Origin of the sequence: Pedobacter sp. BMA (assembly GCF_001027745.1) — a bacterium.
Taxonomy (GTDB): Bacteria; Bacteroidota; Bacteroidia; order Sphingobacteriales; family Sphingobacteriaceae; genus Pedobacter.
The window spans coordinates 287,728-518,413 of sequence record NZ_LECU01000005.1; the positions used below are offsets into that span (position 1 = coordinate 287,728).

The window sequence follows — 230,686 nt, forward strand, 5'->3', positions numbered from 1 at the left end:
CAGAAATAAAGGCAGGCTTCGCTTCATTTACACCGTTATCGCTCATCGCCGCCGAAGATGCTTTTATTACTACTACTGAAGCCGGGCTGAGAATCAAGCTTACGCTTGCAGATAGTGCCGGATTCCATTTTGCGTGGTTTAAACAAACCGGAAATCCGGAACATGTAGAAAAAGTACTGGCGCAAGCCGGAAATGGCCCTTTTCAAAGCGAACTGGAGATTTATACCGCAGCAGGTTTGAGTTATATTGAGCCCGAGCTAAGGGAAGATTTTGATGAATTAGTTTTGGCGAAAGAACACAAACTCCCAGACTTAATTACCTATAAAGATTTGAAAGGCACGCTTCACAATCACTCAACCTGGAGTGATGGGGTGCATACACTGGAGCAAATGGCCTTATACTGTAAAAATGAGTTAAACTTGCAGTACCTTGGTATCTGCGACCATTCAAAAACTGCTGTATATGCCAAAGGATTAAATGAACAACGCGTTTTTGCTCAACAGCAGGAAATTGATCAGTTAAATGAAAAGCTTGCTCCTTTCAAAATATTTAAAGGCATCGAGAGTGATATCCTGAGCGATGGTTCTTTGGATTACGCGGATGAGGTACTTAAAACCTTTGATTTTGTCGTTGCCTCTGTGCACAGCAATTTAAGAATGGATGAAGAAAAGGCAACCTCGCGTTTACTTAAAGCCATTGAAAATCCATATACGACAATATTAGGCCATCCAACAGGCCGCCTGCTGCTCAGCAGGGCTGGTTATCCGATAGACTATAAAAAAATAATCGATGCCTGCGCGGCAAACAAAGTTGTGATTGAAATTAACGCCAACCCATTAAGACTGGACCTTGACTGGCGTTGGCATCGTTATGCTCTGGAGAAAGGCGTATTACTGTCGATCAATCCAGATGCCCACCGTACCGAAGGATTCCAAGATATGCATTACGGAACTTTAGTGGCGCGAAAAGGAGGTTTAAGCGCCGATAAATGTCTGAACGCTTTTTCGCCGGAGGAGATTACGACGTATTTTAAACAAAAGAAAGTTTAACAGCAGATGTGCAGAATAATGGAACATTGTAATCATAATTACGCGCAGTAGAGAAATTTGTGAATCTGCAGTATAACACCAGTTCAATCTGTTATAAAAAATATAACTTTGCCCCATGATAAGTGAAATTGCCAACCATATATTTAATCAAGTTATTTCAGATTACCACCGGTTCGATGATATCGACCATCCGGTAGAAAACCCCTACGATGCGGAAAGTCTGGAGCATCTGTTCTATATCAAAAACTGGATAGATACAGCGCAATGGCATATGGAAGATGTAGTACGCAATCCCACCATCGACCCGGTAGAAGGTTTAAGCTGGAAACGGCGCATTGATGCTCAAAACCAGGTACGCACAGATATGGTTGAATTTATTGATGGCTATTTCTTAAATCTTTATCAGGGAATTGAGGCTTTGCCAGATGCAACAATCAACACCGAAAGCCCTGCGTGGGCAATCGACAGGCTTTCTATACTCGCTCTAAAAATATACCACATGCAGGAAGAAGCGGAACGAGAAAGCGCCTCTGCTGAACATCGGGCACAATGCCAAAACAAACTCAACATATTATTATCACAGCGCGATGATTTATCGACCAGTATCGACGAATTGCTAAAAGATATTGAAGCTGGAAAAAAGTACATGAAGGTTTACAAGCAAATGAAGATGTACAACGATCCGAGTTTAAATCCGGTTTTATATAAAAAAAGCTAATTTGATCGGTATATAAGTGAATATGGCAACACCCCAGAAAATTATCGTTTTACGTTTTTCGGCCATGGGCGATGTCGCTATGGTAGCTTCTGTTTTAAAAACTTTCGCAGCACAAAACCCATCTGTAGAAATAGTAATGGTTAGCCGTGAGGGGTTTAAGCCTTTTTTTGATGGCATCGAGAACCTTACATTCCATGCCATTCAGCCTAAAACCCTACATAAGGGAATTGACGGACTATTTAAACTGTACCAGGAACTTAGAAAGTACAAACCCACGGCAATTGCTGATTTACATGATAATTTAAGAAGCAGGGCAATTTCTACTTTTTTTCGTTTAACTGGTATCAGAATTAAAAGGATAAATAAAGGCAGGGCAGAAAAAAAAGCATTGACCCGCACCAAAAACAAGATATTCAGGCCATTAAAACACACGGTAGAACGTTATGCCGATGTATTCCGCGAACTGAAATTTGATGTCAGCCTCAATTATCAGCTTAAAAAAGATCCGCAGCAGCTTCCGGTAAAAGCACAAGCATTCTTTGAAAACAACAAAACAAAAAAGATAGGCATAGCCCCCTTCGCACAGCACATTTATAAAGTCTATCCCCTGGATAGCATGGAAAAAGTGATTGCTTCTCTTAGCGCATTGGGCTATGATCTCTTTATTTTTGGTGGTGGAAAGTTTGAAAAAAGCGTTGCTGAAGAATGGGCTTCAACCTATTCCAATACCTACAATTTAATTGGAACGTTCAATCTAAGTGAAGAACTTGCCATCATTTCAAACCTCGACCTCATGGTGAGCATGGATTCATCAGGAATGCACATGGCTTCACTAGTTGGCATCCCCGTGGTTTCAATCTGGGGACCCACCCACCCGTATGCAGGTTTCCTCGGCTACGGACAAGCAGAAAGCGATTGCATACAAGTAGAACATCCTGCAAGGCCAAATTCTATTTATGGAAACAAACCATGCATGTGTGGTGTTCACAGTAGTATGGATTTAATTGATCCTGAAACAATTGTAAACAAAATTAAGCAAAAACTAAATGGCTAAGCAATTATTGTTGGTTCGGCACGGAAAGTCGGACTGGGGGAACTTAGATTTAAAAGATTTCGACAGGCCTCTAAATAAGCGCGGAAAAGAAAATGCCCCCGAAATGGCAGAAAGGTTACTAAACCGTGGAATTAAATTTGACCTCATGGTGAGTAGTCCTGCCAAACGTGCAAAATCCACAGCAAAATTCTTTGCTGAAGCATATCAGTTTGAAGATATACAATACCAAGATTCCATTTACGAAGCCAATACCGCTACCCTTTTAAAGGTGGTAAACGGTCTCGACGATTCGGCAGATACCGTGATTATGTTTGGCCATAATCCGGGTTTTACAGACTTTGCCAACGAGCTGAGTGATGCAGACATCTACAATATTCCAACGGCAGGGGTTGTTTCCATCCGGTTCCCTTTCGAATCCTGGAAAATGGTAAGCAAGGGAACAGGGACACTTGTTTTCTTTGACTATCCGAAAAACAGTGATGAGATATAATCAATGCAGAACAGGCCACATTATCAATCAATATTAATCTTTGGCTAAAGATATTTTTCTTACCTTTGAGTATATAAAACGAAAGTCCGGCAATTAGACATTTCGGTGAATTCATAACCTCATCTCCTTTGGTTATTTCATAATTCGTATCGCCGGAATATTATCCATTAATTTATTTTGAACATGAATTTCGACTATAATACTACGCGAAGCCATCTGATTTTATCAGAATACGGCCGCAACGTTCAAAACATGGTGAAGTATATCTGCGAATTGCCCACCATTGAAGAACGAAATAAATATGCACAGGCAGTAATTGATTTAATGGGGTTTTTACAACCACATTTAAGAGATGTTGCCGATTTTAAACATAAGCTTTGGGACCATTTGCACATCATCTCAGGCTATCAGATTGATGTGGAAAGCCCTTATCCTAAACCCCTGCCCGAAAATGCTTTTAAAAGACCGGAGCCTCTGCCCTATCCTCAGCGAAGGATTACCTATAAACATTATGGTAAAACTGTTGAAGGACTAATTGAAAAAGCCATGGCCGAACAGGATATGGAACGCAGGAAAGTAATGGTGCAGGGAATTGCCAATTTTATGAAAATGGCTTATGTTACCTGGAACAAAGACAATGTATCGGATGAAACAATCATAAAAGATTTAAGTTATTTATCTGGCGGGATGTTGAGGCTTGATGAAGGCGTTAACCTGGCCAAAGTTGAGTTCAGAGCTCAAAATCCACGTCAAAATACCAACAACAATAACCGCGGGCGGAATAATAATAACAACAACAACGGTAAAAACCGCCAGAATAATAGTAACAACAATAATAATAACCGCGGAAGAAATAACAACAAACCCAAATATTAGAGGAAAGGTAAATGGCAGAAGGTGGAAGGCGGAAGGTTGAGTACCCGCCCGATCTGAATACTTGATACTTTATACTAAATACTAAAAAGATATATGAACGCATTTGAAATAACAGGCGGAATTAAATTAAAAGGCGAAATCACTCCTCAAGGCGCCAAAAACGAAGCTTTACAGATTTTATCGGCTGTATTATTAACCCAAGAGAAAGTGACCATCAGCAATATCCCCGATATTAAAGATGTTAACAAACTTATTGAATTGCTTGGCGATTTAGGGGTGATTGTAGAAAGGATAAATAAAGACACCTATACCTTCGAAGCAAAAAACATTGACCTGAATTTCTTCGAGTCTGAAACTTTTAAAGCTAAAGGTGGAGGTCTTCGTGGTTCGATCATGATCGTTGGTCCGCTATTGGCTCGTTTTGGTAAAGCGGCCATCCCTAAACCTGGTGGTGATAAAATCGGGCGTAGAAGGTTGGATACCCACTTCATTGGTTTCGAAAAGCTCGGCGCTAAATTTGTTTATGACAGCAAGAAAGCATTTTTTAATGTAGATGCCACCAATTTGCAAGGTGCATACATATTACTGGATGAAGCCTCAGTTACAGGAACTGCAAATATTGTTATGGCTGCAGTTTTAGCAAAAGGTACAACCACCATTTACAATGCGGCCTGTGAACCTTATTTACAGCAACTTTGCAAAATGCTCAACCGCATGGGTGCAAAAATCTCTGGTATTGGCTCAAACTTACTTACCATCGAGGGGGTAAAAGTTTTAGGCGGAACAGAACACAGAATGTTGCCCGATATGATCGAAATTGGTTCATTTATCGGTTTAGCCGCAATGACTGAATCGGAAATTACCATCAAAAATGTGTGCTATGATGAACTTGGCGTAATTCCTGAAGTATTTAAAAAACTGGGTATTCATCTGGAACGCAGAGGCGATGATATTTTCGTTCCTTCACAAAAACATTATGAGATTGACACTTTTATCGACGGATCAATATTAACCATTGCTGACGCACCATGGCCAGGGTTTACACCAGACTTATTAAGTATCGTACTGGTTGTGGCTACACAAGCCAAAGGAAACGTCCTAATCCATCAAAAAATGTTTGAGAGCCGTTTATTCTTCGTCGACAAATTGATCGACATGGGCGCTCAAATTATCCTTTGTGATCCGCATCGTGCAACGGTAAATGGTATTGACAAAAAATATAAACTTCGCGGAATCAGCATGACCTCTCCTGATATCAGGGCCGGAGTGTCATTGTTAATCGCTGCTTTATCTGCTGAAGGTAAATCGACCATCTACAATATCGAACAAATCGAGCGTGGTTACCAGGATATTGATACGCGTTTACGTGCCCTTGGCGCGCAAATTAAGCGTGTAAATGCAGATGCACCAAGCCACTAATCAAAAAAGCTTAGAGGCAGGATTATAACGTAAAACGCCCGGCTGAAATATTCACCCGGGCGTTTTTTATGGCTGTTAATGTACACCAGTAATCATTAACCAGATATCGCATTGATAATATCATACTGCGTAATAATTTCTATTTTCCCTGCCTCATCCTCTACCAGTACAGCTGAGTTTTCCTTATTGATCAGCGACGAAATCTTATCTATAGAAGTGTTCAAATCAACAAAGGGAAAGGTAGCGGTCATAATCTCTGATATCGGTGCAGATTTTAGTCCGGGGTTTTCTAGCAAAGCCGATAAAATGTCGCTTTCAGCAATTTTACCTACAATCATTCCCTGCTGTGTAACCGGAATCTGAGAAATATTCATCGACTTAATGGTATTGATGGCTTCCAATACAGATTTGGTGGCATCCAGCGTAACAATTTCTGTAGTTTCCTTTTTCGCCAGGATCGACTTGGCTGTTAATTTTTCATCCTTCAAAAACCCGCGCTCGCGCAGCCAGTCTTCATTGTACATTTTCCCCATGTAGCGGCTTCCATGATCATGGAAAATAACTACAACTACATCTTCAGGTTTCAGCTTATCTTTCAACTGAATTAGCCCACCAATAGCCGCACCAGCTGAATTCCCTACAAAGATGCCTTCCTTGCGTGCAATGTCGCGTGTCATCAGGGCTGCATCCTTATCAGTTACCTTTTCAAATAAATCAATGACATCGAAATTTACGTTTGCAGGTAGAAAATCTTCTCCTATCCCTTCTGTAATGTATGGGTAGATTTCATCCTTATCAAAGATTCCGGTTTCCTTATATTTTTTGAAGACAGATCCGTAGGTATCAATACCCCAAATCTTAATATCAGGATTTTTTTCTTTTAAATATTTACCGGTACCAGAAATGGTACCTCCGGTGCCTACACCTACCACCAGGTGCGTGATTTTACCTTCCGTTTGCGCCCAGATTTCAGGGCCCGTTTGCTCATAGTGTGCCTGCGAATTGGCCAGGTTATCATATTGATTGGGCTTCCATGAATTCGGAACTTCCCGCTCTAAACGAGAGGAAACAGAATAGTATGACCGTGGATCTTCAGGCTCAACGTTTGTCGGACAAACAATTACCTCGGCTCCAAAGGCCCTTAAAGCATCAACTTTTTCTTTTGATTGTTTATCAGTTGTCGTAAAAATACATTTATAGCCTTTAATAATAGCAGCCATAGCAAGCCCCATTCCGGTATTACCCGATGTTCCCTCGATAATTGTTCCGCCGGGTTTTAGTTTTCCGCTCCGCTCTGCATCTTCAATCATCTTAACCGCCATACGGTCCTTAATGGAGTTACCAGGATTCGTAGTTTCTATTTTTGCCAGGATAGTTCCCGGAACACCTTTAGTAATTGTATTTAATTTCACCAATGGCGTATTACCAATGGTTTCGAGAATATTATTGTACCACATGCAACAAAATTAAGCAAAGGCATTAAGTATTTTATAAACTATATTTTATTTAAAACATAATTTTGAAAATTGCAATTATATAGAATTTTATTACATAAACTACAATTTTAATAGGCATTATAGATTGATTATTGGGCAAAATACATTATCATTTTTTCCAGCCTGTACCTACTAAGCTAACTTGTAAACCTTGCCTGGCAAGGATACAATGATTCCCTGCATCTCCAGCGTAAGGATAACAATGGCCAGTTTACTTTGCTGAATATTTAACACGCGCGCTAATTCATCTATTGCAAGCTGTCCTTTAGACAATGCTGCGATAACTGCCTGTTCGTTAGCAGTAAGGTTAATTTGCAGGCTCATCTGGGTATGCTGTGTGGTCTCATTCAACTGGTCATCCCAGCCGAGATAATAAACCAGGTCTTTCGCATGATTAATCAGCGCTGCTCTGTTGGTTTTAATCAGAAAGTTACACCCTTCAGAAAACACATCATTTGTTCTGCCCGGAAAAGCGTATACATCCTTGTGATATGAATTGGCTATTTCTGCCGTGATTAGTGCACCACCTTTAATTGAAGCCTCCACAACGATGGTTGCATCGGCAATGCCGGCAATGATGCGGTTACGTTTAGGGAAGTTCTGCCGGTCGGGATTAGTTTGGGTCGGAAATTCAGATAACAATCCTCCATTGAGAACCATTTTCTGAGAAACGCTTTTATGAATCTGAGGATACAAACGGTCCAGACCATGCCCCAGTACACCCACTGTGGAAATGTGATGACGAAGGCATTCTTTATGTGTAGCAACATCAACACCGTATGCCAGACCACTTATAATTAAGACGTTATAGGGAGCCAGCACTTCACATAACTGTTTACACAACATTTTGCCGTAGTCTGTAGCATTGCGGGTGCCCACGATGCTGATGATTCGGGAGTGATTAAAATTTACAGTGCCTTTAAAATAAAGCAAAACCGGGGCATCAGAACAATTTTTCAACCTTTGGGGATAGTTTGAATCTGTATAAAAAAGCACTTCGATTCCGTGCTTTTCAACAAAAGCGAGTTCCTTTTCTGCCCTTTTCAAGGCATCGGTGTTCAGAATGGCATCAACCATTCTCTCGCCAATACCAGGAATCTTTAAAAGCTGCTTTCTGGATGCAGAGAAAACCTGTTCTGCGCTACCACAGTGTACCAGTAAACTCCTGGCGCTCACGGGTCCGATAAATTTAATAAAGGTTAAAGCAATTTTATGTAAGGTGCTCATTAATATTTCAGGCTAAGGGTTAAATAAATGCGGGATGATTTATTTTCCTTAAAGAGCTACCTAAAAGTCGATATCGATTAAGCTTTTTATTGGAATATGAATATTGTTTTTTAACTGAATAAATTTCTCTGTTACCGACCAAACAGTTGTATCAACTTTTTTCGGACCAATCGTTGTATTAAATGTAATGATGGCTTTAGATTTAAACTCGTTTCCCAGCCGTTGTGCTTCTTCTAATTTGCTTTTAAGTTCAGTTCCGTGATCTTCGGTAGCATTTACAATGTTCAGGTAGCCTATATGTTCTTTTTCTACAATTTCTATTGGCATAATTCTCTTTAACGATTAAGGTTAAACAAGCTTATTAAATTTTTGCTTAAAAAGCAACCTTTATAAACACATTTTTCGTAACAAAAAAGAAAAAAAAACCAGCGCTTTTTGCGCTGGTTTTAATAAGTTTATTGATTTACTTATTTAGTTTTAATTTCCTCGTTTCAACCATCCCTTTAAATTCATGGTCAAGTTTTTCGGCCGCATTATCTGATAAAGCACGTGATAAACCCGAAGTACTACTGATCGTATTATCTTTTACATAAGAGGTAAAAATGCCATTTGCAGAGTAATTCAAGGCCTGTGCTAAAAGCCGCTCAGCCGGATCGCCGAAATCTTTCGTCACATCATCTGCGATATCCTTGTCGACCGTCATCCCGTTAAAATACCCGCCTTCATTGTTTTGGTTTTTAGTTTCAAACTGAGGGATGTACAAATCATTTTTATCAATGTGTATGGCAAAGAAACCAACAGGTTTACCATATGTTGTTTTACCAATCAATTTCACGTCCATCACAGGCTTCAGGTTATTAATCAATAACTCACTGGCCGAAGCCGTGCCGTTCAACACCAGAAAGTATACCCGGTTCAGCGTATTTAAAGTTCCTCTTTTAGTAAAAACTTCCTGATTTCCCGCAGCAGCTGTAGGTTGATAATCATAATCAAAGTATGAGTACAATCGGGTCACCCCATCGGTACCTTTGGCATAGAATTTCTGATTTTGAAGAATCGTTGCGGCTTTATCCTGCATCGTTTTAGTCCAGTATGTCGTGTACATCACCTTTCCGTTTTGCGAAGCCGGAGCAATGAGGTTGGTAAATGCCTCTGATGTGGCTACCGAACCTCCGCCATTGTAACGTAAATCCACCACCAGTTCAGTGATGCCATCATTTGCAAACTGAGCAAATGCAGCATCCAGCAAAGTAGCTGAATTGGTTGTAAAGCTGTTGAATACGATATACCCAACCTTTTTTGCCCCTACGGTATAGGTGTGACTATAAAGCACAGGATTAATATTGTAACTTGCTTTAGACAACGTGACATCCTGCGAGGTACCATCGGGCTTGGTAACGGTTAAAGAAATTGAGGCTGCTGTGCCAAAAACTGCGTTCACAATATAACTGATGTTAGCATCACTTGTAGAGATCGCAGTACTTCCGTTAATTTTGGTTATCCGGTAACCCCTCTTCAGCCCCTGTCCAGCTGCCGGAGAGCTGGCATAAACATATTTTATTCGAAGGTCATTTGCATCATTAAAAAAAACGGAGAAGCCAAAATCACCGGCAACGCCTCCCAGTTCACTGGCAACAGTACCATCATCAATAAAGGAATACTTATCTTTACCACCTGTACTTGGCAAGGCCTTTATTGCGGTGAGGATAGCACTATTTGAGCTATATTTCCGGGGATTGAAATTAGCATAACTGGGCATTCCTGAATTCCAGTAATAGGTTTGCTGCGCATACAGATAAATAGAATCTTTGGTTAGCTCTTCGCGGCTGGGACCTTCCGATTTCGATTTTTTACAAGATGAAGCAGCAACCAGTAATAGCAGCATCACACTCCAGATCGTATGCTGAGATAAAAACTTTTTTGACATAGGTTTTAGTATATTTCTGATGATACAATATACGCCAAATTACTCAATTCAGATTGTGTTTCATCATATTTATTCGCACCTACAACCAGCACACTTTCGGCGGCTAACTCATTCGCTAAAAGTATATTATTAAATATTTCGTACTTGGGTATCTTAAGCTCATCTTCGAAATAAACAGTTAGGTAGTTCTCCAGCCCATTCCACTCTGTCTGCTTTATTTTATTCAACTGCTGAACCGGGTTTCCGGCGGTAACGATAAATATTTTCTTCCGGTCTACCACCAGTTCCTGCATAAATTGCAGCACATTCTGATAAAGCAAAAGCTTTAGTGGCAATCTGGCATTTTCATGAAGCAGCTCAAAGTTGTGCCTGTATTTCAGGTCTATATCAAATGCTGTCGATGTTTTTTCAAAAAGTTCAACAGCTCCATTATTTTCAAATTCAGCACGCATGAAATCCAGTATGGGCGATGCCGGCTTTTGCTCTGAATATTCTATAAATTGAGCAAACAGATAGTAAACCTGTAGTAAATAATCTTTCTCCGGATACAATACATTATCGAGCTCAAAGATAACGAGGCCTTTATCTGCTATATTGGGATGGCTATTCATGTTATAGGGTAAATAAAGTTAACTTTTCGTCAGCATCATTATAGCCAAACACACCATTAATTTCATCGCTTTGCTTCACAAAAATCTCCTTACCGCTGGCAAAAATGCACTCCCCTTTAATGAAAATAGCGAAATTTTGAAAGGTGTTTTTCTCTGCCAAAAGGTATTGATTCAGTTCTTCAGCCGGAGGCGTTAGCACCCCAATGCCGTATTCATCAAAAAGGACTGATGATTTCGCCAAAGGCTCTACTTCAAAATGATGAAGTGGTAGAACAGCATCTATAGCTTCGGTAATACAAAAATTAAGCAAAATATGAGCAATGCTATCCATATTCAGCATACCTAGGGATTTAAAAGCATAATGTGCTGTCGAGATAGCAGCTACTTCGCCGTAATCGGCTAACAGAACAAAGTGGCTTGGAAAGGCCTTCATGATTTTTAAGGCTTTAGCGTTATTGCCACCTGTAATTAATATTTTCAAAACGTATTATTTTTGATGAATGACTGATTTGTATCGGAATATTGAAGAGGGTAAATAGGCTTAAACAATTAACCCGTCTTTCATACTCACAACCCGGTCGCCGGTTTTAGCCAAATGTTCATTATGAGTAACAATAACAAAAGTTTGCTGGAAATTGTCCCGCAGAGAGATGAACAATTGATGCAGCGCAGCAGCATTTTCCGAATCCAGATTACCTGAAGGTTCATCGGCCAGAACGATAGTTGGATTGTTAATTAAAGCCCGTGCTATTGCTACCCGTTGCTGTTCTCCACCCGAAAGCTGATTAGGCTTATGCTGAGCCCGGTCGGCAAGGCCAAACAAATCCAATAATTCCAGCGCACGGATTTCTGCCTGCTTTTTATTTGTTTTGGCTATAAATGCCGGAATACATACATTTTCAATGGCACTAAATTCGGGCAAGAGGTGATGAAACTGAAAAACAAAGCCAATATTCTGATTCCTGAAAGCACTAAGTAAATCACCATGAAGCTTGTTAATTACTGTCCCTTTGAGGGCTACGGTACCCTGGTCAGGTTTATCCAGTGTGCCCAATATATGTAAGAGTGTGCTCTTTCCTGCACCGGATGGCCCGATAATGCTTACAATCTCCCCTTTTTGTACTTCGAAATCCACACCTTTTAATATCTGGAGATTTCCATACGATTTAGTAATACCACTGGCTTTTAGCATGGTTCAAATTTACTAAAAAAGCTGAAAGACTAAAGGAGAAACAGTAAAGTACTAGCATATTCGTGCTACCTTGAAATTGCCGCAAAATTGCTTAATCCCTTACATCAGAAAAAGTTAAAATAAAATTTGGAGTTATCAATTTCTTATTTAACTTTGAAAAACAAAGCACTTTTAAAATGAACAGCTCAGAAGAACAGTTAAATGCGTTGAAAGACATCAGACAAATGATGGACAGGTCATCCCGGTTTATTTCTTTAAGCGGCTTATCGGGTGTTTTTGCCGGTGTTATAGCTTTAATTGGTGCTTATTTCGCCAATGATGAAATTAATAAATTCGTGAATAACCGTGGATATGGCTATGGTATAAGCGGAGAAATGGATCTGGAGTTCAACCTCATCAAACTAGGTGTTTTCGTTTTAATCATTGCTTTGGCCGGGGGAATATTGTTCACCTACAGAAAAAGTCAGAAAAATAACCTCCCCATCTGGGATAAGACTTCTAAATCTTTACTGATCAACTTATTTACGCCACTGGCGGCAGGTGGCCTGTTTATCATTGCCCTGCTGATTAATCACCCTAATACCTACAGCATTATAGCGCCAACATGCCTGGTTTTTTATGGTCTTGCACTTATTAACGCCAGTAAATATACTTATAGCGACATTAAATATCTGGGTTATTGTGAGGTTGTGTTAGGCCTTGTATGCATGTTTAACACAGGTTATGGCTTGTATTTCTGGGCTTTCGGTTTTGGTATATTACACATCGTTTACGGTCTTTTAATGTATTTTAAATACGAGAAAGGCAAATAATATGAAAAATCCGATAGCAGAATTAAATAAGATTTTCGACAGCCGGATCAGGTTGGGTGTGATGTCTATTTTGGTGGTGAATGATGAATTTGCCTTTAATGACTTAAAGCAAATGCTCGAGCTTACTGATGGCAATCTGGCTTCGCACCTCACCACACTTGAACAGGCTGAATTCATCAAGGTGCATAAAGGATTTATTGGCAGAAAAACCAGCACCACCTACTCTATTACTATGCTGGGAAGGCAGGCCTTTAAAGCACATCTGGATGCCCTCGAAAAAATGATTAAGAAACTATAGCCTATTTTTTTTGACTAATTACTTTGAAATACAAAGCACTTTTAATAAACACAAATCCTTATACCTCATAAACTTAATATGAATACAATAACAAATAAATCGAACTTTTTACTGCTATCTGCCTTATTTGGCGCTTTGTTGTTTAGCTTAATATTCTGGCAAGAGCGGCTGGCATTAAACCTGCTTATCTACACTGCCTTTCTAACTACCGTTACCTGGCTCAATACCGACGTAGCCAAAACCCCTAAATTTTATTTCTTCGCAGCTGCACATCTGCTGGCTGCTATCCTTGTTGTAATCAATAACTCTTTCCTGAGTTTAGCCGCCTGCTACGTCAGTCTGGTCATTTTTATTGGGTTTAGTCATAACCAGCAAATCAGAACCGTATTCACTGCTTTTTTGGCAACAATTTTACAAATGATTACCGTCCCTTTCAATACGGTTCGAAATCTTAGTGAAATTAACATAGGTCGTTTTAACCTGAAACCGCTTTTCAAACTCATCAAGTATGTGTTTATCCCTTTTATTATCTTCTTTATTTTTGCTTGCCTGTACTCCGCGGCAAATAGTGTTTTTGCCCACTATGGCGAAGCTTTGTTAACCAGCTTCGGCAATTTCTTTACAAACATTTTTGGTTTCCTTTTTACCGACCTGAGCTTTCCACGGTTTATGCATTTCTGCTTTGGGTTAGTGCTCACCAGTGCCTTCGTTTTTACTTTTTTCAACAAGGGGCTCCAGACTTTTGAATTGAAGTTTAAAGAAGATCTGTTACGGCTGAGAAAGAATATCAGGCAAAAAACAATCTGGTTCGAAGTAGTCAGCACATTCAGTGGCAATCTGCTCACCCGCAAATTGGCGCTTAAAACTGAGTTTATCTCCGCCTTGGTTTCATTTAGCGTATTAAATCTGCTATTGTTGTTTTTAAACGCCATTGATATTACCACGCTTTGGTTTGGGTATACCCCTTCGGGAAATTTCTCTGCCGATTTGCACGACGGCACCAACACCCTGATTTTTAGCATTCTACTTGCCATGCTTATCATCATTTATTTCTTTAGAGGAAATCTCAATTTCTATAAAAAAAGCAAAACGCTTAGGTTACTTACCTATATCTGGATAGTTCAGAACGCTTTACTGATTGTCTCTGTACTGATCAGGGATGGTTATTACATTGAATTCTATGGATTAACCCACAAAAGAATCGGAGTATTGGTTTTTGCACTGCTATGTAGTATTGGACTGATCACCGTATATGTAAAAGTTGCCCGTCAAAAAACGTTTTTCTTTCTGCTTAAAATTAATGGCTACATCTGGTTTATTCTGCTATTAGCTTTCAGCACGATCAATTGGGATGTTTTCATTGCAAAATACAATCTGTCAAGAGCCGATTCGATCACCCTTGATGCCGGATACCTGCTTTCACTATCCGACAAAACATTGCCTGAATTGGATAAAAACAGGTCGAAACTCATCTCAACAGACGGCAACAACGCTTTTTACCCAAAGCAGTTGGATGAAAGGATTGGCTACTTCAAAGAACGCTACCAAAGTTTCAATTGGGTATCCTGGAATTTACCGGATTGGAGAACGGCTAAATATTTCAGTGTTCACAAAAACCAAAAGGGAATACAACGATAGCTATTTCACTTTCTATACAATGATCTGTCGCCTTTGCCCCTTTGCTATAGTTTTAGTTTGTCCCGGCGCCCAGTGCACCGGGGCTGGCAAAGGTTTAACGCGTAAGCAATAATTTCAAAACAAAACATTAAATTTAAATATCATGAGAAATCAACAAAGACTTCAGGGAAGCAAGCTAAGGATCACGATTATCTTGGCAATAACAGCAGTTTTGCTAAGTATCCCTCTCATTGCCATGCAATTTACAAATGAAGTTAAATGGACGCCTTCCGATTTTGCGGTGGCTGCCATCCTGCTCTTAAGTACTGGTATTGCCATAGAACTGGTTATCAGAAACCTGAGACCAGGTACGACCAGAACAATTATGCTGATTGTGATCCTGATCTCCCTGTTCCTGATCTGGGCAGAACTCGCTGTGGGTATCTTCGGTACACCCTTTGCCGGAAGTTAAACAACCCAATTCGAAGATTAACACAAAACGTTCATTTTATCGAAAAAATCGGAAATTACTATTTGTTTAAAGCCTTTAGAATTGTAGCTTTGGGCAAATTTTGTAGCAAATGAATATTCACGAATACCAGGGTAAACAAATATTAAAAAGTTTCGGTGTTAACGTTCAAGAAGGAATCGTTGCCGATACGCCTGAGCAAGCTGTTGAGGCTGCTAAGCAATTGAAAATTGACTATAACTCTGACTGGGTTGTAATTAAAGCGCAAATCCATGCAGGTGGCCGCGGTAAAGGTGGTGGTGTTAAATTAGCCAAAAACCTTGATGAAGTTAAACAGCGTGCAACTGATATTATCGGAATGCAATTGGTTACACCTCAAACTGGTCCGGAAGGAAAATTGGTGAACAAAATTTTAGTTGCTCAGGATGTTTATTATCCAGGCGCTTCTGAAACTAAAGAATTCTACATTTCAGTATTGCTGGATCGTGCGGCTGGCCGTAACATCATCATGTACAGTACCGAAGGTGGTATGGATATCGAAGAAGTTGCTGAGCATACACCTCACTTAATCTTCAAAGAAGAAATTGACCCTAAAGTTGGCTTACAAGGTTTTCAGGCCCGTAAAATAGCTTTTAACTTAGGTGTTAGCGGAAATGCTTTCAAAGAAATGGTGAAGTTCGTTTCAGCATTATACAAAGCTTATGAAGCTACAGATTCTTCAATGTTTGAAATCAATCCTGTATTGAAAACATCTGATGATAAAGTAATTGCGGTTGATGCTAAAGTAAATTTAGATGAAAACGCTTTATATCGTCATGCTGATTACGCTGCAATGCGTGATGTTTCAGAGGAAGATCCAATGGAAGTTGAAGCAAGCGCATCTAACTTAAACTTTGTTAACCTTGACGGTAACGTAGGTTGTATGGTTAACGGAGCTGGTTTAGCAATGGCTACTATGGATATTATAAAGTTAGCTGGGGGCGAGCCTGCAAACTTCTTAGACGTAGGTGGAACTGCAAATGCACAAACAGTTAAAGCGGCTTTCAATATCATTTTGAAAGACCCGAATGTAAAAGCAATACTAATTAACATCTTCGGTGGTATTGTGCGTTGCGACCGTGTTGCTCAAGGTGTAATCGATGCTTACAAAGAAATCGGAAACATTCCTGTGCCAATTATCTGTCGTTTACAAGGTACTAACGCTGCTGAAGCCAAAGCATTAATTGACGAGTCAGGCCTTCAGGTTTACTCAGCAATCGCTTTAAAAGAAGCTGCTGATTTAGTAACTAAAGTATTGGCTGAACAAGCATAGTCTAAAGCCAATATAAAATATATTGAAAAGCCTTTCAGATAACCTGAAAGGCTTTTTTTTTGTAGATGCTAAGTGAATATTAACGCTGGCACCTTTTTGAATAGAGCCACATGAAAGTCTTGGCCGAAAAAGCCTATTTATAGGCTATTAAAGCTGATCAGCCCTGAATTCGAGAATATCCCCCGGCTGACAGTAGAGCACCCGACAGATGGATTCTAATGTCTCCAGCCTTATTGCCTTGGCCTTACCTGTCTTTAAAATAGATAAATTAGACATGGTAATCCCTACCCGCTCACTTAACTCAGTAAGTGACATTTTTCTTCGGGCAAGCATTACATCTAAATTAATAATGATGGGCATATGATCTGGCTAATTTAAACAGTTAATTCGTTTTCTTCTTTCAAAGCCTTACCTTTTTTAAATGCACGGTAAAGTACGGCGAAGAAGATTCCGGCAACGATCAGGCTGAAATCTGTACTGGAAAACTTTTTTAAAAAAACCAAACCAACGGATAGTTCTTTATTATAGACAACATACAGAACGAGTGCTACCAAATACGGGAATAACACAGTCAAAAAGCAACTTAGCGATATAAGCAAGAGTCTGAGTATGTTATATTCTTCAAATATGCGATTAAGGGAAACAGCAATTAAAAACCTGATAAATAATACAATCCCAAATAACATTACAAAAAAAGAAATGATCACTATTATCCAAAGAAAAGTATTGGCTATTAGTTTTTGATACGGTTTCTGAAGGGGGAGTAAAATCTGTTTTTCCCTGAGATCATATTTGAACCCAACCTCCCGATCTTCATATCGATATTTAAAATGGTGTTTTGATATCTTAGTAATAATCGGGTACCTGATAAATGATTTCCCACCTTTACTATGATAAATCGTAGCATCAAAGTGATCACTGCCTATAATAAAGCCCCAATCCTTTGTGGTTAAATAGGTCGTTTTAGCAGCCTGAGTGCTATCCTGATATTCATAAATTCCAAATGATTCGACGCCTTGCCCGCCTGATGATAAAAGATTGGCTTGCTGAATTTCTTTTTTTCTTTTAATATAGTTAACCTGGTTTTGCAGGTGGATGATACTGTCTTGCATTAAATCGAAATCTGCCCGCTCTGACGGCATTTCATAACTAGCCCAATCGTCATTACTAGCCTGAACACCCGTTTTATAAGATAATGTGGTCCACATCAAAAGAAAAAACAGGACAATTATGACAGTAACAACAATTGCGTCAAGCACGATGTATTTTCTGGAAACTAATTTCATTTTTCTTTATTCTTGAGTATACATTAATTTATTTTTATATTTTTCGAGCTTACGGGGTCAATCCATATGACCGGTAAAAAATATTAATCTATATCGTTAAATCATTTTCTTCTTTAAGTTTTTTGGAATAAGACAGTAGCGACGAAATAACCCTTTCAATCACGATTAGAATTAGAATGGTGAGTTCTATATCGAAAGATTCTATTTTCGGGGCGCCAAAGCGGTAATTGGTCAAACTGAGGATGTACCGATCAATTGCAACCATAAAGAGCGCCTTCAACACCAGGTATAAAGCAAGACTGATAAACACAAATTTCCCCAGTCCCTCTTCAGATAGTTTTGCAAGCGTCGCGGGTTTTCGCCTCACCAAAAATAAAATAGTCCCGCCTAGGATTATGCAAAACGTAACTAATGACCATCTATTACTGCCACTATCATTTGACAGTATAAACATCTGTATGAAGGTTGGCTTAAATTCATACCTCCCAATGTGTAAATCTGTAAATATGGCACCGTCTATATGCCTGACTATCCGCTCAGGATTTTTCTCCATAACGTTTATTGCAATTTTAGCTTCATTATCGTCAATACACGTTCTAACTAAATTGGAAACAATAGTAAGGAAAGCCAGAAGTAAACAGGCCCTGCCTGCATACATGAAAATTTTTAATATCCTATCCATCTATAAATAACTGTCGTAAAAGCTTGGTTTGTTTTTGTATTGTACTCATCGAAATCAAAATATGATATTGTGAATTGATTTTTGGGAAACGTCATCATTCTATAATTATTTATACAACAAACATAAAATAAAATATATTAATATTCAAAATATATTTATTGAAATACAATAAATATTATGTACGAATCAATAATTACTGTAGACCCACGTCAAAATCTCATTAAAACTAAATTGGAATGATTTTTGTTACAAGTAAAACTGTAAAGAAGTTGTGCAAACAGTAACATTTTCAGCATTTTATCCTTTCGGATTAGTGTACAATTTCGTAACTTTGCAAACTCAATAATTAAAGAGCACACAAAACGTATAAATGAGACAACTCAAGATAACGCAATCCATTACCAATCGCGAAAGTCAATCTTTAGATAAATACTTACACGAAATTGGTAAAGTAGACTTAATAACAGCAGAAGAGGAAGTAATTTTAGCAAGAAAGATTCGTGAAGGCGACCAGGCTGCATTAGAGCGATTAACTAAAACTAACTTGCGTTTCGTTGTATCTGTTGCAAAACAATATCAAAATCAGGGATTAACGTTAGGCGATTTAATTAACGAAGGTAACTTAGGTTTAATTAAGGCTGCGCGTCGTTTTGATGAGACTAAAGGTTTCAAATTCATTTCTTACGCTGTTTGGTGGATTCGTCAGTCTATTTTACAGGCCATTGCAGAACAAAGCCGTATCGTACGTTTACCATTAAACCAGGTTGGATCATTAAGCAAGATCAGTAAAGCTTTCTCTAAATTAGAGCAGGAATACGAACGCGAGCCTTCTCCTGAGGAACTGGCAGATATTTTAGAAACAACTGTTGATAAGATCTCTGATACGCTAAGTAACTCTGGCCGTCACGTATCAATGGATGCCCCGTTTGTTCAAGGTGAAGAAAATACACTATTGGACGTATTGGAAAACCATGAGCCAAATACAGATAGTTCATTAATCAATGAATCGTTATCAGAAGAGATTAAACGTTCTTTATCTACCCTAACAGAAAGAGAAAGAGAAATCATTGTATTGTTCTTTGGACTGGGATCAAATCACCCTTTATCATTAGAGGAAATCGGAGAGAAATTCAATCTTACACGTGAACGTGTTCGTCAGATAAAAGATAAAGCGCTTCAACGCTTACGTCATACTTCAAGAAGTAAAATATTAAAATCTTACTTAGGTTAAGATAAACTTCCTGCAAAAACTTAAAAAGGAATCGATAAATATTGATTCCTTTTTTTTTGTGCCATCCTGGAAGATTGGATGTGTTTAGTCCCATCCGTGGCGGCTGTTTGACACGAGCTTGAAAGGGAATCGACAGGCCGTTAACAGGGATTTGCCCCTACTAACCCCCTATTAACCCCGTGTTAAGCCCCTATTAACCCCCTGGTAACCAATACGGCTGGCGCGCGGTGAATTTCTGATCAGAAAACCTGATATTACACCCAGAATAGATAAGAAAAAATGCCGCTTTCAGTGATGATAGAAACTTTCTTTGAGCAATCAGACAGACAATACCGTTGCGGACAAAAATCTAGGGACAAAAAAAAAGACCAGCTAATGCTGATCTGTGATAGAAATACTTTCGTATTCAACGTGCTAAAACAACAGGTGTTTCACCGTTAATCCATTATTGATTAATTGTTTTAACGAATCGATACCAATCCTTAAATGCGTTTCCACGTATTTTTCGGTTACACTACTATCGCTTTCAGCAGTTTTAACACCTTCAGGAATCATCGGCTGATCAGATACTAGCAATAAAGCTCCAGCGGGAATTTTATTTGCGAATGAAGTGGTAAAAATCGTAGCAGTTTCCATATCAACCGCCATGGCCCTCAACGTTTTCAAATACTTTTTAAATTCTTTGTCGTGCTCCCAAACCCTGCGGTTGGTGGTATAACATGTTCCTGTCCAGTAATCGCGTCCATGATCACGAATAGTGGTCGAAATGGCTTTCTGTAACGCGAAGGCTGGCAATGCCGGAACCTCAGCAGGCAAATAGTCATTCGATGTTCCTTCTCCTCTTATAGCAGCAATTGGCAGAATCAGATCTCCAAGCTGGTTTTTCTTCTTCAAACCTCCACACTTACCTAAAAACAATACTGCTTTGGGTTTAATGGCTGTTAGTAAATCCATCATAGTAGCCGCTAGCGGACTTCCCATTCCGAAGTTGATGATGGTAATGCCATTTGCAGTTACACTTTGCATGGGCTTATCCAATCCCATTATAGGCGCATTATCATTCCATTCAGAAAACATGGTTACATATTTACTAAAGTTCGTTAACAGGATATAATCACCAAACTGATCCAGCGGACGTCCGGTATAACGCGGAAGCCAGTTTTTTACAATCTCATCTTTCGACTTCAGTCCTGCTTTAACCGGACTTTCTACTTCTTTTACTTTTTTTGTCTGGGCGACTATGGCATCTTTTTTTACATCTTTTTCTTCATTCATAATTTCAGGTTTAGAGCTTTGCGGAGCGCTTAGCATTAACAAATACTATATTACAAAAAATCCTTCCCGATGTGGGGAAGGATTTGATTTTTTTTATGCAGCCTGTAATTTTTTAAAGTCTGCCTTCTCAAATTTTTCTATCGCGTAATCGAGGTTTATCACCAGCTCCTTGACATCCGTCTGAGTGGGCGTATCGAACATTGCATCCAGCATAATCGCCTCACAAATGGATCTTAAACCGCGGGCACCAAGCTTATACTCCATTGCTTTATCAACAATAAAGTCTAGCACATCATCCTCAAAAACCAGCTTAACGTCTTCATAAGCAAAAAGCTTAACATATTGCTTAATCAATGAGTTTTTAGGTGCAGTCAAAATATTTCTCAGCGATTCTTTATCTAATGGATTTAAGTGAGAAAGAACAGGAATACGACCGATTAATTCCGGAATTAAACCAAAAGATTTCAGATCCTGAGGGGTAATGTACTTGTAAAGGTTTTTAAGATCTAAAACAGTCTCATCTTTCTTCACCTTATACCCTACGGCCTGCGTACGCAAACGGTTGGCAATTTTACGTTCAATCCCGTCAAAAGCTCCTCCGCAAATAAACAGGATATTGTTTGTGTTTACCGGGATCATTTTTTGATCAGGATGTTTACGCCCGCCCTGCGGAGGTACATTTACAACAGTTCCTTCGAGGATCTTGAGCAAAGCCTGCTGAACACCCTCTCCTGAAACATCACGGGTAATAGAAGGATTATCGCTTTTCCGTGCAACCTTATCAACCTCATCGATATACACAATACCACGTTCTGCAGCTGCAACGTCGTAATCGGCCGCCTGCAACAAACGGGTTAAAATACTTTCAACGTCCTCTCCAACGTAACCAGCCTCAGTTAACACGGTAGCATCGCAAATACAAAACGGCACGTGCAGAATTTTGGCTATTGTTTTAGCCAGGAGTGTTTTACCTGTACCTGTTTCCCCTACCAGCATAATGTTCGATTTCTCGATCTCAATTTCGTCTTTTTCAACTTTTTGATTCAAACGCTTGTAATGGTTGTAAACAGCAACCGACAATACTTTTTTGGCATCGTCCTGACCAATAACATACTGATCAAGGTGTTGTTTAATTTCAAGAGGCTTTAACAAATTTATCGCCTCCTGAATATTTTTTGTCCCTTTGGTTCCTAACTCCTGCGCAAGCAATTGATTGGCCTGAGTAACACATTTATCGCAGATAAATGCATCCATGCCTTCAATTAACATTAACGTTTCGTGCTTGCCAGAATGGCAGAATGAGCAACGGGATTCTTTATTTTGTTTCGCCATCTTTTTTCGAGTTTCTCGATAATACTTCATCAACCATACCAAATCCTTTTGCCTCGTCGGCAGTCATCCAGTAATCGCGGTCTGAAGCTCTCTCCACCCAGTCGTAAGTTTGACCCGAGTGCTCAGAAATAATATCGTACAATTCCTTTTTCAATTTCAACATCTCTCTCAAGTTGATTTCCATATCAGATGCAACACCTTGTGCGCCTCCTGATGGTTGGTGTATCATTACCCTTGAGTGAGGTAAAGCTGCACGCTTTCCTTTCGCGCCGGCTACCAATAATACTGCGCCCATTGATGCAGCCATACCAGTACAAATTGTAGCTACATCTGGCTGAATATACTGCATGGTATCATAAATACCTAAGCCTGCATATACTGAACCACCTGGTGAGTTAATATAAATCTGAATATCCCTGTCAGCATCTGTTGATTGCAAAAACAACAATTGCGCCTGGATGATATTTGCATTCTGATCGTAAATGGCATCACCTAAAAAGATGATACGGTCCATCATTAACCTTGAAAATACATCCATTTGAGCCACGTTCAACTGACGTTCCTCAATGATATATGGAGTCATATTCTGAGGATTTACATTAGCCTGTGCAATAAACTTATCTACATGCAAACCGCCAATCCCCTGATGTTTAACGGCAAATTTTCTGAATTCTTGTGAATCTATGTTCATTATATGAGTTTTTTAGTAGAGGGCATAGCATTTGAAGTAATGTCCCCATAGTTTCGTGGATAATAATCAAACCAAAATATAAATAATATTTTAATTATAATGGTTTAATCAAAGAACATACCATGAAGATTTCACTGACATTATAGCATGGTTATATACAGTAAGAGCAGCTCCATGGAACTGCTCTTACTGTATATTTAGTTAACTAGCTATGTAATTTACTTCGCCAGTTCCACAAATTTATCATAGTCGATGTCTTTTGGCTCTAAAGTCACGATTGATTTGATGTACTCAAAAGTTTTCAAAGCTTTCACCTCTTCGAATGTACGGTTAGCATTCTCTTTTTCCTGTAAAAACTGTACAGCGTATTGAGCCAACTGATCTTCAGGAAGCGGACTAGGGCTATACATTCTGAACTGTGCATCTAACTTTGCTTTAGCAGCCTGAACCACATCTTCATACTTGATTTCGATGCTATTGTCTTTGATAATTTTATTTTCAATCAAAGTCCATCTTAGATTTTTAGCAAAATCATCGTAACCTTCAGCTAATTCCTCATCAGTGAGTTTTTCATTAGTTGCTTTTAACCAGCGACGTAAAAACTCATCAGGTAATTCTAAAGTATGTTTCTTTAAAAGTTCTTCATAAATATCATTAGATAATTTACGTTCAGCATCCTGTTTAAACATGCCTTCAACTTCTTCCTGGATTTTGGCTCTGAAACCAGCTTCGTCAGTTACAGTACCTTCTCCAAATAATTTGTCAAAAAACTCCTGATTTAAATCAGATTCCTCTAAACGGTTAACGTTTTTAACGGTCAACTGGAATTCAGACTTCAAATCGGCAGCGTCTTCTTCAGAAATATTAAGTGCTTTAGCGATAGCTGGAGCATCTTCAAAAGCTTTCTGAACATCGATTGTAACTACATCATCCTTTTTTAAACCAACTAAAGATTTAAGAACTTTTTTGTCTTTGATCAAGTCTAAACGAATGGTAGCTGTGTTCGAAATTCCGCCTTCGAAAACTGTTCCGTCAGCAGCTAACTGTACCAGTTCAGCGTATAAAACATCACCTTCAGCCGCAACTTCAGGATTTGTCATTTTGCCATAACTACGGCGAATATTCTTAATACGCTCTTCTAAAGTTTTTTCATCAGCTTTAACAACGTATTCAGTAAATTTATCTTTAGATGAAACGTTAACATCAAAAGCAGGTGCCAAACCTAACTCATAGTCAAACTCAAACTCATCTGTATAATCCCAGTTAAACTCACGCTCGTTATCCATTGCTGGCAATGGCTGGCCTAAGATTTCTAATTTTTGCTCGGCAATGTAGTTAGATAAAGTATCGTTTAATAAATTGTTTACCTCTTCTACCAGGATACTTTTACCGTACATTTTTTTAATGTGGCCAGCAGGAACCATTCCTTTACGGAAACCAGGTAATTGTGCTTTTTTAGCCTGGTCTTTAATAGCCTTTTCAACTTTTGCACTATAATCAGCAGGTGCGATTTTGATTTTTACAACAGCATTTAAGTTGCCGGTTTTTTCCTGTGTAATATTCATTTCTTTGTGAATGTTGTTTTTAAAAACAAAACCGTTCCGATTTTTAAATCGAAACGGCCTTTATCTTGTTGTGCGGAAGAAGGGACTCGAACCCCCACGCCGTGAAGCGCCAGATCCTAAGTCTGGTGCGGCTACCAATTACGCCACTTCCGCAGTTAGGATGTTGTAAGGACTGCAAAGATAGAAACCAGATTGAATAATCAAAAGCTATATGCAATATTTTTTCAAATATTTTCAACCAATCCGGCTAACTATCTAATTTTTAAGTAGAAAAACTTAACCTTGCGTTTCCCGTTTGTTTACATCACCGTTTTAATCAGATAATTTTTCCCGTTAAATTTAAAGCTATCGCCCTTTTCTTTACCGATCAACACCCTCCCTATCGGGGATGCTTGCGAGATAGCAAAAAATTTGTCACCCTCAACATTTAATTCACCAGCGCTTATGCTAATGTAAAAACTGCCTTCAGAGGTAATCACTAAACTACCGTTTTTGACAATTGAATTTCCTTCCGCCTTTTCAACTTGCTGCAAAGCAATTTTTTGTTGGCCTGCCTCATAAAGCAGCTTGTTGTTCCTGTCCATTTCCTGTTGCATCATCTCCCGGGTAGTTTCATACTTATCGCCCGCACTGCTTTTGGTATCGTCGTTTGAAGCCTGCCGGGCTTGCTGCAATGAATACTCAATATTTTCAATGCGATTTTGAATAAAGGTTAAACACAACTCGTAAAGCTGAGATTTTAAGGTAGACATATTAATAAATGATAAGGAAATGAGTGATGGAAGATAGAAAACTACGATACTGACTATATGAACGACCTTATGCTTCGATCCAGGTTACCTTTTCTTCAATTGTAGTACGGTTTGGTGCCCAGGGTTTTTCATTATGGTAGCCCATATAAAATAAACCTATGCATTTTTCATTTGCTTTCAATCCCAGAAATTCACCCAATCCATCAATCAATGGCGGCGTGCTCCAGTAAGCACCAACTTTTAGGCTCTCTGCTGTTAATGCCATATTCTGCACGGCACATGAAACTGCAGCAAGTTCTTCCCATTCAGGTATCTTACCACTTACTGCCATGTTTATTGCAATGATACAATCCGCTTGACCCGTTTTTTCGGCAAAACTATCGTACTTCTTTTGTAGAAAATTCTGTGGAGAAACCAGCTCTTTATAAAGTTTCCCAAGTTCTTCACCCAACTTCGCCAGGCCTCCTTTCCTGATGACTGTAAAACGCCAGGGTTGCGTTAATTTATGTGTAGGGGCGTAATTAGCTGTTTCTAAAATCTGGTTGATTACCTCTACAGGAATTTCTTTCTTAATATAACTTGCCGGAAAAATACTACGGCGTTCTTTGATAACCTGTGATACAATTTCGTATTTACTCATTTGGTAAAAATAGCTAAAAGCGGAAAGACTAAGAGGAAAATGAAAAAGATTTGACGTTGAAATAGCGTTTCGAATGATGAATTAGAAACCTTATCTTTGCGGCTTATTTAATAAAAGCATGATTTCAGTTTCTAATTTATCGTTAAGATACGGCAAACGCACATTATTTGAAGATGTTAACCTAAAGTTTACGCAAGGCAATTGCTATGGCGTAATTGGCGCGAACGGCGCGGGTAAATCTACTTTCCTGAAAATTCTTTCGGGAGAGGTAAATCAAACTTCAGGTAGCGTAGCGTTTACTCCAGGTGAGAGAATGGCTGTTTTAAAACAGAATCATTACGAATTTGATGAGTTTTCGGTGTTGGAAACTGTGATGATCGGTCATAAAGAACTTTATGCCATCATGAAAGAGAAAGATGCCATTTACATGAAAGAGGATTTCTCAGAGAAAGACGGCGAACGTGCCGGTGAACTGGAAAACCTTTTTGCTGAAATGGATGGCTGGAACATGGAAAGCAATGCTGCTACCATGCTTAGCAATTTGGGAATCACTGAAGATAATCACTATAAGTTATTGAAGGAGCTTGATAACACACAAAAAGTACGGGTATTGCTTGCACAGGCGCTTTTCGGTAACCCTGATATTTTATTACTGGATGAGCCTACCAACGATCTGGATATTGAAACCATTGCCTGGCTGGAAAACTTCCTGGCAGATTATCAGAACATTGTGTTGGTTGTATCTCACGACAGGCACTTTTTAGATGCAGTTTGTACGCATATCGTAGATATCGATTTCGCGAAAATGAGCATCTACACGGGTAACTACACTTTCTGGTATGAATCAAGCCAGCTGGCATTGAAACAACGTAGCGACCAGAACAAAAAGATGGAAGATAAGGTGAAGGAGCTGCAGGAGTTTATCCGCAGGTTTAGCGCCAACGCTTCTAAATCAAAGCAGGCTACCTCGCGTAAAAAAGCTTTGGATAAAATTGATATTACAGAGATCAAAGCATCAAGCCGTAAATATCCTGCTATTATTTTTAATAATACCGGTCGTGAAGCTGGTGATCAGATTCTTCAGGTTGAAAATCTTGGTAAATCCGGTAACGATGGCATTTTGTTCGATAAGGTTACCTTTATGGTAAACAAAGGCGATAAAATTGCCATATTGTCGCAAAACAGTTTAGCTACCGCAGCATTTTACGATGTATTAACCGGCAGAACTCCGGCTGATAAAGGTGAGTTTAAGTGGGGTGTTACCATTAGCACGGCTGATATTCCAAATGATAACTCAGAATATTTCGCTGGCAAAGATGAAAACCTGGTTGATTGGTTGCGCGAGTATTCCGGAACTGATGCCGATGAACAATTTGTACGCAGCTTTTTAGGACGTATGTTATTCTCTGGAGAGGAAGTATTGAAAAATGTTAAAGTACTTTCAGGAGGTGAAAAAATGCGCTGCATGTTCTCCAGAATGATGCTTCAGCAAGCTAACTTATTAATGTTTGATGAACCTACCAATCACCTTGACCTTGAATCAATCGAGGCATTGAATAATGGTATGAAAGATTTTAAAGGCGCAATTCTATTCACCTCACGAGATCACCAGTTAACCGAAACTGTTGCCAACCGCATTATCGAAGTTACACCTAAAGGTACGATTGATAAACTGATGACGTACGACGAATACATTAACAATGCAGATGTAGCTAAGCTACGCGAAGAAATGTATGCTTAAATTTAGATATTGAATAAATCGAAGAGCCGCATTTTACCATGCGGCTTTTTTATTTCCATTAAATTCTGAGGATGTTGTAGCGTTTCCAATACCTTAATCGTTTTATCAGAAAAAGCGTTAATGGCCATTAACCAATTTTATCACAAAATTGATTTAAAACATTAAAATGAAAACTACTCTGAAAAACTTTAGTAAGACAACGAAAATTATATGCGCCCTCTTTGCAATAACACTATTTCTTTCGGCATGTAAAAAAGATTGGGGAGATTATTCAGATTCAGTCACAGTTGCAGGTATTGGATTTGTACATGCCTCGCCGGGTACCGGTGCGCTTGATTTTATCGTAGACAATCAGAAAGCGAACAGTAAAGATTTTACCTATACCAAAGACCTGGGTTATTTTGGTGCCTACCCGGGTAACAGACTGTTTGGTGTTACGAAGAAAGATTCTACCAGATACCTGACTACCGCTAATGTCGCCCTGCAATCAGGAATTTTTTATTCTGCATTTGTAGTTGATGTGCTGCCTGCTCCAAAAATCTTAATCGTGCAAGATGATCTGACTGCCCCGGCTACCGGAAAAGCAAAAATTCGCTTTATTAACTTAAGTCCTGATGCACCGGCCCTGGATTTGGCAGTAGAAGGAACAGCAACAGCCCTGATTACTGCAAAGGCATATAAAGAAGCATCACCATTTATTTCAATTGATCCTTCTGCCGGTTATACTTTTCAAATAAAAGAAAGTAATAATGTTACCGCTACCCTGCCATCAACTAAAATTGAGGCTGGTAAAATTTACACATTGTGGGCTAAAGGACTGAAAAGCAAAACAGATAGCACAAAATTCGGGTTATCGATACTGACGAACAAATAACACCTACATATGAAACGAATCTGACATCATCTTCGATAACAAGATGGTGTCATTTTCATTAAATTTGCATCGCAAATAAACTAATCTCTACTAAGTCCGGAAGGTTGATAAAAAAAATACTCAGTGTTGAGGAAATTATAAAGGGCTGCAAAAACAACGATAACAGCTGTAAAGAAATGATGTATAAATCATTTTATGGCTATTTAATGGGCATTATTTTACGTTATGTAAACAACAGTTATGATGGAGAAGAGCTTGTAAATGACTGTTTTATAAAGATTTTTAAAAATATCGAAAGCTTTCAGCCGCCAAAAGAAACGACAGAACTATCGAAAACTTTTAAAGGATGGATTGCGAAAATTGCATCTAGAACTGCGATAGACAAGTTGCGAACATTGAAAAACCAGTCGTATGTTGATGACCTTTCTGAAGATGAACATCCTGTTAGTCAGGTTTCAATAGCTTCTGATTTGCACGTACAGGATATTTTAAAATTACTAAATGATTTGCCCGACACGCACAGACTCGTTTTTAATCTTTACGAAATCGAAGGATTTGCCCATGATGAGATTTCTAAAATGATGAATATACCCGAGAGCTCAAGCAGGGTCTACTTAACGAGGGCAAAAAACAAACTTCGGGCACTATATTTAAAAACACTGGTTAGTTCCTATGAGTAAAATGGATAAAGAGTTAATTGACCATATCAAAAATAAACTTGCTTCGCATGAAGAGGCATACACTCCCGGGGCATGGGAGCGATTTGCCGCGCAGGACGAAAAGAAGCGAAGAGGTTTCTTCTATTGGCCGTTATGGTCTGCAGCAGCCATACTGCTGATATTCGGCGGCATACTACTTTTCCAGAATAACAAAACAACCCTTCAAAATGGTCTTGCAAAAAATTTAAAATCAGAAAACCGTAATTCCGACACTGCCGATGACAAGGAAAACGGCCAGACCGACCGTGCTTTAGTCGTTGCTAAAAGGAATGGCATTATCAAGAAAACAAATAATGCTAATAAAACCACAGGCTCGAAACCGCTTTCAGGTTATAATGAAGGTGACTTAGCTGCAAGAGTTACTGAACAAGTCTCTTTATCGGTTACGAATTTAAGCAATGGTGATTTAACCGCTCAGCCTCAACTCAACGCTACAATATATTCAAACAGAATAGCTTTAACTCCTGCTGATTTGAATATGCAAATTTCAAATGGCAGGACACAAACCGCTTCAGGGAAAGTTAGTTTTGAGCAACTGTTGGAACGGGATAGCTATAATAACAAGCTGGCCAAAAATGCACGCAATAAATCTACCGACAAGTGGCAACCGGGCGTATATGTTGCTCCATCCATGGGGAACGATAATAAAGTAAATATGAATTATGGTTTCTCTTTATCGTATCGGGTAAACGATAAACTATCACTTAACTCAGGAATTGCTTATGCGGCATTGAGTAGTACTAGCGGTAGTGCTACCTCTAATAGCAATATGATGAGCGATGCTCAGGCAAGTGCGAGTTTAAGTTCGAAATCTTCAGCCTACAGTACTTCGTCTAAAAATTTGGAATCTGTTAATGCTGTTTTAAATGGCATCAATATTCCATTGGAACTTAAATACAGTATTAGTAAAAAGATTTATACAGGTATTGGTATTTCCGCACTTGCTATATTAAATAACAAACAGAATAACAATTATCTGGTGAGTAGCACACAAAATACTACAGTTGCCAATACCTTGGGCTACTCAGAGCAAAAAATGCTTATCGTAACGGAACGTGTTTCGGAGCAACAGACTGAATCGACATCGGTTACAGACAAATACATTGGCTTTTATAATTTTTCACTCGGATATAAGCAAAAAATTGCAGGGAAGAAAAACTTTGCTGTGGAGCCGTTTTTACGTATACCAATGAAAACCTTTTCTAGTGATAATTTAAACCTGACCAATGGTGGCTTAAGGTTAAAACTAGATTTCTAGTACTAAAATGCAGTATTATTGAGCCAAAATCTATTTAAAGATGAGTTAAAAAATAAAGGCCCCAATTTACATTTGAGGCCTTTATTGTATAGTTTACAACGGTTGTAAACCTGATATTTTAAAATGCTTATTAACTAGTGACCTGAATGGCCATCCGCTCCATGAGCATGTCCGTGAGCCAATTCATCCTGAGTAGCCTCGCGAACGTTCAGGATTGTTCCGCTAAACAATAGGTTTTTACCTGCCATTGGGTGATTTAAATCAACAGCCACAGTTTCTTCGTGAACCGCGGTAACACCAGCTCTGAACTGGTTACCATTATTATCTTGCAATGGAATAACATCACCTACAGCAGGAACTTCGCCACCTGCTTCGGTAAACATTGTTTTTGGCAAATCAGCAAAAGCACCTGGATCAATTTCTCCGTAACCATCAGCTGCAGATAACTCAAAACCATATTCATCACCAGTTTTTAAACCAGCTAGATGCTCTTCGAATTTAGGCAACATCATGCCTACGCCATATAAAAATACTAAAGGATTTTGCTCATCAGCTTTTTCAACAAAAACTTGTTGTCCTTCTTCGTTAGTAGTATGCAAATCATAAGTTAATGCAACTACTGAGTTTGGTGAAATATTCATTCAGATTGTTTTAATGTAAATACGCTAATGCTTCCTCAACAGTTTTAACCGGCAACTGGCACACTTTATTTCGGCAAATATAAACTTTTGTTTCATTGCTTTCCTTACCTTTTAACAGTGGCAGGTTACTTTTTGTTCCACCCAATGTAATTTTATTTGGAATGTAATGATTACTTAACTCCATTTTCACCACATCTGCTTCTAGCCCTGTTATTGCAATTTCGTTGGTGCCGTAAATTTCATTCAGCAACTGAATAGCCCAATTCGAATAGGCAGATCCATAACTCTTTATCTTTGGTTCAACAGCAGCCAGCATCAGCGCAGCTTTTTCAGTATATTTTTCCTCGTCAAATAGCAATCCCAATTTATTTAAGTTGCTCGCCATCACAGAATTGGAAGCCGGAATAACGTTGTCCATTATTTCATGCTTTCGGGCAATCAAACTTTCACTTTCTGCAGAGGTGTAAAAGAACATTGGCGACTTAGCATCAGTAAAATTACCGAGAACATAATCTGTTAACGCCTTTGCTTCATCGAGCCACGCTTCCTCAAAATCGTATTCATAAAGTGCAATCAAAGCTTCTATTAAAAAGGCATAATCATCCAAAAATGCAGTTATCGAGGCTTTGCCATTTTTGAAATTGCGAAATAAACCGCCATTTTGCTGTTTCAAATTACTTAAAATAAAATCAGTTGCTACTTTTGCTTTTTCATAGTACTCACCATGATTTAAAATCTGTGCAACATCAGCCAATGCTTTGATCATCATGCCATTCCAGGCAGTTAAACATTTGTCATCCAGCCCGGGCCGTACCCGCCTATTCCTAACCTCAAGTAATTTTAGCTTAGCTACCTGAACTTTATCATAGAGAACTTCAGGGCTAATACCATATTTTGCTATAATCAAATCATCGTCAATGGTTTTTCTTAGAATATTAGCCTGTTCTTCTTCCCAGTTTCCCTCTTCAGTAATGTTGTAATACTCTCCAATCAGTTGAGCATCTTCACCCAGGATACGATCAAACTCTTCCTTTTCCCATATGTAGAATTTACCCTCCACCCCTTCACTATCAGCATCCAGCGCGGCATAAAATAAACCCTCTGGCGAGGTCATTTCATTAAAAACCCATGAAATACTTTCAGTAACTGTTTGTTTGAAAGAATCAAAACGCGTGCACTGGTAAGCTTCAGCGTAAAGGCTGATTAGCTGAGCATTGTCGTATAGCATTTTCTCAAAATGTGGAACATGCCAGCGATCATCAACCGAGTATCGGGCAAACCCACCGCCTATCTGGTCATAAATACCTCCCCTGCTCATTTCTTCAAGGGTATGGCAAACTGCCGTAAACACAGATTGCTCATCCTTTAAAAACCCATATCGGAGCAGAAATACCCAATTGTTAGGTAGGGGAAACTTTGGAGCTCGATTGTAACCTCCCAGTCCGATATCAAAGTGCCGTTTCCAGGGTTCGACAATTTCGGTTAGATTTAAATCTGTATAGGTTGCCGTTCCCTGCGACGGGATAAGTGTTTCACTCTCCTTAATCCCCGCAGTAAGCCGGTCAGCATATTGCAACGCTTTTTCAGGTTCATGCGACCAAAGTTTAGCCACATTCTCCAGTATATTAATCCAGTCATTTTTTCTGAAGTAGGTCCCCCCATAAACCGGCCGCTGGTCGGGCAGGCAAATGCAGTTTAAAGGCCAGCCCCCGCTTCCCGTCATCAGCTGAATGGCATACATATAAATCTGATCGATATCTGGACGCTCTTCCCGGTCTACTTTTATGCATACATAATTACGGTTCATCACCTCTGCAACCTCATGATTTTCGAAACTTTCACGTTCCATTACATGGCACCAATGGCATGCCGAGTATCCAATGCTTACTAAAATGAGCTTGTTTTCTGCTTTGGCCTTCTCCAGTGCCGCAGGTCCCCACTCATACCATTCTACAGGATTGTATGCATGTTGTAAAAGGTATGGTGATGAGGCATGGATGAGATTATTGGGTTCGGACATAGTGAGGTGGTAGGATGTTTAAAAAGTGTATGATGCAATTTATAGACTGTAAATCTATTAATAATCTACAAAGCTGTTTCTATTTAGATTTTGTTTTTATACTTTAGATACAAATCTAATGAGACATGGAGCTGACAAGAAATGACTTATTTAATTCGATAAAAGAGATCATTACACAATCGCGATTAAGGGTATTTCGTGCGGCTAATTCGGCTTTATTAAAATCCTACTGGCAAATTGGGAAATTAATTGTAGAAGATGAACAACAAGGTAAACAACGTGCTGCATACGGCAATGCTACATTAAAAGAGCTTTCAAAACGACTTACCGTTGAATTTGGAAAGGGTTTCGATGAACGAAATTTAAACAATATGAGGTCGTTTTATTCTGCTTTCCCAATTTGGTACGCATTGCGTACCGAATTAAGCTGGACGCATTACAGAATCCTTTCCCGTCTTGAATCAGAAGAAAAAAGAAAATTCTATATTGATGAATCTATTGTTTCGAACTGGAATAGCCGAGAGCTACAAAGACAGATCAGTAGCTTAACTTTTGAACGCTCGTTGAACAAGCCGAAAAAAAACAAGATTAGCACTAACATTCAGGAGTACATCAAAGACCCTTATATTTTTGAGTTTTTGGGATTAAAACCAGATCATAAATTTACTGAACGAAATCTGGAATCTGCCATTATAGATCACTTGCAAAAATTTCTATTGGAATTTGGAAAAGGTTTTGCCTTTGTGGCATCAGCAACATATTGTAACTGATACTTCAGACTTTTACATCGATTTAGTATTCTATAACTATATTCTTAAATGTTTTGTAATCATCGATCTAAAAACAACTGCTTTGAGCCATCAAGATATTGGTCAAATTGATATGTATGTAAGAATGTACGATGATTTAAAAAGAAATGAAGATGATAATCCCACAATAGGGTTATTGCTCTGTACCGAAAAAGATGAAACTATAGTAAAATATTCCGTGTTAAATGATAAAAACGAACTCTTCGCAAGCAAATATCTATTATACTTACCTAAAGAAAAAGAGTTAATTGCTATGATCGAACAAGACAGACAACGCTTTGAGCTAGATAATCTATAGAAATGAAAATTACCCACACCGAAATATACCGCTTCAGTATACCAATGGAACCCTTTGTAATTGCAACTGGCACCATGCATTTCGCTCAGAACGTATTAATAAGAATTTATACCGACAGCGGCATTCATGGCATTGGCGAATGCTCTGCCTTTCCAATGATTGTGGGCGAAACGCAGGAAACCTGTATTGCCATGGCTAAAGATTTCGCAGCAATTATTAAAGGTAAAAATCCGCTTGAAATTCCGGAGCGGATGAATGACTTGTTAGGCTATGCCGATCATAATAATACCATTAAAAGTGCTTTCGATATGGCCCTCTTCGATATTTCAGCTAAACATGCTGGTTTACCACTGTACAAATTTCTTGGTGGTACTAAAAGAACGATCGAAACTGACATGACCATAGGCATTGATACGCCGGAAGGGATGGCTCAAACAGCATTAAAATACAAAGCTCAAGGATGCAGGATTCTGAAAATTAAACTGGGCAAAAAAGTGCATGATGATATTGAAAGGGTAAAACAGATCAGGGAGGCCGTTGGTGACGAAATTATACTTCGTCTTGATGCAAATCAGGGCTGGAGTTTTGACGATGCCTTGTTTGCACTTGGATCCCTCGAAAAATACAATATCGAATTTTGCGAGCAGCCCATGCGCACCTGGTACGATGATCAGTTGCCGGAACTGAACGTCAACTCCCCCATTAAGCTAATGGCCGATGAAAGTTGTTACAACCACCATGATGCAAGAAAACTAATCAACAGTCAGTCTACAACCTACCTGAACATTAAATTTTCTAAATCAGGAGGGATTTTAGAAGCACAGAAAATACATGAGGAAGCGTTGCAAACCGGTATAAAATGTATGATTGGCAGCATGCTGGAGAGCAGGATAGCATTGAGTGCAAACCTTCACTTTGCGCTGGCAAGTCCTAATGTAGTATTTTTCGACCTGGATACGGCGCTGCTAGGTCATCTGGTGGATCCTTCAGTTGGGGGGCTTACTTACGACGGTTATTTCCTCGATGTTCCCGACGAACCCGGAATTGGTGCCGAAGCCGATGAATTCTTTTTAGAAAACTGCGAAAGCTGGACGATATAAGCTCCAGCGCCCAAAAGGGAAACAAAGGGGATTATTTAACCAACATACCAGCCAGTGCCGTGCTGTCTCCACTGAAGGCGTTAAAATCTACCACATGCCCGATACCATTTATTTTCGCTTTATCAGAATGTTGCCAGAATTTCCATTTACCCTCAGCCAGTCTTAATTTAGGCTGGTAATAATGCGCAATCCAAAGTGGGTAGTTATCAAGTTTATCTTCCAGGTAATCTTCGTAAAACTTTAAACCAGTGTATATAATTGGTCTCACCTTAGTTTTCATCTCTACATAGGTTAGAAAATCAGATAGTTCCAATCGCATTCTAAGGGGTGAAACGCCGTCGAGCGTTTCGATATCTACCACCGGAGGCAAGTCGCCTTTCTCGATATTAACCACTTGTAAAAAGAACTTTGCCTGGGCTTTCCCGCTTTTTTTTGGGCGAAAGAAATGATAAGCACCACATACAATACCGGCTTTTGGCGCTTCGCGCCAGTTTCTTTGAAAATAAGGATCGACTTGTAACAAACCTTCTGTTGCTTTGATAAAGGCGAATCTAATCTTCACTTCGTCTTCCTTCATCTCCTTTACCAGGGGCCAGTTTATCTTTCCCTGATAATAGGATACATCAATACCGTGAACGCTATACTTTTTAGGAATTTTAATGTTGAAACTTTCATAGGTACGGTAGTTTGGGTCCTGCCCCCAGTCCCGCACCCAGCGCCAGGTAGATACGAAGCCATTCAAGATGTAGCCGTAGTAAAACGGAGATAGCAGAATAAGAAGCATGCCGGCAATTGCCACTTTCAAGCCCAAAGAAATGGATTTGCCTTTCTTCTTCCTTTGCGGTGATTTGCTTTGGGCGGGTTTCCTGGCAACAGGTTTGCGAACAACTGGTTTTCTTTTCTCTGGCGGCATATCTTTTTCGGTGGTGCAAAGTTGGAGAAAAACTAGGGAAATAAAAACTTCTCATCATCCATCTCTTTCCTTATTTTTACATCCCCTAATAAAACCATGCTTAAACTCATCCTTAACACCTATAAATCTTCTTTCAGTGGCCTAAGTAAAGAGACCTGGCTGTTGAGCATCGTGATGATGTTTAACCGCTGTGGCAGCATGGCCGTACCTTTTATGGGTTTATATGTTACCCAAAGCCTGCACCATTCCGAAACAGATGCAGGATTAATCATTACCCTGTTTGGAATTGGCTCTATCCTGGGCTCCTTAACAGGAGGAAAACTGACCGATATGATTGGCTTCAGACCAGTACAAATACTATCGTCAATAATCGGAGGATTACTTTTTATTGTTTTCTCCACGATAAATGATTTTTCAACGTTATGTATCTTATCGGTTGTCATCAGTTTTTTCTCTGAAGCTTTCCGGCCTGCCAACTTTACTGCTGTTGCCCATTATGCCAAGGAAGGTACAACTACACGATCCTATTCTCTAAACCGCCTGGCTACAAATATCGGCTGGTCGGTTGGAATCAGTCTGGCAGGAATCGTTGCTTCTATCAATTATAAACTTCTGTTTCTAGTTGAAGGCAGTGTGAGCATTTTAGTAGGGATATCCATAATGCTATCCTTACCGCAGGTGAAGGGGTTTATGAAAAAAGCGAAAGAAGAGCGTGCCAGCCTGGTGGTGCAAAAGCCCTGGAACGATGCTTTTTACATTAAATTTATCTTGATTACTACTGTATTTATCACTTCCGCTTTTTTGATGTTTAGGGTGGTACCTGTGTTTTTTAAGGATCATTGGGGAATCAATGAAGCCGCTATCGGGGTGATAATGGGCCTTAACGGCGCAATTATTGCCCTGTTTGAGATGGTGATGATTAATCAGATTGAAAATAAAAGACCTGCCATATTTTTTATCATTATTGGCGCGGTTTTGTTTGCCTTTTCTTATTTGATTTTGAGCATTCCCTTCGGCTTGCATATTGCAATGGCCGTTCTTACGGTTGTTGTTTTTACTGTTGGTGAAATGTTTGTGCTTCCTTTTATTAATACGGTTGTAATTAGCAGAAGTAATGTCCACAACCGGGGTCTTTATGCAGCGGGTTATACTTTGAGCTGGTCAATAGCGCAGGTATCCGGCCCGGTATCTGGCTTTTTTATTGCCAAACATTTTGGCTACAACACCTTATGGGCAATTGTAGCCAGTATTTTATTGTTATGCGCTTTGGGCTTCCGGCTTCTTGGTAAATCAAATATAGAAATACCTACTTAAATTTCTGCGCCGGTACACCTTCCTCGGTGATTTTAACCGGAAGGATATTGCCATTTGTGTCGAATTTCATTTCGTCAATACAGGTTTCACGGTGATTTCCGTCCGTCTCCGTCAACGGACGTCGGTGATAGACGATATAATATTTGTTCTTTTTCTCATTTATGATCAGTGAATGATGGCCGGCTCCCCGTGCAATCGTTGCATCTTGCTGTAAAATTTTACCCACTCTTTTGAATGGTCCGAACGGCGAATCGCTCACTGCATAAGCAACTGAATAATCAGGACCCGTCCAACCTCCTTCGCTCCACATAAAGTAATATTTACCGTTTTTGATAAACATGTATGGACCTTCAACATAATTGTCGGGTGTAATTTCCTTAAAGATCGTTCCGTCAGGATATGGAACAAAGCCGGTAAAATCGTTATTTAATTTAGCGATGTTGCAATGTTTCCAGCCACCATAAATCAGATAGTATTGTCCGTCTTTATCTTTAAAAACAAACTGATCTATGGGTTGTGCGCCATTGTGAAATTTATCTACCAATGGCTTACCCAAATGGTCTTTGTAAGGCCCCTCTGGTCGATCAGCCACTGCAACCCCTATTCCTCCTACTTCGTTATCACTTTGAATATCGTTGGCTCCAAAAAACAAATAGTATTTTTTGTCTTTCTGAACAATCGCAGGGGCCCACATGGCTTTATTTGCCCATTTAACTGCCGCAGTATCTAACACGTGAGGATGTTTTTTCCATTTCACCAGGTCGTCAGATGAGAAAGCATCTATAAACACCTGCTCTTTATACTTTGCAGAATAGGTTGGATAAACCCAGTATTGGTTATTAAAAACCGCTGCTTCAGGATCAGCGTACCAGCCCTGAAAAATAGGATTACCCGATTGATTAATCGTTTTAGTACTTTGAGCAAAAGAATTAATTCCAGCCAAAAGTAAAAGAGATGATAATATGTATTTCATGCCCACAATTTAGAAAAAAATCCGGGCTAAAAAAACTGAATATTTTCCGGGAGACCGAGTCAGTTGCTTTGCCGGAGGAGAAAAGCATAATGCGGTAAACGAATCAAGGTTCGTTTACCGCATCGTTTATTTTTAAGCCAGCGCCTGCTCAATATCAGCAAGAATATCATTGATGTGCTCCAGTCCGATAGATAAACGGATAGAACCTTGTTCAATACCTACAACATTTCGTTCTTCTTCACTTAACTTACTGTGAGTACTCGTTGCCGGGTGCGTTGCAATAGAACGGGTATCAGCTAAGTTGGCTGAAATTGAAAACATCTTCAGCCCATCCATAAATTTGCTGGCGCCTTCTACCCCGCCCTCAACAACGATGGTAACAATACCGCCACCTTGTTTCATCTGCTTTTTAGCAATTTCATGTTGCGGGTGCGATGGTAAAAAGGGGTATTTCACCAACTTAATTTTTGGGTGCTGCTCCAAATATTCTGCAACTTTTAAAGCACTCTCGCAGTGGCGATCCATACGTACAGCCAACGTTTCCAGACTTTTTGATAGGATCCAGGCGTTGAATGGCGAAAGTGACGGTCCGCTGTGACGGGCAAAAGCCACTACCTCCGCAATCAATTCTTTACTACCTAGAATAACACCGCCAAGTACACGTCCCTGCCCATCAATATACTTTGTTGCCGAATGGATTGAGATGTGTGCACCTAATTTAAGTGGCTGCTGGAGGTATGGCGTTGCAAAACAATTATCTACTACCAAAAGCTGATTGTGTTTTTTAGCCAGATTTCCTAAATATTCCAGGTCAATGATATCTATACCCGGGTTTGATGGCGTTTCTACAAAAATCATTTTTGTATTGGGTTTAACCAAGCCTTCCCAGTCCTCGGGTTTGTCTAAATCTGCATAATCAAAAGTAACCCCCCATTTAGAAAACACATTAGTTAGTAGCTGGTGCGTTGATCCGAAAACAGAACGGCTTGAAACAATATGATCGCCAGCCTTTAGAAATGCGGCAAAGGTGGTAAAAATAGCCGCCATTCCTGTAGCCGTAGCAAAACCGTCTTCAGCACCTTCCAGCAAACACATTTTTTCGATAAATTCTGATGTATTTGGATTTGCATAACGACTATACACATTTCCTTCTTTTTCATTGGCGAAAAGTGCACGCATTTCTTCAGCATCATCAAATTTATAACTTGATGTAAGATAAATTGGTGCAGAATGTTCTTTATGTAAACTACGTTCGGTTTGAGTGCGTATAGCTATCGTTTCAAAATTTTCAGATTTCATTTTTGTTATTATCAGGATTTTAGTATCAAGATCGAAGTATCGGATATCAAGATCTGGTATTTTATATAGGTCATGTCTTGATAGCTGTCATTGCTACTTGCTACCGTTTATTGTATAAGTAAAATTAATTTTTGCAGAGCGACCGAGAATGTTGGATACCGAACAATATTTATCAAAAGTCATGGATAATGCACGTTCCACCTTGGTCGTACTCAGGTCACCAGCCAGGTCAAACTGGATATCAATTACATCAAAAATTGGAGGCATCTCCTCTTCTTTGCGTGTAGCCTTGATTGCTATTCTGATATCATCAATTACTTCCTTCTGCTTCGTTAATATGTTCACCATATCGATTCCACTACATCCGCCAAGACCAATCAGGAGCATCTCCATTGGTCTGAAACCTTTGCCTTCACCACCAATAGCAGCTTTTGCGTCCAATTCGACAGTGAAACCGCTCTCGTTTTCTGCCTCAAAGTTAAATTTTCCGCTTTTGCGGATGAGATTAATATTCATTTCGTTAGTATGAAGTATGAGGTTCAGGGCATCAAGACGTCACGTCTTACACCTAACAACCTTTTACCTTTGTTAAATATCGTAATAAACTAAATTTTCGTATTCCAGTTCAGGCAATTTTACGGGATTATTGAAAATTGCAAATACCGACGAACCACTTCCGCTCATTAGAGCAAAGGTTGCGCCTGCATCATATAAACTGGTTTTTATTTGACGAATTTGGGGATACTTCGCGAATACCGATGGCTCGAAATCGTTGATAACCTTATTTTTCCATGTTGTTGATGGCAAATGTATGATTTCTTTTAAGGATTGCAAAGGCTTTTGTGGTTTTACCAGGGCATAGGCATCAGCTGTACTGACATGCACAGGCGGTTTAACCAGCACTTTAAAGTAAGCTGACAAATCAACTTCGCACTTTTCGAATTCATCGCCTTTATTGAAAGCATATACAGGTTTATTCTCGATAAAGAACGCACAGTCCGCCCCTAGCTGTCGTGCATAATTCTCCATTTGTTGAACAGATAACCCCAAATCAAATTTATCATTTAACAGTTTTATGAGAAAGGCACAGTCGGCCGAGCCGCCCCCTAAACCTGCTCCCACCGGAATATTCTTTAAAAGATTAATTTCCTGTGGGGGGATATTAAAGTCCGTCTTTATCAGATGGTATGCTTTTACACATAAATTGTCATTTGCATCACCCGGGATAACAATTCCATGTATTTTGCATGAAGTAAATTCCGCATCGGTGATTTCAACGGAATCTTTAATATTAACCGGATAGAAGATCGTTTCCAGGTTGTGGTAACCATCTGGCCGCTTTTCGGTGATATTAAGTCCGAGGTTTATTTTTGCATTTGGAAAAGATAACATTCAGAGTTCAGATTTGAAATATGTGATTTGAGATCTGAGATTGCTCAAATTCAAACATAGTACTGATACAAACATACAAAATGTTTAAAAAACTGAATTGTAGAAAACTAATGACTATTCAATTTGATTAATTTTAGATATTTGTAACCAATACCACTTAAGATCTGGAAGCCCCGGAACGGGTTAAGAAAATATGAAACAATACTTAGATTTAATGCAGCATGTGCTGGATAATGGTGCACAGAAACACGACCGCACAGGGACAGGAACCATTAGTGTTTTTGGCTACCAGATGCGGTTTAATTTGCAGGAAGGCTTCCCTATGGTTACTACTAAAAAGCTCCATTTAAAATCTATTATTCATGAACTGATCTGGTTTTTAACAGGCGACACCAATATTAAATACCTGAAAGATAATGGTGTACGGATTTGGGATGAATGGGCTGATGAGGATGGAAACCTGGGACCGGTATATGGATCACAATGGAGAAGCTGGCCCACGCCAGATGGTCAGCATATTGATCAGATTACCAATATCATCAATACCCTTAAAAACAATCCTGATTCACGCAGAATTATCGTTTCCGCATGGAACGTTGCTGAAATTGAACATATGGCGCTTCCACCCTGCCATGCGTTTTTTCAGTTTTACGTAGCTGACGGAAAGTTAAGTTGCCAGCTGTATCAGCGCAGTGCAGACATCTTTTTGGGTGTTCCTTTTAACATTGCATCATACGCTTTATTAACAATGATGGTTGCTCAGGTATGCGGACTTGAAGCCGGTGATTTTGTACATACCTTAGGTGATGCCCACCTATACAATAACCACATTGAGCAGGCTCATTTACAATTGAGCAGAGCGCCAAAGCCGCTACCAATAATGAAGATTAACCCAGATGTGAAAAGTATTTTTGATTTCAAATTTGAAGATTTTACATTGGAAAATTACGAAGCACATCCACATATAAAAGGCGTAGTGGCAGTATAATACAGTTTATATAAATAAAATAAGAGTTGATGACTAATGAAGGAAAAAGCGCTTTGCTTTGTATTGCCGTTGCCACGGGCGAAAACTTTGAAATAGGGAAAAACAATCAGCTACTTTGGCATATGCCGGCCGACTTGAAATTTTTCAAACAAACCACTACCGGTCATACGGTGATCATGGGCCGTAAAACCTTCGATTCGGTAGGAAGACCATTGCCAAACCGCAGAAACATCGTAATCACACGAGATCGTCAATTGAAAATCGACCATGTAGAAGTAGTAAACAGCCTCGACGAAGCACTTGAGTTAACCGCGGACGAGGAAAAATCAGTATTTGTAGTGGGTGGTGCCGAAATTTACCGTCAGGCGTTACCTAAAACCGACATTTTGTACCTGACTACCATTCACCATACCTTTGAGGCTGATACATTTTTCCCGAAAGTTGATAGAACGGAATGGCAAACCATTAGTAGTGAAACTCATCATGCGGATGATAAAAATAAGTACGATTACACCTTTGAGGTATTAAAGAGAAATAACATCTAAATCGTATTATGCGGCGAAGCCAGCTCAAAAACAGTATAACCTCAACAATTCTCACCCGATAATTCTCTGTTAAAAATTATTCTTAATAAATTATCAATAAGGAGGTTCTATAATTTAAAAATTTAATTAGATTTGCCGACTTGTTAAAAAACAGCGAAAGACAAATTATTTTAAACAAACAATGCAAGGAAAAGGTTTTATTAAGTTTATAGCGATAGTTTTAGCTATCGTTTGTGCGTATGCACTTTCTTTTACTTTGGTAGCAAACAAAATAGAGAAAGACGCAAAAAACTATGCGAAAGGTGATGCAGCCAAAGAGAAGGCTTATTTAGATTCGATGAGTACCGAGAAAGTTTATCCAATTGTTGGATTTACTTACAGCGAGGTAAAATCGAAAGAAATTAACTTAGGTCTCGACTTAAAAGGCGGTATGAACGTAACGATGGAGATATCGTTAGCTGAACTGGTTAAATCTTTAGCGGGTAACCCTACAGATGCCAATTTCAACAAAGCTGTTCAAAATGCACAGATCCAGTTAAACGCAGGTGGAAAAGATTACATCAAGATTTTTGTTGATGAATTCGAAAAGTTGAGTCCGGGCGTTAAACTTGCAGATTTTTTCTCTAATCAGAATAATGCTTCGCAGTTAAAACCAAATGCAAGCAATAGCGAGGTTGAGTCTTTCTTAGAAAAAGAAGCAACCAGTGCGATTGATCGTTCTGAAACTGTTTTACGTTCTCGTATCGATGGTTCAGGCGTTGTTAGTCCAAACATTCAAAAACAAGAAGGAAGTAACCGGATCTTAATTGAAATGCCAGGTGTTCAGGATAAAGAACGTATGGCTAAATTATTACAGGGTTCTGCTGAATTACAATTCTGGCAGGTATACCAGGTTCAGGAAGTTGTTCCTTTGCTTGAAAATATTAATAAAACTTTAGCGGCTACTTTGAAATCAAATACGCCTGCAAGCACTGATACTACTGCAGCTCCTGCTGCTGGTGGCAAGCTTGCCGGTTTAGAAGGCAAAGCTAAAACTGATTCTGCTGCTAAAGGTGGTAAACTGGCTAATTTAGGTAAAAAAGATTCTACAGCGGTTAGAGCCGAACTGGCAAAATCCAATCCGCTATACGCCGTGCTTAACTTACCGATTTATCAGGGCGAAAACGGTCAGCAACAGTTGATTCCTGGCGCTGTAGTAGGGATGTCTTTACAGAAAGATACTGCTAAAGTTAATGCTTACCTTAAAATGCCTGAAGTTGCTGCATCTATTCCATCATCGATGAAATTTATGTGGAGCGTTAAACCAAGAGAAGGTTCTAAAATTTTCGAACTATATGCTATTAAAGTACTTAGTGCAGATGGCAAACCGGATTTAGGTGGTGAAGCAATCAGCGATTCCCGTGCTGATTTCGATCAGAAAGGTAAACCAGAAGTAACCATGTACATGACCAGCGAAGGCGCTGCAAAATGGAAAAAAATTACCGCAGAAGCTGCAGCTGATGCAAACAATAAAAAATCTATCGCAATTGTATTAGATAACATGGTTTATTCTGCACCTACAGTACAGAATGAAATCGCTGGTGGTGTTTCTTCAATTACCGGTAACTTTACACAAACTGATACAAAAGATTTATCTAACATCTTAAAGGCTGGTAAATTACCTGCTCCTGCACGCATTGCAGGTAGCTACATTGTAGGTCCTACCCTTGGCGCACAGGCGATACACGATGGTCTGATCTCTTTCGTAATTGCATTTATTGTAATCTTAATCTTCATGGCGTTGTATTATCACCGTGCAGGTTGGGTTGCAAACTTCGCTTTATTGGTTAACTTATTCTTCATCATTGGTATATTGGTATCTCTTGGTGCTGTATTAACTTTACCAGGTATTGCAGGTATCGTATTAACCATTGGTTTATCTGTAGATGCAAACATCCTTATTTTTGAACGTGTACGTGAAGAGCTCGCTTTAGGAAAGGCTACTCCCGCTGCAATCAAAGAAGGTTTCAAACATGCGATGCCATCTATTATCGATTCAAACGTAACGGTATTCATTTTAGGTGCAATTCTATACTTTTTCGGAAGTGGCCCGGTTCAGGGTTTCGCAACTACATTATGTATCGGTATCCTTTCTTCGTTGTTCGCAGCTGTATTAATCTCAAGAGTAGTATTCCAATCGATGTTAGATCGCAAGGTTGAAATTTCTTTTGATAACAGCTTAACCCGTAATGCTTTCAAAAACCTGGCCTTCAACTTCGTTGGCCGCCGTAAAATTTACTACATCATTTCCAGCATTATCATTATTGCCGGTATTGGTATGTATTTTAAAAATGGTGGTTTAAACCTGGGTGTAGATTTCAAAGGAGGAAGAACTTATCTGGTTCATTTCCAGAATCCTGTTACTACTGAAGAAGTAAGAGCTAAACTAACTCCTGCTTTTGGAAACGAAACACCTGAGGTTAAAACTGCGGGTGAAGACAGTCAGTTGAAAATTACAACTACTTATCAAATAGAAGATCAGGATGTTAAAACGGATAAAGTTGTTGAAGATGCTTTAAATAAAGGGTTAGCAGGTTCAAAATATGAAATTGTAAGCTCGCAAAAAGTAACGCCTATTATCGCCAGCGATATCGTTAACGGTGCATTTTACGCTGTATTAATATCATGTTTGTTCATGTTCGTGTATATTGTAATTCAGTTCAAAAAATGGCAGTATGGTTTAGGTGCAGTTATCGCATTATTCCACGACGTTTTAATGGTATTATCATTCTACACAATTTTAGATGGCGTACTACCATTCTCATTAGAAATTGGTCAGGATTTCATCGCAGCGATTTTAACGGTAATGGGTTACACCATGACGGAAACAGTAGTCGTATTCGACCGTATTCGTGAACGTCTTAAAGAATCGGGTAAAAGCGATTTACACGGTGAAGAACGTAATAACTTAATCAACTTCGCATTGAACAGTACATTAAGTCGTACGATTTTAACTTCACTTTCGGTATTCTTTGTATTATTGGTGATCTTCATCTTTGGCGGAGACAGTATACGTGGATTTATCTTCGCATTGTTGATTGGCCGTATCATTGGTACCTATTCATCACTATGTATCTCTACTCCTATCGTAATTGATCTTGGTAGTTCAGAAGAGAAAAAATAAGAATCAGCATTTTTTAAGATTCAGAAACGCCCCGATAAACCGGGGCGTTTTTTTTTTGCCATAACTACAAATTGAAATGATCATAACAACATTAATTACCGGCAGAATGAGGTGATAACGGTTGAATATCCACGGTATTTAAACCATTTGTATATCTTTTTGTTACTTTAGCAAACAGATAAACCGATAGAAAATGGATTTACAACTTCCTAAAAGCGAATACCCTAGAGTACTTATAGTTGGAGGTGGATTTGGAGGAATTGAATTAGCAAAACGATTAAAGAATAAACCTTTTCAGGTGGTGATGTTGGATAAACATAACTACCATACTTTTCAACCGCTACTTTATCAGGTAGCAACAGGCGGACTCGAGGCTGAAGCCATCGCCTTCCCACTTCGAAAAATATTTAAAGGTCAGAAAAACCTGATCTTCAGGGTAACCAAGGTGAATGAAGTTAATGCGGCTGAAAATTATGTACGCACCGATATTGGCGATATCCATTATGATTACCTGGTAATTGCTACTGGCTCTACCAGCAACTTTTTTGGTAATCAAGAGATCGAGGCAAATTCGATGCCAATGAAATCGATTCCCGAAGCTCTCGATTTAAGAAGCCTGATACTACAGAATTTTGAAAAGTCTTTAATTGAAAGCGATTCAGATAAAAAAAGCGCCCTTTTAAACTTTGTTGTCGTAGGCGGCGGACCAACCGGAGTAGAAACTTCCGGAGCAATTGCGGAGCTTAAAAAGCACGTGATACCTAACGATTACCCCGAAATGGATTTAAGTAAGGTAAACATTTACCTTGTTGAAAACTCTCCGGAAGTACTCGGCCCGATGTCGCCACAGGCTCAGGTTCATGCCAAGAAATTCCTTATCGAAATGGGGGTGCAGGTGATGAATGAAACCCGCGTACTCGGCTATGACGGACATATACTTACGCTTCAGGATAAGCCACCAATATTAAGCGCTACGGTAATCTGGAGTGCCGGCGTTAAGGGGCAGGTATTAGCAGGAATGGAAAAGGCAGAAGTGGTACGTGGCGGAAGATTAAAAACCGATACGGAAAACCTCGTTGCAGGATACCAGAATATATATGCCATTGGGGATGTTGCGGCGATAATCAATGACGAAACACCTAACGGACATCCCGGGGTAGCGCCAGTAGCCATCCAGCAAGGGCACCACCTGGCCAAAAACCTGATCAATATCGCCCAGAAAAAACCTCTGGAAAAGTTCAGCTACTTTGACAAAGGATCGATGGCTACTGTTGGAAGGAATAAAGCGGTAGTAGATATGGGCAAAATACGCTTCCAGGGCGTGTTTGCGTGGTTCACCTGGATGTTTGTGCACCTGATGACATTAGTGGGCTTTAGAAACAAAATTATCGTGTTTATCAACTGGCTCTGGAGCTACTTCAGTTACGACAGGGGAACACGTTTAATCATCAGGACATTTGCCAAAGACCGAAGTGTTGACTATAGAAAGGAAATTTAACTGATGACCTGGCCGTTTTACATTGACTTGAAAACCTTGCCTATCACCTATTTTAGTGAGCCCATTGCATATGAGTGAAAATAAATTTAAACTGGTTGAATGTCCTCGTGATGCCATGCAGGGCCTTCATGATTTTGTTCCAACAGCCTTAAAAGCGCAATACATTAATTTATTGCTTCAGGTTGGTTTTGACACGCTGGACTTTGGTAGTTTTGTATCGCCAAAGGCTATTCCGCAGATGGCGGATACCGCAGCATTGCTGGCAAAACTGGATCTTAGCAACACTGCTACCCAGCTGCTCGCCATAGTAGCAAATATAAGGGGCGCAGAAACGGCGGCTGATTATGAACAGATCGATTTTTTGGGCTTTCCATTTTCCGTTTCAGAAACCTTCCAGCAGCGCAATACCAATTCGAGTATACCGGCATCGTTAGCTACGGTTGAGCAGATGTTATCCTTATGCCAAAAGAAAAACAAAACAGCCGTTGTGTATCTTTCAATGGGTTTCGGCAACCCGTATGGCGATGTTTGGAACTATGAAATTGTAGAAAAATGGACAGAAATTCTGGTGAGTAAAGGAGTTAAAATTCTTTCGATTGCTGACACAGTAGGTGTGTCTACTCCCGAAAAAATCAGGGAAATTCTACCCACACTGATATCCGGATATCCGGATACCGAAATCGGGATTCACCTGCATTCCACTCCTGCCGACCGCCTCAAAAAGATTGAAGCTGCATATCAATCAGGAGTGAAGCGCATTGATGCTGCTTTAAAAGGCTTTGGTGGTTGTCCGATGGCAGCTGATGACTTAACGGGAAATATTGCTACAGAAGATGTAATTTCCTTTTTAACTGCAAAAGGCGAAAATCTAAATCTCAACATGGAAAAATGGCACGAGGCAATGATTTTGTCCGCTCAGATATTTGGATAATTGTTGTTCGCTTTAAAATCTTTAAACTTTCTTTACCATTTTAAAATGCTGAATTCCTGCCTCTTCAAACTGGTCACCTTGTGAAGCAAAGCCAAATTTGGCATACAAGCTTACGGCATCCAGTTGCGAGTTCAGGTATATATAATGAGCATCTTCAGGTAAATCTGAAAGTGCTTCGGCAATTAGAGCTCTGCCTACCCCCTGCCCCCTGAATTCTTTCAATACGGCAAAACGTTCGAGCTTATAACCCAGTTCAGTTTTACGCCAGCGGCAGGCCCCGCAGGGTTGCCCATTCTGAGTGGCAAGAAAATGGGTGGAAATATCTTCGTTTTCCCACTCCAGCTCTGGCGGACAATTTTGTTCCTCTACAAATACTTTTTTACGGATAGCAAATACCTTATCTAAATCTTCTGGGTGAATAACTTTTTGAACCTGTAGACTCATTATTTCTGGTGTTTAAAGTGTTTATTCGTTTTTATTTTCTCTTCGTTGAGTTCCTTGGCAACATCAATGGAATGAGAGCAGTGAATATCGGCCTCTTTTTTGGCAAGCGTAGCAATCGTAACGTAAAATTTATGTAACTGATCCAACTCCTTTTCACTTAAATCCTCAATATCTACCATGCGGTTGCTTGCACCCTGTTGCGCAGCAATTAATTCATTTAACTTTAACTGTATAGCTTTACCATCCTTGTTCTGCGCTTTCTGAATCAGAAAAACCATCAGGAAGGTGATGATAGTGGTACCTGTATTAATCACGAGCTGCCAGGTTTCCGAATATTTAAAAACAGGACCAGTAACTGCCCAGATAATTACGATAGCAGTTGCGGCAATAAAAGCTACAGAACTGCCTGTAAATTTGGTTGCGGCATTGGCAAACTTCTCAAAAAAGTTATTTTTTTTGATGTCGGTTTTAGATTTAGTCATCACATTTTGGTTTGCTTAAATATAACCATAAAACAAAGAAAAACGCCATAAGTTTTTATACCTATGGCGCTTTCTAAATTATCGAGTGGCTGATTTCCAGATGAGTGAATGAAAAAATTCACCATCAAAAATCGCACATATTATAATTTGTCATTTGCATTAACGCAATTCAAATCTTCAAAAGCAACAGTCAAACGTTTAACAAATGCTTCTTCAGCTTTACGCAACCAAACACGTGGATCGTAGTATTTCTTGTTTGGCTTATCGTCGCCCTCAGGGTTACCGATCTGGCCTTGAAGATAAGCTTCGTTCTTTTTGTAGTATTCTAGAATACCTTCCCAGAATGCCCATTGCATATCCGTGTCGATATTCATCTTGATTGCCCCATAAGAAATTGCCTCTCTGATTTCTTCTTGTGAAGAACCTGAACCACCGTGGAATACAAAGTTGATTGGTTTTTCTTCAGTTAAACTAAATTTCTCTTTAATAAAGTCCTGAGAGTTTTTCAAAATTACCGGCTGCAATTTAACGTTACCTGGTTTGTAAACACCATGCACATTACCAAAAGCGGCAGCAACTGTGAAACGAGGAGATACTTTGCTTAACTCTTCGTAAGCATAAGCTACTTCACTAGGCTGAGTATATAATTTTGAGCTATCTACATCACTGTTGTCTACACCATCTTCCTCACCACCTGTTACACCAAGTTCAATTTCGATAGTCATGTTCATCTTTGACATGCGTGCTAAGTATTTAGCTGAAATCTCCATGTTCTCCTCGATAGATTCTTCAGACAAATCTAACATGTGTGAAGAAAATAAAGGCTTTCCGGTTTCTGCGAAGAATTTCTCGCCATGATCTAAAAGGCCATCAATCCATGGCAATAATTTTTTAGCAGCGTGGTCAGTATGCAAAACCACAGCAACACCATAGTGTTCTGCCAATAAATGTACATGCTTCGCTGCAGATACAGCACCTAATATGCACGCTTGTAATTTCTCATTATCTAAAGATTTACCAGCATAAAACTGTGCACCACCATTAGATAACTGAATCATAACAGGCGAATTTACTGCCTTAGCAGTTTCCAATACCGCATTAACCGTATTTGTTCCGGTTATGTTTACTGCTGGTAAAGCAAACTGATGTTTTTTAGCCTGCTCAAATAATTCTTGAACGGCATCTCCGTAAATTACGCCTTTGTAGCCTTTTAAACTCATCTCTTGTTAATTTTTATTTGTTCGAAGTTATAAAAAAAAATAACATTCCAAGCTTTTGTAACAACAGAATTATTTGCTTTACAACCAACTAAAGGCCATTAAGTGTAAAAATCACATTATCCTTAGTGTAAAAAACACACATTAGCAGGAATAACTTATTTTTAACTTCAGATTAATCATTGGCAAAAATCAATTACCAAACCAACCGGGCGCTGATACCATTTTTATAATTGAAATTTGATCAATGGTAATTTATAAACTTGAGTATATTTTTCGTTTCTTTGCAATCCAATTCTTTAAAAAATTATATGGCTTGGTTTAAAAGAGAAAATAAAGGTATCATCACCACAACAGAAGAGAAGAAAGAGGCACCGGATGGCGTGTGGAATAAATGTCCGAATTGTAAAAAACCCTTGCATCAGGCAGAATTACAGGAAAACAAATACGTTTGCCACTACTGCAACTATCACCTGAGAGTGGGTTCTAAAGAATACTTCGAGGTTCTTTTCGACAACAATGAATTTAAAGAACTTTTTCCAAACCTCACATCTGGCGACCCGCTAAATTTCAACGACAATAAACCCTATACGGATAGAATCAAGGAAAGTCAGGCGAAAACCGGCTTAAAAGATGCTATACGTGCGGGCGCAGGAAAAATCGAAGGTCAGGATATTGTGATTGCCTGTATGGATTTTGCCTTTATTGGCGGTTCAATGGGTTCTGTTGTAGGGGAGAAAATAGCCCGTTCAATTGACTATAGTATCAAACATAAAGTGCCATTCCTGATGATTTCTAAATCAGGCGGCGCTCGTATGATGGAAGCTGCATTTTCATTGATGCAAATGGCTAAAACTTCAGCAAAACTTGCTTTGCTTAGTCAGGCTAAAGTACCATATATTTCTTTACTCACCGACCCTACTACAGGAGGTGTTACTGCATCTTATGCAATGCTTGGCGACATTAATATTGCTGAACCGGGTGCTTTGATCGGCTTCGCCGGCCCAAGGGTAATCAAAGAAACCATTAAAAAAGACCTGCCAAAAGGCTTCCAAACTTCAGAATTTGTATTGGAACATGGCTTTCTTGATTTCATTGTAGACAGACGTGCCATGAAAGCTAAATTGGGTGCTTTCATTAAAATGATGAATAACTAGATTTCAGGTATAACATTTCCCAGATATTTAAAAGCAGGGCTTTGGTAACTTCGGTTATTTCAGCCCTGTTTTTTTTTGCCCTTAAACCGTGGCGCCGGCAATGTGAGTTTTTTTGCCATAATGAAAGTGTTAACTGCAACATTTCCATTAACATCACGTATCCAAGCTCTAAATAGTTAAATTAGCCTGATCCGTTAACCACAACTTATTATGAATAAAAAACTACTACTCCCTACCCTTTTGCTGTTTACATCATCCATCGCTTTTGCGCAAGACAGCAAGTTGATAGACAATATTGTGAAAGAAGTAAATGAAAACTCTCAGCTCGAGAAGCTGGCACATGAGCTTTTAGATGTTGTGGGACCCCGTTTAGTGGGGTCACCGCAAATGAAGCAAGCCAACGACTGGGCAGTGAAAAAATACAGTGACTGGGGTATTTCTGCAAAAAATGAGAAATGGGGCGAATGGCGGGGCTGGGAAAGAGGTGTAAGCCATATTGATCTCGTTAGTCCGAGGCTGAGAACCCTTGAAGGTACTCAATTAGCCTGGAGCCCATCAACAAATGGAAAAGCCATAAATGCAGAAGCCATTGTTTTACCTGCCATCACCGACTCTGTTTCTTTTCAGCGGTGGTTGCCTAATGTGAAAGGTAAACTGGTGTTAATTTCGATGAACCAGATTTCCGGCCGGCCAGAAAAAAACTGGGAAGAGTTTGCCACTAAAGATCTGTTTGAAAAATATAAAAAAGAAAAAACCGAAGCTGGTAAAGCCTGGTCGGCCGGGATGGCCAAAACGGGACTAACCGGGAAGAATCTGGCTCTGGCCATAGAAGGTGCAGGCGCAGCCGGAATCATCATCAACAACTGGTCGCAAGGCTTTGGAGTGGATAAAATTTTTGGCGCAAACACCACCAAAATCCCAACACTCGATCTATCAGTTGAAGATTATGGCCTGGTTTACCGCTTAGCTACGAGTGGCAATAAACCCATGCTCAGGATCGAATCAGAATCAAAAGAACTTGGTGTTGTGCCCACGTTCAACACCATTGCAGAAATTAAGGGAAAGCAAAAGCCAAAAGAATATGTGATGTTGTCTGCTCATTTTGACTCGTGGGATGGTGCAAGCGGTGCAACGGATAATGGATCGGGCACTATCATGATGATGGAAGCCATGCGTATTCTAAAGAAATTTTATCCTAACCCAAAACGTACCATTTTAGTTGGGCACTGGGGTAGTGAAGAACAGGGCTTAAATGGTTCCCGGGCATTTGTTGAAGATCATCCAGAGATTGTGGGCAACCTTCAGGCATTATTCAATCAGGATAATGGAACCGGACGCGTAGTTAATATCGGTGGACAAGGGTTTGCAAAGTCTAAAGATTACATTACGCGCTGGTTAGCTGCAGTACCAGATACCATAAAAAACCAGATTAAGACAAGTTTCCCGGGAACACCAGGCGCCGGAGGTTCTGATTTTGCCTCCTTCGTTGCTGCTGGTGCGCTCGGTTATTCCCTAAGCGCTACCAGCTGGGATTACGGGACTTATACCTGGCATACCAACCGCGATAGTTATGACAAGCTTGTTTTTGACGAAATTCGCAGCAATGTAATTTTGGCAGCCATTATGGTTTATATGGCTTGTGAAGATCCTGAAAAAACGTCTACAGAAAAAGCTGCAGATTTACCTGTAAATGAACGCACAGGTAAGCAAGCCACCTGGCCTGAAGTAAAAAAAGCAACGAGGAAAGGTGGTTTGTAATTGATAGTAAAAGAGAGCATTTGAAAACAAATGCTCTCTTTTATAGATTGACATCGTCTTAAACAGGCCTGAATCGGCTTTTATTCTTCTTTCTTTTGAAATTTATAAAACAGATACCCCAGGAAAGGCAAAATCAACACACTTCCCAGCAAAAGCGCCAGGCCCAGACTGTAAATAGTTTTAGGCGGACCAACTGTTTCAAAAAGCGAAATGGCATCACCATTTTTTAATCGGATAAAGTTTGGAAAATGCGCATAGCTGATGGCAACCAGAATCATCGTCACCTGAAAACCGGCCAGTATTCTCAATACCTTTGTTTTCCCTTTTAACAGCAAGTACCACAATAAAAATAACGACAAGCTGGCCAGTATAATTGCCGTTAAGCCAACCGTATTTTTAAATACCCAGTCGATGAGTGGAATATTATCGAACTGTGCTGCAATAAAAACCATAGCCCCGAAAGCAACAGCAGATATGTTCATGTATTCTGCTTTCTTAATGAAGCGTCTCTTATCATCCTCATTATCGGTTTCACCAATCAGGTAAACCGCAGCCAAAAATCCGCATAACGACACCGTAAAAAGCCCAACTGCTATCGAAAACCAGTTTAACCAGCTATAAACATAGGCAGAAAGGAAATCTTTTGCCTCTGTATCAATGTGCCCGGATATTACGCTCCCTGCAATAATCCCCAGAAAAAATGGTGTAACAAAGCTGGAATACCTGAAGATACGGTTATACAGCCATTGCATATCATCTTTAATGGCGTCGTAATGGCGAAATACAAAGGCTGTTCCCCGGGCAATAATCCCGATGAGCATAATCAGCAATGGGATATGCAAATATACCGACATGGTGGTGTATATATGTGGAAACCCAACAAATAGTATTACGATTGCGATAATGAGCCACATATGGTTAGCCTCCCAAACCGGCCCGATAGCCTGGTACATGGTTTTTCGGGTCCTACTCCTGTTCTTTGTCGACGTGAATAGTTCAATAATACCCGCTCCAAAGTCTGCACCTCCAAGAAGAAAGTAAAGCAGAATACCCAAACATAAAAAAGTAATGACTACGTATTCCATAATTATTTTACTTCAACAGGTTGATCATAAACAACTGGCACCATTTTAATTTGCCTGTAAAGCAAAAAGGTAACCACAATACTCAAAGAGAAATAGATGGCAGAGAAAATGTAAAATGAATAAGCAATTCCAGGCATTGGGGTAACTGCATCTTTGGTCCTCATGATTCCGTAGATGATCCATGGCTGTCTGCCTACTTCCGTAACTACCCAACCCGCTTCTAATGCGATGTAGCCCAATGGAATGGCAAACACAAAAAGTTTTAACAGCCAGGGCTTATCTGCAAAAGATTTCTTTCTGAATAAATTAAAAAAATAAAGTACTGATATCAGCATCATAAAAGTACCCAGGCCTACCATAATCTGAAAAGCATAATGGGTTATTGCAACAGGGGGCTGCTCATTCTTAGGAATCTGATCCAGACCTTTGACCTCGGCCTTGAAATCACCGTGTGCAAGAAAACTCAATGCTCCGGGAATTTTGATTGCTCCTTTTACTGTTCTATCTTCCTCATTCACAATTCCCCCTATTAATAAAGGTGCGGGCTTCTCCGTGTGATAAAGTGCTTCCATCGCTGCCAGTTTTGCAGGTTGCCTTTTTGCAACATCTTTTGCAGACAAGTCTCCGCTCAGCGGTTGGAGCAATGCACCAATGCATGCAAAGGTTGCCGCGATTTTGAAAGCCTTTAAATGAAATAACTTGTTTCGATTCCTGAGTATCATTAAGGCATGTACCCCCGCTACGGCAAATCCCGTAGCTGTAAAAGCTGCAAGACACATGTGCAAGGCCTGTGAAAACCATGCTTTGTTGAACATTGCCTGGATAGGATCGATGTTCAGGTATTTTCCTCCAACAAAATCAAAGCCAGCCGGGCTGTTCATCCAGGCATTCGCAGCAACAACCAGAATTCCAGAAGCCAGTCCGCTTACACCAACCACCATACCCGTAAACCAATGAAACCACTTATTTAATTTATTCCAGCCGTAAAGAAAAAAGCCTAAAGCAATGGCCTCAATAAAGAATGCCGTACCTTCCAAAGAAAATGGCATGCCAAAAATCGGACCTGCATGTTCCATAAATTTTGGCCAGAGTAACCCAAGCTCAAAAGATAACATGGTACCCGATACCGCTCCTGTAGCAAAAAAAATCGCCACGCCTTTACTCCAGGCCTTTGTCAGGTTCTTATAAACTTCATCATTCGTTTTAAGCCACTTGTAGTGAGATAGAGCCATAAAGAATGGCATAACCATACCGATACAAGAAAAAACGATGTGAAAGCCTAAGGATAAGGCCATTTGCGAACGGGCAGCTAAGAAATCATCCATATCTGAATTGGATTAGGTGTAACGCAAATATAACAGATATGGATTTACCTGTACCAGATTCATATACCCAGTTTAGAATTATTTTAAATATAGAATGTTTATAAATTGAAAATAGATTTGGATAGATGCAGCGATAACCAAAATAAAAAAGCCACGACAATTGCCGTGGCTTAAATTCAATCATATTGCCCTTAATTACTGGCACACATTAGATCCCTGATCCTGGCGTAGTTCCTGGTTCATGTCCGGGACCAAAAGCATTATTTTTTCTGCCTTTGTCTTTATCAAACAAATTTGTCGACTGCTTTGATGACTTGTTATTATCCAGCGAATCATGTTCCCTTACATCTTCAACTTTTTTATCCAGTAAGTCATTCTCAATAACTTTTCCTTTTTCTTTATTCGTTCCCATGGTATTTTCTATTTTGATGTACTAAAAGAACAAGCAGGAAATAATTTTGTTTTCACATACTCGTAAAGAGAATGCCTTTACGCCTGCTGCATTTATCTGAATACATGAATAGATCCAAATGAAAGGAATTTTCTTTTGTGAACTTTAGTAAAATGATTGGACGATTCAAATGAAAATGGGGCAAGGATAAATTTGTAAATGTGTTTTCTTTCATCACTTAATTTTAAGTTCGATGAGTGTTGCTCCCCGGCTGGGTTAATCTGGTTAGTTTCCATAGCATTATTATTTTGGAATAGGTTACAATTCTAAAAAGATGCTGAACCTTACACTCATGAGATATCTATAAGGTGATATGGAGGAAATACATTGGCAGCTCAAAATTTCACTACGCTTCTGCTCAAACTGCTCTGATCTAATACTATACTAAATTTAAGGTTTTAAAATTAAATAAACAAATATTTCGCCTGGTGTGATGAGTGATTACAGTAATTCCGGCATGAAAACAAAAAATTCCCGGATTGCTCCGGGACTCTTCCTATTTGGTTACCTGTGTTTTAAGCCAAAGCATTTTGCTTTACTACCATTTTAACTTTTTCTACCACGTAGTCTAATTCTTCTCTGGTGGTAAATTTGCTGAAAGAAAACCGTACCGATGGACGGTTAGGATCTGCATTTATACCTGTCAAAACATGCGAACCAATGTTAGAACCCGAAGAGCAGGCACTTCCGCCAGAGGCACATATTCCATTTATATCGAGATTGAACAATAACATGTCTGCCATGTCCATTTCAGGAAAGGATACATTTAAAACGGTGTATAGGCTTTTATCAGCATCGGTTTCACCATTAAAAGCAATACCCGGAATTTCGGAAATAAGCTGTTCTTTTAAATAATCCTTCAAGCCCTGAATATGAGCCTGATGTTCTGCCATCTCTGCATAGGCAATTTCCAATGCTTTAGCCAGCCCAACTATCCCATATACATTCTCAGTGCCACCACGCATATTACGCTCCTGTGCACCGCCGTAAATCATTGGAGGTATCTTGATATTACTATTTACATATAAGAAACCTACACCCTTGGGTCCATGTAACTTATGTGCTGCACACACAATGAAGTGGGCCTTCAGCTCACGTACATTGTGCACATAGTGGCCCATTGTCTGAACAGTGTCGGCATGATAAATCGCGTCATATTTCTCACAGATATTCCCTACTCTGATCATATCTGTAAGTGTACCTAACTCGTTATTGGCATGCATTAAAGAAACAAACGACCGCTCATTATTCTGGAGTAGCTCTTCCAGATGGGCATAGTCAATATTTCCTTTTGTATCAATATTAACAAAACTGAGTTTATCTATTTCACCGTTTTTAAGCATCATATTTAAAGTGTGCTCCACCGCATGGTGTTCAATTTTAGAGGTGATGGCATGTTTGATGCCGTATGCCGAAATCCCACAGCGTATAGCTGTATTATCTGCCTCTGTGCCACCCGAAGTAAAAAAAATCTCTGATGGAGACGCACCAAGTAGTCCGGAAACAGTTTTACGCGCCTTCTCTACCAGCGTCCTTACTTCTCTTCCCAATGCATGGATTGCTGATGGATTTCCAAAGTAGTTTTCCATCACATTAGTCATTTCAGCAATTACAGCTTTATCCAAAGGTGTAGTGGCGGCATTATCTAAATAAACTTTTTTCATGTATTAGTTTAATTTAAGGATTTCTTTGATGTCTGAAATGATCTTATTCGCCAGGCTTTCAGCAACCGTTTCATTTTCAGCTTCACTGTAAATCCGGATGATTGGCTCAGTATTAGAACGACGTAAATGTACCCATGTTTTATCAAACTCAATTTTTAATCCATCGATGGTACTGTATGGCTGCTTTTTATATTTCTCTTCAACCTGCTTAAGCAAGTTGTCAATATCCATCTCTGGCGTAAGGGTAATTTTGTTTTTAGAAATATAGTATTGAGGATAACTGCCCCTTAACACTGAAATGGACTTGCCAAACTTGGCCAGATGAGTCAAAAACAATGCTATCCCAACCAATGCATCTCTTCCATAATGCGATTCAGGGTAGATAATTCCTCCATTCCCTTCACCTCCGATAACTGCATTGGTTTCTTTCATCTTATTCACCACATTTACCTCGCCAACAGCCGATGCGTTGTAGTCAGCACCTGCCTGCTCGGTCACATCGCGCAATGCCCGGGTTGAGGAAAGATTGGAAACCGTATTTCCAGGTGTATTTTTCAGAACGTAATCAGCAACAGCAACTAAAGTATATTCTTCGCCAAACATACTTCCATCTTCATTTACAAAACACAAGCGGTCAACATCAGGATCTACAACAATGCCCAGGTCGGCATTTTGCTTTTGTACTTCTTTCGAAATCTCGGTAAGGTTTTCGGGAAGCGGCTCCGGGTTATGTGGAAAATGCCCGTCAGGTGTACAATAAAGCTCAGTAATTCGGGTCACCCCAAGTGCTTTTAATAAAGCAGGGATAAAAATACCTCCGGTAGAATTTACGCAATCAATAACGATTTTGAAATCTGCTTTTTTAATCGCCTCAACATCTACCAATGGCAGTGCCAATACCTGATCAATATGTTTTTGAAGATAGGTATCATTTTTTATCACTTTACCCAACTGATCTACTTCTGCAAATGCAAAAGCGCTGGTTTCTGCAATATCCAGAACATCCTTCCCATCGGCATCGCTGATAAATTCACCTTTATCATTCAACAGCTTCAGCGCATTCCATTGTTTTGGATTATGGCTTGCAGTGAGGATAATTCCCCCGCCTGCCTGTTCATTGGGAACAGCGATCTCAACCGTTGGAGTGGTGGAAAGGCCCAGATCAATTACTTCAATTCCAAGGCCCTGAAGGGTTCCAATGACCAGGTTGTTAACCATTTCACCAGAAATACGGGCATCGCGGCCAATCACAATTCGTTTATTATTGGTTTTTTGAACTACCCAGCTACCAAATGCAGCAGTAAATTTTACGATATCTAAAGGGGTTAAACCGTTTCCGGCTTGGCCGCCAATAGTTCCTCTTATTCCTGAAATTGATTTTATTAAAGTCACTGCTTTGTTTTTTTTTTGAGTGTCAAAAATACGAAAAAAAACAAGACAGCTTCTAATTCAAAGCAACCAACGCCATTAATTTACATTGTCTTTATATCAGTTTAAGCCATCTGTTCTTTGAATATTAACCTCGGTTGCAAAATCAAACGTATGCGCAAATGCATCATTGAAAATAAGAAAAATCCCTGCCCGGTTTAAAACAGGCAGGGATAAGTCATTAAGGTCTAAACTATTTGCTGAATTCTGCGAAATATTTGTGAAATAAAGGCAAAGTTTCAATTCCTTTATAATAATTATAGATATCGTATTTCTCATTTGGAGAATGCAGTGCATCACTATCTAAGCCAAATCCAAACAGTACAGATTTGATACCCAACACATCTTCAAACAATGCAACAATTGGAATACTGCCGCCCCCGCGTGTTGGAATTGCTTTTTTCCCAAAGCTATCTTCAATGGCTTTTTCGGCCGCACGGTATGCCACACTATCAGTAGGTGTTACCACAGGTTCGCCACCATGGTGTGGAGTAACCTTAACCTTTACGTTTTTTGGTGCAATGCTTTCAAAATGTTTGGTAAAAATTTCTGCAATCTCTTCCGAACTTTGATCAGGTACTAAACGCATTGAAATTTTGGCATTTGCCTTACTTGGTAAAACAGTTTTTGCACCTTCACCAATATAGCCACTCCAGATACCATTTACCTCCAATGTCGGACGTGTTCCGGTACGTTCCAGTGTCGAATACCCTTTTTCACCCCAAACTTCTTCTATATCAAGGTCTTTTGTATATTCTGCTTCATCGTAAGGAGCCGAATTTAAAGCTTTTTTCTCCTCATCAGTCAGCTCGATAACTTTGTCATAAAAGGCAGGAATTGTAATATGATTATTCTCGTCATGTAGTGAAGCGATCATTTTACATAAAATAGTGGCTGGGTTAGCAACTGCCCCACCATAAACACCTGAGTGCAAATCGCGGTTAGGACCAACAACTTCTACCTCCATGTAAGCCAGGCCACGCAAACCGGTTTCGATAGAAGGATGTTCCATACTGATCATGGAAGTATCCGAAATCAATACCACGTCTGCTTTCAAACGTTCAGCATTATCTTTCACAAAGATACCCAGGTTGGCCGATCCTACCTCCTCCTCGCCTTCGATCATAAATTTGATGTTGCAGGCAAGCGTATTGGTCTCTTTCATCAATTCAAAAGCTTTCACATGCATATAGAATTGTCCTTTATCATCACAGGCACCACGGGCATATATCTTGCCATCACGTACGGTAGGTTCAAAAGGCGGTGTGTGCCACAACTCAAGCGGGTCTGCAGGCTGTACATCATAATGACCGTATACCAATACAGTTGGTAATGCGCTATCTATAATTTTCTCGCCATAAACAATCGGGTAACCGGCTGTCTGGCAAATCTCTACATTATCTGCACCCGCATCTTTCAGCTTCTGAGCCACGTAATCAGCGGTTTTTAAAACATCACCTTTGAATTTAGGATCAGCACTAACCGAAGGAAATCGCAAAAGCTCGAACAACTCATCTAAAAAGCGTTGCTTGTGCGTTTCTACATAATTTTTAATCTCTTGCATAACAAAATGAATTTGGGCAAATATAGGTGTTACGGTTTAAAGGTCGTAAATGCATGGCAATTTAAAGTACAAACGTAATAATTGAATGGCTTTAAAAGAGTAGAAACCCTAAAATCAATACAAACCAAACCCTGGTGTAAAGTGTTGAAGAAACAGGATGTTAATATTGTTAAAAAGCCTGCAAATGTATTGCTGATGATACTATTTTTTATGTAAATTGCGGCTTTTAACGGATATCCTTAAACCCTGTAAGAAAGAACATTCTAAATGAAATTTAGCGCGATATTAATCTCTTTTATGCTGCTTTGTTTCATATGCCCTGAAAGTTTTGCTCAGGTGAATACCACTCCGGCAAATGTAAGTTGCCCTGAAGCAGCTCAGTATTATTCTAAAGACAGTATCAATATCGTAACTTTCGGAGCAAGCACCGTTGAAGGCGTTCAGGGTCTAGGCTTCCAGAATGCACTTAAAAATAATTTCCTGCAATGCTACCAGAATAAGGTGGTTGACATCACTAATTTTGGAATCGGCGGACAAACAACCTCACAGGGTTTATTAAGAATTGACAATGCGATAAAAGACAGAACAGGCTTTATCGTTATTGATATGGGAATCAATGATGCCCTGGCAATTGTTAATGGAAAAGGCAGCGTTGCGGAAACAGAAGCTAATATGCGTTCTTTACTTAACTCCAGCGTAGCACAGAAATTAGTACCTATAATATGTACGCTGCAATTTGTAGACGATAGAAATAACCCTACACTTGTTAGGGCAAATGCCACAATTAGGGCACTTAATACCGTTTACAGAAGATTGGCATCCGAATATAAAATATACCTGGCCGACATCAATGCCGCCATCAGAAGGGATTTTTCATTATATCAAGACCCCTATCACCCTAATGCACGCGGGTACCGGTTAATCAGCTACGTGATCTTCGACACCATAAACAAAGCAATTTTTGATAAATTCCTGAAGTTTGTTGTCTCGCAAAACTACCCTAACCCTGCTTCAAGCCAAACTTTTCTTGATATTGTATTACCTGAAACAGATAAAATAAACATTCAGGTTTTCGATTTATTGGGAAGGCTGGTAAAAACGGTGGTTAACGAATACCTGAATACCGGAAAACATACACTGGAGATTAACACTACCACATTTGTTCCCGGAATTTACTTCTTCAAAATCACTTCAGATTCCGGCCAATACAATACGGCAAAGAAGTTTATCGTTGCCAGATAAAAGCGCAACTTTAACCCACTAAGGTTAAAGAATCATAATGCCTTTAATTTCGCCTGTCTGCCGATAAATTTTGATCACTTCGTCAGCATTTTGAACTTCCTTCTTTACTGTAATGGAGACATATTTACCTGTTTTTGATGGCTGTTCAATAAATTCATCATCCGGTAAAACTTTACGCAACTCTTCTACCTTATCCAGTCCGCCGGTAATAATAAACTTGAAATGGTAAACTCCCGGAAATTGTTGAACACCTTCCAGTTTCTCTTTTAAATTGGCGTAAACATCAGTACCAGACCCTTCAGGTATGTCAGTAAGCTCAATGTCTTTATTCACTTTTTTCTCTTCCATAGCCCGGATATATCAAATTCTATTCCCAAAAAAGATCCATGCAATTTTGGCATAAGCATGATTAACTTCTATTTATCCACAAATTCAATAAAAAGCCCGGGAATCCTTATTTTTGAACCTCAAAAAAACAGAAGCCGATTTGGACTATTTAGAAGGATTAAATCCACAACAAAGAGCAGCAGTAGAAAATACAAAAGGACCGGTAATGATTGTTGCAGGTGCTGGTTCGGGCAAAACGCGTGTAATAACCTTTCGTGTGGCGCACCTGATCCAAACCGGAACCGATCCCTTTAATATTCTCGTTTTAACGTTTACCAACAAAGCCAGTAAGGATATGCGCGAGCGGATCAGTAAAGTGGTAGGCGCTGAAGCAAAAAACATATGGATGGGGACCTTTCACTCTGTTTTTGCCAAGATTCTACGTGTTGAAGCGGAGAAAATCGGTTACCCAAGTAACTTCACCATTTATGATACTGACGATACCAAAAGTGTTATCCGTGCCATATTGAAAGAAATGCAGCTGGATGATAAACTGTATGCACCCAATTTTGTGTATGGCAGAATCTCGTCGGCTAAAAACAACCTGATTTCCTGGGGCGAGTATCAGGCAAACGATCAGATACAGGCTGAAGATATCCAGAATAAAAGGCCTTTACTCGGTCAGATTTATGAGCAATACGCCAAAAGATGTTTCAGGGCAGGCGCTATGGATTTCGACGATTTACTGTTTAAAACCAATATTCTGCTGAAAGAGCACCCTGAAGTATTAAATAAATATCAGCAGAAGTTCAGGTACCTGATGGTGGATGAGTATCAGGATACCAACTTTTCTCAATATACCATTGTAAAAAAACTCGCCGCAGCCTACCAGAACATCTGTGTTGTGGGCGACGATGCGCAGAGTATTTATGCCTTTCGCGGGGCGAATATTCAAAACATTTTGAACTTCGAACGCGATTACCCTGATTTAAAAGTTTATAAGCTTGAGCAAAATTACCGCTCAACGCAGAATATTGTCGATGCCGCCAGTAGCATTATCGCCAATAACAAAAATCAGCTGGAAAAGAATGTGTTCTCTGAAAATGTTGAAGGCGACAGAATAAAAGTATCCCGCGCATTTACCGATAACGAAGAGGGTAAACTGGTTGCTGAATCCATTATTCAGGAGCGTGGCTTAAAAGGTCATCAGTACCATGATTTTGCCATCCTATACCGAACAAATGCCCAAAGCAGGGCGATGGAGGAAGGTTTGCGCAAACTCAACATTCCATATAAAATATACGGAGGCACCTCTTTCTATCAACGTAAAGAGATAAAGGATTTAATTGCCTACTTCCGCCTGACCTTTAATCCAAAAGATGAGGAAGCCATAAAACGCGTAATCAACTATCCTAAACGTGGTATCGGAGACACCTCTGTCGATAAAATTATTGTTGCAGCCGATCAGCACAACATCACCATGTGGGATGTCATTTCTAATGCCCACATGTACGTTGATGGCCGTTTGGCAAATCAATTGAATGATTTTTCGATGATGGTGCAAAGCTTTCAGGCCGAAGCTAAAAAGCTTGATGCCTACGATTCAGCATTATTCATTGCCCAGCATGCAGGTATTTTAAAAGAGCTCTACACTGATGATAGTGTAGAGGGCAGAGCCAGATATGAAAATATCCAGGAGCTGTTAAACGGTATTAAAGAGTTTGCCGAACGCGAGGATATAGAAGAAAAGGGTCTGGATGTATTTATGCAGGATGTGGCCCTTTTAACCAACGATGACAAAGACGGCGACAAAAACAAGGATACCGTTTCATTGATGACCATTCACTCTGCAAAGGGTTTGGAATTTAAAAACGTATTTATTGTCGGCCTGGAAGAAAACCTCTTCCCTTCTCAAATGTCCGTAAACTCTCGCGCCGATCTGGAAGAAGAACGACGCTTGTTTTATGTTGCCATCACCCGGGCCGAAATTAAGTTAACCATTACCTATGCAACTTCACGTTACCGTTGGGGAACCTTAACCAACTGCGAACCAAGCCGTTTCATCAATGAAATCAATCCACGGTTTTTAGAGTTAGATGTTAAGCCAGCAAAAAGCAATATGCTCGAAGGTAATTTTGACGATGAACGCAAAACCTGGACATCTCAGCCTCGTGATTTCATGAGCAAGCCAAAACCAACAGGAACAACTTCTGCCCCGCCTCCGCGTCCTAAAACAACATCTTTGCTGGCAAAAGCACACATTCCTACAGCCGGCTTCACGCCCTCACAGCCAAATGAATTTCAAAACGGCATGGAAGTGGAACACGAAAAGTTCGGTTTTGGTAAAATTGTAAGCCTGGAAGGAAATTTACCTGACGTGAAAGCCACGGTGTTTTTCCAGGGCTTAGGAAATAAACAGTTGTTATTGAAATTTGCGAAGTTGATGATTGTGAAATAAAGTATAAATGGCCACAGATTAAATTTATCTCCCCACTACAAACCATGCAACTCACTAAATTAGAAATTAAAGGATTTAAGAGCTTTGGCGACAAAGTGACCATCAATTTTAATGAGGGAGTTACAGCTATTGTGGGGCCGAATGGTTGTGGAAAATCGAATGTGATTGATGCCATGCGCTGGGTTTTGGGCGAACAGAGTACCAAAGCATTGCGCTCTGAGAAAATGGAAAACATCATTTTCAATGGCACAAAAAACCGGAAGCAGGCACAGCTCGCAGAAGTTTCGCTAAGCTTTGATAACACTAAAAACATTCTACCAACCGCTTACTCACAGGTTACCGTTACCCGGAAACTTTACCGCAATGGCGATAGTGAGTACCGCTTAAATGATGTTCAGTGCCGTTTAAAAGACATTACAGATTTATTTCTCGATACTGGTATTGGTTCGGATAGCTACTCTATCATTGAGCTTAAAATGGTTGACGAAATCATCAATAACAAGGAGCATAGCCGCCGTTCGTTATTTGAAGAAGCCTCGGGCATTTCCAAATACAAACTTCGTAAGAAACAGACTTTTAGTAAGCTTAAAGACACTGAAGCCGACCTGGAACGGGTTGAAGATTTGCTTTTCGAAATTGAAAAGAACTTAAAAACGCTCGAAAACCAAGCCCGTAAAGCAGAGCGTTACTATAAATTAAAAGAACAATACCGTGAACTGAGTGTGCAGCTGGCCACTCACAGGATTGCTTTCTTCCGTACCGACTTAAATGCACTCGAAACCCAGGAACAAAGCCAGCAGGTTTCCAGGGCTGAGCTCAGCACAAAAATAGATACTCAGGAAGCGGAGTTGCAAAAGCTCAAACTGGCAAGCATCAATCAGGAGAAAAACTTATCCATTCAGCAAAAAGCAACGAACGAACTTGTTTCTAAAATCCGTGCCTACGAAAGTGAGAAAAAGGTTAAAAATGAGCAAATGCGCTTTTTACAGGAAAAGGAAACCCGGGTATCCGGCGAGCTGGAGAAAGATAAAAATCAGGTTAACCACGTTAAATACAATATTAAGCGTTTAAACGAAGAAGTTTTAACAGAAACTGAAGTGTTTAACAAAGTAGAATCTGATTTAAAAGTCCTCAAATTATCACTCGATACATTCCGTGAACAACAGCAAACTGAAAAAAACAGGCTCGATAACCTGATTAAATCTGTAAGCGATTTACAAAATCAGGTGTATCAGGCTCAAAAAGAAATTGATATCCTCAATATTCAAAAGGATGCCCTGGTGCAGGAAACCAACAGAAATGTGGATGACACTGAAACCAAAACCTTGGAACTGAAAACCTTCGACCATGCTTTGGCCGAACTTGATATTCAGGTTACCGAGAAGCAAAATAACATCAGGCAGCTTAAAGAAGCGGAAGAAATATTGAGAATTAAACTTGCCGAATCAGAGCTTAATTTAAACTCAGACAAAGAAAAGCTGACTTCACAGAACCGCAAAAAAGATGCGAAACAAAACGAATACAACCTCACAAAATCCCTGGTAGATAGTCTGGAAGGTTTTCCCGAATCGATACGTTTTTTAAAAAAGAACAATTCATTTGCCAAAAGCGCCTTACTCCTTTCCGATATCCTGTTTTGTAACGAGGATTATCGTATCGCTATAGAAAACTATCTTGAACCCGTGATGAATCATTATGTGGTTGAGAAATATACAGATGCCGTTCAGGCCATCAATTTACTTACCGACGCCAGTCGTGGTCGCGCTAACTTTTTTATACTTGAGAATATTCCGGATAAAAATGCTGCACCCGTTAACCGCGAAGGTTTGATCCCTGCTTTATCCGTAATAGAAGTTGATAAAAAATACCAAAATCTATGTAACCTCTTGCTCCAAAATGTTAATATAGCTGTTAACGAACAGGAACAATTGTTTAAGGAAACACCAACAGAAAGCATTACTGTCTTAGCAAAGAACGGTAAGTACGCACAAACACGGGTTACATTGGCCGGTGGGTCTGTAGGACTGTTTGAAGGCAAAAGAATCGGTCGGGCAAAAAACCTGGAGAACTTAGCTAAAGAGATCAAGGCATCAGAATCGCTGATCAACCAATATAATGCAGCAATAAAGGCTGAAACCGAAAACATTTTTAACCTGAAAGAGGCTTCAAAAGTTAACCAAATCAGCACCCTGCAGCAAGAGTTGAACCGCTTGAGTAATGAACAGATTTCCGTTCAAACCCGTCGCGATCAATACCAGGAGTTTATCACAACCAGCGAAAACCGTAAAACGGACATTGCCCAAAAAATTGTGTCAATCGAAAAATCGCTGTCAGAAAAACTACCGGCTTTGGTAGCGTTGCAACAAAAACAGCAACAATACCATGTAAACCTGCAGGAACAGCAAATCAATTATCAGGAACTTGCCGATCAGGTTAACGAAAGTGCAGGAAAATACAATCAGGACAATATTCGTTTTCACCAGCAGCAGAATAAATTATCAGGACTTGAAAAAGATCTTGATTACCGCTTTGTGCAGGAAGAGGCTTTAAATAAGCGGGTTGCCCAAAACGAAAAAGAATTACAGGAAACCCTGGCACAAATTACTGAAACCTTGCAACACACTGATTTAAGTGATGATACACTGCTGGAGATGTATCAGCAGCGCGAGGAAATGGAAAAGGGCCTGGCAGATGTAGAAAAGGAATATTTTGATAGTAAAGGCAATATCAACGAAGTAGAAACGAGCCTTTCCAACATTCGTAAAAACCGTGAAGAAACAGATTTTATCCTAACAGAAATTAAGGACAAGAAAAACACTCTCAAGATTGATTTAAACTCCCTGAAAGAGCGTTTAGCTGTCGAATTTAACATTGATATAAACGACCTGCTGGAAAGCGACACCGAGATTGAAGCCCTGGAAAGTGAGTTCGAAATCAGGCAAAAGGTAGAAAAAATGAAGCGCCAGCTGGATGAATTTGGCGCAATAAATTCCATGGCAATGGAGGCTTTCAAAGAAATGGAAGAACGTTATGCGTTCATTCAGAACCAGAAAAAAGACCTTAATGCCGCCAAAACAGATCTGCTGCAAACAATAAAGGAGATAGATGATACTGCAAAAGATAAGTTTATGCAGGCCTTCACACAGGCACGTGAACACTTTATCGTGGTTTTCCGCTCTTTATTTAATGAGGAAGATAGCTGCGACCTGATTCTATCAGATACAATCAATCCTTTAGAAGCAGATATCGACATCATCGCACGTCCCAAGGGAAAAAGACCACTCTCCATCAACCAGTTATCCGGAGGCGAAAAAACACTTACTGCCACAGCCCTTTTATTTTCGCTGTATTTACTAAAACCAGCTCCTTTCTGTATTTTCGATGAGGTTGATGCACCGCTCGATGATACAAACATCGATAAGTTTAACAATATCATCCGTAAGTTTTCTGGTCAGTCGCAGTTTATCATCGTGTCGCACAATAAACGCACAATTGCCAGCACAGATATCATTTACGGTGTAACGATGGTAGAGCAAGGTGTTTCCAGAGTGGTTGCAGTAGATTTGCGCGAGGTCGCTGCATAATTGACAATATAACCCCAACAGGCAACGTTATGAATAACAAAATGAAAATACTATATATCCTTCCCTTAGCCATCATGCTAAGCAGCTGTTCGTCTGTTAAAAATCAAACCTCATCAGGAACAGGTAAATTAGACACCCAACTGCTCAAAGATGTAGAAGTGCTTTCTTCTGATGCCTACCAGGGTCGAAAAACAGGCACTAAAGGTGCAGAAATGGCCCGTGCTTATATCAGGGAAAGGTTTCAGAAGCTAGGCCTGAAGTCATACCCGCAAAATGTTAACTATGCTCAGGAATTTACATTCAACTCACGCGGTGGAACAAAAGTGAACGGGACAAACTTAATCGGCTATATCCCCGGCAAAACCACGAATATAATCGTGGTTTCTGCACACTACGATCACCTGGGGGTGGTTAAAGACCAGGTTTTCAACGGAGCGGATGATAATGCTTCAGGATCAGCAGGCCTGTTAAAAATTGCCGCCTACTTTGCAAAGAATAAACCTGTGAACACCATTATTTTCGCCGCCTTCGATGCTGAGGAAATGGGACTTCAGGGCGCCAAAGCCTTTGTCGCCAACCCTCCCGTTGCCATCAATACCATTGCAGTTAATTTAAACATGGACATGATCAGTCATAGCGATAAGGGCGAACTTTATGTTAGCGGTACGTTCAAATATCCTGAACTGAAAAAATTTGTAGATACGAATAGAAAAGAAATCAAGGTCATATTAGGGCACGATGATCCAAAGCTTGGACATGATGACTGGACTAACCAAAGCGATCAGGGCGCCTTCAATGCTAAGAACATTCCCTTTTTATACTTTGGCGTTGAAGACCATAAAGATTACCACAAGGCAACTGATGAATACAGTACCATCACCAGACAATTTTTTAGTGATGCTGCCAACGTGGTTTTAGACGTTGTAAAAAGCATCGACAAGCAATCCCAACTGCAGGAAACTTTAAAAGATAAAATGTTGATGAGGGATAATCCACAAAAAGTAAATAAATTCTAGTCGATTATTTAAAAGAAAAAAAGGCCCGTTACAGGCCTTTAACAAAAATTATTGCGGTACATAAACCACGTATTTGGTATCGAAAAACTCCTCCTCAAAATATTCTGAAAGCGGATACAACTCTGCTTTCAGTTTTGATTCTTTGATTTCCTCAGCCAAGTCCCCGCCTTTAAGATACAAAATACCGTTTGGAATGGCATTCAGGCTATCTTTCTTGAACTTACCCTGAATCCAGGGATAAAACTCACCCAAGCGGGTTACAGCCCGGGAAACTACAAAATTGAATTTATCTTTGATTTGCTCTGCCCTTAAATGATCGGCTTTTAAGTTATCCAAACCCAGTGCAGATGCCACTTCCTTTACCACTTTGATCTTCTTACCAATCGAATCAACCAGATGAAACTGCGTATCAGGAAATAATATGGCCAGCGGAATACCGGGAAAACCACCACCCGTTCCAACATCTAAAACAGACTCACCCTTTCTAAATGTACATACTTTGGCAATTCCAAGAGAATGAAGCACATGGCGCTCGTACAGCTCTTCGATATCTTTTCTCGAAATCACATTAATCTGAGCATTCCAAAACACATATAAATCAAACAACTGTGAAAACTGATCGATCTGTTTGTCGGTTAAATCAGGAAAATATTTTAAAATGATATCAGGTTTTACATCAGCCATATTGTAATTCTTATAAGTATAATTTATTTCCAGTTAACTTTTTTCTTGCCAAACATGGCGAGAAATCCGTTGAGGGTTAGAAACAGGAACAAAAGTATATCTAAAATTGGGAACCACCAACGCAAATCTCCATAGTTCAGTCTTTTCAACAACTTTGGGTATACAAAGCATCGGATCAGGATACTTAACAAAAGTACTCCACCAGCTAAATACTGGGCTTCTCTGCTTAAAAACATACATGCAGCAAATAATCCGTAAAACATAAACTGCATAACGATTTGTAGGCTCAGGATAAATTTATGTTTTGCTTTATACAATTTTCCGGCACCAAAATGACGTTTCTTTTGTCTCAGATAACCAGCCCAGGTGCGATTAGGTTCGCTCCATACATGACTCTCACTATTCAACCTCACTTCTGTGTTGTATTTAGTAGCGTGGGCATTTACAAACAGATCATCATCGCCGGAAGGAATATGCATATGCGCAGCAAAACCCTTGTTTTTAAAAAACAAAGACTTTTTATAAGCCATATTTCTACCCACCCCCATGTATGGCACCCCTTTTAAAGCGAATCCAAGATAGTTAACGGCAGTGAAAAAAGTCTCAAAACGGATCAGGGCGTTAAGCAAAGTACGCCTTTTAAGGTAAGGGGAATAACCCAATACAATTTCAGTATTTTCATCCGCAGGCTGTTGCATCTCCATCAGCCAGTTATCCGAAGCCGGAGTACAATCCGCATCTGTAAATACAAGCCAGTCGTACTTTGCGGCTTTAATACCCATGGTAACCGCGAATTTCTTACCGGCTAAAAACTTATCGTTGTCCAGCACCTTTACCACCTTCAGATTACTGTATTTCTTAGCCATCTGCTCCAGTAACTCTTCCGTTCCATCCCATGAACGATCGTTAACAACGACAACTTCATATTCCGGGTAATTTTGAGTCATTAGTGTTGGCAGGTATGCACCTAAATTTGCAACCTCGTTCCGTGCGCAAACAACAACACTAACTGGTTTTCGGGAAACAACCGGAACGTCTTCAACTATAGCATTCGCCAGTTTAAGGTGAACAAACAATACATAATATAACTGTACCAGCAGGCAAAATACCAGAGTGGAGAGCAGAATAATTTCTATAGGGGTTAATATCACAATGATGAAATAAATAGGTTCAAATTTCTCATTTTTAATCTGTAATACGCCTTTATGTGGAAAAAAATTAAAGAAAAATATGCCCTCAATTTTTGCTATTTTTGAAAGATTTTTGACGAGAAAAAATACATGTTAACCGTCCGGCATCAAAACGCCAATTAGCTCTGGTTAAGAAGTATTTTGATGTAGGAAACTCCATTTCGACATGGAGAAAATAAAAAGATACAGATGAAATTTAGTTTACAGGCTAAAGACACCCAGTCTAAAGCCAGAGCCGGAACAGTTACAACTGCACACGGCGAAATACAGACACCAATTTTTATGCCAGTTGGTACCGCCGGAACTGTTAAGGCCGTACACCAGCGCGAGTTGAAGCAGGATATCGATGCTCAGATCATCCTCGGAAATACCTATCATTTGTACCTGCGACCAGGGTTGGATATTCTGGAAAAAGCAGGGGGCTTACATCAGTTCATTGGATGGGATCGGCCGATCCTGACAGATAGCGGCGGTTATCAGGTTTATTCCTTGAGTAAAGTGCGTAAGATCAAGGAGGAAGGCGTAACTTTCCACTCCCACATTGATGGCTCTAAACACCTGTTTACACCTGAATACGCCATGGATATTCAACGTACTATCGGTGCAGACATCATTATGGCCTTCGATGAATGCACACCGTACCCCTGCGATTATACCTATGCAGCAGAGTCAATCAAAATGACACATCGCTGGTTACAACGCTGCTGCACACATTTCGATAATACATCACCTAAATACGGCTTCGACCAAACGCTTTTCCCCATCGTGCAAGGATCAGTTTACAAAGATTTAAGGATTAAGTCTGCCGAATTTATTGCAAGTATGAACCGCGATGGTAACGCTATCGGAGGGCTATCCGTTGGCGAGCCTGCTGAAGAAATGTATGCCATGACGGAAATTGTATGCGACATATTACCATACGAAAAACCGCGTTATCTAATGGGTGTAGGCACGCCAATCAACATCCTCGAAAATATTGCACTGGGGGTAGATATGTTTGATTGTGTAATGCCAACCAGAAATGCACGTAATGGAATGCTTTTCACCAGAAACGGGATCATCAATATCAGAAACAAGAAATGGGAAAACGATTTTTCTCCATTAGATGCTGAAAGTGATTTGCATGCAGATCAGGTAACCAGCAAAGCATATTTACGCCATCTGGTTCACAGTAATGAGATGCTTGGTGCACAAATCGCAACACTACACAACCTTCACTTTTATCTTTGGCTGGTAAAACAGGCACGTGAAAAAATTATAGCAGGAGAGTTCTATGACTGGAAAAACAAAATGGTTAAAGTTTTAGGTAACAAACTATAAAAATGAGTCTACTAAAAGGGAAAATTAAAATCATCGATCAATATATCATAGGGAAGTACCTGGGTACATTTGTTTACACACTTGCCATTTTTGTGATTATCATCGTGGTATTTGACCTATCTGAAAAGATGGATGATTTTATGAAAAGCGGACTCAGTCTTTGGGGCATTCTTTCCAAATACTACGCAGGCTCCATCCCCTTTTATGTAAACATGCTGTCTCCATTGATCAACTTCATTGCGGTAATATTCTTTACCGCAAAGATGGCCGATCAAACTGAAATAGTACCCATACTCAGTGGGGGGGTCAGCTTTAACAGATTCCTGTTTCCTTACTTCATTTCCGCCAGCGTGATTTTCTCAGCAAACCTGGTTTCCAATCTGTATATTCTGCCTTATACCAATACCCTGAAAAATAACTTTGAGAACACCTTTGTTAAAAGAAATGATCCGTCAACGAAGTCAAATATCCACATGAAACTGGATAACAAGACTTATATATACATTGATAATTTCGACAACAAAACCAATTACGGGTACAGGTTTTCACTAGACAACTTTAACGGCGACGTATTGACTAAAAAGATCGTTGCAGAAAGTATTAAATGGGATTCACTGAAGAGAAAGTGGCAATTGAGCAACTACTCCATACGTAAAATAGATGGCTTAAAGGAAACCATGATTTACGGGAACGGAAAGCTTAAAGATACGATACTTGATATGAGGCCGGATGATTTTTCAGCCTATGATAACGTGGTTCAGAACCTCACTATAAAGGAATTGTCTGATAAAATTAGGAAGGAAAAAACAAGGGGAACAGGCGTAATGAACGACCTGCAGTTTGAGCGCTACAAGCGCTTCTTTCACCCCCTTTCCGCCTATGTACTTACCCTTATCGGAGTGGCCCTTTCTTCACGTAAAGTTCGCGGTGGAGTAGGTGTTTCTCTGGGGATCGGAATCTTCATCAGCTTCGCCTATATTGTATTCAACCAGTTCACACAAATGTTCTCGACCAAAGGTGGACTTCCTCCATTGGCAGCCGTAATCATGCCCACAATTTTCTTTGCCATCTTAGGCTTTTACTTACTTAAAAGAGCACCAAAATAGTCGATGGACGACAATAAAAAGAACCTGTTAATCCTACACCTCACCGTACTGGTTTGGGGCTTTACGGGCGTACTTGGAAAGCTAATTTCCATTGATGCTGTGCCACTAGTATGGTATAGGGTTTTGATCGCCAGTGCCACGCTTTTCGCCTGGTTTTTGTTATCAAAAAAGAATATTAAGGTTACAAAAAAACAATTCATTCAGTTTATTTTAACTGGAGGAATTGTTGCCATCCATTGGATTTTCTTCTTTCATGCCATCAAAGTTTCCACCGTTTCGGTTACGCTGGTATGCCTCTCTTCATTCACTTTATTTACGGCAATTTTTGAACCGCTGATAAAAAAACAGCCTTTGCAAATCGGCGACATTTTTGTCGGCCTTTTGATTATTCTTGGTATTTACCTGATCTTTAAATTTGAAACACAATACACTTTAGGTATTATTTTCGGTTTGCTTGCAGCTGTTGCGTCGAGTTTATTTTCAACCATTAATTCCACACTCGTTCAAAAAAGTGAACCCTCAATCATCGGATTTTACGAACTGGTGGGCGCGCTATGCTGGATCACATTATACAGGATTTATGACGGATCTTTGATGCATACACCGTTTAATCTTAGCATCACAGACTGGATTTACATTACAATTCTAGGAACCTTTTGCACCTCTGTTGCCTATGTAGCAGGCGTATCTGTAATGAGAACTTTATCCGCTTTCAGAGTGGCTTTAATCACCAATCTGGAGCCTGTTTACGGCGTGGTTTTAGCCTTTATTTTCTTTAAAAATAATGAACAAATGACAACTGGTTTTTACACTGGTGCAGCGATTATCATCGGGTCGATTTTCTTATATCCAATCTATAAGAAAAGAAGAAATAAATTATAAAAAAGCACTGCCAAAAGCGGCTTCAAATACCCCCCTCTATACAGATAGAAAACATTCATTAATCTGGGAATAGTAAACATATTCCAACAACAATTCCAGGCATCAAAATTTACGATTAAAGCTACCTTACGGTGTGTTTCAAGATCCTTGGAAACACCCAGAAAACAACAAAATCTACAGGTCTAATTTCATAAGCACAATGCGTAAATGCAAGCTCAACATGAAACTAAATATAGCTGATGTGCTTACATTTATGAATCCAAAAGCACGGCCTATTACACTAGAGCTTCAGGCAAAAAAGAACATGTGAAGGCTAATGAATTGAGCCAAAGAGGCCGTATTTTAGGAAACATTAAGCCGGGAACACATTTTGAGCAAAAAGCCAAAACAAAGACACAAAACACTAATAATCAGTAATTTAAATATTTATTAATAATTTTCAATAAAATTACGGTTAAAGTCGTCAATGAGCGAATATCGCAAAGAAACCTAATTAAGCGGCTGTTTTCAGCACTAATTCAGCATGATTTGTATACAAATTCGGCAAACAAGACATCTGAAATACAGAATATATTAACTCCAAACCGATCACAATCTAGGCAATTCGACCCGGCAATCAGCGAATCTTATCAGGTATATAGCGATGGTCCATTATTCTAAAAAGGATCAGAAGGGCCAGATCCATATGAAGTAAACAAAATTAGAAAGCCAGTTACGAAATTCAAAACATGCCATAATGGCACTAATATATAGAGCAGCTGAAAAATCTTATGGTTGTTTATCAGACTTTATTCTTGAAGAGTAGTACAAAAACCAACCCGGCCTAAGTGGCCTAAATCCGCCACCCCTTCCAAAACCACCACGCAAACACAACACTTTAATTCTTCGGTTTCAAAAAAAGTGAATTAGCAATTCCAGGAAACCGACAATTTTGACTACACATTCAGCCTTCTATACCTAATAACTATAATGTTGTATTCTTCAACCTAGCCGAAATATGGGTAACCTAAATCCAGTATTGCTGATGTTTTTTTCGAAGAAAATGATTTAAATAGTGTAATTTAAGATCGTTATTCGCATCCTTCAAAAAATTTATAATATTACTAAGTAGAGGTAATTTAGAGATAAATAAAAGCGGCAGTAACGCACATTATCTGAAATTGTACAAAACAAATAATAATTTAAAGATCAATGCTTTAACAAATATTAACTAAATTAAAAAACCATAAAGGTTGACATTTGGAAAAAATGAAAAACTAAATATTTTAGCAAACTATTTAAATGAAGATAAAAAACAACAATAATAAACTATTCATCAAGCATTTAACAGCATTGACATTAAGTCTTATTTCATCATCTGTTTTTGGACAGATTTTCAGCAGTGCTCAAAACCCACTTAGTGTAAAATGGAACTATATTTCGGCCAGTGGCTTTAAAATCATCTATCCGCGGGAACTGGAAAAGGAGGCGCAAAGAATGGCCAATACCCTACCCTCCATCTACCCCAGAATTGGGCTGGGCTTGCACCAGGAAAAAACTTCTATTCCGCTTATCCTCCAGAACCAGGGAACCATAGCAAATGGATTTGTTCAGCTTGCTCCGCGCAAGTCTGAGTTCTATACTACCCCACCACAATATTTCGATAGCCAGGATTGGCTAAATAACCTGGCTGTCCACGAGCTCCGACATATTGCTCAGTTTGACAAATTGACAGGAACACAAACACATCCCTTCCCCGAACTGGTTTATTTCGCCTACTTCGGGGCGGGGATGCCGACCTGGTTTTTCGAAGGTGATGCGGTGGTAAATGAAACTGCGCTAACGAAATCAGGAAGAGGCCGACAGCCCAATTGGATCATGCCCTTCAGAGCCTCCATTCTGGAAGGCGAAAAATTCTCTTATAGCAAAGCATACTTCGGATCAAATAAAGATGTCACTCCCGGCTATTATCAAACCGGCTATACGATGGTCGCGAACATGAAGGCACAGCACGGACAATTCATTTCCGACAGCCTACTTGGCGACATCAGAAAAAGACCGCTAAGACTTTACCCCTTCTCCCAAAGCCTTAAAAAAATCACCAACCAAAACACAAAAGATTTCTATCTTTCTACTCAGGAAAAACTGAAGCGAGAATGGATGAACCAGCTTAAAAAAGACCAGAAAGAAAACTACCTGTCCGCCAACAAAAAAACCACTCTGGCAACCAACTATTTTTTGCCTGTAAGGTTGAATAAAAATCAGATCCTGGCACTTAAAGAAAGTAAACAGGAAGCAAGATATTTTGTGATCATCAACGATGATAAATCAGAACAAAAATTATTCGGGATTGGTTATCAGGAGCAGCCCTGGTTCAGCTACAAAAACAACACCCTGATCTGGGATGAAATAAGATACGATCCAAGATACAAACAAAGAAGCTATAGCGTAATCTGCTCCTACAATTTCATCACAAAAAAAATCAGGAAATTAAGCAGCCGAAGCCGCCTCTTCTCCCCCAGTCTTTCGAACGATGCAACAAAAATTATTGCGGCCAAAGTAGAACTTAACAATCAGTTTAATCTTGTTGAAATAGAAACCTCGTCGGGAAGAATTTTAAAAACTTATCCTAATCCTGAGAATGAAATTTTACAAACGCCGGCTTTTGATGAAGCCGGAAAAAAGATCGCTTATATCGGCGTTAGCGAACAGGGCAAAAATTTAAGTATGCTTGAAAACGGGACGAAAAAAATAATCATCGCGAACAGCAGACAACAAATCAGCCGGCCGGTTTTTATCGGCGAACAAATTCTGTTCAACGCGCACTTTAATGGTACCGATAATATTTACGCGATCGATCCGCAGACCAAAAAAATTGAAGCACTAACGAACTCCAGATATGGCGCATTCAATCCTGGCGAAAGTCAAGATGGTAAGCTAATCTTCAATGACTATAAGCTAAACGGATACGAAATTACTGAGCAAATACTTAGCCCAAAACCAATAGGCGAAGATGCTTTTGTGGACTTCGCCTCAGCGGCAGAAAAACAGGAAAACACGGGAAACGTTTTCAACAATATTCCAGACAGTATTTTCAAGTCTAAACCCTATCATCAGGCGCTGAACCTTTTTAGTTTTCATAGCATTATCCCAACCATTGATGACGAATATACATTCGGACTGGAACTTCAATCTAACAATCTGCTCAATACTATGAGCGTTTACACAGGTGCAAAATTCCATAGAGATTTGAAGCGCTTCGAATACACGGCAGACATCAGCTATAAGGCACTCTATCCTGTATTGACTGTACTTTACCGCAACCGACCGAGAAGAACGTTCTATCGCGCTAAAAATGCGATTCAGCAAGGCGACTGGCGGGAGAACTATACCAAGCTGAATGCTTCCCTCCCATTGTCATTTAATGCAAGAAATAACACCTATGCATTTACCCTAAATGCCGCAACGAGTTTTACGCAACGCTACCTTCCCGAAAACATGCCTGCCAACTTTATTCGCGAACTTAAATTCCCAATGGAGTACAGCTTTGCTTTAAATCACAGCACCAGAACTACTGAACGGGATATCGCTCCAAAATGGGCGCAGGTTTTACGGGCTACCTACAATCACCAACCCTTCGATAATAATTTAGGGGGAGAGATTATGGCTTTGGAAAGTTTCTTTTATTTCCCGGGACTGGCAAAAAACCACTCCTTCCTGGTCAGCTTCAATTACCAGAAAGCAACTGGCGCAAACCAATACTCTACCGAAATATCTACCGTTTATGGTTACAATAATATTTTAGCAAAAAGTAAATTACAAAACACCCTTTTGTTCAATTACCGATTTCCATTTGCATTCCCTGACTGGGAGCTTGGCCCACTGGCCTATGTAAGAAATTTCAGGGCAGGTTTTTTTAGCCACTATGAAAACATCGGTGTTGATACCAATATCGGGGAACCTAAAACTTTTGGATTAGAATTAAACAGTAGCTTAAACATTTTGAGGTATCAGCCTGTTGTAGATGTTGGAGCGAGGTTGGTTTTTGTTCACAAGATATACAATCAAAATCCGATATTAGAGTTTTCATTTAATTATAGCTTTTAACACCATGAGCGGAAAAACCATTTTCATCATCATCTTAACTGTATTGCTTACCGTATTTCTGATGGTGAACACCGAACCCGTTGATTTCGATTTTCTTGTCGCAACGGTTCCAGTATCTAAACTTCTGGTCATCGGCATCTGTATTGTAATCGGATTCATCATTGGCTTTGTAGCTGGTCGTCCACGCAAAACAATCAGCAGCTACGACGATGAAATTGAAAGGAATCAATCGACTCCTGCAAACAAAAAGGAGTTGAGCGACGAAGACAGAGAGTACATTAGTTAGAAATAAAAACCGCATTACACCTGATGTAATGCGGTCATAATTTCTCCGTAAAGCAAACCACTTCCACCACCATAGTGCTGAATAATTTTTAAACCGGGTCGCAATTCCAGCAGACTTACCTTTAAAGCTTTTTCTGCTTCATGGTCTATTCCGTTACCAAGTAAAACCAGATCAATGTGCTGTGCTTTACAAATGGCAACCGCTTCCTCATCTAAACACACACAAATGCCTTTCCACTCCGGCCTGGCATTTAGTAAACGATTCATCACCACTGTAATTTCTGTATCTCTCCCGATGTAAAGTATGATAGTTTGCATATTTTTTAAAAACGAATAAACCCCGCAGAAAGTAAAATCTGCGAGGCATGATAAAAAATGTTTTATTAGTTCAATTCCATTGGAACATCCATCAACAATACTTCCGCACCATCGGTATTGGCTTTAAAACTGATGTGGTCTGTATCCCATATACCAAACCCATCTCTTGCACTTGCGGTTTGTCCGTTAATGGTCACTTCGCCGCTGATCACAAATGCGTAAACTCCATTTTCACTTCTTTTAATCTGATACTCAGTTTCGAAACCGGCATCAAACTTTCCTAACGAAAACCAGGCGTCCTGATGGATCCAAACACCAGCATCATCCGCACTTGGCGATAAAATCTGCTGGAAGTTATTATGACGTGCATCAACGTCTAAAGTCATCTGGTCATAACGTGGAGTAACATTCTTTTTATTTGGAAACAACCAGATCTGCAGTAAGCTCAGCTTCTCCGCTTCCAATGCATTGAACTCACTATGGCTAACCCCTGTACCTGCGCTCATCACCTGAATTTCACCGCTTTTAATCACGGCTGAATTCCCCATACTGTCTTTGTGCGCAATAGCACCCGATAATGGAATGGTGATAATTTCCATATTGTCGTGCGGGTGAGTACCAAAACCCATTCCGCCATCAATCAAGTCATCATTTAAAACCCTTAAAACACCAAAGTGCATTCTTTCAGGATTGTAATAATTTGCAAAACTGAACGAGTGATGAGCATTTAACCATCCGTGATTGGCATGGCCTCTGGTATTTGATTTGTGCAAAATAAACTGTGACATAAATTTCCTTTCTTGTTTATGATACAAATTTACAACAACATTTAGCGCTGCACATTGATGTAGGATAAGTAATGCTCATTCACTTACCCACCCTTCTCAACACGGCTTCGCTGTTCAGCTCCCTTAATGCATCCAGTGCAATCCAGTTTGCTTTCTTATTCTGCTGCTCGAGAATGTGCCGGGCGGTTGCAATGGCATAATCATGCAAAAACGCATTTCGTTTCCCAATCTGCCGCAAAGCCCAGTTTATCGCCTTCTTTACAAAATTGCGGTGATCGCAGGCATGCACTTCAATGAGTGGCAAGAAACTCAGGAACGTCTCATCAGGCTCTTTTTTAAGGTGTACTGCGGCATCCGCCATGAGCACAAAGCCCGCACGTTTTACAAATTCTTTTTCTGCTTTGGCAAACTCAAAAACTTTCGACTTAAAATAAGGCGTTTTAACGAAGAGATTGCCGCAAGCCTGGTCACATATATCCCACGAGCTAAAATCGCTTACCCACGCATCAATTTGCGCTTCTTCGACCATTTTATACTCACCAATAAAAGTCGCTAAAAGCCGGGCCTCATGATAACCCGTTTCCCAAAGCAAAAGCGATAGTTCATGGTTACGACCAATTTCCCTGGCCAGCTGCCTGATATGAGGCACACGGATACCATAGGCCCTTGACACATCAATCCCGAAGTGAGACATTTTTATCAAATACGTAGGATCACCCAGCTTGCTTAGTTCATGAAGAATAAAGTCCACATCATTCATTACACTAATGTATTGATTTTTTAGTATTCCGGTTTCTCACTATTATTTATCAGCACGCGCACAGAACTAAAAGCAATAAAATTGCGATACCGTGAAATTTGTCTACTGCGTTTACTGCAATTTTATCTAAGTTTGCACCTTCCAAAACAAAAAGCTCAGTTATGCAACGCAAGTGGTTCCAATATTGGTTTAATTCACCATATTATCATATCCTGTACCAACAAAGAAACCATGCTGAAGCCGAGTTTTTTATTGATAACCTGACCAAGTTCCTTAATCCTCCGGCCGACTCAAAAATGCTCGACATCGCTTGCGGAAAAGGACGTCACTCGATTTATCTCAACAAAAAAGGGTTTGATGTTACGGGAATAGACTTATCTGAACAAAGCATCAAATACGCCAGGCAATTCGAAAACAATAAGCTTCACTTTCTCGTTCACGATATGAGAAAGCTTTTTTACATCAATTATTTCGACATTGCCTTAAACCTGTTCACCAGTTTTGGTTATTTTGAAACCGAAAAAGAGCACGTAAATGCACTTAAAACCTTCAGAAAATGCCTTAAAGCAGATGGTGTCCTGATCATTGATTACTTCAACACTGAAAAAATCATCAGAAATTTAAACTCTTGCGAAGTAAAGTCACTCGACGGAATTAATTTCAACATCACTAAAAATGTGGTAGATGGCAAGATCATCAAAAAAATAAATTTCGAAGATCAGCAAAAGGTGTATAATTTTGAAGAGCGGGTACAGGCGTTTAGTGTTGAGGATTTCACCCGGATGTTAACCAAGGCAGGCCTGGTGATCCAGAAATCGTTCGGAAGTTATTCGCTTGAGGATTTTGAATTGCCAGAATCTGATCGTTTAATTTTAATCTGCAAAAAAGCATGATAGAAAGCATACAGCAATTTGATGTTGAATTGTTTTTGAAAATCCACCGGGGGCTTTCAAACAGCTTTTTCGATTGGCTGATGCCGTTGATGCGAAACCGGTTTTTCTGGTCACCGCTTTACCTTTTTATCATTATATTCTGCATTAAGCAGTATAAAAAGCAAGGCTATTATATCATTGGAATGTTGCTGGCCACGTTCGCACTGGGCGATCTGATATCCGCCAGACTCATCAAACCCTTCGTGGCCAGGGTAAGGCCCTGCAACGACTTTACCCTGTCGGTCGATATCATCCACCGTGTTCCCTGTGGAAGTGGCTTAAGCTTTCCATCATCACATGCCACCAATCATTTTGCCATTGCGGTATTTTTGATCTGCCTGTTTTACAGCCGCTGGAAACCGGTTTTACCGCTTGGCATTACCTGGGCTGCAATTATTAGCTTTGCGCAGGTATACGTCGGCGTACACTACCCTGTTGATGTGACTACAGGCGCAATACTTGGAACGGTAATTGGTTTTGCATGTTCCCGAATATTTAAAAAATTACAACCCGATTTTTAATGGAAGCCTGGAAATTTGCTGTACTTTTTTGCTGTGCTTTTTTTGGGGGGTCTACCATCTTCCTCGTTAAGAGCGACAAATCCAAATTACTGAAACTGATTTTATCATTCAGCGGTTCCTATCTCTTTGCCATTACCGTTTTACACCTGATTCCTGACGCATATAGCGGAACAGATAAAAATGAAATAGGCATTTTCATTCTCATTGGCTTCCTGCTTCAGATTTTTCTTGAACAATTCTCCGAGGGAGTAGAACACGGACATATTCACAAACACCACGATGGTCATGTGTTTCCTTTCGGCATTATGATCAGCCTTTGTCTCCATGCCTTTCTTGAAGGGATGCCGTTGGCTAAAGATCAGCACAATGAATTGATATTTGGCATTTCCCTGCACCACATTCCTGCTGCCTTCGCCCTGGCCAGCATTTTGATGCAAAATCACTTCAAAAAAGGAAGCATCATATTGTACCTCTTCATTTTCGCTGTAATGGCCCCTCTTGGCTTTTATGTAAGCGTAGGATTAAGCAATGGTACAATCGGTGGAATAGATGCCTATTTCAATAAGATAATGGGAATCGTGATTGGAATATTTCTACACATCTCCACCACAATTTTATTCGAATCGAGTGCTGACCATAAAATCAACACCCGCAAAATGGTGGCAGTTATGCTCGGCATAGGGGTGGCATTGATTGGTTTCTTTGCAGGACATTAATTCATTTACTTCTTTTCTTTCTTTTTACCAAAACCCCAGGGGCAGTGCTTACACTTGTTTTTACAACAATAGCCACGCTTCAGATGATAAGCTTCCGTAAAAACCATAAATCCTTCTTCATTAAAATAAAAGTCTTCGCCTTCTTTCATGTCTTAATTTTTGAATCAGTGAATTTTGAATGATTGGGTTTAGCTGACTTTCCATTCACTCATGCGCTCTCCCACTCATTCAATCATTTGCTATTCAGTATCTTCACAACCAAGGCGTTGCTAAAATAATCCTTTAGCTGGCTACCATCACCATGAAGCGTCCAAACCTGGCTTGGCTTCACTTTCTCAATAGTTTCCAGTATAGCATCCCAGTCTGCATGGTCAGAAATATAAAGTGATATACCATTCTGCTGCTGGAGGTTCTTCCAGCCCGATGCAAAAGCCCTCACTACATTGATAGCTTTATGGTAGCTGTGAAAAACCATAGGCGGCACAATGTATACCTGATGCTGATGGTTATTCTTCATCACTTTCCGGTCATACATTTTATATGCACCCAATTTCATCCCATAATCCTCATATATCTTTACAAAGGGCATAATGCTGTGGTGTACCATAATGTTTTTCTCCGGACAAAAATCATTGAGCAGCTGGATAATTCTCTGGCTCTTTCCCAGCGCATAGGCACCCAGCATGATATTGGAATCTGTATCGTTAAGCTTTTTAATCTCCTCCACCGCCGATGGATGTTTCGTCTCAGGATTAGCAAAAGTACTCTCTGTAATCAGTACATCGGCCCGAACGAACTCAAATGGTTCACAGGTAATATCAGCTTCCAGTTTATAATCACCCGTATACAGGTACCTTATGCCCTGATATACCATTAAAACCTGGGCAGAACCCAGAATATGTCCGGCTGCATGAAATGAAATTTCCACACCACCTATGTTGAAGGTTTCATTGTAACGCTGAACATGAAAGTCGACAGCCGCAAACTTACGGTAACGATGCTTCATGAAACTTTCAGTTGCTGCAGTACAGTAAACATTCTGGCTGCCACCTATTGCGTGGTCGCCGTGCGCATGAGAAACTACTGCTTCTTTTACCGGCTGCTGAGGATCAAGGTAAAAATCCCCGTATGTGCAATACAAGCCTACAGGGGTAATCGTAATAAAATCGTCTAAAATCATGACTGGATTTATGGGAATAATAATTTGTGGGGTTCAGTTGATGATTTTCCCGGAGCCAGGCAGTGCATTTACTCAGAAACCTTTAAATCTGCTGCTGCTTTCAAAAACTGTCGATGCAAGGCTAACACCTGTTCAATAACCGGATGCTTTTCATCATTAATCAGAAAATGATTGGCCATTTTCACTTTTTCTTCATCACTGAGTTGTTTATCCATCCGGGCCTTAACCTGCTCAGCCGTAACCTGATCGCGGTTCATTACCCTTTGTATCCTCACTTCTGCCGGCGCAGTAACCAGAATGGTGGTATCGCACATTTTATACGAACCACTCTCAAAAAGCAGAGCCGCTTCCTTAAGGGTATAAGGAACATTAGGGTTAACATTGGCCTCCCAGGCATCAAAGGCACGGAATACGGCCGGATGTACCAATCCGTTTAGTTTGTTTAACTCAGCCTCGTTGTTGAAAACAATTCCCGCAATATGCTTATTATTCAGCTTTCCATCCTCGAAATAACTCTCCTCACCAAAAGCCAGCTTTACGCCTGCAATCAATTCAGCATCCTGAATCATGATGTTTTTGGCTTCAGTATCGGCGTAAAAAACCGGAATACCCAACACTTCAAAAACCTTACATACAGTAGTTTTTCCGCTACCAATTCCGCCCGTTATGCCTACTTTATACATTATTTTTCTACTACAAAATCTACTTTAGCCGGAGTAATACTTACCAGTTTACAGTAACCCGGAAATTCGCTTAATTTAACCGTAAACTGATTATGATGGAGTTTCGACCATTCATCTGCATCAACCACGGCAGTAATAAAATCAGCATCAACCTGGTTAAAGTTGCCCAAAGCCACTAAGAAAGTAACCTTTACTTTTTTAGGATAAAGTTTTATACTGTTGTAATTCCTGTTATTGATTATTTTCAATGGAACCTCCAGTGTTTTCTCCGTAAATTCATCGACACCCAGTTTAACCTCAACCGATGAAGGATAAATGCTTACGTTTTTATGGATGCTATGCTGCAAGGCAACCCTGATGGTGCTGCTCGATTGTACTTTATTTAGTTTTAAAGTGTCAGTAGGCCAGGATGTTATTTTATTGAGCTCCTCTAAAGGACCGGCAACTTTAACAAATTTTGGGTTCAGAAGAATCTCATTCGCTATTCCATACTGTTTCACAAATTCGACTTTTTGAATCAGCTTTATCGGAACCCGCTTTACCACCCGCTTGGTAAAATCAAAATACAGGGTATCAGGTTTAATTGAAATCACTTTCTGTGCACTTTCCACTTGCTGGTTGATACTGAAAAGCTGATCAGAACAGACAATAAAATCTTTACTGTTTAATTGATTCAGGTTAACAGCAATAGAAGGAGGACTGATCCTCAAACGGGCAAAAAGCAACTGCCACCCTGTACCTTCCACCTGTAAATCAACCGTGTCAGACTGCAATGGATAAAAAGCCCGCTTCGTGGGCGAGTTTTTAAACACCAGCACGGTTTTCGCATTATAGATATACTTATTGTTTAAAGCCATGAAAAACCATGCTGCAATAGCCAGCGCCAGGCAAGCCAAAAGGCTTAAAACACGTCTTCTCTCAATTTTAGTTAACCGGATAAAGGGCATAGCACAATAAATTGTCGCTTAATGAAAAATATCATTAACCATAAAGTCAAATGTAATAAAACAAAAACAGTCCCGAAAGTTTTCGGGACTGCGCTTATATTTTGATGAGAATCAATTATGCTTTAACCGCAGGAGCAGCTGCTTTAGTAGCATCCAGGGATACTGCTGATTTATCGAAGCGGATTTTAGTACCACCCTCTACTTCAATAAGGAAAGTAGTTTCATTCATATCGGCAATACGACCGTGAATACCTGCAGTAGTGATAATTTTATCACCTTTCTTTAATTCTGAAATTAACTTCTTATGTTCTTTTGCTTTTTTAACTTGCGGACGGATCATGAAAAAGTAGAATACTACAGCCACTGCACCTAGCATGATCAACTGACCATATTGTGCAAATCCTCCCGTTGCTTGTAAAATTATTGTTGATGTCATTTATCTATTTATTTTATTTTTTGATTAGTTAAATATGGCAATGCTTAAGAATTATTTTTTCTCTAAAACTTCACCAACTAAATGTACCGTGGTAATATTCGGATTGGCATTTGAGGTAACCGTAATCACCTTATCCTGCATGCCCATTTTACCCTCACTGTTAAAAACCACGTTAATCTTTCCATCCTTACCTGGTAAAATAGGTTCCCCTGGTACCTGCGGAATGGTACAGCCACAGGTAGCTGTAGCATTTGAAATAATTAAAGGGCTTTTACCTGTATTTTTAAATTTAAACTCATGCACTACCTTTTCCCCCTGCTCAATTTTACCGAAATCGAAAATATCTCTTTCAAATATGATTACAGGTGCATCTGCAGGTGCTATCTTCGACCCTTTAGTAGTGTCGCCAGCCACAGTTTGTTGATCCGTAGTATTATTCGCATTGCGACAAGCGCTAAAAGATATTACGGCAATTGCCAGTATGAATAGTTTCTTCATGTTAATCCTCAATTAATCCACGACCGACTTTTTTAATCGTGTTGTTCTTTTTAAGATCACCTAAAATTTTGTCCAAAATACCGTTTATAAACGAATTACTTTTCGGCGTACTGTAATCTTTTGATAACTCAAGATATTCGTTTATGGTTACTTTTACCGGAATAGACGGGAAATTCAACAGCTCACAGATGGCCATTTTCATCAAAATTGTATCCATTAAAGCAATACGTTCCGATTCCCAGTTTTTTGTCCTGTCTGCAATCATTTCCTGGTATTTGGCATCATTCTGTAAGGTGTAAACAAACAAATCCTGTACAAACTTACTGTCTTCAATCCAGTCGGCGCTTATTTCCGTTAACTTGTTTTTGAAAGGATCATCAAAAGTAAAGTTCTTCAAAGTTTTGGCAACCATACCTTTCATCACTTCGTGGTCAACCTGCCAGTTGATGAATTTTTCTTCAAAAACCTGGATAATACCCTGATTTTTTAAAATGATCTTTCTGAAAATGTATTTGATGATATCTTTAGATGACTCTAAACTTTCATTTGGATCTGCAAGATAATCTGCATACTCTTTGGAAGCTTTTAATGAATTGTAAACTGTTTTGCGGATTTCAGGATCGAAACCCCAGTCTACCTTGTATTTCTTGATTGCCGATACATACTCGGGGTTTTGCTGAAGCATAACGCTGAATTTGTTGTGTAGCAATTTCATGTTTGGATTTAAATCCGCTTCGGTTTTCAGGTACTTGTTTGCACGTTCAGCAGCGTCGTTTGCTGTAAACTCGGTAACCTCTACCATTAGTGATAACATCCAGATGTACATTTCGTACACGCTATCAATGCTCTGCATTAAAGTTTTCAAATCACCTTTAATGTCTTTCTTGTCTGCCATTTGCCAAGCAAAAATATTTTGCAAAGCTTTGATTCTTAAGTGCCTTCTATTTAACATGAATGTAAGAACGAGTGCGGTTTATAAAACCTTTTTTTAATAATTATTTAATATGACGATTTAATTTTTTTAATATCTGCTATTCTTTTCTCAGCAATCCGGTTCGCTGCAATGTTGGTTGGTATATGCTCAGCCTTGCTTAATTTAATCACGCTACGCGTAGCATCGTATATATTTTCAGTCAACTGAACGGTACGTTTTTTACCAAAACCCGTCAGCTCCGAATAACAAGAAATCAATCCGCCTGCATTAATTAAGTAGTCAGGCGCAAAAAGAATCCCCTTCTTTAACAACAGCTCACTATCAACAACCTCATCTTTAAGCTGGTTGTTTGCCGATCCTGCGATAATGGCAAACTTCATGCGTTCGATGGTTTTATTGTTCACTGTAGCCCCCATCGCACATGGCGCATATACATCCGCATCGCATCCAAATATCTTGTCGGCTTCAATCGGCTTCGCCTTATACTTGCGGGCCACATAAGTCAGCTGCTCCTGGTTAATATCACTAATCAGTACTTCGGCATTTTCTTTACGCAGCAAAGCAACCAGATGTTCCCCTACATTGCCAATGCCCTGCACTACCACAGTCCTTCCGGCAAGCATATCGGTTCCAAAAACCTCCTTAACACTTGCTTTAATACCCAAATATACCCCTTGCGCCGTAAACGGAGCAGGATTTCCGGCACCACCAATTGATTCCGGAACGCCGGTAACGTGATTGGTTTCCATCCGGATGTATTCCATATCCCGTGTATTGGTGCCCATCTCTTCTGCTGTAATGAACTCACCGTTCAGGTTCTTTATAAACCTGCCGTAGCTGCGCATTAAAGTTTCCGTTTTATCCTTTCTCGAATCACCTATAATTACGCCTTTACCACCTCCCAGATTCAGGCCCGTAATCGCGGCTTTATAAGTCATCCCTCTGGATAAACGCAATGCATCTTCTAACGCCTCCCCCTCTGTAACATAACTCCACATCCGCGTTCCGCCCAAAGCAGGTCCCAGTGTAGTATCATGTATCGCAATAATCGCTTTTAAACCTGTATCGGGATCATTACAGAAGACCAATTTTTTATGCCCGTAAGCACTTAATTGCTCTAAAATGGAAGTATCTGTCGAAGAATTAACTGGCATATGGATCATTCGGCTAACCTGCTGCAAAATTAAAATAAAAAACCATTATTACACCTATTTAACTAAACTATAACAAAATTACTTCCGCATTGGCTAAATTTGCCAAACATGAAACATCTTAGCCGGTTAAATAAGTACTTCCTGAAATATAAATGGTGGATCATTCCAGGCAGTATATTCGTAGTGATTTCCAATATCTTCGGCGTTGTACCGGCGCAGGTAATCGGATATGCGGTCGACCTCATTACCGAAAATGTTCAGATTTACAATTTGTTTAACGGATTCGATCGCCAGGAAGTGATATATAGCATCTTTAGCAGTAACCTGCTTTATTTCGGTCTGCTCGTAATTGGATTGTATATTCTGCGCGGCTTATTTCTGTTCTTCATGCGCCAAACCATTATCCTCATGTCGCGCCATATTGAGTTTGACATGAAGAATGAAATTTATCAGCATTATCAGGAATTAAGCCTTGGCTTTTACCGCCGCAACAATACAGGCGACCTGATGAACCGTGCTACTGAAGATGTAAACCGCGTAAGGATGTATGTTGGCCCTGCAATTATGTACACCATTAATACTTTCGTACTATCGGTTTTAATTATATGGTCAATGTTTGATGTAAATTCCAAACTGGCCATCTACTGTCTTTTGCCACTGCCTTTCCTGGTGGTTATCATCTATTATGTAAACACTTTAATTTTCAAAAAGAGCGGTCAGATTCAGGAACGGCTCTCCGAGTTATCAAGTTTCGTACAGGAACGATTTTCAGGGATCAGAATTATCAAATCTTACGTGCGCGAAGACTATACCCGCAACATGTTCGAAATTCAGAGCAATAACTATAAAAAGGACTCCATGAGCCTGGTAAAAGTATCTGCTTTATTTTATCCAACCATGCTGCTGCTGATTGGGCTAAGTACCATTCTAACTATTTTTATTGGCGGCAAACAGGTGATGAATGGCAATATCACCGCCGGCAACATTGCCGAATTCATCATATATATTAATCAGCTTACTTTCCCGGTAACCATGCTTGGTTGGGTAACCTCATTGATTCAGCGTGCAGCTGCGTCCCAGAAAAGAATCAATGAATTTCTGGATATCCCTTCCGATATTCAATCAAATTCTTCTGCAGATCAGGATCTAGCAGGCAACATCAGCTTTCAGAATGTAAGCTTTACCTACCCGGATACCGGCATAGAGGCGCTAAAAAACATCAGTTTCGATATTAAAAGTGGCGAGTTCGTTGCCATCATTGGTAAAACAGGCTCAGGAAAATCTACGCTCGCCAATCTGATCATGCGCATGTACGATGTGGAGCGGGGTAAAATTAAAATCGATAATACAGAACTTAAATCGCTGAACCTTAAAAACTATCGGGGTCAGATTGGGTTTGTACCTCAGGAAGTTTTCCTGTTCTCCGATACCATTAAAAACAACATAGCATTCGGCCTTGATCAGGTTACCGATGAGGAGGTGCATGAGGCCGCGAAAAACGCATCCGTTTATCAAAACATCATTCATTTTGAAGACCAGTTCCAAACCATGCTCGGCGAAAGGGGTATCACGCTATCAGGCGGGCAAAAACAACGGGTTTCCATCGCGCGTGCCTTAATTAAATCACCAAAAATTTTAATATTTGACGACTGTTTATCTGCCGTTGACACCAAAACCGAGGAAGAAATCCTTCATAATCTGGGCAAAATCATGAAAGATAAGACCAGTATTTTAATTGCCCACAGGATTTCTACCATAAAAAATGCAGATAAAATTCTGGTGCTTGACGATGGAAAAATCATCGAACAAGGCTCACATAATGAATTACTTAAGCTAAACGGCACCTATACGGAGCTCTACAATAACCAACTTTTAGAAGAAGTAACAAAAAGTATTTAAATTGTACTTTGAACTTTAAATATTTGCTTTATATTTACCGAAACCAAAAACCAACATCAATACCAACCATGGGAGAATTCGACAACAAGGAAAGAGAAGAAGTTTTTTCAAAGAAAGTTAGAGCAGGTAAGAGAACTTATTTCTTCGACGTGAAGGCTACTCGCTCAGGTGATTATTATTTAACAGTTACCGAGAGCAAGAAACGATTAGAAGACGGTGTATTTGTAAAACATAAAATCTTCTTATATAAAGAAGACTTCGAAAAATTTACAGAAGGTCTTAATGAAACGGTTGATTACATAAAATCTCATCAGGACGTTGTTGAAAAACGCTACGAATACTCTGAAAACGGCGAGCATGTTGGAAGAGCATCAGACGATTTTTCTTTTTAAACATATATAGTTTCAAAAAAAAGCCTTTGTTATCAGTAACAAAGGCTTTTTTAATATCCGAACTGTTCTATGTCTGGCTTAGGCTGCAGCCATTCCGGCACCTACTAAAAATACCAGCAAAAAATATCCGGCAATAACCATTATTGTGGCAATACCCCAAAATTTAAACAACGACTTTAAATTAGATACCGCAGTATCCAGACTTTCCTGATCTCCAAACAACACCCCCTGCTTTCCTTTACCCGAAATTCTGGATAACAGCAGACTGGGATAAAAGTAAAATAAGCCTAAAGCCAGATACAAAACAGTGATGATAATAGAACCACCCTGACCAAAAGGCCCCAGTTGTTTAGCTAAAGCCGGATTACCAGATAACATGGCAGGCACACTAAACGAAATCAAAATCAGCAATGCAGCAAACACAAATCCAACAATCGATAAAAATTTCGCCCACTTGGTGATGTCGTAAATATAACTGCGCATTTCCTCGGTAACAACCAATGTCACCTCTTCAGGCTTCTCTTGCTCAAATTCTTCCATTATCTTTTTTAAATTTTCAATAAACTTAGACAAAATATCGATCAACACAAATTGCCGGCTTTAAATAAACGTTTAAAAGATTATCTTTGCGGGATTTTTAGGAGGAAAGTCGCGAAACACATTGTGTTCAACGACATGTATGCCTGAACACGATTGAATAAAGACTTAAGACTAGAATATAAATGGCATTACAATGTGGTATTGTTGGTTTACCAAATGTGGGAAAATCAACACTTTTTAACTGTTTATCCAATGCAAAGGCACAGGCAGCTAACTTCCCTTTCTGTACAATTGAACCTAACGTTGGCGTAATTACTGTACCAGATGACAGATTAACTAAACTGGCCGAATTGGTAAAGCCCAATAAGGTTCAGCCTAATACCATCGAAATTGTAGATATCGCTGGTCTGGTGAAAGGTGCATCGAAAGGTGAAGGCTTAGGTAACCAGTTTTTAGGAAATATCCGTGCTACCAATGCCATTATTCACGTTCTACGTTGTTTCGACGACGGAAACGTGATCCACGTAGATGGTTCAGTAGACCCAATCCGCGACAGGGAAATCATCGATACCGAATTACAGCTTAAAGATCTGGACACTGTAGATAAACGTATTCAGAAGGTAGAAAAAATGGCTAAAACCGGTGGAGATAAAGATGCAAAACGCACCTATGAAATACTAACCGCTGTTAAAGCGCACCTGGAAAGTGGTAAATCAATCCGTACTGCCCCATTGGCACAGGAAGATTTTGATTTCATTGAAGATTTAGGTCTGCTTACCCAGAAACCAGTAATGTATGTTTGTAATGTTGATGAGACTTCAGTGGTTACAGGAAACAAGTATGTTGATCTGGTAAAAGCAAGCGTAGCAGATGAGAAAGCTGAAGTGTTAGTTATTTCCGCCAAAATCGAATCTGAAATTGCCGAATTGGAAAGTTATGAAGAACGTCAGGAGTTCCTGGCCGATTTAGGACTAGATGAGTCTGGTGTTAACAAACTGATCCGCGCAGCTTACAAATTGTTAAACTTATATACCTATTTCACTGCTGGTGTGCAGGAAGTAAGGGCATGGACCATTACAAAAGGTTTCACTGCTCCACAGGCAGCCGGCGTAATACACACCGATTTCGAAAAAGGTTTTATCCGTGCTGAGGTGATCAAGTACAATGATTTTGTAACCCTGGGTTCAGAAAATGCCTGCAAAGATGCCGGTAAACTGGGTGTAGAAGGCAAAACTTATATAGTGGAAGATGGCGATATCATGCACTTCAGGTTTAATGTATAAACCCAAAAGCGATTTCCATAAAAAAAGAGCTGCTTCACCAAGCAGCTCTTTTTTTTATAACGCTAAACCATATGCGCCAAGCTGCGCTTTAGTATCCTCATAGCTGCTATGGTGAATTCCTTTCAGGCCAAGCCCTTCAGCTACCTGAACAAACAGCATCCGGTCATCGATGTAAAGACTCGTCTCCACGTCACTTTGTGAAATATCAATGGCAACCTTAAAAATGTCGGCATCAGGCTTACGAAAATGAACAAAGCTCGACGATACAAAGAAGTCGACAAACTCATTCAGTTTGAAAGTATTGATCCGGTATTGGTTTAACTCCCTCCCCTCATTGCTAATTACAGCAACCTTTAGATTATATTTTTTCTTCAGTTCGCAGATCAGTTCAATCATTTCAGGGTATGGCAACGATTTTTTGAACATGAATTCTTTAAAATCGTCATAAGAGAAGCTACGGTCTTCAAAGAAAACAATCCGCTCCAGATACTCATCAAGCGTAAGCTTTCCTACTTCATAAGTATCAAAAGTCAGATGATGGCGCTCTTCCAGATCAACTGAATCCAGGTTAAATAAAACTGCTGCTTCTCCCCTTGCCTGCCTGTCCCAGCCGTTCGTGAGCAATACCCCACCGATATCAGTAAATAATGTGGTTATTTTTTTCATCTATTTTAAAGTAAAACGCCTTTTAAAAATAAAACTGCGAAGCTGAAATATATAATCAATCCCGTAACATCAACCAAAGTAGCCACAAATGGAGCCGATGAGGTTGCCGGATCGGCGCCCAGCCGTTTAAGTAAAATTGGGAGCATGGAACCACTTAAAGATCCCCACAACACTACGAACACCAGGGAAACACTAATGGTATTCGCGATCAAAATCCAGTGTTCACCGTATACATTCGGAGCGGCTACATGCCATACTAAAATCCGCAGAAAGCCAATAATGCCCAAACATAGCCCCAGCAAAAAGCCCGAGGTAATCTCCCTGTTCATTACCCGCCACCAGTCTTTAATCGTTACCTCGCCCAGGGCCATCGCCTGAATAATCAGTGTGGATGCCTGCGATCCGCTGTTTCCTCCACACGAAATAATCAGTGGAATAAACAAAGCCAGCACCGTAGCCTTATGTATTTGCCCCTCAAAGAAACCCATTGCTGTAGCCGTGAGCATTTCCCCGATCATCAAAATGGCCAGCCAGCCCACCCTTTTCTTAACCAGATTAAAAATGGAAGTATCCAGATAAGGTTCGTCCAGCGCCTCAGTACCCCCTATTTTATGCATGTCTTCCGTATATTCTTCATTGGCAATCCAAAGAATATCATCAACAGTAACAATACCTAAAAGAATATTATTTTCATCAACCACGGGTAATGCCACGCGATTATTCATCCTGAAAATGCTAATTGCATCCTCCTGCGGGTCGTTTGCCTTCAGGGCGATAAAACGTTTATCCGTTAACTCTCCGATAATTGCCTCAGGATCTGCAAGTAAAACTTCCCTGATTCTGATATCATCAAGCAGTACACCATCGCGATCAATCACATAAACCACATCAATTGTTTCAGAGTTTTTGCCATAACGCCTGATGTGTGCCAATACCCGCGCAACCGACCATTCGGGTTTTACGGCAATGTAATCGGGAGTCATCAAACGCCCGATACTGTACTCATTATAACCCAATAAAGCCAGCGATTCTTTTCGCTCTTCCGGAGGCAAAAGCGTAATCATTTTTTTCACCACATCCCCTTTCAGCTCGCTAAAAAGCGCTGTACGGTCATCAGGTGGTAAATCCTTAATAATCTGATTGAGTTTATTGCCCGAAAGTTTTTTAATGATACGTTCCTGGGTAGGAAAATCCAGAATTCTGAAAACGTTTACCGCCCTGTTTAGAGAAATGGTTTCAATGAATCTGGCTGCATACTGTGGAAGTTCATCTATCAATTCTTCCACATCAGAGATATTCAGTCCATCAAGATATTGCTTCAACGCCTTATCATTCTCTTTATCAAGCAGTTCCTGAACCTCTTCTACAACCATTTCTTCCATAAATAAACTTTAATATTTTACATGCCTAAACCTTTAATTGCGGTTCGCAAAGGTGCACTTTTATTTTCTAAAATGCCAATTTTGGCATTAAGCATGCATTGATTTTGAGTAAAGCAAATCCGCAACAGGAGAAACCCGGGCATGGCACAAATGTTTACATTAAAGTATTTTTCAGAAATAAAACAGCTAATTGCTCATGTCAAACTGTAGCCCGCTCAAATACTTGTACAAGCCCTGTTCACTGTTCAACAACTCTTTATGCGTACCCGATTCAACGATCTGGCCGTTCTCCATTACCATAATCAGATCCGCCTCCCTGATGGTCGACAAACGGTGTGCAATAATAATGGAAGTACGGCCTTTCATCAGTTCCTCCAGCGCTTCCTGTACCAATCGTTCAGATTCCGAATCGAGGGAAGATGTCGCTTCATCCAGTATCAGTATGGACGGATTTTTTAACAGTGCCCGGGCGATGGCAATCCGCTGCCTTTGTCCTCCTGAGAGTTTAACTCCCCGTTCCCCTACAACCGTATCATAACCCTCCGGAAATGAAATGATAAACTGATGGGCATTTGCACGTTTAGCCGCCTGCACAATTTCCTCCTGCGTAGCAGAAAGCTTACCATAAGCAATATTTTCCATTATCGTACCTCCAAACAACATCACATCCTGTGGTACAATGGCCACCTGTCCTCTTATATCAGCCAGTGAATAAGCATGAGCCGCTTTTCCATCAAATAGTATTTCACCACTTTGCGGATGATAGAATTGTAAAATCAAACCGGCAGTTGTCGATTTTCCCGAACCACTCGGACCAACTATCGCTACTTTTTGTCCGGCACTCACCTCGAACGATACATTCTTCAATACCTCAACTTCTGGCCTTGATGGATAAGCAAATCCAACCTGACTGAATGAAAGGTTTCCACTTATTTTTTGATCAGTTACTTCCAGCATTTCACTGGTTGATACCGCCTCTCCCTCTTCTCCAAGTATTTCCAACACCCTCTCACTTGCCCCAACAGCCTTTTGTAAATTTGCAAACAACTCCGGAAAACTGCCCAGTGAACTTCCCAGAAACATGGCGTAAAGCGAAAATTTCAATAGCTCACCGAAGGTAATTTCATTATGGCTCACCAGGATACAGCCATAACCCACAACGGCCAATACGCTGCCAAAAACACATAGTACGATAAAGGAAACAAACATTCCCCTGTACTTCGCCCCCTTAATCGCAATGCTTGCTACTTCTCCGATTGCTTTCTTGTATCTTGTAGCCTCATACCATTCATTTACAAAGGCTTTTACATTGGCAATACCCATAAGGGTTTCTTCCACTATGGTGTTCGATTCAGCCATCTTATCCTGCGCCTGCCTCGAAATCTTTTTAATAAAACGGCCAAATAGAGCGGCAAATACCACCATTACCGGCAAAATCAGCAGCAACGCAAAAACCAGTTTTTTGGAAATTACCGCCATAAAAATAATGCCGCCCACCAGCAGCACCACCTGCCTCAGCATTTCGGCAACTGTAGTGGTAAGCGTATCCTGTACCTGTGATAAATCAGCTGAAATCCGGCTGTTCAGCTCCCCAACTCTCCTGCTGGAAAAGAAACGCATGGGCAGCGTAATCAGTTTGAAATAAGTATCACGACGAATGTCAGCCAGCGAAAGTTCTGCGACATTTACAAACCACAATATTCTGAAATACGACACAACAGCCTGTAGAGCCAGTACGATGAAAGCCAGCAACAGAATGCCGGGTATGGTATGAGGTAAAAAGCTATCTGTACGTTTTCCCTGTGCGGTGTCAATCAATGCACCTATAAAAGAGGGGAAGGCCAAACCCACCAGGCTCGACAGAAACAGAAAAAACAGCGCAGCTATAAACTGTAAACGATAAGGTCTCAGATAACTGAGCAAACGCGCCACATGACTCAATGTTTCCCTGTTAATCTTCGCTTTTGAAAGTTCAACGCCAATTGCGTCGCCACTATTTAGTCTCCGTGCCATGATTTATATTTTAACTGTAGGGCGTAAACAGTCCCTTAACATGTATGTAATCTTTTATCCCGGCATAGCATGCCAAAGCCGATCATGGTATTAGACGTAATGGTATAGAAAATACTTTAAATAATTTAACAATACCTGAAATCTGAACAACTTATAGAAAAATTTAGTCCCGCCATTCTTCACCACCCTTGCCCCTCGTCCGGCAGGTTAAAATCCAATAGCTATAAGAGCTATTTGAAAAATTAACAAAACTTTTAGAGCTACCGCTGTGTTCTAAAGCATATCTATTTAAAAATATAACTATGGAAAATACACCAAAAACTGTAGAGGTTTTAAACGACCTTATTCAGATTAACAACGATCGTGCAGACGGATTTGAAAAAGCTGCAAAAGACCTAAGCGAAGAAAACATCGATTTGAAAGCGGTTTTCGAAAAACTGGCAACAGGTAGCCGTGAAAATGTAACTGAACTTGCAGGTTTAGTTGGAAGACAAGGTGAAGACCCAACTGTGGGCAACACCATTTTAGGTACCATTCACCGTGCATGGATTGACATTAAAGCCAGCTTTGGTGGTGATGATCGCCATAGCATTCTTGAAGAATGTGAGCGTGGTGAAGATGCCATCAAAAAAGCATACAGAGAGGCTTTGTCAGAAAATGAATTGGGTGAGCAAATCAGAACCGTATTGTTAAAACAACAAGACGGTATCAACGCCAGCCATGACTCAATCAAAGCATTACGCGATGCTCACGAAGCAATTTAATAACACACTTCAGTATAAAAATCCCGCCCAAATGGACGGGATTTTTTTTTTTACAGCCTTACTGATCATACTTTGAGCATACAGCAGTTGCTCGAATAACCTCCGTGTTAATTATTTTTTAGCACTCCTGGGACCGACAGTCAGAAACATGCGTTTTCCCTCCAGCTTAGGCAGAAGCTCCACCTTACCAACAGCTTCCAGTGCCTGCGCAAATTTAAGTAACAGAATCTCACCTTGCTCCTTATAAACAATCGCCCTTCCTTTAAAATGTACGTAAGCGCGCACTTTTTCCCCGCTTTCCAGAAATGAAAAGGCATGCTTTAGTTTGAACTGGAAGTCATGATCATCGGTATTCGGGCCAAAGCGGATATCTTTAATAATCGTCTGTTTTGCCTTCGACTTAATCTCTTTTTGCTTTTTCTTCTGTTCGTAGAGAAATTTGCTGTATTCAATAATGCGACAAACCGGAGGCTGTGCATTTGGCGTAATCTCAACCAGATCCAACCCTAAGGTGGCTGCTGTTTCCTTTGCCTTTTCCAGGGAATAAATTCCCGGTTCTACATTCTCGCCTATCAGGCGTACTTCAGTTGATAAAATGAAGTCATTGATTTTGTGTTCCGCTTCTTTTTTCTTGAAGGGCATGCGGGCACCCCTGAAAAATCCTGATTTCTTTAAAGCCAAATCTTTATGTTTTAGTTTAACCATTGATCACCCGATCAATTGCGTTAACATCAATATACTAAAATTACGTGGATTGGGGGGGCCTCGTTGCAGATGATGACTTTCAGTCAAGAATTCTAATACTCTTTTTATTTTTCCTGAACAATGCTACCCCTGGCCTTGTTATTATAACGCAAATTTACTCCCATGAAAAGCCTAAATAAAATTTCTACTATAGTATGATTGTTAATTATAATGGCGTTGGCTGGCAGATTATCACCCAACGGGCACACGGCCTTCTTGCAGGTCAGGTCTGCGCCAGGTGGAAGTTATCCAACCAGCCAGCGCATTGGGTGGAAACATTAACTGCAACTGCTGAACACGACGATATCTATAACGAGTTTGAACGCGATCCGCTAATCGACGAGAATGGCGCACCAATAAATTTCAAGGCTACCCGTTTCGATCTGGATGCCACATCCAGGTTGATGGATATGGCCCTCACCAAGAGCAGGTTTGTAGCCTTGCTTCTTTCCAGGCACATCGCATTTACCCATGGCGAAGATCCGCTGGCCAGGTCTTTCCTTTCCAGCTTGAAAAAGCAGGAAAAAAAATGGATGAAAGAAGCCGGCGTGTCTGCATCAGAAGCCGACAGCGCTTATCAGCTTTTAGAATTTTGCGATGCCTTTTCTCTTTTGATTTGTCAGGGCCAGATACCACCCGAAAACCGCCATATCGAAATCAGCTCCGGACCAGACGGAGTAGCTTATAGCTTGAGCGAAATACAAAAGACAATCGTGGTAAAGCCATGGCCCTTCGATGCAGATGAGTTCACCGTTCGGTATGAAACCAGGACCATTAAACAATTAAAATTTAAAAACAATGAGGCATTCAGAGCTGCACTGAAGGCTGCACCTATAGCATTAACCGAAATCAGGATTGCCGAAAAGGCCTGACGAACAATGGATGTAGCAACACTAACATGAGCAAATCATAAAAAATAAATAGATGGATTTAAATATCAAAGACAAAGTAGCCGTAATTACCGGCGGAGATTCGGGAATAGGATTGGAAACAGCAAAACTACTGGCAAAAGCAGGTGCTAAAATTATTCTGGCGGATGTTGAAGAAGAAAAACTAGCCCAGGCCCTGGAAGAATTAAAAAGCGAGGTGGATGGTGTTGAAGCAAAGGCAATCACTGTAGATCTGTCGAAAAACGAAAGCGTATTGAATCTTGCCAAAGAGGTTGAAGCGCAGTTTGGACTGTCGCATATCCTAATCAACTGCGCCGGCGCACGTGGGGCAGCAGGCGATTTTCTTACGCTAAGCGATCACGACTGGCAGGAAACCATAGAGGTGGATTTGCTTGGCGCCGTACGCTTATGCCGGGCGTTTATTCCACATCTTCAGCAAAACGGCTGGGGACGGGTAGTACTGGTGGCCTCAGAAAATGCCTACCAGCCTTACGAAGAAGAATCGCCATATAATGCCTGTAAAGCAGGAATCATTAACTTATCCAAATGCCTTTCACGATCCTATTCTAAGGATGGATTACTCTTCAATTGTGTATCACCAGCGTTCATTGCCACACCAATGACAGATGCGATGATGGAAGACCTGGCTAAAGAACGTGGTACAGATAAAAATGAAGCCATTAAATGGTTTCTTAAAAACAAACGGCCAAACCTTGCTGTGGGCCGCAGGGGAAAAACCAATGAAGTGGCGAACGTCATTGCGTTTCTGTCATCTGAACTGGCCAGTTTTGTAAATGGCAGTAACTATCGGGTAGACGGTGGCGCTGTCGAATCTGCATTTTAATGACAACACAACACGAACATAATACCAAAAATACCAGTGCAACAACTGACCGTCCCGCACTGGTATTTTTACACTACTTCGGTGGTGCAGCAATCACCTGGAAATGGTTGATCGAAAATCTTGGGGGAAAGTTCAATTGCGTAGCACTTGATCTGCCCGGTTTTGGGAATACCCCTCCCCTGCCTCAACCCTCAATTCAAGGCTATTCAGATTATATTACAGGAGCATTAAGGCAACTCCGACTGGAAAGCTACATTCTGATCGGCCATTCGATGGGCGGTAAACTGGCCCTGCAGTGTGCGGTAGATGATCGGGATATCGGAAAAGTCAAACAGGTGATACTGGTGGCACCATCACCTCCGGGCGTAGAAAAAATGCCTGAAGCGCAACAAAAAGAAATGCGATTAGCCCCCGATGAACCTTCAGCAAAAAAGAGTGTTAGGGACAGTATCAATATTGAGCTTAGCGATGCAAAGCTTGAAACCGCCATACTCACTACTCAACAGGTTCACCCTGAAACCCGGAAATGGTGGATAGATAAAGGAATACATCACTCAATTGCCGAATATACCAAAACACTTTCCGTTCCGGTTTCACTAATTGTATCCCATAGCGATCCCGCAATCACAGATGCCATGACCAGAGCTGAAACAATTCCAAATCTTCCTGCTACTACTGAAATTATTTTCACAGACCGCAGCGGACACCTGATTCCCCTGGAGGATACCGTATGGCTAGCTGAAACAATTCTTAAAGAAATCTGTTATTAAGTGATCATATCTATCCGGAGTGGTTACCGGATTTTAGTTTGTTTGGTTTATATCATAAAGGATCGCTTTCGCGGTCCTTTTTCGTTTACAAACTCCCCGAACCTCCAGGAAGCCAGAAAAGTGTGCTAAACATTCAACATTCCCTGTATTCAAGGAAACAACTTTGATAGATTAGTCGAATCAAAATTTGGGTAAGCTGTAACCGTTATGATACTTGGCCAGCAGGTATTTATGGTTGACCTGTTTATCTGTAAACTCGTGTTTGGCATTGTCCCATGATAATTTTTGTCCGCTTCTGAAGGCAAGATTTCCCATTTGAGCAACAGTAGCTACATGCGCAGCATCTTGTATAGAGCAGTTCAGCTCTTCTTTTTTTCTGGATCTGACCACACTAAAGAAATTGACCATATGATTGTCCAATCCATTATCTGATGATTTAACAAAGGGCTTGCTCACTTTATTCCCACTTACCTTTTCTTCAATAACTTCCCAGCCTTGCCTGTTGAGGATCAGTGTGCCGTTGTTACCAATATAGGCAATCCCGTGATTGCGGTTATAAGAGCCATTATCAATGCCCATAGCAGAGTCCCATACCATGTTAAACTTGTCAAACTCATATAAGGTGGTCAGCGTATCAGGCGTCTCTTCATACAGATCAGGATAAGCAAAGCGGCCACCCAATGCAGATATGGTTTTTGGTACAGGAGAATTCATGCCTAGCAAGCCATAATCCAATAAATGCACTCCCCAGTCGGTCATTAACCCACCTGCATAATCCCAGAACCAGCGGAAATTGAAATGATATCTGCTGGCATTGTATGCTCTTTTATTCGCCGGCCCAAGCCACATGGCATAATCAACGCCTGCAGGAGGTAAGGTATCCGGTACCACCGGAGCAGGTTTCATCCAGCCCTGGTAACACCATACTTTCACCGTTCTGATATTTCCAAGCTGGCCGCTCTTTACAAAATCAACAGCATCTTTAAAATGTTGCTGACTGCGCTGCCATTGGCCTGCCTGTACAACCTTATTATATTTTTCCTGTGCTTTAACCATGGTACTGCATTCAACAATAGAATTACCGACTGGCTTTTCAACATATACATCTTTACCTGCCTGTACTGCATGAATCATCATCAGGGCATGCCAGTGATCAGGTGTTCCGATAATTACGGCATCAACATCTTTATTATCAAGCAGCGCACGATAATCTTTATATCTTTTTACTTTTGCGGCGTCAACATTCATCGACTTTAATTCGGCGATCCTTTCATCAAGTACATTTGCATCACTGTCACACAGGGCGATCAGATTTACGCCTGGTACTTTGAGGGCCGCTTTGAGGTCAGACCATCCCATGCCTTTGATTCCTATTACACCAATATTGATTTGGTCGTTTGCCCCAATAGTCTTGTTAAAAAGGGCATAGGCAGGATTGTCTAAGGCAGAAAGCATGGCAGTGGTTCCCACTGCGGTTGCAGCGTAGTTGAGGAATTTTCTACGGTTTAGCATTTATATCTGGTTTACGGTTCATACTGAAAGTAAATTACAAAATAATTAGTGGAGCGTCCAAGATATATCGTTAAAATCAATAAGAATGTTACCCATTTCTAAAGCCAAAATATGACCTTAGACATTGAAAGTCCGGCACTTTTGCAAACAAGAAAAAAAAATGATCAGGCAAAAGAAGTGAAAGCAACGAATTGTTCGATTATAATACTCCTGCACGCTATTTCTGTTTGTGATTAACCTAATTGAAGATCATATTGGTCATATCCGGAGGAATCTATATTTCATAGCTTGGATATGCTTGAAAAGCGGGAGTTTTAAAGTTTGGTCTTCAACTCTGATCTCTACTATAAAACAGCATCTGTTGAACACCTGCGATGATAATTCTTCTATTAATCAACTATCTTAAAATGAGGAATTTGGGAGTAAGGATTGTCAATAAAAAAAGGGATGATTTAACAATCGTCCCTTCAAGTGTTCCCAGAGGGATTCGAACCCCCATCGGTGGTACCGGAAACCACAATTCTATCCATTGAACTATGGGAACTTAGAGCCGCAAATATATGACTTTAGATTACAATTACTAATGTTTTGCCGCTAATTTTCTATATGAACATTGGAACTATCGGAAATTAAGTAAAATCAAAAAATTATGTCACAACTATTGAAACTATTATAAAAAAAGTGCCTTCTTAGTGGGTTTAAGGGAGTTTTAATAAAAAAAAGGCGGTTTAAATGAGCCTAAGCTGGGTTTTTCTTGCATTTAGGCAAACAATATGCAAGGAAAGTGCATACAAAGTGCAAGGAAAATGCAGATAAGTTATCCGCTAAACCTTGGGGAATCTCGACCAGTAAGTCAGCCTAACTTTAGTTCGTTGTTCTGGATCAGGCATTCCCCTGCAGAATAACAAATTTAGCTGAATACCAGAACAATAACCAGTCGGCAATGTTACTTCTATACATTAATCAATATAAAATTATGAGTCTGACATTAGAATTAGTAGAAAAGTTATCATCAGCAGCTAAAGCCAAAGCCAACGAAATTGGGGTACCCATGAATATCGCTGTAGTAGATGAAGGGGCTAATTTAAAAGCCTTCCATAGAATGGACAACGCCTGGCTGGGATCGATTGACATCTCTATAAAAAAAGCGAAAACAGCGAGGTTCTTCGACATGAATTCAGGTGAAATAGGGAAATTGTCGCAGCCTGGGCAGCCTTTATACAATATTGAACATTCCAACGGCGGTTTAATTACTTTCCCCGGCGGCGTAGTTCTAAAAGATGTGAATGGAACCATTATAGGTGCCATTGGTGTCTCAGGAGGAACTGTTGATCAGGATCATGAAGTGGCTACTGCAGGTGCGTCAGCAATTGAAGTGTAATAGGGTTACCATAGTCAGAAGCGGTTAAATAACATGGTCATTTCCTACAAGTATCTAGACAAATGAATTCGTCAATAGTAGGCGCTGTTGAGAAATTTGCGTAGCCAAATTGTTAAATTGAAACAAAAAGATTCGACAGGGTTTAATAAAAGATAGTAACTATTTGGATCATTAATTGTTTCCAGGTACCCTACTCATATAAACCAGGGCAGCGTAAACCAAAAATTGCTGCCCTCGCCCACCTTACTATCTACACCAATTTCTCCACCATGTCGGCGAACAATATCGGCACTGATGTAAAGTCCTAAACCCAGTCCGGAGATCTGACTTCCGCTTTCATCTGCTCTGAAATAGCGGTCGAAGAGATAAGGGAGTTTTTCGGTCGGTATACCGGGACCATTGTCTCTAACAGATATTTTGACAAATCTATTTTCCTGAACCACATCCAGGTAAATGTTACTATTCACCGGCGCATATTTAGCGGCATTATTCACTAAATTTACCACTACCTGGTCTACACGATGCTCATCTGCATATAAATTCAAGCTGTTATCTCCGGTAACGACGATTGAATGCGTTCCGGCATCCCTGATGTGGCTGCAACATCCATCCACTAGCCCGACCACATTAAACCAGTCTTTTTGCAGTGGTACCTCGCCCTGACTCATTCTGGAAACATTAAGCAGATCATCTACCAGATCGGTTATTTTATTAATGCTCCTGGATGATTGGTCCACAAGTTTGGGAAACATTGCCGGATTGAAGTTACTTTTCATACGTTCCAACATTTGAAGCGAAGCCTTTAGTGTGGTAACAGGGGTTTTAAGTTCATGACTGGCAATGGAAATAAAATCATCTTTTTGTTGTTGCAACGCCTTATATTCAGTTATATCAACCGCTGTACCAATTACCCTGTCACCCTCATTGTTGGTATTATAAAATATCCGTGCCTGAAACCTTACCCATTTCATGTTACCGTTTGGCGGAAAAAGCCTGGCTTCATAAAATATGTTTCCGGTTAATTTAGCCTCCCCATGCGCCTGCTCGCTCAAATGAACATCATCTGGATGATAAAGTGAAAGGATGCTTTCTCTGGTCGGATTTTCCAAACCCAGAATCTCATTAAAGCGGTCGGAGGTGGTAAGCTCATTAGTGGAATACTTCAACTCGTAAATACCAATATCTGCCGCCTGAGTAGCCAAACGCATCCGCTCTTCTATCTCTTCAATTGATTTACGCGTGTTAACTTTTTCAGAAACGTCTATTCCAATTACCATTACTGCCATAACCGATCCGCTCAAATCAACCACCGGCTCATAAACGAAATCTATAAATACCTGTTCAGGAATACCATTACGAACTAAGGTTACCTCTGCTTCTTTAGCAACATATGGTACATTAGTATCAATTACCGTCTGCATCACCGGAGCATAGTGTGCTGCGGCTTCTGGTATGGCATCCCAGATCATTTTCCAATCTACCTCCATGCGGGTTTTGCCAACCAGCTCCAGATAACGCTCATTAACATCTGAAACAATCAGGTCATTTGCCCTGATCACACAAATTGCAAAGGGAGCTTGCTGAATCAGATTTCTGAAACGTTTTTCACTTGTTTCAAGCTGATTGTAGGAGGAGATTAATTCTTCATTTGCTGCTTCCAGGCTTTCATTTGCCAGTATGAGCGCAGTGTTTGAAGCGAGCTCTTTGGTGTTTAATTCCTGGATTTTTGCTACATTATTAACCAGTTCTGTAACGTCTGTGGCGTAACAAGCTACTCCAACAATCTGACCAGCTGACTCACTAATTGGCTGATAGCTAAAAGTGTAATAAGAAACGGTCAATTTGCCCCCTATCATCAGTTCAGCCCTGTCATTCACGGCGTAATATGGCTCTCCCGTAGTCATAACTTTCCTGAGCAGCGCTTCGAACGGCTGATTTGCAAGTTCGGGTAACGCATCACCAAAACGCATACCGATTACGCTGTTATCCTTACCCCAGGCTTTGAGTGTTGCACTATTGGCCACAGCAATACGCAGATCATCCCCAAGAATCAGGTACACAGGGTAAGGCGAGCCTTCTACAAGGCCTGCAAGGATTTCTTTATCGGGAAGGGTCATCGAAAAATAATTTCAGTGTTAGATTGGCTGCAAATTTAGAAAAGGGTTTGATTTCATTTTGCAAACTATTTACTTTTATATTCTTATTTAGGAATTTTCATCCAAAACAGCTGGAAATTTCACCCATCCAAACACTTCCGGTTCGTTAATTTCAATTGAACATTAAAAAAACCTAATCATGAAAAAAACACCTTTTATCTTGTTGCTGGCAACGCTGGCTGCCGCATGCAAAAACGATGTAGAAAAATTGAATGCCAATCAGGCAACTTCGCTCGAAATTTCTGCCAAAGACGATGCAGTAACTTCTGCTGCCGCTGCTGAAACCGTATATGATACAAGAACGATTGATTTTACACGAACAAATGGAGGCTACCCACTTAATTATTGGATTACCGACTTTGGAAATGACAATGCAGCCAATAGTGGCTCTTCATCACTAAACACCTCAGAGATCAGCAGGCTATATACTGAATCCAATACGCTACGCGTGAAATTGTTGGCTAATAAAATTGGAGATGACGGAGGGATGTGGTCTAATGCCACAATTGGGCGAAGCACTACAAAAAAGGTATTACAATATGATGTAAAATTCGGCTACGTAACGGTACCATTTGAATGGGGCTGGGGTGGGAAAATTCCGGGTTTAGGTGGAGGAGCAACCTATACAGGTTGTGTAATCACTACAGATGGCAATGGCTGGACCTCACGAGTAATGTGGAAAACAGACGACGCCGGCGAAGCCTATTTAATGCCATACGTATACTATGTTGATAAGCCAAAAACCTGTGGCGATGATTTTGGCGCAAAGTACTACGGAGGAGACGGAACAGGATTAAAACCTGGAAAATGGTACCGTGTAAGAATGGAGGTCACGCTAAACACAGCTGCAAATACGAATGGTATTTTGAAAATTACGATTAGTGAAAACAATAGCGGAACCTGGTCTACACCGCAAACTTTGATTAACAAAACCAATATCCGTTATGCAACTACCACCGCAGGACGTGAAATTGACGAGCTCATCACAGGCGTATATCGTGGAGGGTCAACAACAGATTGGGCAGCGTCTGTAGATGATTACATCTTTTTGGATAAAATTATATTAACTAATTAATTGTCCCGCGTCTTTAAGTATTGTGGAGATATAAATACAACCTATCTGTACTAATAGTTGAATTATATTATCCCGATAGCTTGAATCAATTCAAGCTACCGGGTTTTGCGGTTTTATAAATCTTTATGCTCAATCATTGTATTAAATTTTATAACACAAAGGTGGGCAACAATGAATCTGAAAAATAAACCTAAACTGTAAAAAGTGTATCCAGATCTCAGCTAAATCAGGAGAATCAAAACGCAGATAATATTTGTCGTTAGATTTATTTAGGATAGATAACTAGGGGGTTAGCTTCTTTTAATTAGTAGAAGACAAAGACATATTTAGCTTATCATCCGGCGCTTTGCCAAAGTGGCTCGTATACCATTCAGTCAACTCGTGGGATTTAAACTGGTTATTTCCGTTTACCCCCCGGATAAAACGTTTGGCAGATTTAGTTCCGTTTTCGCCTGCCATGGCCTGATAAAGAACATAATCTACAATGATTTTATCATCCGGCTTAGGTCCTTTATAAGCCAATATTGCCCCATCCTTCCCGATGATAAATGGTGCAGGATTTGTAATGTTCAGGATTTTCCGGAATTTGTCAGATGACGGATCCTTTCCTAATTTATTGATTGAGGAAGTATCCGAACCTACAGATAAACTTGCAAAATTTACGTCGCGGTATTTAGCAAAGCGTTCCTTTAGTAAGCGGTATGATTTTTCCTGCTGAACAGAGGGCTTTGTGTTTCCCCACACATATAGATAGACAGTTTTCCCCTGATACAGGCTGCCAAATGAGTGAGTGCTTCCATGTGTATCGACAATTTGAATATCAGAGATATTAGTATCGGTATAGTCATTATAGTCTTTGACCAAAAGTTTGGCGATTCCTTTTACCATCACTGTGCACGAACTGCTCAATACACAAAGGGTAAGAATAAACAGGTAAGTTGATTTCTTCATCTTATATACAGTTTTTTGATGCGATCAGCATCTATTTGAATGATTATATGCTGGAAAGACGAAGAAACTTAAATGAAGGTTGCATCAGCCCTCAAACATATTCTTATTAACAGGTGGCGGAAATCAATTATGGAACAGGAGCTTATCCATTCAACCTTTTACGCATGCCCATTAAAGTGATATAATTTTGTTAAGGGTCACCAAAACCTACTTCTATATCTTCGAAGGCAAATCATTTCTCCGGTGGCTAAATAGCCATTACGTTCATACCATTCAATCAGCTCAGTCCGGCGGCTAATCACAGTAATGGCGATGCTTTTGCGGCCACTGCAAGGGAAATTATTTCAAATCATTTCCCCAGGCCGCTCCTTAATGCAAGCTGCTGTCCATGCATAGCCAATGCCCGTGCATGTGCAATTTGCTGATCATTCCAGATCTTTAATGCAGTCTGTAAATGAGCTGTCTCCTGAATATCCATGGCTAAGGTAATTGCATCCCGGTAAGCCTTGGCTGAACCTGAAGCAGTATGCGGACGCACCAGATAAGCGGCATCACCGAGTATAGCTACATTTCCCTGAAACATTTTTGGCACCTCCATATCCAGTATAACCTGTACAAATGGATTTTTGGTTTGGTATACCCTTTTTCTCAAAATTTCAGGTAACTCATCATCCGCCCTTGCCTTAAGCTCGCTTACACTTTCTTCGCTCAGGTATCCGGCGGGGATAGAGAATTCGTGGAGCCTTCCATCCTTATCAGTCAAAATTTTCCTTAGCTCTACTGATGATTTATTTTGAAACCATACCCAGTTCAATAAGCGTTTCCCTTCTTTAAGCTCGCCCCCCGGACCAGGAATGGTGTAGCAAAGCAAATGTGAATTCGCATAAGGATAGATAGAAAATTTATCTGAAAAGAAAGCAATTTCCTCGACATTAAGTTCACTTTCTGGAATGAGTCCCCTGTAGGCAATGTAGCCTGCATAACGTGGATGGTTTCCTGGAAACAGGTATTCGCGAACTACAGAGTTCACTCCGTCTGCACCGATGAGCAGATCTGCCTGGATGACCTTGCCGTTTTTAAAACTTGCTATCACCTTTTCCTGCTGATCTTGAACGCTTGTGAGCTCATAACCCTGATGATATTTTAAAGAAGGAAAAGAATTCCTCAACTGTTTCCACAGGTAGTTCCAGGAGGTAAAAACGGTATCGTTGGGGTATATCAATGAAGGATTTCCGTTATCATCGAGAACCTGACGGTGGGCGGCAAGAACGCCAAAAATTTCCCTTGTTGAAACACCCGCTTCCACCAGGTATTCCATCATATCAGGCTGGATCACCAATCCTGCTCCCCGATCTTTCAAAGCTCCGGAAGACCGCTCATAAATTTCGACATCAAAGCCCCTTTCCAGCAGGGCAATTCCTGCACACAGTCCTCCTATAGAGCCTCCTATTACTAGGATTTTCATATCTATATACTGGTTTTTGGTTTAGATAAACGTTTAGTGAGCACTACATTCGCGATGGCTGCCAGCGCCATTGCGCCCATAAACGATGTCGATAAACCCCACCCTCCGGCTTGGTATAGTTGTATCGCAATGTAAGATCCTAAAGCGCCTCCAATAAAATAGCTGGTCATGTAAACTGTATTGATGCGACTGTTCGCTTTCTGATCAAGAGTGTATATTACTGCTATATTTGTCACTTGAGTGGCCTGAACACCAATATCCAATAGCATAACGGTAACCCAGATTGCAGCGATTGATCCGGGAAAAAGTTTTAGCAGAAGAATGCTGATCAGCGTGATTGCCGTAGAAAATAGCAGCGACCTGGAAGGCGTACCCTTATCGGCCAGTTTGCCAAATACGGGGGCAATTAATGCACCGGCGGCAGCAAGCAGACCAAACAGCCCTATGCTAGAGGCAGAATAGCTAAATGGCGCTCCGCTCAGGTAAAAAGTTAAGCTTACCCAAAAAGCACTGAGCGTGCCAAAGGCAAGCATACCAGTCAACGCTGTTCTTCTCAATAGTGGAAATCGCCCCAGTTGAGCAATGGTCGATCTTAACAAGCCTCCGTAAGTTCCGCTAAAACGTTCGTTGGTTGTTGGAAAATCACGCTGCATTAATACTGCAGTGATCAGCACCATAAGTGCAGAAATAATGTAAACATACTGCCATCCAAGAATGCCAGTGATGAATCCACTGTAAACTCTTGCGACGAGGATTCCTATTAAAATACCCGTGAAGATCTGCCCTACAATCTTACCACGATTTTCCTTTACCAGACTGGCAGCCATAGGTAAAATGACCTGAGCAACCACAGAAAAAACGCCTATAAGCAGACTTCCTGCATATAAAAGTATTAAGCTTGGAGAAAAGGCAATAAGGAGCAGAGATAAAATCAACCCGACCTGGAGATAAAGGATCAGCTTCTTCCGCTCAATCATGTCTCCAATAGGCGTTAGCAGGAAAAGCCCCAGCCCGTAACCAATTTGAGAAAGTACAGAGATATTACCTGCTTTTTCTATACTGATATGAAACTGCGTAGCCATGGCCTGTAGAATGGGTTGACTGTAGTATACATTGGCAACCGCAATACCTGCTGTTGCTGCCATGATTAAAACCTGGGTTTTCGTTAGATTTGCCATTTTCGTATGATTATTTTTAGTAAAAAATGTCTTTCAGTGACACTACAAATTTGGCGGGTTGATATCAATCTAACGATGAACTGGTTTAGGAAATGAACACGAACTGGTTCAACTAAAAAAGTTGAAGTAGATTAACTTTTTTGCGAAACACGCCTATTCCTAAGCTTTGACAGATATTCCGTAGTGATTCCGAGGTAAGAAGCTAAAGCATACTGCGGCACTCTGTTTACGATTGCCGGATATTTCTCCTGAATGAATTCGAAACGCTGTTCTGCAGTTTTGGTTAAATTAAGAATTACCCGCCTGGCCATATGTGCAGCCGTATGCTCGGCAAGTATCCTGAAGAAAGTCTCATACACGTGTGCCCTTTTTTTCAGTTCCTGTTCCGTTTCGTAACTAATTTGTAGAACAAGGCTGTCTTCCAGTGCCATTACAAACATAGAAGCAGGGTGCTGAAAAATGTAACTGTTGTAATCTGTAATCCACCAGTCTTCAATAGCAAATTGTATAGTATGCTCATGCCCTTCATCTCCAATCACATAAGCCCGGAAGCTACCCTCTAACACAAAAAATCTGTTTTTCGCAACAAACTCGGGCTGAACGATAAACTGTCTTTTCTTCACGCGGATCAGCTTAAAATTTTCGCAAAAGTCATCTGCCTCGTTATCTGTGAAAGGATGACGCTTTTGGATGTGTTCCTTAAGTTTGCTGAAGTCTGACATAAGCTTGATGATTTGTTTTGACACGGGGTTAAATGAGTTAGCTAAGATAATAATTGTTCATGTCTGAAAGTTTAGTGTTTTTCTTATTTATCGACATAAATGTACCACTGCACCCCTTAAAGGCGAATAGGCATTCTGCGAAATAAGGAAACGAATCGTTGAAGAGCAGAGAATAATCGTTGGCTACGTAAATATGGATGGCTGTTTTAAACGGACTTTTGATCCCTCCCCTTGCCGGTTTCCCGGATAACAAAGCTTAATATTAACGCAAGCGAAATAATAGCCAAAATAAAGAAGCCTGCTGACCGGAAATGCTGTTCCGCATCGGTTGCAGAATTAAGCGTTTTTCCAAAATAAAAAGAAAATACAGGTCCCAAAAATGAAGTAACGCCGAATGTGATAAAGTTGATTCCTCCTGTTGCGCTGCCCTTAACCTTATCGGGGTTAGCCTCTTTGATTATGGTATATGGAATCATCGCTACACCTGAGGCTATACCAAATATCAACATGGAAAGAAATGCTGGAATAAGTAAAGGGTAAAAAATCAATTGTCCAAAGCAAAGTATCATCATTACACATCCTGCAATTAATACAGGTTTTCGCCTGCCGATCCGATCGGAAATATAGCCCATTAATGGACAGCCGATTACCCAGCCCAGCGGAACCATTGCGCTTATGAGGACAGCCGCATGCCTGTCAACTCCTCTGTCATGTACAAGAAATGATATTGCCCAGGTCATGGCAAAAACCGTAGTAGGAACAAAAAGCAATCCGGAAATAAGCCAACTCAGATAAGTTTGCGGGTTGGTAAACACAATTTTATATGAACCTATAATATATGTAGCAGTTAGGCCATTTGAAGTCTTCGGCTCTTTGGGTGTAGTTAAAAGCAGCATTAAACAAATAACGCCACAGGCTGATCCAATAATCACCCAGAACAAATGGACCGGAAATCCAGCCTCAATCATAGGACCGACAAGGAACTGCCCGGACGACCCACCTAACATTCCCATACACTGGGTAACGCCAATAGCGGTGGCAATATATTTTGCACGAAATCCGTGTGAAGCAAGATAAACGCATCCGGTAAATGAAAATGCACTGCCCGCACCCTGTAGCATACGTCCGGAATAACCTTCAATAACCCCTGAACCTGAAAATATCAGACAGCCGGCACATAGAATCCCCGCCCCGATGGCTATCGGGTATTTTGCCCCGTAACGATCATATGCCACTCCAGCTAACAGGCTCAAAAGTGCATAGGTATAATAGTAGGATCCTAATATAGCGCTCACTTCGAAGGGCGACATGGTGAAAGCATCCGATAGCTCATTGATCATTACCGCAGGAGAGGAGCGTATAGCATATTGCAGTAAATAGAATATACAGCCCAATATCCATGAAATAATGAACCCGCGTATTAATTTATCACTTCCGGACAATTGCGGCTGAGAAATCATGGCTTGATCTCATTAACCAAATTCTTTCCAGCAAGGAAAGCATCTGCATTTAAAAAAGTCGTTTCCGCAATTTGTTGCATGGCTTCACGGGTAAAAAAGCCCTGATGTGAGGTAATGAGTACATTGGGGAATGAGATCAATCGGGCAATCAGGTCGTCTTGTATAACCGTTCCTGACAAGTCCTGAAAGAAAAGTGCGGCCTCCTGTTCATAAACATCAAGGCCGAGATAACCCAACTGACCAGACTTTAGTGATCCAACAACTGCCGGTGTATCAATAAGTGCCCCCCTGCTCGTATTAATCAGCATCGATCCTTTTTTAAAGTATTTTAAAGATTGTTCGTTAATCATATGGAAGGACTCATCTGTTAAGGGACAGTGTAACGATACTATTTCAGCGTTGCTTAATGCTTCATGCAATCCCATATATTCCAGTCCGTCGGCTACAAGCTCAGCATCGGGATAAGGATCATAGGCAGTAATCCTGCAACCAAATCCTTTTAGAATTTTATACAAAGCCTTTCCGATGTTACCTGTTCCGATCAGGGCAACCTTCGAACCATGCATATTGAAGCCCATTAAAGATGTCAGAGAGAAATTTCCTTCCCTGATTCTGTTATATGCCTTATGAGTTTTACGGTTGAGTGTCAACATCATTGCCATGGTATGCTCAGCTACAGCCTCGGGTGAATAGGCCGGGACACGAAGAATTTTGATACACATTTCTTCCGCGAAATCAAGGTCAATGTTGTTAAATCCAGCACAGCGGAGAAGAATAAGCTTAATTCCATACCCGGCAAGCGCTGAAAGGACCTTGGCATCCCCCTTGTCGTTAACAAAAAGACAAACTGCATCGAAACCCTGTGCAAGGCCAGCACTGTCAGGATTCAATGCCTGTTCAAAAAAGACAAGCTGGTGCGAGGTATTGTATTTTTCAAGAAATTCCTGATCGTAATCGCAGGTACTAAAAACAGCAATTTTCATATGGATATGGTTTTGCTGTAAGGTAGTCATAATAAACGTGATGCTTTTTTTTAATGACCTTCTGCATGGGATATGCACGTCCCGGATATAAGATAGGTTATAAAATAAACATTAGTGTATTGATCTTTTTTTATATAACCAATACAAGATCATAGATTTTATAAAGCAACTTTAAAAAAACTAATGGACAGCTTTTTGTCAAGGCATGTACCCAATGGCCTTTTTCATTTGCGAAGAAAGGTTATTAATATCTGCAGACTGATTAAATATTGAGAAATTTTGATTGTAGTCCCAAATGATACCTGGGATTTTGCGTGCATCCAGTTCGCTTCTCACAGCTAACAGGTATTTTGCAAGTTCATGATCAGGAACATACCTGCGGTATGCTCCATATTCTCCGCAAAGCACAGGCACATGGTTTTTCAATGCCCAGCTGGCCACAATCTGAAGTTTGTCGCTGATTGCCCCTTGCTTCCCCTCATTTTTATAATTATTATAATTTTTCTCGCCTGCTGTACCCAGAGCAAGAGGATTAATCGGAGGCATCGTGCCGGCCGTATATGGAAAGGGAATTCCTTTGGTACTCACCTGCTTACCCACCCACTCTGCACCCTGATGAGTAAAAATAAAAGGTTCATAAAAATGGAAAGTATAAATAACGTTTTTGGCAGATAATGGTTTAATTCTGCTTAGCTCGTAAATACTGTTGTAATTAGATGCACCTATAATAATCGTTCGGTCAGGAGAATATTTCCGGATGGCAGCAATTACTTTCCCTGCCAGCGGCAACCATAAGGTGTCACTAATGGTCGGTTCGTTAAGAATCTCAAAGTAAAGGTTTTCGGTACTGATTTTTCTAAACTTCTTTTCAATGACTCCCCATAGCTGTATAAGCCTGCCGCTGTCACGCAGATAAGTTTCTTTTTTCAAAGTACCATAATGATTCACCAAAATCAAATGAAGTCGAAACTGCCTGCAATTCGAAATCACATCTTCAATATTGGTCATCAAAGCGGCCCGCTCAGCCTCAGATCCATTCACATAAAACTTTTCAAAATCTACGGGTAACCTTATGGTTTTAAAGCCGAGTTTTCGGATAAGCTCAAAATCTTTGTAATTGATTGGTTTTGATTGTAAAACTTTAGGATTCCAGTAATTTTCAAGCCAGGATATATTAATCCCTCTGGATAATTGCCTGTTTCTATCAAACGACCGGTCTTTCTGCGCAAAAACATTAAATTGAACATATAATACAAGTAAAATCACTATAAGTATACGTTTCATAGTATAAATTTTGTTACTTTTAGGCAGTCTTCATCCTTAGTCGTTTATGATCCTGCATTCCAAAGATAGCATAATCCATGCTATCCAAGTAAATGATAATGCACTGCACAAGCAGCTGGTAAAAAAATACCTGTACTACTCCAATATCATTATTTGGACGGTCATTTTCTTTTATCCGCTGTTAGGTATATTGGATTACATTTATGCGTACGAAATATATCAAACCCTCCTTCTTATCAAGGTGATAACGGTTTTAGTCATTTATGCAGTATATGATATCTGTTCGGCAAAACGGGTATCGCCCCTGATCCCGCTGCATGTTACTTTTTTCACCATTTCGTGTAATGCCGCAGTACTCTGTAATCTGGTGTCGTTTGAAGTTGCACCAATATTTTTTCTGGTTTATGCAAGTTTGTTTATGCTGTTTAACCTTGCAGTATTCTGGCATCCATCTAATTCTTTTGGTCATTTTTTCTCCACGTTGTTCATGATTGTGCTTTGTTTTCACACAATTAACAATGGAAGTCTGGCATTATTTATTACTCAAGGGGCCGGATTGTTTATTATGACAGGGTTCTTTTCCTGCTTTATACCTGTAGCCCGGCATAGCATCATCAAAAGAAATACACTGAATGACCTGAAAGTGAAATATTCAACTGCTCAGCTCCATGTGCTCCATCAAGAGCTGTCTAAAAAAAATATTGAAATCGAAGAGTCTAACTCCAGACTAACAGAACTGGTGATGCAGCAAGATACTTTTCTTTCGTTGGTAAAACAGGATATTCATGTATTTATCGATGAAATTAACCGAACCTCTAAAGAGATGCGCCAAACAGACACTAATCTGAATGCGATTGCCGATATACAGCACAGTGTGGCCAGTTTGGAGCAACTCGTACAGCTGTTACCCGAGGAAGATGATGCACCTGCAAGCGATATTCTGTTGCAATATTCAGCGGTTGATGTATTGCAGTCTGTTAAAGAGGTTGCCGCTTGCATGACCGTACAGTTCGCAAGCCATCAGGTCTCCTTTCAGCAAGTTGCCAAACAACCGAAATACAGGCAACAGCTTGATCAGCTTTATTTCGATCAGCTTCTTTTTAATTTGTTTGCAAACAGTTTAAAATTTTCATCTCCCGGCTGCACATTTTTAACCAGCGTCAGAACTATCGAAAAAGAATATGTGCTTGTAATTGCTTGCATTAACGCCAACGTAAACCTGAATCCTTTCCGTTCAGAAAACTGGATGCCTGCACATCCAACACCACAAAGCCTTCAGAAAGGCCTTGGCCCGGGGTTTTATATCGCGAGGTTGCTGGCAAATAAAATGAATGCAAATCTGCACTACCATAGCAGCACAAACTATTCAGCCTATGAAATCAGATTTAATACCCAATCACCAGATGAATACTAATAACACAAATCCAATATGAAAAAACTTTACCTTCTGGTCTTTTTTGCATTAATTGGTCTCCACCTTTTTGCGCAGCGCAGTTTTAGTTCTTACGGTATTCCTACCCAAATTCTAAAAGGTACCAGCGGCTCCTACAGCTATTACATCCGCTTATTGCCCAATCAGCAGATAAATGGCAGTATGCTATCACTGCAGTATGAAATCCCGGCTACGCTGAATTTCAATAAAAGTTACATACATGTTTCCATAAACGACGAGCCCACCTTTAGTGGCGCCATCAGTAAAGACTCGGTAAACAGGATATCAATTCCCATGCAGTTAAACTCCGGACAGAAGGATGTTTTCCTAAAATTAACTATCCGTGCGCAGTTATTCGTTGGCGATGATCCTTGTCAGGATGAAAACAATCCGTCGCTTTGGCTTAAGGTTTTACCGTCTACTGCAATTAACTGGGCCTTAAACAAAAATTACGGTCTGGCAGCAATTAATCTTTCTAACACCCTGTTTACGAAGAAAGCGATCGTGTACCCGAATAATATATCTTCGGGGGAGCTGCAAACCGTGGCCCTAACCTATGCCAGACTGCGAAAAGCAGGTATAAATGACATCAGATTGTATTCACAGGATGAAATGCCGGCACAGCTAAAGGATTTTATTTACATTGGCTTGTTACACAAAATAAAACCTGCTTTCAGATCAAAAATCAAGATAGGTCCAAAAGCTGGTCAGGGCTTGGTTTACCTTTATAAAAATAATGGTCTCGATCAGGTTGATCAGGTGTTGTTTCTAACAGCCAAAGACATTCCGGGCTTATCAAAATCCCTGGATGCGGTATTGACTAAAGGAATTTTTGAGGCTTGCTTCCAGGATCATCTTCTGATTAACAAATCGGCATATAAACCCTATACAAAAACAAACCGGCTTTACCTTTCTGATCTGGAAGACAATAATATCCTGATGACCGGAAGCGGGAGTTTATATCACAATTTCGCCTTCAAAACTTCGGCCTTTGCCGACCTGCCGGCCGATATCAATGCGGAATTCAGCATCAAATATACCGGCCTGGAGAAACAAGACAGAGGTTATTTCAACATTTACCTGAATAATGCACTCATCTCCAGCGCGCAATTGAATGAGTCTGGATCGTTGAGGGTGAGCACAAGTGTTAACCGTTATCAATTGAAGAAGTTCAACACTTTAAGAACGGAATTTGTATTTCATGCTGCTGATGGAATTTGCGCAGGAAACTTTCGCAACTTTATCGGACAGGTCGACGCCAAAAACTCTTATCTCACTGTTCAATCAAAACTTAGTGAGAAAAACCTTACTTTTTTTAGTTATCCTGATGCTTTCCAGCAAGAGGCTGCAATACTTGTATCTAAGAATGCCTTGTCGTCATCAGTACAGGCAATAGCCAAACTGGTTAGTGAAATTAACGATCATTACAGCAATGAAATCAGATACCGTCCGGTGGTTGACTTTGCAGACCATGCGGAACAGTACGCAGGAAAAAACATTATTCTTATTTCCGGAAGAAAAGATGCCTTGTTAGGGAAGTTCAAGCAAATGCCGCTTAAATATAACCAGTCTTTTGCCATATATGATAATGCCAGCAATGAGGTAATTTACCAGCTGTCGGCACCAGATCGTTCTGCTATAGCACAAATTTTTGAAGATGAACAGTTCCCCGCGGTGCTATCCATTACCATTCCTGATGAAGGCTTTTCGTCTGCAGCATTACAACAAACAGTCAGCAATATGAACGAGCAACTGAACCAATTTTCAGGAAATACGCTCATTAGCAATAAAAATGATCACCTCATTTTTAACCTGGCGCAAAACAGCAATAATGTACGGTATGCCGATAATGGAAACACGGCGTTCAGCTTATTTTGGGGAAAATATAAACTCCTCCTGCTGGCAGGCACTTTGTTCCTGATCTTCCTGAGCTACCTGTATGTTCGTAAAAAAGTTAAACAATCTCAAAAAATTGTAACCGCTTAATCCTTAAATGATGAAACTTAAACCTAAAACATCAATATTTATACTTTTGGTATGCGCCTGTTTTACACAGGAATGCTTCGGTAGCGGCTTCCCGACTGGAAAAAGAAAAACACTTCTTTCCCCTTATCTAAGTTACTTTAAGGCGGTAGCTTACCGGGATGCAGATGGAAACAAATTTGATTATGGCAACAATGGAAAATACACCTCACTTACGGCACAACTATACCTTGAGCATGGCATAACAGACCGGCTGGATCTTGTCGCCAAAATACCATTAAGTTCTGCCAGATTTGCGAATGATTATCAAAGCAATACCAATACTACATTAACCGACCTTGAGGTTGGCCTAAAGTACAATTTCGTGAAGTTCAATAAAGATCAGTATTATCTGTCAGGGCAGGCCCTTGCCAGTGTTCCGCTATATGGAACGAATAAAAATCCGGTAGCAGGGTATGGCCAGTTCGGAACAGAATTAAAGCTCATGTTTAGTGGAAATGCTTCGGAACGCACTTATTTCAACGTAGAAGCCGGATACCGTCAATACCTGGGAGATAAGGTAGGCAATGTTGGTCAATTTACCTACCTGGCCACTTCGGGACTAAAAATCGGAAAAAACAATCAGCTTACAGGCGAATTCAGTGGCGTTAGCTCCTACCGGTCAAATTTATTTGACCCTCAGAATTTAGCTTCAAATACGGCCTTCACTTATATAAAGGCAACTTTGGGTATTGGCCAGCGGATTACAGGGGATAACTGGATTTTCGCAGGGGTTTTCCATGATGTATTCAACCGAAACTCGGGAATAGGCGAAGGCGGAATGTTAACCGGAATTATCCGCTTTTAGCATGCCAGACATAGCCACAGATCAATTGGGAAAATTATTGCTCGATCAGGGATTGATTAACCATCGGCAACTGAAGCGTATGAATGATTTCGAGCAATCCAGCGGTCTATCCCTCATCAAGATTGCGCTTAATTTTGGCTATATCAGCCGTAAGCGCTATAAGCAATTTCTTGAAGGTTATGGCTATTTCTTTCATAATATAAGACAGGAAACTGTTGATCAACTGGTCATGATCAAAAACGATCTCAAAGAAGTAGACCGGAATCTAATTTTACCACTGAGGATTGAAGATAACAGACTCGTCGTTGCTGTCGCCAATCCTTATGCATTATCTGATATCGGATCGGTATCGCAAAACTGGGGTATGGAAACGGAAGTAATCGTCTGCTCAGATCTGGATATGCTATGGTTAGCGCATAAATTACTAGGCGGAGAATATGTAAAGTCTGCAGTGTTTGATTTGCTCAACCGCGATCCAGATAGTTCTGCGTTGGTTACCTTTACCCCCAACCAGCTGATCGTTCTGTTCAGCGTATGCGCGCTGGTGGCAATTGCCTTATTTCTCAATTTTATCAATACCACCATCATCATCAACATCTTAATGAGCACCTTCTTCCTGGTGGCCATTGTTTTTAAACTTTACCTTGCCCTAACCGGATCCAAACTTGAACTATTTCAGGCGGTAAGCAAGAAAGAACTAAAACAAATGAACACTAAGGAATTGCCTGTTTTCACTATTCAGTTACCGGTTTACAAAGAAGATAAGCTGATTCGAAAACTGATCTGGAATCTGCAATCTCTTGACTATCCCAGAGAAAAACTGGACATTAAATTGTTAATTGAGGAAGATGACGACAAGACTCTCAATGCGGTGAGGGATCTTGATTTCCCGGCCATATTCGAAGTAGTAGTGGTACCTTTTCACATGCCCAAAACCAAGCCTAAGGCCTGTAACTATGGCTTACATTTCTCCAGGGGCGAATATCTCACCATATATGATGCAGAAGACGTACCAGACCAGGACCAGCTGAAAAAGGTTGTACTGTTATTTAACAAACTACCCTCGAATTTTATATGTATCCAATGTGCCTTAAATTATTTTAACAGGAACGAAAATTTCCTGACCAAAATGTTTACACTGGAATATTCTTACTGGTTTGATTACATGCTGCCAGGTTTGGGCACTTTGGACATTCCCATTCCACTTGGCGGTACAAGCAATCATTTTAAAATGGAGAAGCTAATAGAGCTTGGGGGCTGGGACCCTTTTAATGTAACAGAAGACGCTGATCTTGGCATTCGTGCCTTCGCTAAGGGTTACAAGGTAGCGCTCGTAAATTCCACCACCTACGAGGAAGCCAATAATGAACCTTTCAACTGGATCAGACAAAGGTCTCGTTGGATTAAGGGTTATATGCAAACCTATCTGGTACATATGCGCAATCCTGCAGAGCTGATCAGGAAAATTGGATGGAAAGGTTTTTGGGGATTTAATTTTTTTATTGGCGCTACCCCACTCACATTTCTTGTCTATCCGATACTGCTTGTCCTTTTTTTATGCTACATTATTTTAGACCTGAAAAACATCAAAACCATCTTTCCAGACTGGGTGCTTTATATCTCCACTTTTAACCTGGTTGTTGGTAACATATTGATGATTTATGTAAATATGATTGCAGTTTTTAAGCGACGCTTTTACGAGCTGATTCTATTTGCCATTGTTAACCCTGTCTATTGGCTTATGCATTCCATTTCAGCATATAAAGGTCTATGGCAACTAGTTACAAAACCATTTTATTGGGAAAAAACAAATCATGGCCTAAGTAAAGTAAGTGCCCAGCAGGGAAAAAAAACCGAACAATGAAAACTTTAATCCAATCTAAATACCGTTTATACCCTATCTCTTTCCTGCTTTTCGGCTATTATCTTACCCTGGCTTATTTATTATTTTATAAGGGTATCTACAGCAATGAAGGCTTATTTTTCGCAGAAAAATCTATTTTATTCAGGGGTGGTAATGTAGATAAAATTACATTGGTTGGATTAACATTCCCCCAGCTTTCTTTTCTTTCCACCTGGTTATTTTCCATTTTTGATATTGCTTTCGCACCCTACATCACTTCAGCAGCGGGCACTTCGGTCTTGTTTTTTGTTATTGCTAATTCAATTGAAACGCACCAGCACAGGCACTGGCTTTTTGCAGGAATAATAATGACCTTTTTGTTTCACCCGGCTTTCTTATTCATCGCCGTATCAGGTAAAAGTGATTACATGACCCTGATTTTCTTTTATCTTTTTATTTCTGCCTTTTACAAATATTTTAAATATAATACCTCTTATCACATATCGGTGGCCAGTATATATTTTACCATGCTGGTTTTCTCAAATTTTAAGTTTATATGGCTAGCCCTCTTTATACTGCCGGTTATTTTTATTGCGGCGCTGCAGTCCATGCAGATTGCCAAAACAGACCCACTTGAACGTATTGCCTTTGCATTTAATAGCCTCTCTATCAGAAGAAAGCTCACCAATAAGACCATTGCAGTTTATTTGATTGTATTTGCATTACCATTAACAGGTGTTTTTGTTTTCAGGCTTTTAAACCAGGTTTATACTGGCGACCCTAACTATTTTTTAGACAGCCCTTATGCCAATTACCTGGCTATAGTTAACCAAACAGAAAACTTTAACAGCTTTAATCCTGTTGAGCATACTTTTTTCTTTCCTGAGATGAGCTTTTTGACCACAGTACGAATTTTGCTGTATGCGCCAATGATTTTACTTTGCCTGTCTATTTTTAAAAGTAATATGCGTAATACCTTTATCGTATTTGCAATGTTCCTTTTTATGGAATTCCTTAAAATCAAATATCCCGACGTTTTTCTACAGGTTGGATTTTATGCCGCCTTCATCTGCATGTGCTGGGGAATTATTTTAAATGCCAGGCATTTAGAAAACTTACGTTTTACCGGTCAGTTCTATCTGGCAGTAACTTTCCTTCAATTGATAAGTGGATATCTGATGATGAAAAATTCCAATATTCCTGAAGAGCGGAATTATGTTGCTCAATTTGCGAAAATGGTTTCTCAACCAAACGCAATAGTTGCAGATGAAGATAAGTTGTTTGCTGAGAAAATTGCTCAGATTCCGGAGATGGACAAAATACTGACTGATGATGCTACCTCATATCGCATCATTGCGCTGTCGCGTTCTGCCAAACAATTTCTGGTACCGTCCCAAAAAACCTTTCTGGCCGCACTTGAAGTTCCAAAAAAACATGTTGAATATATTCTCATACCCAGCGACGCAAATCCAGGTAGATATTTTAGCCTTTTAAACAGCGGTGTACTGGAAAGGCTGACGAGGAACGGCCTTGACTTGAAAAAAGCCTTTTCCAATAAAAACTGGGTTTTATATAGTCTGAATGGTAGAACCCCGTCTGATCGACATCATTCACAGCCATGATCATTCCATTTCTCCATTTGCAATCCCCTCTGAAAACCGGCCAAACTCATACTTAAAGGCCAACCCAACTTCAAATTCGTCTCTGAACCGCACCTGACCCATTCGATACTTACATCTTGTTTGCCGGTTGAAATTTAGTCAACAACCATCTCTTTCTTCCTTATCCGAAAACCATTCACAATGGAAAATGTTAATAAATAATCCATTATGAAAACACCTGAAAAACAACATAGACAGCCTGGCATCGAATCCAGAATGGATCCAAGACCTGAAGTAATTAAAAAAACCTATCAGGGAAGTGGTAAACTTGCCGGAAAGGTGGCGCTGATTACGGGGGGCGACAGTGGGATAGGACGCGCAGTTGCCGTACATTTTGCACGGGAAGGTGCCCATGTTGCCATCGTTTATCTCAGCGAAGATGGCGATGCGAAAGAAACGCAAACAATGGTTGAGGCTGAAGACAGATCCTGTCTTTTAATTAAAGGAGATGTTAAAAAACCTGCCTTTTGCAGTAAAGCAGTTGAAAAGGTTGTTCAGCATTTCGGCAAATTAAATATTCTGGTGAACAACGCCGGTATGCAGGTACCGCAGAAAGATCCGAAAAAAATAGATCATAAACAGCTTGAGGATACTTTCAGGACGAACATTTTTGGCTACTTCTATTTTGCTGATGAAGTATTGCCGCACCTCGGGCCGGGCGATTGCATCATCAATACCACTTCAGTGACTGCCTATCGCTCTTCACCAAACCTGATTGATTATTCTTCAACGAAAGGCGCAATTACCTCCTTCACGCGGTCGCTGGCAACGAACCTGGCTAAAACGGGGATACGTGTAAATGCGGTGGCGCCAGGCCCGGTTTGGACACCACTGATTGTTTCTACCTTTGACGAAGAAAAAATTAAGTCTTTTGGTTCTGAAACTGCCATGGAACGTGCCGGACAACCCTCAGAAGTTGCCCCCGCTTATGTTTTTCTGGCCAGCGAAGATGCTTCTTTTATTACCGGACAGGTGATCCATGTTAATGGCGGGGAAGTGGTGAATGGCTAGCGGCACATTTTTACATTATAATTTTAGTCAGCCACCAAAAAAAACAAGCAGGTTTTAGCTTTTTTGAAAAATATCAAACCAAAAAAAAAGCGGAGGGTTCTTTAATAAAACAGATAAAGAATCAACCCAATGGATGACAACAAAATTACCAGAAGAAAAGCGCTGGGCGGCCTAAGCCTGGCAATGGCGGCAGTAGCTGCCTCACCTATATTAGCAAATGCCGGAGAGCCAGGTGGTTTTCATTTGGGCGATGCAGATTTACAGGATCCGACTACAAAATATCCGAGACCACCTTTTATCCATCAAAATCAGCCCTGGCCGGCCCTGGCAAGCAAAATGGACCCCCGGCCAGATCATGGAGAAACAACTTACAAGGGCTCAGGTCGCTTATCAGGCAGAAAAGCTTTAATCACTGGTGGAGACTCAGGGATGGGCAGAGCAGCAGCAATTGCCTACGCTCGTGAAGGCGCAGATGTAGCCATCAATTACCTTCCTCAGGAAGAGCCCGATGCAAAGGAAGTGATTGAACTTATAAAAAAAGCCGGAAGAAAAGCAATCGCAATCCCAGGCGATATCCGCGACGAAAGCTTTTGTAAAAAACTCGTGGATGAAGCAGCCAAACAACTTGGTGGATTGGATATCTTAGTCAGCAATGCAGCACGACAACAATCTAACCCTTCCATTCTCGACATTACCAGCGATCAGTTTGACTGGACAATAAAAACCAACATTTACGCCCCGTTCTGGATCATTAAGGCCGCATTACCTTATCTGAAACCGGGCTCATCGATCATCGGTACCACTTCAGTCCAGGCTACCGATCCCTCCCCGGATCTTTATGATTATGCACAAACAAAAGCTGCGACCACAAATTTCGTGAAGTCACTGGCCAAGCAATTAGGTCCGAAAGGCATACGCGTAAATGGGGTGGCACCCGGTCCGATATGGACACCACTCCAAATGGGCGGTGGCTCGACACCTGAAAAACTTAAAGCATTTGGTAAAGACACCCCTTTAGGCCGCCCCGGACAACCTGCTGAACTGGCATCTATATATGTACAACTCGCTTCCAATGATGCTAGCTTTTCAACAGGCCAGATTTATGGGGCAGCTGGTGGAAACGGCCAGCCATAGTCTTCCTCAAACTCATCAGTCCAGTACCGCATCATGCGGTGTTGGGCTGATCAATATTACAAAACGAACATTACGATTACTTCGACGACGTTTAACCGGCAGGCAGTTCAAACGAAAATTCCGATCCGCTTCCCAGTTCGCTCTTAAGCACAATCTGAGAACCATGAAGCGTTAAAACGGTAGATACCAGGTAAAGCCCAATTCCGAATCCGGGAATAAGTTTGGTTTTTTCGGTTTCCACTCTATGAAATTTCTGGAACAAAAGTTTTTGATTTTCTGTAGAAATGCCCAGCCCTTTATCAGCTACCTTAATGTTTACCATCTGGTGGTGACGTTCGCAACTCACCGTGATGTCACCCCCGTCTGGAGAATATTTCTGAGCATTACTGATCAGGTTGGTGATCACCATGGCAATTTTTTCCTGATCCGCATTTACCTTACAGGAAGCCAGTCCCTGATAATTGATCGCATGTTTATGACTGATGACCAATGCATCAGCTATACAGTCATCAAGGGTATTTACCACGTCGAATACTGCATTCTCAATGCTGATTTTGCCTTCTTCAAAGCGGGATAGGTTTAAAAAGTCCCTGATCATGTTCTCCATTTTTTTTGCCTGAACTTCTGCCCTGCCCAAGGCTTTCAACAGGAAAATCTCATCAGAAGTTTTTTTAGCAGCAACCTGAATATACGATTTAAGCGAAGTGAGCGGTGTTTTAAGTTCGTGACTCACAAAACTTACAAACTCATCCTTCTTCTGCTGCATTAATTTTTTATCGGTAATGTCGCGTGCTATTTTAGATAAACCAACCACATTGCCGTAATTATCTTTTATGGGTGAAATGGTTAGCGATACGTGAATCAGCGTACCATCTTTTCTGAGTCTTTGCGTTTCGAAATGATTTACCCGTAAACCCTGCCGTAGTTGAGAAAGAATTTTAGGCTCTTCATCATGACGCTCAAGGGGAATAAGTTTAAGAATTGATTCTCCAATCATTTCATCTGGCAAATACCCGAATATCCGCGTAGCAGATGCATTCCAGCTGGTAATGATACTGTTTAAATCTTTACTGATGATGGCATCGTCTGAAGATTCAATAATGGAATTGAGTACCGCACTTTTCTCATCTACCAGTGTGAGCGCACGGATCAGTTGCCTCAGTTCCGCATTGTCGAGCTTTAATTCGGTTTCCCGCTTTTCGTACCCTTTAATCTTCTCTATGATATCCTTAGTTTCGCTCATGGTTTAATTTGCAAACAATATAGGAATAATCACCTGATTTGCGCAATACGGCACGCATTAGCTACAATGATATATGGGGTTAATTGATAACATAATCCCTGATCTGCATCTTAATCTTACCGGTTTTTGTTTCCATACTTTTCATTTTCTTGCGATCGATGGTCGTCCCCTTCCCCATAAAATTAAGTGGAATCTTCAGTTTTTCTATGGCAAAACTGGCTTCAACATAATTTGGAAGCACATCTTTTGGCGTATTATACTTCATCAAAAGACTGTATGAGCCTTCCTTCTTCGTATTGATATCAAGCGCAGCAATCTGCAAAGCCTTGCTGTCCATATAAATGGTTGCCAGCGCCATTTCCGATGCAGGTGTAGTCGGGATCACATTGATTACTTTTAGACGCTGTCCGTTTCTTTGCTCCACTCCCCTGTCTACCGTTATAAAGGGATATTTAAAAATCTCAGCCAGCGAAAAATCAAGGCCCCGTTTAGGCAGCATCACAAAATCTTTCGAAGTAAATTCCATCCTTTTGCCCACAGCATACACTACCCTTGCTTTTTTTGTCGGCATATTGATAAACGGAACATCAAGATCCAGAACAATATTCGCAGAAAACTTCTTCACCGCGTCCATCTTTTTTTTAATAGCCAGAAGATCTGCGTCGATCTGTTGTGCAGCCACCAGCTGAGGAATGAGCAATATCAATAATATAATCTTTCTCATCATCCGATATCGTTTTTATGAAATATATAAATGCCCAAACCACCGAACCCAAGGGCGTAAAGCAACAGCATGAAATTGTTAACCAGCACCTGATACCAGTCCGGCTCGTAGGCAAAAAGCTGTTGCCAGCTGTCGATTAACTTTGGAAAGAAAACCTGATTAATGACCTCGGCACCAAAGTCTACTTTAAGCAATAAGGTAGTGATGATTAGAAAAAGAGCTGAAGCAATCCAGGTTTTTGATGACTCTTTAATCATTACCGCAAGCGTGAGACTCACTACGGCATAAAAAACCATTGACACCGCACCCGAAGCAAATGCCCAGCAAATCCGGTGAAATGCATCTGCAGCAGTGAAAAAATTCAAGGTACCCAGATACACCACCAGGTCGCCATCACCAAATATGGAATAAGCCAATACAAAAGTGCTCAGCATCATAAACAAAATCACAAAAACAGTAAATGCAATGGCAGTAATGTATTTCGCAGACATAAATTTCCATTTATCAACAGCTTGTAACATCACCGTTTGTATGGTACCGTCTTTATACTCATCTGTAACCAGCCCCGATGTTACAATCATCAGTATCAGCGGTAAATTAAACCATAACGAATTCAATACAATGTACATCAGCAGGTTCCCGTTCAGTAAACTGCCTTCAAAATAAAATGACTGTTTCAGGTTATCGAGCAACAAATCGAGAATGGTACTCCCCTGATAGTACGCGGTAAATAAAATGAGGGATTCGATAATGAGAATGGCACCGAATGCATAATAGGTTTTGCTCTGCCTGATGAGCTTGATCCATTCGGCTTTAAGCAGTAATCGCATCTGATTTGGTTTTGGTAAGTTCTTCAAGCGTAATCACCGGCAGACAGGACGTGACCTGGATGCCTTCATTTAAAAGGTTTTGAAGCAGCGCCGGAACATCTTCCGCCAGGCAATTAACCTTCGCATCGTTTGGACCGAATTCAACAGTAAAGTTTTGAAGGATATGAGACGACGCGATGTTTCTGGCTGAAATACTGAAACTCGTAATATGTGCTTCAATAAGGTCTTGCGTGGGACCGTGATTGACAATCCTTCCCTGCTCAATGATGTATAGCGTGTCGCAGCACCTCGTAATTTCGCCCATCATGTGCGAGGAAAGTAAAACAGCAATGTGCTCTTCCCTGGCCAGTCTAACAATCAGGCTGATCAAGTCAGATACACCCACTGGATCAAGTCCCGAAAATGGCTCATCCAATACCAGACATTCAGGATTATTGATCAAAGCGATCGCGATACCCAACCGCTGTTTCATGCCCAGCGAAAAATTCCTCACCGGATCTTTCCTGTCGACCGGTAAACCTACCTTTAATAATATTTCATTAACAGCGGCTGGCGAAGTGGAAGTGCCCTGAATACCGGCGAAAATGCGGATATTATCTTGTGCATTCAGATAAGGATACAAGCCTGGCCGCTCAATAATGCCGCCCACAGGCTTTTTACGTGTAGAATCTATAACCAAAGATCCGCTGTCAGGTTTAATAAGCCCGCATAGAATTCTGAAAAGCGTGGTTTTACCGGCGCCATTTCGACCTAATAAACCACAAATCTGTCCCGCAGCAATGTCAATTGATACTTCTTCAAGCGCAACCGCAGAGGGATATCGTTTACTTAATTTTTTTCCGCTAAGCATGTACTTGTATATTGATGATGTTGATACATCTGATGGAAATCAAACTTTGGGGCATAGTACTTCTCTAAAAAGGTCCGGGAAAGAAAAGACCGCTTGAAAAGAAATAACGGATCCTGAACCATAAACCGGGGCACAAAATGATACCACCTGATGCCCATCCTTTCGTAAAAAGACCTTACCTGTTGCTGAAGCCCCAGTTCGGCAGCAGCGACCAGAAATGCTGAACGCTGACATTTCGACCCCATATACGGATAGGCCATGCGGGGATTAAACCCGTGAAGGAAAAGATTGTCTTTGATACGTTTATAATTCTGAAACCGCGACCAGCCATCCATTACCACCAGAAAGATGTGGCTAAAGGCAAAGAGAACCGAACCGGCCCAAAAGAGGCTCAGCAGAACCTGCCCTTCATTAAATGCATCGCGCAGGCTGGTGTAGTAGAGCCAGGATTCGAAAACAAAAACGATAAGGGAAAGGTGTAATAGAAACCCGACATTCCAGTAGGAACGCAACATATGAGGCTGTTTGGGTAATGCTGAAAAATCTATAGCTGAATGCTCAAAAGCAGCTTGAATACGGTGCTGAAAATAATGTTGTTCTACCACTAATCAATTGAAAATAGGTCACCATATTTCATGGAATTGAAGTAAAATACATGAATCATGTTGACTAAGGGCCAATATAGCGATTATCAAGATTTAATTCAGAATCCTCGTCATCATGTTACATTTACCCCTACGTCCGGATATTCATCGTCACATAACAGCCGTTTATCGATGAATGATGTAAAAATGATCTGTCCTGAATTTTATAATACTATATTTACGGAAGTAAGGGGTGAGAGCCTTACATCAACAAAAGTTGAGAGCGTTAATTTAGATTTGGGTAGCTACTATGTAGCTGCCCATTTTTTTTAACAAAAAACCGCTACACCAAAGTGTAACGGCCTAACAACTAAACCAAAATTACTTCTTCAGTTCCACCGGAACCTGATAAAGTTTGCTATGGATTTCTTTCATTTTCGCTTCCGGAAACTTAATTACTTTTCTATCGTAAGTCATAAACCCATTGGTTTCCACTTCAACATCAGTCGTTTGCGTGTAAACCCCTGCCGACAATCCAACTTTAATGAAATCCTGTAAACGGTTTACAAATTCCGAATACTTATTAAAAAGATCGGTGGTATTCTGAAAACTCTGGTAGCCCCAGTTATTCTTCTGCTGCCATACATGCCCATCAACAGGAAGCCCCAATCCGCCAAATTCACCCAATACCAATGCATAGTCTTTACCAAAATAATCCGGACTCGGCATTGCAGGATGAGGATAATTATGCAAATCGATGATATCGCCAACCGGAAAAAAGTTACCACCGCTCGCCGTGTTTACCAAACGGGAAGGGTCTTTCTCTTTTGTCCATTTAGCAATCTCCACCGTCTTAAACTGACCCCAAGCCTCATTAAACGGCGTCCATACCACTATCGACGGAACATTATGTAACTTTTCCATAATCTCGTTCCACTCTTTTCTATAGTAGCCTTCCGATTCAGGACTTCGTTTCTGGTCGGTCTGGTGATCAAGTACCCCCGGACGGTTTTCCCAACGGTTCCCCAAATCACCACTCGGCATATCCTGCCATACCAGCATACCCTCCACATCACAATAGTAATACCAGCGCGCCGGCTCTACCTTAATGTGCTTACGGATCATATTGAAACCCATCTCTTTGGTTTTGTCGATATCGAACTTTAAAGCTTTATCCGTTGGAGCAGTGTACAAACCATCTGGCCACCAACCCTGGTCTAAAGGCCCATACTGAAATACAAAGGCATTGTTAAGCAGCATGCGCTCAATTCCCTGTGCATCTTTCCCCATTGATATTTTACGCATGGCAAAATAACTTTTCACCTCATCAACTTTTTTATTTTTGGAGATCAGCTCAATTTTAAGGTGGTATAAAAATGGCGATGCGGGACTCCATAATTTCGGATTGCTGATGGTCAGCTTAACAGGCGACTTACCATTACCGGTTTGTTCGGCAACTTTGGTTGCTCCATCCCAGGCCGTAATCTTCACCTGATCGGCAGCGGTTCCGTTTTCCACAAAAGGAATCACTTCTACCATTTGCTGATCAATATCAGGTGTAATTTTCACATGATCCAGGTGTGCCTTGTTCACCCCTTCAATCCATACCGTTTGCCAGATCCCGGTTACCGGGGTATACCAGATGCCTTCAGGCTTTTTCACCTGCTTGCCACGGGGTTGCGGGCCGTCGTCAGTAGGATCCCAAACTTCAACGGTTAAAGTCTGTGCGCCACTGCCTTTCAAAAAAGGGGTAATGTTGAAATAAAAAGGATCGAATCCACCTTCATGTTTTCCGGCCACTTGGCCATTGATACTTACGGTGGTTCTCCAGTCTACCGCACCAAAATGCAGCAGAACATCTTTACCCTTCATATTTGAAGGCACTGTAAAGGTCGTTTTGTACCATAGCAAACTGTCTTTGCCTACCGTTTTACCCACACCCGAAAGTGAAGATTCTACAGCAAAAGGAACCAGTATTTTTCCCTGATTGATAGCAGGCTTCTGCGACTTCTCTGCAATGGCATAATCCCATAATCCGTTTAAGCTTTTCCAGTTCCCTGTACGCTCGAATTGTGGCCGGGGGTATTCAGGCAATACGCTTTTCGGATTCACTTCATTGGCCCAGGAAGAAGATATTTTCCCCTCTACAGGATTCCAGGACGCCGGACTTTTCTGCTGCGCCGAAAGGGACAGCGTAAGCCCGATCAGCGGTAAAAATAATGCTGTTTTTTTCATATATGGTTTCATTTGTGTGTTTTAGTTTTTGGCTGTTCTTCAGATCCGGTCGGATGGCATAGATTATTTGCCGTTCATCTTCTTAATAACATTCACCTCATCTAACCGGTATGGCGTACCATCAGTCTGGAAAATCTCATGGAACCATTCGATCGGATCAGAACCGTCTGCCAGTGGCGTATCCCATGCATATTTAGTATTGGTTTTACCTGCAGCAAAACCCCAGTTAATGGCACCAACATTTTCCTTTTTAAGCAAAGGCATTACGTTTGCAAAACGACTGTTTCTAGATCTGGCCATGTATTCAGTGCAAATTAACGGGCGTCCACTCGCCTTTAACAGATCAATTGTTCTTTGATGCCATTCCGGCGCTTCATAGTTATGATAAGTAATGATATCAGAGTTTAATAGTTGCAATGCATTTAGCTTGTTAAAACCCCAATCCCACAAACCAATGGAAATAGGCTGATCGGGATTGACAGCTCTCGCCCACTCAATCACTTTGGTGAGTAGCGGAATAGTCGCCTCTTTTTTACCGCTGTTACCCGGCTCATTGTATAAGTCCCAAAGCAAAATGCGTTTGTCATTTTTAAACGACCTTAATACATCCTTTACATATTTTTCATATTCCACGAATTTAGCTTCGTCTTTAAAATCGGGATCTCCGGGATCCTGAAGCCAGCCTGAATTATGAATGCCCGTTTTAGGTTCCGGTTGTTTGCCAATGGCTGATGTCTTGTTCCAGCAATCGTCGAAAAACACAAACATCGGAGTAATCCCGTGCTTTGCAGAAATAGTCAGGAACTGATCTACTCTCTTTTTAAACCCGGCAGGATCCTGACTCCAGGCCTTGCTGTACAGGAACACCCGCATCGTATTGAAACCAATACCTTCTGCCCAGCCCAGCTCCTTGTCAATTAAGTCGGGAGAAAAGGTGTCGGCCTGCCACATCTCCAGTTGATTAATGGCATTTGAAGGAATATAATTTGCACCCGAGAGCCACCTGTGCTGCGCGTACCAGGCATTTGCCCTCTCAACCGACCATACTTTCCCCGGCTCTCCCACCTTTTTGTTGTTTTGCGCAAAGCTTGTACTAAAAGCCAGTGCAAGGCATAAAATAATCGCGTAGTTTTTTAATTTCATATCACTTATCTGTTTTTTAGTTTGTTGATGGAGCGTTGATCGCTTCACCCTTTTTTACCGGAATACCGAAGTTTGGCGTTCCATCTGCGTTCCACGTAAATTGCTGTGCCCTTGGAGAACGGAAACCACCGCATCCTTGCCCGGGCTGGTCATTGGCATGATATAAAATCCATTCTTCCTTGCCATCTGGCGATTTAAAGAAAGAGTTGTGTCCGGGTGCATATACACCGTTTGCTACGGAACGCTGAAATACAGGTTGAGTAGATTTTGTCCATGAAGCGGGATTGAGCAGGTTGGCTGATGCCGAGGCGCTAAGCGTACCCAGCGCGTAAAAATCTGTCCAGCAACCACTCGCCGAGTATACAATCAAAATCTTATCCCCATGGGTTAAAAACTGCGGCCCCTCATTTACATCAACATGTTCGCCATGTCCCAGGTCGCCATTCTTTTCCCATTCATATTTTGGACTTGAAATCTTCACCCGTGGTCCATCTACCGTCCAGGGGTTTTTAAGTTTTGCAATAAAAATTTCCTGTTTTCCATTCTGGTCCCCTTCCCAGCCCGACCAAACCATATATAACTGACCTTTGAAATCAATGATATCGGCATCTATGGCCCACTTATCGGTTGAATCGGCAACTTTGCCTTTAAAAACCCATTCACCTTCCATGGGATTAGCGGAACTGTTTTCAAGCACATACATGCGGTGATTCTCATTCCTGCCATCGTCGGCCGCAAAATAAGCATACCATTTACCCCGGATAAACATTACCTCCGGTGCCCAGATCTCTTTTGAGTACATTGTATTGGGAGGTGCTTTCCAGATGGTTTTACGCTCGGCAGTTTTTAATCCATCAATGGTTTTGCTTTTCCAGAGGTCTATCCTGTTCCCACTAGTATGGGTATAGTAATAATAACCGCCTTTATAAAAGCTGTACGGATCGGCCCCTGAAGGTAACAAAGGATTACTAAAGCTTTGTGCCCACAACATGTGGCTACTCAAGGCAAATAAAAAAAACAGGATAAACTTCATCCTCATAGTTGACAATCTATTAACTGGTAGGCGTAGCAGGCTCCGCCCACCAGTCAGGTTAAAATGATAATTCCACCATAGGTTAAAACGATAACTTGGTTACCTGTGTGAATAGCAAATCATCAACACCCGCGATCTTAACGGCTATCCTGGCAAAAACATAATTCTGTGCAGGCACCATGGTTGGAATGTTAACTGACATACTTAAATTATTCAGATCGGCAATTGCGGTACCCGATAGCTCCTGTATACCATTGTTATTGTTACCATCTACAAACTGTGTTTTATTTGTATACAGTGTTACCTTTTCAATACTCTTACCGTTAGCGGCATCCGTAATGATCTTTTCCAGTTTACAGCTTGCATTTACTTTGCCAGCTGCTACAGCAAACACCGGCGTGCGGATCATATAATATGGCGTAACTTCAATATCCATTACCTTACTGCCACTGATGTTTAAGGCAATACTGTCCTGCCTGCCGGCTGAGTTTTTCCTCCATAAAAAAGGACCCTGGTTTTCAGAAAACACCAAACGGTAATTGCCGTCGAATAATTTAGCGGAAAAACTGCCGTCCTGAGCCACAGAAACGCGGATAGCGGAGTTGTTTCCAAATCCTGATTGCCAAAGTTCAAAAGGAACCTGGTCAAATTCTACAGGGATGGCTTCACCGCGGTAAACAATTCGCCCGGTAAAGTCTGCTGCTGGTGCATCGTAATTATCTTTTTTACAAGAAGAAAGAAAGAGCACAACAAAAGCAGCTATGATGAAATATTTACTATTTTTCATGTTTAATATCTGATTACTGGTTAGGGTTTCTGACAATTTTTGGATTACCGTTTAGTACTCCCTGTGGAATCATAGAGTAGTAATTACCCAGGCGGAAACGATGCGCCGCAGTTACCCTACTCGGTTTGATTACCTTAAAAATATATTTACCGTTGTTTACATTTCCAGGGTTATAATATTTGTATGGCCACAAACCGAAAACCTGTGTACTGGTTCTGGTAGCGCTTCCGATATTTGTAGCATTAACAAAATCTGTAGTCGACATGTTGCTGCCATTCCACACTTTATCAGCAATTCTCCAGCGTTTCATGTCCCAGAGTTCATGCCCTTCAAAAGCCAGTTCTACTTTGCGTTCATGCACAATTCGGTCGAAACTGATATTGGCAGCCGTCAAAGCTGTTGTTAAACCGGCACGATCGCGAACAGGTTTCATGTATTGAGCAGCCGTTGCCGCATCACCCAACTCGAAGGCTGCTTCTGCTGCATTCAGTAAAACTTCTGCATAACGGTAACGAACCCACCATACTTCACTCCTTGTACCAATCTGGCCGGAACCTGGTGCCGGATCGAGATACTTACGTACATAAAACCCGGATTGGGCACTAAACTCCAGCCCATCTACCGGGCCATCCCCTCCAACTACCTGCACGGAACCTGTAATCCCCGGCAAAACATTATCTCTGGTTTGTGCAAACGCATTACCGGTAACAATTGAGCCATCTCCAAGTTGATAGCCTGCCCAGATATCCACAGTTTTACTTTTAAACTGACTGCCGGGAAGAATTACCGTACCTGCTAAACGGGCATCTCTACCGGCAAAAATATCGCCGATATTGGTATAATAAACGGTATTCCCCGAACCATCAACTGAGGCCAGTGAGGCATAGGTATTGTCTAATTTTTCGAACGACTGTACCAGGTTTAGCGAAGGATTTAAACGTCCGCCCTGGGCTTCTTCCGCTGAAGAACGGGGCTGATTGTCGATGGTGAAACCATGGGTTCTATTGGTTTTAAGCTTATAATCTTTTACAAAAATCACTTCCGGATTATTGGCTTTATCTGTAAATAACGAAGCAAAGTTTTCTGATAAATTTGGGTTTTTGGTATACAACGAATATTTACCACCATTAATCAGCTCCTTCGCCGCGTTAAGTGCTTTTGTATAATAGCCGCTGGCAGCGGATGCAGGAATCCCAACTTCTCCACCAGGCAAACTCAACTGTGAATAGCCATATTTTGCTGATGATGCTGCATATAGTGCCGCTCTGGTTTCCATAGCCAATGCAGCACCTTTGGTAGCTCTGGCTTTCTGACCGGCATCATCTGGCAGAATTGTCTTGATCGCCTCCAGCTCAGCAATCACGAAATCATAAACTTCCGATTCCTTAGCCCTCGGAAATTGCAGGTACTCAGGATTGCCACTATAGTCATACTCCAGCGGCACGGTAATAATCGGCACTCCGCCCATTCTTTTCACCATTTCAAAGTATACCCCTGCCCTGATGAATCGCGCCTCGGCAATAAGCCGTGCTTTGTCAGCTGCTGCCAGTTCAGTGGCTTCTTCACCACGTTTCAGAAACAAGTTTAGCTGACGGATATATCCGTAATCCCAGTAGTTCCAGCTGTCATAACTGTAATCGATATTCTGGTGGCGGAAATAATCTCCGCCTGCTGAAGCAAAGCCTTCATCGAAATCGGCAAACAACCACCATGATTCGGTACGCTGGAAATCAGGAAAGGTGTCGTAAAGGTCGCCAAGTACCGACAATACCAGGTTTGGATCTTTCCAAACGGCATCAACGGCCAGGGTACTGGTGGGTTTTTTATCTAAAAATTCTGAATCTTTTTTACATGACTGCGCAAAGCTTAATACCGCTACTGCCGCTAATGTATATATGTATTTTTTCATGTGATTAACTTTTTATTACAGCGTAATTTTCGCCCCGATGTTTACAAATTTGTTTTGAGGATACTGCAATCCATTGTCATCCGCAATTTCAGGATCAACACCAAATTCCTTTAAGTTATCGATAGAAAACAGATTGTATCCGTTTACATAAATCCTGGCATTTTGAATTTTAACTTTCTCTAGCCATTTCTTAGGCAAGGTGTAACCAATTTCCAGGGTACGGGCACGTAAGTATTTTACATTATGCAACCAGAAGGTTGAATTTTTGTTGTAATTGCTATGGCCACCATCGTTAAAGCGTAACGCAGGGTACTTTCCGGCAATCCAGGGACTGTTCAAATTAAACGGATCTGTACGGTGCCAGCTGTCATCAGCAAAGTTTTGCAACAATGCACCATTGTTCTGGAAAGCCCAGCGTTGTTCCCAGTTCTGGTTCCACGAGTACATTGAACCGCCTGAAAAGTCGGCAGTGAAATCGAAGTTTTTATAAGAGCCGCCAAGGGTAAAGCCAAAACCCATATTCGGCTGACCTGTGGTAGTGTAGCCTATCGGGCGCTGATCAAGGTTATCAATTACACCATCATTATTCTGATCTTTGTATATCAAATCACCTGGCAAAAGGGTACGGTTACCTTTACCATCAATATTTACTTTATAGTTATTAATTTCGTCGATATTCTGGAACTGTCCCGTAACTTCATATCCCCAGAAAATGTCAGTGTACCGGTTGGTCATGCTATTCCGGTATTGGTCCCATGAGTTTCCAAAGCGGGGTTTATATTGCTCCAGGTATTTTCTTCTGCTGATGGAAATGTTTCCGCCTACATTGTAGTTGAATTCACCAATCTTGTCACGGTAGTTTAATGAGAACTCAGCACCATACTGTGCATCGCTTTCCAGATTTTCACGACTCAGCTCATACCCTAATTCAGCGGGAACGGCTACATCATTTTTTACCTGCGGAAGGCCTGTTCTTTTTCTGTAAAAATAATCTGCTGTTCCGGAAAGCTTACTGTTAAACATACTAAAATCAAGCCCGATGTCTGTAATACGGCTTTCGAACCAGGATAAGTTGTTAATAATCGGTCCCTTGTCGCGTGAGGTGGTGATGTTACGCCCATCCAATATCACACTACCCTGATTATAGCGATATCCTGGTAAATAAGCAAATGGATCAAGTCCGTCGATATTATCATCACCCAAAACACCATAAGATGCACGGAGTTTCAAATCGTTCAACACTGTAGATTCGCCTAACAGGTTTTTCATGAATTTTTCCTGCGTAATTCTCCAGCCTATTGATGCAGATGGGAAATAACCGACACGTCTGTCTGGAGCAAATTTCCAGGAAGCATCTCTGCGACCGGATAGTTCTAAATAATACCTGTTGTCGTAGTTGTAGTTTAGTCTCGCCACATAACCTAAGCGGGCTTCTTCATCTTGTTGATCAGCATAGTCCTGTCCGTCAAGATCGGCAAACTGCAATACCGGCAATACATTGGTTTGTGGTACCGCATGCTGGAAAGTATAAGTCCTGAACCTGTCCAAACGCTCGGCTACCAATACACCGCCTACGGTATGTTTACCGAAAGTGCGGTTATAGTTCGCCTGAATCTGGTAGGTATTGGTATAAATCTTTTCGGTTCTCCGCTCACGGTAAGGATTCGAACTGCCTACCCGTTTTTCATATATACCGGTTGTCGAGTTGTAATGGTAAACATCGTAGGTATATTCATGACCATTAATCAGGTTATCAGCGATGTAATAAGAATACAATCCTTTAATCTCCAACCCTTTTATCGGCGTATCATAAGAAGCAGTAAGGTTGGTTTGAAGTACCCTCCAGTCCGACCTCCAGTAGCCACTCAAAGCCTTGCTTTGTACAGCAAACTGTTCTGTATTGTGCCCGATATCATTCGGGTAATTAGGGTTGCCGTTGGCATAAGCCTGTTCAAGCGGTGTATTTCTGAATAAGGCAAATCTGGCAGCGAAATAATCATCACCTCCCGGTACACCAGGCTGGTCGCGTGTTTCTATCCTGCCATTAATCAGCATCCCCACTTTAAAGCGGTCAGTAATTTTAGCCTCAATATTACTTTGAATATTGGTTCTGTTAAAGTCGAATTCACGTGAAGTTCCGAAAACCCCTTTTTGATCAAGGCGTGTGGCAGAGAAATAGTAGTTCAGCTTATCTGTACCTCCCGATGCATTCAGGTTAACAGAATATTGAGGGGCATTAGGTGCAATAATGATGTCTTTCCAGTTCTGGCTCTGAAAGCCCGGATCAGTACCCACACGCCATTGCTCTATTTCTTTTTGGGTTACGCCGGTTGCACCGGTCTGGTTAAGCTCAGCGATGGCTTTACCCAAAATCCACTGATAGGCATCAGTTGTTTCCGGGAAACGTGACCAGTTCTGCCATCCCGTATAGGCATCCACTACAAAAGTGTTGCGGCTGTTTGTTTTTCCCCGTTTGGTAGTTACCAATACCACCCCATTCGATGCACGGCTACCGTAGATAGCGGCCGAAGCATCTTTAAGTACACTGATACTTTCGATATCGTTCGGCGAGATGTTATTGAACTGACCGGCATCCTGCTGAATCCCATCAATTACATACAATGGATTTCCCATATTACGGATCTGGATGTTTGCCGAAGCACCGGGTCTTCCATCTGGCATTCTAAATGAAACACCAGGTAGCTTGCCTGCTAAACCGGTGCTCACCGTAGAACCACCATGTACTTTTTCAAAGTCCTTGCTGGTAATCGTCGCAATTGATCCGGTAATGGCTTCTTTCTTTTGGGTGTTGTAACCCACTACCACTACTTCAGTTAAATCATTTTTGGTAGGTACCAGTTTTACATTTACGGTAGATCGGCCATTGAGCAGTACTTCCTGACTGTCGTAACCCACATAAATAAATACCAGCGTAGCATTTTTATCTGCTACCTGAATTCTGAATTTACCACTTCCGTCGGTCGTTGTTCCAACAGTGGTGCCTTTAACTTTGATACTGGCGCCAACAACCGTTGCCCCGGTCTCGTCGGTAACGGTACCGGTAACCGTTCCAGGTTCTTGCGCACTGAGCTGAAGCGACAATAGCACTAAAGCAAATGAGCTAAAAATAAAAGGGAGTAATCTGCTTCTGAGATGGAATTTCTTAAAGAAATCCCTAAAGGAGCCTGAGTCTACGCCATAGGAGTATACACTTCTTTTCATATAGGTTAGTGATTTGGTTAGTTTTAGAAGTAAATTGTTTTAGTTCATTTAAATCTTATTCAAAGATTGTGCTTTTAACAGCTAGAGTGATTGCTGATTTGTATCATAATTTCTCCAAATTGTCTCGTTTTATCAATAACCTCTAGCTAAACATCTTGGTACAATAAAATCGTTTTAGGTTGCTCGCCTTGCAGATGTTTAATATATTTGAAGCCTGACCAAAGTACCCATTGAAAAAGCCAGTCATCCTCTTCGTTCTTATTTGTTTTGCCAGAATACTGGTGGCACAGCCCTATTATTTCAGGCGCTATCAGGTCGAAAACGGCTTATCAAACAATACCGTTTTTTGCATCGCGCAGGATGAAAAGGGCTTTATGTGGTTTGGCACCAAAGACGGACTGAACCGCTTTGATGGCTATTCCTTTAAAACCTACCGCCATGATCAGGAACACAAAGGCAGCTTAGGCAATGATTTGATTTATGCCGTTCACGTAGATAAACAAAATACTTTATGGACAGGTACCAACGATGGTATATTTGAATACCAGCCTGCAACGGAAAGTTTCCTGCTTTTAGCGGAAACAAAAGGAATGCGGATCATCGACCTGATTAGTGACCTCGCCGGCAACCTGTGGTTTACGTCGTCATTTAAGCTCTACCGCTACCATAAATCATCCCGGAAACTGTACACTTTCAGCAAAGAAGTAAATTTTGATGCCTCTGCGCTGATGCTTTCGGCAAGCGGGCAGGTGTGGGTAAGTACCGGACGTGGAACCGTAGAACGTTATGATGTCAAAACCAATAGATTTGAAAGCTTCAGCGTAAACGGCATCAACCAAAAACCGGAATATGGGTGGGTATCCAAGATGGTTGAGACCACCGGCGGATTGCTCTTGATCGGAACCACCAACCAGGGGCTTAAATTACTGGATCCCATCACACAGAAATCCAGGAACATCATCACCCTTAACGACGATAAAACCCCCGTTTTTGTTCGGGATATCAAGCAAACCGCAGCCCACGAATTCTGGATCGGCACAGAATCGGGCATATACATCTATAATGATTCCTTGCAAAAAATCATCAACCTCAGGAAGCAGTATAATAATGATTACGCATTGAGCGATAACGCCATTTATACGATATTCAAAGATCGGGATGGTGGCGTATGGACCGGCTCCTACTTTGGTGGCGTTAATTATTACTCCACACACACCTCCCTGTTCACCAAGTATTTTCCGCAAAAAGCCAGTAACTCCATCAGTGGAAATGATGTCAGAGAGATCACCAAAGACCATAATGGCAACTTCTGGATTGGCACCGAAGATGCCGGATTGAACAAGCTAAATCCCAGAACCGGTATGTTCAAACATTTTCTACCTGACGGCAGAAAAGGCAGTATCTCTTATGCCAATATCCATGGCTTGCTCGTGGACGGTGATCGACTCTGGGTAGGAACTTTTGAACATGGCCTCGACCTGTTCGACCTGAAAACGGAACGGGTAATTAAACATTACCAGGCGGGTGTAGGAAATATGCTGCGCACCAACTTTATCGTAACCTTTTGCAAAACCAGGAAAGGTGAAATTATTGTTGCCACCATTAACGGAATTTATCAGTACAACCGTAAAACCGACGACTTCGAACCCATCCCCGGTTTGCCTTTTCTGTTTTATGATTCCTTAACCGAAGATCCTGCAGGAAACATCTGGGCGGGTAGCTTTAATGATGGGGTTTTCAGGTTCAACCTGACCCGGAAGGGTTTTACAAACTTTAGAAACGATCCGGGCAATCCAGGCTCCATCAGCCACAATACGATAAACAGCATTTTTGTGGATAGCCAGAACAATATCTGGGTAACCACCGATGGTGGAGGCCTGTGCCGCTATTATCCAAAAACAAACCGTTTTAGCCGCTATGGCCTTAAAAATGGTTTCCCAAGTAATTACCTCTTCAAAATTGAAGAAGATCAAAAAGGCAAATTCTGGATCAGCAGCACCCGTGGACTCATCCACTTCGATCCAAAGTCAGGTCTGAATAAAACTTATTCCAAAACCAACGGGCTACTTACCGACCAGTTTAATTATAGCTCGGCTTACAAAGACATTAACGGCCGGATGTATTTTGGAAGTGTAAAAGGACTGATCAGTTTTGATCCCCACGCCTTTGCACCAAACACGATAGAAACACAAGTGTTTTTAACCGGCTTTCAAATCAACGGCCAGGAAACTTCCAGCGACGCAAAAGCACAGGTATTGGAAAAGTCAATTGTTGATACCGATACCATTACCCTCAGCTTCGACCAATCCTCTTTCAGCGTCGACTTCGCAGCCTTGAATTACCAGTCGCCCGAAATGACCGAATATGCCTACAAGATGAAAGGCTTGTACAAAGATTGGGAATACCTGAAAACCAACAGGAAGATATACTTCACCAAACTCGCCCCGGGGAACTATACACTCGAGGTAAAAGCGCTACTGGAAGGGAGCAGCACCTGGAGTACAAAAAATGTGAAACTCCTGATCAGAGTATTGCCCCCTTTTTACCTTAGCACATGGGCCTACCTGCTATATATCGCTTTAATCGCAGCAATAATGCTGATTCTGGTGAGAAGATACCACCGGAAAATACAGCTGAAGAACAACAGAAGAATGGAAGCATTCGAACATGAAAAACAAAAAGAGGTTTATCAGGCCAAGATTGAGTTTTTTACCAATGTTGCCCATGAAATCAGAACGCCGTTAACCCTGATCATAGGCCCGATGGAGAAACTGATCAAACAGGCGAAAGATGTGCCCGCCATTGAAAAGAACCTGCGGATTATGGACAGAAACACCGACCGGCTGCTCAAACTCACCAATCAGCTGCTCGACTTCAGAAAAACAGAAACCAGTGGATTCTCGCTGAATTTTGTACAGGCAAACATTTCAGAAATATTAAAAGATGTGGTATTACAGTTTCAGCCCGCTGCAGAGCAAAACCAGATGAACTGCAACTTACAGCTTCCTGAACAGCAATTAATGGCTTATATCGATGTAGAAGCATTTTATAAAATGATGAGTAACCTGGTAGATAACGCCATAAAGTATGGAAAAAGCCAGGTAGAACTTGCACTTGAAACAGACGATAAAAACGAAAAATTCTATGTATGGGTTCAAAGCGATGGAAATAAAATACCTGTAGAACTGGAAAACAAGATTTTTGAACCATTCTTCAGGGCCAGGGAAACAGATATCAAAACAGGTACCGGAATTGGATTGTCGATTTCACGGTCGCTTGCACAGTTACACAACGGAAAACTTTACCTTGATCAAAATCAGGAAGCTGTTAATATATTCGTATTGGAATTACCTGTACACCAGCTTATTGAATTTAATTTGAACGGACAATGGGAGAAACTTTAGATAGAACGGACATACCAGGGCATACCACAGCACAGCGATCTGTGATTTTGCTGGTAGATGATCATCAGGATATTTTGGATTTCATTTCTGATGACCTGGAAGAAAAATACAAAGTGCTTCAGGCCAGAAACGGAGTTGAAGCCCTGGCCGTTTTGGAAAATGAGATCGTCCACCTGATTATCAGCGATGTGATGATGCCGGAAATGAATGGTTTCGACTTCTGCGCCAAAGTAAAGTCGACACCCGAATTCAGCCACATTCCCGTGATCTTATTAACGGCTAAAAACACCCTGCAATCAAAAATAGAGGGCCTGGAACTTGGTGCCGACGCCTATGTAGAAAAACCCTTCTCGCCTGAGTTTCTCCAGGTACAGGTATCCAGCCTCATTAAAAACAGAAATAAAATAAAGGCCTATTTCTCCAGTTCACCCCTGCTTCACATGAAAACAATGGGTTCATCCAAAGCCGACGAATTATTTCTCGAAAAGCTGCATGAAACCATTAACAAGAACATCAGTAACCTGAATCTGGACGTAGAATTACTGGCGGAAAAGATGAACATGAGCCGCCCCACCTTATACAGAAAAATTAAATCCATATCAGATTTGAGTCCTAATGAGCTGATCAACCTCGCACGGTTAAAGAAAGCAGCAGAACTGTTAAGCGAAGGGATGATGAAGATTTACGAGATCTCTGAAGTGGTAGGATATAGTTCTCAATCGCACTTCGGCCGTAATTTCTCGAAGCAATTCGGCATGTCGCCAACCGATTATGTGCTCAGCATCAGCCAGGATAAACGAAAGCCATAATTTGTTCCCGCAGATTCAAAAACTTGTCTGATCTGCGGGAAACAAATAATTATTTCAGTCCATATGCACTGATTATTTTTTTGAAAATCTGTGTATTTGGGTAAACGCCGATAAAGGCATCCGAACCTGGTCCGTAAGCAAATACAGGAACCATGATATTGGTATGGTCATCTGTACTGAAATTCCCGCGTACTGTTCCTTTTTTGTATGAAGCATCCAAAAGCGACAAGCCTCCGGTTTCATGATCGGCAGTTACAATGATCAATGTTTCGCCGTTTTCATCTGCAAACTTTAAGGCTTCGCCCACTAAACGGTCGAAATCATGTTGCTCGGTCACGGCAAAGGGAAGATCGTTTGCATGTCCGCCATGGTCAATTTGTGCGCCTTCTGCCATAATAAAAAATCCATTCTTGTTCTTAGAAAGTATCTCAATGCTTTTCAGGAACGAAGTTTTTAGCATCTCTCCCCTGCCATCCAGTACCCTTCTGGTCACCGAATCATCCAATAGCACCACCTGCTTACCAGCATCAGATGCTACGAAACTTCTCAGGTCCTTCTGGTACACATAGCCTTTTTCCATCAGCTTTGCCATCAGTTGCTGATTGGGTTGATCAGAAAAGCTGCTGCGTTTAGAGCCTACCAATACGTCTACATGGCCGTTTACAAAATCTGCGGCAATTTCCCTGGTCATCGACCGCTCAGTTTGATGGGCATAAAATGCCGCCGGTGTAGCATCGGTAATGTCGCCGCTGCTGATAATCCCGCTTTTCACACCCAGCGGAGCCAGCAGATCTGGAATGGCCTGAAGCGGTTTCCCTGCCGGATCCATACTAATGTAGCGGTTATTGGTTTTACTGCCGGTGGCCATTGCTGTAGCGCCAGCAGCAGAATCTGTAAAGTCAGAGTTCGAAGCTTCGGTACGTGAAAAACCAATGCGCTTCATCTGAATCATATTCAACTGCCCAAAGTTAGCACTCAGCCCAGCCTGTATTTGCGCCAGCCCCATTCCATCGCCAATCAGCAAAATCACGTTCTTCACCTTTTTATCAATTCCATCACTTTTATAGGTGGGCTGATAGGGAATATGTCCTTTAGGATTGGTGTACTCCAGCTTCGTTCTATTCTGATAAAAATCTTTCAGCAACGCGGGATGATCTGTGCCAATCCAGTCTACGCCCATATGCTCCAGCTCTTTCCAGCTATTGGGATTATCTTTTGTACCCCAGAAACGAAAGGGTTTACCCAAAGCATGTACTTTGGAAACCACTGATTTCATTTTTTGCAGGTCGCCGGGGGTTGGTGTACCCTTTCCATTCCATACCGAATAATGTGTGATATCATCGCTGATCATCGCCACGCGTTTAAGCTGTTCGGCAGTATAGTTTATTGCCGGTCTGCCGTCGAAACTAATCAGCTGTGGATAATCTTTGAACTTTTCTGCCGGTGGTACATTTCCACTCAGTACGATCCTGATGGCAGAAGGGTTTAATGCAGTATCGAACACAGACTCCTTACCTTTCAAATCCGCCAGTAACGTGGGGATCACATGCTCATAATCTTCTTTGATATCCACCACCAGTTGTAATTTCAAACTGGCATCCGGATAAGGATGCCGGCCGTTTTCTTTAAAGAAAGCCACCAGGGGGTCTATATAAAGTTTTCTGAGCGTTTTCCCTGGCCTGATTTCAGTACTGTCGTGCGCCACATACAATTCACCTTTACGATAAAAAACATCTGCTTCTATAGATCCCATCCCTGCATAGTAAGCGCCCAGCAGCGGGATCTGCTGCTTGTAATCGTTGTGGCTATGTCCGTTTATCACATTCAGTTTCTGCTGCGCAGAAACTGAATGTACGCCAAAACCGAATAATAACAGACAAATAAGTTTTTTCGTCCTTACCATCCTGCGTTTTGTTTAATCAAGCCCGAACTGTTATCTATTTCCCTTTGCGGAACTGCCCAAACATCATGTACCTGGGGATTGAAAGCCCTTGCAGGCCAGATCACTGCACCATCGAAATCGTGTAATGGTTGTGCATAAACCGCTTGTGCGTCACCCCATCTCACTAAATCACGGTGGCGATCGGCCCACTCACCTGCCAGCTCATTTCTACGTTCGCGTTTTAAATCCGCCAGCGTCATTCCTGTTTTAGCTTGCAAACCTGCTCTCAGCCTGATTTTATTTAACTCAGCATCTCCCGCACCTGCACCACTTACATTGATAGCGGCCTCCGCCTTGATCAAAAGTACTTCCGCATAGCGCATCAACGGTACATTTAAATCGGTAGTGCCATTGTCTCCGTTAGGATTAACGTGTGTCGGAATCGGATTTGCATAGGTAAAAGGCTCCATATATTTTTTAAACTGATAGTTTGATGTGGCTCCGGCATCTTTGGTAAAACTACGCTCCGCACCGAAAAACATAAATTTATCGCCCGGTTTTAAAATGGTGGCTTCACGACGCTGGTCGCCTGCCTCATAGGAATCATAAAGCTCTTTGGTTGGCAAATAATAACCCCAGCCATTATAAATGCCCCAGGCTTTATTCGTTAGCATAACACCCGGCAATTTACTTCCCCAACCGGTGCCACCACCGTTAGGTGTACATACAACCGACCAGATATATTCTTTAGACCAGTTATTTGAGGCCTTGAAAACATCGGAAAAACCTGTGGTAATTAAATCATGCTGACCAGAGGTAATCACCATGTCTGCATATTTTGCTGCGTTTGCATAGTCTTTCTTGTAAAGATAAACTTTAGAAAGATAGGCCCATGCTGCAGTTTTGTGTGCCTTACCATAATCGGTTGCTTTCATGGTAGTGAACAAAGGAAGATTATCGGCTGCCTTAAGCAATAAGGAAATGATATAATCATAGTTTTCGTTCACATTTTTAGCACGCCCAACCGGTATAGCCGGGTCAGCTTCAGGAGTAACAATTGGTACCCCGGCCTTATCATTGCCATAATTCGCTGCAAGCTGAAAATAAACCAGCCCCGCATTGAAATAAGCATCGCCAATAATCTGCTTCTTTAAAGCTTCGTCCATATTAATAGCAGGAACATTGGTGATGATATCATTTGCCCGTTTAATAATGGCATAACGCATACTCCATTGCGTTTCGGTATATCCGCCACCTATGTAGCTGCGGTTAAAATTCTTAATGTTATCGCCCTCAGGTTTGTTCCGGCCGGTAACCATATCGTCACTCGCATTGATAAACCAGAACATGCCACGCCCGTAGAAATCTTCAGCATTGTAATTTTCATACATACCCGCTTCTGCCTTGATCGCGTCTTCTTTGGTTTTCCAGAAATTCTGTGCCGATGGTGCTCCTTCAGGTGCAATATCAAGTTGTTTTGTACAAGCCGCAAATACAGTTACTGCCAGTACTGCTATATATTTTAAAGATGTTTTCATATGTTTTGAATCGATTAAAGGTTAACACTTAAACCAAGCATGAAACTTCTGGCCTGCGGATATTTACCCACATCAAGCCCGTTGTTCGAAAGACCAATCTCCGGATCGAAGCCCGAATAATCGGTAATGGTAAACAGGTTGTTCGCCGTAGCGTATATCCTCACCGCACCGGTTCTGATTTTACTGGTTAATGATTTGGGTAAGCTGTAACCGAGCGTTACGTTGCGGATACGCAAATAAGAGCCGTCCTCAATGTAAAAATCTGAGGCATTGAAGTTTCCATTGGCATCGCTGGTAGAAATAATTGGCACTTTACCGTTTGGATTCTCCGGGCTCCAGGCATCTAAAATACCCACCAGTTTGTTGTAAGATGGACCACTTGCACTATAAGTTGTCCTTTTCACCGCATTGAACAATTTATTGCCCTGTACACCCTGGGCCATAATGTTGAAATCGAAGTTTTTATAGTTTGCGTTAAAGCTTAATCCGTAAGAAAAATCAGGGTAAGCACTTCCCGCAAAATAACGGTCTTTTCCATCAATAGATCCGTCACCGTTCATATCCACGAACTTGAAGTCACCCGCCTTAGCATTAGGCTGAATCTTTTGTCCGTTTGAACCCTTGTAATTATCTGCTTCAGCCTGGCTCTGAAATATACCGTCTGTTTTCAATACGTAGTAGCTATACAACGGCTGGCCAACTTTATGCATTAACGGGGTCAGTTCGTTTCTGAAGGTAGTGGAAAGCGCGATAGTTTCTAAACCCGATGTCAGTTCAACCAGCTTGTTGTTCACTTTAGTTAGAGTAGCATTAACAGAGTAATTGAACGCAGCGTTTTTATCACTGTTGTAGGTTAAACCGAGCTCAAAGCCTTTGTCTCTCGATAAACCTGCATTGATGGTTTGCGTATTCAAACCTGCAGTTCCCGGAAGCGTCCGCGTTAAAATCATCTTGTCAATATCCTTCACGAAATAATCTGCTACCAGACTTAACCTGTTGAAAACCGTCACGTCGATACCGATATTGGTTTGTTTACTCTGTGCCCACTCCTGGTTTTTATTGGCCAGAATAGTCTGGATGTAACCATTTTGCAAAGTTGGCGTTTGTCCGAAATAAGCTTGTGTACTGCTTAATAGGGGATTTACCGCCGATGGTGACAATCCAGCCAGATTACCCAGCAAGCCGTAACTGGCCCTTAGTTTTAATTCAGATAACCAGGTAGCAGATTGCAGGAAATTTTCTTTGTTTACGGCCCAGCCTGCGGATATCGATCCGTAGTTCCTAAACCTGTTTTCTTTTGGCAACAATGATGAACCATCCCGGCGTCCAATCAAGGATATCAGGTATTTTTCCTTGTAATTATAATTGGCTCTGGCAAATAAGGAAAGTAAAGATGTGGCCTCAAAAGCACTGTAAGATGGCTGAATGACAGTTGCATTCACCAGGTACCTGTATTGTGCCGATTCATCATCAAATCCTGATCCGCTTGCCGATAAGCTGCTGCTTTTTATTTTCTGGAACGAATATCCCGCCGTGAAATCAAGATGATGTGCAGCAAGATCAGTTTTATAATTTAATACCTGTTCGGTTAAGAAATCGTTAGACTGGCCTGAACTTTCTGAAAGGCTGTTGCTGAGCACAGGCTTACCCACTTCCGGGCGTTTTGGTGTAAAGCTTTTATACTGGGAAAAGGTTTTGGTGATACTCAGGTTCGACCTGAAGCTTAATCCTTTTGCCAGCTGAAAGGTTGCATAAGGGTTTACCATCAATACATTTACCGGGTTATTGATATCCATACGCTGTAATTCAGCAACAGGATTCACAATATCGCCATAGTCACCGGCATACTGTCCGCCTGGCAATCCGGCAAAGCTACCATCGGCATTGTAAGGGGTACCATTGGTAGGATAATAAATTGCTGATAGCAGTGCTCCTGTATAATCGCTGCTTGTATTTGCCCCGTTGCCGTTTGTACTGCTGTAAGAAAGGTTTTCACCCACTTTCAGCCATGAGGCAAGTTCGTGCTCCGAATTGATCCGGAAGTTATAGCGTTTGGTCTGGGTATTCAGCACAATGCCTTCCGCATCGCGGTAGTTGAAGCTCATGTAAAAGTTCGACTTCCCATTTCCGCCATTGATGGCAGCACTATAATCCTGTAGCAATGCGTCCCTGAAAACTTCGTCCATCCAGTTGGTTCTGGTTACCTGTCCATCAGGATATTTAGCAGGATCAAATGCCGGAAGTATAGCTGTTCCGCCATTTTTAGCAGCCGTTGCCGCCACCTGCGCACGTTGTGTGGCATTTAGAGGTTCCAGCTTGCGCCAGGCACTCTGTTGACCAACTTTTGCATCAAAGCTGATCTGCATTTTGCCTTTTTTGCCTTTTTTAGTTGTAATCAAAATTACCCCGCCCGATGCCCTGGCACCGTATATTGCACTCGCTCCATCTTTCAATACCGAGATAGACTCAATATCATTCGGATTAAGTTGCGGTGTACCCAGAAAGATGGATCCGTCGATAACATACAATACACTTTCGCCATTGATGCCACCACCACCTCTGATATTGATCCGTGGGGCTGATGTTGGATCGCCCCCTTCATTGGTTACAATTACCCCGGGTGCTTTACCAGCCAAAACCTCGGCAACACTGTTCAACGATCGCGAAGAGAGTTTATCCAGCGAAGCGATGCTTACCGCTCCTGTAAGGGTTTCTTTCTTTTGTGTACCGTAACCAACCACAACAAGGTCGGCTAAACGCGAACGTTCCTCGCTCAGCGTTACATTAATGCTCTGGTTATCTCCTACCGTTACTTCTTTGGTGGTATAACCAATCATGGAGAAAGAAAGTACCGTTCCGGCACCAACTTCTATGCGGTAAGCCCCGTTGGCATCCGTAATGGTTCCGGCCTGCGTGCCCAAAACCTTTACAGTTACGCCCGGGAGCGCCAGGCCTGTAGAATCTTTTACTGTTCCACTTACAATACGATCGGGTTTGTTAAAGGTGACATTGTTTAGAATCACATATTCGCCACGTTCTGTTACACTTAATCCGAGTTTATCCAGTAAAGACCTTACCGGCTCCATTCTAAATTCACCGCTTACAGCAGTATTTTTCTCCTGAAGTAAATCCGGATTATACACAAAGCTCAAACCGGATGCAGATTCGATCTGACGGATGATTTCGATCAACCGGCGACCCCTGTTGATTTGAATATTGATTTTGCTTTTCTCCAACCGCTGCGCCATGCCGGCAGATGCAAAAAGTGAGCTGCAGAAGATGCAGAGAATGCTAAAGGTTATGCATGAGTATTTCATGATGTGATCGAGAGATTCTGTCCTCTTGACTGAGGTTGTTTTCATTTGTTTGATTATTGTTTGGATGAATAAATTTGTTAGCATACTACTATGGTTGTCTGTTCATTTATTTATGAATTTTAAATGTTTTATGATTGTTGGATGTATTCAGTTTGAGGTGATGCAGGCTACAGAGAATTTCCAGGATCTCATCTGCAGTTTGCGAACTGTTGAAGTGAGCAGTACATTTTAACTTTAGTAACTTCGGATCACTCACCTGGATGCTGATGCTATACACGTATTCCAGCTTCCGGATGACTTCCTGGAGCGAGCTGCCGTTGAAAGATAGTTCTACAATGTTCGGTGCGTTTGAGGGATAAACTGATGCCTGGCCAAGTTTTTTATTAAAAGCCATTTCTTCCCCTTTAATTAAGGTATCTATCGCAAGTGCATCTTTACGAATCTCCACCTTGCCCGTGGCCACCGTGATCTTTAATAAATCGTCTTGTTTTACATCCCTGATTCTGAAGGAGGTTCCCAATACCCTGATCTCCATTTTCGATTGCAGCTGAACCCGAAATGGCCTTTTTTCATCATGCTGAATAGCAAAAAATGCATCACCCTTCATCAGCTTCATCACCCTTGTTGCTGAAGAAAAATGAACGGGATAGCTGATTTCAGACAGAGCCTCCATGGTTACTTTCGAGCCGTCAGGAAGGGTAACTTCTTTACGTTCGTTGGCTTTCGTGGTAACGGTCAGTTCAGATGAGGCTGAATGGTGAAGGTTCAGGAAGATTAATCCTACAGATACCAAAACCAGCAACATAGCAGCCAGCCTGAACCAGATATTGTACAATAATGCAGGATTTCGTCTCCCGTGAACCTGAATAGCATCCCTGATATGCGCACGCATATTTTCAGCAACTATTAATTTACGTTCTTGGGAAATGTTCTGGTTTGAAGAAAGCATTCCGTACCACTCCTCTACAAGAGCGGTTTCTTCTTCACTGGTATTTCCGGCTAAATATTTTTGCAACAATAGGGCTGCTTCGTCTGGTGTCATTTGAATAGATGTCAGTTCAAATGCAGAATGGTACTAACCAAACTTGTTATCGATAAGTTAAGTTTCGGTTAAGAAAGCAGGAAGGCTATAAACAGGATATAAGAAAGATTTTCGCGCAAGATTTTCATGGCAGCGGTGATCTGGTTTTTTACCGTTTGCGCGGAAACGCCAAGTTCGAGCGCAATTTCTTTTATAGAACGATCCTGCTTTCTGCTCATGGAAACCACCAGGCGCATCCGTTCGGGTAAACGGGCCAATGCCTGCTCAACATCGTGATTTAAGTCTTTTAAAATAAGTCTGGCATCAGTATCGGGCATTTGCTGCTGATTTAACAGGTAGCTTAGCTCTGCCTGATGCCTGTTTCTAATCGCCTGAGACCTGAAATAATTGATGACCCTGTATTTTACTGCCCCGTATAAATATCCCTGCAAACTACCAGCAATATCGAGGGAAGACCTGTTTTCCCAGAGGGAGATGAAAATCTCCTGAGTGATATCCTGTGCAACCTCCTCATCACCCGTTTTCTTAAAGGCAGCATCAAATACAAACTCCCAGTAGAGGTTGAATAACTGATCCATTGCTTTATGATCGTGATTACGAAGTGAAGATATGAGTGTTTCGTTCAACATGATTAGCTTACTGCCGGCAAAATTAGTTTGCCTATATTCAGTTATCATTAACTAATCGTGAAGCTTAAAATGGAAATGAACAGAACCGGAACTGACACTAAATATAAAAAGGTCACAACATCCATTGTGACCTTTTCTTATCAACTAACCTAAACTTTTAAAATACTAACCAAATATTTTATGCCACAAAAGTAATGGCGTTATATAAAGCCTGTATTAAGAAAATATTAAAACTAATATTCTTAACTTCAATGGTTGTTTATTGGGTCAAAATGCCTTTCACACCCTGCAAAATGCGTTTTCAAACAAGAATTTCGATAGCATAACCTGCAGTTAACATCTGATTAACATTTTCTTTCATTCTTTGAAAAGAATATCACAAGGTGGAAACGCTAATAAAAACCGAACCCCAAAAAAGTCAGGAAGATCTGTCCCGGCAAATTGAGTTGCTCTATAAAAGGTGGGCCTCTATATTGAAAAATTATGCCAACTACTACCTCAATGATAACGAAGCATCTTCCAGTATAGTTAATGATATTTTTATTAAACTATGGAATACCGACCAGGAGATATTGAATCCAAAAGCCTATCTTTTCCGCGCTGTAAAAAATGCTTCTTTCAACCATCTCGGCGGACAGCATAAAAAAACAGTCAGTTACCTGGATACCGAAGAATTGACACTGCTTTCTGATCAGCTTCAGCCTCCCGGGTTTGCGACAGAAGATCATCCGCAACAGCTCTTCCTCCAAAACCTGATTCAGAAACTCCCCGAAAAGCGCCGGCTGGTGTTTAAAATGCATCGCATTGAAGGTTTCAACTATGCCGAAATTTCCGAGCTGCTTCAAATTTCAACGCGTACTGTTGAAGATCATCTGGCTAAAAGCATGAAATTTATCCACGAAAACTGCCAACATTTTTTTAATGGTTAGTTAACCGAAACTTAACCTGACCAGCCCGTATTTTCCTGAACGAGATCTGTCTTTAACCCTGAAGACCCATCTACAAATGAAAGACGAAATCTGGCATCACATCATTAAACGGCTCACCGGCCAGGAAAGCCACCATTCTAAACGAGAGCTGGATGCCTGGCTAGCCGAAGGCGCCGAACATCAAAAAAAATACGAAGAAGTAGCGATACTCTGGGAAATGACCGGTAAGCTCCAACCTCAGGAAACATTTTCTGTTCCTGTGCAGGAAAATAAGCAGGTAAAGCCCCTGAGAAAAGTGAAAGCATTATGGGGATATGGAATTGCGGCCGCGTGTGTTGCCGCATTACTGGTATTCGGAATCTACTCCATCAATAAAAAAACAACTGGAGAATCCCCGGCCTGGGTTAGCGTAGTTGCCCCTAAAGGTAAAATCATTTCTTTCACCCTGCCCGATAGCTCCGTAGTGGTGCTAAATGCAGGAAGCCAGATCAGCTATAGCAGGGAATTTAACCAGCAGAAAAACAGGTTGATCAAACTCTCGGGAGAAGCTTTTTTTGATGTTCAACATCAGGAAAAACATCCCTTTGTAGTTGAATCCGGAAAAATTAAAACGGTTGTTTACGGCACCAGCTTTAACATCCGGGCATATCATAACGAGAAGGAAATCAAAGTAAGTGTGAAATCTGGTAAAGTAGGTGTATTAAAAAATGCTGTTGAGGCAACCGAACCTGTATTGCTAACCAGGAACCAGCGCCTGACTTTCGATACCCTTTCTCAGGACTTTCAGGCTGTAACGCCAATCAGGGAGCGTGCTGATGAGTGGACAAACGGTACGTTAACCTTTGAACAAACACCTGTTAAAGAGGTATTCGCTTCATTATCCAGAAGATTCAATGTAGCATTTAACCTGAAGGCACTTGAAGTTTCAAACTGTAAGCTTACCGCTCGTTTCGAAAATCAAGACCTTCAGTCTATCCTAAAAACGATTCATACCGTGATGAACATTCAGATAAAACAAACCAATCAAACTATTTACCTTAAAGGAGGAAACACATGTAACGAAAACTAAAAAGCCGGTCCCGCGGCAAACGGAAACGGCCTTAAAAAGATTGATCACCAACTACCAAACCAGGATCAATCAGAAATATGAATAAATACGAACATTTAAACACACCCAAATTTATGAAAAATTTTAATGGGGCTAGCCGCCCTGTGAAAATAATTATGCGAATAAGCCTGATTTACATCATCACATCTATCCTCTTTATTAATCTCCTACAGGCAACGGAAGCCAGTGGGCAAACCGGTCTGGATACCAAAATCAGCCTGAATGCCAGGAACATGCCTCTTAAAGATGTGCTTAAACAAATAGAGCGGAAAACAGGCGTTAATTTCATCTATACCAATACGGAAAATACCAGTCAGAAAGTTTCAGTCAATAATCATCAGCAATCGGCGCGACTTATTTTGGCCACATTGCTACAGCAAAGCCATTTGATGATGATCGAAGAAAGCGGCATGCTGATCCTTAAAAACAAACCTGTGGCAGCGAAAATTGCCAAACCGGGTAGCATTGTAGGCTACATCAAGGATAAGGAGAATGACAAAACCCTGCCATATGCCAATGTAATTTTAAAAGGCGCCAACCGGAAATTTACAACCGATGTGAATGGCTACTTCATTATTGACAACGTTACTGCCGGAAAGGCTACCCTTGTTGTTACCTATATCGGATACAATACAACCGAATACAGCATCAGCATTGAAGAGAATAAAACCACTTCAGTTGAAATTAAAATATCTGGTTTAAGCAATGAAATGAAGGGGATTACAATCAATGGGATCAGACGTGGTGAGGCTGTTGCGCTCAGCAATATGCGCAATGCCGATAACATTAAATATGTACTCTCAGAAGAGCAGATTGAGCGTTTTCCTGATGCCACGGTAGGTGAAGCCATGCAGCGGGTTCCGGGGATAGCCATGGATTACAGTTATGGTTTACCCAGAAACATCATCATCAGAGGACTCGATCAGTCGATGGGTTCGGTAACCCTGAACGGAAACAGATTGCCATCAACCTCAACCAGTTCAAGAGAAATTGACCTGAATGGTATTTTATCCTCCACTGTAGAAGCTATAGAGGTAAACAAAACCTTAACACCTGATATGGATGCAGACGGAACATCAGGATCTGTAAATATCATTTCGAAAACACCTAAACAAGGTCAGGAGCAACTTCAGCTTAAAGGATCATTCGGGCATAACTTCCTTGTGGATAAGCAAAACATAGATGGTTCATTAACTTATGGCAAACGCCATAATAAATGGGCTTACCTGGCTGGAATCAATTACAGCAAAAGTTTCAGGGGCGAAGACCGCGTGCAGAAAGATTATGATACCTATGAAATTAACGGTGAAGAAAAAGTATTGCTCTCTAACCTGGAACTGGAAGGAACTGACCTGCGACGGGAAAACCTGGGTTTACAGGCAGAACTGGATTTCTTTCCTACAGAAAAAAGCCAGATTTATTTACGCGCATCCTATAATAAGTTCTACGAGTTGCAAACTAGGGGAACAAAAAGCTACAGCATAGGCGATTATAGTGACCTTAACCACGTTACAGGTGTAAGCATTGGCTCCAGCGGTACACCCAGAAATTACAACCGCGATTTAACCACCTTCTCCCTGGGCTATAAAACAGATTTCAATAACTGGAAAGCCAATGTGGATTTTACCTATTCGGAAGGGCTATACGATCAGCCACTTTATTTTGATGGTTATTTTAACTACTCCGGTTTATCAGCAGCATTAGACGTTTCCAATCCAAGGGCGCCACAATTCGATTTTGGAAACGTAAATCCAAACGACGCATCAAAGTATACCACAAATTACTATACCAACCGCCATCAGATTGCGCACGACAAAGACGGACAGGCCTCTGCAAATATTGAACGTACCTTCGATTTAAGTCCGAAAAACAAGCTAAACATTAAGTTCGGCGGACGCTATAAATATAAAGAAGATGATCACACCCGCAGCTATTACCAGTACACCTTAAAAAGCGGAACCTTATCCCTCTCCAATTTCCTGGGTAACTACGAACGTGAGCAGTATTTCGACGGAAACTATAACCTGTCGGGAGCAATTTCAGACGGTTATCTGATGGAGCAATATTACCAGAATAACAAATCGCTTTTCGTTGAAAATGTGACTTACATCCGCCAGAATACCGATCCGGATTCATACAGCGGAAGTGAAAACCTGGCAGCCGGCTACGGTATGGGAAAACTTACGCTCGATAAACTGGATATCATTACTGGTATAAGGTATGAACGCACCGGGTTTAACTACAATGGTAACATTGTAAATTTTGATAATACCGGAAATTACGTAAGCACAAACAAAGTGAATACGGCATCATCATTTGCCGGCTTTTTCCCAAGTTTAAATTTAAAATATGCGCTCAGTCAGCGCACCAACCTTCGTGCAGCCGTAACAAGATCGCTATCACGCCCGGGCTATTATGATTTAGTGCCATGGCAGGAAGTGGAACCACGCCGTAAACGAATGAAAATCGGTAACCCTGATCTCGACCAGGCGACTTCAACCAACGTCGACTTCCTTTTTGAGCACTATTTAAAATCATTGGGTCTGATCTCTGGTGGAGTGTTCTATAAAAACATTGAAAACTATATCTATGAGAGCATTTATACGCAAGTGGGAGGTAGTTTCAATGGTTATCAGGTTACCCAAACGGTAAATGGAGCCAACGCCCATGTATATGGTTATGAGATTGCATGGCAACAACAACTTACCTTCCTTCCCGGTTTTTTAAACGGATTTGGGGTTTATGGAAACTTCACCCAGATCCAGTCAAAGTTTAAGGTGCCGGGTGTGGTGAGTGAACGTACCGTAAGGTTGCCGTCTATGCGCCCGAAGGTTGGAAACGCTTCCCTGTCTTACGAGAAATATGGTTTCTCAGGTCGTTTGTCACTTAATTTCTATGATACATTTATCTCCGAGCTTGCCGAAACAGAAGCCAACGATTTAATGGAAAAAGGAAGAGTTCAGTTAGATTTCTCTGCATCGCAAAAAATCAACAAACACTTTTCAATCTTTATTGGTATCAGCAACATCAACAATGCCCAGATTATACTTGATTATGGCGACGGAAGGCCAAATGACCATAAATATTACTCATCATGGGCGAACATAGGCTTTAAATATACCCCGTTTTATTAAACTACAAATGAAAAGAATTATCTTAAAAATAAGCCTTCTGGCTATCCTATGCAGTACTTATCAGCGAAGTGCAGCACAGTCGTTCAAAGCTACAGCAATACCCGACCGGATTATCTTAACCTGGTCTGGCGATCCGGCAACCACACAGTCGGTAACCTGGAGAACCGATTCAACTGTTAAAACCAGCTTTGCACAAATCCTGGCCGAAAACAGTTCGCCAAAGCTCGAAAAACCCGCATCAAAAGAATATACGGCAAACGGTACCGTGCTGAAAGGCAAAGAATACGAAGCCGCAAATTACCACAGTGTAACCTTCGATCAGTTACAGCCCGATCAGGTATACACCTACCGTGTGGGCGACGGACAAAACTGGAGCGAATGGTTCCAGTTTAAAACTGGACCGGCAAAGGTTCAGCCTTTTTCATTCATCTATCTCGGTGATGCGCAGAATGACATCAGATCCAAATGGTCGAGGGTAATCAGAAAAGCATTTGCTACCCACGGCGATGCCCGCTTCATTGTACATGCCGGAGATTTAATCAACCGTTCTAACAATGACAACGAATGGGGCGAATGGCATTTTGGAGGCGGGTTCATCAACGGGATGATCCCCAGTATTCCTTCATCAGGCAATCATGAATATTTTCGCGACGAACAAAAAGCACTTACCCTTGATCCGCACTGGCAGGCCCAATACACCCTGCCGCAAAATGGTCCGGAAGGCTTGAAAGAATCGGTTTATTATACTGATTATTCCAATGTACGCATCATTTCCCTCAACTCTCAAATGATTGTACTGGATTCCAACTCCATGAAAATACAGGCAAAATGGCTGGAAGAGGTATTGAAGAACAATCCGCAAAAATGGACCATGATCACCTATCACCATCCCATTTATTCAACGGCAAAAGGGCGTGACAACAAAGAATTCAGGGAGCTCTTTAAGCCCTTGTTCGATAAATATCATGTAGACCTGCTGTTGCAGGGACACGACCATACCTATAGCCGCGGACAAAATCTGCCTTTTGGCACTTCGGGAAAGGTAGGCGGACCGATGTATGTGGTTTCAGTTGCCGGACCAAAAATGTACAAGGTTGATGTAAACCCCAAATGGATGGATGTTTTTGCTGAGGATACACAATTATTCCAGATCATTTCTGTTGATGGTGAAGACCTGAAGTATACGGCTTACAAAGCATCAGGAGAAGTTTTCGATGAGTTTAAACTCAAAAAGAAATCAAAAAACCAGGCGGCAGAATTTACCGATTTAAGAAAAAAGAAATAAATTAATTACGCTCCCGGGGCATCTGAAACGGTTGGTTGGATGACCAATGTTTAGGGTGCCCCTTTTTTTTTACTACAGCAACATAAACTTAACATATAAATTTCCGTTTAGCCTCTGCTAATTTTTATATTAGCAGGATATGTATTGGTACGAAGAAGAGGTCAGGCAACTTGAAAACAGGCAACGTGGAAATAAGGCCGATCCGGGTATTATATTTTATGGCAGTTCTTCCATCCGCATGTGGGACAGCCTGAAATCTGATTTTCCCGATCGCAGGGTTACTAACTTTGGTTTCGGAGGTTCTACCCTCGCGGCCTGCGTGTGGTTTTTCGATCGCATATTCACGGAGTTCAATCCGCAGGCATTTGTATTTTATGCCGGTGATAATGATCTGGGCGATGGCCGTCATCCCGAAGAGGTGTTTATCTTCTTCCAACAGCTGATGGCGGCGACCACATCAAAATTCGGAAACATCCCCTGCTTTTTTGTTTCACTGAAACCCAGTCTGAGCCGCTGGCACCAGGCCGATCAGTTCCGTTATGCCAATAACCTGATTGAGAGTGAAATTATCAAACTGCAAAACAACTGGAACTTTATCGACGTATTCAGTAAAATGCTTAACAAATCCGGAAATCCCGAACCATCCTTGTTTCAGGGTGACGGACTCCACCTTACAGCATCCGGTTATCAGCTCTGGAAAGAAATCATCACGCAGAAACTAAATAATTCATTACCAATTTATTAACAATCAGGTAATAAGTTGTCACTAATTTTCCCTCAAAAGCGACAGGCAAAAAATGAACAGGGAATACCATAAATGGTTCAGCCAAAACCTCCAGCGCGATATGGAGCTCTTGGTTTTTGGTTACGGAGGTAGTCCTGTATTACTTTTCCCTACACGTATGGCCCGCTTTTATGATTATGAGAATTGGGGAATCATCGCATCCTTAGCCCACAAAATAGAAAGTGGTACGATCCAGGTTTTCTGTGTAGACAGCATAGACCGTGAAAGTTTCTATAACGAAGATGTTTTCCCTTCGGTAAGAATTGAACGTCACCTGCAATATGAGCAATACCTGCTCGAAGAAGTAGTTCCGCTTATTCAGCAGAAAAATAACAGTACTTCGCTTGCTGCTGCGGGTTTCAGCATGGGCGCCTATCATGCCGTTAACCTGGCGCTTAAATACCCTACCCTGTTTAATAAAACGGTAGGCATCAGCGGCCGCTACGACCTTACCCATACCCCCGGACATTATAAAGATTTGCTTAATGGTTTTCACAACGAGAAGGTATATTTCAATATGCCCACACAATATCTCGCCAATCTAAACGACAGCCTCCTGCTCAATCAGCTTAAACAAATGGAGATTATTCTGGCTGTTGGCGAAACAGATCCGTTTTTACCGGAAAATCAACAGCTGAGCGCGCTGCTTTGGGAAAAGGGAATCAGAAACGAGTGCCACACCTGGGAGAGTGATGCACACCGCCCTTATTTCTGGCGCAAAATGGCACCCTTTTACATCTGAGTTATTTTTGCCGCAGATTCTCAAATGTTATTATTTCAATCCGAGAATCTGCGGAATATCACTAAATCTTTTGATCAAAAATCTTTAGTGCTTCCTGATCGTCAAATTCGACAATCAGTTTTTTAAGTTTTGCTTTCAGATCAGCCGTTAATTTCTCCTGTCCTTTTTGTCCATACATATTTTTAACTTGTTTTGGATCTGATTGATTGTCAAACAACTCCCAGCTGTTCACCTCACCATAAAAACGTGCAAGGGTATAACGGTCGCTTCTGATTCCAAAATGCGGATGCACATGATGAGGCTGTGGAAATTCATAGTAATGGTAATAAGCATCTTTTCTCCAGTTAGTAACTGCCTTTTCATCTTTTAGCAAAGGAAGTAACGATTTACCTTGCATATCGGCAGGCACTTTAATACCCGCAGCATCTAAAATGGTTGGCGCCCAATCGTTATTCAGTACAATTTTATCAGTGGTGGTACCTGCCTTGGTAAGTTTCGGGTAACGAACAATCATGGGTACATGGATGGATTCTTCATAAACAAAACGTTTGTCGAACCAGCCATGCTCTCCCATATAAAAACCATTATCAGAAGCATAAATCACAATCGTATTTTCACTTAATCCAGTCGCATCCAGATAATCCAGCATCTTACCGATATTGCGGTCGAGCGAATTGGCTGTGGCAAGGTAGTCTTTCATATACCGCTGAAACTTCCATTCTACCAAAGCTTTTCCCTCCAGTTTCAATGAATCAAACTCCCGTGTAACCTTGCCATAATAGGCTGAGTAAGCTTTGCGCTGTTCATCGTTCAACCTGCCAAACTGCCTCGATCCAAATTGCTTCTGCAGTGCGGCCTTTTCTTCCGGTGTTTTGGCTGCCTGGAACAGCTTATTAAGTTCCTTTTGTGATGGCGCATTCGCTGCGGGTTTGTCGAAACTCGCATGAACTTTCAGATCGCTGGTCAGGTTCATGGTTTTATCAATCGTCATATCCTGATCTTTTGCCGCTAAACGGGTTTCATAGTGATCATAAAAGGTAGAAGGTAGCGGAAACTTAATTTTATCGTAGGCACCCAGATCCTGAAGATCAGGCTCCCACGACCGGTGCGTCGCTTTTTCACCAACCACCAAAAAAAATGGTTTAGAGGGGTCGCGCTTTTCAATCCATTGTTTGGTCAAATCAGTAATGATATTGGTTACATAGCCCTCTTTTTGTGTTGTATCCCCTGCCGAACTAATGAAATCCGGATTGAAATACTGCCCCTGTCCGTTCAGGATATTATAATAATCAAACCCTTTAGGCAGATTACCCAGGTGCCATTTACCCAGCCAGGCAGTTTGATAACTGGCCTGCTGAAGCAGAACAGAAAATAATGTCTGGTTGGTATCAAACTTCTGCTCATTTAGCGGATAACCATTTTTGTGGCTATACTTACCTGTTAAAAGTGTTGCACGGCTTGGTCCGCAAATGGCATTAGTAACGACGGCATTATTGAACCGGACGCCTTGCTTCGCGAGCCGGTCGATGTTCGGCGTCTTTGCGATTTTAGCACCATAAGCTCCAACGGTTTGATAAGCATGATCATCAGAAAGGATAAAAATAATATTAGGCCTGTTCGGGATTTGCTGAGCCTTTAGTTGCTGAGCAGATCCACATACACTGATGAACCCAATCAGGGTGCTTAGAAAATTACGATAGTTTTTCATATTCCAAATGCCGCTATCATTATGCGCCAAATATATAAAAGAATTTTAAAAACTACCAAAATAGTAGACTTAACGTTAAAGATCTAGGATGAATATCCGTTGCTACAGATATTCATCCATTTATTGTCGACTGATCTGTAATTTACAGGTAGGTAACTTTCCCAGAATCCATCGCATATACTGCTCCCTTAATAATGATCTCCTTATTCTTTTCCATTTCGGCAAGCACAGGGCTCAGCTTCCGTATATCTGCTGTAATTTGCTTCACGTTTTCGATGCACACAGCATGTACATAGGCTTCATTTTTTGATGTCCTGTCACCTTCAGCCTTCGCCGCAACCACTGCAGGCTTTATTTTTGCCAGCAAACTGGTAATGTTTCCAAGTTTAACATCATCTATAGCCGATTTAACTGCACCGCAATGTTCATGTCCTAAAACGAGAACCAGCTTTGCTCCGGATACTTTACAGCTATATTCCATACTGGCCAGCTGATCGGTATTGAGCACATTCCCCGCAACCCGGCCAACAAAAACATCACCTATACCGCGGTGAAAAACATCCTCAACCGGCACCCTTGAATCAATACATGAAAGGATAACAGCTTTTGGGTATTGCCCTAACGCAGCCTGACGAACACGCTCTGAAGTATTCCTCACCGTAAGCCTGTCTTCCACAAAATCCTCATTTCCATCTTTCAACAAAGCAAGTACATCTTCCGGTTTAAGCAGGGCCTGCTGCTCTTTACTGAGTACCTTATTTTCCAATACATCGCTACTATCGATCTCTATCGAATCATCTGAAGAAATTTCTTTTGCTGTTGCCTGAGACTTCTGATCAGGGGTATTATTACAGGCCCCAAATAAGAAAACCAGCATAATAAACACTGGAAAAGTGGAAAAAATGTTTTTCATGGTGATATTGATTAAGTTTATTAAACTAAAAATATAAAAAAATCTCCGTCAATTAAAACATAAACATATGGACTATAGACACATGCAATAAAGTTAATCCGTTATTTCTGATCTTGAAGGTCCTCAAATGCCCGGGCAAGTATATCTACTGACTGAGCAAGCTCCAGTGCATTCATACTTCCAAAGCCCAGCCTGGTGGCCGTAATATTTCTGGATTGATATAAAATAGTTTTAGGCAAAAATAATCCCTGCTCGGCACATTTGTTTCGCAACTTAATCAGATTGACTCCATCAATCCACTGCAGCCAGAGCGCCAGGCCCCGTGATGGCACTGTAAAATCGATATATTTACCGAGCTTACCATTCAGTAGCGCAGCTAAATGATCCCTCCGTATTTTGTATAAACGCTTATTTTTTTTCAAAAGCCGGTAAACGTCCCCTTCCTTAATCCAATCGATTAATGCGAGCATTTTAATGGCGTCTAACTGAGGTTCCAGTATGCGCTGGTGTTTTTCAAGTTCAGAAATAAAGGTAGCTGGTCCGGACACAAAGCCACAGCCAAAACCAGCGGGTAGCGACCTGTCGAATGACCCAATATAAACCACCCGCGCTGCAGCATCCATAGTTGCCAAAGGCAGGATGGGATTGTTATCAAAATGAAAATCAAAGTCATAATCATCTTCCACAATCACAAAGCCATACAGGCTGGAAAGCTCCAGTATTTCGATTCGCCTTTTTGCACTCAGCGATACCGTAGTTGGATAATGATAAACTGAGTTCAGGTAAACGACCCGTACCTTTTGATCTTCACAAATTTTTCGAAGATATGTAGTATCAATCCCCTCTTCATCAACAGGTATAGAAATAATGTCTGCTCCGCTGTCCGTTATGGTCATATTTGCCGAATAGTAGCCAGGCGAAGCCACCACCACAAGATCTCCGGGAACAATCAGCAGTTTCATCACCAGAAAAAGACTGGTTGCATGATTGCTTGTATGGATTAACTGTAGGGCAGAAATTCTTAATCCACGCGTAAGATTCAGGTAATTTGATACTTGCTTTTTAAGTGCCAGCTGAACTTCAGTTTCAACATAGCCCAGCTGCAATTTTCTGTTGTGGCTTTTAAGCTTCGAAACATAAAGCCTTGCAACAGCACCATGATCGATCAGGCGCTGGTCGGGCCACCCATCATTAAACTGAAGAGGTAAATCACTGTTTTCGATGGGGCTCTCCAGGATGGATGAGTGTCTGAAAGTAAAACCGGTTTGAGGTGTATTCGCATTCCCGGCCGTTCCTGAATATGCTGGTTTAGGTAGCGCTTGTTTCTGATTCGATAAAATGAATGTCCCTTTATTGGGCAGAATTTCAATAAATCCCTGCGATTCTAAATCTCCGAAGGCTTTGATCAGCGTATTCCGGTTAACGGCTAATAACTTGCAAAGCACCCTGGTTCCCGGCAGTTTCGTGCCCTTGGGCAATTGTCCCAGCTGGATGGCTTTAATGAAACCAAAAACGATTTGTAAATAAATCGCAGTAGGGTCATCGGCGTTGAGCTGAACGAAACTTTTGAAGGGTATTTGAACCGGACTATCCATTTTATTAAAACTGGTATACTTTAGTGGTACGGCAAGATAGTACTTTTGAAAAAAAATAACGAAATGAAAAAAATTTACCTGACCATAATATTAAGTTGGGCCATCAGCGTTTATGCACAGCAAAAGCGCGACACTGTAATCAATATGAACGATGTAGTGATTAATGAGAATGGGTTTAAAACCCCCGTTTCCAAGCAAAACAGAAATGTTTATATCATCGACCAGGCCATGATTGCAAAATTACCAGCCCGTACATTACAAGAGCTTTTACAATATGCAAACGGGATCGATTTAAGACAACGCGGCCCCTTCGGCGGGCAGGCCGACATCAGTGTGGATGGTGGAAGTTTTGAGCAAACCGTTGTGTTGCTTAATGGCACCAAAATTATCGATTCGCAAACCGCACACAATATGCTCAATTTGCCTATCCCCGTTGAGGCTATCGAACGAATCGAAGTAGTGAGAGGCCCGGCAGCAAGAATCTATGGTATTAACAGCCTCACAGGAGCCATCAACATCATCACTAAAAAGCCGGTTAAATCAGGAGTCCTGGTTGATACGCATGCCGGAACCAACTTCGAAAAAGATACAGAAGGAACAGGCAAAACCTTTTACAATGCCGGAATACAGCTTGGGGCGGTACTCAGCAAAAAGCAGCATCAACACTCTTTTTACGGGTCGCAGGATAAAAGCAACGGCTACCGTTTCAATACGCAATTCGACAATACCCGGTTATTTTATCAGGGAAATTTTCAGATAGATAGCCTGAATGAAATCAATGCATCATTTGGCTACACAAAAAATGAATTCGGAGCAAATGCTTTTTACGCGGCACCAAGCGATAAAAATGCCATTGAAACCGTACAAACTACTTTGGCAGCAATACAATCTTCACACCTCTTGTCTGCACGGTGGTCACTAAATTCACGTTTAAGTTATCGTTACAACTTCGACGATTATCGCTATTTTGGAAAAATAAATCCTGATGCAGGCGTGAGCAAACATAGCACCAATACCTTTGCGGCCGAAGTATCCAGTGCATACAAAACCAATACCGGTGAACTGGCCTTTGGAACAGAATTCAGGAATGAAGATATTAATTCCTCAAACATTGGTAAACACCGCCGAGAGAACCTGGGTTTTTACGCACAGTATAAAACCAATCTGCTGCAAAAACTAAATGTAAATGCAGGTACTTATATCAATTACAATTCTTCTTACAAATGGCAGGTATATCCGGGACTGGACGCCAGCTATGAATTAAGCAATATTTTGAAAATTGTGGGCGCCATCGGAACCAGTCAGCGGCTACCGTCCTTTACCGACCTTTATTTAAGCCAGCGCCCCGGAAATATCGGAAACCCCGATGTGAGGCCAGAAAACGCTTTTCAAAGTGAAATAGGATTCAAAATCCTGGAGCAAAAACTCACCATCAATTCCAACTTCTTTTACAGAAGAATAGATCACTTTATCGACTGGATTCGCAGTACCACCAGCGAACCATGGCAAGCGAACAATGTGGGCCTTATGGTTACAAAAGGCATAAACATCCGGACCAATTATGCCGAAGAAATCGGCGGCAGTTCGAGACTTAATATCGGATTGGCCTACTCCTACCTGGAATCGGAGTTTAAAGATATGCAGGCCGGTCAGGCCTATAAATATCAGCTGTCATCTTTAAAACGCCAGCTTACCAATACGGTTGATTTTAAACACAAAGGCTCATCGGTTTTATTTGCCACCAGATTAAACCAGCGACTGTCGGGTGCATCCTACTGGATCAACGACTTCAGAATTAGTCAGGCAATAGATAAGTTTACCGTTTACGTAGATGCACAAAACATTTTCAACACCCAGTATTTCGAAATTGGAACTATACCCCTGCCATCGCGCTGGTGGAGTTTGGGTGTTAAGTTTAGTACTTTATAATTTAAGCCTTGCTTACATGCCCATTGTGATGAAGTAAAGTCATTAGTTGATGCAAAAACAACATTTTTACGCATCAGGAATAGAAGTATCTTTGGAGCTGGATGTAATTATTACATCCGGCTTTTTTTAATACAAAATTAACCCTAAATGAGTTACCAGAATATTTTCAAGGCTTTCGAAGCACTGAGCGTAAATGAACTTTATCAGATTTTACGTTTAAGAAATGAGGTATTTGTAGTAGAACAAAACTGCAACTATCAGGATGCAGATGGTAAGGATCAGCATTGCCACCATTTGATGATGTTTAAAGATGAGATGCTGGTAGCATACGCACGTCTTGTTCCTGCTGGCTTGTCTTTCGATGAAGTATCAATCGGCCGGGTAATTACCCACTCATCCGTAAGAGGAACTGGCGCAGGAAAACTGCTGATGCAGGCTGCCATTGATAAAAGTCGGGAAATTTATGGTGATGCAGCCATCAGAATAGGCGCTCAAACCTATGCAAAGGAGTTTTACGCCCGCCTGGGCTTTGAAGAAACCGATATTGAGTTTATGGAAGATGGCATCCCTCATCTTGAAATGGTGTTCAGGCCTGCGCACTAATTTTACGCCACCAACATACCTGGTTATTAAATTTTAACATTTCCATACAGGTAGAGCCTGTTCAGGGGGTATATTTTTCTGCCATCCTTTAGCCCTGCGTCACTGTTCGGTCGGGCTTTAGTCGGGGATTGGTCGGGCTTGTGACAATTGTACCCGACCAAAGTGTGACCAAATCCGGAGCCAGCCCTGTACCGACATTGAGCAACTGATCAGGAATACCTAGCCTCTTTGAGGCATCGATAGTTTCCAGTATGGTGAGAAAAAGCAAAACCAGGGATATTGCGTCAACATGCTGACCGCAATAACCCTGGCTTCGTTCTTAAAATCTTAAATATGAATTATTTATTCTGAAGTGCTGCTGTAGACTGTCTGATGTTAAGTTTTGTACCTAGTTTAACCATTTGAGGTTCAGGCTTCCTGTCGGTAGACTGAATATTCATTTTTTTAATGAGCAGCTTAATAATATATTCAGCAATATCCTGAATAGGCTGTTCAACGGCAGTTATAGATGGACTTACGTACTCCAGTAACTCAAAATCATCAAATGAAAGGATAGCTTTATTATTCAACGGGTTTCCCTCTTCATTTTTCGATAACTTCAATCCATCCATGGTGAGGTAGTTAGCCGCGAAAAGTAATGCCTTTAAATCGGGATTTTCTGAAATAAAGTTTTTGATCTGTTGTTGTGAAGATGCTGAGTTTTCATATTTCACCTTCAATACCCTGGGCTCATGGAAAGGCGCAATCATTTCTTCATAACCTGCCAATCGATCGAGCATCTGGCGCTGATCGGTATCGATGGTAATAAAGCCAATTTTATCAAATTTATTGTCCAGCAAGTGCCTGGTCGCATTTTGAGTTGAGCTGAAATTATCCGTAAGCACATAGTCTACATTTAATTCAGGCAGATAGCGGTCAAAGAGTACCACAGGAGCTCCGGAATTGATCAGGTTGATCACTTCTGTCTCTATGCCCTCAGCCAGCGCAATAATATAACCATCCACATGCCTGTCCTGAAATATTTTAAGAATTTCTGCTGCCCGGTTCTGGTCGTTTCCTGTACTGCTAAAAATAATTTTATAGCCGCTGGCCGAAGCTTTCTCATCTATAAATTTGGCAATTTCCGAAAAGAAAGGTTTCGAGATATCATCTACCAGGAAGCCTATAATTTTTGATTTGCCGGTACGTAAACTTCTGGCTAATGAACTGGGCTGATAGCCAAGTTCAGCAACAACTTTCTTGATTTTTTCTGTCAAAGCCTTGCTGATGTTTTTCTCCGCTGCCTTTCCGTTCACCACAAAGGAAACTGTTGTTACTGAAGCGCCTACCTTTTCAGCAATGTCTTTGATTGATATTCTTTTACTCATTAAACTCGTTAAACTAATCTTCATTCCGTTTTAACCACGACACTGTACGATAGCGAAAGCCTGGGGCCGTGTGTTAAATAGCGAATATCGCTAAAATAAGTATTCTTGGCGCACATGCAGAATAAAAAGGAAAAAACCTGACCAATAATTAGTTCAGTCTTGTAAAACTGTCACTTTTTTCAGGAATTTACTGACATATTTTCGCCTCATATTGCAGCCTTACCAAGGATACATTCCTGACTTTTTTAGTCAAAATGTCAAACTAATATAATATTAGTGTTTCATACTGTTTTTATTAAAAAATGGACAAGTTTTTGATTTAGGGTATTTAACTACACTTATTATGAAAATAAAAAAATTACTCCCATATCTTTTCGCATCTGCAATATCAGCAGTTGCTCTTTTTTCTTCCTTTAAACTAGCTGACCCTGAATTAGGTATTTCCACTGCTGTTTTTGTTTGGCTTGCCTGCATATGGAAACTTAGCGGGGATGAGAAAGACGAGCAATGTTTATCATGATCAATGTGATTGACTAGCTTGTTTACCTCAATTCTTCTTCTTAAGCCGCATCAAGGGCTTTAATTTGTATGGATAGCACAACCAGTTGCTCTCTGCCTGCAAACTCCATTTCCGCTTTAAAAACATATTTTCTAAACATTTTAGGGCATGTTCTGTTAGAACTAGAAAAGAAAGCAATTATGGGAAATTTACTTTATATCATCGCAGTAGTATTGGTTATCATCTGGTTAATTAGTTTCCTTGGCGGATACTATACCGGAGGAATTATTCACTCTTTATTGGTTATTGCTGTTATCGCAGTGGTTTGGCGTTTACTAGTAGGAAGATAGTTCTGAAACAGGCCGAATGAACGGCAACAGCATTCATGCATCCGGAGAGTTATCTTCAGAAACATATTTTAAAGTGCCCCTGCATGGGGCACTTTTTTTTGCATATCTCCGCCGAATAATTGCATCCTCCCTAACAGCTTATCCGTTAAATTCCTTTTGGTCTTCAAATATCGGGCGTTCGTCGATTAGTGCGGAAGGCTGGTATAATGCAGCATTTATTGCTGCAACGTTTTGCGCTTCATGACGTCTTATCATCAGAACAATCAATAAAAACATTATATAAAATTTAAATCAAAAGCATATGAAAACTCTTTTCAACACATTATTCGCCTCTTCTTTAGCTTTAGTATTATCAACTTCAGCAGTATTGTCAACCAGCGCAGCTGAAACCATTAAACCGGTTCATGCAACAAAATCGTTAAACTTCAAACGCATTAAAGTGAATGGCAACGTAGAAGTAACCATCGTTCAGGGAACACGCACAGGTGTAAGCTATAACGACGACAATAACGGCCGCGTTAAGGTATTGCAGAATGGCGACGCACTGGAAATTGTTTCTACTGATAATGCTCCGGCGAAAGTAACCGTGTTTGTGAACGACCTCTTCAGAATCCAGGCAGGTGACAATGCAAAGGTAAAAACTGAAGGAATGTTAAACACCAAATATCTTCAGGTTTTCTTAAGTGGAAATGCAGCTTTGGAGCTGAATTCACGCTCAGAGGGTTTATATACCGTGATTGAAGACAATGCTGATTTGATCTTAAGCGGATCAACTGGTGAGCACAATCTGGTTATGGGCGCCAGCCAGAAACTAACCATGAATAAATTCACGGCAGCAAAAACAAAAACAAGCTTCAGCGCTGAAAATGCCGTAGCCGCATTGAGTAAATAAGCAATAAAAAATACTAGTGCAAAAGAAAGGCGATCAATTGATCGCCTTTCTTTTGCATGAAGCTTTCTGCAATACTGTTTAAACACTATAAATTGAATTTTATTCCGGCAGAAATGTCTACATGGCCAAGGCTTTCTGCTTCTCCATCATTAAACGTTAACGTTGTTTCTGTAGTTCCTGAGGTATACTTCATTTTTTTAATCGTTCCGGTTACGAAGCCTAATTTAGCACCTATATATATGTTTTTTGCCACCTGATAATCATAAGCAAATCCAAGGTTACTTCCTAATGTTGCACCGTAAGTACGGTAGTTGCCTGACAGGCTCGCCTCGTCCTCATAGCTGAGATAACCCAATGCAATGTCTCCAACAAGAACGTGCTTCCCGTTCCGGCTGATGTGGCGACCACCCAGGCTCGGACCGATAAAACTGATGGTGATGTTATCTTTAAGTGTACCCGAAATGGTTGTCCCATTGGCAGTTGGAGTAGTGACATTTCCAATCTCGTTAGACGACTTGAAGGCATTGTAACTGACTCCTACCCCCCACTCGGCAAAAAAATAGTGAACATCAGCACCGAAATGATATCCGGATTTCAGCCCCCTAATGTATTGTTTTAGCGATGCAGGTACATTATCGGCTACCTTTCCTAACCGGTAGCTGTAACCGCCGTTAAGGGCGATTCTGAATTTAGATGTAGTTTGGTTTTGCTGGGCATTTGCCTGGTTCGAAAATTGGCATACAACCACTACAAACAAGGCGGATAAAATCTTCCTCATGTTTTAGAGCGTTAGTTAAAATTAGTTTTCTTTTCAAAGATATCTGAATTCTAATTTTTTACAAATAATTTTAGCGATAGCTGAAAAAATCGATTAAAAAGCTAGTTTTGAAAACCAGATTGATCATCCGAAAATCTTTTAAGCGAGCCATCTTGAAAAACCTCAAATACTATTTAGCTGCCATCCTTGCCTTCTCTATATGGGGATTTTTTAGTCTCGTATTAAAACCGCTGCATGCTTATGCCTCGCTCGATATCCTTTTTTACAGAGTATTTAGCTGTGCCCTGATTATGCTGGTAATTTCGCTGCTTTTCAAAAGACAAAAAATCAAAGAAAACATTGCTTTGTTCCAGGCACTGCCACTAAAAAACAAGCGCAATATGGTTTGGCTTAATGTTGGCGGGAGTATTTTACTCACGGCAAACTGGTTTTCATTTATTTATGTAATGAATCACGTCAGTGTGAGGGCCACTTCAGTAGCATACCTGGTTTGCCCCATCCTGACAACCCTATTGGCATATTTTCTTTTGCATGACAGGTTGAACAGGTTGCAGTGGTTTTCTGTAGCCTTGAGTTGTGTAGGATGCGTTTTGCTTTCTTACACCAGTATTTCCAATATGTTTTTCAGTACAATAGTTGGTTTAAGTTATGCCTGCTACCTGATTAGTCAGCATCAGAATAAAGGCTTTGATAAATTTATCATCCTCAACTTTCACATTGTGTTGGCTGCCCTAATCCTGATTCCTTTTTATCCTTCTTTTTCAGGGCCGCTGCCTACTGATTTTAAATTCTATTTCTATGTTGAAATTATCGCGGTAATCTATACCATCATCCCTCTGTTTTTGAACTTATATGCCCTGAGTGGCATCAGCTCTTCCAGGGTGGGTATGATCCTGAATATTAATCCCATTATTGCATTTGCGCTTTCGGGACTGGTTTATCATGAGCCTTTAGGAATACTTCAGATCTTCGCTTACGGACTGATTTTTCTTGCGGTCATTGTTTTCAATATCAAGCAAAGGATCAACTAAGTAGCTCATTAGCCCGTTTTGGCTAAATCAAAATCAGATCTGGCTAAATAAACACCTGATCAATACATCACTTTTGTATTGTTGATGATCGTTTGAAAAAAATGATCACAATTCATATTTAATAACATTGTTTAATTATTGAAAAGAGAACTTATGAAAGTTTTTGTAACCGGAGCAACAGGCTTTGTTGGCAATGCTGTAGTGAATGAATTAATTGGGGCGGGCCATAAGGTTTTGGGCCTCGCGCGGAATGACGAGGCGGCTGAACGTTTAAAGGCGGCTGGTGCTGAAGTTCACCATGGTGATTTAGAAAATCTGGATAGCCTCATTGCAGGTGCACAGTCTGCCGATGGCATCATTCATCTGGGATTTATTCATGATTTTACCCGCTTTGCTGAGGTTTGCGAAATAGACCGCATTGCTATTGAAGCCATCGGAAATACCATACTTGGAACGGATAAACCATTTTTGGTTACATCAGGTACATTAGTAGCCGGACCGGGACAACTGGCCAGTGAAGATACAATCCCCGACTATGAACATTCACATAACCCGCGGTTGGCATCAGAAAAGGCTGTTGATACACTTGCAGCGAAAGGTGTAAAGGTCTCTGTTGTCCGTTTATCTCCTTCAGTACATGGAGAAGGTGATTTGCACGGATTCGTGCCCATGCTGATTGATATCGCCCGTAAAAAAGGTGAATCAGCTTACATTGGCGCCGGACTAAACCGGTGGACCGGCGTACACCGTTTAGATGCTGCTGTGCTTTACCGCCTGGCACTCGACAAAGCGCAGCCGGGATTGCGTTTCCATGCAGTGGCGGATGAAGCTGTTACCCTTAAATCAATTGCAGAAATTATAGGCTCAAAATTGGATATACCAGTTGTGTCTAAGTCTGGGAACGCAGCAGCTTCACACTTCGGATTTTTCGAACATTTTGCTTCAATTGATGGCCCGGCCTCAGCCCACGCTACCCGCGAAACCCTGGGCTGGAACCCTACTCATCCATCATTACCAGAAGATTTGGTAAGTGGCATTTATTTTTAATATCTTAAGGAGATGGATAAGCTAAAATATCGGTTTAAAACCATTTCCGAATACCACAAACTAGCGGGCTTGCCTAAACCGGCACACCCGCTGGTGAGTGTGGTCAATCTGGAAAATGTACATATGCCGATGAAAAACCGATCGGTAAGTATGATCTTCGATTTTTATACAGTTGCACTGAAAAGGGTTCCTGATGCCAAAATAAAATATGGGCAGCAAATGAGCGACTTTGAGGATGGGGTGTTGTTTTTCATGGCGCCCGGGCAGGTGTTTACAGTGGAGGTATATGAAGACCGCACGCATCGCCCAACAGGCTGGATGCTCTTGTTCCACACCGATTTGTTATGGGGTACCCACCTGGCCAAAGCCATTAAACAGTACGATTTTTTTGACTATTCGCTTTATGAGGCCCTCCATGTTTCGGAAACGGAAGAGCTTACTTTAAATGCCATTGCACACCAGGTCGATCAGGAAGTAAATTCAAATACAGACCGCTTTACCCAGCAGGTTGTAATCGCCCAGCTGGAACTATTATTAAGTTACTCTGAACGTTTTTATCAGCGCCAGTTCATTACCAGAAAAGCCGGGCATCATGAAATCATCGACCGGCTGGAACAATTGGTGGGCGATTATTTTTCAAGTGGCTTACTGGCGGTAAATGGTTTGCCGAGCGTTGCGCAGATTGCTGCCGACCTGAACATTTCTTCCGGATATCTGACGGGATTGCTAAAGTCACTGATCGGGCAGAATACTCAGCAATACCTTCATGATAAACTCATTGAACTGGCCAAGGAAAAACTGTCTACCAGCAATTTATCCGTGAGTGAGATTGCCTATGAGCTGGGATTTGAACACCTGCAGTCGTTCAGTAAACTTTTCAAAACTAAAACCAGTTTATCGCCAATGGCTTTCAGGCAGTCGTTTAACTGATCATACGAATTTGATATAAAACACTATCGGGAATTTAAATTAAGAACTACCATGCTTCCTTTAATCCTTTTTTCAAAGCATTATTATACTTTTCCTGATCAAAACTATAGAGGTTTGGTGTGCGGTGCGCGCCTCCCTTGCGTCCTTCATCGTGTTTAATAAAAATATCATAAGCCAGCATTTTACGTTGGAAATTACCCCTACTCAATGGTTTATTGAGCAGAGTTTCGTAAAGGCGCTGCAGCTCGGGCATGGTAAACTGTTCGGGAAGCAGGCTATAGCCTATCGGTTTGTAGTTTAACTGAAACCGCATGGTATTCAGGGCTTCCTGATAAATTTTAGCATGATCCATCATCATCTCAGGCAATTCATTCACATCTTTCCATTCACAAGCCACAGAGATCTCATCTACAACGGGTATAATCTGTTCATAATCTACCAAAGCATAATAACCTACGGAAAGGAAACGCTGGCGGAACCAGATATTTTCTGGCATATAATGTAAATCACTTTCCGACCGGCCAAGTTCGCCAAAGGTTTTAAACTGCTCGAGAAAAACCTTTTCCGCCCCTGTGCGTTCCTGAAGAATGCTTTTCGCAGCTTCATCCAGATCCTGATCGTGACTTAAGTAACCCCCTGGTAAACCCCATTTGTTTTGCCCCTTCATTTTAATGAGTAGCACCTTGAGTGTATTGATATGAAATCCAAAAACCACACAATCGATTGATATGTGCGGCAGGTGCGTTTGATAGAAGGTTTCACTTCTTCGCTCAAATACAGAAAGGTCATCAATACAACAAAAGTATAAATTTATTTTTCCAGCCAAACCATTTGTGTGAAGGCGCCATTCGCAGCGATGTCCCAGGCCTCTACCCTTACCCACTTTCTGTTGGTAAGATTAACAGGCCAGCTGAAAGTCTCTTTACCAAATGCCCGGGTATGGTTCAGCTTTATATGTTCGCGGTATACTTTCTCACCATCACCAGAAACAATTTCAACGAAACTCAGCGGGAATGTCCAGCTCAGTTCCATTTTCACAGATGTTTTTGCAGCGTCCAGCCTTAACGTTTCTCCTGCCCCTTTGCCGTTAATGGTAAAAGAGGGAATGAGTACTTCGCCGGTGGAAACAAAAAACTTCCCGTTTCTGACCGCATCAAGTACCGGCTGCCAACCATTTTTGTAGCTGGGTACCTTATCTAACTGCAGATAGTTGACGTTCAGGTGCGCATACATTTCATTTTGATGGGTAACCGTAAAAATATCCGCTTCGGAAATTATATGTTTTTTCAATCCCCAATTCGCCATGTCATCCATCAGGTTGAGTACACGTTTACTTAACGTCGGGAGCGACAAATCGCCGGGGATTGCTTTCCAGGCTGCACCCATAAAAGTTTCTGATTTAAAAAAATCTTCATTTTTATATTTATCCGGATATCCTGTTGATGCCTTGGTACGGGCGTGAGCAGTCCATGCGAGTCCTTTTTCCATTTCCAGCAGTTTCAACATTTCTTCCTGAGTGCCTACATGGTATACTTTACCAAACCGGGGATCGTTCATTAAAAAAGGCTGATTTTCTTTTTTCGACATCACCCAATAAACTGGTTTTGGAAAAAAAGCCAGCCAGTGCCCCCCATAAAAGTTATTGGCCTCTTCTCCCGGCAACAGCAAAAAGTTCTGATCTGATAAACGCTCGGTTTGCCTGAAAAGGGCGTCAAGTTCTTTTAAACGGGTAGAATCCGGACCTTTGGGATGTCCCGGTCCATGAAACTCAGCCAGTTTAACGATATCGAGCCCTGCTTTCTTTAAAACATCCACAAATTCAGGCTTTTCAGGCACCGGTTTACCACTTAATACCACATCCGATATGAATTCATTATGGAAGTGGCTGGCCATGGTTTTGTACCCTTGCAAAGACTGGTAGGAATCATTATGAGTAAACTTCTTCACCTCAGCGAGTGCAAACTCTGCCTTTTGCGTACTGAGCAGGCAGAAAAAGTTGAGGCGTTGTTTCGTTTTCGGAGGTGCATTAAACCAGGGAACATAGCGCTTATCGCCTAATGGATCCTGTCTGATTCCAATACCATATCCTGGAATAAGGCCGAGATAGTTACTGCCTTTCCAGGTAAACTTCAGATTGAAAGCCTCATCAAGCGGGTAAAAATACTGATGCGGTGCAGGAAAAACAGCAATACTGCCACCCTGATTCTCTCCAATCACCGTGCGGTATTTTACTTCGAGGTTTTTACTTTCATCAGCATTTGATGCCGCCTCCCGTTGAAACTGATCACTTACATCGCTCCAGGCTACATTTTTCCATACATCCGTTTTTGTCACCAGCCCTGCATCATATAAAATTGCGGTGGAGTCTTTTTCCGTTGCCATTACTGCTGCAATATTAAACATTGGACTGCCATTATAAAATGTAATTTCCAGGTTCCCGTTGAAAATGGAAGACTCGAGTGCAGAAATGGTTACAATCGTTTGAGCGCCACTACTGGTTACCACCGCATTACCTTTATTAAATGTTATGGCATTTGTAGTATAAGGCCTGGTTGGTACGCGATCAAAGAAAACATCCCAACCACCACTCGATGGACTCAGTGTTCTGCTCCCAACCCTTAGTATGAATGCCGGATCAAGCTTAGCGGCTACTTGCTGATAAGTACCATGGGTACCGATAGCCAGACTGGTGAACAGCGGATTGTTCTGGTTAAGGTCTATGATCGCCCTCCCGGTTTTGCCGGCCCCGGCCGGCCATGTCAAAGTTAGTACGCTCCCCTTTGCCACCACCGATGCACCATTTTTCTTTAGCAGTTTCAAATCGATGGATTGCTGTGCATAGGAAAAGGCACCACAACAAATAAATACCAGGATCAGCAGTTTTTTCATAGGTGATTAGATTTGGTTAGAAATTAGGTAAAATGATTTAGTAGACAGAACGAACCTGTTTAATCGCCCTAATATAAGCGCTGTTCATTATTTTTTTTATTTGATTTGAAATTAAAGAATATTTACCTTGTAACATTATTGTGAATTAATCCTCAGATCATGCACCCCATACTCATTCGAAACAACGTAAAAATTCTCGGCGAAGGCACTCAGGTAATTATTTTTGCACACGGTTTTGGCTGTGCACAAAATTCATGGAAATTCATGACGGACGCTTTTCTCGAAGATTATAAGGTAGTTTTATTTGACTATGTGGGTTCCGGAGAATCTGACATAACACAATATGATCATTACAAATATTCTACATTAGATGGCTATGCGAGTGACGTTGTAGAAATTATTGAAGCGCTTAACCTGAAAGATGTGATTTTTGTAGGGCATTCGGTGAGCAGTATGATTGGTATGATTGCCGCCTTGCAAAAACCAGAAGCCTTCCAAAAGCTGGTATTTATAGGTCCATCGCCAAAATATATGAATGACGGCGAATATATAGGAGGATTTGAAGCCGGCGATATACAAACTATTTTCAATTCAATTGAAGAAGATTATGCCGGATGGGCCAGAGGAATTGCTCCTGTTGTAATGGACAAGGCATACCCCCCCGGGCTTTTTAACTTTTTACAGGAATGCCTTGAGGAAACTGAACCCAGCATTGCATTGGCATTTGCAATGGCTACGTTTAAAACCGACTGCCGGGATAAATTAAAGCACCTGACGGTTCCAAGTTTAACGCTGCAAAGCAGGTCGGACATTATGGCTCCGCTTTCAGCGGGGGATTTTATTCATCAGAATACACCTCACAATTTCCTGGTGGTGATGCAGGCTACCGGCCATTTCCCGCATATCAGTGAACCAGAAGAAACCATCAGGGAAATTAAAGCATTTATAAAGAATAACGGGACTACTTTGACGAGCATGATTTATGCCTGAAAATCCTCTTTTCTAAATCTTATTCTTTTCTTTTTGCTGAGAGGCTGTTCATTTTATGAACAGCCTCTTATTTTTACCTCCAATTATACTCGCATATTTATTTTTTTAACGAAAAAATACCTTTTGTTCAAGGTATAGTTTGTTGTAAATTCCTTTCAAACCAACATGCAAATCACGTATAATCAACACCTTACAACCATTTCAATCAAAGTATTGTCAAAAATACAATAAGACACAACTCATAAGAATATTCTGTGTGAATAGAAAATGAACAAAATGAATATTTTCTACTTTTGTCGAAAACCAAGGTGAAATGCCCTTCGTATATATGCGCACAAACTTGAAAAAGTAGTATTATTAGAAAGACATTTTATAACAGATTTGACAAATTATTTAACACAAAAAATGAACACCATTAAAACACTTTTATTAACCTCTCTAAGCATTTTCACCATTGTAACTTCAAACGCACAAAGCTTCAAAGAGCCTGTTGCATTTAAACTAAAGAACGGAATGAACATCATTGTTTCAGAAAACACCCGTTCGCCAAAAGCATATGCAAGCTTCACTTTAGATGCTAAAGATTTCGAAGGTAAAAAAGCTGGTGTTGTAGAATTATTAAATGCTGTTTTAAACGAAAACGTAGCCAAAAATTCAAATATCTCATTCAAAGATAATAGCGGTAAACTAGCTGTTGCTACAGCAAATTTAGATGAAGCACTTTCAGCTATGGCTGCATTGATTCAACACGCAAGCATCAACCAACAAAACTTCAATGCTGCAAAAGCAAAATTATTGACCAGCATAAAAGCTAAAGATTATGATTACGACCAGTCAGTAAATGAAGAATCGATCAGCGCTTTAAGCCTTTCAGATGTAAAAGCATTTTATGCTGAGGTTTCTCCAGAGAAAACATATCTGACAATTGCTGGTGATGTGGAGTTAAACAATGCTAAAGCTTCAGCTAAAAAAGCATTTGGCAACTGGGCAACCTATTCAAACCAAGAGTCGTCTATCCTTACAAAATAAGTAAGGAAATTTTTAAATACCAGCCTCCTGATTAACCCGGGAGGCTTTTTTTATGCTTAAAAAGTTACAAACCTAATGAACTGCTTTCTACTTATTCAGGTATATTAGGGCATCAATTTCCCTTCCACATGAGAAAAACCTTATTTGTATTACTTGTCAGTTCATTTGCCGCAGTAAGTCTTCAGGCACAAACCATTATCAATCGTGATGCTGATATTGAAAAGATGGTCAAGTCTGTTCATCAGGATTCATTAAAATCATATATCTCGAAAATGGTAGCTTTTGGAACCAGAAGTACATTAAGTGATATCAAAAGTAAAACGAAAGGAATAGGTGCCGCAAGGAATTGGGTAGTCGGCAAATTTAATCAGTTTGCAAAACAGAGTAACGGACGGTTAATTGCTTATCTGGACACTACTACATTTAAACCTGACGGAAAGCGCGTAGACCAGTCTACTCTACTGGGCAATGCCGTTGCCGTACTTAAAGGAAGCGACACCAACGACAAACGTGTTTATGTGGTTAGCGGCCACCTTGACAGCCGTGTAACGGATGTAATGAACAGAACCAGTGATGCACCGGGGGCCAATGACGATGGTAGTGGCGTTGCAGGGGTGATTGAAGCCGCGAGAATCATGAGTCAATACCAGTTTTCGGCAACCATCATTTTTGTTGCGGTGAGTGGTGAGGAGCAATCACTCCTGGGATCGGGATTTATGGCAGATAAAGCTAAAAAAGAAGGCTGGAACGTAGATGCCATGCTAAATAACGACATGATCGGAAGTAACAATAGCAGTGAAACCCAAATTATAGACAATACACGTCTTCGGGTTTTCAGCGAGGGCTTACCTGCTTATGAACTGGATAAAAATGCGAAAGCCATTCGCCAGTTTGGACTGGAGAATGACGGCAAAAGCCGCCAGCTGGCCCGCTACGTAAAAGAAACAGGTGAGAGATACGTAGATCAGCTTGAGGTAAAACTGATTTACAGAAACGACCGGTTCTTGCGCGGCGGAGATCATACACCCTTCGTTGAAAACGGATTTACTGCGGTGAGGATTACTGAAATGAACGAAAATTTCGAGCATCAGCACCAGGATCTGAGAACTGAAAAAGGTGTACGTTACGGCGACCTGCAGGAGTTTATGGATTTTGAATACCTGCGTAAAAATACAGCAGTAAATATTGCGGTATTGGCTAATCTGGCTAAAGCCCCGTCGGCACCTTCTGAAGTAAAAATTGACGTTAAAAACCTCAGCAACTCATCATATTTATACTGGAAGGCACCCGCAAATGGAACCGCAAAGGGTTATTATGTTTTAATGCGTGAAACCAGCAGCCCTGTTTGGGAGAAGAAATTTTATACCACAGCTACTGAATTAAAAATCCCTTACAGTAAGGACAATTATTTATTTGCAGTACAAAGTGTTGGCAACGGGGGCAATGAAAGTTTGCCGGTTGTACCGGGTATCGGCCGCTAAAACATTCGTTTCAAACCTGTGTTTTATGCTAAATTTACAGCATGAAGTTTAAACCATTAGCGTTTATTATTAATATCGCCATTCCCCTGGCTATAGGCGCATTAGGCGGGTGGGCGACAGCCCAATCTGTTAAAACCTGGTACCCTACGTTAAATAAACCTTCATTCAATCCTCCAAACTGGCTCTTTGCCCCGGTATGGACCAGTTTATATATCCTGATTGGTATAGCTGCTTATCTGGTATGGACTGAGCGTAGCAAAATCGCCCATTTCCCCAGAACGGTAGCCATTTATTTTATTCAGCTTATCCTGAATCTTGCCTGGTCTTTTATCTTCTTCTACCTCCATGAAGTAGGCTTTGCTTTGGCTGAAATCCTCCTTTTGCTCATCGTAATCGTGGTCAACGGATTGATGTTCTTTAAAATTAATAAATGGGCCGGACTGATTTTTATCCCTTACCTTCTTTGGGTAAGTTTTGCCACTTTTTTAACATATAACATCTTCATATTAAATTAATTTTAGAATAAAAGCCCTATTTTTAGGGAGTGTTAATATTCAAAAGATTTTTGCTGATCCTTTTCGTGCTGTGCTGTACCCGATTGCAGGCGCAAAAGGTTGGCCTTGTGTTTAGTGGCGGAGGCGCTAAGGGACTCGCACATATTGGCACATTGAAAGCGCTTGAAGAAAATAAAATCCCCATCGATTATATTACAGGAACCTCAATGGGCGGTATCGTCGGCGCCATGTATGCAGCGGGCTACTCCCCTGCTGAAATCGAAAAAATAGCCTTGAGCAACGACTTTCAAAACTGGGTAAACGGACGATACACCAGTGATTACACTTTTTTCTTTCAGAAGAATGCGCCCAATGCCTCCATGCTTACTGCCAAGGTTGCCATTGATACGGGATTTCATTTTAGTTTCCGCTCTAATCTCATTAATGATATCCCGCTAAACTTTGCGTTCCTGGAATTGTTCTCCCAGGCATCAGCAGTTTCTAAAGGGAATTTCGACCATCTCTTTGTTCCTTATCGTTGCATGGTAGCTGATGTGCTGTCGCAAAAAAGCATTACAGTAAGTAAAGGTAATCTTGCAGAAGCCGTTCGCGCAACCATGACCGTGCCGATTATCTACCGCCCGATAAAGCTTGATGGAAAATACGTTTTCGATGGCGGTCTTTATAATAACTTCCCTGCAGATGTAATGGATAGAGACTTCAAGCCCGATTACATCATTGGGGCTAATGTATCATCCAAAACCTACAATGAATACCCTAAAAACATCGATGACCGCTTGATGAACCGGTTTCTGGTTTACATGTTCCTGTCCAAATCAGATTCTACCATGATTGGTAAAAACGGGGTTTATATCCAGCCTGATTTGGCTGATTATAGTGTAACCAATTTTGCCCCTGTGGCTGAGTTAATAAAAAAAGGCTACGATGCAGCCATGGCCGATATGCCGCGTATAAAAGCGCTGATCAAAAACCGTGTCGATCCCAAAGCACTTGAACTCAAACGTGCTGAGTTTAACCGCAAAAAGCCCGACCTGAAATTCAGCAACATTATAGTTTCAGGTGTAAATGATCAGCAGAAAAGATATGTGGAACGGCTGTTTAAGAGCGATAAAACCAGCTTCGATCTAGAAGACATTAAAAGGGCCTATTACAAGCTAGTGGCCGACCAGACTTTCGAAACTGTTTATCCTAAAATTACTTATCAGCCAACTACCGACAGTTACACTTTTGAAGTAGTGGCCCAACCAAAAAAGAGTTTTAAGCTTGAATTAGGGGGAAATATTTCAACAAGACCGGTAAGCAATGTATTCCTGGGCGCCGAGTACAATTATTTGAACCGTAAAGCTTATACATTTGGCACCAGCTTTTATTCCGGACGTTTCTATGAATCGGTGCAGGTAAATGGCCGGGTAGATTATCCAACCAGGCTCCCGATATTTCTGGCTGCCGAGCTCACCTATAATCACTGGAATTTTTATAACACCAGTCAGATTTTTATCGAGAATCCCCACCCGATGTATATCGAGCAATCGGACAGGAAAATTGACCTGATGGCAGGCTTCCCTTTAAATTATAATACAAAAGTTGTACTTCATTCCACCTTCATCAACAACATGGACCACTACAGCCCTAACAATACGTTTGGGGTTGGTGATGTACTTGATCAGACTGTATTCAATGGTTTCAGAGGTTCAGTTAACCTGGAGAAAAACTCACTCAACAGAAAGCAATATGCCACTAACGGACAAAGCTTTTCAATAAGCTTTAATTATACTACAGGCCGTGAGAATTATGACCCGGGCAATATTTTCCGTTCTACCCCAGGCTATAAAAAGGCACCTGGTTTTAGCAGACTGCATCACTGGGGAAGTATCAAGCTGAGTCAGGAAAACTATTTTTTCCACCTCAGGAAATACACGCTGGGCTACCTGATAGAAGGTGTAATTTCTAACCAGCCTTTGTTTGGAACTTACTACGGTACCCTGTTAACAGCACCGGCATTCTATCCGCTGCAAGATAGCCGTTCATTATTCCTCGATAAATTCCGCGCAACCACCTATGCTGCCGGTGGAATAAAAAACATCTATAATATCAGAAAAAATTTCGACTTTAGACTGGAAGGTTATTTATTTTTACCTCACAAAGAATTTGAGTTAACAAATCTTCAGGAGGTTGATTATGCAAAGGCCATTACTAAACTTCGCTACGCCGCCACTGCCGGTTTGGTTTACCATACGCCTCTTGGTCCGGTTAGCTTCAGTTACAACCTGTATAATGATGCAGTTAAAAGAAATGGTGTATTATTGCACATTGGTTATTTAATTTACAATAAACGTTCACTTGAATGAGAAAGATATACGTCTTGATTGCTTTTTGCTTAATTGTTTTTTCTGCAGGCGCCCAAAATGCAGCCATCAACAATTTTTTGGTTAAAGAAAATCTGTTAAAGAACAACAAACTCGCGATCATAGCGGCAGACTCTTTGAATGTGCCTAATGAGAACATCAATGGCAGCTACACCTTTAGCGTAAGTGGCTTTACCCAGATTTTGAAGTTTAACGATGGGATTGCTGTTCTACCTTTGCCGATAGCTAAATCGACTTTTGTATATATTAAACACCAGAATGATTTGGGTACACATAGCAAACTGGTTTATGTATATAAAAAGGATGCCGACCTCAGCCCCTATGCTATTAACAGCCTGTGGCTTTTCATCATTCCAATTGCGCTGGTTATCATCGCGTTTGCCTTTAGGAAGCTGATCATCTTCGTTGTAATTGCCTTTCTGGTATTTGTGTATTTCAACCACAGCGCAGGATTAAATCTCGGCACCTTTTTCGAAAGCATATTCGACGGACTGAAAAGCCTGTTCTGACCGGCCGCCTAAAACGGCATGCCTATACCGAAATTATACTGCACAAAGCGATAGGTATCGGGGCCGTGTGTGGAATTGTAGGTGTTTTTAAAGTCGCGTGCACCACTAATAAACTTTCCAATCACCCATTGTTCCGATCCGCTAAACTGAGGGTCCTTAAGTTTTAATCCAACGTCGAACCTGAATACAAAATACTGCACATCATATCTCAGGCCAAGCCCTGTACCAATGGCTACCTGTTGGGCCAGTTTACTCAGTCTGAACATTTTTTCTTCGGCGTACAAATCATCCGCATCTTTTGAGAGGTTCCAGACATTTCCCATATCTAAAAATGCTGCCCCTTTGAGGCTTGCTCCAAAAAACTTGCTCGTGATTAAGTACCTGTATTCCAAGTTGGCCTCCAGCCGCAAGTCTCCTAACTGATCTAAACCAAAAACTGCTTTCCTTTCTTCATCAGAACCTAAAACCGCTCTGTTATAATTTCCTGGGCCAAGGGTTCTCGCCTGCCAGGCCCTTACACCACTCGATCCCCCGGCAAAGAATTTCTTTTCAAATGGAATGGTAACCGAATTGCCATAAGCATACCCAATACCGGTATTTAACCGGGCAACAAACTGCCTGTTTCCACCCAGGTGTTTATACCAGCGTATATCAATTTCCGGACGTACATACTGGTTGTAGGGTAGACCGAAAATCGTTCCGTAATCCCGTTGGGTACTATCGCCATTGATAAAGTTATTCGGATTATGGCGATTGCCTCCGATTCTTGAAATGGCCTGAAGCATATTACCAGCCAAATCAATATTTCCCCTGAAATAAACAAAGCTTCTCAGCTGCTGAAGTTTATCTGCGTTTAATGAATAAGTATACTTGATGCCCAGCGTCAAATCCTTTCTACCCAACAGATCAATGTAATACTGATTGTTTAACAGGGTATTTAAATCAATGTTCTCGGTTTGAAGATTACCGAAACGGTACTCAAAATTCAACGGCGTTAAAGAGTGTAGCTTCGACTTGGTTTCTACCCAATCGTAGGTGATGGAATTGATTAATATCCGACGCGTTAAAATATCCTTCTGCAGGGCGTAAATGTAACTGGATGAGAAAGTGGTATGTGGCATTCCGTTTCCACCCAGAACAGGGTTATAAAATGGTATCAGCAACCGTGGTACTGTAATACTGGCACTAACAGAGAAATCGCGCTGATAAATATCCTTAAAGGGCGAAGTCCCTCCCCCTATACGCGATTGTAAACCGCCCTTAACCTGAAGCTCAAAACGTTCGGCCCCTCGGAAAAAGTTGTTATTGGTATAGGTATTACTTAAGTTGAAACCTACCGTACCGCCGTTAAACGGAATCTCTCCCTCTACCCTGTTGCTCATTACTTTTTGAGGGGTCAGCAGGATAATCGTATTGACCTTATTTGAAGTACTGTCCCTTCTATAATAATCAATCTTTACATTCTTAAAGATATTAAGTTCATATAAACGATCGTAAGTTAAATTTTCGTTTCGGATATCATATAATTCTCCCTTTTTCAGGAAGTCATATCTTACAATCGGGTTCCTGCGATACCGGCGGGAAAAGTCAGTATAAATAATACCATTTACGGTATCCTTACTCAACTTATATCGTGCTGAATCAGGCAATCCGTCAGGATTTGGGGCAATGAGCAGGTGCGTATAACCAATGTAAAACTGTTTGTGCGGACCATTTGCCGGGTCGGTAACGTTTAGGTTCAGATCAATTTTATTGGTTTTGGAACTGGCCTCAGCGCCATACACATCGAAATTAACATAAGGCCTCAGGAAATAAAAATATCCGTTCTCCTTCATTAACTTGTAAATCTGTTCGCGCTCATAAGAAAGTGAATCCTCATCATACTGTGCACCTACGCGTAAATGTGTTAATCCAGGTTTGTTCGACTCATAAAGTGCTTTGATATTTTTGTTAGGTATAGAATCACCTAACTTATCTATGAAATAAGCGGGTCCGGGTTTTGCACTGAACCTTACTTCGGCCTTTTTGTTGGCTACTTTGATATCAGAAGTTACCTGCGCCTGAAAATATCCCTTACTCTTTAAAAATTTTTGAATCTGGGTTCTGGAAATCTCCACTAAAGTACTATCCAGAATGGCAGGCGGGGTACCGAAAGGCTTAATGTCACTTGTTTTATACCTGCCGTCTTTTGTATTGAAAAGGTTGTAAAGCGGCACGTTGATACTGTAGTTTGATGCCGGACGGATATCTTTCTGAACATAATTGTAAGCCTGTTCTTCAAACTTCTTATCCACACTGTCTATCGTAACCTTTTTTACAATGGATTGGTAATCTGCTATGTATTTAGTTGATGAACAAGCCTGTATTAAAACAATAATAAATAGTAATATTGCAGTGCTTTTCAGTTTAATATTTATTAAGTATTGGTATGCTTTCAAAGTCTCAGATTAGTTTTATTAAGTCTTTACATCAAAAAAAATATCGCAAAGAACATGGCTTATTCTTAGTTGAAGGTATTAAATCCATTAAAGAATTTATACAATCCAGCTATCAGATTCATTCCATATTTTACAACAGCGAACAAGCCAATTTGTTACCCAAATTGCCTGCAAATATAAACTTATTTGAAGTAAACAACGCTGAATTAGGGAAGATTAGTACATTACAAACCCCGCAAGGATTTTTAGCAGTAATTCATACCCGGGAAAATAAGGAACTGAGCCTGCAGCAACTCAAAAACCGGTTTACATTGGTTTTAGATGGCGTACAGGATCCTGGAAATATGGGAACGATTATCCGGACAGCAGATTGGTTTGGTTTCAAGAACATTGTTTGCTCCGAAGATTGCGTGGAAGTTTTCAATCCAAAGACGGTTCAGGCTACTATGGGCTCTTTGGCCAGGGTGGAAATTTACATTGAAAACCTGAGCAACTTTCTTGATCGCAGTCAGATTCCCGTATTTGGCGCTTTGTTAAACGGAGAATCCATCTATCAGATCGACTGGGGTAACGAAGGCCTTGTGATTTTAGGTAATGAGGGGAAAGGAATTTCGCCGGAAATCATAAAGAAAATAAACAAACCGGTTACGATTCCGAGATTTGGAGAAGCAGAGTCGTTAAATGTGGCGGTGAGTGCCGCAATCTTTTGTTCTGAATTAGTGCGAGTTAAAAATTAAACCAAGAATAATTAAGATATTATTTGCGGACTAAGTTATAATTGCTATTTTTGCAACCTTGAATTTCAAGGTCGAGTGGCCGAGTGGCTAGGCAGAGGTCTGCAAAACCTTCTACAGCGGTTCGAATCCGCTCTCGACCTCCATTTGTACAAAATAAAATAATAAAAGGTTATTACCATGGCAGTTACCAGATTAAAAAGAAAAGACAGAAGAAATAAAAATACAGCTCACCAAGAGGTAGCATTTTTAAAAAGAGCAACTAACATCGAGTTAGGAAGCCGTTCTGCACAACCTAAAAACGATCAATTAGCTAAAAACAATGCTGTTTTAGCTGGCTTGGCAAAATAGTTTTTAGATATTCTTCTAAAGAATTTAAAGCATCCTTCTGATCAAAGGATGCTTTTTTTATGCGTTTAGTTTTAATACATATTGCCTGGCCGACTGTTTCAGGGCGAACTGATGAGATATTAATATTCAGGAAACGTTACCTGGGAATGGTAACTGTAACCTTGATAAGCCCGATTTTATTTAACCAGGGCTTTACAGATCGATCTGATCAGGCCCGGACCTTCATAAATGAAACCTGTATACAACTGAACCAGACTGGCTCCGGCATCTAGTTTTTCCTGTGCATCTTCAGAGGAATGAATCCCTCCTACGCCGATAATCGGAAAAGCTTTATCAGATTTATCAGAAAGATATTTAATAACCTCGGTAGAACGCTCTTTAACGGGTTTACCACTTAATCCACCGGTTTCTTCAGCCAGGCTTTTTCCGGTTGCAAGGTTTTCTCTGCTGATGGTTGTATTGGTCGCAATAATGCCCGCAATATTGGTTTCGGCCACAATTTCGATGATATCATCCAATTGTGCATCAGTTAAATCAGGCGCAATTTTCAATAAAATTGGACGGGATATATCGTTTTTACGATTACGTTGCTGTAAGGTATTCAGAATTTTTTTGAGCGGTTCTTTTTCCTGCAGTTCGCGCAAGCCAGGCGTATTAGGCGAACTCACATTCACCACAAAATAATCAACCACATCAAATAACCTGTCGAAGCATTTGATATAGTCGCTCACCGCATCTTCGTTTGGCGTAGCCTTATTTTTTCCGATGTTACCCCCCACAACAATCTCGGGATGTTTATCTTTAAGCAAACGTAAACGCTCTGCCATTACATCTACACCTTTATTGTTAAACCCCATCCGGTTGATTAAAGCCTCGTCATTAGGCAAGCGAAACATACGGGGTTTATCATTACCTGGCTGGGGCATCGGGGTTACTGTACCCACTTCGATAAAACCAAAGCCAAGGTTACTCAAAGCTTCTACATACTCGCCGTTTTTATCAAAACCTGCGGCCAAACCAACAGGATTCCGAAACTTAATCCCAAAAACTTCTTTCTCCAAGCCCTTGATGTGAACATCAAAACTGCTTCGGATGATTGTTTTACCCAACGGAAACTTGTCATTAAACCATTTTAACCGTTTAACAACGAAATAATGAACGTTTTCAGGGTCAAACTTAAAGAAGATTGGTTTAATGATGCGATACATGCAACGAAGATAGATAAAAAATAGAAAATGTGAAATGGATTACGCCCCAGCGTTTCCATCTCACATTTTCTATTTTACCTGATTTTAATACGCGGCAGTAAACTGCTCCTGGTGGTGGGCATTGTTTTCAAGTTCATCGGCAAGTACGATTGATAAATCTTCCACTGATAAAATAGAACGACCTTCCTCATTGAAAACAGGTGAAGTTTTACCTAAACGGTATTTACCTGTACGTCCGATAGTGATACCAGGATGCATTTCAATCGCCGGACTAAAAAATAACCAGTCCAGTTCTTTTTCTTGTTTCAAAGTGTTAAAATAATCCCTTACAGCTGATGCGCCGGGATAAATTTCTGCAGGAAACTGAGGACCATCAACCAGTTGATTCCCATCAATTTGTAATGTACCTGCACCACCAATAAAAATATAACGTTTAACGCCCGAGGCTTTAACGGCTTTCTGTATGGCTTCAGCACCGGCAACAGTATCGTTATAAAGATTTGGATTAGTCCAGCCAGCGTTAAATGCACTAATTACTGCATCAGCACCTTTCAAAGCTTCGGCAAGTTTATCCGTATCAAGCACATCTGCCGATACCTTTGTTACCTTCTGATCATCATTATCAATTTTATCAGTATCCCGCGCAATGGCGATTACATCATTTCCCCGGCTGACTAACTCGTTTAAAAGGGCTTTCCCCACGAAGCCCGAGGCTCCTATTAATGCTACTTTCATGTTGTTTATTTTATGATTAAATAATTGAATACTTATTGTAATGTATTTTGTTACAGTTTGACTTAAAAAAAATGCTACTTAAATTTTGCAGCAAAAGCTGCCAGTGTTTGTTTTGATAAACGATCAATTAATGCCTGCTCTGCATCAATATACAGCTCATCCAGATGCTGATTAATCTGCCTTCCAATCGGGCACTTAGGATTTGGTTCATTTTTACTTTGTCCTAAAATATTAACATTCTTCACAGCCTGATATACCTCCCCCAGATTGATATCGGCAGCATTTTTAGCCAGGAACGACCCGCCCCCCTTTCCTTCTTTACTATCTACAAAGCCATGTTTACGCAAATTCATAATTTCCTTGCGAACAAGAACCGGATTGATGTTAATACTGCCTGCCAGAAAATCAGAGCTCACCATCTCACCATTCGCATCTTCGAGCAAGGTAAGAATATGGAGGGATACCGGAAATCTGCTGCTATTCATTCTGTAATTATTTTTATTACAGTACAAAAGTAGATAAATATTGATTAATTCAAAACAAAAAACAAAAAAGTTTATCCGGGCGATGAATAAAAACCTTAAAGCCACCCGGCTTCTATTTCATTTCTAACCCGAAAAAAGGCTTTTAAATTCGTACTTTTGCAGCCGAAATGATTTCAATAAATAATTTAACATTCCTGATTGGCTCAAGAGCCTTGTACGATGAAGCGAACTGGCACATTAAACCCGGCGACAGAGCCGGATTAATCGGCGCCAACGGAACAGGAAAATCAACACTATTAAAATTAATTGTAGGTGAATATGCGCCAAGTTCGGGCACAATTTCCATGTCGAAAGACCTGAAAATTGGTTACCTGAACCAGGACTTACTTTCTTATGAATCGCACCATAGCATTCTGCACGTAGCCATGGAAGCTTTCGAGCGCCAGAACCAGCTGCATGATGAAATTGAAGAGTTACTGAAGAAAATTGAAACTGACTATAGTGAGGAGGTTTTGTACAAACTGAGTGATAAACAACAGGAGTTTGAGGCCCTTGATGGTTATAACATTGAGTACCGCGCAAATGAAATTTTAGCAGGTTTGGGTTTTAGTACTGCAGATCAGCACCGCCCGCTAAATACCTTTTCGGGAGGCTGGAGAATGCGGGTAATGCTTGCGAAAATTCTGTTGCAGAATCCGGATATCCTGCTGCTGGATGAGCCTACCAACCACATGGATTTACCATCGATTAAATGGCTGGAAAATTATCTGGCAGGTTTTGAAGGTGCCATTGTCATTGTATCTCACGATAGATATTTCCTGGATAAAATTGTTAACCGTACCGTTGAATCACGGAAAGGAAAACTTACCGTATATGCCGGAAACTATAGCTTTTATGTAGAAGAAAAAGCTTTACGTGGCGAAATACAGAAGGGTGAATTTAAAAACCAGCAAGCTAAAATTAAGCAGGAAGAGCGTTTAATTGAACGTTTCAAAGCAAAAGCATCGAAGGCAAAAATGGCGCAGTCGCGTATGAAGGCGCTCGATAAAATGGAGCGTATTGATGACGTTGATGATGAAAACCCTACCGTTAATTTCAGCTTCAAATTTACAAAACCTTCAGGCCGTCACGTAGTGCGTATAGAACATGCCACCAAGCACTACCCTAACGTACATATTTTAGAAGATGCTGAAGCGGTAATCGAAAAAGGCGATAAAATTGCATTGATCGGAGCCAATGGTAAAGGTAAATCTACGCTTTTGAGAATGATTGCAGGTACAGAAAAATTCGACGGATTTTGCGAAACCGGCCATAACGTAACCACTACTTTCTTTGCGCAGCACCAGTTGGAATCTTTGCACCTGGGTAACTCCATCCTCGAAGAACTACAGGCATTTGCACCTAAACACAGCGACACTGAATTACGTAGTATTTTAGGATGCTTCCTGTTTACCGGCGATGATGTTTTCAAAAAAATCAAAGTACTTTCAGGTGGTGAAAAATCGCGTGTGGCTTTGGCCAAGTCATTAACTACAGATTCAAACTTCCTGATTCTGGATGAGCCAACCAACCACCTTGATATTCAGTCGGTAAATATTCTAATTCAGGCTTTAGACCAATTCGAGGGTACTTTCATTGCAGTATCTCACGATAGGTACTTCCTGGATAATGTGGCCAACAAAATCTGGTTTATCGAAGGCGAAAAAATCAAACAGTATCCCGGTACTTATGAAGAATACGAAGAATGGAACAGCAAGCGTGAAATCCCCGTTTCAAAACCTATTCCGGTTAAATTGCCTGAAAAACCAAAAGAAAAAGAAGCCCCTAAGCCCACCAGCCCAAATACCGCTAATCAGTTAAAGAAATTAAATGATGAACTGAAAAAAGTTGAAACGGTGATTGCAGAGCAGGAGACAGCTATTAAAGATATAGAACTGGAACTGGCCAACGAACAGGTTTATAGTGATGCGGCTAAACTGGCAGAAGCCAACAAGCGCTACCTTTCTGCAAAGCAGGATTTAGAAAGCAGTCAGACCAAATGGGAAACACTAGCCACAGAAATTATGGAACTGGAAGGTTAATACCATTAGCCCGATATTCTTATAAAAAAAGCCACAGAAATTCTGTGGCTTTTTTTATATCTTTTGAATACTGGCAATACGCTCCCAGGTTGCCGGCAATCAAAAGAAAATAACCTTTTTATCTCTGGTTATTATCCTGTAATTTTAACCATGCAAAAACTAATCGCAGTACTTCTGATCTTTACCTCTACCCTTTGTTTTGCTCAGCGGGATAAAACCTTCACTAATGATAATAAGATATATCTGCCGAACATTAAAACGGTGCTTTGCTATAATGCTACGAAAGAACAAAGCATTCCGTTAATCTTACTGAACTCATCTGAAACGATTGCTTTCTCTTTCGACGATCTTCTTGGGGGAACTAAGAACTACTGGTACAGCATAGAACATTGCACATCGGACTGGCAAACCTCGAGGATTTCAACAATGGACTATCTTCAGGGATTCGACAGCGACCGCATTATCAATTATAAATACTCATCGAACACAACCAGAAAATACACCCACTACGAACTGAGTTTTCCAAACACGCAGGTACAACCCAAAATTGGAGGAAATTATATTTTAAAGGTATATCTGGACGGAGACAAAAATCAACCCGTTATTTCTCAAAGGTTTTTTGTTGTTGAAAGTCAGCTTGCGGTAGCAGCAGAGATTACCAATTCCATTCAGGTAGCTGACCGGAATACAAAGCAAAAAATCAACTTTACAATTAATCATTCTATATCCATCCCTAATCCTTACCAGGATTTGAAAGCAATAGTATTGCAGAACTTCGATCCCTATACCGCACAGATCAATACAAAACCAGCATTTGTACGGCCTAACCAATTGGTTTATAACGACGTGAATACAAATGATTTTTGGGGTAATAATGAATTTAGAAAATTTGATACCCGAAGCCTACGCTTTAAGGGGGCCAATGTCAAAGACATTTACCGTGACAATGAAACAGTAAATGTGATGCTTTTTCAGGATGCGCCATTAAACGGTACTGCTTTTGCGAACCAGTTCGACGAGAATGGAAATTTTTTCATCAGAAATACCGATGGCAGGGATGATAAAACTGAAGCGGAGTATATGGGTGTGCTTTTTACCCTGAATGCTACAGCGCCTGTTACAAATGGAGATGCATATGTAATCGGCCGATTCAACAACTATACACTGAGCCCCGAAAACAAATTAATATATGATGCCGGCAGAAAACAGTTTTATTGCAACATTATATTAAAACAAGGCTTATACGATTACCAGTATGCCTGGTTTAATAAGGATACGAAAACCCTGGAAATGCAACCTTTTGAGGGCTCGTTTTTCCAGACGGAAAATAGCTACCAGATATTTGTCTATTATAAAAAACCCGGAGCGCGTTGGGAAACTTTAGTGGGATATACCAATTTAAGCAATAAGGTAACTGATCAGCGATAAAACCTTTTAGCTGACTCAATTTAAATAAAACCTAGTGTTTTTGTTACATAAATTTTCTTAATTTAAAAATTGGTTAATTACTTTAGTGTTCAGATAAAGTAACCCAAATGCTCTTCATCCGGCATTTCTAACCAATTATGATGTTTAAGAAATTTATTGCGCCAGCTTTAATACTCCTTTCTTTTGGGAAAAACTATGCCCAGGAATTTAAATCATATACACAAAATATTGATGGTACAAAATTGACTTTCGATATGCAGGCCATACCGGCAGGAGCCTTTAAAATGGGTAGCAAAACCGGAAAGGCCGACGAACAGCCTGTTCATGATGTAAAACTTGATGCATTCTGGATGGGAAAATACGAGGTAACCTGGAATATTTTTGAGCCCTTTCTTTACCGTGATTATGAGAAGCAGGCCAGTATCTCTACGATTCCGCCTGAGGTTGACGCGGTGACCAGGCCAACTAAACCCTATCTGGATATGACCTTTGGCATGGGTAAAGAAAACCAGCCGGCAATAGCTATGACACAGTACAATGCCATTCAGTTCTGCAAATGGCTTTACGTTCGTACAGGAGTTTTCTACCGCCTGCCAACAGAAGCAGAATGGGAATATGCCTGTAAAGCCGGAACTTCAACAGCATATTCTTTTGGAAGTGACTCCAAAAAGCTAGCGGACTATGCATGGTTTAAAGATAATAGCGAAAACAAAACACATCCTGTAGGACTAAAACAACCAAATGCATGGGGCTTATATGACATGCATGGAAACGTTAGCGAATGGACCTGCGATCAATACCTGGCTGATTTTTATAACCAACATAATGGTAAGGTAACTGTAAATCCCATTGCTTTGCCTGATAAACTCTATCCTCATTCGGTGCGTGGCGGATCGTATGATGAAACGCCCGATAATCTAACCTCAACAGTCCGGTTGGCATCCGATCCTTCATGGAAACAGCTCGATCCTCAGATCCCGAAAAGTAACTGGTGGTTCCCTGAGGCACCTTTTGTAGGGATAAGACTGGTTCGTCCAACCAAAACACCTTCAAAAACTGAAATAGATGCTTACTATAATAAGCAACCAATCAAAGATCTTTAACTAATTAACACACAAAACCTACCAAACCCTAAATGAAAAAAGAACCAAACACACAAGAAAGACGCGACTTTCTAAAAGCCTCTGCCCTCCTGGTCGGAGGAACCATTTTAAGCAGCATTCCGCTTGCAGGTGCATTTGCCTCAGGAACTGACACCATCCGGATCGCCCTGATTGGTTGTGGCGACCGCGGAACAGGAGCAGCATTCCAGGCACTCAGCACTAAATTTAATCTGAAACTCGTGGCCATGGCAGATGCTTTTCAAGATCGCCTGGACAGCAGCTACCAGTCATTAAGCTCAAAATTTGCAGCGAAGATGGATGTGCCCAAAGAACGTCAGTTTGTAGGCTTCGATGCTTACCTGAAAGCAATCCCGCTGGCTGACGTGGTACTCCTGGTTACCCCTCCGGGTTTCAGGCCCATTCACTTTGAAGAAGCAGTTAAGCAAGGTAAACACGTGTTTATGGAAAAGCCTGTTGCTGTGGATGCTCCTGGAATCAGAAAGGTGCTGGCAGCTGCTGAAGAAGCGAAAAAGAAAAAATTAAATGTAGTGGTAGGATTGCAGCGCCGCTACCAGAGCAACTACCGCGAGGCCATGAAACGGATACAGGATGGCGCAATTGGCGAAATTGTATCTGGACAGGTATATTGGAACAGTGGGGGTGTTTGGGTGCGCCCGCGTACGGCTAACCAGACTGAAATGGAATATCAGATGCGTAACTGGTATTATTTCAACTGGCTATGCGGCGACCATATTGTAGAGCAGCATGTACACAACATCGATATTGCAAACTGGATTACCGGAGCGCATCCGGTTTCAGTAGAAGGCACCGGAAGCAGGGCCTGGCGTACAGGAAAGGATTATGGCGAGATTTATGATAACCACGCCAATGAGTTTACCTATGCCAACGGTGCTAAAATCTATAGTCAGTGCAGGCATTTCGAGGGAACCCGTAACCGTGTTGATGAGACTTTTCAGGGAACCAAAGGTAAAGTATATCTCTCGGCAGGCAATCAGGCCATTATATGGGATGCCAATGGAAAAGAAATTTATAACCACAATACCAAAGGCAATGCAAATCCTTACCAAACGGAACATGATGAGCTTTTTGAAGCAATCTCCAAGGGCGAGTATAAATTCCAGAATGCTGATTATGGCGCAACCACAACTTTCTCGGGCATCATTGGCCGCTATGCTACTTATTCAGGCCAGACCATAAAATGGGATGAAGCACTCGCTGCAAATAACAGTCTATTACCTGAGCGCTTTGCATGGGATGCTAATCCACAATTAATGCCTGATGCTAATGGCCTTTATCCAATCCCTATGCCTGGTAAAACTAAAGTACTATAGGTTATCATGTATAGATTTCTGTTCCTTTGCTTTCCTGTTTTATTTGGCTTTTTTACCCGTAACGAAGTGCGGCAGTTTAAAATTACAGGTTATGCACAGGGAACAGATTATACCATTACCTATTATGCAACAGATAGCGTGGCGACAAAAAAAGGTATTGATAGTTTGCTCGACGACATTGATCAGTCTATGTCTTTATACAAGCCAAACTCGTTAATTAGCCGGTTTAATTCATCCGACAGGCAAATTAACACCGATCATTTCCTGGATACCGTTTTGAAAAGAAGTTTCGAAATTAATCAAGATACGAAGGGAATCTTCGACATTACGGTTGCGCCGCTGGTTCAGGCCTGGGGATTTGGCCCGCGAAAAGCGGATGAAGAACCGGGCAGGGCGAAACTAAAATCTATTTTAGCTTGTGTAGGCATGAAAAACCTGCATTTTGAAAATGGTTCGCTCACCAAAACGAAACCATGTGTACAAATTGATTTAAACGGAATAGCCCAGGGCTACAGTGTGGATTTAATTGCCGGTTATCTGGAAAAAAAAGGGATCAGAACCTACATCGCAGAACTGGGTGGGGAACTTAGAATTTCCGGTCCTAAACCCGATGGCTCAGCAATAAAAATTGGTATTGAAGGACCGGATGAGAATAATGAACCTGCAATCAGGCATATTGCAATGGTAAACAGCGGGGCCATCACCACCTCTGGAAATTACCGTAAATTTCACCAGAGCGGAAAGAAAAAACTATCTCACCTGATCAATGCCAAAACCGGTTATCCGCTTGAAAATGAAATGATCAGTGTGACTGTTTATGCTAAAGATGCCATTACAGCCGATGGCTACGATAATGCCCTGATGGGGATGCACCTGAAAGATGCGCTACATTTTGTGGAACAAAGAAAAGATCTGGAAGCTTATTTTGTTTATCACCGCAAAGACGGATCTATTGCCGATACACTATCTGCCGGATTCAAAAAAATATTAAAAAAATAAGCCTGGCTTTACATTTAAAAACGAACAAATGAAAAGAAGTGAATTTATAAGAAACAGCCTGTTAACAGCCGGTGCCATTACTGCAGGAACAGGTTTCAGTAATGCTTTTGAAGGAGAACAGCAGTTTCCTGCCGACCGGGTGTTCAACCTCGACTACGCGCCACACCAGGGGATGTTTGAAAACCATGCAGGAAAGAATTTTCTCGATCAGATTCAGTTTATGTATGATAAAGGCTTCCGTTCAATAGAGGATAACGGTTACCTGAACAGGTCTGTAGACGAACAGGATAAAATCGGAAATCTCCTGGCTAAGTTAGGTATGAGGATGGGCGTTTTTGTAGTGGATGGTGGCGACAACTGGAAAACTTCACTGACTACCGGAAAGAAAGATTTTAAAGACAAATTCATAGAAACCTGTAAAAAATCGGTAGAGGCCGCAAAACGTTGTAATGCCAAATGGGTTACCGTAGTACCAGGCTTTTACGAACGTAATCTGCCTTATGGCAATCAGTTTGCCAATGTAATAGATGCCATGCGGGCAGGAGCAGAAATTTTCGAGCCCCATGGTATAATTATGGTGCTGGAAACGCTGAGTGATACCCCGGAACTTTTCCTTCAGAAAACCAATGAAACCTACGCAGTATGCAAAGCAGTAAAAAGTCCATCATGCAAAATCTTATATGATATTTACCACATGCAGCGCACTGAAGGCGACTTGATTAAAACCATAGATCGTTGCTGGGATGAAATCGCCTATATTCAAATTGGAGATAATCCGGGTAGAAAAGAACCGACCACTGGCGAAATCAACTATAAAAACCTGTTTAAGCACCTGCATCAAAAAGGCTATAAAGGCGTAATGGGAATGGAGCACGGTAATTCCAAGGGAGGTAAAGAAGGCGAACTGGCCGTAATTGCAGCTTATCGTAAAGAAGATAGTTTTCTTTAGCCAAAGCAAGGGTGTTGAATTGGTTAACTGTTTAGTCGGCTAACCAATTCGACAATGACTATGAATGTACTGGCTTTGTAAGCTGGCGGCAGCCAAACGCAGGTTACTCCCATTTCTTTTAAATGGGCGGCTTCATTTGCTACTTTCAGCCATAAGTTCTGGTATTCATTATAGTACCAGTGGAAAAATTGTATGAGGGTAAGGTTCCGCACTATTTTCAGCTTAAAACATGGGTTTAGATCAATAGTTTCAAAGTTCACATTCCTGATGTTGAAACAGGCCTGAATAATGTGTGATTAATCATTATTGACATTACGACGATAATTCCTTTACGCAGAATACCAAATAAGCAATATTTTGCTGTACATTTTAATTACTTTTGCGCTCAGTTATGAGTTTGAAAAAGAAATTTGCCAAAGAGAGTTTTACGATAATGAATGAGCTGGTATTACCAAATGATACCAACACCTTAAACAATTTGATGGGCGGCCGTTTGTTACACTGGATGGATATCGCAGCAGCAATTTCAGCTCAAAAACATTGCAACCGCATTGTAGTAACCGCTTCTGTAGACAACGTTTCTTTTAAACAACCTATAAAACTGGGCGATGTGATCACTATTGAAGCTAAAGTGACCCGCGCGTTTAACACCTCTGTTGAAGTTCGTTTAGATGTTTGGTCTGAAAATATTCCGAGTGGTGCACGCCAGAAAAGCAATGAAGCTTACTATACTTTTGTGGCAGTTGATCAAAGCGCAAGAACCATCCCTGTGGCAGAAGTAATACCCGAAACACCCGAAGAAGTGGAATTGTATGATGGCGCTTTAAGACGCCGCCAGCTTCGCCTTGTTTTAGGTGGTAAAATGAGTCCTGACGATGCCAGCGAACTAAAAGCTTTATTCTTTAAAGCATAATTTTTACATAAACCTGCCCCTCGCTTAATTTGATTGTTTTATTTTAGCGGCTTACCCTAGGCTGAAAAATATGACAACCTATACCATTCTTATTATTTTAAGCGGATTAGTAATTTTCTCTTATCTGTTTGATTTAGTGTCCAGTAGAACAAAAATACCATCGGTTTTATTGCTCTTACTGCTTGGCATAGGCTTGAGGTTTCTGGTCGATTCTTTAAAAATCCAAACGTTTAATTTTCTGTCTATCCTACCTACCCTTGGTACCGTAGGCCTGATTTTAATTGTATTTGAGGGATCTCTGGAATTAAAATACGACCGGAATAAAAACAAACTTATTAGAAGCGCCTTTTTATCAGCACTGACGATTTTGCTGGGAACAATTACCGTTATTACCCTAATCGTATATCAGATCACTCATCATAATTTGTATACGTGCATTGCAAATGCCATTCCATTTAGCGTAATCAGCTCGGCAATTGCCATACCATCAGCTGCGGCATTAAATAAGTCAGATAAAGAGTTTGTCATTTACGAATCGTCATTCTCCGATATACTGGGCATCATTATATTTAATTTCGCAATCACCAATCACTCCATTACGCCCTCTGCATTTATTGGCCTGGGGTTAAGCACCTTCTTAATTATTCTGCTATCAGCTATTGCGTGTGTAGTCCTATTATATATCATGGGAAAACTTGTTCATCACATCAAGTTTTTCCTGATCATCTCCATCCTGATATTGGTATACGCCATCGGTCAATCCTATCATTTATCTTCACTGGTACTGATTTTGAGTACAGGATTATTTTTGAACAACGCCGATACCATTCAAAATATGTGGTTCAGAAGTGTTTTTATTTATAAAAACTTAACCAATGATCTTTCACAGCTTTATCAGTTGTCTGCAGAAAGTGCTTTCATTCTGCGCACATTTTTCTTCGTGATTTTTGGGTTTACCATGAATATCGGCGAGCTAAACAATAAACTGATCCTGGCAAATGGTTTTTTCATACTGATCAGCATTTACCTGATCCGGGTATTTTTCTTAAAAGTATTCAAGAATGGCAGCGTATCTCCAATTTTATTTATAGCACCCCGTGGTTTGATTAGCATTTTACTTTACTTTAACCTACCTGCATCGCTTAAGGTAATTGAAGTGGGTCCGTCATTTTTATTCCTCGTTGTATTGGGATCAAGCATTGTAATGACGCTCGGCATCACACTAAGCAAAAGAAAAACAGAAGAGATTACGGTTTAAACTGACTGTAAGATAAGGAAACTGATCATCAGCTTCCCATTTCCAAAATCTTATCAAATTCTTCGGCTTTTAAAGACATCACAGAAAGGCGGCCTTGTCTAACCAATGATATATCGGTAAGGCTGGGTTCAGCTTTGATCTGCTCCAACGATACGGGATACTTTAATGTCTCTACCGGAGCGAGATCTACAACAACCCAGTTGGCATCATCAGTAGTAGGATCTTGGTAAAACTCTTTGATCACTTTCGCAATACCAACTACATTTTTTCCTTCATTACTATGATAGAATAATACCAGATCACCCTGTTTCATCGCTTTCAGGTTGTTTCTGGCCTGATAATTACGAACACCATCCCAAAAGGTGCGCCCATCTTCATTAAATTTTTCCCAACTGTATTTAAAAGGTTCACTCTTTACTAACCAATGATTCATATGTATCTTTATTAATGATTCAAAACTACCAAAACGAAGTGAATTTGAAAACTACTCCAGGCGACAATTACATCTGTTTTTAATAAAAATAAAGCAACATGAGATATTATATGATATTTTAGGGCACTGAAAATATACGTATGGAAAAAGATCTTAGTCAAAAAACATTTGCACTGGTTACCGGAGCCAGTAAAGGATTAGGCAAATCATTTGCTATAGAACTGGCAAAGAAAGGATATAACCTTGCTTTGATTGCGAGGTCTGAAGCGGAACTTGCCGGAATTTGCAAAGAACTTTCCAGTCAATACGGCATAAAAGCAACTTTTTTAGCGATTGATCTGGCTGAAAGCGCTTCACCTGAAACAGTATTAAACTGGATATCAGAAAATTACTTGAAGATTTCGGTACTAATCAACAACGCGGGATATGGCTTGTGGGGCAATTTCTCTTCTTTAGACTTATCTGCTCAAATGGATATGTGCAGGTTAAATATGGATACTGTAGTGAAGCTATGTCACCTTTTTATACCCCGCTTGCTTTTGGAAAAAGAAGCATATATCCTGAACGTTTCCAGTACCGCAGCCTATCAGGCTGTTCCAACACTTGCTATCTATTCAGCTACCAAATCATTTATTCTTTCCTTTACCAGAGCACTGCGCTTTGAACATAGGGAAAGTAACCTATCCATTACCTGCTTAAGCCCGGGACCTGTCGACACGGGGTTTGCCCACAGAGCTGGACTGGATGCTTTTAGCAAGATGGCTGAAAAGTTTAACATGAAACCCAATGAGGTTGCAAAAATAGGCCTAAACGGCTTGTTCGGCCGCAAATCAGAAGTCATTCCAGGCTTCACCAATCTAATTAGCGTGTACGCCAACAGAGTCCTGCCTAAGTTCTTCATCGAAAAGATGGCGGCAGGAATTTATAAAACCTGATTTATTTCAAAAAAAAGCATTTTAAATTCGTTGTAATGTTAAAAAAAGATTACGTTTGTATTAAATACTACTAAATCTATAGATAATGTATAAGTATAGACACTTATCTTACACTCATGCACAGAACCACTCGCGAATGCGAATGTGCTGCTGTTGTTCATAATCTTCTATCAACCAATTCTACATTTCCTTAATTTAAACTTTTACTATATGGCATCCTCGTATCCAACCTTTACCTTATCAGAAAATCTAACCTCAGCACAGATTGATTTTTTCAATACGCACGGTTTCATCCATTTCAAAAACTTTATCGAAAAGTCTACAGTCGCCTCCATCAATCAGGCATCAAAAGAAGTTCAAAGAGACTGGATAAATGCAGATATCCGTAAAATAAACGGGGTGCCAATTAAATATGGAACCGATTTAGATGGTTCCAGAATTGTGCAGCGTTTTGCGTTCATCAACCAGCATCACAAAACGCTGAGTGGTTTATTACTTGATCCAAGAATTTCAGCTTTACTTCCCCTGGCCGGAGAAGATTCAAGATTAGGCACGGAAGAAAAAGACGGAATGGTTTTCAATCATTACGTGAATGGCCCCGACAGCAGTTTCACTAAAATGGGTTGGCATACAGATGGATTAAGAGATATTTTTTATGGTGGAAAACTAAATCCAATGCTCAACGTTGGAATCCATCTGACTACGCAGAACCCACAGAATGGTGGATTGAAAATTATACCAGGAACACACAAACAGAGTATTTACCAGATGCTTTTCCGTAAAAAATATTTCTTAGATAATAAACCAGACAGAGATGAGGTTTCCATCCTGCCAGAAGCAGGTGACCTGACTGTTCATGACGGGAGATTATGGCATAGAGTAGCAGAGTCATCAATTCGTGGAGAAGAGAGCAGAAGAAAGGTGATTTATATTCCAATAATCGCTGGAAAATATGCGCCGAAAAATGAAAATAGTCCAACAGTATTTTATCAGCGTTTTGCGGGGATAGTTAAATAGCTTATGATCTTTATCTTAATTTTTAGTTACCTGGCCAAAACCGGAAAACTTCGAAAACCTTTATTAATGATTAAATCATGTCAGAAAAAGATTCATAACACCTACAGGCCGGAGGTAGCTATAATCTCGGGCATTATTTTGTTAAGCTGCTGATGGCGATAAGCGAGAAGGTGCAGATAACAGAGCGGAAGCAAATTTTTGCAGATCGTAAACGATCAAACATCATGCGGAATGGTGAACAGTTTTTAATTCACGCTCTGCTGAAATGTGTTCCCGGTTGGGTTTCACCGAATATCCTGACAGGCATCGGTATGCTCGGATCTTTCATTGTATTTGGAGGGTTCACGCTTGCAGAGCACTATCATAAAAACTTCCTGCTGTTAGGTATAGTTGGACTGATCGTAAATTGGCTAGGCGATTCTCTTGATGGCAGATTGGCTTACTATCGAAATACTCCCAGAAAGTGGTACGGCTTCGCTTTAGATATCATCATGGACTGGATGAGCATCATCCTTACAGGTTTAGGATACTATTATTATGCAAATGAGAGTGTTAAAGTTTTAGGTTTCCTTTTCGTAGTACTTTACGGATGGTCGATGATCATATCGCTGCTCAGATATAAGATAACAAATGTCTATCGTATAGATTCAGGTTGGTTCGGCCCCACTGAACTCCGTGTACTAATTGCGCTGATTTTTATTGTAGAGTGGCTATTTCCTCAAACCATTACATACTCCGCTTTGATCACCACGGCATCTTTGTTCATCATCAATATGGTCGATACCATTAAGTTACTGGAAGCTGGGAACGAGCGTGATCGGGAGGAAAAGTTAAAATGAAGAAGCGTAAATCAATAATAATATTCCTTAAGGCTCAGCTTTCAGCATTTTCAGGAGGAATAACCGATTATGCTTTGATGATATTTCTTACCGAGATTTTACACCTGCATTTCGTCTTTTCAATCCTGATTTCCGGAACCGTTGGAGGAATTGTTAACTTTTCTTTAAACCGCCTTTGGGCGTTCAAAAATCAGTCAGGATACTCCGCAACACCCCAACAACAGTTAACAAGGTTTGTCGGAGTGGTATTGGGTAGCATTTCCTTAAAGTCGGCTGGGACCTACCTGCTACACCGAACCATCAATTTAGATTATCGGATAGGTCGCTTACTAATCGACAGTATTGTTTCTTACGGGTTTAACTATCCACTGATGAAACACTGGGTTTTTAGATCCAGCAAAGCAGTCCAATCTCATTAACTGCCCCTAAAAGTACAGGATCTGCTTGACCATCCTGCACTGCAAAAACAAAATGACTACTGATTCTATAGAATATATATTAATTATACTATATTTGCTTAGCAGTTCAGAATTTGAATGTCTAATCAAGATAACATTCATGGGAATTTGCACAACATAGTCATGTGGCCGAGTGGTTGAGGTACAGGTCTGCAAAACCTTTTACGGCGGTTCGAATCCGCCCATGACGTCAAAGAAATTGATAATTACAAAAATGCCATTACCTAACGACTGCCCGCTGGTCAGGGATTTTTTTAATATACCCGGAAATTGCGGTGCAACAAAAATTGATGATGAGGAAGATTACTTAATCGCCAATAGAAAAGAGGCGGAAAAGCCAAAGGAAACCGCGGGAGAAACGGAAGACCCGCATCTCCAAGTAGATGAAATCAATAAGGGTTTTAGCTTAATTTAAACGCAGGATTTTCGATTAAGCCGATAACATTTCCAAACGGATCGAAGATACTTCCAACCCAAACGTCTCCCCCAACATTATTCGGCTGCTCATGAATATCAACATCCATACTGGCCAAACGATCAAAAGCCGATTTAATATTCTCAACACCCCAGTAGGTGATGGAATGGTTACCATTGCTATAACCAGTATCATCCGGATTTAAACCCAGTTCGAAGCCACCAATATTATAACCAACATAATAGGCTTCGTCAAAATAGGGCTCAATCTCGAAAACCTTTTTATACCATTCTTTCGCAGCTTCTAAATCGCCAACGTAATACACAATCGTCCTAAGTCCCTGTAACATAGTTTATTTTTTAATTAATGATTATCAATTGAGCAGTTAAATGGCTAAACAACCATTCTTTTAACTTTTAATGGATGATTTTAAATACAAGTTCCTTAAGAAGCTCTCCATCATTTACATTCCCCGAACTGTCCAGCCCCTTACTCTTCAAATCATATTCCCGAAGCAGGCTGATGACCTGAAAAACTTTTCCTGCGTGATAATTTCGCGCTGCAACTTCATAATCCTTGATAAAAAAAGGCGGAACGCCTAATACTGAAGCTGCATCAGCTTTGTTAGGCACATAGTGATATTTCAGCAGCTTGGTAAAATATCCTCCTAAATTAGCCAGCACCATAACCATAGGATTTGCTTTGGGGTTGCTTGAGAAATAATTGATGATTCTGTTGCACTTCAATACGTCACGGATAGCAAGCGCTTTTTGGAGTTCGAAAACATTATACTCTTTGCTGATGCCGATATTTTTCTGAACCAGATCCGTATTTATCGTCATCTCTTTAGGTACATTGAGCATGAGTTTTTCAATCTCATTCGCAATCTTCGACAAGTCAGTGCCGAGATATTCGGCCATTAACGCGGAAGCCTGCTGGTCTATCTTATAACCCTTTTCGCGTATAAATTCCTCAATCCAAGGTACGAGTTTATAATCCCTAACCGCATCCGACTGAAAGATCAGTCCGCTTTTACTAATTGCCTTGTAAATTTTCTTCCGCTTATCAAAATTTGCATACTTAAATGCCAGTACTAAAATGGTGCTCGGTAAAGGCTTCTCGAAATAATTTAATACAAATTCAGCCTCCTTACTACCCGCGTCCTCCTTACCCCATTTTAAATCCTGCGCTTCTTTTACAATAACAACCTGGTATTCCGACATCATAGGATAACGCTTGGCCGCGCCAAGAACAGTGTTCATATCAGTGTCCTTGCCGTATAAAACCGTTTGATTGAAGCCTTTTTCTGCACTGTTTAATACGTTATCTTCTATATAATCCGTTAGCTGGTCGATGTAATACGATTCCTCACCATGTAATAAATACACTGGCTTATACTTACGGGCTTTGATATCCTTGATAATTTCGGCGGCGGTCATAGCTGTAAAATTACAATTTAGCTTTTATGATTCTCGCAATTGTTTATAAACAATAGTAACTTTAGCCCGTCAGTTTTATTTGAATAACAGCACAAACCTGCAATCCACACCAGTGACTAAAAATGTTTAACCCTACTCCACTTAATCTTCCACCATACCCGTTTAAAATTACAAAGAAAGATGATGTGGTTTTTATTTTCGATGAACTGAGAAGAAAACATCTTGTTTTAACGCCCGAAGAGTGGGTACGCCAGCATTTTATACAGGATTTGATTGCCAGCAAAAAATTTCCTAAAACCCTGATTCAAATTGAGGGAGGCCTGGTATTAAATCAATTGCAAAAGCGTAGTGACATCCTGGTTTACAATACTGCCGGGGAAAAGCTGATGCTTATTGAGTGTAAAGCGCCAAAAGTTAAAATTACCCAGGCCGTATTTGAGCAGGCTTCCCGATATAATTCTATTCACCAGGCTAAATGGATTGTTTTAACCAATGGCCTGCAGCATGTATATGCCAAAATGGATATCAAAAATGGGAGTTTTGCCTTTACGCCTCAAATGCCAGAGTATCCGGATCTATAGCACGCAATCGTTTAACCTTGTAATACCTGTCACAAGCCATATTCCTTTTTCCAAAGCTGCTTGGTACCCGAATAGATTGCTTCATTACACATGGCTACGCAAATGGCAGCCTGGGTACCCGTGTTGATTCCGGATACAGGCTGCGAGCCGGTTATAACCGATTTATAAAATTCATCCAAAGCATAAATGGTCCCGTCTTTAGTCGGCTTGTCTAATATAGGAATGCCGCCATCTTGATTCACAACAATCTTAGTAGCCCCGCTTACCCCGTCAACAATTCCAAGTTCTTTTTTGGCGATCTCTTCAGGATAAAACACTCCTGTATCTGTTAATAATGACACAGTCCCTTTTGTCCCTTTAATTTTAAAAAGATAACCGTCATGCTTATTTCCACAAGTAGCGCCGAAGTTACCAATCATGCCTTTTTCGTTGTAACGAAGTATAGCCTGAATATTATCATAGGTTTCCCGGCCATCTTCGAAAACATCGATCCCACCCGAACCTATAATTTCATCAGGTTGCGTTTCAAATGCCCAGTTGATGAAATCGATCTGGTGAGACAATAGTTCAGCAGCAAGCCCTCCAGAATATTCTTTATACATACGCCAGTTGATTTTACGCTCCAGAGACGGGTCGGGTACAGGCCTGCGCCAGTTCGCATTCCGGTCCCAGCGACAATCAATTTGCGATACCTTGCCCAGGTATCCACTCTGAATCATATCCTTCACCTTGAAATAAAGTGGCGAGTAACGGTATTGATAGCCAACCTGAAAAGTTCGTTGTTTTGAAAGATTTACCAGTTTTTTCAATTCAAGCGCCTGTTCAATACTGTAGGTCATTGTTTTTTCTACATACACATGCTTACCCGCAAGTACTGCACCTTTTGCAATTTTGAAATGCTCACTTAAGGGCGTTGCAATAAAAACAGCATCTATATTTTTATCGTCCAGAACCTGCTGATAATTCTTAATTGGCTTGGCGTCAGCAGGAACATATTTTTCAGCTTCTTTTAATCTGAAATCCAGCACATCACAGTAAGCGGCCGTTCTGAATTTTGAAGGCATCGACTTAATTACCGACAGCACACCTTTGCCCCTGTCACCACAGCCAATCATCGCAATATTGATCACCCGATCTGCTTTTACATCAGCAAAGACTTCATTCCCCAATAACAAACCAGAACCTAGCAAAGCTGAATCCCTGATAAACGATCTACGATGCATTTTTACGCTATTTATTTAAAACAAAAGCCTATAACGACTTTATTTTTATTGTTCTGAAATCAACCTTGTTACCATGATCCTGCAATAAGATGTGTCCTTTAGGAGCTTCCCCGAAATTTTTCCAGTCTTTGTATTTACTGATGGCCACAAGTTTTCTAAATTCTTCCGAACCACGCACATATTCCAGCACCTTAACCCCGTTTAAATAATGCTCTACCCTGTTATCAGGATAAACCACTACCCTTCCATTGTTCCACGATCCGATTGGACGCAGGTAACGGGCTTCCTTTTTTGAAGTGATCAGGTCGTAAAGCGATGCCAGTGTACGGTTTCCGTCTCTACCTAGTTTAGCATCAGGGTGAAGTACATCATCCAAAACCTGATACTCCAGACCAATTGCCGATCCCGTATTATTTTCACTCAGGGTAACAAAGTATTTAACTCCGCTGTTGGCGCCGGGTGTAAGCTTAAACTCAAAAGACAAATCAAATGCGGAGAATTCTTCTTTGGTTACAATATCACCGCCATTGGTAGATTCTGCGCCCCCCGATGGCTCAACACTAATTACACCACTGGCAATTTTCCATCCCTTCTCCGGAAAAGCTGGTTTATAGGCGCCCTTCCAGCCTGCGTTACTTTTTCCATCAAACAGCAGTTTGTATCCATTAGCTTTCTCATATGCAGAAAGCGTATTTGGCGTTAAATTTACAGTATAAACGCCTTTCGGAAAAGTTTTTGCTTTTAAGCCTTCGGTCTGGATATTGATGTTTTTGAAATAAACTTTCTTTCCATCATTACCCAGTTCGTTTCCAATGCCATGTACCTGTAAACCAATGAAACCCGATTGATCTAATGTATCGATTACGTAGGCAATAGGTATTCCGTTAACCCAGGTTTTTAATTCATCACCAATGTTTTCGATCTTGTAATGGTTGAATTCATTCTTTTTATAAACCGATTTCGCCGGGGAATTAAGTTCAAGCGGATAAAGCCACAGTCGCCTGGCCTCATCATAAATCCCCCCTGTCCAGGCCCGCACCGTGGGATCTATTTCAACCTGCCTGCCAAACACCAGCCCCTTGCCATTGTTGCCCTCTGCCTTGATATGACTACGGGTCTGAATCCCTGAGTTGGTCGTCTCACCTTCAAGCTTAACATCCAGTTCCAGAACAAAATCCCCATATTCCAGCTCAGTAATCAGAAATGAGTTTGGTGTGCCTTTTGTCATGGTCCCCACAATCATCCCGTCTTCCACCTTATAAGGTGCAGCACCTGCAACAGCTTTCCAGCCTGTAAGCGTCTTGCCATCAAAAAGTGGCCTTGTTTTCTGCGCTGCCGAAGTTAAACTGGCAAATGTTAGCGCTAAAAATGTGTATCTTCTAATGTTTAACATTTATTTATAGTTTACAACCCTTTACATCTAAGTGCATCTTCGTTATTCAAACTTTTTGAACTTAGTTATCTTAGGTGGTGATAAATGATTTAATATTTAAAAACTTTGCCATTTGCAATCACTTCTTGCCTGCCCTCATCGAAAATGGATTTAGCACCTGTTCTAACCGCAGCATTGGTCATGATATTGGCAATGGAATGTGAATAACCAGCTTCGACCGGAGCATTTGGTGTTTTACGGCTCCGCACACATTCCATCCAGTTCCTCATGTGCCCCGACGTTAGCGCATCCCCACCCATATTTGCCCCGGTGGCCGCTTTTATTTCAGTTTTACTCAGGTCGAATTCAGGTAAAAGATTAGCCTTTAAGCCCATCGCCGCTGCCTCTCTTTCTTTCAATCCACCCTTTGGAGAAACTTTATTGGTAATCAGGTTAAGCTCTCCTCCATTCGAATAATAAACCTCACCTACATCTCCCACACTATTCTGCATTCTCGAAGTAAAGGTTACCTGAAAACCATCTGTTGTATCTGGCTGACCGTAATCAAAAACCGCAACCATAGAATCCCAGTTCCTCCGTCCGTCTTTCCAGGTGTAAATGCCGCCGTTAGCAACAACACTCCTCGGGTGCTTTAATCCTGTAAACCAATGAACCGTATCAATCTGATGCGACATCCACTGTCCGGGCATACCTGAAGAGTAAGGCCAGAATAACCGGTACTCCAGATACTTACGTGGATCGAAACTTTCGGAAGGCCTGTTTAATAAAAACTTTTTCCAGTCAATATCCGCTTCTTTTAGCTTAGCTACCAGATCAGGTCTTCGCCATCGTCCCGGCTGATTTACGTTCCATACCAAATCAACTGCGGTAATGGGCCCAAACTTACCTTCCTGTATAAATTTAGCCGCGTTTACATAGTTTTCTCCGCTTCTGCGCTGAGAGCCAATCTGCACAATCCTGTCGGTTGCCTTTACTGCTCTAAGCGCCGCCTTGGCGTCATCCATTGTCTCAGCAAATGGTTTTTCAACGTATGCATCACAGTTAGCTTTTACGGCCTCAATCGTATGAAGGGCATGCTGAAAATCAGCCGTGCTGATAATGACGGCATCAAGGTCTTTTGTGACATATAGCTCTTCGTTATTACGGCAGGCTTTGATGTCATGTCCAAATTTATCTTTTAAATGAGCGATACCTAAATCCCGACGGTAGTTCCACAAGTCTGATAATCCAACTATATCAAAATTGAGTTCCTTATTGTGGTTTAAAAAGCAGGGTAATAAGGTATCCTTAAACCGGTCTGAAAAGCCTACTACGCCAACACGGACACGGTCATTTGCGCCGATAATCCGACCGTAACTCTTGGCACTCATACCCATTGTACCGGCGTAAGTAGCCGCAGCAAAAATCGCGGACTGTTTAATGAATTTTCTCCTTGGGTTTTCCATGGTTAATATTAGGTTAGAATAAAATAAAAGGCTGTGGGTAAACCGTTTTATCAACCTAAAATATGGTTAATAAAACCAAAAGCTGAATTCTGATAAGTAATATTTTTGAAACCATCAGACCGGAATTAAAGCTCAACTGCCATAATCATTGAATAAATGCCTGTAAATGGCATCTGTTGAACTCAATAAGATTGCGTAAAAAAAATGGAAAACGTTTGAAATAAATAAATGCCACCATAAGATATCCATGATACCTGGTAAATATAAAAAGTCCTTTCGAATGATATTCAAAAGGACTTCTTTAATCTGAAAAACCTATAGGCGCTTTCAGATTCATGTTTTTACTGATGAATGCTATCCCAATGCGGCTAAACCCTCCTCAATGATCTTGATCTTGGCTTCAGCATCTGCTTTCTTATTTCGTTCATTGGCAATAATTTCAGGTTTTGCATTTTGTACAAAACGTTCATTGCCCAACTTGGCATCTACCGATTTAAGGAAACCCTGCAGGTAAACCAGGTCGGCATTCAAACGGTTACGTTCAGCGTCAACATCAACGTTTTCTGTCAGTGGAATAAAGAATTCATCTTTACCAGCCATGAAAGCTGTAGCACCAGCTATCTTCTCATTTACGATTTCTGCTTCAGAAACATTGGCCAGCTTGAAAACAACATTTAACCATTTTTCATAATCAATATCAGAATTCACTTTCAGGCTTAACGGTAATGTTTCCTTTGGCGAAATTTGCTTTTGGTTACGAACATTCCTGATCTCTGCAACCACAGTTTTAACAACTTCAGCATCTTTTAACAATTTCTCATCAATTGCCCCCGCCTTTGGAAAATCAGCAACAATGCAACAATCCAGTTCTTCACGTGTACCGAATAATTCATCATGCCATAATTCTTCTGTTAAGAAAGGCATATTAGGATGCAGTAATTTAATGATATTTTCAAAAAAGCCAATGGTGGCCTGATAGCTCTCCGCATCAATAGGTTGTTGGTAAGCAGGCTTAACCATCTCTAAGTACCATGCACAGAAATCATCCCAAACCAATTTATAGGTGGTCATTAAGGCTTCCGATAAACGGTATTGCTTAAAGTTATCTTCAATGTCTATCAGGGCAGCACTGAAACGGTTTTCAAACCAGGAAATGGCTTGCTTATTCGGATTTTCCAAACGCTCATCAACTTCCCAACCCTTAACCAAACGGAAAGCATTCCAGATCTTCGACGCAAAGTTACGGCCCTGTTCACAATAACTTTCATCAAACATTAAGTCGTTACCTGCAGGTGATGACATCAGCATCCCTACACGAACGGCATCTGCACCATATTTCTCAATCAAGCCAATCGGATCCGGCGAATTACCCAGCGATTTAGACATCTTACGTCCTAATTTGTCGCGAACAATACCGGTTAAATAAACATTGGTAAATGGCTTCTTGCCCATAAACTCATGTCCTGCCATAATCATCCGTGCCACCCAGAAAAATAAAATCTCTGGTGCTGTTACCAGATCATTGGTCGGGTAGTAATAGTTAATATCCGCATTATCCGGATTTTTAAAACCATTAAAAACAGAAATCGGCCACAACCATGATGAAAACCAGGTATCCATTACATCCTCATCCTGTTTTACGAAAGGCTCCAATTGATGTTTGAAACCAGCTTTTTCGGCCTCCGAGCAGCTTTCATCCAGATGTTTTTTCTTCCAGAATTCCTCTAAAGCTTCGTCTTTGGTTTTTGCCACTACCCAGTTTCCTTTGTCGTCATACCAGGCCGGAATTTGCTGCCCCCACCATAACTGACGCGAAATATTCCAGTCGCGCACATTCTCCATCCAGTGGCGGTAAGTATTTTCAAATTTATTCGGAATCAGATTCACTTCTCCATTCAAAACATCATCCAATGCAGGCTGTGCCAGCTCCTTCATTTTTACAAACCACTGCATGGAAAGCTTTGGTTCGATAGCCGCATCCGTACGTTCAGAGAAACCAACCTGCGATTTATAATCTTCAACTTTATCTAAATGACCTGCCTCATCCAATAACTTAGCAATCTTTTTTCTGGCAATGAACCTGTCTTCGCCAACCAAAATAACAGCCAGCTCGTTTAAAGTCCCATCGTCATTCAGGATATCTGTAACCGGCAAATGGTGTTTAACACCCAACTCGTAGTCATTCAAATCATGTGCAGGGGTAACTTTTAAACAACCGGTACCAAACTCAATATCAACATAGTCATCTTCAATAACCGGAATCTCGTGATTTACCAGAGGAACGAATACTTTTTTACCTTTCAGGTGCGTAAAACGTTCATCATTCGGGTTAATACAAATTGCAGCGTCGGCCATAATCGTTTCCGGGCGGGTTGTTGCAATGGTCAGGTATTGATCATCAGTACCAGAAATAAGATACTTAATGTAGTATAGCTTCTGGTTTACTTCCTTACGAATAACTTCCTCATCAGAAACTGCCGTTTTACCAGCAGGATCCCAGTTAACCATCCGGACACCCCGATAAATCCAGCCTTTTTTATACAGGTGAATAAACGAATCGATAACGGCTTCAGAAAGGTCCTCCTCCATTGTAAAACGGGTACGGTCCCAGTCGCAGCTTGCACCTAATTTTTTTAACTGTTCTAAAATAATGCCGCCATATTTCTCTTTCCACTCCCATGCATATTTTAAAAACTCTTCACGGGAAAGATCCTTTTTATTGATGCCCTGTTCTTTCAACATGGCTACAACTTTAGCTTCCGTTGCGATTGAAGCATGATCGGTACCTGGAACCCAACAGGCATTTTTGCCCTGCATCCGCGCTTTACGAATCAAAACATCCTGAATGGTATTGTTAAGCATGTGGCCCATGTGCAGCACTCCGGTAACGTTTGGCGGTGGAATTACGATGGTGTAAGGCTCGCGGTCATCTGGTTCCGAGTGAAAAAACTTTTTTGATAGCCAATAGCTATACCATTTATCTTCTGTTTCTGCAGGATTGTACTTCGTGGAAATGCTCATGAATTATATTAAAAGCCCAAAAATAGCTAATTAAGCTGAAAGACCAAAGCATACCTGTTTTCAGTAATAGCCCTGTTTTCAGTAATAGCCCTATTTTCAATCCAGATCATCTAATACATCATTCAATAACAGTTCAAATCCTGGCCGAACCTTATCTTAGAACTTCATTTTCTGAATCCTCACCGCATTCAATATAGCCAGTAACGCTACACCAACATCAGCAAAAACAGCCTCCCACATGGTTGCTAAGCCACCTGCTCCTAAAATTAAAACCAGTGCTTTAACCGCAAAAGCGAGCACAATATTCTGTATCACCACACTTTTGGTGGCTTTGCCAATCTTAATTGCAGTGGCAATTTTCGATGGTTGATCGGTTTGGATAACCACATCTGCCGTTTCAATAGCAGCATCACTCCCCATAGCACCCATTGCCATACCGATATCGCTGATGGCCAGAACCGGCGTATCATTAATACCATCCCCCACAAAAGCCACAACCCGAGTTTTATCTTTTTTAATTTCTTCTAGTTTGGCGACTTTATTTTCCGGCAGTAAATCCCCGAAATAGGAATCGATGCCCAAAACACCGGCAACCTTCTTTACAATTGATGTTTTATCCCCGCTTAACATCACCACTTGTTTTACGCCATTGTCGTGCAATTGCCTGATGGCATCGCCGGCATCTTCTTTAATCTCATCGGCAATTAAAATATATCCGGCATAAGTACCATCTAATGCAACAACCACAATACTCTCTTCAATATCCTTTATTTTAGCATCGAAATCGATGTCGAATTTTTCCAGGAGCTTCACATTTCCAGCTAAAATCTCTTTCCCACTCACATTTCCTTTCAAACCCATGCCTGCAATTTCTTCAATGTTTTCCGCAGAATGAATTCCCGTTGTGCCTACATATTCAACTATGGCTTTAGCAATTGGATGGGTGGATTTTGCCTCAACAGCAACCACCAGATTTAAAAAATCTTTTTCATTGATGTTACTTTCCACTTTTTGCACTTTAAAAACGCCTTTGGTAAGTGTTCCGGTTTTATCCATTACAACTACGTTAAGCCTGGTAATTAAATCTAAAAAGTTAGAGCCTTTGAAAAGAATCCCATGTGATGATGCAGCACCAATGCCACCGAAATAACCCAGGGGAATAGAGATCACCAATGCGCATGGACAAGAAATAACTAGAAAAACCAATGAACGATACAGCCAGGTATGAAAATCATACCCACTGCCTAAAACCAATATCGGTATGGTCACGAGTGCGACTGCCAGAAAGAATACGATTGGAGTATAAACCTTTGCAAACTTGCGGATAAACAGTTCAGTTTTCGCCTTACGCGTTGTAGCATTTTGAACCATCTCTAAAATACGCGACAATGCACTGTCTGCAAAAACTTTCGTAACCTTAACGTCGATTACCTGATTCAGGTTCAACATTCCCGCTAAAACTTGTTCACCCTTACCAATGGATTTCGGCTTGCTTTCGCCTGTTAGTGCCGCCGTATTAAAACTGCCTTTCTCAGATAGCATGTCTCCGTCTAAAGCGATCTTCTCCCCTGCCTTAACCTGTATGGTTTCCCCTGCTGCTACCTGCTCCGGATTGACGTCTTCGTATTTGCCGTTCCTCAAAACATGTGCTACGTCTGCCCTAACATCAAGCAGGGCAGAGATATTTCGCTTAGCCCTGTTTACCGCTGCCATTTGGAATAGTTCTCCAATCGTATAAAAAAGCATCACGGTTACACCCTCAGGGTATTCCCCGATGCCGAAAGCACCGATAGTAGCAACCGACATTAAAGAAAATTCAGTAAAAAAATCCTTAGCCTTAAAAGTTTCCCATACCTCCTTTAAAACAGGAATCCCAACAGGCAGGTAGGCAACAATGTACCAATACGGACGAATGATTTGAAAGGCCGCGATCTTAAAAAAATGGTCAAATGCCAGCCCTGTTAGCAGCATCACCAATGTCACTAAAGCAGGCAGGTACGTTTTAAACGCTGAAGGGTCGCCCCCATGATCATGGTCGTGCTCATCGCCATCTTCATGACTATGGTTATGGCTCTGATTTCCCTGATGGGCTTTACTGCTGCAACAGCTATCTTCTTTATGGTGGGAATTGCTCATTGTTAACGATATATTGTAAATTTAATCATGCATAAAATCAAAATTAACGCTTTATTTCTAATCATTCTTAATAACTAAAATTTTTATACTCACACAATAAAGAATGTTAAAAAATGTTAATACTGTATAAAGATTGAAAAACTATGAAATCTGTTAAAATTCATTTTTCTGCATCAGAAATTATCAGACGTTTAGGTCTGGCTAAAATCTATTACTGGTTTAACAAGTAATATTTCTAATATATTGTTTCAGTATTAATTAGTATTTCATAAATTTCGCTGTTATAACTAACTTATTAAGCGAATGAAATACCAAAATTTGAAAAGATATTTTGCAGCACTCGGTATAGTTGCTGCTGGCTTTTCTGCTAATGCACAAACTGTTAAAAAATTCATCGACCCGGCAAACATGGATTTGTCCGTTAAACCAGGAGATGATTTCTACACCTACGCCAGCGGTGCCTGGGTAAAAAACAACCCTGTTCCGGCTAAAGAAACACGCTGGGGATCATTCAATGAACTTCGCGATTTCAATATCAATGCTGTAAAATCGCTTGTGGAAGAAGCAGCCGCAGATAAATCTGCACCCGCAGGCTCAGTAAAACGACGTGTTGGCGATTTCTATACGGCCGCAATGGACAGTGCGACCATCGAAAAATTAGGCTACACACCAATCAAGGCAGACCTGTCTAAAATTCAGCAAATTAAAAACATTCAGGAAGTACTTGATCAGGTTGCTTACATGCGCACCAATGGTTTGGGCGGCGGAATGTTTGGTATTGGTGTAGGACAGGACCGTAAAAATGTAAATAAATACATGGTAAACATCGGTCAGGGCGGAACAACACTACCAGACCGTGATTACTACCTGAAAGATGATACCCGTAGTGTAAAAATCCGCGAAGCCTACAATACCTATATGACTACGCTTTTTACACTAACCGGAAGCGCACCTGAGGTAGCTAAACAAAAAGCAGAAACCGTTTTTAAAATTGAAAAGCAATTTGCGGAAGCACAGATGAGTCGCTTGGAAATGCGCGACCCTTATGCAACTTACAACAAATTGACTGTTGCTGAACTAAATAAGAAAACCCCGGATATCAACTGGAATACTTATTTACCTAAATTCAAAATTAAAGGGCAGGACACAGTATTGGTATCGTCACCTAAATTTATGGTGAGCTTGGATGGCATGCTGAAATCAGTTTCTGTAGCCGACTGGAAAACATATTTAGAGTGGAACCTGATTAAAAGCTCGGCCTCCAGCCTGAGTTCTCCTTTTGTAAAAGCAAGCTTTGCCTTTACACAAGCGCAAACAGGTCAAAAGGTGCAAACCCCACGCTGGCAACGTATGTCATCTTTAACAGATGGCACCATTGGCGAATTATTAGGTCAGCTATATGTGGCCAAATATTTCAAGCCAGAAGCAAAAGCCCGCATGAACCAGATGATTGTCAACCTGCGTAAAGCATTCGAAATCAGAATCAACGGTTTAGAATGGATGAGCGCTGAAACCAAACAAAAAGCGCTTGCGAAACTTAATGCGTTTACACCTAAAGTAGGTTATCCCGACAAATGGAAAACATATGATGGTCTGGTGATCAATAAAGGTACTTATTTCCAGAACCTTCGCAATGCAAGCGTTTGGGGATATAACGAATCCATCGGACAGTTGGGTAAACCGGTAGACCGTACCCGTTTCGGCATGACGCCTCCAACGGTTAATGCCTATTATTCGCCAACTTTAAATGAAATCGTTTTCCCTGCAGGAATTTTACAATTCCCTTTCTTCGATCCAAATGCTGATGATGCCGTTAATTACGGTGGAATTGGTGCTGTAATCGGTCACGAGATGAGCCACGGTTTTGACGACAGCGGTAGTCAGTACGATGCAGCTGGTAACTTAAAAAACTGGTGGACTGCAGAAGACAAAGCTAAGTTTGATGCTAAAACCAAAGCGCTGGGTGAGCAATTCGACGCTTACACCGTTTTGGATACAGTACATGTGATTGGTAAACTCACAATGGGCGAAAACATTGGCGATTTAGGTGGTTTAAACGCGGCATATACTGCATTCAAAATGACTAAACAAGGTCAAAGCAATGAGAAAATCGACGGCTTTACACCTGATCAACGTTTCTTCCTGGCATGGGCACAGGTTTGGAGAGGTAATATCTTGCCAGAAAGTGCTGCTCAGTTAATCAAAACCGATCCGCACTCTCCTGGTCCGTTCCGTACAATTGGTGCACCTGTAAACATGGATGCCTGGTACAATGCTTTCGATGTAAAACCTGGGGATAAATTATACAAAAAACCAGAGGATAGAATCAGAATGTGGTAGTTTAATACTGCAATTTTTTCATCCCGAAGAGAAATACCAAACCTAAAGCGTCCTGAATCATCAGGGCGCTTTTTTCTTTTCCGACAAATCAAAATTAAGCCGTCTCAATTGATGAATTCTTATTTATCATTCTATCTTTGAAAAACAATAAATTGTGTCCATATGAAATGCATATCTAAAGCCATAGTTTTCACTGGTTTATTTTTTCTTACCATTAGTGCAACTGCTCAGAATAAACTCATCAGTCTTGATAAATTAATCAATAAAACTGATCCGGCCTGGCCGTTAGTTCAAAAATGGGTGGAGGCAGCAAAAAATAAAGTAGAGATCCTGCCTGTTGACACCGCAAAAGCGAATGAAGTGCTTTATAATGCGCAAATGACTACCTACGCCACTCTTGGATCGGTCATTTACAATACCGGCGGAATAATCGTAGATAATGGCTGGATACGCATCCTGGGCTCTGGTAGCGAAAGGTTGAACAGAAATATCGCCGAGTGGAATAAAGGTAAAACCATAAAAGAATATGGTGATAATGTGCCATACCTCCTGATTGCCGATGATGCCGTTGGGGGGTTTTTTGCAATAAATTACGGTGGTTTAGGCCCTGACATCAAAAACGTCTACTATCTCGAACCAAATACCCTTACCTGGCAACCCTTGGGAGCAGGCTATGGTGAGTTCCTGGTATTCTGCTTCGATAGCGACCTGTCGAAATTTTACAAAGGCCTGCGCTGGAACAACTGGAATCAGTTTATAGGCAATCTCGACGGAACGAAAACCTATAGCTTCCGCCCGTATTTATGGCAGGAAGGCACGGATATCGATAAATGTACCAGAAAACTTGTAGGTATCGAAGAAATGTATCGCTTCAACGTCATGAAGTCCAAGGAGATAAACGCCGATAAAGGCATCAAGAAGGAGGTACCAGGGCAGTAATCGTCAGGGTTCAGGGCAGTCATCGTCAGGGTTAGTCCGCAGTCACTACGCAGTAACACCGTACTTTGCCTGTACCTTCTTAGGTAACTTGGCCAGTACCATTGCACGTGAGCCTGCAACAAGCGCCTTTAGCTCCTTATCATTTAAAACATCCACACTGGCAATCTGTATCCACTGGCGTTTAGCCAGGTGATAGGCTTGCTGTATTCCGTCTCTCGCAGTTAGTGCATCGAAGTCATCTGGGTTACATTTGATAGAGAACCGGCTTCCCTCTTCAATGGCGATGATCACGTATATCTTTTCTTCAATCATAAAGCATAAATGGTCCCACTTCATGCCTTCTGTTGTTCCGGGAAGACTTAAACAATATTCTCTGAATGATTCAATATCCATAAGCAGATTCTGGGGGCTAAGGCAACAGATTTATATGTTCAATATTTTATATAAACTCACCACGAAAATAATAATTTTGCCTCAGAAAATCTTTCTATATTAAAAAACCTGTACATGAATATTATCACACCAACTGCCGATGGCTCCAACACGCTCTATAGTGAAACCATAGGCGAACATTACCATAGCAAGCACGGTGCGCTACAGGAAAGCAAACATGTTTTTATTGAGGCGGGTCTGAAATTTGCCTCTGCAGGGAAATCAGAAATAGCGGTGTTGGAAGTAGGCTTTGGAACTGGCCTAAACTTCATACTGAGCAATGAATTTGCGACAAGTCAGCACATTAAATTAGCTTACACCAGCATTGAAGCTTTTCCTTTAAGTTTGGAGGTAATCAATCAAACAGGTTATGATGCCTATGTACCTGCTGGTATATGGAGCGATTTCACCTCTAAATATGAAGAGAGCTTAAATTCAGTGCAGACACTATCACCATTTTGCCAACTCGAAATCCCACATACCACCCTGGCACAATTCACAACAAACAAAAGATTTGATGTGATTTACTATGATGCTTTTTCTGTGCAGCACCAGCCCGAAATGTGGAGTGATGAAATTATTGCCCATGCATGCAGCTTCCTTAAGCCCGGCGGCACTTTTGTTACATACGCCATAACAGGTAAACTCAAACGTGCTGTAAAGGCCTGTGGTTTTAATATAGAAAAATTACCGGGAGCGCCAGGAAAAAGGGAAATGCTAAGAGCAGTAAAAATGCAGGAACAAACAGAAGACTTCCAAATCCTGAATCCATAAGCTCCCGCTGAAGCATGACATTTACGCGACTAAATCTTAAAACTACAATATCCCTCATTTGTTAAGCCTATATTAAAACTCATATCATGGAAAAAAGAATATTAGGCAAAACAGATTTAAATATTGCACCCATTGTATTTGGAGGAAACGTCTTCGGTTGGACCATCGACGAACAAAAATCATTTGAAATATTAGATCATTTCGTAGAAAGTGGTTTCAATTTTATTGATACGGCCGATGTGTATTCGCGCTGGGTACCAGGGAATAAAGGTGGAGAGTCAGAAACAATTATCGGCAACTGGCTAAAAAAGAACAATAAACGCCGTGACGTGATCATTGCAACTAAAGTTGGATCTGATATGGGCAGTGGAAAGTCATTGAAAAAAGACTATATCATCAATCAGGTAGAACACTCTTTATCACGCCTGCAAACCGATTACATTGATTTATATTTTTCTCATTTTGATGATGAGACCACCCCGGTTGAAGAAACCCTGAGTGCTTACGAAACGTTGATCAAGGAGGGAAAAGTACGCTGGATAGGCGCATCAAATTTTTCGGCTGAAAGACTTAAAGAATCTTTACTGCACTCGGCTACAAATAACCTACCCAGATACGAAGTTTACCAGCCAGGCTATAATTTGTTTGACCGCCAGGAATTTGAACGGGATCATGAGAAAATATGTGTTGAACACGGACTGGGCGTAGTCACTTATTATTCCCTGGCAAGCGGATTCTTAACCGGAAAATACCGCAGCGAAGATGACTTGAATAAAAGTCAGCGCGGCGCAGGCGTGAAGAAATTTTTAAACGACAGAGGTTTCAAAATTTTAAGTGCACTGGACCAGGTTGCTGAAAGCCACGGCGTTGAACAAGCCTCGGTTGCTTTGTCCTGGTTAATCAACCATCCTTCCATCACCGCACCAATAGCCAGCGTTACCGACTTAAGTCAGCTAAAATCATTTACCGAGGCTGCAAACCTGAACTTGTCGCCGGCAGACATTTCACTTTTAAACGAAGCAAGCAGCTATTAGCAAAATAATCTGTTATATTTAAATGCCCGGTTAATTAAACAATTATCCGGGCATTTTGTATTATTCAGGATTTAAAAAAATATGAAAGAAAAACTATCTTTTCTCCCAAAACTGGCACTCGTACTATTCTGCTTAATCAGTTTAACTTATATCGCCATTTTAGGACAATCTCTGCTCGCCCCTTTGTTGTTCTCTTTCCTGATGGCCATTTTACTCCTGCCAGTAGGTAATTTTCTCGAACAACGTTTTAAGTTTAAGAGAAGCCTCTCAACAATAGTGTCGGTCATCGTGATGATTGTATTGATTGGAGGGATCATATACTTCTTTGGCAATCAATTGAGTGATCTATGGGCAGACTGGCCTTTACTGAAAGATAAAGCCAATACGTCCTATCACGATCTTCAGCACTGGATATCTAAAACATTTCATGTAAACTCGGAAAAGCAACTCGCCTACCTTAATGATAGTACAGAAAAAGCTTTGGCAACCAGTGCCGCCATTGTCGCAACCACATTGGCAACCCTTTCCTCCACCCTGCTCTTTTTAGGATTTACACTATTATTTACCTTTTTCATTCTCAACTACCGTAGGGTATTATTCACTTTCCTGACATCAGTTTTTAAAGAAGAACATAAGGAGAAGGTCACTGAAATTGTAAGCCAGATTCAGTACATCATCAAAAAATATATCATCGGTTTATTCCTGCAGATGCTCATTGTTACCGTGTTAATGATTACGGTACTGAGTTTGTTGGGTGTTAAATATGCGGTACTTCTTGGCCTCGTAGCCGGAATTTTTAACGTGGTTCCTTATCTGGGTATCTTCTTCGCGCTTTTGGTCAGCTGTCTCATCACATTCGCAACTGCCGGCGCTGGTAAAGTCCTTTTGGTTTTAATAGCCTTCGTTGGTGTACATGCCGTAGATGGAAATGTGCTAATGCCACTGGTGGTAGGCTCGAAAGTCAAAATCAATGCCTTGTTTGCATTTATTGGCATTGTAGTGGGCGAAATGATCTGGGGCATCTCCGGAATGTTCCTTTGTATTCCTTACCTGGCTATGCTAAAAATCATTTTTGACCGGGTAGATACATTGAAGCCATGGGGGATTTTAATGGGCGAAGAGCACAAACCTGAAAAAAAGAAACGCGTTTACCGCATTACCAAAAAGATTAGATTAGAAGAGAAAGATTAAAATCTTATAATTTTACCAGATGAAACCCCTGTTCGTGTTATTGATCGTTTACGTGGCCTTGCTTGCTTTTGGTAGCCATACTACGTTTGACAAAGGAAACATCTTTGCTGGCAATATTGCTATGGCGGTGATGTTGCTCTTTACAGCCATAGGTCACTTCAAATTCAAAACCTCAATGGCAGCGATGATCCCACTCTTTATACCTGCTAAAGTGCAGATTGTAATTTTTACAGGTGTGCTGGAAATCCTTTTTGCTATTGGTTTAGGCGTGGAAAGCACACGATTCTATACGGGTATTGCATTACTTATATTCTTTATAGCCATTTTGCCAGCTAATATTTACGCAGCAAAGCACCAAATCAATTATGAAGATTTATACAAACCAGGCCCGGGAATTAAATATTTATGGTTCAGAATTCCTTTTCAATTTTTCTTAATCGCCTGGGTTTGGTACTTTAGCATCCTATAAATCACATAACATGCCCAATAACCCCATTCCAGCTGTTGCAAACAACCCGGCAGATGCCTTTAATCGTTTGCTCACTGTTTTAAATACGCTCCGCACACAATGTCCATGGGATAAAAAACAAACCATGGAGACATTGCGCCACTTAACGATTGAAGAAACGTACGAGCTAAGTGACGCCATTCTGGAGGGTGATATGAACGAAATTAAGAAGGAACTGGGCGACGTGATGATGCATCTGGTATTCTACTCCAGAATTGCATCTGAAACAAATGATTTTAACATCGTTGATGTATTAAATGGAGTTTGCGATAAGCTGGTAAACAGGCATCCCCACATTTATGGCGATATTGAAGTACACAATGAAGAGGATGTAAAACGCAACTGGGAACAAATTAAGTTAAAAGAAGGAAATAAATCGGTACTCGCCGGCGTACCCTCCTCACTGCCCGCCTTGGTTAAAGCGTCCCGGATTCAGGAAAAAGCCCGCGGGGTGGGTTTCGACTGGGAAGACAAAAACCAGGTATGGGAAAAAGTTGAGGAAGAGCTTCAGGAATTTAAAGCCGAATTTAATGTAACAGACAATACCGCAATCGATGTCGAAAAAGCTGAATCAGAATTTGGTGATGTGCTTTTCTCACTCATCAACTATGCACGCTTTATCAATATCAACCCCGAAAATGCCTTAGAAAAAACCAACAAAAAATTCATCAAACGTTTCCAGTACCTGGAAAATAAAGCCAAAGAAAGTGGCAAGGCACTGGCCGAAATGACACTGGCCGAAATGGACATTTATTGGAATGAGGCCAAGAAATTATAATTATGAGCGCAGCAGATTACAATGATCAGGCATCAAAAAACCTGATCAGCATCATTACTTTTAACGTTACGGCTACCCAGACAATAGATGGGGGTATTATTCCCTGGGTTAATATTGGCAAGGCAAATGAAGAAATCCTAAACCTCATTGATGCCGAAGAAATTGTCATTCCGGAACATGAAATTACTGTTGCTGTAGATTATCCCTTAAGCAACCCTACACACTTTCAGCTCTATTCCTCCATCGGTTTTTCACGAAAGTTGTTCCTGATAGAACTCAGGGAAAAATTCATAGTTTTTGCGAAATCAGAAGAATTCGACATCAATACACTTGATCTGGTGGCACTGGATGTGTATAAAACTGAATCTGGTAGAATAGAGGTTACCCTGGATATTGATTTGTAACTCCACCTAGATCCCTAATAGAATATACCATCTACATAATACCATTTCCCATCCTCCAGCCTGAAGGTCGATTTTTCATGCAACACCGCAGTCTGGAAGTGCTGCCCTAAATAATACGCTTTAAATTCGACCTTATCGAAATTGGCAGCCACAATCTCCAGCTTTAACCATTTCGTATTTTTTGCACTTTTTAAATAAGCATCTTTTGAGTTTCCCTTTCTCTTGCTCAAGTGTGTAGTTTCGGATAAATAATCTGCATCCGCAACCACAAATGCCGAATATCTGGAGCGCATCAATGCCTCTGCTGTAGGTGCTGCTTTAATCTTTAAATGGTAGGGCTGGCAACAGTTTTCATATTGTAAACCACTTCCGCAAGGACAATTCATCGTATAGTAGATTAATTCTTTTTAAAATGATAAGAATTGTTCATTTCCCTATCTGGTTCAAAAATATCTTAAATCATCTTAACATCATCAATAAATTTGTATTTGAGCACGGGTTTGGCTTTTAACCAGATTACAAAAATATTTTCCGTAAAATTGTGCTCGAAAAATGAGGTATTTCTTTCATATTGCTTATCAGGGTCAACATTTTAGTGGATGGCAAAAACAACCTAACGTCAAAAGCGTACAGGAAGTCATCGAACAAACACTCTTCAAAATTCTTAAAACGCCTACACCTGTTTTTGGTTGTGGCCGGACGGATGCGCATGTTCATGCCAGCCAGTTTTTCTTCCATGCCGATATAGAACAGGAACTTAACTTGGATCTGCTTTACATCCTCAATAAAGCGCTTCCCTATAACATCTCAGTTTTTGATATCATTAAAATGGAAGGTAAACCTCATGCCCGTTTTGATGCCGTTCAGCGTAGATACGATTATTTTGTACATACTCGAAAAGACCCGTTTTTAAGCAACCAAAGTTCCTTTTATCAGCTGGATAATCTCGATTTCGAAAAGATGAATACAGTGGTCAAACTGCTGCCTCAATATAAAGATTACCGGGCTTTTTGCACTCACCCCGATAAATATGAGCATACCATCTGTAATGTAATGGATGCCCGTTTATACCTCAATGCTAAAAGAGACCGGTTTAGATTTCACATAGCCAGCAACCGCTTTCTCGGCAAAATGATCCGCATTACAATGGGAAAAATACTGATGGTTGGGAAAAGTGAACTCAGTATTGATGAGTTTGAAAGCGAGCTGATTAATCTCAAAGCCACTAAACTGTCTTTACCCGCACATCCTACAGGCTTATATCTTTCCAAAGTAACCTACCCCTATTTAAACCTCGAGCCGGCAACGGAAATTATACCGGTACTACAAGGCGCAGAGTGGGAATTGCTGTAGCCAGATTTAAAAAAATTGAGCCAAACCGGCAGATTAGAAAACTACTTAAATCTGATTGCCTTCAACGGAGATACTTTACTGATCAGAAACGAAGGAATAATTAAAACCAGCAAACATACAATTACAGTAATCAGATTAAGTCCTATAATATCGGTTACATGAAATTCAATCGGAGCGTATGCCAGAAAATAAGAGGTTTGGTTTAGTTTAAATATATGGGTCGACTGCTGAAACAAGCCCAATCCTATCCCTAAAATATTTCCGAGCAATAGTCCAATACCAATCAAATAAGCCGCATTAAAGAGAAATATCTTCATAATACTCCAGTTACTGGCTCCAAAAGATTTGAGCATTCCAATCATGTTTGTACGCTCCAAAATCATAATCAGTAAGGCTGTAACCATATTAATAACACCAACAATCAACATCAAAATCAAAATCACCCTCGTATTCACATCCAAAAGCCCCAGCCAGGTAAAGATATTAGGAAAGTTTTCTTCAATCGAATACGACCTCAGGTTCCGCGGAAGCTGCTCGTAAATCCCATCGGCCACAACTTTCAACCGGTTAAAGTTTTTAGTCCTGATTTCAATTCCACCAATCTGATCAGGCTTCCAGTCATTCAGTCTTTTAATGATATTTATATTGCCCAAAACGAAGCCTTTATCAATATCCTCTACTCCGATATCATAAATGCCCACTATCTTAAACTTCCGTGGACGCAATTGATTCTGCACGAAATACATGATGAAATCATCGCCCGTTTTAAGCTTCAGGCGATTGGCAGTATACTGGGAAATCAAAAGTTCCTGCATAGCGGCTACACTGTCCCTGAAATCGATTATCGTACCGCTGATGATGTGCTGCTTAATGTAATCCCATTTGTAGGTTTTGTCAATCCCTTTAAAATTAATGCCCTCAATCTCGTTATTTGCAGATAATATGGCTGGTTTGGTAGCAAAAGGATAATAATACTCAATATTTTTATTCTGTTGAAGCTGCTTTTTGGTTTGCGCATCAAGTACAAATGGCGAATGTTCAAAAGAATTATTCAAGTCATATCGCGTAATCTGAACATCGCCCAGATAACCGCGCACTTTGTCCTGAATTTCCGTTTTAAATCCCTTGATAATGGCTATTGTCAAAATCATCACGGCCAGGCTCAGCATTACGCCTGCTATTGCAATGCGCACAATGAGCTTTGAAAAAGTTCGTTCTGATTTTATGGCAATCCGCCCCGCTATGAAATATTCGAAATTCAATTTATAAAATTTGTTGTAGCAAAAATGCTCAAATCCTTTTTAAAAATGGCATTTTTGATGATAAATAAGCACCCGTAAAATAATCAATAGGCTAATAACAACAAGCAAAAAAATGCTAAATTGTTTAAGCTTTAATCCAGAGATTAAAATCTTTAAATATGAGAACAACCTTCAGCTTTTTGTTTACCAGTTTAATTGCGCTTAGCGCATGTGGCCAGCCCAAGCCGATTGAACAGGAATTAGGCCAGGGACTAAATGGCAAGACACGTAAAACCGCTATCAGAACCATGCCGCTTCCGTCCTCTTTCAAAACCGGAGCCGAGCAAACTGAAAAATATCTGCCCTTATTGAAAGGGAAACGCATTGGTATGGTGGTTAACCCAACTTCCGTGATTGGCGATCAGGCCTCGGTAGACAGCTTGCTGAAAAGAGGGGTTACAATTCAGAAAATATTCGGACCAGAACATGGTTTCAGGGGAAATACAAGCGCAGGTGTTTCTGTAAAAGATGATGTGGATACCAAAACAGGTATTAAAGCCATTTCGCTCTATGGAAAACACAGCACGCCAACAACCGAAGATTTAGCAGATATTGATCTGATGGTATTCGATATACAGGATGTTGGCGTTCGTTTTTACACCTACATCAATACGCTGCAACACGTGATGGAAGCCTGTGCGGCAAACAATAAAGAACTCTTAATACTAGACCGCCCTAACCCTAACGGCTATCTCATTGATGGGCCCATACTCGACCCTAAATTTAAATCAGGAATCGGTATCCAGCCCATTCCCATTGCTCACGGACTAACAGTTGGAGAATATGCACAAATGCTGAATGGCGAAGGTTGGCTAAAGGATAAAGTGAAGTGCAAAATCACCATCATTAAAAATGCGGGTTATAACCATGATATGGAGTATACCTTACCTGTAAAACCATCACCAAATTTAAACACCCAACAGGCCATCATGCTCTACCCTTCTACCTGTCTGTTCGAAGGTACGTACCTAAACCACGGCCGTGGTACCATGTTTCCTTTTACCATAGTTGGTGCACCTTATCTGAAAGACAAATTCGAATTTAGCTTTACCCCAAAAAGCATTAAAGGTATGTCTGAAACACCATTATTTCAGGATCAGGTGTGTTATGGATTGGATTTAAGGCAATATGATGTTACAGCGTTGAGAAAATCCAAACAAGTGAATATTTCCTGGCTCATTGAGCTGTATAATGCATCACCAAAAAAAGAAGACTTCTTTAATACTAAACTAAGTAAAGAGATGGGAACAATTGAAAGACTGGTTGGTGTGGCAGATTTCAGGCAGCAGGTAATTGACGGAAAAAGTGAAAAGGAAATCAGAGCCAGCTGGGAACCCGGACTAAGCGCTTACAAAACGATGCGTAAAAAGTATCTGATTTATGATTAGTGAAACAACTTTAAAGCTTATGGTGTTCTATTAAAGAGTTGGGAACTGACATTCAAATTCACTAATTCATTCATTTACTAATTCAATAAACAAAAATGATGAGCGGACCGAAAGAAAAAAGCGATAAACCAGGAAGCAATTACCAGGAGGAAGTACCAAAAGGCAGAAAACCTGTAGATCACCAGACCGTGCGTAAACCAGGAGACAGTACCCCTAATAAGGCGCCTAAAACAAATAATCCTGCACAACAGCGTGAAACGGAAGAACAGCCTGTTCAACCAATTAAAAAAGCGCCAAAAGAATAAACACTTATCAAAGCAGTCAATATTAATTGGCTGCTTTGATGCATCAGGTTGTTTTGCTGTTTGCCTTCAGAAAAGATAACAGCACCTTTTCATCGTGATCCAGATTGATCTTTCCTAATGTCTTCGCATTGTTCATTTTCTTAAGATACTTGCCTAACTCGTCATTCTCATACGCGGTAAGCAACAAAGGGTAAACATACGAGCTTTTACAAACGGCCCGGGTATTCCCTAGCTTTTTTGCGACACAATCTAACACAGACACAATAGCCTTTTTAGAGTTAAGATTAAAGTCTTTATCATTGCTACATTTAGCAAACTGCCTCAATGCTTCCAGCGTTCCTCCCCAGGTCCTGAAATCTTTCGCCGTGAAATCATCGCCGGTAATTTCCTTAATATAGTTGTTGATCTTTCCGGAGTCAATACCCCTATGTTCTTTACCATTAGTGTAGTACTGAAACAGTTCCTGACCCGGAATGTCCCTGCATTTCTTCACCAGCTTAGCCAGCGACCGGTCATTTAGCTCCAGCTGCTGCTTTACTCCTTTTTTCCCAATAAAATCCATCAGGATTTTGCTGCCATTTATCTTCACATGCTTGTCGCGCAGCGTCGTTAAACCAAATGATCCGTAAAGCTCTTTATAGCTTTCATTGCCCACTCTAATCAATGTTTTTTGTAAAACATCCACAGAAATAGCCAGCACCTTGCGCTCATCCAGATCCTTTCTGCGAAGGTCTTTCGCCAGGTTTTTTCTCGCTGCTGGCAGCGCTCTTCCAAATTCCAGCAGCCTGAAATATTTATCTTCCGAACGGCGGCTGGTCCATTTAGGGTGGTATTTATATTGTTTTCTTCCTGCAGCGTCGGTACCCGTAACCTGCAGGTAGGCATTCGGCTTGTTTGCAATCCATACATTTTGCCACGCCGGCGGAATTACCAGGGACTTGATTCGGCTCAGGTGTTTTTCATCCGATACCCGATCCCCGTTTTTATCCTCATAGTGAAATTTCCCGGGCTTACCTTTCCGGTAAATACCAGGCATGGCATCAGTTACATATACCAGTCCACTCTCTTTTACAACATCTTTGCCTTGTACCATTTTTACCTGTAACTATGGGGTTATTTTAGTTATTTTGTAAAACCTTAACACCCCTGTTCACGTTAATTTTAGAAACACAACATATTATTTATGAAAATAGTTTTTATGGGTACGCCCGATTTCGCTGTTGCTTCTTTAGATGCCCTGGTACAAGCCAATTTTGATGTAGTTGCCGTGGTAACTGCACCAGATAAACCAGCGGGAAGGGGACAAAAAATGAATGAAAGCGCGGTAAAAAGATACGCTGTTGAAAAGGGAATACCGGTTCTACAACCCGAAAAACTTAAAAACCCTGAATTTATTGAAGTGCTGAAAACGTACCAGGCCGATCTGCAGGTAGTGGTTGCTTTTAGAATGTTGCCTGAACTGGTTTGGAATATGCCGCCAAAAGGAACAATCAACCTGCACGGTTCTTTATTACCGCAATATCGAGGTGCGGCACCAATAAATCACGCCATCATTAACGGAGAAAAAGAAAGCGGCGTAACTACCTTTTTCCTGAAACATGAAATAGATACCGGCGATATCATTTTAAGCGATAGTGTTGCAATAGGAGACGACGAAACTGCAGGAGAGCTACACGATAAACTAATGGCCATCGGAGCCAGCCTGATTGTGAAAACTTTAAAAGCCATTGAAGCCGGAGAGGTACAGGAGCAGCCGCAACCGCAAAGTGACGACTTGAAGCATGCACCCAAAATTTTCAAAGACGATTGTAAAATAGATTGGAACAACGATTCTCTAACCATTCATAACCTGATAAGAGGCCTGAGTCCTTACCCAACCGCTTTTACGATTCTGAACGATAAAACCTTGAAAATTTTCAAGGCTGAAATAGAAGATAAAGAATCAGCAATTGTAGCTGGTGGATTCTTAACAGATGGTAAAACCTATTTGAAATTTGCCACCAAAAATGGATTCATCAAACTGCTCGATATTCAATATGAAGGAAAAAAGAGAATGCTAATAGCCGATTTTCTGAGAGGCATGAGACTATAACAGCAACAAGTAATCAAGATTTGTATTTGATTGAAGGATGATAAGTCACACCACTATAGATTATTCAACTTTTCAATCAAATACTTCGACACTTCATTGAAATACCGCTTTCGGCCATAACCCATTACCCACTGAATGCCCTGCGTAGCATTGGTAATGAAAACTTCCTCGGCCTCTTTCAGTATCTCCGGATTGATTTGTGCTTCAATTAATGCGATATCATTCATTTTTGCAATCTGCATAATCGCGGTTCTCATTACACCACTCACGCATCCTTCAGTCAACGCGGGTGTGTAAATCTGATTGTTATATACCACAAACACATTTGCACTGATGCTCTCGCATAAAAACCCACTCTGATTTAATATCATGGCCTCATCAAGCCTGTTCTGACTTTTAAATATTCCTGCCATCACATACAGCAAAGCATTGGAAGTTTTGAAATTCGAAAGCTTGTTAATTGGCTTGGTAATTTCATCATAAACATCAATAATCAATCCTTTGTTATTG

At 40.9% G+C, this 230,686-nt stretch carries 205 protein-coding genes, 4 tRNA genes and 1 pseudogene (2 of these 210 running past the window's edge); 106 read left to right on the forward strand and 104 right to left on the reverse strand.

Annotated elements, in window-relative coordinates; all coding sequences use genetic code 11:
• From AB669_RS10745 to murA, 6 genes are all read left to right on the forward strand, one after another.
• On the forward strand, positions 1–1,049 hold the 3' portion of the coding sequence (locus AB669_RS10745; RefSeq protein ID WP_047799306.1) for a DNA polymerase/3'-5' exonuclease PolX. The gene continues 628 nt to the left of window position 1, outside the view; 1,049 of the gene's 1,677 nt are visible here — the last part of the coding sequence; its start codon lies beyond the left edge, outside the window; the stop codon is at positions 1,047–1,049.
• A 115-nt stretch (positions 1,050–1,164) separates the two neighbouring features.
• Positions 1,165–1,767 carry a DUF4254 domain-containing protein gene (locus AB669_RS10750; RefSeq protein WP_047799307.1) on the forward strand — a complete coding sequence of 201 codons (603 nt, stop codon included), beginning with the start codon at positions 1,165–1,167 and terminating at the stop codon, positions 1,765–1,767.
• 22 nt (positions 1,768–1,789) lie between these two features.
• Entirely contained in the window at positions 1,790–2,821 is a 1,032-nt protein-coding gene (locus AB669_RS10755) for a glycosyltransferase family 9 protein (protein WP_047799308.1), read from the forward strand.
• Entirely contained in the window at positions 2,814–3,311 is a 498-nt protein-coding gene (locus tag AB669_RS10760) for a histidine phosphatase family protein (RefSeq protein WP_047799309.1), read from the forward strand. The genes AB669_RS10755 and AB669_RS10760 overlap by 8 nt, the downstream gene beginning before the upstream one ends.
• A 183-nt stretch (positions 3,312–3,494) precedes the next feature.
• Positions 3,495–4,187 (forward strand): DUF4290 domain-containing protein, encoded by a 693-nt coding sequence (locus AB669_RS10765; protein ID WP_047799310.1) that lies wholly within the window; start codon positions 3,495–3,497, stop codon positions 4,185–4,187.
• A gap of 93 nt (positions 4,188–4,280) precedes the next feature.
• The gene (murA, locus tag AB669_RS10770; RefSeq protein WP_047799311.1) at positions 4,281–5,606 is read left to right on the forward strand and encodes a UDP-N-acetylglucosamine 1-carboxyvinyltransferase; all 1,326 of its coding nucleotides are present in this window, start codon (positions 4,281–4,283) and stop codon (positions 5,604–5,606) included.
• Positions 5,607–5,701: 95 nt separating this feature from the next.
• Here murA and AB669_RS10775 read toward each other — a convergent pair whose 3' ends face one another.
• The 7 genes from AB669_RS10775 to AB669_RS10805 form a co-directional block, all read right to left on the reverse strand.
• Positions 5,702–7,063, reverse strand: coding sequence for a pyridoxal-phosphate dependent enzyme (locus AB669_RS10775; RefSeq protein WP_047799312.1), 1,362 nt, complete (start codon positions 7,061–7,063; stop codon positions 5,702–5,704).
• A 171-nt stretch (positions 7,064–7,234) separates the two neighbouring features.
• On the reverse strand, positions 7,235–8,329 hold the full coding sequence (gene dprA, locus AB669_RS10780) for a DNA-processing protein DprA (RefSeq protein ID WP_047799313.1): 1,095 nt from the start codon (positions 8,327–8,329) through the stop codon (positions 7,235–7,237).
• A 60-nt stretch (positions 8,330–8,389) separates the two neighbouring features.
• A complete protein-coding gene (locus AB669_RS10785) occupies positions 8,390–8,656 on the reverse strand; it encodes a hypothetical protein (protein WP_053058371.1) in 267 nt (88 codons plus the stop codon).
• 136 nt (positions 8,657–8,792) lie between these two features.
• The gene (locus AB669_RS10790) at positions 8,793–10,256 is read right to left on the reverse strand and encodes a S41 family peptidase (protein WP_047799315.1); all 1,464 of its coding nucleotides are present in this window, start codon (positions 10,254–10,256) and stop codon (positions 8,793–8,795) included.
• 5 nt (positions 10,257–10,261) lie between these two features.
• Positions 10,262–10,867: an HAD hydrolase-like protein gene (locus AB669_RS10795; protein ID WP_047799316.1), complete on the reverse strand. Its 606-nt coding sequence runs from the start codon at positions 10,865–10,867 to the stop codon at positions 10,262–10,264.
• Between the two features lies 1 nt (position 10,868).
• Entirely contained in the window at positions 10,869–11,348 is a 480-nt protein-coding gene (locus AB669_RS10800; RefSeq protein WP_047799317.1) for a hypothetical protein, read from the reverse strand.
• A gap of 60 nt (positions 11,349–11,408) precedes the next feature.
• Entirely contained in the window at positions 11,409–12,059 is a 651-nt protein-coding gene (locus AB669_RS10805) for an ABC transporter ATP-binding protein (RefSeq protein ID WP_047799318.1), read from the reverse strand.
• A gap of 176 nt (positions 12,060–12,235) precedes the next feature.
• Between AB669_RS10805 and AB669_RS10810 the strand changes: the two genes are divergently transcribed.
• The 5 genes from AB669_RS10810 (at position 12,236) to sucC (ending at position 16,567) form a co-directional block, all read left to right on the forward strand.
• Entirely contained in the window at positions 12,236–12,871 is a 636-nt protein-coding gene (locus AB669_RS10810; protein ID WP_047799319.1) for a hypothetical protein, read from the forward strand.
• Between the two features lies 1 nt (position 12,872).
• Complete coding sequence (locus AB669_RS10815; RefSeq protein ID WP_047799320.1) at positions 12,873–13,169, forward strand: transcriptional regulator; 297 nt, start codon at positions 12,873–12,875, stop codon at positions 13,167–13,169.
• Positions 13,170–13,247: 78 nt separating this feature from the next.
• Positions 13,248–14,807, forward strand: coding sequence for a DUF4173 domain-containing protein (locus AB669_RS10820; RefSeq protein WP_047799321.1), 1,560 nt, complete (start codon positions 13,248–13,250; stop codon positions 14,805–14,807).
• A gap of 142 nt (positions 14,808–14,949) precedes the next feature.
• Positions 14,950–15,258: a hypothetical protein gene (locus tag AB669_RS10825; RefSeq protein WP_047799322.1), complete on the forward strand. Its 309-nt coding sequence runs from the start codon at positions 14,950–14,952 to the stop codon at positions 15,256–15,258.
• A 109-nt stretch (positions 15,259–15,367) separates the two neighbouring features.
• Positions 15,368–16,567, forward strand: a complete 1,200-nt coding sequence (gene sucC, locus AB669_RS10830) for an ADP-forming succinate--CoA ligase subunit beta (protein WP_047799323.1) — start codon at positions 15,368–15,370, stop codon at positions 16,565–16,567.
• Positions 16,568–16,714: 147 nt separating this feature from the next.
• Here sucC and AB669_RS10835 read toward each other — a convergent pair whose 3' ends face one another.
• The 3 genes from AB669_RS10835 to AB669_RS10845 all read right to left on the reverse strand — a co-directional run bounded on the left by AB669_RS10835 (position 16,715) and on the right by AB669_RS10845 (position 18,535).
• Positions 16,715–16,927 (reverse strand): helix-turn-helix transcriptional regulator, encoded by a 213-nt coding sequence (locus AB669_RS10835; protein WP_047799324.1) that lies wholly within the window; start codon positions 16,925–16,927, stop codon positions 16,715–16,717.
• Between the two features lie 14 nt (positions 16,928–16,941).
• Positions 16,942–17,853: a DUF2975 domain-containing protein gene (locus tag AB669_RS10840; RefSeq protein WP_082120650.1), complete on the reverse strand. Its 912-nt coding sequence runs from the start codon at positions 17,851–17,853 to the stop codon at positions 16,942–16,944.
• 88 nt (positions 17,854–17,941) lie between these two features.
• Positions 17,942–18,535, reverse strand: a complete 594-nt coding sequence (locus tag AB669_RS10845) for a hypothetical protein (protein WP_047799326.1) — start codon at positions 18,533–18,535, stop codon at positions 17,942–17,944.
• A 370-nt stretch (positions 18,536–18,905) separates the two neighbouring features.
• Between AB669_RS10845 and AB669_RS10850 the strand changes: the two genes are divergently transcribed.
• On the forward strand, positions 18,906–19,766 hold the full coding sequence (locus tag AB669_RS10850) for an RNA polymerase sigma factor RpoD/SigA (RefSeq protein WP_047799327.1): 861 nt from the start codon (positions 18,906–18,908) through the stop codon (positions 19,764–19,766).
• A 414-nt stretch (positions 19,767–20,180) separates the two neighbouring features.
• Here AB669_RS10850 and AB669_RS10855 read toward each other — a convergent pair whose 3' ends face one another.
• The 7 genes from AB669_RS10855 to AB669_RS10885 all read right to left on the reverse strand — a co-directional run bounded on the left by AB669_RS10855 (position 20,181) and on the right by AB669_RS10885 (position 26,021).
• Positions 20,181–21,041: an AMP nucleosidase gene (locus tag AB669_RS10855; RefSeq protein WP_047799561.1), complete on the reverse strand. Its 861-nt coding sequence runs from the start codon at positions 21,039–21,041 to the stop codon at positions 20,181–20,183.
• Between the two features lie 93 nt (positions 21,042–21,134).
• Entirely contained in the window at positions 21,135–22,403 is a 1,269-nt protein-coding gene (gene clpX / locus AB669_RS10860; RefSeq protein WP_369799752.1) for an ATP-dependent Clp protease ATP-binding subunit ClpX, read from the reverse strand.
• The gene (clpP, locus tag AB669_RS10865; protein ID WP_047799329.1) at positions 22,357–23,064 is read right to left on the reverse strand and encodes an ATP-dependent Clp endopeptidase proteolytic subunit ClpP; all 708 of its coding nucleotides are present in this window, start codon (positions 23,062–23,064) and stop codon (positions 22,357–22,359) included. Before clpP ends, clpX begins: the two co-directional genes overlap by 47 nt.
• A 218-nt stretch (positions 23,065–23,282) precedes the next feature.
• Positions 23,283–24,629, reverse strand: coding sequence for a trigger factor (gene tig, locus AB669_RS10870; RefSeq protein ID WP_047799330.1), 1,347 nt, complete (start codon positions 24,627–24,629; stop codon positions 23,283–23,285).
• 71 nt (positions 24,630–24,700) lie between these two features.
• Positions 24,701–24,782, reverse strand: a tRNA-Leu gene (locus AB669_RS10875).
• Positions 24,783–24,928: 146 nt separating this feature from the next.
• A complete protein-coding gene (locus AB669_RS10880; protein ID WP_047799331.1) occupies positions 24,929–25,381 on the reverse strand; it encodes a 3-oxoacyl-ACP synthase in 453 nt (150 codons plus the stop codon).
• 67 nt (positions 25,382–25,448) lie between these two features.
• Positions 25,449–26,021 (reverse strand): nitroreductase, encoded by a 573-nt coding sequence (locus AB669_RS10885; RefSeq protein WP_047799332.1) that lies wholly within the window; start codon positions 26,019–26,021, stop codon positions 25,449–25,451.
• A gap of 118 nt (positions 26,022–26,139) precedes the next feature.
• Between AB669_RS10885 and AB669_RS10890 the strand changes: the two genes are divergently transcribed.
• Complete coding sequence (locus AB669_RS10890) at positions 26,140–27,762, forward strand: ABC-F family ATP-binding cassette domain-containing protein (protein ID WP_047799333.1); 1,623 nt, start codon at positions 26,140–26,142, stop codon at positions 27,760–27,762.
• Positions 27,763–27,764: 2 nt separating this feature from the next.
• Here the strand turns inward: AB669_RS10890 and AB669_RS22480 are convergent, their stop codons facing one another.
• On the reverse strand, positions 27,765–27,890 hold the full coding sequence (locus tag AB669_RS22480; protein ID WP_255352153.1) for a hypothetical protein: 126 nt from the start codon (positions 27,888–27,890) through the stop codon (positions 27,765–27,767).
• A 38-nt stretch (positions 27,891–27,928) separates the two neighbouring features.
• On the opposite strand from AB669_RS22480, the gene AB669_RS10895 reads away from it, so the two are divergent.
• The 3 genes from AB669_RS10895 to AB669_RS10905 all read left to right on the forward strand — a co-directional run bounded on the left by AB669_RS10895 (position 27,929) and on the right by AB669_RS10905 (position 30,613).
• On the forward strand, positions 27,929–28,636 hold the full coding sequence (locus AB669_RS10895) for a DUF4397 domain-containing protein (protein ID WP_047799334.1): 708 nt from the start codon (positions 27,929–27,931) through the stop codon (positions 28,634–28,636).
• A 104-nt stretch (positions 28,637–28,740) separates the two neighbouring features.
• Complete coding sequence (locus AB669_RS10900; RefSeq protein ID WP_082120651.1) at positions 28,741–29,316, forward strand: RNA polymerase sigma factor; 576 nt, start codon at positions 28,741–28,743, stop codon at positions 29,314–29,316.
• On the forward strand, positions 29,309–30,613 hold the full coding sequence (locus AB669_RS10905) for a hypothetical protein (protein ID WP_047799336.1): 1,305 nt from the start codon (positions 29,309–29,311) through the stop codon (positions 30,611–30,613). The genes AB669_RS10900 and AB669_RS10905 overlap by 8 nt, the downstream gene beginning before the upstream one ends.
• Positions 30,614–30,747: 134 nt before the next feature.
• Here AB669_RS10905 and AB669_RS10910 read toward each other — a convergent pair whose 3' ends face one another.
• The gene (locus AB669_RS10910) at positions 30,748–31,254 is read right to left on the reverse strand and encodes a peptidylprolyl isomerase (RefSeq protein ID WP_047799337.1); all 507 of its coding nucleotides are present in this window, start codon (positions 31,252–31,254) and stop codon (positions 30,748–30,750) included.
• A gap of 10 nt (positions 31,255–31,264) precedes the next feature.
• Positions 31,265–33,274: a thioredoxin domain-containing protein gene (locus AB669_RS10915; RefSeq protein WP_047799338.1), complete on the reverse strand. Its 2,010-nt coding sequence runs from the start codon at positions 33,272–33,274 to the stop codon at positions 31,265–31,267.
• Between the two features lie 125 nt (positions 33,275–33,399).
• On the opposite strand from AB669_RS10915, the pseudogene AB669_RS10920 reads away from it, so the two are divergent.
• Together AB669_RS10920 and AB669_RS10925 are read left to right on the forward strand one after the other, a co-directional pair.
• Positions 33,400–34,381 (forward strand): annotated as a pseudogene (locus AB669_RS10920) (YhcG family protein).
• A gap of 2 nt (positions 34,382–34,383) precedes the next feature.
• A complete protein-coding gene (locus tag AB669_RS10925; protein ID WP_047799339.1) occupies positions 34,384–35,481 on the forward strand; it encodes a mandelate racemase/muconate lactonizing enzyme family protein in 1,098 nt (365 codons plus the stop codon).
• A 31-nt stretch (positions 35,482–35,512) separates the two neighbouring features.
• On the opposite strand, the gene AB669_RS10930 is transcribed toward AB669_RS10925, so the two are convergent.
• Positions 35,513–36,394, reverse strand: coding sequence for a glycoside hydrolase family 25 protein (locus AB669_RS10930; protein ID WP_047799340.1), 882 nt, complete (start codon positions 36,392–36,394; stop codon positions 35,513–35,515).
• A gap of 96 nt (positions 36,395–36,490) precedes the next feature.
• On the opposite strand from AB669_RS10930, the gene AB669_RS10935 reads away from it, so the two are divergent.
• On the forward strand, positions 36,491–37,708 hold the full coding sequence (locus AB669_RS10935; RefSeq protein ID WP_047799341.1) for an MFS transporter: 1,218 nt from the start codon (positions 36,491–36,493) through the stop codon (positions 37,706–37,708).
• On the opposite strand, the gene AB669_RS10940 is transcribed toward AB669_RS10935, so the two are convergent.
• The 4 genes from AB669_RS10940 to ispE all read right to left on the reverse strand — a co-directional run bounded on the left by AB669_RS10940 (position 37,701) and on the right by ispE (position 41,372).
• Positions 37,701–38,681, reverse strand: coding sequence for a glycoside hydrolase family 43 protein (locus AB669_RS10940; RefSeq protein WP_047799342.1), 981 nt, complete (start codon positions 38,679–38,681; stop codon positions 37,701–37,703). The two genes, AB669_RS10935 and AB669_RS10940, sit on opposite strands and share 8 nt — an antisense overlap.
• A gap of 132 nt (positions 38,682–38,813) precedes the next feature.
• Complete coding sequence (locus AB669_RS10945; protein ID WP_047799343.1) at positions 38,814–39,980, reverse strand: O-succinylhomoserine sulfhydrylase; 1,167 nt, start codon at positions 39,978–39,980, stop codon at positions 38,814–38,816.
• Positions 39,981–40,073: 93 nt separating this feature from the next.
• The gene (locus AB669_RS10950; protein WP_047799344.1) at positions 40,074–40,496 is read right to left on the reverse strand and encodes an OsmC family protein; all 423 of its coding nucleotides are present in this window, start codon (positions 40,494–40,496) and stop codon (positions 40,074–40,076) included.
• Positions 40,497–40,568: 72 nt separating this feature from the next.
• Positions 40,569–41,372, reverse strand: coding sequence for a 4-(cytidine 5'-diphospho)-2-C-methyl-D-erythritol kinase (ispE, locus tag AB669_RS10955; protein WP_047799345.1), 804 nt, complete (start codon positions 41,370–41,372; stop codon positions 40,569–40,571).
• A 193-nt stretch (positions 41,373–41,565) separates the two neighbouring features.
• Between ispE and AB669_RS10960 the strand changes: the two genes are divergently transcribed.
• The 5 genes from AB669_RS10960 to AB669_RS10980 all read left to right on the forward strand — a co-directional run bounded on the left by AB669_RS10960 (position 41,566) and on the right by AB669_RS10980 (position 48,497).
• The gene (locus AB669_RS10960; RefSeq protein WP_047799346.1) at positions 41,566–42,360 is read left to right on the forward strand and encodes a thymidylate synthase; all 795 of its coding nucleotides are present in this window, start codon (positions 41,566–41,568) and stop codon (positions 42,358–42,360) included.
• 29 nt (positions 42,361–42,389) lie between these two features.
• Positions 42,390–42,905: a dihydrofolate reductase gene (locus AB669_RS10965; RefSeq protein WP_047799347.1), complete on the forward strand. Its 516-nt coding sequence runs from the start codon at positions 42,390–42,392 to the stop codon at positions 42,903–42,905.
• Between the two features lie 181 nt (positions 42,906–43,086).
• Positions 43,087–46,068, forward strand: coding sequence for a protein translocase subunit SecDF (secDF, locus tag AB669_RS10970; protein ID WP_047799348.1), 2,982 nt, complete (start codon positions 43,087–43,089; stop codon positions 46,066–46,068).
• Positions 46,069–46,261: 193 nt separating this feature from the next.
• Positions 46,262–47,566, forward strand: a complete 1,305-nt coding sequence (locus AB669_RS10975) for an NAD(P)/FAD-dependent oxidoreductase (RefSeq protein WP_047799349.1) — start codon at positions 46,262–46,264, stop codon at positions 47,564–47,566.
• Between the two features lie 70 nt (positions 47,567–47,636).
• The gene (locus AB669_RS10980; RefSeq protein ID WP_047799350.1) at positions 47,637–48,497 is read left to right on the forward strand and encodes a hydroxymethylglutaryl-CoA lyase; all 861 of its coding nucleotides are present in this window, start codon (positions 47,637–47,639) and stop codon (positions 48,495–48,497) included.
• A 21-nt stretch (positions 48,498–48,518) separates the two neighbouring features.
• Here the strand turns inward: AB669_RS10980 and AB669_RS10985 are convergent, their stop codons facing one another.
• The 3 genes from AB669_RS10985 to fbaA form a co-directional block, all read right to left on the reverse strand.
• Positions 48,519–48,941 (reverse strand): GNAT family N-acetyltransferase, encoded by a 423-nt coding sequence (locus AB669_RS10985; protein WP_047799351.1) that lies wholly within the window; start codon positions 48,939–48,941, stop codon positions 48,519–48,521.
• A complete protein-coding gene (locus AB669_RS10990) occupies positions 48,941–49,423 on the reverse strand; it encodes a low affinity iron permease family protein (protein ID WP_047799352.1) in 483 nt (160 codons plus the stop codon). Before AB669_RS10990 ends, AB669_RS10985 begins: the two co-directional genes overlap by 1 nt.
• A 140-nt stretch (positions 49,424–49,563) precedes the next feature.
• Entirely contained in the window at positions 49,564–50,643 is a 1,080-nt protein-coding gene (gene fbaA, locus AB669_RS10995; RefSeq protein WP_047799353.1) for a class II fructose-bisphosphate aldolase, read from the reverse strand.
• A gap of 308 nt (positions 50,644–50,951) precedes the next feature.
• Between fbaA and accD the strand changes: the two genes are divergently transcribed.
• Both accD and AB669_RS11005 read left to right on the forward strand, forming a co-directional pair.
• Entirely contained in the window at positions 50,952–51,797 is an 846-nt protein-coding gene (accD, locus tag AB669_RS11000) for an acetyl-CoA carboxylase, carboxyltransferase subunit beta (RefSeq protein WP_047799354.1), read from the forward strand.
• A 210-nt stretch (positions 51,798–52,007) separates the two neighbouring features.
• Positions 52,008–53,555, forward strand: a complete 1,548-nt coding sequence (locus tag AB669_RS11005; protein WP_047799355.1) for a M20/M25/M40 family metallo-hydrolase — start codon at positions 52,008–52,010, stop codon at positions 53,553–53,555.
• A gap of 80 nt (positions 53,556–53,635) precedes the next feature.
• Here AB669_RS11005 and AB669_RS11010 read toward each other — a convergent pair whose 3' ends face one another.
• The 6 genes from AB669_RS11010 to AB669_RS11040 all read right to left on the reverse strand — a co-directional run bounded on the left by AB669_RS11010 (position 53,636) and on the right by AB669_RS11040 (position 61,072).
• Complete coding sequence (locus AB669_RS11010) at positions 53,636–54,640, reverse strand: cytochrome d ubiquinol oxidase subunit II (protein WP_047799356.1); 1,005 nt, start codon at positions 54,638–54,640, stop codon at positions 53,636–53,638.
• A 2-nt stretch (positions 54,641–54,642) separates the two neighbouring features.
• Complete coding sequence (locus AB669_RS11015) at positions 54,643–55,965, reverse strand: cytochrome ubiquinol oxidase subunit I (protein WP_047799357.1); 1,323 nt, start codon at positions 55,963–55,965, stop codon at positions 54,643–54,645.
• Positions 55,966–56,173: 208 nt separating this feature from the next.
• Positions 56,174–56,377 carry a hypothetical protein gene (locus tag AB669_RS11020; protein ID WP_047799358.1) on the reverse strand — a complete coding sequence of 68 codons (204 nt, stop codon included), beginning with the start codon at positions 56,375–56,377 and terminating at the stop codon, positions 56,174–56,176.
• A 554-nt stretch (positions 56,378–56,931) separates the two neighbouring features.
• Complete coding sequence (locus AB669_RS11030; protein ID WP_047799360.1) at positions 56,932–58,080, reverse strand: cysteine desulfurase family protein; 1,149 nt, start codon at positions 58,078–58,080, stop codon at positions 56,932–56,934.
• Positions 58,081–58,083: 3 nt separating this feature from the next.
• The gene (glmM, locus tag AB669_RS11035) at positions 58,084–59,472 is read right to left on the reverse strand and encodes a phosphoglucosamine mutase (protein WP_047799361.1); all 1,389 of its coding nucleotides are present in this window, start codon (positions 59,470–59,472) and stop codon (positions 58,084–58,086) included.
• 229 nt (positions 59,473–59,701) lie between these two features.
• Positions 59,702–61,072 carry a dipeptidase gene (locus AB669_RS11040; RefSeq protein ID WP_047799362.1) on the reverse strand — a complete coding sequence of 457 codons (1,371 nt, stop codon included), beginning with the start codon at positions 61,070–61,072 and terminating at the stop codon, positions 59,702–59,704.
• 267 nt (positions 61,073–61,339) lie between these two features.
• On the opposite strand from AB669_RS11040, the gene AB669_RS11045 reads away from it, so the two are divergent.
• Positions 61,340–62,314 (forward strand): SGNH/GDSL hydrolase family protein, encoded by a 975-nt coding sequence (locus AB669_RS11045; RefSeq protein WP_082120652.1) that lies wholly within the window; start codon positions 61,340–61,342, stop codon positions 62,312–62,314.
• Positions 62,315–62,338: 24 nt separating this feature from the next.
• Here the strand turns inward: AB669_RS11045 and AB669_RS11050 are convergent, their stop codons facing one another.
• Positions 62,339–62,662, reverse strand: a complete 324-nt coding sequence (locus tag AB669_RS11050; protein ID WP_053058372.1) for a DUF493 domain-containing protein — start codon at positions 62,660–62,662, stop codon at positions 62,339–62,341.
• A gap of 139 nt (positions 62,663–62,801) precedes the next feature.
• Between AB669_RS11050 and AB669_RS11055 the strand changes: the two genes are divergently transcribed.
• From AB669_RS11055 to AB669_RS11065, 3 genes are read left to right on the forward strand one after another with little or no spacing between them, the layout of a single operon-like run.
• Positions 62,802–65,099, forward strand: a complete 2,298-nt coding sequence (locus tag AB669_RS11055) for an ATP-dependent helicase (RefSeq protein ID WP_047799563.1) — start codon at positions 62,802–62,804, stop codon at positions 65,097–65,099.
• A gap of 44 nt (positions 65,100–65,143) precedes the next feature.
• Positions 65,144–68,683, forward strand: coding sequence for a chromosome segregation protein SMC (gene smc / locus AB669_RS11060; RefSeq protein ID WP_047799364.1), 3,540 nt, complete (start codon positions 65,144–65,146; stop codon positions 68,681–68,683).
• Between the two features lie 41 nt (positions 68,684–68,724).
• Positions 68,725–69,699 (forward strand): M28 family peptidase, encoded by a 975-nt coding sequence (locus tag AB669_RS11065; RefSeq protein WP_053058385.1) that lies wholly within the window; start codon positions 68,725–68,727, stop codon positions 69,697–69,699.
• A gap of 48 nt (positions 69,700–69,747) precedes the next feature.
• Here AB669_RS11065 and rsmG read toward each other — a convergent pair whose 3' ends face one another.
• Positions 69,748–70,383 (reverse strand): 16S rRNA (guanine(527)-N(7))-methyltransferase RsmG, encoded by a 636-nt coding sequence (gene rsmG, locus AB669_RS11070; RefSeq protein ID WP_047799366.1) that lies wholly within the window; start codon positions 70,381–70,383, stop codon positions 69,748–69,750.
• A gap of 23 nt (positions 70,384–70,406) precedes the next feature.
• A complete protein-coding gene (locus tag AB669_RS11075) occupies positions 70,407–71,534 on the reverse strand; it encodes a glycosyltransferase (RefSeq protein ID WP_369799754.1) in 1,128 nt (375 codons plus the stop codon).
• Between the two features lie 228 nt (positions 71,535–71,762).
• On the opposite strand from AB669_RS11075, the gene tgt reads away from it, so the two are divergent.
• The 5 genes from tgt (at position 71,763) to AB669_RS11100 (ending at position 79,253) form a co-directional block, all read left to right on the forward strand.
• Positions 71,763–72,893 carry a tRNA guanosine(34) transglycosylase Tgt gene (tgt, locus tag AB669_RS11080; RefSeq protein WP_047799367.1) on the forward strand — a complete coding sequence of 377 codons (1,131 nt, stop codon included), beginning with the start codon at positions 71,763–71,765 and terminating at the stop codon, positions 72,891–72,893.
• Between the two features lie 2 nt (positions 72,894–72,895).
• Positions 72,896–73,999, forward strand: coding sequence for an LptF/LptG family permease (locus tag AB669_RS11085; protein ID WP_082120653.1), 1,104 nt, complete (start codon positions 72,896–72,898; stop codon positions 73,997–73,999).
• Between the two features lie 3 nt (positions 74,000–74,002).
• A complete protein-coding gene (locus AB669_RS11090) occupies positions 74,003–74,881 on the forward strand; it encodes a DMT family transporter (protein ID WP_047799368.1) in 879 nt (292 codons plus the stop codon).
• 1,281 nt (positions 74,882–76,162) lie between these two features.
• A complete protein-coding gene (locus AB669_RS11095; RefSeq protein WP_047799369.1) occupies positions 76,163–78,967 on the forward strand; it encodes a hypothetical protein in 2,805 nt (934 codons plus the stop codon).
• 4 nt (positions 78,968–78,971) lie between these two features.
• On the forward strand, positions 78,972–79,253 hold the full coding sequence (locus tag AB669_RS11100) for a lipopolysaccharide assembly LapA domain-containing protein (RefSeq protein ID WP_047799370.1): 282 nt from the start codon (positions 78,972–78,974) through the stop codon (positions 79,251–79,253).
• Between the two features lie 14 nt (positions 79,254–79,267).
• Here the strand turns inward: AB669_RS11100 and AB669_RS11105 are convergent, their stop codons facing one another.
• The 3 genes from AB669_RS11105 to AB669_RS11115 form a co-directional block, all read right to left on the reverse strand.
• Positions 79,268–79,570 (reverse strand): hypothetical protein, encoded by a 303-nt coding sequence (locus AB669_RS11105; protein ID WP_047799371.1) that lies wholly within the window; start codon positions 79,568–79,570, stop codon positions 79,268–79,270.
• A gap of 65 nt (positions 79,571–79,635) precedes the next feature.
• A complete protein-coding gene (locus tag AB669_RS11110; protein WP_047799372.1) occupies positions 79,636–80,358 on the reverse strand; it encodes a pirin family protein in 723 nt (240 codons plus the stop codon).
• A 79-nt stretch (positions 80,359–80,437) separates the two neighbouring features.
• Positions 80,438–81,118 carry a DNA alkylation repair protein gene (locus AB669_RS11115; protein WP_047799373.1) on the reverse strand — a complete coding sequence of 227 codons (681 nt, stop codon included), beginning with the start codon at positions 81,116–81,118 and terminating at the stop codon, positions 80,438–80,440.
• Between the two features lie 161 nt (positions 81,119–81,279).
• On the opposite strand from AB669_RS11115, the gene AB669_RS11120 reads away from it, so the two are divergent.
• From AB669_RS11120 to AB669_RS11130, 3 genes are read left to right on the forward strand one after another with little or no spacing between them, the layout of a single operon-like run.
• Positions 81,280–82,011, forward strand: coding sequence for a bifunctional 2-polyprenyl-6-hydroxyphenol methylase/3-demethylubiquinol 3-O-methyltransferase UbiG (locus AB669_RS11120; protein ID WP_047799374.1), 732 nt, complete (start codon positions 81,280–81,282; stop codon positions 82,009–82,011).
• Positions 82,008–82,571 carry a phosphatase PAP2 family protein gene (locus AB669_RS11125; RefSeq protein WP_047799375.1) on the forward strand — a complete coding sequence of 188 codons (564 nt, stop codon included), beginning with the start codon at positions 82,008–82,010 and terminating at the stop codon, positions 82,569–82,571. Before AB669_RS11120 ends, AB669_RS11125 begins: the two co-directional genes overlap by 4 nt.
• On the forward strand, positions 82,571–83,287 hold the full coding sequence (locus AB669_RS11130) for a ZIP family metal transporter (protein WP_047799376.1): 717 nt from the start codon (positions 82,571–82,573) through the stop codon (positions 83,285–83,287). The genes AB669_RS11125 and AB669_RS11130 overlap by 1 nt, the downstream gene beginning before the upstream one ends.
• A gap of 5 nt (positions 83,288–83,292) precedes the next feature.
• Here AB669_RS11130 and AB669_RS22345 read toward each other — a convergent pair whose 3' ends face one another.
• From AB669_RS22345 to AB669_RS11165, 8 genes are all read right to left on the reverse strand, one after another.
• A complete protein-coding gene (locus AB669_RS22345) occupies positions 83,293–83,436 on the reverse strand; it encodes a DUF5522 domain-containing protein (protein WP_197082394.1) in 144 nt (47 codons plus the stop codon).
• Between the two features lie 83 nt (positions 83,437–83,519).
• Entirely contained in the window at positions 83,520–84,467 is a 948-nt protein-coding gene (locus tag AB669_RS11135; protein ID WP_047799377.1) for an exonuclease, read from the reverse strand.
• A 68-nt stretch (positions 84,468–84,535) separates the two neighbouring features.
• Complete coding sequence (gene coaE / locus AB669_RS11140; RefSeq protein WP_047799378.1) at positions 84,536–85,150, reverse strand: dephospho-CoA kinase; 615 nt, start codon at positions 85,148–85,150, stop codon at positions 84,536–84,538.
• Positions 85,150–86,097, reverse strand: coding sequence for a CdaR family protein (locus AB669_RS11145; RefSeq protein WP_047799379.1), 948 nt, complete (start codon positions 86,095–86,097; stop codon positions 85,150–85,152). Before AB669_RS11145 ends, coaE begins: the two co-directional genes overlap by 1 nt.
• 115 nt (positions 86,098–86,212) lie before the next feature.
• Positions 86,213–86,533: a preprotein translocase subunit YajC gene (gene yajC, locus AB669_RS11150; protein ID WP_047799380.1), complete on the reverse strand. Its 321-nt coding sequence runs from the start codon at positions 86,531–86,533 to the stop codon at positions 86,213–86,215.
• 51 nt (positions 86,534–86,584) lie between these two features.
• On the reverse strand, positions 86,585–87,031 hold the full coding sequence (locus AB669_RS11155; protein WP_053058373.1) for a DUF1573 domain-containing protein: 447 nt from the start codon (positions 87,029–87,031) through the stop codon (positions 86,585–86,587).
• A 1-nt stretch (position 87,032) separates the two neighbouring features.
• On the reverse strand, positions 87,033–87,983 hold the full coding sequence (gene nusB / locus AB669_RS11160; protein WP_047799382.1) for a transcription antitermination factor NusB: 951 nt from the start codon (positions 87,981–87,983) through the stop codon (positions 87,033–87,035).
• Between the two features lie 47 nt (positions 87,984–88,030).
• Positions 88,031–89,119: a Glu/Leu/Phe/Val dehydrogenase gene (locus AB669_RS11165; RefSeq protein ID WP_047799383.1), complete on the reverse strand. Its 1,089-nt coding sequence runs from the start codon at positions 89,117–89,119 to the stop codon at positions 88,031–88,033.
• Positions 89,120–89,227: 108 nt separating this feature from the next.
• Between AB669_RS11165 and AB669_RS11170 the strand changes: the two genes are divergently transcribed.
• Positions 89,228–91,018: an ABC transporter ATP-binding protein gene (locus AB669_RS11170; protein WP_047799384.1), complete on the forward strand. Its 1,791-nt coding sequence runs from the start codon at positions 89,228–89,230 to the stop codon at positions 91,016–91,018.
• A 68-nt stretch (positions 91,019–91,086) separates the two neighbouring features.
• Positions 91,087–91,410, forward strand: a complete 324-nt coding sequence (locus AB669_RS11175) for a DUF3276 family protein (protein WP_047799385.1) — start codon at positions 91,087–91,089, stop codon at positions 91,408–91,410.
• Between the two features lie 78 nt (positions 91,411–91,488).
• On the opposite strand, the gene AB669_RS11180 is transcribed toward AB669_RS11175, so the two are convergent.
• Positions 91,489–91,950 (reverse strand): hypothetical protein, encoded by a 462-nt coding sequence (locus tag AB669_RS11180; RefSeq protein ID WP_047799386.1) that lies wholly within the window; start codon positions 91,948–91,950, stop codon positions 91,489–91,491.
• A gap of 182 nt (positions 91,951–92,132) precedes the next feature.
• Here AB669_RS11180 and ychF point away from each other — a divergent pair, with 182 nt between their 5' ends.
• Positions 92,133–93,233 carry a redox-regulated ATPase YchF gene (ychF, locus tag AB669_RS11185; RefSeq protein WP_047799387.1) on the forward strand — a complete coding sequence of 367 codons (1,101 nt, stop codon included), beginning with the start codon at positions 92,133–92,135 and terminating at the stop codon, positions 93,231–93,233.
• 54 nt (positions 93,234–93,287) lie between these two features.
• Here the strand turns inward: ychF and AB669_RS11190 are convergent, their stop codons facing one another.
• The 3 genes from AB669_RS11190 to AB669_RS11200 all read right to left on the reverse strand — a co-directional run bounded on the left by AB669_RS11190 (position 93,288) and on the right by AB669_RS11200 (position 97,294).
• Positions 93,288–93,899, reverse strand: coding sequence for an HAD hydrolase-like protein (locus tag AB669_RS11190; RefSeq protein WP_047799388.1), 612 nt, complete (start codon positions 93,897–93,899; stop codon positions 93,288–93,290).
• A gap of 5 nt (positions 93,900–93,904) precedes the next feature.
• Positions 93,905–95,281 carry a magnesium transporter gene (gene mgtE / locus AB669_RS11195; RefSeq protein ID WP_047799389.1) on the reverse strand — a complete coding sequence of 459 codons (1,377 nt, stop codon included), beginning with the start codon at positions 95,279–95,281 and terminating at the stop codon, positions 93,905–93,907.
• Between the two features lie 186 nt (positions 95,282–95,467).
• Positions 95,468–97,294, reverse strand: coding sequence for an ABC transporter ATP-binding protein (locus AB669_RS11200; RefSeq protein WP_047799390.1), 1,827 nt, complete (start codon positions 97,292–97,294; stop codon positions 95,468–95,470).
• Positions 97,295–97,596: 302 nt separating this feature from the next.
• Between AB669_RS11200 and AB669_RS11205 the strand changes: the two genes are divergently transcribed.
• Positions 97,597–98,058: a PA2169 family four-helix-bundle protein gene (locus AB669_RS11205; protein WP_047799391.1), complete on the forward strand. Its 462-nt coding sequence runs from the start codon at positions 97,597–97,599 to the stop codon at positions 98,056–98,058.
• A gap of 111 nt (positions 98,059–98,169) precedes the next feature.
• Here the strand turns inward: AB669_RS11205 and infC are convergent, their stop codons facing one another.
• Positions 98,170–98,739 (reverse strand): translation initiation factor IF-3, encoded by a 570-nt coding sequence (gene infC, locus AB669_RS11210; RefSeq protein WP_082120663.1) that lies wholly within the window; start codon positions 98,737–98,739, stop codon positions 98,170–98,172.
• A 218-nt stretch (positions 98,740–98,957) separates the two neighbouring features.
• On the opposite strand from infC, the gene AB669_RS11215 reads away from it, so the two are divergent.
• The 3 genes from AB669_RS11215 to AB669_RS11225 are packed head-to-tail and all read left to right on the forward strand — an operon-like array spanning position 98,958 to position 101,306.
• The gene (locus AB669_RS11215) at positions 98,958–99,674 is read left to right on the forward strand and encodes a DUF3891 family protein (RefSeq protein ID WP_047799392.1); all 717 of its coding nucleotides are present in this window, start codon (positions 98,958–98,960) and stop codon (positions 99,672–99,674) included.
• A gap of 52 nt (positions 99,675–99,726) precedes the next feature.
• Positions 99,727–100,536: an SDR family NAD(P)-dependent oxidoreductase gene (locus AB669_RS11220; RefSeq protein WP_047799393.1), complete on the forward strand. Its 810-nt coding sequence runs from the start codon at positions 99,727–99,729 to the stop codon at positions 100,534–100,536.
• Positions 100,536–101,306 (forward strand): alpha/beta fold hydrolase, encoded by a 771-nt coding sequence (locus AB669_RS11225; protein ID WP_047799394.1) that lies wholly within the window; start codon positions 100,536–100,538, stop codon positions 101,304–101,306. The genes AB669_RS11220 and AB669_RS11225 overlap by 1 nt, the downstream gene beginning before the upstream one ends.
• Positions 101,307–101,486: 180 nt before the next feature.
• Here the strand turns inward: AB669_RS11225 and AB669_RS11230 are convergent, their stop codons facing one another.
• The gene (locus tag AB669_RS11230) at positions 101,487–102,818 is read right to left on the reverse strand and encodes a Gfo/Idh/MocA family protein (RefSeq protein ID WP_047799395.1); all 1,332 of its coding nucleotides are present in this window, start codon (positions 102,816–102,818) and stop codon (positions 101,487–101,489) included.
• Between the two features lie 472 nt (positions 102,819–103,290).
• A tRNA-Arg gene (locus AB669_RS11235) sits at positions 103,291–103,362 on the reverse strand.
• Positions 103,363–103,794: 432 nt separating this feature from the next.
• Between AB669_RS11235 and AB669_RS11240 the strand changes: the two genes are divergently transcribed.
• Complete coding sequence (locus AB669_RS11240) at positions 103,795–104,199, forward strand: heme-binding protein (protein WP_047799396.1); 405 nt, start codon at positions 103,795–103,797, stop codon at positions 104,197–104,199.
• A 194-nt stretch (positions 104,200–104,393) separates the two neighbouring features.
• On the opposite strand, the gene AB669_RS11245 is transcribed toward AB669_RS11240, so the two are convergent.
• On the reverse strand, positions 104,394–106,316 hold the full coding sequence (locus tag AB669_RS11245) for an ATP-binding protein (protein ID WP_047799397.1): 1,923 nt from the start codon (positions 106,314–106,316) through the stop codon (positions 104,394–104,396).
• Positions 106,317–106,494: 178 nt separating this feature from the next.
• Here AB669_RS11245 and AB669_RS11250 point away from each other — a divergent pair, with 178 nt between their 5' ends.
• On the forward strand, positions 106,495–107,430 hold the full coding sequence (locus AB669_RS11250; RefSeq protein ID WP_047799398.1) for a polysaccharide lyase: 936 nt from the start codon (positions 106,495–106,497) through the stop codon (positions 107,428–107,430).
• A gap of 300 nt (positions 107,431–107,730) precedes the next feature.
• Here AB669_RS11250 and AB669_RS11255 read toward each other — a convergent pair whose 3' ends face one another.
• From AB669_RS11255 to AB669_RS11285, 7 genes are all read right to left on the reverse strand, one after another.
• The gene (locus AB669_RS11255) at positions 107,731–108,381 is read right to left on the reverse strand and encodes a peroxiredoxin (RefSeq protein ID WP_156166730.1); all 651 of its coding nucleotides are present in this window, start codon (positions 108,379–108,381) and stop codon (positions 107,731–107,733) included.
• Between the two features lie 349 nt (positions 108,382–108,730).
• Positions 108,731–109,846 carry an FAD-dependent monooxygenase gene (locus AB669_RS11260; protein WP_047799400.1) on the reverse strand — a complete coding sequence of 372 codons (1,116 nt, stop codon included), beginning with the start codon at positions 109,844–109,846 and terminating at the stop codon, positions 108,731–108,733.
• Positions 109,847–109,848: 2 nt separating this feature from the next.
• Complete coding sequence (locus AB669_RS11265; protein ID WP_047799401.1) at positions 109,849–111,024, reverse strand: MFS transporter; 1,176 nt, start codon at positions 111,022–111,024, stop codon at positions 109,849–109,851.
• 131 nt (positions 111,025–111,155) lie between these two features.
• A complete protein-coding gene (locus AB669_RS11270) occupies positions 111,156–111,746 on the reverse strand; it encodes a Crp/Fnr family transcriptional regulator (RefSeq protein ID WP_047799402.1) in 591 nt (196 codons plus the stop codon).
• Positions 111,747–111,952: 206 nt separating this feature from the next.
• The gene (locus AB669_RS11275; protein WP_047799403.1) at positions 111,953–113,206 is read right to left on the reverse strand and encodes an MFS transporter; all 1,254 of its coding nucleotides are present in this window, start codon (positions 113,204–113,206) and stop codon (positions 111,953–111,955) included.
• Positions 113,203–114,189: a 2-hydroxyacid dehydrogenase gene (locus AB669_RS11280; RefSeq protein WP_047799404.1), complete on the reverse strand. Its 987-nt coding sequence runs from the start codon at positions 114,187–114,189 to the stop codon at positions 113,203–113,205. Before AB669_RS11280 ends, AB669_RS11275 begins: the two co-directional genes overlap by 4 nt.
• Before the next feature lie 198 nt (positions 114,190–114,387).
• Positions 114,388–115,473 carry a glycoside hydrolase family 5 protein gene (locus tag AB669_RS11285; RefSeq protein ID WP_047799405.1) on the reverse strand — a complete coding sequence of 362 codons (1,086 nt, stop codon included), beginning with the start codon at positions 115,471–115,473 and terminating at the stop codon, positions 114,388–114,390.
• A 46-nt stretch (positions 115,474–115,519) separates the two neighbouring features.
• On the opposite strand from AB669_RS11285, the gene AB669_RS11290 reads away from it, so the two are divergent.
• The 7 genes from AB669_RS11290 to AB669_RS11320 all read left to right on the forward strand — a co-directional run bounded on the left by AB669_RS11290 (position 115,520) and on the right by AB669_RS11320 (position 125,384).
• Complete coding sequence (locus tag AB669_RS11290) at positions 115,520–116,887, forward strand: sensor histidine kinase (protein WP_047799406.1); 1,368 nt, start codon at positions 115,520–115,522, stop codon at positions 116,885–116,887.
• A gap of 15 nt (positions 116,888–116,902) precedes the next feature.
• Positions 116,903–118,891 (forward strand): cellulose biosynthesis cyclic di-GMP-binding regulatory protein BcsB, encoded by a 1,989-nt coding sequence (locus AB669_RS11295; protein WP_047799407.1) that lies wholly within the window; start codon positions 116,903–116,905, stop codon positions 118,889–118,891.
• A gap of 7 nt (positions 118,892–118,898) precedes the next feature.
• Complete coding sequence (locus tag AB669_RS11300) at positions 118,899–119,735, forward strand: hypothetical protein (RefSeq protein ID WP_156166731.1); 837 nt, start codon at positions 118,899–118,901, stop codon at positions 119,733–119,735.
• Position 119,736: 1 nt separating this feature from the next.
• Positions 119,737–121,599, forward strand: a complete 1,863-nt coding sequence (locus AB669_RS11305) for a glycosyltransferase family 2 protein (RefSeq protein ID WP_047799409.1) — start codon at positions 119,737–119,739, stop codon at positions 121,597–121,599.
• Entirely contained in the window at positions 121,596–123,200 is a 1,605-nt protein-coding gene (locus AB669_RS11310; RefSeq protein ID WP_047799410.1) for a hypothetical protein, read from the forward strand. The genes AB669_RS11305 and AB669_RS11310 overlap by 4 nt, the downstream gene beginning before the upstream one ends.
• A 207-nt stretch (positions 123,201–123,407) precedes the next feature.
• Positions 123,408–124,250 carry an SDR family oxidoreductase gene (locus AB669_RS11315; RefSeq protein WP_047799411.1) on the forward strand — a complete coding sequence of 281 codons (843 nt, stop codon included), beginning with the start codon at positions 123,408–123,410 and terminating at the stop codon, positions 124,248–124,250.
• Positions 124,251–124,379: 129 nt separating this feature from the next.
• Complete coding sequence (locus AB669_RS11320) at positions 124,380–125,384, forward strand: SDR family oxidoreductase (protein ID WP_047799412.1); 1,005 nt, start codon at positions 124,380–124,382, stop codon at positions 125,382–125,384.
• 91 nt (positions 125,385–125,475) lie between these two features.
• Here AB669_RS11320 and AB669_RS21545 read toward each other — a convergent pair whose 3' ends face one another.
• The 11 genes from AB669_RS21545 to AB669_RS11375 all read right to left on the reverse strand — a co-directional run bounded on the left by AB669_RS21545 (position 125,476) and on the right by AB669_RS11375 (position 139,944).
• Complete coding sequence (locus AB669_RS21545; RefSeq protein ID WP_053058374.1) at positions 125,476–126,627, reverse strand: cell wall metabolism sensor histidine kinase WalK; 1,152 nt, start codon at positions 126,625–126,627, stop codon at positions 125,476–125,478.
• A gap of 79 nt (positions 126,628–126,706) precedes the next feature.
• The gene (locus AB669_RS11330) at positions 126,707–127,354 is read right to left on the reverse strand and encodes a hypothetical protein (RefSeq protein WP_047799413.1); all 648 of its coding nucleotides are present in this window, start codon (positions 127,352–127,354) and stop codon (positions 126,707–126,709) included.
• On the reverse strand, positions 127,351–128,181 hold the full coding sequence (locus AB669_RS11335) for an ABC transporter permease (protein WP_047799414.1): 831 nt from the start codon (positions 128,179–128,181) through the stop codon (positions 127,351–127,353). The genes AB669_RS11330 and AB669_RS11335 overlap by 4 nt, the downstream gene beginning before the upstream one ends.
• On the reverse strand, positions 128,165–129,031 hold the full coding sequence (locus AB669_RS11340) for an ABC transporter ATP-binding protein (protein ID WP_047799415.1): 867 nt from the start codon (positions 129,029–129,031) through the stop codon (positions 128,165–128,167). The genes AB669_RS11335 and AB669_RS11340 overlap by 17 nt, the downstream gene beginning before the upstream one ends.
• On the reverse strand, positions 129,010–129,546 hold the full coding sequence (locus AB669_RS11345) for a hypothetical protein (RefSeq protein ID WP_197082395.1): 537 nt from the start codon (positions 129,544–129,546) through the stop codon (positions 129,010–129,012). Before AB669_RS11345 ends, AB669_RS11340 begins: the two co-directional genes overlap by 22 nt.
• Before the next feature lie 450 nt (positions 129,547–129,996).
• A complete protein-coding gene (locus AB669_RS11350; protein ID WP_047799569.1) occupies positions 129,997–131,850 on the reverse strand; it encodes a sugar-binding domain-containing protein in 1,854 nt (617 codons plus the stop codon).
• 63 nt (positions 131,851–131,913) lie between these two features.
• Positions 131,914–132,993 (reverse strand): cellulase family glycosylhydrolase, encoded by a 1,080-nt coding sequence (locus tag AB669_RS11355; protein WP_047799416.1) that lies wholly within the window; start codon positions 132,991–132,993, stop codon positions 131,914–131,916.
• 16 nt (positions 132,994–133,009) lie between these two features.
• Positions 133,010–134,032, reverse strand: a complete 1,023-nt coding sequence (locus AB669_RS11360; protein ID WP_047799417.1) for a family 43 glycosylhydrolase — start codon at positions 134,030–134,032, stop codon at positions 133,010–133,012.
• A 76-nt stretch (positions 134,033–134,108) separates the two neighbouring features.
• Positions 134,109–134,813 (reverse strand): DUF3823 domain-containing protein, encoded by a 705-nt coding sequence (locus AB669_RS11365; protein WP_047799418.1) that lies wholly within the window; start codon positions 134,811–134,813, stop codon positions 134,109–134,111.
• A 13-nt stretch (positions 134,814–134,826) separates the two neighbouring features.
• Complete coding sequence (locus AB669_RS11370) at positions 134,827–136,722, reverse strand: RagB/SusD family nutrient uptake outer membrane protein (protein ID WP_047799419.1); 1,896 nt, start codon at positions 136,720–136,722, stop codon at positions 134,827–134,829.
• A 15-nt stretch (positions 136,723–136,737) separates the two neighbouring features.
• Positions 136,738–139,944 carry a TonB-dependent receptor gene (locus tag AB669_RS11375; protein ID WP_047799420.1) on the reverse strand — a complete coding sequence of 1,069 codons (3,207 nt, stop codon included), beginning with the start codon at positions 139,942–139,944 and terminating at the stop codon, positions 136,738–136,740.
• Between the two features lie 230 nt (positions 139,945–140,174).
• Between AB669_RS11375 and AB669_RS11380 the strand changes: the two genes are divergently transcribed.
• Both AB669_RS11380 and AB669_RS11385 read left to right on the forward strand, forming a co-directional pair.
• Positions 140,175–143,348, forward strand: coding sequence for a two-component regulator propeller domain-containing protein (locus AB669_RS11380; RefSeq protein ID WP_047799421.1), 3,174 nt, complete (start codon positions 140,175–140,177; stop codon positions 143,346–143,348).
• The gene (locus AB669_RS11385) at positions 143,333–144,157 is read left to right on the forward strand and encodes a response regulator (protein WP_047799422.1); all 825 of its coding nucleotides are present in this window, start codon (positions 143,333–143,335) and stop codon (positions 144,155–144,157) included. Before AB669_RS11380 ends, AB669_RS11385 begins: the two co-directional genes overlap by 16 nt.
• Before the next feature lie 49 nt (positions 144,158–144,206).
• Here the strand turns inward: AB669_RS11385 and AB669_RS11390 are convergent, their stop codons facing one another.
• The 5 genes from AB669_RS11390 to AB669_RS11410 form a co-directional block, all read right to left on the reverse strand.
• Positions 144,207–146,060: an alkaline phosphatase gene (locus tag AB669_RS11390; RefSeq protein WP_047799423.1), complete on the reverse strand. Its 1,854-nt coding sequence runs from the start codon at positions 146,058–146,060 to the stop codon at positions 144,207–144,209.
• Positions 146,054–147,577, reverse strand: coding sequence for a RagB/SusD family nutrient uptake outer membrane protein (locus AB669_RS11395; RefSeq protein ID WP_047799424.1), 1,524 nt, complete (start codon positions 147,575–147,577; stop codon positions 146,054–146,056). The genes AB669_RS11390 and AB669_RS11395 overlap by 7 nt, the downstream gene beginning before the upstream one ends.
• A 14-nt stretch (positions 147,578–147,591) precedes the next feature.
• Entirely contained in the window at positions 147,592–150,939 is a 3,348-nt protein-coding gene (locus tag AB669_RS11400) for a TonB-dependent receptor (protein WP_231582663.1), read from the reverse strand.
• A 61-nt stretch (positions 150,940–151,000) separates the two neighbouring features.
• Positions 151,001–151,936, reverse strand: a complete 936-nt coding sequence (locus AB669_RS11405) for a FecR family protein (protein ID WP_047799425.1) — start codon at positions 151,934–151,936, stop codon at positions 151,001–151,003.
• Between the two features lie 68 nt (positions 151,937–152,004).
• Complete coding sequence (locus AB669_RS11410) at positions 152,005–152,613, reverse strand: RNA polymerase sigma-70 factor (protein WP_047799426.1); 609 nt, start codon at positions 152,611–152,613, stop codon at positions 152,005–152,007.
• Between the two features lie 335 nt (positions 152,614–152,948).
• Between AB669_RS11410 and AB669_RS11415 the strand changes: the two genes are divergently transcribed.
• The 6 genes from AB669_RS11415 to AB669_RS11440 all read left to right on the forward strand — a co-directional run bounded on the left by AB669_RS11415 (position 152,949) and on the right by AB669_RS11440 (position 160,547).
• Entirely contained in the window at positions 152,949–153,494 is a 546-nt protein-coding gene (locus tag AB669_RS11415) for a sigma-70 family RNA polymerase sigma factor (protein ID WP_047799427.1), read from the forward strand.
• Between the two features lie 76 nt (positions 153,495–153,570).
• Positions 153,571–154,563, forward strand: coding sequence for a FecR family protein (locus tag AB669_RS11420; protein ID WP_047799428.1), 993 nt, complete (start codon positions 153,571–153,573; stop codon positions 154,561–154,563).
• 113 nt (positions 154,564–154,676) lie between these two features.
• Positions 154,677–157,736, forward strand: coding sequence for a TonB-dependent receptor (locus tag AB669_RS11425; protein ID WP_197082396.1), 3,060 nt, complete (start codon positions 154,677–154,679; stop codon positions 157,734–157,736).
• Between the two features lie 7 nt (positions 157,737–157,743).
• A complete protein-coding gene (locus AB669_RS11430) occupies positions 157,744–159,021 on the forward strand; it encodes a metallophosphoesterase family protein (protein ID WP_047799430.1) in 1,278 nt (425 codons plus the stop codon).
• A gap of 139 nt (positions 159,022–159,160) precedes the next feature.
• The gene (locus tag AB669_RS11435; RefSeq protein WP_047799431.1) at positions 159,161–159,766 is read left to right on the forward strand and encodes a GDSL-type esterase/lipase family protein; all 606 of its coding nucleotides are present in this window, start codon (positions 159,161–159,163) and stop codon (positions 159,764–159,766) included.
• Between the two features lie 52 nt (positions 159,767–159,818).
• The gene (locus tag AB669_RS11440; RefSeq protein WP_047799432.1) at positions 159,819–160,547 is read left to right on the forward strand and encodes an esterase family protein; all 729 of its coding nucleotides are present in this window, start codon (positions 159,819–159,821) and stop codon (positions 160,545–160,547) included.
• Between the two features lie 61 nt (positions 160,548–160,608).
• Here AB669_RS11440 and AB669_RS11445 read toward each other — a convergent pair whose 3' ends face one another.
• The 3 genes from AB669_RS11445 to AB669_RS11455 all read right to left on the reverse strand — a co-directional run bounded on the left by AB669_RS11445 (position 160,609) and on the right by AB669_RS11455 (position 164,763).
• Positions 160,609–162,255 (reverse strand): sulfatase, encoded by a 1,647-nt coding sequence (locus AB669_RS11445; RefSeq protein WP_053058375.1) that lies wholly within the window; start codon positions 162,253–162,255, stop codon positions 160,609–160,611.
• A 142-nt stretch (positions 162,256–162,397) separates the two neighbouring features.
• Positions 162,398–163,168 (reverse strand): carbonic anhydrase family protein, encoded by a 771-nt coding sequence (locus AB669_RS11450; protein ID WP_047799433.1) that lies wholly within the window; start codon positions 163,166–163,168, stop codon positions 162,398–162,400.
• Between the two features lie 101 nt (positions 163,169–163,269).
• On the reverse strand, positions 163,270–164,763 hold the full coding sequence (locus AB669_RS11455; protein WP_047799434.1) for a PLP-dependent aminotransferase family protein: 1,494 nt from the start codon (positions 164,761–164,763) through the stop codon (positions 163,270–163,272).
• A gap of 63 nt (positions 164,764–164,826) precedes the next feature.
• Here AB669_RS11455 and AB669_RS11460 point away from each other — a divergent pair, with 63 nt between their 5' ends.
• Both AB669_RS11460 and AB669_RS11465 read left to right on the forward strand, forming a co-directional pair.
• The gene (locus AB669_RS11460) at positions 164,827–166,692 is read left to right on the forward strand and encodes a TonB-dependent siderophore receptor (protein ID WP_047799435.1); all 1,866 of its coding nucleotides are present in this window, start codon (positions 164,827–164,829) and stop codon (positions 166,690–166,692) included.
• Between the two features lie 147 nt (positions 166,693–166,839).
• Entirely contained in the window at positions 166,840–167,295 is a 456-nt protein-coding gene (locus AB669_RS11465) for a GNAT family N-acetyltransferase (protein WP_047799436.1), read from the forward strand.
• Between the two features lie 88 nt (positions 167,296–167,383).
• On the opposite strand, the gene AB669_RS22165 is transcribed toward AB669_RS11465, so the two are convergent.
• Positions 167,384–167,563 carry a hypothetical protein gene (locus AB669_RS22165; RefSeq protein WP_156166732.1) on the reverse strand — a complete coding sequence of 60 codons (180 nt, stop codon included), beginning with the start codon at positions 167,561–167,563 and terminating at the stop codon, positions 167,384–167,386.
• A gap of 70 nt (positions 167,564–167,633) precedes the next feature.
• Entirely contained in the window at positions 167,634–168,662 is a 1,029-nt protein-coding gene (locus tag AB669_RS11470; RefSeq protein WP_047799437.1) for a LacI family DNA-binding transcriptional regulator, read from the reverse strand.
• A gap of 343 nt (positions 168,663–169,005) precedes the next feature.
• Between AB669_RS11470 and AB669_RS22350 the strand changes: the two genes are divergently transcribed.
• The 3 genes from AB669_RS22350 (at position 169,006) to AB669_RS11490 (ending at position 170,403) form a co-directional block, all read left to right on the forward strand.
• Positions 169,006–169,182, forward strand: a complete 177-nt coding sequence (locus AB669_RS22350; RefSeq protein ID WP_197082397.1) for a hypothetical protein — start codon at positions 169,006–169,008, stop codon at positions 169,180–169,182.
• A gap of 179 nt (positions 169,183–169,361) precedes the next feature.
• Positions 169,362–169,511, forward strand: coding sequence for a lmo0937 family membrane protein (locus tag AB669_RS22170; protein ID WP_156166733.1), 150 nt, complete (start codon positions 169,362–169,364; stop codon positions 169,509–169,511).
• Between the two features lie 301 nt (positions 169,512–169,812).
• Entirely contained in the window at positions 169,813–170,403 is a 591-nt protein-coding gene (locus AB669_RS11490) for a GIN domain-containing protein (protein ID WP_053058376.1), read from the forward strand.
• Positions 170,404–170,488: 85 nt separating this feature from the next.
• On the opposite strand, the gene AB669_RS11495 is transcribed toward AB669_RS11490, so the two are convergent.
• On the reverse strand, positions 170,489–171,181 hold the full coding sequence (locus AB669_RS11495; RefSeq protein WP_047799441.1) for a hypothetical protein: 693 nt from the start codon (positions 171,179–171,181) through the stop codon (positions 170,489–170,491).
• Positions 171,182–171,333: 152 nt separating this feature from the next.
• Here AB669_RS11495 and AB669_RS11500 point away from each other — a divergent pair, with 152 nt between their 5' ends.
• The 3 genes from AB669_RS11500 to AB669_RS11510 all read left to right on the forward strand — a co-directional run bounded on the left by AB669_RS11500 (position 171,334) and on the right by AB669_RS11510 (position 174,189).
• Complete coding sequence (locus tag AB669_RS11500) at positions 171,334–172,212, forward strand: EamA family transporter (protein ID WP_047799573.1); 879 nt, start codon at positions 171,334–171,336, stop codon at positions 172,210–172,212.
• A gap of 138 nt (positions 172,213–172,350) precedes the next feature.
• Entirely contained in the window at positions 172,351–173,259 is a 909-nt protein-coding gene (locus tag AB669_RS11505) for an SDR family oxidoreductase (RefSeq protein WP_231582664.1), read from the forward strand.
• Positions 173,260–173,271: 12 nt separating this feature from the next.
• Complete coding sequence (locus AB669_RS11510) at positions 173,272–174,189, forward strand: AraC family transcriptional regulator (protein WP_047799443.1); 918 nt, start codon at positions 173,272–173,274, stop codon at positions 174,187–174,189.
• A gap of 46 nt (positions 174,190–174,235) precedes the next feature.
• Here AB669_RS11510 and AB669_RS11515 read toward each other — a convergent pair whose 3' ends face one another.
• Both AB669_RS11515 and AB669_RS11520 read right to left on the reverse strand, forming a co-directional pair.
• The gene (locus tag AB669_RS11515; RefSeq protein WP_231582665.1) at positions 174,236–175,015 is read right to left on the reverse strand and encodes an NUDIX domain-containing protein; all 780 of its coding nucleotides are present in this window, start codon (positions 175,013–175,015) and stop codon (positions 174,236–174,238) included.
• Positions 175,000–177,078, reverse strand: coding sequence for a hypothetical protein (locus AB669_RS11520; RefSeq protein ID WP_047799444.1), 2,079 nt, complete (start codon positions 177,076–177,078; stop codon positions 175,000–175,002). The genes AB669_RS11515 and AB669_RS11520 overlap by 16 nt, the downstream gene beginning before the upstream one ends.
• 159 nt (positions 177,079–177,237) lie before the next feature.
• On the opposite strand from AB669_RS11520, the gene AB669_RS11525 reads away from it, so the two are divergent.
• From AB669_RS11525 to AB669_RS11550, 6 genes are all read left to right on the forward strand, one after another.
• Positions 177,238–178,068: an alpha/beta fold hydrolase gene (locus tag AB669_RS11525; protein WP_047799445.1), complete on the forward strand. Its 831-nt coding sequence runs from the start codon at positions 177,238–177,240 to the stop codon at positions 178,066–178,068.
• A gap of 405 nt (positions 178,069–178,473) precedes the next feature.
• Positions 178,474–179,097: an insulinase family protein gene (locus AB669_RS11530; RefSeq protein ID WP_047799446.1), complete on the forward strand. Its 624-nt coding sequence runs from the start codon at positions 178,474–178,476 to the stop codon at positions 179,095–179,097.
• Between the two features lie 128 nt (positions 179,098–179,225).
• Complete coding sequence (locus AB669_RS11535; RefSeq protein WP_047799447.1) at positions 179,226–180,578, forward strand: M28 family metallopeptidase; 1,353 nt, start codon at positions 179,226–179,228, stop codon at positions 180,576–180,578.
• Positions 180,579–180,619: 41 nt separating this feature from the next.
• A complete protein-coding gene (locus AB669_RS11540) occupies positions 180,620–181,093 on the forward strand; it encodes a TspO/MBR family protein (protein ID WP_047799448.1) in 474 nt (157 codons plus the stop codon).
• A gap of 50 nt (positions 181,094–181,143) precedes the next feature.
• The gene (locus AB669_RS11545) at positions 181,144–183,441 is read left to right on the forward strand and encodes a patatin-like phospholipase family protein (protein ID WP_231582666.1); all 2,298 of its coding nucleotides are present in this window, start codon (positions 181,144–181,146) and stop codon (positions 183,439–183,441) included.
• A complete protein-coding gene (locus tag AB669_RS11550; RefSeq protein ID WP_047799449.1) occupies positions 183,438–183,968 on the forward strand; it encodes a hypothetical protein in 531 nt (176 codons plus the stop codon). Before AB669_RS11545 ends, AB669_RS11550 begins: the two co-directional genes overlap by 4 nt.
• A gap of 8 nt (positions 183,969–183,976) precedes the next feature.
• On the opposite strand, the gene AB669_RS11555 is transcribed toward AB669_RS11550, so the two are convergent.
• Entirely contained in the window at positions 183,977–186,406 is a 2,430-nt protein-coding gene (locus tag AB669_RS11555; RefSeq protein ID WP_053058377.1) for a BamA/TamA family outer membrane protein, read from the reverse strand.
• On the opposite strand from AB669_RS11555, the gene AB669_RS11560 reads away from it, so the two are divergent.
• The 3 genes from AB669_RS11560 to AB669_RS11570 all read left to right on the forward strand — a co-directional run bounded on the left by AB669_RS11560 (position 186,397) and on the right by AB669_RS11570 (position 187,491).
• On the forward strand, positions 186,397–187,143 hold the full coding sequence (locus tag AB669_RS11560; protein WP_047799450.1) for an RNA methyltransferase: 747 nt from the start codon (positions 186,397–186,399) through the stop codon (positions 187,141–187,143). The two genes, AB669_RS11555 and AB669_RS11560, sit on opposite strands and share 10 nt — an antisense overlap.
• A gap of 69 nt (positions 187,144–187,212) precedes the next feature.
• Positions 187,213–187,286 (forward strand) — tRNA-Cys (locus AB669_RS11565).
• A 34-nt stretch (positions 187,287–187,320) separates the two neighbouring features.
• Positions 187,321–187,491, forward strand: coding sequence for a hypothetical protein (locus AB669_RS11570; protein WP_010602219.1), 171 nt, complete (start codon positions 187,321–187,323; stop codon positions 187,489–187,491).
• A 176-nt stretch (positions 187,492–187,667) separates the two neighbouring features.
• Here the strand turns inward: AB669_RS11570 and AB669_RS11575 are convergent, their stop codons facing one another.
• From AB669_RS11575 to AB669_RS11585, 3 genes are all read right to left on the reverse strand, one after another.
• On the reverse strand, positions 187,668–188,699 hold the full coding sequence (locus AB669_RS11575) for a quinone-dependent dihydroorotate dehydrogenase (RefSeq protein WP_047799451.1): 1,032 nt from the start codon (positions 188,697–188,699) through the stop codon (positions 187,668–187,670).
• An 84-nt stretch (positions 188,700–188,783) separates the two neighbouring features.
• Positions 188,784–189,434: an NAD(P)-dependent oxidoreductase gene (locus AB669_RS11580; RefSeq protein WP_047799452.1), complete on the reverse strand. Its 651-nt coding sequence runs from the start codon at positions 189,432–189,434 to the stop codon at positions 188,784–188,786.
• A 74-nt stretch (positions 189,435–189,508) separates the two neighbouring features.
• A complete protein-coding gene (locus AB669_RS11585) occupies positions 189,509–189,919 on the reverse strand; it encodes an Rrf2 family transcriptional regulator (protein ID WP_047799453.1) in 411 nt (136 codons plus the stop codon).
• A 167-nt stretch (positions 189,920–190,086) separates the two neighbouring features.
• Here AB669_RS11585 and AB669_RS11590 point away from each other — a divergent pair, with 167 nt between their 5' ends.
• From AB669_RS11590 to AB669_RS11625, 8 genes are all read left to right on the forward strand, one after another.
• Complete coding sequence (locus AB669_RS11590; protein WP_047799454.1) at positions 190,087–192,000, forward strand: ABC-F family ATP-binding cassette domain-containing protein; 1,914 nt, start codon at positions 190,087–190,089, stop codon at positions 191,998–192,000.
• A 150-nt stretch (positions 192,001–192,150) separates the two neighbouring features.
• The gene (locus AB669_RS11595) at positions 192,151–193,428 is read left to right on the forward strand and encodes a DUF5103 domain-containing protein (protein ID WP_047799577.1); all 1,278 of its coding nucleotides are present in this window, start codon (positions 192,151–192,153) and stop codon (positions 193,426–193,428) included.
• 137 nt (positions 193,429–193,565) lie between these two features.
• Positions 193,566–194,531, forward strand: coding sequence for a formylglycine-generating enzyme family protein (locus AB669_RS11600; protein WP_047799455.1), 966 nt, complete (start codon positions 193,566–193,568; stop codon positions 194,529–194,531).
• A gap of 32 nt (positions 194,532–194,563) precedes the next feature.
• Positions 194,564–195,883, forward strand: coding sequence for a Gfo/Idh/MocA family protein (locus AB669_RS11605; protein ID WP_047799456.1), 1,320 nt, complete (start codon positions 194,564–194,566; stop codon positions 195,881–195,883).
• Between the two features lie 6 nt (positions 195,884–195,889).
• Positions 195,890–196,882: an FAD:protein FMN transferase gene (locus AB669_RS11610; RefSeq protein ID WP_047799457.1), complete on the forward strand. Its 993-nt coding sequence runs from the start codon at positions 195,890–195,892 to the stop codon at positions 196,880–196,882.
• A 28-nt stretch (positions 196,883–196,910) separates the two neighbouring features.
• On the forward strand, positions 196,911–197,831 hold the full coding sequence (locus AB669_RS11615; RefSeq protein ID WP_047799458.1) for a hydroxypyruvate isomerase family protein: 921 nt from the start codon (positions 196,911–196,913) through the stop codon (positions 197,829–197,831).
• 391 nt (positions 197,832–198,222) lie between these two features.
• The gene (locus AB669_RS11620) at positions 198,223–198,744 is read left to right on the forward strand and encodes an acyl-CoA thioesterase (RefSeq protein WP_047799459.1); all 522 of its coding nucleotides are present in this window, start codon (positions 198,223–198,225) and stop codon (positions 198,742–198,744) included.
• Between the two features lie 70 nt (positions 198,745–198,814).
• Complete coding sequence (locus AB669_RS11625) at positions 198,815–200,002, forward strand: sodium:proton antiporter (protein ID WP_047799460.1); 1,188 nt, start codon at positions 198,815–198,817, stop codon at positions 200,000–200,002.
• 28 nt (positions 200,003–200,030) lie between these two features.
• Here the strand turns inward: AB669_RS11625 and AB669_RS11630 are convergent, their stop codons facing one another.
• Positions 200,031–200,435, reverse strand: a complete 405-nt coding sequence (locus tag AB669_RS11630; protein WP_047799461.1) for an EVE domain-containing protein — start codon at positions 200,433–200,435, stop codon at positions 200,031–200,033.
• 140 nt (positions 200,436–200,575) lie between these two features.
• On the opposite strand from AB669_RS11630, the gene AB669_RS11635 reads away from it, so the two are divergent.
• The 6 genes from AB669_RS11635 to AB669_RS21810 all read left to right on the forward strand — a co-directional run bounded on the left by AB669_RS11635 (position 200,576) and on the right by AB669_RS21810 (position 204,099).
• On the forward strand, positions 200,576–201,370 hold the full coding sequence (locus AB669_RS11635) for an SDR family oxidoreductase (protein WP_047799462.1): 795 nt from the start codon (positions 200,576–200,578) through the stop codon (positions 201,368–201,370).
• A gap of 210 nt (positions 201,371–201,580) precedes the next feature.
• The gene (locus AB669_RS11640) at positions 201,581–202,387 is read left to right on the forward strand and encodes a phytanoyl-CoA dioxygenase family protein (protein WP_047799463.1); all 807 of its coding nucleotides are present in this window, start codon (positions 201,581–201,583) and stop codon (positions 202,385–202,387) included.
• Between the two features lie 152 nt (positions 202,388–202,539).
• On the forward strand, positions 202,540–203,226 hold the full coding sequence (locus tag AB669_RS11645; protein ID WP_047799464.1) for a CDP-alcohol phosphatidyltransferase family protein: 687 nt from the start codon (positions 202,540–202,542) through the stop codon (positions 203,224–203,226).
• Entirely contained in the window at positions 203,223–203,645 is a 423-nt protein-coding gene (locus AB669_RS11650) for a GtrA family protein (RefSeq protein WP_047799465.1), read from the forward strand. Before AB669_RS11645 ends, AB669_RS11650 begins: the two co-directional genes overlap by 4 nt.
• A 158-nt stretch (positions 203,646–203,803) precedes the next feature.
• A tRNA-Cys gene (locus tag AB669_RS11655) sits at positions 203,804–203,875 on the forward strand.
• A gap of 23 nt (positions 203,876–203,898) precedes the next feature.
• Complete coding sequence (locus AB669_RS21810) at positions 203,899–204,099, forward strand: hypothetical protein (protein ID WP_156166734.1); 201 nt, start codon at positions 203,899–203,901, stop codon at positions 204,097–204,099.
• On the opposite strand, the gene AB669_RS11665 is transcribed toward AB669_RS21810, so the two are convergent.
• Together AB669_RS11665 and holA are read right to left on the reverse strand one after the other, a co-directional pair.
• On the reverse strand, positions 204,086–204,448 hold the full coding sequence (locus tag AB669_RS11665) for a VOC family protein (RefSeq protein ID WP_047799467.1): 363 nt from the start codon (positions 204,446–204,448) through the stop codon (positions 204,086–204,088). The genes AB669_RS21810 and AB669_RS11665 overlap by 14 nt on opposite strands.
• Positions 204,449–204,515: 67 nt before the next feature.
• Positions 204,516–205,538: a DNA polymerase III subunit delta gene (holA, locus tag AB669_RS11670; protein WP_047799468.1), complete on the reverse strand. Its 1,023-nt coding sequence runs from the start codon at positions 205,536–205,538 to the stop codon at positions 204,516–204,518.
• 122 nt (positions 205,539–205,660) lie between these two features.
• On the opposite strand from holA, the gene AB669_RS11675 reads away from it, so the two are divergent.
• Positions 205,661–206,119, forward strand: a complete 459-nt coding sequence (locus AB669_RS11675) for a type I restriction enzyme HsdR N-terminal domain-containing protein (protein ID WP_047799469.1) — start codon at positions 205,661–205,663, stop codon at positions 206,117–206,119.
• 29 nt (positions 206,120–206,148) lie between these two features.
• On the opposite strand, the gene AB669_RS11680 is transcribed toward AB669_RS11675, so the two are convergent.
• The 5 genes from AB669_RS11680 to AB669_RS11700 all read right to left on the reverse strand — a co-directional run bounded on the left by AB669_RS11680 (position 206,149) and on the right by AB669_RS11700 (position 215,337).
• Positions 206,149–207,342 carry a Gfo/Idh/MocA family protein gene (locus AB669_RS11680; RefSeq protein WP_047799470.1) on the reverse strand — a complete coding sequence of 398 codons (1,194 nt, stop codon included), beginning with the start codon at positions 207,340–207,342 and terminating at the stop codon, positions 206,149–206,151.
• Positions 207,343–207,370: 28 nt separating this feature from the next.
• Positions 207,371–208,735 (reverse strand): DUF1080 domain-containing protein, encoded by a 1,365-nt coding sequence (locus AB669_RS11685; RefSeq protein WP_047799471.1) that lies wholly within the window; start codon positions 208,733–208,735, stop codon positions 207,371–207,373.
• An 89-nt stretch (positions 208,736–208,824) separates the two neighbouring features.
• Positions 208,825–210,180 carry a Gfo/Idh/MocA family protein gene (locus AB669_RS11690; protein ID WP_047799472.1) on the reverse strand — a complete coding sequence of 452 codons (1,356 nt, stop codon included), beginning with the start codon at positions 210,178–210,180 and terminating at the stop codon, positions 208,825–208,827.
• 354 nt (positions 210,181–210,534) lie between these two features.
• On the reverse strand, positions 210,535–213,201 hold the full coding sequence (locus tag AB669_RS11695) for a valine--tRNA ligase (RefSeq protein ID WP_047799473.1): 2,667 nt from the start codon (positions 213,199–213,201) through the stop codon (positions 210,535–210,537).
• 156 nt (positions 213,202–213,357) lie between these two features.
• A complete protein-coding gene (locus AB669_RS11700; RefSeq protein WP_047799474.1) occupies positions 213,358–215,337 on the reverse strand; it encodes a heavy metal translocating P-type ATPase in 1,980 nt (659 codons plus the stop codon).
• 303 nt (positions 215,338–215,640) lie between these two features.
• Here AB669_RS11700 and AB669_RS11705 point away from each other — a divergent pair, with 303 nt between their 5' ends.
• Together AB669_RS11705 and AB669_RS11710 are read left to right on the forward strand one after the other, a co-directional pair.
• Positions 215,641–217,677: a M13 family metallopeptidase gene (locus tag AB669_RS11705; RefSeq protein WP_047799475.1), complete on the forward strand. Its 2,037-nt coding sequence runs from the start codon at positions 215,641–215,643 to the stop codon at positions 217,675–217,677.
• Positions 217,678–217,839: 162 nt separating this feature from the next.
• Positions 217,840–218,616, forward strand: coding sequence for a DUF2625 domain-containing protein (locus AB669_RS11710; RefSeq protein ID WP_082120656.1), 777 nt, complete (start codon positions 217,840–217,842; stop codon positions 218,614–218,616).
• Between the two features lie 45 nt (positions 218,617–218,661).
• On the opposite strand, the gene AB669_RS11715 is transcribed toward AB669_RS11710, so the two are convergent.
• Complete coding sequence (locus AB669_RS11715) at positions 218,662–219,009, reverse strand: MmcQ/YjbR family DNA-binding protein (protein WP_047799476.1); 348 nt, start codon at positions 219,007–219,009, stop codon at positions 218,662–218,664.
• Between the two features lie 114 nt (positions 219,010–219,123).
• Here AB669_RS11715 and mnmD point away from each other — a divergent pair, with 114 nt between their 5' ends.
• From mnmD to AB669_RS11745, 6 genes are all read left to right on the forward strand, one after another.
• Positions 219,124–219,822 (forward strand): tRNA (5-methylaminomethyl-2-thiouridine)(34)-methyltransferase MnmD, encoded by a 699-nt coding sequence (gene mnmD / locus AB669_RS11720; protein ID WP_047799477.1) that lies wholly within the window; start codon positions 219,124–219,126, stop codon positions 219,820–219,822.
• Positions 219,823–219,908: 86 nt separating this feature from the next.
• Positions 219,909–220,856 (forward strand): aldo/keto reductase, encoded by a 948-nt coding sequence (locus AB669_RS11725; protein ID WP_047799478.1) that lies wholly within the window; start codon positions 219,909–219,911, stop codon positions 220,854–220,856.
• Between the two features lie 81 nt (positions 220,857–220,937).
• Positions 220,938–222,047 carry an AI-2E family transporter gene (locus AB669_RS11730; RefSeq protein ID WP_047799479.1) on the forward strand — a complete coding sequence of 370 codons (1,110 nt, stop codon included), beginning with the start codon at positions 220,938–220,940 and terminating at the stop codon, positions 222,045–222,047.
• Between the two features lie 19 nt (positions 222,048–222,066).
• Positions 222,067–222,516, forward strand: a complete 450-nt coding sequence (locus AB669_RS11735) for a hypothetical protein (protein ID WP_047799480.1) — start codon at positions 222,067–222,069, stop codon at positions 222,514–222,516.
• Between the two features lie 10 nt (positions 222,517–222,526).
• On the forward strand, positions 222,527–223,333 hold the full coding sequence (gene mazG, locus AB669_RS11740) for a nucleoside triphosphate pyrophosphohydrolase (protein ID WP_047799481.1): 807 nt from the start codon (positions 222,527–222,529) through the stop codon (positions 223,331–223,333).
• 2 nt (positions 223,334–223,335) lie between these two features.
• The gene (locus AB669_RS11745; protein ID WP_047799482.1) at positions 223,336–223,737 is read left to right on the forward strand and encodes a hypothetical protein; all 402 of its coding nucleotides are present in this window, start codon (positions 223,336–223,338) and stop codon (positions 223,735–223,737) included.
• A gap of 14 nt (positions 223,738–223,751) precedes the next feature.
• Here AB669_RS11745 and AB669_RS11750 read toward each other — a convergent pair whose 3' ends face one another.
• On the reverse strand, positions 223,752–224,123 hold the full coding sequence (locus AB669_RS11750; RefSeq protein ID WP_047799483.1) for a YchJ family protein: 372 nt from the start codon (positions 224,121–224,123) through the stop codon (positions 223,752–223,754).
• Between the two features lie 166 nt (positions 224,124–224,289).
• On the opposite strand from AB669_RS11750, the gene AB669_RS11755 reads away from it, so the two are divergent.
• On the forward strand, positions 224,290–225,090 hold the full coding sequence (locus tag AB669_RS11755; protein ID WP_047799484.1) for a tRNA pseudouridine(38-40) synthase TruA: 801 nt from the start codon (positions 224,290–224,292) through the stop codon (positions 225,088–225,090).
• 41 nt (positions 225,091–225,131) lie between these two features.
• Here the strand turns inward: AB669_RS11755 and AB669_RS11760 are convergent, their stop codons facing one another.
• Positions 225,132–226,352, reverse strand: coding sequence for an FtsX-like permease family protein (locus AB669_RS11760; RefSeq protein ID WP_047799485.1), 1,221 nt, complete (start codon positions 226,350–226,352; stop codon positions 225,132–225,134).
• 287 nt (positions 226,353–226,639) lie between these two features.
• On the opposite strand from AB669_RS11760, the gene AB669_RS11765 reads away from it, so the two are divergent.
• Positions 226,640–227,779, forward strand: coding sequence for an exo-beta-N-acetylmuramidase NamZ domain-containing protein (locus AB669_RS11765; protein WP_369799759.1), 1,140 nt, complete (start codon positions 226,640–226,642; stop codon positions 227,777–227,779).
• A 95-nt stretch (positions 227,780–227,874) separates the two neighbouring features.
• Entirely contained in the window at positions 227,875–228,084 is a 210-nt protein-coding gene (locus AB669_RS11770) for a hypothetical protein (protein ID WP_047799487.1), read from the forward strand.
• Positions 228,085–228,127: 43 nt separating this feature from the next.
• Here the strand turns inward: AB669_RS11770 and AB669_RS11775 are convergent, their stop codons facing one another.
• Positions 228,128–229,177, reverse strand: coding sequence for a DNA topoisomerase IB (locus tag AB669_RS11775; RefSeq protein ID WP_047799488.1), 1,050 nt, complete (start codon positions 229,175–229,177; stop codon positions 228,128–228,130).
• A 90-nt stretch (positions 229,178–229,267) separates the two neighbouring features.
• Between AB669_RS11775 and fmt the strand changes: the two genes are divergently transcribed.
• Positions 229,268–230,176: a methionyl-tRNA formyltransferase gene (gene fmt, locus AB669_RS11780; RefSeq protein ID WP_047799489.1), complete on the forward strand. Its 909-nt coding sequence runs from the start codon at positions 229,268–229,270 to the stop codon at positions 230,174–230,176.
• Between the two features lie 53 nt (positions 230,177–230,229).
• Here the strand turns inward: fmt and AB669_RS11785 are convergent, their stop codons facing one another.
• Positions 230,230–230,686: the 3' portion of an aminotransferase class IV gene (locus AB669_RS11785; RefSeq protein ID WP_047799490.1), read on the reverse strand. The gene runs 383 nt beyond the window's last position; the window shows 457 of its 840 coding nt (coding positions 384–840); the start codon falls outside the window, past its right edge; its stop codon occupies positions 230,230–230,232.

What these genes read in the sequence shown, in the direction of transcription:
- AB669_RS10750 (WP_047799307.1), top strand. Translation starts at nt 1,165, where the DNA reads ATGATAAGTGAAATTGCCAACCATATATTTAATCAAGTTATTTCAGAT.
- AB669_RS10755 (WP_047799308.1), top strand. Translation starts at nt 1,790, where the DNA reads ATGGCAACACCCCAGAAAATTATCGTTTTACGTTTTTCGGCCATGGGC.
- AB669_RS10760 (WP_047799309.1), top strand. Translation starts at nt 2,814, where the DNA reads ATGGCTAAGCAATTATTGTTGGTTCGGCACGGAAAGTCGGACTGGGGG.
- AB669_RS10765 (WP_047799310.1), top strand. Translation starts at nt 3,495, where the DNA reads ATGAATTTCGACTATAATACTACGCGAAGCCATCTGATTTTATCAGAA.
- murA (WP_047799311.1), top strand. Translation starts at nt 4,281, where the DNA reads ATGAACGCATTTGAAATAACAGGCGGAATTAAATTAAAAGGCGAAATC.
- AB669_RS10775 (WP_047799312.1), bottom strand. Translation starts at nt 7,063, where the DNA reads ATGTGGTACAATAATATTCTCGAAACCATTGGTAATACGCCATTGGTG.
- dprA (WP_047799313.1), bottom strand. Translation starts at nt 8,329, where the DNA reads ATGAGCACCTTACATAAAATTGCTTTAACCTTTATTAAATTTATCGGA.
- AB669_RS10785 (WP_053058371.1), bottom strand. Translation starts at nt 8,656, where the DNA reads ATGCCAATAGAAATTGTAGAAAAAGAACATATAGGCTACCTGAACATT.
- AB669_RS10790 (WP_047799315.1), bottom strand. Translation starts at nt 10,256, where the DNA reads ATGTCAAAAAAGTTTTTATCTCAGCATACGATCTGGAGTGTGATGCTG.
- AB669_RS10795 (WP_047799316.1), bottom strand. Translation starts at nt 10,867, where the DNA reads ATGAATAGCCATCCCAATATAGCAGATAAAGGCCTCGTTATCTTTGAG.
- AB669_RS10805 (WP_047799318.1), bottom strand. Translation starts at nt 12,059, where the DNA reads ATGCTAAAAGCCAGTGGTATTACTAAATCGTATGGAAATCTCCAGATA.
- AB669_RS10810 (WP_047799319.1), top strand. Translation starts at nt 12,236, where the DNA reads ATGAACAGCTCAGAAGAACAGTTAAATGCGTTGAAAGACATCAGACAA.
- AB669_RS10815 (WP_047799320.1), top strand. Translation starts at nt 12,873, where the DNA reads ATGAAAAATCCGATAGCAGAATTAAATAAGATTTTCGACAGCCGGATC.
- AB669_RS10820 (WP_047799321.1), top strand. Translation starts at nt 13,248, where the DNA reads ATGAATACAATAACAAATAAATCGAACTTTTTACTGCTATCTGCCTTA.
- AB669_RS10825 (WP_047799322.1), top strand. Translation starts at nt 14,950, where the DNA reads ATGAGAAATCAACAAAGACTTCAGGGAAGCAAGCTAAGGATCACGATT.
- sucC (WP_047799323.1), top strand. Translation starts at nt 15,368, where the DNA reads ATGAATATTCACGAATACCAGGGTAAACAAATATTAAAAAGTTTCGGT.
- AB669_RS10835 (WP_047799324.1), bottom strand. Translation starts at nt 16,927, where the DNA reads ATGCCCATCATTATTAATTTAGATGTAATGCTTGCCCGAAGAAAAATG.
- AB669_RS10840 (WP_082120650.1), bottom strand. Translation starts at nt 17,853, where the DNA reads ATGAAATTAGTTTCCAGAAAATACATCGTGCTTGACGCAATTGTTGTT.
- AB669_RS10845 (WP_047799326.1), bottom strand. Translation starts at nt 18,535, where the DNA reads ATGGATAGGATATTAAAAATTTTCATGTATGCAGGCAGGGCCTGTTTA.
- AB669_RS10850 (WP_047799327.1), top strand. Translation starts at nt 18,906, where the DNA reads ATGAGACAACTCAAGATAACGCAATCCATTACCAATCGCGAAAGTCAA.
- AB669_RS10855 (WP_047799561.1), bottom strand. Translation starts at nt 21,041, where the DNA reads ATGAATGAAGAAAAAGATGTAAAAAAAGATGCCATAGTCGCCCAGACA.
- clpX (WP_369799752.1), bottom strand. Translation starts at nt 22,403, where the DNA reads ATGAAGTATTATCGAGAAACTCGAAAAAAGATGGCGAAACAAAATAAA.
- clpP (WP_047799329.1), bottom strand. Translation starts at nt 23,064, where the DNA reads ATGAACATAGATTCACAAGAATTCAGAAAATTTGCCGTTAAACATCAG.
- tig (WP_047799330.1), bottom strand. Translation starts at nt 24,629, where the DNA reads ATGAATATTACACAGGAAAAAACCGGCAACTTAAATGCTGTTGTAAAA.
- AB669_RS10880 (WP_047799331.1), bottom strand. Translation starts at nt 25,381, where the DNA reads ATGTCTACCTTAAAATCTCAGCTTTACGAGTTGTGTTTAACCTTTATT.
- AB669_RS10885 (WP_047799332.1), bottom strand. Translation starts at nt 26,021, where the DNA reads ATGAGTAAATACGAAATTGTATCACAGGTTATCAAAGAACGCCGTAGT.
- AB669_RS10890 (WP_047799333.1), top strand. Translation starts at nt 26,140, where the DNA reads ATGATTTCAGTTTCTAATTTATCGTTAAGATACGGCAAACGCACATTA.
- AB669_RS22480 (WP_255352153.1), bottom strand. Translation starts at nt 27,890, where the DNA reads ATGGCCATTAACGCTTTTTCTGATAAAACGATTAAGGTATTGGAAACG.
- AB669_RS10895 (WP_047799334.1), top strand. Translation starts at nt 27,929, where the DNA reads ATGAAAACTACTCTGAAAAACTTTAGTAAGACAACGAAAATTATATGC.
- AB669_RS10905 (WP_047799336.1), top strand. Translation starts at nt 29,309, where the DNA reads ATGAGTAAAATGGATAAAGAGTTAATTGACCATATCAAAAATAAACTT.
- AB669_RS10910 (WP_047799337.1), bottom strand. Translation starts at nt 31,254, where the DNA reads ATGAATATTTCACCAAACTCAGTAGTTGCATTAACTTATGATTTGCAT.
- AB669_RS10915 (WP_047799338.1), bottom strand. Translation starts at nt 33,274, where the DNA reads ATGTCCGAACCCAATAATCTCATCCATGCCTCATCACCATACCTTTTA.
- AB669_RS10925 (WP_047799339.1), top strand. Translation starts at nt 34,384, where the DNA reads ATGAAAATTACCCACACCGAAATATACCGCTTCAGTATACCAATGGAA.
- AB669_RS10930 (WP_047799340.1), bottom strand. Translation starts at nt 36,394, where the DNA reads ATGCCGCCAGAGAAAAGAAAACCAGTTGTTCGCAAACCTGTTGCCAGG.
- AB669_RS10935 (WP_047799341.1), top strand. Translation starts at nt 36,491, where the DNA reads ATGCTTAAACTCATCCTTAACACCTATAAATCTTCTTTCAGTGGCCTA.
- AB669_RS10940 (WP_047799342.1), bottom strand. Translation starts at nt 38,681, where the DNA reads ATGAAATACATATTATCATCTCTTTTACTTTTGGCTGGAATTAATTCT.
- AB669_RS10945 (WP_047799343.1), bottom strand. Translation starts at nt 39,980, where the DNA reads ATGAAATCTGAAAATTTTGAAACGATAGCTATACGCACTCAAACCGAA.
- AB669_RS10950 (WP_047799344.1), bottom strand. Translation starts at nt 40,496, where the DNA reads ATGAATATTAATCTCATCCGCAAAAGCGGAAAATTTAACTTTGAGGCA.
- ispE (WP_047799345.1), bottom strand. Translation starts at nt 41,372, where the DNA reads ATGTTATCTTTTCCAAATGCAAAAATAAACCTCGGACTTAATATCACC.
- AB669_RS10960 (WP_047799346.1), top strand. Translation starts at nt 41,566, where the DNA reads ATGAAACAATACTTAGATTTAATGCAGCATGTGCTGGATAATGGTGCA.
- AB669_RS10965 (WP_047799347.1), top strand. Translation starts at nt 42,390, where the DNA reads ATGACTAATGAAGGAAAAAGCGCTTTGCTTTGTATTGCCGTTGCCACG.
- secDF (WP_047799348.1), top strand. Translation starts at nt 43,087, where the DNA reads ATGCAAGGAAAAGGTTTTATTAAGTTTATAGCGATAGTTTTAGCTATC.
- AB669_RS10975 (WP_047799349.1), top strand. Translation starts at nt 46,262, where the DNA reads ATGGATTTACAACTTCCTAAAAGCGAATACCCTAGAGTACTTATAGTT.
- AB669_RS10980 (WP_047799350.1), top strand. Translation starts at nt 47,637, where the DNA reads ATGAGTGAAAATAAATTTAAACTGGTTGAATGTCCTCGTGATGCCATG.
- AB669_RS10985 (WP_047799351.1), bottom strand. Translation starts at nt 48,941, where the DNA reads ATGAGTCTACAGGTTCAAAAAGTTATTCACCCAGAAGATTTAGATAAG.
- AB669_RS10990 (WP_047799352.1), bottom strand. Translation starts at nt 49,423, where the DNA reads ATGACTAAATCTAAAACCGACATCAAAAAAAATAACTTTTTTGAGAAG.
- fbaA (WP_047799353.1), bottom strand. Translation starts at nt 50,643, where the DNA reads ATGAGTTTAAAAGGCTACAAAGGCGTAATTTACGGAGATGCCGTTCAA.
- accD (WP_047799354.1), top strand. Translation starts at nt 50,952, where the DNA reads ATGGCTTGGTTTAAAAGAGAAAATAAAGGTATCATCACCACAACAGAA.
- AB669_RS11005 (WP_047799355.1), top strand. Translation starts at nt 52,008, where the DNA reads ATGAATAAAAAACTACTACTCCCTACCCTTTTGCTGTTTACATCATCC.
- AB669_RS11010 (WP_047799356.1), bottom strand. Translation starts at nt 54,640, where the DNA reads ATGGAATACGTAGTCATTACTTTTTTATGTTTGGGTATTCTGCTTTAC.
- AB669_RS11015 (WP_047799357.1), bottom strand. Translation starts at nt 55,965, where the DNA reads ATGGATGATTTCTTAGCTGCCCGTTCGCAAATGGCCTTATCCTTAGGC.
- AB669_RS11020 (WP_047799358.1), bottom strand. Translation starts at nt 56,377, where the DNA reads ATGGGAACGAATAAAGAAAAAGGAAAAGTTATTGAGAATGACTTACTG.
- AB669_RS11030 (WP_047799360.1), bottom strand. Translation starts at nt 58,080, where the DNA reads ATGAAAAAAGTTTATTTAGATAATGCCGCCACTACACCTTTGGATAAA.
- AB669_RS11040 (WP_047799362.1), bottom strand. Translation starts at nt 61,072, where the DNA reads ATGCAAGAGATTAAAAATTATGTAGAAACGCACAAGCAACGCTTTTTA.
- AB669_RS11045 (WP_082120652.1), top strand. Translation starts at nt 61,340, where the DNA reads ATGAAATTTAGCGCGATATTAATCTCTTTTATGCTGCTTTGTTTCATA.
- AB669_RS11050 (WP_053058372.1), bottom strand. Translation starts at nt 62,662, where the DNA reads ATGGAAGAGAAAAAAGTGAATAAAGACATTGAGCTTACTGACATACCT.
- smc (WP_047799364.1), top strand. Translation starts at nt 65,144, where the DNA reads ATGCAACTCACTAAATTAGAAATTAAAGGATTTAAGAGCTTTGGCGAC.
- AB669_RS11065 (WP_053058385.1), top strand. Translation starts at nt 68,725, where the DNA reads ATGAAAATACTATATATCCTTCCCTTAGCCATCATGCTAAGCAGCTGT.
- rsmG (WP_047799366.1), bottom strand. Translation starts at nt 70,383, where the DNA reads ATGGCTGATGTAAAACCTGATATCATTTTAAAATATTTTCCTGATTTA.
- tgt (WP_047799367.1), top strand. Translation starts at nt 71,763, where the DNA reads ATGAAATTTAGTTTACAGGCTAAAGACACCCAGTCTAAAGCCAGAGCC.
- AB669_RS11085 (WP_082120653.1), top strand. Translation starts at nt 72,896, where the DNA reads ATGAGTCTACTAAAAGGGAAAATTAAAATCATCGATCAATATATCATA.
- AB669_RS11090 (WP_047799368.1), top strand. Translation starts at nt 74,003, where the DNA reads ATGGACGACAATAAAAAGAACCTGTTAATCCTACACCTCACCGTACTG.
- AB669_RS11095 (WP_047799369.1), top strand. Translation starts at nt 76,163, where the DNA reads ATGAAGATAAAAAACAACAATAATAAACTATTCATCAAGCATTTAACA.
- AB669_RS11100 (WP_047799370.1), top strand. Translation starts at nt 78,972, where the DNA reads ATGAGCGGAAAAACCATTTTCATCATCATCTTAACTGTATTGCTTACC.
- AB669_RS11105 (WP_047799371.1), bottom strand. Translation starts at nt 79,570, where the DNA reads ATGCAAACTATCATACTTTACATCGGGAGAGATACAGAAATTACAGTG.
- AB669_RS11110 (WP_047799372.1), bottom strand. Translation starts at nt 80,358, where the DNA reads ATGTCACAGTTTATTTTGCACAAATCAAATACCAGAGGCCATGCCAAT.
- AB669_RS11115 (WP_047799373.1), bottom strand. Translation starts at nt 81,118, where the DNA reads ATGAATGATGTGGACTTTATTCTTCATGAACTAAGCAAGCTGGGTGAT.
- AB669_RS11120 (WP_047799374.1), top strand. Translation starts at nt 81,280, where the DNA reads ATGCAACGCAAGTGGTTCCAATATTGGTTTAATTCACCATATTATCAT.
- AB669_RS11125 (WP_047799375.1), top strand. Translation starts at nt 82,008, where the DNA reads ATGATAGAAAGCATACAGCAATTTGATGTTGAATTGTTTTTGAAAATC.
- AB669_RS11130 (WP_047799376.1), top strand. Translation starts at nt 82,571, where the DNA reads ATGGAAGCCTGGAAATTTGCTGTACTTTTTTGCTGTGCTTTTTTTGGG.
- AB669_RS22345 (WP_197082394.1), bottom strand. Translation starts at nt 83,436, where the DNA reads ATGAAAGAAGGCGAAGACTTTTATTTTAATGAAGAAGGATTTATGGTT.
- AB669_RS11135 (WP_047799377.1), bottom strand. Translation starts at nt 84,467, where the DNA reads ATGATTTTAGACGATTTTATTACGATTACCCCTGTAGGCTTGTATTGC.
- coaE (WP_047799378.1), bottom strand. Translation starts at nt 85,150, where the DNA reads ATGTATAAAGTAGGCATAACGGGCGGAATTGGTAGCGGAAAAACTACT.
- AB669_RS11145 (WP_047799379.1), bottom strand. Translation starts at nt 86,097, where the DNA reads ATGCCCTTTATCCGGTTAACTAAAATTGAGAGAAGACGTGTTTTAAGC.
- yajC (WP_047799380.1), bottom strand. Translation starts at nt 86,533, where the DNA reads ATGACATCAACAATAATTTTACAAGCAACGGGAGGATTTGCACAATAT.
- AB669_RS11155 (WP_053058373.1), bottom strand. Translation starts at nt 87,031, where the DNA reads ATGAAGAAACTATTCATACTGGCAATTGCCGTAATATCTTTTAGCGCT.
- nusB (WP_047799382.1), bottom strand. Translation starts at nt 87,983, where the DNA reads ATGTTAAATAGAAGGCACTTAAGAATCAAAGCTTTGCAAAATATTTTT.
- AB669_RS11165 (WP_047799383.1), bottom strand. Translation starts at nt 89,119, where the DNA reads ATGCCAGTTAATTCTTCGACAGATACTTCCATTTTAGAGCAATTAAGT.
- AB669_RS11170 (WP_047799384.1), top strand. Translation starts at nt 89,228, where the DNA reads ATGAAACATCTTAGCCGGTTAAATAAGTACTTCCTGAAATATAAATGG.
- AB669_RS11175 (WP_047799385.1), top strand. Translation starts at nt 91,087, where the DNA reads ATGGGAGAATTCGACAACAAGGAAAGAGAAGAAGTTTTTTCAAAGAAA.
- AB669_RS11180 (WP_047799386.1), bottom strand. Translation starts at nt 91,950, where the DNA reads ATGGAAGAATTTGAGCAAGAGAAGCCTGAAGAGGTGACATTGGTTGTT.
- ychF (WP_047799387.1), top strand. Translation starts at nt 92,133, where the DNA reads ATGGCATTACAATGTGGTATTGTTGGTTTACCAAATGTGGGAAAATCA.
- AB669_RS11190 (WP_047799388.1), bottom strand. Translation starts at nt 93,899, where the DNA reads ATGAAAAAAATAACCACATTATTTACTGATATCGGTGGGGTATTGCTC.
- mgtE (WP_047799389.1), bottom strand. Translation starts at nt 95,281, where the DNA reads ATGGAAGAAATGGTTGTAGAAGAGGTTCAGGAACTGCTTGATAAAGAG.
- AB669_RS11200 (WP_047799390.1), bottom strand. Translation starts at nt 97,294, where the DNA reads ATGGCACGGAGACTAAATAGTGGCGACGCAATTGGCGTTGAACTTTCA.
- AB669_RS11205 (WP_047799391.1), top strand. Translation starts at nt 97,597, where the DNA reads ATGGAAAATACACCAAAAACTGTAGAGGTTTTAAACGACCTTATTCAG.
- AB669_RS11215 (WP_047799392.1), top strand. Translation starts at nt 98,958, where the DNA reads ATGATTGTTAATTATAATGGCGTTGGCTGGCAGATTATCACCCAACGG.
- AB669_RS11220 (WP_047799393.1), top strand. Translation starts at nt 99,727, where the DNA reads ATGGATTTAAATATCAAAGACAAAGTAGCCGTAATTACCGGCGGAGAT.
- AB669_RS11225 (WP_047799394.1), top strand. Translation starts at nt 100,536, where the DNA reads ATGACAACACAACACGAACATAATACCAAAAATACCAGTGCAACAACT.
- AB669_RS11230 (WP_047799395.1), bottom strand. Translation starts at nt 102,818, where the DNA reads ATGCTAAACCGTAGAAAATTCCTCAACTACGCTGCAACCGCAGTGGGA.
- AB669_RS11240 (WP_047799396.1), top strand. Translation starts at nt 103,795, where the DNA reads ATGAGTCTGACATTAGAATTAGTAGAAAAGTTATCATCAGCAGCTAAA.
- AB669_RS11245 (WP_047799397.1), bottom strand. Translation starts at nt 106,316, where the DNA reads ATGACCCTTCCCGATAAAGAAATCCTTGCAGGCCTTGTAGAAGGCTCG.
- AB669_RS11250 (WP_047799398.1), top strand. Translation starts at nt 106,495, where the DNA reads ATGAAAAAAACACCTTTTATCTTGTTGCTGGCAACGCTGGCTGCCGCA.
- AB669_RS11255 (WP_156166730.1), bottom strand. Translation starts at nt 108,381, where the DNA reads ATGAAGAAATCAACTTACCTGTTTATTCTTACCCTTTGTGTATTGAGC.
- AB669_RS11260 (WP_047799400.1), bottom strand. Translation starts at nt 109,846, where the DNA reads ATGAAAATCCTAGTAATAGGAGGCTCTATAGGAGGACTGTGTGCAGGA.
- AB669_RS11265 (WP_047799401.1), bottom strand. Translation starts at nt 111,024, where the DNA reads ATGGCAAATCTAACGAAAACCCAGGTTTTAATCATGGCAGCAACAGCA.
- AB669_RS11270 (WP_047799402.1), bottom strand. Translation starts at nt 111,746, where the DNA reads ATGTCAGACTTCAGCAAACTTAAGGAACACATCCAAAAGCGTCATCCT.
- AB669_RS11275 (WP_047799403.1), bottom strand. Translation starts at nt 113,206, where the DNA reads ATGATTTCTCAGCCGCAATTGTCCGGAAGTGATAAATTAATACGCGGG.
- AB669_RS11280 (WP_047799404.1), bottom strand. Translation starts at nt 114,189, where the DNA reads ATGAAAATTGCTGTTTTTAGTACCTGCGATTACGATCAGGAATTTCTT.
- AB669_RS11285 (WP_047799405.1), bottom strand. Translation starts at nt 115,473, where the DNA reads ATGAAACGTATACTTATAGTGATTTTACTTGTATTATATGTTCAATTT.
- AB669_RS11290 (WP_047799406.1), top strand. Translation starts at nt 115,520, where the DNA reads ATGATCCTGCATTCCAAAGATAGCATAATCCATGCTATCCAAGTAAAT.
- AB669_RS11295 (WP_047799407.1), top strand. Translation starts at nt 116,903, where the DNA reads ATGAAAAAACTTTACCTTCTGGTCTTTTTTGCATTAATTGGTCTCCAC.
- AB669_RS11300 (WP_156166731.1), top strand. Translation starts at nt 118,899, where the DNA reads ATGATGAAACTTAAACCTAAAACATCAATATTTATACTTTTGGTATGC.
- AB669_RS11305 (WP_047799409.1), top strand. Translation starts at nt 119,737, where the DNA reads ATGCCAGACATAGCCACAGATCAATTGGGAAAATTATTGCTCGATCAG.
- AB669_RS11310 (WP_047799410.1), top strand. Translation starts at nt 121,596, where the DNA reads ATGAAAACTTTAATCCAATCTAAATACCGTTTATACCCTATCTCTTTC.
- AB669_RS11315 (WP_047799411.1), top strand. Translation starts at nt 123,408, where the DNA reads ATGAAAACACCTGAAAAACAACATAGACAGCCTGGCATCGAATCCAGA.
- AB669_RS11320 (WP_047799412.1), top strand. Translation starts at nt 124,380, where the DNA reads ATGGATGACAACAAAATTACCAGAAGAAAAGCGCTGGGCGGCCTAAGC.
- AB669_RS21545 (WP_053058374.1), bottom strand. Translation starts at nt 126,627, where the DNA reads ATGAGCGAAACTAAGGATATCATAGAGAAGATTAAAGGGTACGAAAAG.
- AB669_RS11330 (WP_047799413.1), bottom strand. Translation starts at nt 127,354, where the DNA reads ATGATGAGAAAGATTATATTATTGATATTGCTCATTCCTCAGCTGGTG.
- AB669_RS11335 (WP_047799414.1), bottom strand. Translation starts at nt 128,181, where the DNA reads ATGCGATTACTGCTTAAAGCCGAATGGATCAAGCTCATCAGGCAGAGC.
- AB669_RS11340 (WP_047799415.1), bottom strand. Translation starts at nt 129,031, where the DNA reads ATGCTTAGCGGAAAAAAATTAAGTAAACGATATCCCTCTGCGGTTGCG.
- AB669_RS11345 (WP_197082395.1), bottom strand. Translation starts at nt 129,546, where the DNA reads ATGTTGCGTTCCTACTGGAATGTCGGGTTTCTATTACACCTTTCCCTT.
- AB669_RS11350 (WP_047799569.1), bottom strand. Translation starts at nt 131,850, where the DNA reads ATGAAAAAAACAGCATTATTTTTACCGCTGATCGGGCTTACGCTGTCC.
- AB669_RS11355 (WP_047799416.1), bottom strand. Translation starts at nt 132,993, where the DNA reads ATGAAATTAAAAAACTACGCGATTATTTTATGCCTTGCACTGGCTTTT.
- AB669_RS11360 (WP_047799417.1), bottom strand. Translation starts at nt 134,032, where the DNA reads ATGAGGATGAAGTTTATCCTGTTTTTTTTATTTGCCTTGAGTAGCCAC.
- AB669_RS11365 (WP_047799418.1), bottom strand. Translation starts at nt 134,813, where the DNA reads ATGAAAAATAGTAAATATTTCATCATAGCTGCTTTTGTTGTGCTCTTT.
- AB669_RS11370 (WP_047799419.1), bottom strand. Translation starts at nt 136,722, where the DNA reads ATGAAAAAATACATATATACATTAGCGGCAGTAGCGGTATTAAGCTTT.
- AB669_RS11375 (WP_047799420.1), bottom strand. Translation starts at nt 139,944, where the DNA reads ATGAAAAGAAGTGTATACTCCTATGGCGTAGACTCAGGCTCCTTTAGG.
- AB669_RS11385 (WP_047799422.1), top strand. Translation starts at nt 143,333, where the DNA reads ATGGGAGAAACTTTAGATAGAACGGACATACCAGGGCATACCACAGCA.
- AB669_RS11390 (WP_047799423.1), bottom strand. Translation starts at nt 146,060, where the DNA reads ATGGTAAGGACGAAAAAACTTATTTGTCTGTTATTATTCGGTTTTGGC.
- AB669_RS11395 (WP_047799424.1), bottom strand. Translation starts at nt 147,577, where the DNA reads ATGAAAACATCTTTAAAATATATAGCAGTACTGGCAGTAACTGTATTT.
- AB669_RS11400 (WP_231582663.1), bottom strand. Translation starts at nt 150,939, where the DNA reads ATGAAAACAACCTCAGTCAAGAGGACAGAATCTCTCGATCACATCATG.
- AB669_RS11405 (WP_047799425.1), bottom strand. Translation starts at nt 151,936, where the DNA reads ATGACACCAGACGAAGCAGCCCTATTGTTGCAAAAATATTTAGCCGGA.
- AB669_RS11410 (WP_047799426.1), bottom strand. Translation starts at nt 152,613, where the DNA reads ATGATAACTGAATATAGGCAAACTAATTTTGCCGGCAGTAAGCTAATC.
- AB669_RS11420 (WP_047799428.1), top strand. Translation starts at nt 153,571, where the DNA reads ATGAAAGACGAAATCTGGCATCACATCATTAAACGGCTCACCGGCCAG.
- AB669_RS11425 (WP_197082396.1), top strand. Translation starts at nt 154,677, where the DNA reads ATGAAAAATTTTAATGGGGCTAGCCGCCCTGTGAAAATAATTATGCGA.
- AB669_RS11430 (WP_047799430.1), top strand. Translation starts at nt 157,744, where the DNA reads ATGAAAAGAATTATCTTAAAAATAAGCCTTCTGGCTATCCTATGCAGT.
- AB669_RS11435 (WP_047799431.1), top strand. Translation starts at nt 159,161, where the DNA reads ATGTATTGGTACGAAGAAGAGGTCAGGCAACTTGAAAACAGGCAACGT.
- AB669_RS11440 (WP_047799432.1), top strand. Translation starts at nt 159,819, where the DNA reads ATGAACAGGGAATACCATAAATGGTTCAGCCAAAACCTCCAGCGCGAT.
- AB669_RS11445 (WP_053058375.1), bottom strand. Translation starts at nt 162,255, where the DNA reads ATGAAAAACTATCGTAATTTTCTAAGCACCCTGATTGGGTTCATCAGT.
- AB669_RS11450 (WP_047799433.1), bottom strand. Translation starts at nt 163,168, where the DNA reads ATGAAAAACATTTTTTCCACTTTTCCAGTGTTTATTATGCTGGTTTTC.
- AB669_RS11455 (WP_047799434.1), bottom strand. Translation starts at nt 164,763, where the DNA reads ATGGATAGTCCGGTTCAAATACCCTTCAAAAGTTTCGTTCAGCTCAAC.
- AB669_RS11460 (WP_047799435.1), top strand. Translation starts at nt 164,827, where the DNA reads ATGAAAAAAATTTACCTGACCATAATATTAAGTTGGGCCATCAGCGTT.
- AB669_RS11465 (WP_047799436.1), top strand. Translation starts at nt 166,840, where the DNA reads ATGAGTTACCAGAATATTTTCAAGGCTTTCGAAGCACTGAGCGTAAAT.
- AB669_RS11470 (WP_047799437.1), bottom strand. Translation starts at nt 168,662, where the DNA reads ATGAGTAAAAGAATATCAATCAAAGACATTGCTGAAAAGGTAGGCGCT.
- AB669_RS22350 (WP_197082397.1), top strand. Translation starts at nt 169,006, where the DNA reads ATGAAAATAAAAAAATTACTCCCATATCTTTTCGCATCTGCAATATCA.
- AB669_RS22170 (WP_156166733.1), top strand. Translation starts at nt 169,362, where the DNA reads ATGGGAAATTTACTTTATATCATCGCAGTAGTATTGGTTATCATCTGG.
- AB669_RS11490 (WP_053058376.1), top strand. Translation starts at nt 169,813, where the DNA reads ATGAAAACTCTTTTCAACACATTATTCGCCTCTTCTTTAGCTTTAGTA.
- AB669_RS11495 (WP_047799441.1), bottom strand. Translation starts at nt 171,181, where the DNA reads ATGAGGAAGATTTTATCCGCCTTGTTTGTAGTGGTTGTATGCCAATTT.
- AB669_RS11510 (WP_047799443.1), top strand. Translation starts at nt 173,272, where the DNA reads ATGGATAAGCTAAAATATCGGTTTAAAACCATTTCCGAATACCACAAA.
- AB669_RS11520 (WP_047799444.1), bottom strand. Translation starts at nt 177,078, where the DNA reads ATGAAAAAACTGCTGATCCTGGTATTTATTTGTTGTGGTGCCTTTTCC.
- AB669_RS11525 (WP_047799445.1), top strand. Translation starts at nt 177,238, where the DNA reads ATGCACCCCATACTCATTCGAAACAACGTAAAAATTCTCGGCGAAGGC.
- AB669_RS11530 (WP_047799446.1), top strand. Translation starts at nt 178,474, where the DNA reads ATGAACACCATTAAAACACTTTTATTAACCTCTCTAAGCATTTTCACC.
- AB669_RS11535 (WP_047799447.1), top strand. Translation starts at nt 179,226, where the DNA reads ATGAGAAAAACCTTATTTGTATTACTTGTCAGTTCATTTGCCGCAGTA.
- AB669_RS11540 (WP_047799448.1), top strand. Translation starts at nt 180,620, where the DNA reads ATGAAGTTTAAACCATTAGCGTTTATTATTAATATCGCCATTCCCCTG.
- AB669_RS11550 (WP_047799449.1), top strand. Translation starts at nt 183,438, where the DNA reads ATGAGAAAGATATACGTCTTGATTGCTTTTTGCTTAATTGTTTTTTCT.
- AB669_RS11560 (WP_047799450.1), top strand. Translation starts at nt 186,397, where the DNA reads ATGCTTTCAAAGTCTCAGATTAGTTTTATTAAGTCTTTACATCAAAAA.
- AB669_RS11570 (WP_010602219.1), top strand. Translation starts at nt 187,321, where the DNA reads ATGGCAGTTACCAGATTAAAAAGAAAAGACAGAAGAAATAAAAATACA.
- AB669_RS11575 (WP_047799451.1), bottom strand. Translation starts at nt 188,699, where the DNA reads ATGTATCGCATCATTAAACCAATCTTCTTTAAGTTTGACCCTGAAAAC.
- AB669_RS11580 (WP_047799452.1), bottom strand. Translation starts at nt 189,434, where the DNA reads ATGAAAGTAGCATTAATAGGAGCCTCGGGCTTCGTGGGGAAAGCCCTT.
- AB669_RS11585 (WP_047799453.1), bottom strand. Translation starts at nt 189,919, where the DNA reads ATGAATAGCAGCAGATTTCCGGTATCCCTCCATATTCTTACCTTGCTC.
- AB669_RS11590 (WP_047799454.1), top strand. Translation starts at nt 190,087, where the DNA reads ATGATTTCAATAAATAATTTAACATTCCTGATTGGCTCAAGAGCCTTG.
- AB669_RS11595 (WP_047799577.1), top strand. Translation starts at nt 192,151, where the DNA reads ATGCAAAAACTAATCGCAGTACTTCTGATCTTTACCTCTACCCTTTGT.
- AB669_RS11600 (WP_047799455.1), top strand. Translation starts at nt 193,566, where the DNA reads ATGATGTTTAAGAAATTTATTGCGCCAGCTTTAATACTCCTTTCTTTT.
- AB669_RS11605 (WP_047799456.1), top strand. Translation starts at nt 194,564, where the DNA reads ATGAAAAAAGAACCAAACACACAAGAAAGACGCGACTTTCTAAAAGCC.
- AB669_RS11610 (WP_047799457.1), top strand. Translation starts at nt 195,890, where the DNA reads ATGTATAGATTTCTGTTCCTTTGCTTTCCTGTTTTATTTGGCTTTTTT.
- AB669_RS11615 (WP_047799458.1), top strand. Translation starts at nt 196,911, where the DNA reads ATGAAAAGAAGTGAATTTATAAGAAACAGCCTGTTAACAGCCGGTGCC.
- AB669_RS11620 (WP_047799459.1), top strand. Translation starts at nt 198,223, where the DNA reads ATGAGTTTGAAAAAGAAATTTGCCAAAGAGAGTTTTACGATAATGAAT.
- AB669_RS11625 (WP_047799460.1), top strand. Translation starts at nt 198,815, where the DNA reads ATGACAACCTATACCATTCTTATTATTTTAAGCGGATTAGTAATTTTC.
- AB669_RS11630 (WP_047799461.1), bottom strand. Translation starts at nt 200,435, where the DNA reads ATGAATCATTGGTTAGTAAAGAGTGAACCTTTTAAATACAGTTGGGAA.
- AB669_RS11635 (WP_047799462.1), top strand. Translation starts at nt 200,576, where the DNA reads ATGGAAAAAGATCTTAGTCAAAAAACATTTGCACTGGTTACCGGAGCC.
- AB669_RS11640 (WP_047799463.1), top strand. Translation starts at nt 201,581, where the DNA reads ATGGCATCCTCGTATCCAACCTTTACCTTATCAGAAAATCTAACCTCA.
- AB669_RS11645 (WP_047799464.1), top strand. Translation starts at nt 202,540, where the DNA reads ATGGCGATAAGCGAGAAGGTGCAGATAACAGAGCGGAAGCAAATTTTT.
- AB669_RS11650 (WP_047799465.1), top strand. Translation starts at nt 203,223, where the DNA reads ATGAAGAAGCGTAAATCAATAATAATATTCCTTAAGGCTCAGCTTTCA.
- AB669_RS21810 (WP_156166734.1), top strand. Translation starts at nt 203,899, where the DNA reads ATGCCATTACCTAACGACTGCCCGCTGGTCAGGGATTTTTTTAATATA.
- AB669_RS11665 (WP_047799467.1), bottom strand. Translation starts at nt 204,448, where the DNA reads ATGTTACAGGGACTTAGGACGATTGTGTATTACGTTGGCGATTTAGAA.
- holA (WP_047799468.1), bottom strand. Translation starts at nt 205,538, where the DNA reads ATGACCGCCGCCGAAATTATCAAGGATATCAAAGCCCGTAAGTATAAG.
- AB669_RS11675 (WP_047799469.1), top strand. Translation starts at nt 205,661, where the DNA reads ATGTTTAACCCTACTCCACTTAATCTTCCACCATACCCGTTTAAAATT.
- AB669_RS11680 (WP_047799470.1), bottom strand. Translation starts at nt 207,342, where the DNA reads ATGCATCGTAGATCGTTTATCAGGGATTCAGCTTTGCTAGGTTCTGGT.
- AB669_RS11685 (WP_047799471.1), bottom strand. Translation starts at nt 208,735, where the DNA reads ATGTTAAACATTAGAAGATACACATTTTTAGCGCTAACATTTGCCAGT.
- AB669_RS11690 (WP_047799472.1), bottom strand. Translation starts at nt 210,180, where the DNA reads ATGGAAAACCCAAGGAGAAAATTCATTAAACAGTCCGCGATTTTTGCT.
- AB669_RS11695 (WP_047799473.1), bottom strand. Translation starts at nt 213,201, where the DNA reads ATGAGCATTTCCACGAAGTACAATCCTGCAGAAACAGAAGATAAATGG.
- AB669_RS11700 (WP_047799474.1), bottom strand. Translation starts at nt 215,337, where the DNA reads ATGAGCAATTCCCACCATAAAGAAGATAGCTGTTGCAGCAGTAAAGCC.
- AB669_RS11705 (WP_047799475.1), top strand. Translation starts at nt 215,641, where the DNA reads ATGAAATACCAAAATTTGAAAAGATATTTTGCAGCACTCGGTATAGTT.
- AB669_RS11710 (WP_082120656.1), top strand. Translation starts at nt 217,840, where the DNA reads ATGAAATGCATATCTAAAGCCATAGTTTTCACTGGTTTATTTTTTCTT.
- AB669_RS11715 (WP_047799476.1), bottom strand. Translation starts at nt 219,009, where the DNA reads ATGGATATTGAATCATTCAGAGAATATTGTTTAAGTCTTCCCGGAACA.
- mnmD (WP_047799477.1), top strand. Translation starts at nt 219,124, where the DNA reads ATGAATATTATCACACCAACTGCCGATGGCTCCAACACGCTCTATAGT.
- AB669_RS11725 (WP_047799478.1), top strand. Translation starts at nt 219,909, where the DNA reads ATGGAAAAAAGAATATTAGGCAAAACAGATTTAAATATTGCACCCATT.
- AB669_RS11730 (WP_047799479.1), top strand. Translation starts at nt 220,938, where the DNA reads ATGAAAGAAAAACTATCTTTTCTCCCAAAACTGGCACTCGTACTATTC.
- AB669_RS11735 (WP_047799480.1), top strand. Translation starts at nt 222,067, where the DNA reads ATGAAACCCCTGTTCGTGTTATTGATCGTTTACGTGGCCTTGCTTGCT.
- mazG (WP_047799481.1), top strand. Translation starts at nt 222,527, where the DNA reads ATGCCCAATAACCCCATTCCAGCTGTTGCAAACAACCCGGCAGATGCC.
- AB669_RS11745 (WP_047799482.1), top strand. Translation starts at nt 223,336, where the DNA reads ATGAGCGCAGCAGATTACAATGATCAGGCATCAAAAAACCTGATCAGC.
- AB669_RS11750 (WP_047799483.1), bottom strand. Translation starts at nt 224,123, where the DNA reads ATGAATTGTCCTTGCGGAAGTGGTTTACAATATGAAAACTGTTGCCAG.
- AB669_RS11755 (WP_047799484.1), top strand. Translation starts at nt 224,290, where the DNA reads ATGAGGTATTTCTTTCATATTGCTTATCAGGGTCAACATTTTAGTGGA.
- AB669_RS11765 (WP_369799759.1), top strand. Translation starts at nt 226,640, where the DNA reads ATGCCGCTTCCGTCCTCTTTCAAAACCGGAGCCGAGCAAACTGAAAAA.
- AB669_RS11770 (WP_047799487.1), top strand. Translation starts at nt 227,875, where the DNA reads ATGATGAGCGGACCGAAAGAAAAAAGCGATAAACCAGGAAGCAATTAC.
- AB669_RS11775 (WP_047799488.1), bottom strand. Translation starts at nt 229,177, where the DNA reads ATGGTACAAGGCAAAGATGTTGTAAAAGAGAGTGGACTGGTATATGTA.
- fmt (WP_047799489.1), top strand. Translation starts at nt 229,268, where the DNA reads ATGAAAATAGTTTTTATGGGTACGCCCGATTTCGCTGTTGCTTCTTTA.